195 protein-coding genes, 6 tRNA genes, 1 pseudogene and 1 riboswitch (2 of these 203 cut by a window edge) are annotated in these 230,686 nt (G+C 55.7%); of the genes and pseudogenes, 117 read left to right on the top strand and 85 right to left on the bottom strand.

Features of this window, described 5'->3' with window-relative positions; all coding sequences use genetic code 11:
• From QZ383_RS02160 to QZ383_RS02145, 4 genes are all read right to left on the bottom strand, one after another.
• Window positions 1-102, bottom strand: partial view of a methyl-accepting chemotaxis protein gene (locus QZ383_RS02160; protein WP_291442621.1) — the 5' end (the start) only. It extends 2,004 nt beyond the left edge of the window; the window shows 102 of its 2,106 coding nt (coding positions 1-102); it begins with the start codon at window positions 100-102; its stop codon lies beyond the left edge, outside the window.
• 1,241 nt (window positions 103-1,343) lie between these two features.
• Window positions 1,344-6,005, bottom strand: coding sequence for a transporter substrate-binding domain-containing protein (locus tag QZ383_RS02155; protein ID WP_291442619.1), 4,662 nt, complete (start codon window positions 6,003-6,005; stop codon window positions 1,344-1,346).
• A 1,422-nt stretch (window positions 6,006-7,427) separates the two neighbouring features.
• On the bottom strand, window positions 7,428-7,772 hold the full coding sequence (locus tag QZ383_RS02150) for a hypothetical protein (protein ID WP_291442617.1): 345 nt from the start codon (window positions 7,770-7,772) through the stop codon (window positions 7,428-7,430).
• A 362-nt stretch (window positions 7,773-8,134) separates the two neighbouring features.
• Entirely contained in the window at window positions 8,135-9,214 is a 1,080-nt protein-coding gene (locus QZ383_RS02145; protein WP_291442616.1) for an ATP-binding protein, read from the bottom strand.
• A 998-nt stretch (window positions 9,215-10,212) separates the two neighbouring features.
• Between QZ383_RS02145 and QZ383_RS02140 the strand changes: the two genes are divergently transcribed.
• From QZ383_RS02140 to QZ383_RS02130, 3 genes are all read left to right on the top strand, one after another.
• On the top strand, window positions 10,213-18,966 hold the full coding sequence (locus tag QZ383_RS02140; protein WP_291442614.1) for a glucoamylase family protein: 8,754 nt from the start codon (window positions 10,213-10,215) through the stop codon (window positions 18,964-18,966).
• 176 nt (window positions 18,967-19,142) lie between these two features.
• Window positions 19,143-20,285, top strand: coding sequence for a DUF6051 family protein (locus tag QZ383_RS02135; protein WP_291442612.1), 1,143 nt, complete (start codon window positions 19,143-19,145; stop codon window positions 20,283-20,285).
• 604 nt (window positions 20,286-20,889) lie between these two features.
• Window positions 20,890-22,005, top strand: coding sequence for a Fic family protein (locus QZ383_RS02130; RefSeq protein WP_291442610.1), 1,116 nt, complete (start codon window positions 20,890-20,892; stop codon window positions 22,003-22,005).
• A 123-nt stretch (window positions 22,006-22,128) separates the two neighbouring features.
• Here QZ383_RS02130 and QZ383_RS14460 read toward each other — a convergent pair whose 3' ends face one another.
• On the bottom strand, window positions 22,129-22,368 hold the full coding sequence (locus QZ383_RS14460; RefSeq protein WP_365860778.1) for a helix-turn-helix transcriptional regulator: 240 nt from the start codon (window positions 22,366-22,368) through the stop codon (window positions 22,129-22,131).
• A 189-nt stretch (window positions 22,369-22,557) separates the two neighbouring features.
• On the opposite strand from QZ383_RS14460, the gene QZ383_RS02125 reads away from it, so the two are divergent.
• The 4 genes from QZ383_RS02125 to QZ383_RS02110 all read left to right on the top strand — a co-directional run bounded on the left by QZ383_RS02125 (window position 22,558) and on the right by QZ383_RS02110 (window position 26,032).
• A complete protein-coding gene (locus QZ383_RS02125; protein ID WP_291442608.1) occupies window positions 22,558-23,181 on the top strand; it encodes a hypothetical protein in 624 nt (207 codons plus the stop codon).
• 33 nt (window positions 23,182-23,214) lie between these two features.
• Window positions 23,215-23,607 (top strand): hypothetical protein, encoded by a 393-nt coding sequence (locus QZ383_RS02120; RefSeq protein ID WP_291442606.1) that lies wholly within the window; start codon window positions 23,215-23,217, stop codon window positions 23,605-23,607.
• Window positions 23,608-23,618: 11 nt separating this feature from the next.
• Complete coding sequence (locus QZ383_RS02115) at window positions 23,619-24,353, top strand: hypothetical protein (protein WP_291442604.1); 735 nt, start codon at window positions 23,619-23,621, stop codon at window positions 24,351-24,353.
• Window positions 24,354-24,430: 77 nt separating this feature from the next.
• Window positions 24,431-26,032: a hypothetical protein gene (locus QZ383_RS02110; RefSeq protein ID WP_291442602.1), complete on the top strand. Its 1,602-nt coding sequence runs from the start codon at window positions 24,431-24,433 to the stop codon at window positions 26,030-26,032.
• Window positions 26,033-26,038: 6 nt separating this feature from the next.
• Here the strand turns inward: QZ383_RS02110 and QZ383_RS02105 are convergent, their stop codons facing one another.
• The 4 genes from QZ383_RS02105 to QZ383_RS02090 form a co-directional block, all read right to left on the bottom strand.
• Entirely contained in the window at window positions 26,039-26,395 is a 357-nt protein-coding gene (locus tag QZ383_RS02105; RefSeq protein WP_291442601.1) for a hypothetical protein, read from the bottom strand.
• Window positions 26,396-26,427: 32 nt separating this feature from the next.
• Window positions 26,428-28,209, bottom strand: a complete 1,782-nt coding sequence (locus QZ383_RS02100; RefSeq protein WP_291442599.1) for a MobA/MobL family protein — start codon at window positions 28,207-28,209, stop codon at window positions 26,428-26,430.
• 234 nt (window positions 28,210-28,443) lie between these two features.
• Window positions 28,444-29,718 carry a hypothetical protein gene (locus QZ383_RS02095; protein WP_291442597.1) on the bottom strand — a complete coding sequence of 425 codons (1,275 nt, stop codon included), beginning with the start codon at window positions 29,716-29,718 and terminating at the stop codon, window positions 28,444-28,446.
• A 66-nt stretch (window positions 29,719-29,784) separates the two neighbouring features.
• Window positions 29,785-30,492, bottom strand: coding sequence for a metallophosphoesterase (locus tag QZ383_RS02090; RefSeq protein ID WP_291442595.1), 708 nt, complete (start codon window positions 30,490-30,492; stop codon window positions 29,785-29,787).
• A gap of 290 nt (window positions 30,493-30,782) precedes the next feature.
• Here QZ383_RS02090 and QZ383_RS02085 point away from each other — a divergent pair, with 290 nt between their 5' ends.
• The gene (locus QZ383_RS02085) at window positions 30,783-32,057 is read left to right on the top strand and encodes a site-specific integrase (protein WP_291442593.1); all 1,275 of its coding nucleotides are present in this window, start codon (window positions 30,783-30,785) and stop codon (window positions 32,055-32,057) included.
• 136 nt (window positions 32,058-32,193) lie between these two features.
• On the opposite strand, the gene QZ383_RS02080 is transcribed toward QZ383_RS02085, so the two are convergent.
• Window positions 32,194-32,270: transfer RNA gene (locus QZ383_RS02080), tRNA-Glu, on the bottom strand.
• A gap of 386 nt (window positions 32,271-32,656) precedes the next feature.
• Between QZ383_RS02080 and QZ383_RS02075 the strand changes: the two genes are divergently transcribed.
• The 6 genes from QZ383_RS02075 (at window position 32,657) to QZ383_RS02050 (ending at window position 41,049) form a co-directional block, all read left to right on the top strand.
• Window positions 32,657-34,264, top strand: coding sequence for a sigma 54-interacting transcriptional regulator (locus tag QZ383_RS02075; protein WP_192111589.1), 1,608 nt, complete (start codon window positions 32,657-32,659; stop codon window positions 34,262-34,264).
• Between the two features lie 543 nt (window positions 34,265-34,807).
• Entirely contained in the window at window positions 34,808-36,016 is a 1,209-nt protein-coding gene (locus tag QZ383_RS02070) for an ammonium transporter (RefSeq protein ID WP_240825698.1), read from the top strand.
• A 29-nt stretch (window positions 36,017-36,045) separates the two neighbouring features.
• Window positions 36,046-36,384 carry a P-II family nitrogen regulator gene (locus tag QZ383_RS02065; protein ID WP_192111588.1) on the top strand — a complete coding sequence of 113 codons (339 nt, stop codon included), beginning with the start codon at window positions 36,046-36,048 and terminating at the stop codon, window positions 36,382-36,384.
• Window positions 36,385-36,432: 48 nt separating this feature from the next.
• The gene (locus tag QZ383_RS02060; RefSeq protein WP_291442591.1) at window positions 36,433-38,625 is read left to right on the top strand and encodes a glutamine synthetase III; all 2,193 of its coding nucleotides are present in this window, start codon (window positions 36,433-36,435) and stop codon (window positions 38,623-38,625) included.
• Between the two features lie 325 nt (window positions 38,626-38,950).
• Window positions 38,951-39,808, top strand: coding sequence for a diaminopimelate epimerase (dapF, locus tag QZ383_RS02055; RefSeq protein ID WP_291442589.1), 858 nt, complete (start codon window positions 38,951-38,953; stop codon window positions 39,806-39,808).
• A 14-nt stretch (window positions 39,809-39,822) separates the two neighbouring features.
• Window positions 39,823-41,049 (top strand): LL-diaminopimelate aminotransferase, encoded by a 1,227-nt coding sequence (locus tag QZ383_RS02050; protein ID WP_291442588.1) that lies wholly within the window; start codon window positions 39,823-39,825, stop codon window positions 41,047-41,049.
• A 341-nt stretch (window positions 41,050-41,390) separates the two neighbouring features.
• On the opposite strand, the gene QZ383_RS02045 is transcribed toward QZ383_RS02050, so the two are convergent.
• A tRNA-Pro gene (locus QZ383_RS02045) sits at window positions 41,391-41,468 on the bottom strand.
• A gap of 126 nt (window positions 41,469-41,594) precedes the next feature.
• Here QZ383_RS02045 and QZ383_RS02040 point away from each other — a divergent pair.
• The 10 genes from QZ383_RS02040 to QZ383_RS01995 all read left to right on the top strand — a co-directional run bounded on the left by QZ383_RS02040 (window position 41,595) and on the right by QZ383_RS01995 (window position 53,443).
• The gene (locus tag QZ383_RS02040; protein ID WP_240825599.1) at window positions 41,595-42,659 is read left to right on the top strand and encodes a chemotaxis response regulator protein-glutamate methylesterase; all 1,065 of its coding nucleotides are present in this window, start codon (window positions 41,595-41,597) and stop codon (window positions 42,657-42,659) included.
• 23 nt (window positions 42,660-42,682) lie between these two features.
• Window positions 42,683-44,614, top strand: coding sequence for a HEAT repeat domain-containing protein (locus tag QZ383_RS02035; RefSeq protein WP_291442584.1), 1,932 nt, complete (start codon window positions 42,683-42,685; stop codon window positions 44,612-44,614).
• A gap of 662 nt (window positions 44,615-45,276) precedes the next feature.
• Complete coding sequence (locus tag QZ383_RS02030) at window positions 45,277-46,113, top strand: protein-glutamate O-methyltransferase CheR (RefSeq protein ID WP_291442924.1); 837 nt, start codon at window positions 45,277-45,279, stop codon at window positions 46,111-46,113.
• A 10-nt stretch (window positions 46,114-46,123) separates the two neighbouring features.
• On the top strand, window positions 46,124-46,900 hold the full coding sequence (locus tag QZ383_RS02025) for a ParA family protein (RefSeq protein ID WP_240825595.1): 777 nt from the start codon (window positions 46,124-46,126) through the stop codon (window positions 46,898-46,900).
• Window positions 46,894-47,595 carry a chemotaxis protein CheW gene (locus QZ383_RS02020; protein WP_291442581.1) on the top strand — a complete coding sequence of 234 codons (702 nt, stop codon included), beginning with the start codon at window positions 46,894-46,896 and terminating at the stop codon, window positions 47,593-47,595. The genes QZ383_RS02025 and QZ383_RS02020 overlap by 7 nt, the downstream gene beginning before the upstream one ends.
• A gap of 111 nt (window positions 47,596-47,706) precedes the next feature.
• A complete protein-coding gene (locus tag QZ383_RS02015; protein ID WP_022658680.1) occupies window positions 47,707-48,075 on the top strand; it encodes a response regulator in 369 nt (122 codons plus the stop codon).
• A 69-nt stretch (window positions 48,076-48,144) separates the two neighbouring features.
• On the top strand, window positions 48,145-51,306 hold the full coding sequence (locus QZ383_RS02010; protein WP_291442577.1) for a chemotaxis protein CheA: 3,162 nt from the start codon (window positions 48,145-48,147) through the stop codon (window positions 51,304-51,306).
• Between the two features lie 110 nt (window positions 51,307-51,416).
• Window positions 51,417-51,944: a nitroreductase family protein gene (locus QZ383_RS02005; RefSeq protein WP_291442576.1), complete on the top strand. Its 528-nt coding sequence runs from the start codon at window positions 51,417-51,419 to the stop codon at window positions 51,942-51,944.
• 257 nt (window positions 51,945-52,201) lie between these two features.
• Window positions 52,202-52,411: a 50S ribosomal protein L28 gene (gene rpmB / locus QZ383_RS02000; RefSeq protein WP_027180796.1), complete on the top strand. Its 210-nt coding sequence runs from the start codon at window positions 52,202-52,204 to the stop codon at window positions 52,409-52,411.
• A gap of 57 nt (window positions 52,412-52,468) precedes the next feature.
• Window positions 52,469-53,443, top strand: a complete 975-nt coding sequence (locus tag QZ383_RS01995) for a rhomboid family intramembrane serine protease (RefSeq protein ID WP_291442574.1) — start codon at window positions 52,469-52,471, stop codon at window positions 53,441-53,443.
• Window positions 53,444-53,647: 204 nt separating this feature from the next.
• Here the strand turns inward: QZ383_RS01995 and QZ383_RS01990 are convergent, their stop codons facing one another.
• Genes QZ383_RS01990 through QZ383_RS01980 form a run of 3 tightly spaced genes read right to left on the bottom strand, consistent with a single transcriptional unit; the run spans window position 53,648 to window position 55,953 of the window.
• A complete protein-coding gene (locus tag QZ383_RS01990; RefSeq protein ID WP_291442572.1) occupies window positions 53,648-54,157 on the bottom strand; it encodes a threonine/serine exporter family protein in 510 nt (169 codons plus the stop codon).
• Entirely contained in the window at window positions 54,154-55,056 is a 903-nt protein-coding gene (locus tag QZ383_RS01985) for a threonine/serine exporter family protein (protein WP_291442570.1), read from the bottom strand. Before QZ383_RS01985 ends, QZ383_RS01990 begins: the two co-directional genes overlap by 4 nt.
• Window positions 55,057-55,059: 3 nt before the next feature.
• Window positions 55,060-55,953 carry an ornithine carbamoyltransferase gene (locus QZ383_RS01980; RefSeq protein ID WP_291442569.1) on the bottom strand — a complete coding sequence of 298 codons (894 nt, stop codon included), beginning with the start codon at window positions 55,951-55,953 and terminating at the stop codon, window positions 55,060-55,062.
• 262 nt (window positions 55,954-56,215) lie between these two features.
• On the opposite strand from QZ383_RS01980, the gene QZ383_RS01975 reads away from it, so the two are divergent.
• From QZ383_RS01975 to QZ383_RS01940, 8 genes are all read left to right on the top strand, one after another.
• Window positions 56,216-56,878 (top strand): HAD family hydrolase, encoded by a 663-nt coding sequence (locus QZ383_RS01975; RefSeq protein ID WP_291442567.1) that lies wholly within the window; start codon window positions 56,216-56,218, stop codon window positions 56,876-56,878.
• A gap of 1 nt (window position 56,879) precedes the next feature.
• Window positions 56,880-57,587: a 4Fe-4S binding protein gene (locus QZ383_RS01970; protein ID WP_291442565.1), complete on the top strand. Its 708-nt coding sequence runs from the start codon at window positions 56,880-56,882 to the stop codon at window positions 57,585-57,587.
• Between the two features lie 206 nt (window positions 57,588-57,793).
• Window positions 57,794-58,729 (top strand): homoserine O-succinyltransferase, encoded by a 936-nt coding sequence (gene metA, locus QZ383_RS01965; RefSeq protein ID WP_291442564.1) that lies wholly within the window; start codon window positions 57,794-57,796, stop codon window positions 58,727-58,729.
• Between the two features lie 41 nt (window positions 58,730-58,770).
• Window positions 58,771-59,214 carry an Rrf2 family transcriptional regulator gene (locus tag QZ383_RS01960; protein ID WP_027180794.1) on the top strand — a complete coding sequence of 148 codons (444 nt, stop codon included), beginning with the start codon at window positions 58,771-58,773 and terminating at the stop codon, window positions 59,212-59,214.
• Window positions 59,198-60,034 (top strand): Fe-S cluster assembly protein NifU, encoded by an 837-nt coding sequence (nifU, locus tag QZ383_RS01955; protein WP_291442563.1) that lies wholly within the window; start codon window positions 59,198-59,200, stop codon window positions 60,032-60,034. Before QZ383_RS01960 ends, nifU begins: the two co-directional genes overlap by 17 nt.
• A gap of 5 nt (window positions 60,035-60,039) precedes the next feature.
• Window positions 60,040-61,194: a cysteine desulfurase NifS gene (gene nifS / locus QZ383_RS01950; RefSeq protein ID WP_240825573.1), complete on the top strand. Its 1,155-nt coding sequence runs from the start codon at window positions 60,040-60,042 to the stop codon at window positions 61,192-61,194.
• Between the two features lie 247 nt (window positions 61,195-61,441).
• Window positions 61,442-62,701, top strand: a complete 1,260-nt coding sequence (locus QZ383_RS01945) for an HD domain-containing phosphohydrolase (protein ID WP_291442562.1) — start codon at window positions 61,442-61,444, stop codon at window positions 62,699-62,701.
• A 32-nt stretch (window positions 62,702-62,733) separates the two neighbouring features.
• Window positions 62,734-63,735, top strand: a complete 1,002-nt coding sequence (locus QZ383_RS01940) for a bacteriohemerythrin (protein ID WP_291442560.1) — start codon at window positions 62,734-62,736, stop codon at window positions 63,733-63,735.
• Between the two features lie 91 nt (window positions 63,736-63,826).
• On the opposite strand, the gene nrdG is transcribed toward QZ383_RS01940, so the two are convergent.
• From nrdG to rplM, 12 genes are all read right to left on the bottom strand, one after another.
• Complete coding sequence (nrdG, locus tag QZ383_RS01935) at window positions 63,827-64,342, bottom strand: anaerobic ribonucleoside-triphosphate reductase activating protein (protein WP_291442558.1); 516 nt, start codon at window positions 64,340-64,342, stop codon at window positions 63,827-63,829.
• Complete coding sequence (gene nrdD, locus QZ383_RS01930; RefSeq protein ID WP_022658663.1) at window positions 64,335-64,499, bottom strand: anaerobic ribonucleoside-triphosphate reductase; 165 nt, start codon at window positions 64,497-64,499, stop codon at window positions 64,335-64,337. Before nrdD ends, nrdG begins: the two co-directional genes overlap by 8 nt.
• A gap of 58 nt (window positions 64,500-64,557) precedes the next feature.
• A complete protein-coding gene (locus QZ383_RS01925) occupies window positions 64,558-66,906 on the bottom strand; it encodes an anaerobic ribonucleoside triphosphate reductase (protein WP_291442556.1) in 2,349 nt (782 codons plus the stop codon).
• 28 nt (window positions 66,907-66,934) lie between these two features.
• Window positions 66,935-67,114: riboswitch (cobalamin riboswitch) on the bottom strand.
• Between the two features lie 606 nt (window positions 67,115-67,720).
• Complete coding sequence (locus tag QZ383_RS01920; protein ID WP_291442555.1) at window positions 67,721-70,336, bottom strand: pitrilysin family protein; 2,616 nt, start codon at window positions 70,334-70,336, stop codon at window positions 67,721-67,723.
• Between the two features lie 268 nt (window positions 70,337-70,604).
• Entirely contained in the window at window positions 70,605-71,327 is a 723-nt protein-coding gene (locus QZ383_RS01915) for an ABC transporter ATP-binding protein (protein WP_192111566.1), read from the bottom strand.
• A gap of 156 nt (window positions 71,328-71,483) precedes the next feature.
• Entirely contained in the window at window positions 71,484-72,305 is an 822-nt protein-coding gene (locus QZ383_RS01910; RefSeq protein WP_291442553.1) for an ABC transporter ATP-binding protein, read from the bottom strand.
• Complete coding sequence (locus QZ383_RS01905) at window positions 72,302-73,339, bottom strand: branched-chain amino acid ABC transporter permease (protein WP_291442551.1); 1,038 nt, start codon at window positions 73,337-73,339, stop codon at window positions 72,302-72,304. Before QZ383_RS01905 ends, QZ383_RS01910 begins: the two co-directional genes overlap by 4 nt.
• The gene (locus tag QZ383_RS01900; RefSeq protein WP_240825560.1) at window positions 73,339-74,232 is read right to left on the bottom strand and encodes a branched-chain amino acid ABC transporter permease; all 894 of its coding nucleotides are present in this window, start codon (window positions 74,230-74,232) and stop codon (window positions 73,339-73,341) included. The genes QZ383_RS01905 and QZ383_RS01900 overlap by 1 nt, the downstream gene beginning before the upstream one ends.
• Window positions 74,233-74,355: 123 nt before the next feature.
• Window positions 74,356-75,501, bottom strand: a complete 1,146-nt coding sequence (locus QZ383_RS01895; protein WP_291442548.1) for an ABC transporter substrate-binding protein — start codon at window positions 75,499-75,501, stop codon at window positions 74,356-74,358.
• Between the two features lie 117 nt (window positions 75,502-75,618).
• Window positions 75,619-77,433, bottom strand: coding sequence for a YcaO-like family protein (locus QZ383_RS01890; protein WP_291442547.1), 1,815 nt, complete (start codon window positions 77,431-77,433; stop codon window positions 75,619-75,621).
• A 172-nt stretch (window positions 77,434-77,605) separates the two neighbouring features.
• Window positions 77,606-77,998: a 30S ribosomal protein S9 gene (gene rpsI, locus QZ383_RS01885; RefSeq protein WP_192111562.1), complete on the bottom strand. Its 393-nt coding sequence runs from the start codon at window positions 77,996-77,998 to the stop codon at window positions 77,606-77,608.
• Window positions 77,999-78,011: 13 nt separating this feature from the next.
• A complete protein-coding gene (gene rplM, locus QZ383_RS01880) occupies window positions 78,012-78,446 on the bottom strand; it encodes a 50S ribosomal protein L13 (RefSeq protein WP_192111561.1) in 435 nt (144 codons plus the stop codon).
• Between the two features lie 369 nt (window positions 78,447-78,815).
• Here rplM and QZ383_RS01875 point away from each other — a divergent pair, with 369 nt between their 5' ends.
• Both QZ383_RS01875 and QZ383_RS01870 read left to right on the top strand, forming a co-directional pair.
• Entirely contained in the window at window positions 78,816-80,054 is a 1,239-nt protein-coding gene (locus QZ383_RS01875; protein ID WP_291442544.1) for an HD domain-containing protein, read from the top strand.
• Window positions 80,055-80,067: 13 nt separating this feature from the next.
• Window positions 80,068-80,820 (top strand): translation initiation factor 2, encoded by a 753-nt coding sequence (locus QZ383_RS01870; RefSeq protein ID WP_291442543.1) that lies wholly within the window; start codon window positions 80,068-80,070, stop codon window positions 80,818-80,820.
• Between the two features lie 180 nt (window positions 80,821-81,000).
• On the opposite strand, the gene QZ383_RS01865 is transcribed toward QZ383_RS01870, so the two are convergent.
• The 5 genes from QZ383_RS01865 to QZ383_RS01845 form a co-directional block, all read right to left on the bottom strand.
• A complete protein-coding gene (locus QZ383_RS01865) occupies window positions 81,001-83,031 on the bottom strand; it encodes a methyl-accepting chemotaxis protein (RefSeq protein ID WP_291442542.1) in 2,031 nt (676 codons plus the stop codon).
• Window positions 83,032-83,524: 493 nt separating this feature from the next.
• On the bottom strand, window positions 83,525-84,265 hold the full coding sequence (locus tag QZ383_RS01860) for an RNA methyltransferase (protein WP_291442540.1): 741 nt from the start codon (window positions 84,263-84,265) through the stop codon (window positions 83,525-83,527).
• Between the two features lie 7 nt (window positions 84,266-84,272).
• Window positions 84,273-84,881 (bottom strand): DUF456 domain-containing protein, encoded by a 609-nt coding sequence (locus QZ383_RS01855; protein ID WP_291442538.1) that lies wholly within the window; start codon window positions 84,879-84,881, stop codon window positions 84,273-84,275.
• Between the two features lie 18 nt (window positions 84,882-84,899).
• The gene (locus QZ383_RS01850) at window positions 84,900-86,198 is read right to left on the bottom strand and encodes a phenylacetate--CoA ligase (RefSeq protein WP_291442536.1); all 1,299 of its coding nucleotides are present in this window, start codon (window positions 86,196-86,198) and stop codon (window positions 84,900-84,902) included.
• An 82-nt stretch (window positions 86,199-86,280) separates the two neighbouring features.
• Window positions 86,281-87,339 (bottom strand): DUF1786 domain-containing protein, encoded by a 1,059-nt coding sequence (locus QZ383_RS01845; protein WP_291442534.1) that lies wholly within the window; start codon window positions 87,337-87,339, stop codon window positions 86,281-86,283.
• A gap of 117 nt (window positions 87,340-87,456) precedes the next feature.
• Here QZ383_RS01845 and QZ383_RS01840 point away from each other — a divergent pair.
• The 9 genes from QZ383_RS01840 (at window position 87,457) to QZ383_RS01800 (ending at window position 94,536) form a co-directional block, all read left to right on the top strand.
• A tRNA-Leu gene (locus tag QZ383_RS01840) sits at window positions 87,457-87,541 on the top strand.
• A gap of 173 nt (window positions 87,542-87,714) precedes the next feature.
• Window positions 87,715-88,908, top strand: coding sequence for an integrase arm-type DNA-binding domain-containing protein (locus tag QZ383_RS01835; RefSeq protein ID WP_291442531.1), 1,194 nt, complete (start codon window positions 87,715-87,717; stop codon window positions 88,906-88,908).
• Window positions 88,909-89,077: 169 nt separating this feature from the next.
• The gene (locus tag QZ383_RS01830; RefSeq protein WP_291442529.1) at window positions 89,078-89,770 is read left to right on the top strand and encodes a hypothetical protein; all 693 of its coding nucleotides are present in this window, start codon (window positions 89,078-89,080) and stop codon (window positions 89,768-89,770) included.
• A 284-nt stretch (window positions 89,771-90,054) separates the two neighbouring features.
• On the top strand, window positions 90,055-90,285 hold the full coding sequence (locus QZ383_RS01825) for an AlpA family phage regulatory protein (protein ID WP_291442528.1): 231 nt from the start codon (window positions 90,055-90,057) through the stop codon (window positions 90,283-90,285).
• A 110-nt stretch (window positions 90,286-90,395) separates the two neighbouring features.
• Window positions 90,396-91,640 (top strand): AAA family ATPase, encoded by a 1,245-nt coding sequence (locus QZ383_RS01820; RefSeq protein ID WP_291442527.1) that lies wholly within the window; start codon window positions 90,396-90,398, stop codon window positions 91,638-91,640.
• Window positions 91,633-92,733, top strand: coding sequence for a primase-helicase zinc-binding domain-containing protein (locus tag QZ383_RS01815; RefSeq protein ID WP_291442526.1), 1,101 nt, complete (start codon window positions 91,633-91,635; stop codon window positions 92,731-92,733). Before QZ383_RS01820 ends, QZ383_RS01815 begins: the two co-directional genes overlap by 8 nt.
• Window positions 92,734-92,743: 10 nt before the next feature.
• The gene (locus QZ383_RS01810; RefSeq protein ID WP_291442524.1) at window positions 92,744-93,181 is read left to right on the top strand and encodes a hypothetical protein; all 438 of its coding nucleotides are present in this window, start codon (window positions 92,744-92,746) and stop codon (window positions 93,179-93,181) included.
• Window positions 93,182-93,241: 60 nt separating this feature from the next.
• Window positions 93,242-93,733 (top strand): ERCC4 domain-containing protein, encoded by a 492-nt coding sequence (locus QZ383_RS01805; RefSeq protein WP_291442523.1) that lies wholly within the window; start codon window positions 93,242-93,244, stop codon window positions 93,731-93,733.
• Window positions 93,730-94,536: a phosphoadenosine phosphosulfate reductase family protein gene (locus QZ383_RS01800; protein WP_291442521.1), complete on the top strand. Its 807-nt coding sequence runs from the start codon at window positions 93,730-93,732 to the stop codon at window positions 94,534-94,536. The genes QZ383_RS01805 and QZ383_RS01800 overlap by 4 nt, the downstream gene beginning before the upstream one ends.
• A 555-nt stretch (window positions 94,537-95,091) precedes the next feature.
• Here the strand turns inward: QZ383_RS01800 and QZ383_RS01795 are convergent.
• Window positions 95,092-95,511, bottom strand: a complete 420-nt coding sequence (locus tag QZ383_RS01795; RefSeq protein ID WP_291442519.1) for a hypothetical protein — start codon at window positions 95,509-95,511, stop codon at window positions 95,092-95,094.
• A 299-nt stretch (window positions 95,512-95,810) separates the two neighbouring features.
• On the opposite strand from QZ383_RS01795, the gene QZ383_RS01790 reads away from it, so the two are divergent.
• The 5 genes from QZ383_RS01790 (at window position 95,811) to QZ383_RS01770 (ending at window position 97,812) form a co-directional block, all read left to right on the top strand.
• Entirely contained in the window at window positions 95,811-96,002 is a 192-nt protein-coding gene (locus tag QZ383_RS01790) for a helix-turn-helix domain-containing protein (RefSeq protein WP_291442517.1), read from the top strand.
• Between the two features lie 71 nt (window positions 96,003-96,073).
• Window positions 96,074-96,352: a hypothetical protein gene (locus tag QZ383_RS01785; protein ID WP_291442516.1), complete on the top strand. Its 279-nt coding sequence runs from the start codon at window positions 96,074-96,076 to the stop codon at window positions 96,350-96,352.
• A complete protein-coding gene (locus tag QZ383_RS01780) occupies window positions 96,345-96,617 on the top strand; it encodes a hypothetical protein (protein WP_291442515.1) in 273 nt (90 codons plus the stop codon). The genes QZ383_RS01785 and QZ383_RS01780 overlap by 8 nt, the downstream gene beginning before the upstream one ends.
• Before the next feature lie 192 nt (window positions 96,618-96,809).
• Window positions 96,810-97,394 carry a Panacea domain-containing protein gene (locus QZ383_RS01775; RefSeq protein ID WP_291442921.1) on the top strand — a complete coding sequence of 195 codons (585 nt, stop codon included), beginning with the start codon at window positions 96,810-96,812 and terminating at the stop codon, window positions 97,392-97,394.
• A gap of 4 nt (window positions 97,395-97,398) precedes the next feature.
• Entirely contained in the window at window positions 97,399-97,812 is a 414-nt protein-coding gene (locus QZ383_RS01770) for a hypothetical protein (protein WP_291442513.1), read from the top strand.
• 1,232 nt (window positions 97,813-99,044) lie between these two features.
• On the opposite strand, the gene QZ383_RS01765 is transcribed toward QZ383_RS01770, so the two are convergent.
• Window positions 99,045-102,104 (bottom strand): S8 family serine peptidase, encoded by a 3,060-nt coding sequence (locus tag QZ383_RS01765; RefSeq protein ID WP_291442511.1) that lies wholly within the window; start codon window positions 102,102-102,104, stop codon window positions 99,045-99,047.
• Between the two features lie 1,025 nt (window positions 102,105-103,129).
• Window positions 103,130-104,533, bottom strand: coding sequence for an aspartate ammonia-lyase (aspA, locus tag QZ383_RS01760; protein ID WP_291442510.1), 1,404 nt, complete (start codon window positions 104,531-104,533; stop codon window positions 103,130-103,132).
• 441 nt (window positions 104,534-104,974) lie between these two features.
• On the opposite strand from aspA, the gene QZ383_RS01755 reads away from it, so the two are divergent.
• From QZ383_RS01755 to yfaU, 4 genes are all read left to right on the top strand, one after another.
• Window positions 104,975-105,718 carry an IclR family transcriptional regulator gene (locus QZ383_RS01755; RefSeq protein ID WP_291442509.1) on the top strand — a complete coding sequence of 248 codons (744 nt, stop codon included), beginning with the start codon at window positions 104,975-104,977 and terminating at the stop codon, window positions 105,716-105,718.
• Window positions 105,719-105,772: 54 nt separating this feature from the next.
• Window positions 105,773-106,978 carry an L-rhamnonate dehydratase gene (gene rhmD / locus QZ383_RS01750; protein WP_291442508.1) on the top strand — a complete coding sequence of 402 codons (1,206 nt, stop codon included), beginning with the start codon at window positions 105,773-105,775 and terminating at the stop codon, window positions 106,976-106,978.
• Window positions 106,979-107,101: 123 nt separating this feature from the next.
• The gene (locus QZ383_RS01745) at window positions 107,102-108,385 is read left to right on the top strand and encodes an MFS transporter (RefSeq protein ID WP_291442507.1); all 1,284 of its coding nucleotides are present in this window, start codon (window positions 107,102-107,104) and stop codon (window positions 108,383-108,385) included.
• Between the two features lie 27 nt (window positions 108,386-108,412).
• Window positions 108,413-109,210 (top strand): 2-keto-3-deoxy-L-rhamnonate aldolase, encoded by a 798-nt coding sequence (gene yfaU, locus QZ383_RS01740; RefSeq protein WP_291442505.1) that lies wholly within the window; start codon window positions 108,413-108,415, stop codon window positions 109,208-109,210.
• A gap of 179 nt (window positions 109,211-109,389) precedes the next feature.
• Here the strand turns inward: yfaU and QZ383_RS01735 are convergent, their stop codons facing one another.
• The 3 genes from QZ383_RS01735 to QZ383_RS01725 are packed head-to-tail and all read right to left on the bottom strand — an operon-like array spanning window position 109,390 to window position 112,712.
• On the bottom strand, window positions 109,390-110,394 hold the full coding sequence (locus QZ383_RS01735; RefSeq protein ID WP_291442503.1) for a 4-hydroxy-2-oxovalerate aldolase: 1,005 nt from the start codon (window positions 110,392-110,394) through the stop codon (window positions 109,390-109,392).
• 37 nt (window positions 110,395-110,431) lie between these two features.
• Window positions 110,432-111,739: an MFS transporter gene (locus QZ383_RS01730; RefSeq protein ID WP_291442502.1), complete on the bottom strand. Its 1,308-nt coding sequence runs from the start codon at window positions 111,737-111,739 to the stop codon at window positions 110,432-110,434.
• 37 nt (window positions 111,740-111,776) lie between these two features.
• Entirely contained in the window at window positions 111,777-112,712 is a 936-nt protein-coding gene (locus QZ383_RS01725; protein ID WP_192111550.1) for a hydroxyacid dehydrogenase, read from the bottom strand.
• A gap of 268 nt (window positions 112,713-112,980) precedes the next feature.
• On the opposite strand from QZ383_RS01725, the gene QZ383_RS01720 reads away from it, so the two are divergent.
• The 9 genes from QZ383_RS01720 to QZ383_RS01680 all read left to right on the top strand — a co-directional run bounded on the left by QZ383_RS01720 (window position 112,981) and on the right by QZ383_RS01680 (window position 123,724).
• Entirely contained in the window at window positions 112,981-114,966 is a 1,986-nt protein-coding gene (locus QZ383_RS01720; protein WP_291442500.1) for a sigma 54-interacting transcriptional regulator, read from the top strand.
• Between the two features lie 432 nt (window positions 114,967-115,398).
• Window positions 115,399-116,817: a heme anaerobic degradation radical SAM methyltransferase ChuW/HutW gene (hutW, locus tag QZ383_RS01715; protein WP_291442498.1), complete on the top strand. Its 1,419-nt coding sequence runs from the start codon at window positions 115,399-115,401 to the stop codon at window positions 116,815-116,817.
• A complete protein-coding gene (locus tag QZ383_RS01710; protein WP_291442496.1) occupies window positions 116,801-118,909 on the top strand; it encodes a TonB-dependent receptor in 2,109 nt (702 codons plus the stop codon). The genes hutW and QZ383_RS01710 overlap by 17 nt, the downstream gene beginning before the upstream one ends.
• Before the next feature lie 76 nt (window positions 118,910-118,985).
• Complete coding sequence (locus tag QZ383_RS01705; RefSeq protein WP_291442494.1) at window positions 118,986-119,531, top strand: MptD family putative ECF transporter S component; 546 nt, start codon at window positions 118,986-118,988, stop codon at window positions 119,529-119,531.
• Window positions 119,509-120,288: an energy-coupling factor transporter transmembrane component T gene (locus QZ383_RS01700; protein ID WP_291442492.1), complete on the top strand. Its 780-nt coding sequence runs from the start codon at window positions 119,509-119,511 to the stop codon at window positions 120,286-120,288. The genes QZ383_RS01705 and QZ383_RS01700 overlap by 23 nt, the downstream gene beginning before the upstream one ends.
• On the top strand, window positions 120,288-121,787 hold the full coding sequence (locus QZ383_RS01695) for an ABC transporter ATP-binding protein (RefSeq protein WP_291442491.1): 1,500 nt from the start codon (window positions 120,288-120,290) through the stop codon (window positions 121,785-121,787). Before QZ383_RS01700 ends, QZ383_RS01695 begins: the two co-directional genes overlap by 1 nt.
• An 11-nt stretch (window positions 121,788-121,798) precedes the next feature.
• Window positions 121,799-122,323 (top strand): heme utilization cystosolic carrier protein HutX, encoded by a 525-nt coding sequence (hutX, locus tag QZ383_RS01690; RefSeq protein ID WP_291442489.1) that lies wholly within the window; start codon window positions 121,799-121,801, stop codon window positions 122,321-122,323.
• Complete coding sequence (locus QZ383_RS01685) at window positions 122,320-122,829, top strand: flavodoxin family protein (RefSeq protein ID WP_291442488.1); 510 nt, start codon at window positions 122,320-122,322, stop codon at window positions 122,827-122,829. Before hutX ends, QZ383_RS01685 begins: the two co-directional genes overlap by 4 nt.
• 73 nt (window positions 122,830-122,902) lie before the next feature.
• A complete protein-coding gene (locus QZ383_RS01680) occupies window positions 122,903-123,724 on the top strand; it encodes a TonB family protein (RefSeq protein WP_291442486.1) in 822 nt (273 codons plus the stop codon).
• A gap of 102 nt (window positions 123,725-123,826) precedes the next feature.
• Here the strand turns inward: QZ383_RS01680 and QZ383_RS01675 are convergent, their stop codons facing one another.
• Together QZ383_RS01675 and QZ383_RS01670 are read right to left on the bottom strand one after the other, a co-directional pair.
• A complete protein-coding gene (locus QZ383_RS01675; protein WP_291442485.1) occupies window positions 123,827-124,345 on the bottom strand; it encodes a metal-dependent transcriptional regulator in 519 nt (172 codons plus the stop codon).
• A 74-nt stretch (window positions 124,346-124,419) separates the two neighbouring features.
• Entirely contained in the window at window positions 124,420-125,763 is a 1,344-nt protein-coding gene (locus QZ383_RS01670) for an MATE family efflux transporter (protein ID WP_291442483.1), read from the bottom strand.
• A 295-nt stretch (window positions 125,764-126,058) separates the two neighbouring features.
• On the opposite strand from QZ383_RS01670, the gene QZ383_RS01665 reads away from it, so the two are divergent.
• Window positions 126,059-126,541 (top strand): heme-binding protein, encoded by a 483-nt coding sequence (locus tag QZ383_RS01665; RefSeq protein ID WP_291442481.1) that lies wholly within the window; start codon window positions 126,059-126,061, stop codon window positions 126,539-126,541.
• A gap of 261 nt (window positions 126,542-126,802) precedes the next feature.
• On the opposite strand, the gene QZ383_RS01660 is transcribed toward QZ383_RS01665, so the two are convergent.
• The 9 genes from QZ383_RS01660 to QZ383_RS01620 all read right to left on the bottom strand — a co-directional run bounded on the left by QZ383_RS01660 (window position 126,803) and on the right by QZ383_RS01620 (window position 138,323).
• Window positions 126,803-127,657 carry an NAD(P)-dependent oxidoreductase gene (locus QZ383_RS01660; protein WP_291442480.1) on the bottom strand — a complete coding sequence of 285 codons (855 nt, stop codon included), beginning with the start codon at window positions 127,655-127,657 and terminating at the stop codon, window positions 126,803-126,805.
• Between the two features lie 14 nt (window positions 127,658-127,671).
• Window positions 127,672-128,229 carry a DUF4125 family protein gene (locus QZ383_RS01655; RefSeq protein WP_233482767.1) on the bottom strand — a complete coding sequence of 186 codons (558 nt, stop codon included), beginning with the start codon at window positions 128,227-128,229 and terminating at the stop codon, window positions 127,672-127,674.
• Between the two features lie 18 nt (window positions 128,230-128,247).
• Window positions 128,248-129,069 (bottom strand): tetratricopeptide repeat protein, encoded by an 822-nt coding sequence (locus QZ383_RS01650; protein WP_215647708.1) that lies wholly within the window; start codon window positions 129,067-129,069, stop codon window positions 128,248-128,250.
• 80 nt (window positions 129,070-129,149) lie between these two features.
• Window positions 129,150-130,085 carry a DUF4037 domain-containing protein gene (locus QZ383_RS01645; protein WP_291442477.1) on the bottom strand — a complete coding sequence of 312 codons (936 nt, stop codon included), beginning with the start codon at window positions 130,083-130,085 and terminating at the stop codon, window positions 129,150-129,152.
• A gap of 110 nt (window positions 130,086-130,195) precedes the next feature.
• A complete protein-coding gene (locus tag QZ383_RS01640; RefSeq protein ID WP_291442476.1) occupies window positions 130,196-131,593 on the bottom strand; it encodes a sigma 54-interacting transcriptional regulator in 1,398 nt (465 codons plus the stop codon).
• A gap of 104 nt (window positions 131,594-131,697) precedes the next feature.
• Window positions 131,698-133,077 (bottom strand): MFS transporter, encoded by a 1,380-nt coding sequence (locus tag QZ383_RS01635; RefSeq protein WP_291442475.1) that lies wholly within the window; start codon window positions 133,075-133,077, stop codon window positions 131,698-131,700.
• Between the two features lie 182 nt (window positions 133,078-133,259).
• On the bottom strand, window positions 133,260-134,090 hold the full coding sequence (locus tag QZ383_RS01630) for an amidohydrolase family protein (RefSeq protein ID WP_291442474.1): 831 nt from the start codon (window positions 134,088-134,090) through the stop codon (window positions 133,260-133,262).
• A 560-nt stretch (window positions 134,091-134,650) separates the two neighbouring features.
• Window positions 134,651-135,547, bottom strand: coding sequence for a glycyl-radical enzyme activating protein (locus tag QZ383_RS01625; protein ID WP_291442472.1), 897 nt, complete (start codon window positions 135,545-135,547; stop codon window positions 134,651-134,653).
• Between the two features lie 301 nt (window positions 135,548-135,848).
• The gene (locus QZ383_RS01620) at window positions 135,849-138,323 is read right to left on the bottom strand and encodes a glycyl radical protein (protein WP_291442470.1); all 2,475 of its coding nucleotides are present in this window, start codon (window positions 138,321-138,323) and stop codon (window positions 135,849-135,851) included.
• Window positions 138,324-138,909: 586 nt separating this feature from the next.
• Between QZ383_RS01620 and QZ383_RS01615 the strand changes: the two genes are divergently transcribed.
• Window positions 138,910-140,109: a GGDEF domain-containing protein gene (locus tag QZ383_RS01615; RefSeq protein WP_291442468.1), complete on the top strand. Its 1,200-nt coding sequence runs from the start codon at window positions 138,910-138,912 to the stop codon at window positions 140,107-140,109.
• Between the two features lie 111 nt (window positions 140,110-140,220).
• Here QZ383_RS01615 and QZ383_RS01610 read toward each other — a convergent pair whose 3' ends face one another.
• The 3 genes from QZ383_RS01610 to QZ383_RS01600 all read right to left on the bottom strand — a co-directional run bounded on the left by QZ383_RS01610 (window position 140,221) and on the right by QZ383_RS01600 (window position 143,507).
• The gene (locus QZ383_RS01610) at window positions 140,221-141,360 is read right to left on the bottom strand and encodes a double-cubane-cluster-containing anaerobic reductase (RefSeq protein WP_291442467.1); all 1,140 of its coding nucleotides are present in this window, start codon (window positions 141,358-141,360) and stop codon (window positions 140,221-140,223) included.
• Window positions 141,361-141,391: 31 nt separating this feature from the next.
• Window positions 141,392-142,285, bottom strand: a complete 894-nt coding sequence (locus tag QZ383_RS01605) for an acyl-CoA dehydratase activase (RefSeq protein ID WP_291442466.1) — start codon at window positions 142,283-142,285, stop codon at window positions 141,392-141,394.
• 670 nt (window positions 142,286-142,955) lie between these two features.
• Window positions 142,956-143,507, bottom strand: a complete 552-nt coding sequence (locus QZ383_RS01600) for a GNAT family protein (RefSeq protein WP_291442464.1) — start codon at window positions 143,505-143,507, stop codon at window positions 142,956-142,958.
• A gap of 163 nt (window positions 143,508-143,670) precedes the next feature.
• Between QZ383_RS01600 and QZ383_RS01595 the strand changes: the two genes are divergently transcribed.
• Together QZ383_RS01595 and QZ383_RS01590 are read left to right on the top strand one after the other, a co-directional pair.
• Window positions 143,671-143,757 (top strand) — tRNA-Leu (locus tag QZ383_RS01595).
• Window positions 143,758-144,191: 434 nt separating this feature from the next.
• Window positions 144,192-144,267: transfer RNA gene (locus QZ383_RS01590), tRNA-Lys, on the top strand.
• 165 nt (window positions 144,268-144,432) lie between these two features.
• On the opposite strand, the gene hslU is transcribed toward QZ383_RS01590, so the two are convergent.
• Window positions 144,433-145,746 carry an ATP-dependent protease ATPase subunit HslU gene (gene hslU / locus QZ383_RS01585; protein ID WP_192111507.1) on the bottom strand — a complete coding sequence of 438 codons (1,314 nt, stop codon included), beginning with the start codon at window positions 145,744-145,746 and terminating at the stop codon, window positions 144,433-144,435.
• Between the two features lie 254 nt (window positions 145,747-146,000).
• Between hslU and tpx the strand changes: the two genes are divergently transcribed.
• Window positions 146,001-146,504, top strand: coding sequence for a thiol peroxidase (tpx, locus tag QZ383_RS01580; protein ID WP_291442462.1), 504 nt, complete (start codon window positions 146,001-146,003; stop codon window positions 146,502-146,504).
• Between the two features lie 116 nt (window positions 146,505-146,620).
• Here tpx and QZ383_RS01575 read toward each other — a convergent pair whose 3' ends face one another.
• From QZ383_RS01575 to QZ383_RS01560, 4 genes are all read right to left on the bottom strand, one after another.
• Window positions 146,621-147,484, bottom strand: coding sequence for a metal ABC transporter permease (locus QZ383_RS01575; RefSeq protein ID WP_291442461.1), 864 nt, complete (start codon window positions 147,482-147,484; stop codon window positions 146,621-146,623).
• Window positions 147,477-148,403 (bottom strand): metal ABC transporter ATP-binding protein, encoded by a 927-nt coding sequence (locus QZ383_RS01570; protein WP_291442459.1) that lies wholly within the window; start codon window positions 148,401-148,403, stop codon window positions 147,477-147,479. Before QZ383_RS01570 ends, QZ383_RS01575 begins: the two co-directional genes overlap by 8 nt.
• Window positions 148,393-149,439 (bottom strand): zinc ABC transporter substrate-binding protein, encoded by a 1,047-nt coding sequence (locus tag QZ383_RS01565; protein WP_291442457.1) that lies wholly within the window; start codon window positions 149,437-149,439, stop codon window positions 148,393-148,395. The genes QZ383_RS01570 and QZ383_RS01565 overlap by 11 nt, the downstream gene beginning before the upstream one ends.
• A gap of 87 nt (window positions 149,440-149,526) precedes the next feature.
• On the bottom strand, window positions 149,527-150,387 hold the full coding sequence (locus QZ383_RS01560; RefSeq protein WP_291442456.1) for a pirin family protein: 861 nt from the start codon (window positions 150,385-150,387) through the stop codon (window positions 149,527-149,529).
• A gap of 126 nt (window positions 150,388-150,513) precedes the next feature.
• Between QZ383_RS01560 and QZ383_RS01555 the strand changes: the two genes are divergently transcribed.
• A complete protein-coding gene (locus tag QZ383_RS01555; RefSeq protein ID WP_291442453.1) occupies window positions 150,514-151,380 on the top strand; it encodes a M23 family metallopeptidase in 867 nt (288 codons plus the stop codon).
• A 138-nt stretch (window positions 151,381-151,518) separates the two neighbouring features.
• Here the strand turns inward: QZ383_RS01555 and QZ383_RS01550 are convergent, their stop codons facing one another.
• Both QZ383_RS01550 and QZ383_RS01545 read right to left on the bottom strand, forming a co-directional pair.
• Window positions 151,519-151,848 (bottom strand): hypothetical protein, encoded by a 330-nt coding sequence (locus QZ383_RS01550; RefSeq protein WP_291442451.1) that lies wholly within the window; start codon window positions 151,846-151,848, stop codon window positions 151,519-151,521.
• 2 nt (window positions 151,849-151,850) lie between these two features.
• The gene (locus QZ383_RS01545) at window positions 151,851-152,699 is read right to left on the bottom strand and encodes a 50S ribosomal protein L11 methyltransferase (RefSeq protein WP_291442450.1); all 849 of its coding nucleotides are present in this window, start codon (window positions 152,697-152,699) and stop codon (window positions 151,851-151,853) included.
• 210 nt (window positions 152,700-152,909) lie between these two features.
• Between QZ383_RS01545 and QZ383_RS01540 the strand changes: the two genes are divergently transcribed.
• The 4 genes from QZ383_RS01540 to queD all read left to right on the top strand — a co-directional run bounded on the left by QZ383_RS01540 (window position 152,910) and on the right by queD (window position 156,805).
• The gene (locus QZ383_RS01540) at window positions 152,910-153,686 is read left to right on the top strand and encodes a methyltransferase domain-containing protein (RefSeq protein WP_291442448.1); all 777 of its coding nucleotides are present in this window, start codon (window positions 152,910-152,912) and stop codon (window positions 153,684-153,686) included.
• A complete protein-coding gene (locus QZ383_RS01535) occupies window positions 153,683-155,431 on the top strand; it encodes a YcaO-like family protein (RefSeq protein ID WP_291442446.1) in 1,749 nt (582 codons plus the stop codon). The genes QZ383_RS01540 and QZ383_RS01535 overlap by 4 nt, the downstream gene beginning before the upstream one ends.
• A gap of 370 nt (window positions 155,432-155,801) precedes the next feature.
• Window positions 155,802-156,440, top strand: a complete 639-nt coding sequence (gene queE / locus QZ383_RS01530; protein ID WP_291442444.1) for a 7-carboxy-7-deazaguanine synthase — start codon at window positions 155,802-155,804, stop codon at window positions 156,438-156,440.
• A gap of 8 nt (window positions 156,441-156,448) precedes the next feature.
• Complete coding sequence (queD, locus tag QZ383_RS01525; RefSeq protein ID WP_291442442.1) at window positions 156,449-156,805, top strand: 6-carboxytetrahydropterin synthase QueD; 357 nt, start codon at window positions 156,449-156,451, stop codon at window positions 156,803-156,805.
• Between the two features lie 213 nt (window positions 156,806-157,018).
• Here the strand turns inward: queD and QZ383_RS01520 are convergent, their stop codons facing one another.
• On the bottom strand, window positions 157,019-158,209 hold the full coding sequence (locus tag QZ383_RS01520; protein ID WP_291442440.1) for a biotin/lipoyl-binding protein: 1,191 nt from the start codon (window positions 158,207-158,209) through the stop codon (window positions 157,019-157,021).
• A 175-nt stretch (window positions 158,210-158,384) separates the two neighbouring features.
• On the opposite strand from QZ383_RS01520, the gene QZ383_RS01515 reads away from it, so the two are divergent.
• Entirely contained in the window at window positions 158,385-159,107 is a 723-nt protein-coding gene (locus QZ383_RS01515; RefSeq protein WP_192111493.1) for a hypothetical protein, read from the top strand.
• A 464-nt stretch (window positions 159,108-159,571) separates the two neighbouring features.
• On the opposite strand, the gene QZ383_RS01510 is transcribed toward QZ383_RS01515, so the two are convergent.
• The 4 genes from QZ383_RS01510 to ybgF form a co-directional block, all read right to left on the bottom strand.
• The gene (locus QZ383_RS01510) at window positions 159,572-160,489 is read right to left on the bottom strand and encodes a manganese-dependent inorganic pyrophosphatase (RefSeq protein WP_291442438.1); all 918 of its coding nucleotides are present in this window, start codon (window positions 160,487-160,489) and stop codon (window positions 159,572-159,574) included.
• Window positions 160,490-160,674: 185 nt separating this feature from the next.
• Complete coding sequence (locus QZ383_RS01505) at window positions 160,675-161,796, bottom strand: tyrosine recombinase XerC (protein WP_291442437.1); 1,122 nt, start codon at window positions 161,794-161,796, stop codon at window positions 160,675-160,677.
• Window positions 161,793-163,187, bottom strand: coding sequence for a DNA-processing protein DprA (gene dprA, locus QZ383_RS01500; protein WP_291442436.1), 1,395 nt, complete (start codon window positions 163,185-163,187; stop codon window positions 161,793-161,795). The genes QZ383_RS01505 and dprA overlap by 4 nt, the downstream gene beginning before the upstream one ends.
• A gap of 42 nt (window positions 163,188-163,229) precedes the next feature.
• Complete coding sequence (ybgF, locus tag QZ383_RS01495; RefSeq protein WP_291442434.1) at window positions 163,230-164,582, bottom strand: tol-pal system protein YbgF; 1,353 nt, start codon at window positions 164,580-164,582, stop codon at window positions 163,230-163,232.
• 459 nt (window positions 164,583-165,041) lie between these two features.
• Between ybgF and QZ383_RS01490 the strand changes: the two genes are divergently transcribed.
• Window positions 165,042-166,061, top strand: a complete 1,020-nt coding sequence (locus tag QZ383_RS01490; protein ID WP_291442433.1) for a hypothetical protein — start codon at window positions 165,042-165,044, stop codon at window positions 166,059-166,061.
• 123 nt (window positions 166,062-166,184) lie between these two features.
• On the opposite strand, the gene QZ383_RS01485 is transcribed toward QZ383_RS01490, so the two are convergent.
• Together QZ383_RS01485 and QZ383_RS01480 are read right to left on the bottom strand one after the other, a co-directional pair.
• On the bottom strand, window positions 166,185-167,471 hold the full coding sequence (locus tag QZ383_RS01485) for a glycosyltransferase (protein ID WP_291442431.1): 1,287 nt from the start codon (window positions 167,469-167,471) through the stop codon (window positions 166,185-166,187).
• Complete coding sequence (locus tag QZ383_RS01480; RefSeq protein ID WP_291442429.1) at window positions 167,471-168,751, bottom strand: glycosyltransferase family 9 protein; 1,281 nt, start codon at window positions 168,749-168,751, stop codon at window positions 167,471-167,473. Before QZ383_RS01480 ends, QZ383_RS01485 begins: the two co-directional genes overlap by 1 nt.
• 233 nt (window positions 168,752-168,984) lie before the next feature.
• Here QZ383_RS01480 and QZ383_RS01475 point away from each other — a divergent pair, with 233 nt between their 5' ends.
• The 5 genes from QZ383_RS01475 to tilS all read left to right on the top strand — a co-directional run bounded on the left by QZ383_RS01475 (window position 168,985) and on the right by tilS (window position 173,588).
• Entirely contained in the window at window positions 168,985-169,692 is a 708-nt protein-coding gene (locus QZ383_RS01475; protein WP_291442426.1) for a bifunctional precorrin-2 dehydrogenase/sirohydrochlorin ferrochelatase, read from the top strand.
• Window positions 169,679-170,506, top strand: coding sequence for a cytochrome c biogenesis protein CcsA (ccsA, locus tag QZ383_RS01470; RefSeq protein WP_291442424.1), 828 nt, complete (start codon window positions 169,679-169,681; stop codon window positions 170,504-170,506). Before QZ383_RS01475 ends, ccsA begins: the two co-directional genes overlap by 14 nt.
• A 13-nt stretch (window positions 170,507-170,519) precedes the next feature.
• On the top strand, window positions 170,520-171,812 hold the full coding sequence (hemA, locus tag QZ383_RS01465; protein ID WP_022658581.1) for a glutamyl-tRNA reductase: 1,293 nt from the start codon (window positions 170,520-170,522) through the stop codon (window positions 171,810-171,812).
• Complete coding sequence (locus QZ383_RS01460; protein ID WP_192111485.1) at window positions 171,812-172,150, top strand: hypothetical protein; 339 nt, start codon at window positions 171,812-171,814, stop codon at window positions 172,148-172,150. The genes hemA and QZ383_RS01460 overlap by 1 nt, the downstream gene beginning before the upstream one ends.
• 286 nt (window positions 172,151-172,436) lie before the next feature.
• On the top strand, window positions 172,437-173,588 hold the full coding sequence (gene tilS, locus QZ383_RS01455) for a tRNA lysidine(34) synthetase TilS (protein WP_291442421.1): 1,152 nt from the start codon (window positions 172,437-172,439) through the stop codon (window positions 173,586-173,588).
• Window positions 173,589-174,460: 872 nt separating this feature from the next.
• On the opposite strand, the gene polA is transcribed toward tilS, so the two are convergent.
• Entirely contained in the window at window positions 174,461-177,235 is a 2,775-nt protein-coding gene (gene polA / locus QZ383_RS01450) for a DNA polymerase I (RefSeq protein ID WP_291442419.1), read from the bottom strand.
• A gap of 112 nt (window positions 177,236-177,347) precedes the next feature.
• Here polA and QZ383_RS01445 point away from each other — a divergent pair, with 112 nt between their 5' ends.
• The 5 genes from QZ383_RS01445 (at window position 177,348) to QZ383_RS01425 (ending at window position 182,034) form a co-directional block, all read left to right on the top strand.
• Entirely contained in the window at window positions 177,348-178,457 is a 1,110-nt protein-coding gene (locus tag QZ383_RS01445; RefSeq protein ID WP_365860693.1) for an ABC transporter permease, read from the top strand.
• Window positions 178,458-178,605: 148 nt separating this feature from the next.
• Complete coding sequence (locus tag QZ383_RS01440; RefSeq protein WP_291442919.1) at window positions 178,606-179,379, top strand: ATP-binding cassette domain-containing protein; 774 nt, start codon at window positions 178,606-178,608, stop codon at window positions 179,377-179,379.
• On the top strand, window positions 179,376-180,344 hold the full coding sequence (locus QZ383_RS01435) for an MlaD family protein (RefSeq protein ID WP_291442417.1): 969 nt from the start codon (window positions 179,376-179,378) through the stop codon (window positions 180,342-180,344). The genes QZ383_RS01440 and QZ383_RS01435 overlap by 4 nt, the downstream gene beginning before the upstream one ends.
• The gene (locus QZ383_RS01430; RefSeq protein WP_291442415.1) at window positions 180,344-180,940 is read left to right on the top strand and encodes a PqiC family protein; all 597 of its coding nucleotides are present in this window, start codon (window positions 180,344-180,346) and stop codon (window positions 180,938-180,940) included. Before QZ383_RS01435 ends, QZ383_RS01430 begins: the two co-directional genes overlap by 1 nt.
• Window positions 180,937-182,034, top strand: coding sequence for an HD domain-containing phosphohydrolase (locus tag QZ383_RS01425; RefSeq protein WP_291442414.1), 1,098 nt, complete (start codon window positions 180,937-180,939; stop codon window positions 182,032-182,034). Before QZ383_RS01430 ends, QZ383_RS01425 begins: the two co-directional genes overlap by 4 nt.
• A 99-nt stretch (window positions 182,035-182,133) precedes the next feature.
• Here QZ383_RS01425 and QZ383_RS01420 read toward each other — a convergent pair whose 3' ends face one another.
• Entirely contained in the window at window positions 182,134-182,520 is a 387-nt protein-coding gene (locus tag QZ383_RS01420; RefSeq protein WP_291442411.1) for a carboxymuconolactone decarboxylase family protein, read from the bottom strand.
• A 104-nt stretch (window positions 182,521-182,624) separates the two neighbouring features.
• Here QZ383_RS01420 and QZ383_RS01415 point away from each other — a divergent pair, with 104 nt between their 5' ends.
• Complete coding sequence (locus QZ383_RS01415) at window positions 182,625-183,605, top strand: LysR family transcriptional regulator (RefSeq protein ID WP_291442409.1); 981 nt, start codon at window positions 182,625-182,627, stop codon at window positions 183,603-183,605.
• 66 nt (window positions 183,606-183,671) lie between these two features.
• On the opposite strand, the gene grpE is transcribed toward QZ383_RS01415, so the two are convergent.
• Window positions 183,672-184,310: a nucleotide exchange factor GrpE gene (gene grpE, locus QZ383_RS01410; protein WP_291442918.1), complete on the bottom strand. Its 639-nt coding sequence runs from the start codon at window positions 184,308-184,310 to the stop codon at window positions 183,672-183,674.
• A gap of 221 nt (window positions 184,311-184,531) precedes the next feature.
• On the opposite strand from grpE, the gene hisD reads away from it, so the two are divergent.
• From hisD to QZ383_RS01385, 5 genes are all read left to right on the top strand, one after another.
• A complete protein-coding gene (gene hisD / locus QZ383_RS01405) occupies window positions 184,532-185,836 on the top strand; it encodes a histidinol dehydrogenase (protein ID WP_291442407.1) in 1,305 nt (434 codons plus the stop codon).
• A gap of 27 nt (window positions 185,837-185,863) precedes the next feature.
• Window positions 185,864-186,745, top strand: coding sequence for a phosphoribosylaminoimidazolesuccinocarboxamide synthase (locus tag QZ383_RS01400; protein WP_291442405.1), 882 nt, complete (start codon window positions 185,864-185,866; stop codon window positions 186,743-186,745).
• Window positions 186,746-186,967: 222 nt separating this feature from the next.
• Window positions 186,968-187,738, top strand: coding sequence for an enoyl-ACP reductase (locus QZ383_RS01395; RefSeq protein WP_291442403.1), 771 nt, complete (start codon window positions 186,968-186,970; stop codon window positions 187,736-187,738).
• 86 nt (window positions 187,739-187,824) lie between these two features.
• Complete coding sequence (locus QZ383_RS01390) at window positions 187,825-187,965, top strand: hypothetical protein (protein WP_240824643.1); 141 nt, start codon at window positions 187,825-187,827, stop codon at window positions 187,963-187,965.
• Window positions 187,966-188,274: 309 nt separating this feature from the next.
• Window positions 188,275-188,366, top strand: a tRNA-Ser gene (locus QZ383_RS01385).
• A 132-nt stretch (window positions 188,367-188,498) separates the two neighbouring features.
• Here the strand turns inward: QZ383_RS01385 and QZ383_RS01380 are convergent.
• Window positions 188,499-188,795: a hypothetical protein gene (locus tag QZ383_RS01380; RefSeq protein WP_291442401.1), complete on the bottom strand. Its 297-nt coding sequence runs from the start codon at window positions 188,793-188,795 to the stop codon at window positions 188,499-188,501.
• Between the two features lie 306 nt (window positions 188,796-189,101).
• Here QZ383_RS01380 and QZ383_RS01375 point away from each other — a divergent pair, with 306 nt between their 5' ends.
• On the top strand, window positions 189,102-189,368 hold the full coding sequence (locus QZ383_RS01375; protein ID WP_291442399.1) for an RNA-binding protein: 267 nt from the start codon (window positions 189,102-189,104) through the stop codon (window positions 189,366-189,368).
• 312 nt (window positions 189,369-189,680) lie between these two features.
• On the opposite strand, the gene QZ383_RS01370 is transcribed toward QZ383_RS01375, so the two are convergent.
• Window positions 189,681-189,893, bottom strand: a complete 213-nt coding sequence (locus QZ383_RS01370; RefSeq protein WP_291442397.1) for a hypothetical protein — start codon at window positions 189,891-189,893, stop codon at window positions 189,681-189,683.
• A gap of 153 nt (window positions 189,894-190,046) precedes the next feature.
• The gene (locus QZ383_RS01365; protein ID WP_291442395.1) at window positions 190,047-190,343 is read right to left on the bottom strand and encodes a hypothetical protein; all 297 of its coding nucleotides are present in this window, start codon (window positions 190,341-190,343) and stop codon (window positions 190,047-190,049) included.
• Window positions 190,344-191,644: 1,301 nt separating this feature from the next.
• Here QZ383_RS01365 and QZ383_RS01360 point away from each other — a divergent pair.
• Entirely contained in the window at window positions 191,645-192,334 is a 690-nt protein-coding gene (locus QZ383_RS01360; RefSeq protein ID WP_291442393.1) for a MotA/TolQ/ExbB proton channel family protein, read from the top strand.
• A gap of 2 nt (window positions 192,335-192,336) precedes the next feature.
• Entirely contained in the window at window positions 192,337-192,768 is a 432-nt protein-coding gene (tolR, locus tag QZ383_RS01355; RefSeq protein ID WP_291442391.1) for a protein TolR, read from the top strand.
• A 268-nt stretch (window positions 192,769-193,036) separates the two neighbouring features.
• Here tolR and QZ383_RS01350 read toward each other — a convergent pair whose 3' ends face one another.
• From QZ383_RS01350 to QZ383_RS01305, 10 genes are all read right to left on the bottom strand, one after another.
• Window positions 193,037-194,125, bottom strand: a complete 1,089-nt coding sequence (locus QZ383_RS01350) for an ABC transporter substrate-binding protein (protein WP_291442389.1) — start codon at window positions 194,123-194,125, stop codon at window positions 193,037-193,039.
• Window positions 194,126-194,328: 203 nt separating this feature from the next.
• Window positions 194,329-195,102, bottom strand: coding sequence for an ABC transporter ATP-binding protein (locus tag QZ383_RS01345; RefSeq protein WP_240824819.1), 774 nt, complete (start codon window positions 195,100-195,102; stop codon window positions 194,329-194,331).
• Between the two features lie 12 nt (window positions 195,103-195,114).
• Window positions 195,115-195,987 carry an ABC transporter permease gene (locus QZ383_RS01340; protein WP_291442387.1) on the bottom strand — a complete coding sequence of 291 codons (873 nt, stop codon included), beginning with the start codon at window positions 195,985-195,987 and terminating at the stop codon, window positions 195,115-195,117.
• A 4-nt stretch (window positions 195,988-195,991) separates the two neighbouring features.
• Window positions 195,992-196,804, bottom strand: a complete 813-nt coding sequence (locus QZ383_RS01335) for an ABC transporter permease (protein WP_291442386.1) — start codon at window positions 196,802-196,804, stop codon at window positions 195,992-195,994.
• A 16-nt stretch (window positions 196,805-196,820) separates the two neighbouring features.
• A complete protein-coding gene (locus QZ383_RS01330; RefSeq protein WP_022658549.1) occupies window positions 196,821-197,522 on the bottom strand; it encodes an ABC transporter ATP-binding protein in 702 nt (233 codons plus the stop codon).
• Between the two features lie 559 nt (window positions 197,523-198,081).
• On the bottom strand, window positions 198,082-198,339 hold the full coding sequence (locus QZ383_RS01325; RefSeq protein ID WP_291442384.1) for a hypothetical protein: 258 nt from the start codon (window positions 198,337-198,339) through the stop codon (window positions 198,082-198,084).
• Complete coding sequence (locus QZ383_RS01320) at window positions 198,336-199,400, bottom strand: DMT family transporter (protein WP_291442381.1); 1,065 nt, start codon at window positions 199,398-199,400, stop codon at window positions 198,336-198,338. Before QZ383_RS01320 ends, QZ383_RS01325 begins: the two co-directional genes overlap by 4 nt.
• An 11-nt stretch (window positions 199,401-199,411) precedes the next feature.
• Complete coding sequence (gene gcvH, locus QZ383_RS01315) at window positions 199,412-199,813, bottom strand: glycine cleavage system protein GcvH (protein ID WP_022658546.1); 402 nt, start codon at window positions 199,811-199,813, stop codon at window positions 199,412-199,414.
• 4 nt (window positions 199,814-199,817) lie between these two features.
• Complete coding sequence (gene lpdA, locus QZ383_RS01310) at window positions 199,818-201,245, bottom strand: dihydrolipoyl dehydrogenase (RefSeq protein ID WP_291442379.1); 1,428 nt, start codon at window positions 201,243-201,245, stop codon at window positions 199,818-199,820.
• An 8-nt stretch (window positions 201,246-201,253) separates the two neighbouring features.
• The gene (locus QZ383_RS01305) at window positions 201,254-201,691 is read right to left on the bottom strand and encodes an OsmC family protein (RefSeq protein ID WP_022658544.1); all 438 of its coding nucleotides are present in this window, start codon (window positions 201,689-201,691) and stop codon (window positions 201,254-201,256) included.
• A 205-nt stretch (window positions 201,692-201,896) separates the two neighbouring features.
• Here QZ383_RS01305 and QZ383_RS01300 point away from each other — a divergent pair, with 205 nt between their 5' ends.
• Window positions 201,897-203,315, top strand: a complete 1,419-nt coding sequence (locus tag QZ383_RS01300) for a sigma 54-interacting transcriptional regulator (RefSeq protein ID WP_291442378.1) — start codon at window positions 201,897-201,899, stop codon at window positions 203,313-203,315.
• A 52-nt stretch (window positions 203,316-203,367) separates the two neighbouring features.
• Here QZ383_RS01300 and QZ383_RS01295 read toward each other — a convergent pair whose 3' ends face one another.
• From QZ383_RS01295 to QZ383_RS01285, 3 genes are all read right to left on the bottom strand, one after another.
• Entirely contained in the window at window positions 203,368-204,348 is a 981-nt protein-coding gene (locus QZ383_RS01295) for a hypothetical protein (protein ID WP_291442376.1), read from the bottom strand.
• A 607-nt stretch (window positions 204,349-204,955) separates the two neighbouring features.
• Entirely contained in the window at window positions 204,956-205,504 is a 549-nt protein-coding gene (locus QZ383_RS01290; protein ID WP_291442374.1) for a hypothetical protein, read from the bottom strand.
• 91 nt (window positions 205,505-205,595) lie between these two features.
• Window positions 205,596-207,482 carry an alkaline phosphatase family protein gene (locus QZ383_RS01285; protein ID WP_291442373.1) on the bottom strand — a complete coding sequence of 629 codons (1,887 nt, stop codon included), beginning with the start codon at window positions 207,480-207,482 and terminating at the stop codon, window positions 205,596-205,598.
• Between the two features lie 659 nt (window positions 207,483-208,141).
• On the opposite strand from QZ383_RS01285, the gene QZ383_RS01280 reads away from it, so the two are divergent.
• A complete protein-coding gene (locus tag QZ383_RS01280; RefSeq protein WP_291442371.1) occupies window positions 208,142-209,716 on the top strand; it encodes an outer membrane homotrimeric porin in 1,575 nt (524 codons plus the stop codon).
• Between the two features lie 183 nt (window positions 209,717-209,899).
• Here the strand turns inward: QZ383_RS01280 and QZ383_RS01275 are convergent, their stop codons facing one another.
• Window positions 209,900-210,748 (bottom strand): MerR family transcriptional regulator, encoded by an 849-nt coding sequence (locus QZ383_RS01275; protein ID WP_291442369.1) that lies wholly within the window; start codon window positions 210,746-210,748, stop codon window positions 209,900-209,902.
• 493 nt (window positions 210,749-211,241) lie between these two features.
• On the opposite strand from QZ383_RS01275, the pseudogene QZ383_RS01270 reads away from it, so the two are divergent.
• From QZ383_RS01270 to QZ383_RS01160, 23 genes and pseudogenes are all read left to right on the top strand, one after another.
• A pseudogene (locus QZ383_RS01270) lies at window positions 211,242-211,478 on the top strand (BMC domain-containing protein); the annotation flags it as partial.
• 93 nt (window positions 211,479-211,571) lie between these two features.
• On the top strand, window positions 211,572-211,838 hold the full coding sequence (locus tag QZ383_RS01265) for a BMC domain-containing protein (RefSeq protein WP_291442917.1): 267 nt from the start codon (window positions 211,572-211,574) through the stop codon (window positions 211,836-211,838).
• A gap of 20 nt (window positions 211,839-211,858) precedes the next feature.
• Window positions 211,859-213,310 (top strand): aldehyde dehydrogenase family protein, encoded by a 1,452-nt coding sequence (locus QZ383_RS01260; RefSeq protein ID WP_291442368.1) that lies wholly within the window; start codon window positions 211,859-211,861, stop codon window positions 213,308-213,310.
• A gap of 58 nt (window positions 213,311-213,368) precedes the next feature.
• Window positions 213,369-215,927, top strand: a complete 2,559-nt coding sequence (gene cutC, locus QZ383_RS01255; RefSeq protein WP_291442367.1) for a choline trimethylamine-lyase — start codon at window positions 213,369-213,371, stop codon at window positions 215,925-215,927.
• 57 nt (window positions 215,928-215,984) lie between these two features.
• Window positions 215,985-216,917 (top strand): choline TMA-lyase-activating enzyme, encoded by a 933-nt coding sequence (gene cutD, locus QZ383_RS01250; RefSeq protein WP_291442366.1) that lies wholly within the window; start codon window positions 215,985-215,987, stop codon window positions 216,915-216,917.
• 57 nt (window positions 216,918-216,974) lie between these two features.
• Window positions 216,975-217,514, top strand: a complete 540-nt coding sequence (locus tag QZ383_RS14455) for a BMC domain-containing protein (RefSeq protein WP_215647778.1) — start codon at window positions 216,975-216,977, stop codon at window positions 217,512-217,514.
• A gap of 3 nt (window positions 217,515-217,517) precedes the next feature.
• The gene (locus QZ383_RS01240) at window positions 217,518-219,029 is read left to right on the top strand and encodes an acetaldehyde dehydrogenase (acetylating) (RefSeq protein ID WP_291442365.1); all 1,512 of its coding nucleotides are present in this window, start codon (window positions 217,518-217,520) and stop codon (window positions 219,027-219,029) included.
• Between the two features lie 127 nt (window positions 219,030-219,156).
• Window positions 219,157-219,444, top strand: coding sequence for a BMC domain-containing protein (locus QZ383_RS01235; RefSeq protein ID WP_022658528.1), 288 nt, complete (start codon window positions 219,157-219,159; stop codon window positions 219,442-219,444).
• Window positions 219,445-219,656: 212 nt separating this feature from the next.
• Window positions 219,657-220,328 (top strand): phosphate propanoyltransferase, encoded by a 672-nt coding sequence (locus QZ383_RS01230; RefSeq protein ID WP_192111450.1) that lies wholly within the window; start codon window positions 219,657-219,659, stop codon window positions 220,326-220,328.
• A gap of 1 nt (window position 220,329) precedes the next feature.
• Window positions 220,330-221,151 carry an ethanolamine utilization protein EutJ gene (gene eutJ, locus QZ383_RS01225; RefSeq protein ID WP_215647776.1) on the top strand — a complete coding sequence of 274 codons (822 nt, stop codon included), beginning with the start codon at window positions 220,330-220,332 and terminating at the stop codon, window positions 221,149-221,151.
• Between the two features lie 58 nt (window positions 221,152-221,209).
• A complete protein-coding gene (locus QZ383_RS01220) occupies window positions 221,210-221,803 on the top strand; it encodes a hypothetical protein (RefSeq protein WP_291442361.1) in 594 nt (197 codons plus the stop codon).
• A gap of 7 nt (window positions 221,804-221,810) precedes the next feature.
• Complete coding sequence (locus tag QZ383_RS01215; protein WP_022658524.1) at window positions 221,811-222,098, top strand: EutN/CcmL family microcompartment protein; 288 nt, start codon at window positions 221,811-221,813, stop codon at window positions 222,096-222,098.
• 3 nt (window positions 222,099-222,101) lie between these two features.
• Complete coding sequence (locus QZ383_RS01210) at window positions 222,102-222,674, top strand: BMC domain-containing protein (protein WP_291442359.1); 573 nt, start codon at window positions 222,102-222,104, stop codon at window positions 222,672-222,674.
• Between the two features lie 29 nt (window positions 222,675-222,703).
• Window positions 222,704-223,036: a hypothetical protein gene (locus QZ383_RS01205; protein WP_291442357.1), complete on the top strand. Its 333-nt coding sequence runs from the start codon at window positions 222,704-222,706 to the stop codon at window positions 223,034-223,036.
• A gap of 45 nt (window positions 223,037-223,081) precedes the next feature.
• Window positions 223,082-223,360, top strand: a complete 279-nt coding sequence (locus QZ383_RS01200; protein ID WP_108702565.1) for a BMC domain-containing protein — start codon at window positions 223,082-223,084, stop codon at window positions 223,358-223,360.
• A gap of 201 nt (window positions 223,361-223,561) precedes the next feature.
• A complete protein-coding gene (locus tag QZ383_RS01195; RefSeq protein ID WP_291442355.1) occupies window positions 223,562-224,887 on the top strand; it encodes a 4Fe-4S dicluster domain-containing protein in 1,326 nt (441 codons plus the stop codon).
• Window positions 224,888-224,904: 17 nt separating this feature from the next.
• Window positions 224,905-225,456, top strand: a complete 552-nt coding sequence (locus QZ383_RS01190) for a BMC domain-containing protein (RefSeq protein ID WP_192111444.1) — start codon at window positions 224,905-224,907, stop codon at window positions 225,454-225,456.
• A gap of 237 nt (window positions 225,457-225,693) precedes the next feature.
• On the top strand, window positions 225,694-226,041 hold the full coding sequence (locus QZ383_RS01185) for a BMC domain-containing protein (RefSeq protein ID WP_192111443.1): 348 nt from the start codon (window positions 225,694-225,696) through the stop codon (window positions 226,039-226,041).
• A gap of 7 nt (window positions 226,042-226,048) precedes the next feature.
• A complete protein-coding gene (locus QZ383_RS01180) occupies window positions 226,049-226,480 on the top strand; it encodes a EutP/PduV family microcompartment system protein (RefSeq protein ID WP_291442352.1) in 432 nt (143 codons plus the stop codon).
• Between the two features lie 796 nt (window positions 226,481-227,276).
• Entirely contained in the window at window positions 227,277-227,789 is a 513-nt protein-coding gene (locus tag QZ383_RS01175) for a cytochrome c family protein (protein WP_291442350.1), read from the top strand.
• Between the two features lie 91 nt (window positions 227,790-227,880).
• Window positions 227,881-229,845: a methyl-accepting chemotaxis protein gene (locus QZ383_RS01170; RefSeq protein WP_291442348.1), complete on the top strand. Its 1,965-nt coding sequence runs from the start codon at window positions 227,881-227,883 to the stop codon at window positions 229,843-229,845.
• A gap of 146 nt (window positions 229,846-229,991) precedes the next feature.
• Window positions 229,992-230,342 (top strand): helix-turn-helix domain-containing protein, encoded by a 351-nt coding sequence (locus QZ383_RS01165; RefSeq protein WP_291442346.1) that lies wholly within the window; start codon window positions 229,992-229,994, stop codon window positions 230,340-230,342.
• Between the two features lie 71 nt (window positions 230,343-230,413).
• A protein-coding gene (locus QZ383_RS01160; protein ID WP_291442344.1) for a permease crosses the window boundary here: on the top strand, window positions 230,414-230,686 show its 5' end (the start). 870 nt of this gene lie beyond the right edge of the window; 273 of the gene's 1,143 nt are visible here — the first part of the coding sequence; its start codon is at window positions 230,414-230,416; its stop codon lies off the right edge, out of view.

The following is a 230,686-nucleotide window of genomic DNA, read 5'->3' as shown; positions in this document are numbered from 1 at the left end:
CGTTGCAATGCCACGCGACGTAAGGGCAAATAGTATGCCCATTGGTATGATGATGATTGCCGCAATGCCAAGCATCAGCTTGAGCGATATGGATCTGTTCATAACAAGCCCTTTTGCAAGTGTAGAATTCTGCTTACAGTATCCACCAGGTACGTTGCTATTGTTGCAGCTATCATACAACTCTGGGACACTTTTGTTCATATAAAATTTTTGTCTGCAAGATCAGCCCCTTCAATAGAGAATATTGAGGGGGCAAATGCAGAGATGCCGTTTCTGTACTAATCGGAAGACGGCGGGAAAGTATTATGGTGACGGGGATAAAAATCAGGGAATCGAAGGCGATTAATATCAGCACAATATTTATAACAAACCTGAAAAATAAGTTTATATTTTACACAATACATCTTTAAAACAAAACAATAAATAAATCAGAACAGCAGGTTCCAGTTGCTGCGATATGTCAGGGTTGTGCTCATGATAATATAAATCCACATAAGTCGCTCCCGCACGGGGAGCGACGGGCCACCATTGCGTTGATGGTCATGCCGTCACCGCTTCAATCCTCGTTCCCGCATGCGACACTGACGATTCCTTGCCACGTAAATATCACTGAAACTTATCAAGATATTTACCGAAATCATGAAGTAGCCCCGCTATAATAAGACTTTTTTAAGTCTATCCGTGCAAGCCCACTTGGCTACCTTTTTTCAACGTCCCGTAGATGATCCTTGAGTTCTTGAGAGTTACCAAATGCGTTTTCAGAATGCGCTAAAAAAAATTCTGACATGATCAACTCACTTTGTGACCAATTTCAATCTGACTTTTGGGATAGCTCAAAAGCTTTGTGGACGGACGATCAACATCGTTTGCAATACTTATTAACTGCATAGCGCAAACAACTGCTGCGAACTATATAAATTTTTTTGATATTTACACTGTGAACTAAATATGTTTGCAAGTAAAAACACCACTTCTTAAAATCTGTATGGATAAAAGTTTACGCTTCCTACGTAAGTGGAAGTGTACACACAGAACGCTATCTGTCTGCCACGGGGGAGGTAATCCGACAACGAAAAAAGCTCCTACGATTTCTCGTAAGAGCTTGCTTTCTTGATTGGTGTCCCCAAGGGGATTTGAACCCCTGCCGACTGCGTGAAAGAGCAGCCTCAAAAATTGTGAATTCACGGAAGAGCACATGTACTTAAAACCTGGAGTTTGTAGGTTCAAATCCTGCCCCCGCAACCAGTTCCTACATAATTCAATCACCGTCCCAGTCTAATTACTGAGTAACGGCGGCTATGTTTGATTGAAATAATAATAATTATTTCTAATTTCCTGTCACGTCACATAACTCCGCACCGAACCAGGGCTTGAAACTCATCAAGGGGCATTGGCCGCCCGAAAAGGAACCCTTGAAAGGCTTTGCAGCCCAAACTGGTGAGGAAACCCTTCTGAGCTTCGGTTTCCACGCCCTCGGCGATGACCGACAGCCCCATGGCCTGTCCCAGAGCGACAATGGTTCGGGCGATGGCCGCGTCATTGGCGTCCGTCAGCAGATCCTTGACGAACGATCTATCGATCTTCACCTGGTCCAAGGGCAGACGTTTCAGGTAGGACAGCGACGAGTAGCCGGTCCCGAAATCGTCCAGCGAGAACGTCACGCCACGGGACCGCAGAGCCAACATTTTGGCGATGACGTCTTCGACGTTGTCCACCAGCATGCTTTCCGTGAGCTCAAGCTTGAGGTGCTGAGGGTCGGCCCCAGTTCGCTCCAGCGTCGTAACCGTCTGATCGATGAAGTTCGGCTGCCGGAACTGGAGGGCGCTGACATTGACCGCGAGCGTGAGATGGGCCATGTCCGGCTGGTCACGCCAAGCCGCAATCTGACGGCAGGCGGTTTGCAGCACCCACTGCCCCAAAGGCAGGATCAACCCGGTTTCCTCGGCCAGGGGAATGAAGTCTCCCGGCACCACCACGCCCCGCTCCGGATGGTTCCAACGTATCAGCGCCTCGGCACCGACAAGGCTGCCATGATCCCATTGCGGTTGGTAATGAAGAGAGAATTGTTCTCTTTCGATGGCCAGATGCAAATCATTTTCCGTCTCCACACGGGAATCGAGGGTGTTTTGGAGGTCAGGCGAAAAAAAGCGTATCGCATTGCGTCCTGCAGCCTTAGCCTGATACATCGCGATATCGGCCTGCATCAGAAGCTTGTCCGTATTCTCATGCTGCCCCCCGAACATGGCGATGCCGATGCTGGTCGTGCTTCGGTATTCTCTGTCGGCAAGCTGATAAGGGTGATTGATGGCGGCAAGGATCTTCTCGCCGACTCCCTCGGCCTGTTTCGCCGCCCCTTCAATAGATTCACTCAACTGTTCGATGAGCACAATGAACTCGTCTCCGCCCAGTCGGGCCACGGTATCGACCTCGCGCACACTGGCGACAAGACGCACGGCTACTTCTTGCAAAAGGAGGTCGCCGATGGCATGGCCACTGCTGTCGTTCAGGGTCTTGAAGTTATCGAGATCAACGAACAACAAGGCGCATTTGCACCTATCCCTGGTGGAAAGGGCGATAGCTTGCTGCAGGCGGTCCATCAGAAGTCGTCGGTTGGGCAGATGCGTTAACGGGTCGTAAAATGCGAGGGTCTTGATCTCCTCCTCGGCCATCTTGATGTTGGTAATATCCCGTGTGACGGTAAGAATGCAGCGTTCACCATCGAGTTCGATGACCGACGCAGACATCAAACCCCAAAGTAGTTCCCCATTCTTTTTCCTGAATTTGGTCTCTACGTTCTGGCAGATTGAATTCTGCTTCAATCGTTCGACCAAATACACGCGACTTTCGGGATCGCCCCAGATATCGATGTCGAAGGACGTACGTCCCCGGACGTCATCTTGGTCAAAGCCCGTCATGTCGATAAATCCGTCGTTGATCTCGACATAAGCCCCATCGCCCAGACGGTTGATGGCGATGGCGTTCGGGCTGGTCTTGAAAACGAGACGATAGCGCGCTTCGCTGGCGCGCAGCGCCTCCGCCGAATGCTGTCGCGCGGCCTCGCGGGCGAAATTGCCCAGTGCGAAACTGATATCCATCGCCATTTCGATCAAAAGCTTGCGAGCCTCCTCATCGAAGGCATCAACCGTGTCGGCGTAGATGACAAGGCACCCGACCGCGGAACCTGCGCGGCGCAACGGGAGAGAGGCCAGCCCGTGAATGCCGGCATTCGCCGCGCGTTCATGCCAAGATTGCGAGGTGGGACCGATCTCTAAATCATGGGCGAAATCTTGATACCATATTGCTTGATCATCGCGGATTGAGGTGGTGGCAGGTGCCCTCGAAAGCGGGTTCCCCGCATCCATTGGAATCAAGAGATCATCCAGATACCCCGTATCGTCGCCATACGAGGCGACCGGTTCGACCAGCGAGCCCTCCTCGTTGACAAAGCCGATCCAGGCCATTTTCGCAAAGCCGTAATCGACCGCGCAGCGACAGATCTTCGGTAACAGTTCGGCTTCACTGGCGCAGTGTACGATCGCCTGATTGCACTGGCTCAACGCCGCGTAGAGATTGGCTAGGCGCCGCGATCTGGCCTCGGCCGCCTTGCGCTGGCTGATGTCATGGACGATGGACGAGAGGATGGGCCTGCCGTCGAATTCCACGGGCGTGGAATAGACCTCGACATCGCGGACCTCGTCGGAAGCGAGCCGGTGACGGAAGTTGAAATAGTAGCGTTCCTCGCGAAGCGCCCGCTGGTATTCGAGCGCGACCTCGTCGGCGGGTAGTATATTGATCTGATTGATGTTCATTCCCGTCAAGCGTTCCGGCGCATAGCCGTAATAGGCCGACGCGGCGCGATTCGCGGCGATGATCTCCCCGTTCGACGGATCGACCAGCAGCATGACCGAGCCATTATCCTCGAAGAACCTTCGGAATCGGGCTTCACTTTCGGCCAGCGCCTGCTCGGTTCTCTTGCGCTCGGTGATGTCGAATTGCGTGCCGATGTAATTGGTGACGTCTCCCTTTTCGTCCCTGACCACCGAGACGGTAAGCCAGGCGACATAAAGATCGCCATTCTTGCGACGGTTCCAGATTTCTCCCTGCCAAGTGCCGGCATGGTCTATGGCGTCCCACATGGCCCGGTAAAACGCCGCATCGTGACGCCCGGATGAAAACAAGCGAGGTGTTCGGCCGATCACTTCTTCTGCTCGATAGCCGGTGATCTCCAGGAATGCCTGATTGGCGCGCAGGATCACTTTATCCGGGTCTGTCGCAATCATGCCTTCCTGGGAGTTGAAGGCAGCGGCGGCAATGGCCAGTTCGGCATTCTGCGCGGCAATCCGGGCGTGAAGCGTGGCTAGCCGTCGATTCCAGATCAGAACGCCCGCGAACAAAACTGCGACGGCAAGTCCGATTTTCCACATCAGGGCATAATCGAAGCCTTGCTCGTAGCGGACGGCGAGCCATCTATTGAGGATCTCCTGGCGTTGATCCTGTGGTAGGGCATTGATCGCGGCCTGGAAAATGCTGCCCAACAGCGGCTCGTCGTTGCGTGTCGCCACCGACATCTCGAATTTTTCGTCCAGTTGTCCGGCCACTTTGAGATCGAGAAGCGCGTGAGATTGGATCTGGTAGGCGACGATGGGCAACGCGCTGACAAAGCCGAACAACTTCCCCATTCTTACTTGTTGCAACCCATCGAGACTGTTATCGAATTCTGTTATGCGGGCCGTCGGATACTGCGCCTTGAAGGCCGCGACATAGGTCGTTTCCCTGATGCCGCCAAAGGATTCATTTAAAAATGGTTTTAAAGAGACGATGAAGGGTTGATCGTTCCGGGTCACGACGGCAATGGGCATGGAAAGATAAGGGGTGGTAAAATCCAGGAACTCTTTCCGCTGTTCGGTCATCCCGGCATAGGAAAGGATATCGCATCGCCGGGACTTGACGAATTCGATCGATTCGTTCCACGTCTTGGTCGGGACCAGGGTTATCTCCGTGCCGATGAGGTCCGCCAATTTCGAGATGATATCGGCGGCGATTCCTTGATGGACGCCATCGCTGGTAATCTGGGCAAAGGGCGGGGTCGACGGCGCGGAACACATCCTGACCGGCCCCTTGCGGCGAAGGTAGGCCCGTTGTTCCTCGGTCAGGTCGATGCGTTTGACCTCGGGTGTCGCTTCGCTGACGGCACCGGAGCCGAACCACTTGGTTTGTAATTCCTGCAACTCGCCGGGTGTCACCGAGGCCAGCGCCTTGTCGAGTATGGAGACCAACTGCGGAGCGGTCTTATGCGCCATGAAGTAAAAAGATTGAGGCCTTCCCTTGTCGAATCCCTTGGCCCAGGCGGAAATCTTCAGGTCCGTAAATCCTCGTCTCCGCAGCCAGTACTCGGCAACTCCATCCCCTTGAACTGCGGCATCGGCCTCTCCGTTCGACACGGCCTCCAGCATCTGCTCGACGCTGTCGCGGAAAAGACGTTTGATGCCGGGGTACTGTGTCGCCAAAAATTCCGAGTCCGCCCACGTCTTACCGGTGGCGACGGTCTTGCCGTTCAACTGCTGGAAATCGGAAATGTTCGCGTCATCCTTGCGCGTGACGAATACCTGCTTCATGCGAAAGTAGGGCTCGGAGAAGATGCCGAGTTCTTTTCGTTGCGGTGTGCGATAAAGCGAATGCAACAGGTCCAGCTCGTCCTGCTTGAACAGTTGTAGAAGCTCTTCCCGGGTCGGCCGAGTGACGTATTCCACTTTGAAACCGATGCGCTGGGCAAGCAGGCTGGTCAGATCGATGCTGTAGCCCTGCGGCCGGTCCCCGACGGCAAAATCGAAAGGTGGCAAGTTGGTTTGATTCCCCACGCGGATAACGGGATGCTCTTGTAGCCAAGCCCTTTCATCATCCGTCAGCCCAAGACTCTGAGCCTGATCGACAGCTACGGCCAGTGCGCTGGCCGCCAGAAATGTCGCAGCGGTCAGTACCATAAACAGCCATTTGATACTGTTCATGAGATACTCCTGGCTTTGTACGGCGATCATTCCATAGCAACCGCCTCTTTTCTCTGCACCTGCAAGCTTCAATCCGCAGTCGGTAGACAAAGTATGGGTAGATACATTTATGCCACAAGCAAAAATATTTGTGAACAAATACACCTTCTCAAATCCGGCAGAAACTACCGAATATATCGGGATATTTTAACTATTCCTTTCCTAAAATATTTTCCTGCACGCAACGTTATCTCGGATTCCGAGTGGCAATCCCCTTCAAAGCGAAAAATGAGACAATCATGGGCGGTTGCAGTCTGCTTCATGGAACTGCATTTTTATCTTGGCAGAGGACACGGGGTGACAACTGTCCCCCCACCCGATAGGACGCAGTGCGGAACTGGGCATGCTGTGGATTGCCGTGGAGGAATACGACGAACATAATATCCAGGTTGTCATGTATGCCGCCATATATCTGCTGGGACATCCTTTAAATGAATATCCCCCGGCATAGTGGTATGCCCCCCATCAGGTAGACAAAGCAAAAAAGCTCCTACGATTTCTCGTAAGAGCTTGTTTTCTGAATTGGCGTCCCCAAGGGGATTTGAACCCCTGTCGACGGCGTGAAAGGACAGCCTCTAAAATTGTGAATTCAATAAATTAGCAATGTTAGAGTGCATCCAGATACATCAAAAGACATCGGCATACACCCCGAACTAACCCCTTTTTAACCCTCCTACGAAAGAGCATATGCACTCGTAGGTTCAAATCCTGACTACGCAATCAGGCTTAATAAGGCACTCAGGCTAAAACCTGAGTGCCTTATTCTTTGTCTAATTTTTGATTTGTACCACCAGTGTGCCACTCAAAAATATTTTACTGCGTGAAAGTTGTGAATCTGGCATAGTGAGGCCAGAGGTTTACAGCATGAAAAAGCACATCCTTTCTCTTGCCCTGTTCGACAACCACGAGCAATTATTGCATCCCGCCGGGGGTAGCAATCTGATTGCTACCCTTCCATCCCTTGGAGTGGTAGAAGAAAGGAAAAGGTATGGTTCCCCCGACCATATACCATTACCGATGCTTATTGTGGCAACGCATCAAGGCGCGCCCTCATGTCATAAACAAAAGACCTCAATACCCTGTTAAAATGATCTTTTTTTACGATAGCTGTGTTCATTCCAAGCCATTTGTGCAACTTCAAATCATCCGACGCTGGTGGAATACTCTCTAGGTACTTTTTCCAATTAGATAAAAGACGTTCCATCTCGACACGTTGTTTTAAGCTTATATTCATGGATAATTCTCCATTCCTCTTTCTAGCCTGGGATGCCCCGTGAAGAAGGAGGGAGTTTTTGACCCGCTTAACCCAAGTAAAAGATAATAATGAAATAGACTAAATTGTGAAGTTGTGAATTTTTTTCAAGTATGGACGAGTACATTTCATTAGTGGGAGCTAATCGAACTTTTGTTGGCGGGCATATTCTGGAGATCTTCCTGAGGAACATCTTCAAATTGTTCATACATTGAAAGAACGTTGTAAACATTGTCTTGTCCCTCTTTCGTTTCATCCCACCATGCAACACCTCTATTTTTTAAAATCTTTTCTATCTGCGAAACAAAGCTGTTACTTCCCCTAGTTTTGTACGATTCCCCGTCGTCAATATCAATTTTCATGGTTTTTCCATCACCTGATGGAAAAATTGTCATACTGTGCCCATCTTCAAGGGTGAATGTCTTTTTGCCAACACTCTTGAGTGCTACGTCGGCCAACTTGAATAGATAATTCATAAATTCTCCTATCTGCATTTAGACTGTATATACATTACCATGGAAAACAATTTCTGTATTTATTTTTTATGATAATTATAATTCTTATGTGTAATTAATGTCGCCTGACAGTCATATTAAAGTAATTTATACTATTTATTATAACAATATATATGCAAACCAGAACATATTGATCAAATCTCTTGCTTTTGATCTTGCACTTCCTTGGCGCTAAGCAGCAAAAGCCCCGGCCTTTGGAGTGGCCGGGGCTTTTTGGGGGTGCGTCAGGAGTGTGCCTATTTCTGCGGGTGGGGCAGACAGGCACGCTGGTCAGCTTCAACATGTAAAATTCATAAAAAGCCTTCCGTAATGACTCACATAAATTAAACCCTCGAATAAATAGCTACATCTTCTCTAAACTCCGCAATCATCGATTCCGTCAAGGACGGCCTGAAAGAAGCAATTTTCTCAGCAATCATCCCTGTGGTCACAGGCGTGTTTGCCCCTCTTTCACATTCTTCTTCAAAAGCATACTGGGCAACAATTTGGAAAAGGTACTCAATATCTGCAGGGGTAAATTTAGGTGTCAAGCTTACAATATGATCGACATCAACTACGCCGCAGTTCATCTTCGACAAATAGTATTCCAGAATTGTTTTTCTTCCATCGTCATCCAGAGTTCCTACCGGGATGATGCAATCAAAGCGCCCCGGCCGTAGCAGTGCAGAATCCAGTTGGCGGATGTAGTTTGTAGCGCATACGAGCAGAACCTTGTTTGGCTGGCTTTTTATAAGCGGTACCTGTTTGAGAAACTCGTTGGTAATTGACCGATCGATTCTATTTGCGCTATCCCGGCTGCCTGCAAATTCCTCAAATTCATCAATGAAAAGGATAACTTCATCCAAGCACCGGGCTTTTTCCATTATTGCCCGCAGATGTGCCCCAATTTTGTCTACACCGTCGACCATAAGCATACTTGGCGCGATTTCTATGAACCACCACGCCAGCCTTCCGGCCATTGCCTTGACAAAATGGGTCTTGCCCGTACCGGGAGGGCCAAAAAAAATGATAGTTTTAGGCGGAATGACGCCATATTTTTGTGAAAGTGCTCCCTCAACCAGGGGGAGTACAATCCTCTTGTGAATCAGTTGTTTGGGGGGTTGTGTATCGGAGATAGTATCCCAAATATCTCTGCTGATGGTGCGCGCGCCCATCTGTACCAAAAGCTTTTCCTGATTGTGAGTAGAGAGCTCTTCATCCGTTCCTATGTTCTCAAGAAAGTCGGTGCAGGCAATCTTGAATCCGACATCCCGATTCAGCCTTTCAGACAGAACCCACTTATGTTGCATGATTTTCTGCCAAAGATCCGTCGCTACATCCGCATCGAATTTTGCACCGCTAGCTTCAAAAATTTTGCTGGCACAAATTTCTGGAGAGGGAGTGTCTAATATTATTTTATCCAAAATGAACCCCTGGTTGAATATTGTGTGGGGCAATTATTTTCGGAATTTGTGAGCAAATTTACATTTAAAAACGAAAATATTGCCATATAAACATTTTTACATGTTTATATTTTATTTATATTTTAATCTCATAATTACTATTGTCACTATTTATTTCATAAATTATAATTTTACATCTAAAATGCTAATGTATTTTATTGGAGATATAAAAATTATCATAGAGCATATAGCTGTTAAGTGTATCAAACATTTTTTAAATACATGATAAATACCAGTCAATGGAACAAAAAAGCTCGCCACAAACCTACATCTGCCATTCTGTAGCGACCACTTGCCGGTAGGATTTTAAGGCTGGTATTGCAGGTCACCCAAGTTTTGTACTCCCATCTACACCTCGGATAGCCCTAGCATGAGGCTCTCCCGTCTCTAAACTAGTCAGCACGGTTAACCATTATCCTTAATAGCAGAAATTGCGTAACACACGCCTGCCCGCTCATCTGAGAGAGCCTTGCCAGCCGCCGCTGCTGATCGTCACCCCTCAAGCCTCCACAATATGCTTTTTGGCGTTGATCCTTTGCGCCTCTTTTTTTTCATTTTTTAAGGGATATATTCTAATAGTATCATGACTTATCGGCAATATTAGATTGTAAAAAAAGCAGCACAAGTTAAAATATTCTACAATATTCGCATTTTCTGTGTAAATTTTAGATAAAAAAAATATAAATTTATTTGTGTACTGTATTATATAAATTGTTTATAAAAGATAAAAATAGTCAGCAAAATTTATTTTCACAATGAAATAATATGCATTTTTATTGAATATTTATCCCTCATGTCTTCCCACCTGTACGCCTTTATCTTCAAATCGGACACATAGGAGGGCTTAGGCGATGAGTCGCCTACGGCATACAGGCGGCAAGTGATCAACGGGGCAATATTGCCCGCAATAACTCAGCACATCTCACGTTAATCTGTATCATATATTGGGATTAGTCGTAATGAATCTATTCAGTAAGACAGCTTCCGCCATGTTTTCCGCTTTGCGGGCGTTCTTTCAGGTAAAACAGATACCATGGAAGTACGTAGGTGAGGTCGGGCCATATCAACTTGAGCTATTCAGCACTGAGCATCTTGGAGAGCACGGCAGACTGCTGGCAGAAAGACACCGTGTTGCAACAGAAAAGCACCCGGAAGTATTGCTTCCACGGCTTGTGGACAACGAAAAAATGTTTTTGTCCGTGCACAGCCTGCTGAATGAAGATGTGCGGTGCGGCGTGCAGATAGCGCCCGCAGGAGAATGCCTTCTTGATAATTTTTATATCCTTGAAGAGCAGATTCGAGCAGTAAGGCGGCACTTGCCCAAAGGCTACAGCCGGGAACTGCCCCACCTGACTACGGGATTTGCTGCGGGGCTGCCCCGTGCCTACGACATTGCCCAGGAAGTCATATGGCATAGTGACGGGCGGGTGAATGCTGAAACGGTGGCGGCGGTTCTGTCCTCCTATCAAACCGTTTCTGTACTCACTATGGGTGAATTATGGGCTGTTCCCATCATGTTTCGCTTTGCTCTCATAGAAAACATCAGACATATCACCGCTCTCATCGCTGCATACAGAACTGACCGTGCGCTTGCGGTGCATTGGGCCAGCAAGCTGACGCGCACAGCTGTGGCCTCTCCCAAAGACCTAATCATGGTAATTGCGAACATGGCACGGTCAAATCCATCACTTTCGGGCTCGTTTGTCGCTGAATTCAGCCGCCAACTCAAAGGCATGGGCCCCTCCTTGGCGCTACCGCTCACATGGGTTGAGCAGCAACTTGCTGACTCTGGTCAAACGATCGACCAGCTTGTGCATGTGGAAAACCAGATGCAGGCTGCCAGCCAGCTTTCCATGAGCAATTGTTTCAACAGCCTGCGAGCCATTGAATCTGTAGATTGGAAAAGCTTTGTCGATTCTGTAAGTGTTGTAGAAGGTACTTTGCGTAAGGATCCGGCAGAAGTTTATGCCGCCATGGACTTCAATTCGCGCAACTATTGCCGCACTATTATAGAAAAAATGGCGAGGTGCAGCCACCTGACAGAGAACGAGATTGCTCTGAAAGCCATTGATCTTGCCCATGAAGGCATGAGCCTGCATGGCAAAAATGCTCGTTCTGCGCATGTTGGCTGCTATTTGACTGCTGAAGGCAAGCCTAGGCTTGAAACTGCCATATCTGCCCATTTCGGCCCGGTGCAGACCCTTGCCCGCGCGGCTGAACGTTTACGCGTTCCCCTGTATATCTCTACAATCATTTTATTAACGCTGTTTTTTACAGTGTTTTTCGCCTTTGTTGCCATGGCACAGGGTGTACAGAATTTATGGGCATCTCTATTCCTTTTACCCATTATCATTGTAGCCTGCCACCTGGCCCTAGCTGTTGCCAATAAAATTGCTTCCATTGCCATCAATCCCAAGCCTCTTCTTAAAATGGATTTTTCCACCGGCTTGCCAGAGCGTTTGCTGACTCTGGTTATTGTGCCAGCAATGCTCACCAGCAAAGATTCCATAAAGTGTTTGTTCGATGACCTTGAGGTGCGTTTTCTGGCCAATCAAGACACATCATTATATTTTGGATTGCTCACTGATTATTCTGATTCTGCATCGGAAACCGCCCCCAATGACAAACTGCTTGTCCGTGTGGCCCGGCAAATGGCAGCAGAACTTAATGCCAAATATGCAGCAGAAAAATACACTCCGTTTTTTCTTTTTCACCGTCCCCGCTTATGGAACGCTCAGGAAGGAATATGGATGGGGCATGAGCGCAAACGCGGCAAGATAGAGGAACTTAACAATTTTTTATGCGGCAGAACCCCGGATGTCTTTTCGGTTGTTGAAGGTGACAGGGCAGTTTTTTCGCGTGTGCGCTACATTATAACGCTTGATGCAGATACACAGTTGCCCCGAGATTCTGCCCGCCAGCTTGTGGGGGCCATGGCTCACCCCCTGAACCGCGCGCGATTTGATGAGGGTAAGAAGCGTGTAATCAATGGATATGGCATCTTACAGCCGCGCGTCGAGCCAAGCCTGGCCGGGGCAAATCGTTCGCGTTATGCCCGTCTCAACTGCAAAAAGAGCGGCATTGATCCATACACGCGCACAGTTTCTGACAGTTATCAGGATATATTTGACGAAGGCTCATACATCGGAAAGGGCATTTACGACTTGAATACATTTGATTCCATGCTGTCTGGGCGCTTTCCTGACAACAAGGTGCTCAGTCACGACCTTCTCGAGGGCTGCTTTGCCCGCTCTGGTTTGCTGAGTGATGTTTCTTTTTATGAAGATTACCCCATGGCATATCTTACCGATGCCGCAAGGCGTCATCGCTGGATTCGTGGAGACTGGCAGATCATAAACTGGCTGTTGCCCCGCGTCCCAGGAGGCGATGGGCAGATGCACAAGAACCCTCTTTCGTTGCTCTCTCGCTGGAAAATTTTGGATAATCTGCGCCGCAGCTTGACCCCTGCCGCAATGATACTGCTTTTGATCTCTGGGTGGGGCATGCTGCCATTATCGTGGCAATGGACCTCACTGGTGGTTGGCTTTTTGTTTCTGCCAGCCTTGCTTGAAGCTGTTGTTACCATGCTCCACAAGCCAGAGGACACGTCTTTCAGGCGCCACATCACGCTTCAGCTTTCAGAAATTCCAGGGCATTTTTCTCAAACTGCAGAGGCTTTGCTCTACCTGCCTGTTGAAGCAGCCTCAAATCTGGATGCCATTTTTCGCAGTTTCTGGCGAATGCTGGCCTCAAAAAAACGCCTTCTTCAGTGGAATGTGTCGGTCTATTCTGGCAACGCAGCTCCCGATCACCTCGGAGAAACCGTGGCTGCCATGGGGGCCGGGCCCGTAATCGCCTTGCTGGGTATGATTGCCTGTGTTGCTTTGGGCAACGGTATGGCAGCAAGCACTGTTCTGGCTGGCGTTGTTTGCTTGCTGTGGTTTTTTTCTCCGGTTATTGCATGGTGGTCGAGTCTTCCTCTTAAGCGGCATCAGGAAAAGCTCACCCCAGAGCAAACTGTTTTTCTGTTCAGAATTGCGCGTAAGACCTGGAAGTTTTTTGCAACCTTTGCCGGGGCTGAAAGCAACTGGCTTCCGCCAGACAACTATCAGGAAGTCCCCACTGGCAGAATAGCCCACCGTTCTTCACCTACTAATATGGGCATTGCGCTGTTGGCAAATCTTTCGGCCTATGACTTCGGTTTTATAACCGCCGGGGCATTTCTGGAGCGCACATCAAAGTCCCTATCGGTGATAGAAAAGCTTGAAAGATACAAAGGCCATTTTTTCAACTGGTACGACACCCAGTCTCTGACCCCTCTGTTACCGCGCTATGTGTCGTCTGTGGACAGTGGCAACATGGTTGGGCACCTCTTGGTCTTGCGCGCAGGGTTGCAGGATTTTGTAGAAAAAAGGGTAAGCCACCCGCTGCTTTTTAAGGACCTGTTAAAAACGCTTGCCATCCTGGTTGAAACAGCCCCCAAACCTTCCGGTGAGGCTGCAAATTCGCCGCTGGGCATTCTCAGCCTTGAGCTGGCAGTGGCCCTGCAGTCGCTTTCACCCTCTGCAAGTCAAGTCAGAAAAGATCTTGAACATCTGCAAACAACTGCGACAGCAGCCATGACCCAGCTGGATCAGGCTTCAGACATGGTGGAAGAGGGTTACGACGGCAGCGTGCAGGAAACATTTTGTCTCAAGTTGCAGGATTCACTGGACGAGCTTGCGCTTTTTATGCCCTGGACATCGCTTCAGAATATGTCCTCTGCTGAGCTGCAAGATTTTCATATGCTTGACTCTCATCTCTCACTGTTTGAAATCGCGGCGCTTGAAGAAACCGTTTTGCCGCGCCTGGCCTTGTGCGCCGCAGAAGAAAAAGACCCATCAAGGCAGCATGTTTTTGCAGAGCTTGCGGTGCTTGTTGGGGCAGGCAGCCGCCAGGCCAGCGCACACCTTGAACAGATAACTGAAATGATGGAGCAGTGCGCGGGGCTGGCGTGCATTGAGTACGATTTTCTATATGATTCCACGCGAAAGTTGCTGTCTATCGGCTACAATGTGGACGAAAACAGAAGAGATGCAAGCTATTATGACCTGCTGGCCTCAGAGGCCAGGCTGGCAGTATTTGTGGGCATTGCCCAAGGGCATCTACCCCAAGAAAGCTGGTTTTCTCTTGGGCGGCTTTTGGCAACCACCACGTCTCAAAAGCCAGTGCTTCTTTCCTGGAGCGGCTCGATGTTTGAGTATTTGATGCCGCTTCTTGTAATGCCCTTTTATGAAAACAGCCTGCTTGACCAGTCCTGCAAAGCCGCTGTTGCCGCTCAGATCGAGTATGGGAAAAAATGCGGTCTACCGTGGGGGATATCTGAAAGCGGCTACTGCATGACCGATGCGCGCGCTGACTACATGTACAAGGCATTTGGTGTGCCGGGGCTAGGTATCAAGCGCGATCTGACCGCAGATATGGTTGTGGCTCCATACGCTTCGGCCTTGGCCGCCATGATCGCACCACGCGATGCCTGCCTGAACCTTGAACGTCTTTCACAAGGAGGCGTTGAAGGTGAGTACGGCATGTACGAGGCCATAGATTATACAGAATCGCGATTGCCGAGGGGGGAAACATTCGAGATCGTGCGTTCCTACATGGCGCATCATCAGGGAATGAGCCTGCTTGCTCTGGAGGCATTGCTGCTTGATTACCCCATGCAAAAACGGTTTGAAAGCGATCCACAGTTTCAATCCGCCATACTAGTTTTGCAGGAACGGGCTCCGGAAGCAATTCCAAGTTATGTACGCACGGCAACCCGGTCGGGTGTGCCTGCAATCCACAGGTCTGTAAAAGGCACAACGCGCATTATCGGTTCGCCACACACTGCAAGGCCAGAGATTCAGCTGCTTTCAAACGGCAGGTATCATGTCATGGTAACCAATGCCGGTGGCGGGTACAGTAGTTGGAATAACCTTTCTGTAACCAGATGGAAGGAAGATACGACGTGTGACGATTGGGGTACGTTTTGTTACATCCGAGATGTTGCCACTGGAGAATACTGGTCTACTACCTTTCAGCCTACTCAGGTAAAAACTGAGCACTTCAAAGTGATTTTTTCAGAAGGACGGGCAGAATTTCATTGCCGTAAACTTAAGTATGATATGCATACGGATATTGCGGTTTCGCCAGAACACGATGTTGAGCTGAGGCGCACAAAGATCACGAACAACACTCTGGAACAGCGAACAATAGACATAACCAGTTTTGCCGAGGTAGTTCTTGCTTCTTCTGCTGCTGATGCCTTACATCCTGCATTCAGCAACCTTTTTGTCCAGACCGAAATAGTTGAAGATCAGTTTGCAATTCTATGCACCCGCCGTGCCCGCTCTGAAGAAGAAAATATCCCCTGCATGCTGCACATGATGACCGTGCACGGCGTACCTGTTGACGCCATTTCTTACGAAACGAACAGACGGCAATTTATTGGCCGTGAGCGCACCATAAAAAATCCAAGGGCAATGGACAGGGAAGTTGTTGACCTTTCTGACAGTGCAGGGGCAGTGCTTGACCCGGTTGTTGCAGTGCGCACTCGCATCACCCTTGAGGCCGGGCATTCTGCGATAATTGATATTGTTTCTGGCGTCGGGGAATCACGGGCAACGGCCCTGGCCCTCATTGAAAAATACCGGGATAAGGGCATTGCCGACCGTGTTTCCCGCATGGCCTGGGTTCATGGTCAAATTCTGCTGCGCCAAATCCACGCCACCGAGGTGGAGGCTCAACTTTATACCGGCCTGGCAGATTCCATCTTATACGCCAATGCGCAGCTGCGTGCTGAAAGCTCTGTGCTTGTACAAAATAGCAAGGGGCAGTCTGGACTTTGGGGGTACACGCTTTCCGGTGATCTTCCCATTCTGCTGTTGCGGATAGGAAGCACTGATAATATCGAACTTGTTCGCCAGCTTTTGCGGGCCCATACCTACTGGAATCTTAAAGGCTTGTTGGTTGACCTGGTAATCTGGAACGAAGACCAGGCCGGATACAGGCAGCTTTTGCATGACCAGATCATGGGGCTTATTGCAGAGGGAAAGGGCAGTCTTCTTGGGAAACCAGGGGGAATTTTTGTCCTTTCTGCCGATCGCATCGTGGAAGAAGACCGAATCTTGATGCAGGCAATCGCCCGAGTCATTATTAGCGGCGACAAAGACTCTTTGGCGCAACTGGTAAAAGGCCGCATAGCGCCTGTCAATACAATTCCCTATCTTGCTCTGTCGGAAGGGCCAAAAGTATCCCGTACCGAAAGCGTCCAGCCTGCCCCCCGCGCTGACCTTGTTCTCTTTAACGGATTGGGAGGTTTTACTCCCGATGGGCGGGAATATGTTATAATTACGGCTCAGGGCCAGGCAACACCCGCTCCCTGGGCCAATGTGCTCGCAAATCCACAGTTTGGAACCGTTGTTTCGGAAACAGGGCTCGCCTTTACCTGGAGCGAAAATGCTCACGAACACCGCCTTACCCCATGGTCAAACGATCCCGTGAGTGATTCAAGGGGTGAGGCCTTCTATCTTCGCGACAACGACTCCGGCTACTTTTGGTCGCCAGCTCCCCGCCCATGCCGGGGCAAAACGCCTTACACAACACGGCACGGATTTGGCTACAGCGTGTTTGAACATACGGAACGTGGCATAAAATCAGAGCTTCTTGTGCATGTTGATGTGGACGCCCCGGTAAAATGTATGCGGCTGACAGTGAAAAATGAATCGTCAATAACGCGCAGGCTGTCGGCAACGGGCTATGTGGCCTGGGTTTTGGGCGATTTGCCGGAAAAAACACGCATGCACATAGCCACAGAAGTTGACCAGATGAGCGGGACAGTTTTTGCCTGCAATTCCTACAATTCTGAGTTTCCTGGTCGAACCGCATTTTTTGGCACAGACGACATCATCAAATCTGTGAGCTGCGACCGCGCAGAGTTTTTGGGCCGCAATGGCTCGCTGGACAACCCGGCGGCCATGGGCCGCAGCCGCCTTTCTGGCCGAAACGGCGTTGGTCTGGACCCGTGTGCCGTTATTCAGGTTCCGTTCACTCTCGCTGCTGGCGAGGAGCGGGTTATTACATTCAGGCTTGGGGTAGGCAAATCCAAAGATGAATGCAGAGAACTTGCCATGCGGTTCAAAGGATTGGAAGCAACGCAGGAATCCCTGAGCAGGGTCTGGCGGCAATGGGATCACCTGCTTGGCTCTGCCTATGTGGAAACACCTGATACTTCCTTCAACGTAATGGCCAACGGCTGGCTACTGTATCAGGCCATAGTTTGCAGGATGTGGGGACGCGGGGCCATATATCAGTCTGGCGGTGCATTCGGATTCCGCGACCAGTTGCAGGACGCAATGGCTCTTGTGCACACCGCACCCCATTTGTTGCGCGAACAGATACTTTTATGCGCATCGCGGCAGTTTGCAGAGGGTGATGTGATGCACTGGTGGCATCCGCCGACAGGCCGAGGCGTTCGCACACACTGTTCGGACGACTACCTCTGGTTGCCACAGGCCGTTTGCCGCTATGTCAGTTCCACCCAGGATATCGGCATACTGGACGAGCAGGTTGACTTGATCACAGGGCGGCCCGTCAAGGAAGATGAAGATGCTTATTACGACCAGCCTTCCGCTTCTGGCAACACGGCAACAATCTATGAGCATTGTGTGCTGGCAATCCGCTATGGATTAAAATTTGGCGCGCATGGGCTGCCGCTCATGGGTTCTGGCGACTGGAATGATGGGATGGACAAAGTTGGCGCTGGTGGAAAAGGCGAAAGCGTCTGGCTGGCCTTTTTCCTTTATGACGTGCTTGCCAGGTTTGGTCCCCTTGCGGCGGCACGCGGTGATTTGCCCTTTTATCAGGAATGCTCAAGTCACCTTGAGGTGTTGAAAGACAGAATCGAAATCCACGGTTGGGATGGCGGATGGTATCGGCGCGCATATTTTGATGACGGCACCCCCCTAGGCTCGGCGGGAAACAGTGAGTGCCGTATCGACTCAATAGCTCAAAGCTGGTCAGTACTCTCAAAAGCAGGAAGTGCGGAGCATGCCAAGCTGGCTATGCGGGCGCTGGATGACTACCTGGTGCAGCGCGAGGACAAACTGGTAAAACTGTTTACGCCGCCTTTTGATGTGCAGGCCCCCAACCCCGGCTATATCAGAGGATACACTCCTGGTGTGCGCGAAAACGGCGGCCAATACACCCACGCAGCCGTGTGGGCGGCTATGGCCTTTGCCCAGTTGGGTGACTCCAGACGGGCATGGGAAATTTTCAACATTATCAATCCGGTAAATCACTGCAAAACCGCGGTGGATGTGGCACTGTATGAAGTGGAACCCTATGTGGCTGCCGCCGATGTTTATGCTGCTCCCAGCCTCGTTGGGCGGGGTGGCTGGACATGGTATACGGGGTCTGCCGCCTGGATGTATCGCTTGATGCTTGAATCTCTTATGGGAATCAACCTTGAAAATGGTGCGTTGCGAATTGCCCCCTGCCTACCTGAAAGTTGGGGCTGTTGCACCGTTCACTATCGCTATATTAGCGCGGTCTATCACATAAGAATCACTCAGAAATGTGCCGGAGGCAAAAACTTTTCCATCACACTTGATGGAACTGCACTAAATGACTCGCTTGTGCCCTTGATTGATGACCAGCGAGAGCATGAAGTGGCTGTTATTATTCAGCAATAACTAATGCGAAAATATTTTTATTGATTTATGCAACCACTATTAAAGGTATAGATATATGTAATGACATTCTAAAATTATGCAAATATAGTGTATAAATCTAGTTGATAGTAGCCAATCCATGATTATGATAGCATTAAAATTGTATTACTATCATACAACTTGGAGGGATTACATATATGCTCTATTCAAAACTTGTCACACTTTTTTCGGGCGGAGTCAGTTTTTCAGAGGACGAAGTGCCTTTTGGCAATAACTTTGTCGTCAGAAATTTCAGCTTTCATTCACCCGCTCGGCAGAGGGGTGTCTCGGCATATTCTGGGATTGCTGCCAGCGCCACGGGATCAGAAGTTGATGAAGAAATTCAGGAGAATAATAATTTCAGATACCATGTGATGATGCCAGCTGGCATGGGAAAAGCCCGCAATGTTGTCATCATGCTCCATGGCCTGAATGAACGATACTGGACCAAATATCTGCCGTGGGCCGCATCCGTTGTTGAAGCGACTGGCCATGCCGTTGTTCTTTTTCCCCTCGCATTCCATATGAACCGCGCCCCGGCCAAGTGGGCAGATCCGCAACGCATGGCGCAGCTGAGCCGCGAGCGGAAGCGTACCCTGCCAACGCTCACCAGTTCCAGCTTTGTCAATGCGGCCATTAGCGCACGTCTTTGCGAACAGCCTGAGCGCTTTATCCAGTCGGGTCTAGAAAGTTACTATGATCTCATCAATCTTGTTGAAATGATAAAGAATGATCTTCATCCGGCCATCGATAAAGATACCACAATTGATTTTTTTACCTACTCTATCGGGACTCTTCTCGGCGACCTTGTCATGATGGCAAATATGTCGGGATATTTTTCAGCATCACGGCATGTTTCATTTTGTGGCGGGCCTGTCGTCAGCGGCCTGCACCCGGAATCAAAGTTTATCCTCGACAGCGAAGCCGTGGGCAAACTCAGGGAGTGCCTGCTTTCAAAAGAAAGACTTGAAGTTTTGCTCTCAGACAACACCGAGTTTGAAAAAGCCTTTCGCTGTATGCTTGATTATGGGATAGGCAACAGTGAACGTGAGGAACGTCTGCGGAGCATGGGGGCACGACGCTACGTGATCGCCCTGGCCGACGATCGCGTTGTCACAGTCAATGAAATTCGCAATACTTTTAAAAAAAATATAAACAATGGCATTACGGTAGATATAATGCAGTATACTTACAGATATCAACATGAACAACCATTTCCAGTGCTCACAAAAATGTTCAGCAATATTGACAGGCAGTTTCAGCGAACATTTGACAAAATTTGCAACTTTTTGAAAAGATAGAAATTATGTGCGGTTTAATGCTGATAATCGGTCTTTAAAAGTTCTTTAACAGAGAATCCATCTGTAAAAAATCATAAAGAAAAATTCTACCGCCGATTCGGCGTTTCGTCCGGGAGGACAGCGGTATACGCAGCGCTGGAAGCGTCATCCACGCAGACGTGCAGGTATTCCCATCTGGGCCGTCTGCGATGAACTTGCCTCGCTCCCGCCGTTTCCATGCCCAGCACCCCCGAGTTTGTCCGTTCATTGTAAAACCTGGCGTGTCCAGTTAAGCTTTGAGCCTCCACCGTCTGACCTTACCCCACTGCGTAAACCATCGTAAGTTAATGGTTCCAATGGGTTGCAGGTTTATATTCTTTGCGCGAAATTCTTCCGGTGTCAGCCAGCCTAAAGGACTGTGTGGTCGCCGTTGATCGTATCCTGCCGCCATACTTCAACCGTTCTGCGGGCATCGAGCAGGGACAGAAACACGTTTTAATTTTAACTTTCATCCCGAAATTTTCTGTTAAAGCTTTCAATGTGCCCACATTCACCGCATTTTTTACGGTGAATATTGCCTTTGCGGGGAATCCTTGTCACATTCACCGCAAGAGGTGCGGAGATTATGTGCTATATTCACGATAGGCCGAACTGGCCGACATTTCAGTGGGACATTACAAAGCTGGCGGAACCGCTTGCCGCCATACGCCACAAGCAGGGGTTGCTCCTGGGGCGGATGAATGCCCTTGGCTTCTCCATTCGCGCTGAGGCTGGCTTGGAGACTTTGACCTTGGATGTGGTGAAGTCGAGCGCCATTGAAGGGGAATCCCTTGATGTGCCCCAGGTGCGCTCTTCGCTGGCTCGAAGGCTTGGAATTGACATTGGCGGCTTGACGGCCCCGAGCAGAAGCGTGGAAGGCGTTGTGGAAATGATGCTGGACGCAACGCAGCACTATGCTGAACCGCTAACAGCGGAACGTCTGTTTGGCTGGCATGCGGCGCTATTTCCTACCGGATTTGGGGCATCACGGCGTATCACCGTGGGCTCATGGCGCAAGCCCGAAGCTGGTCCCATGCAAGTTGTCTCCGGCTACATCGGCCATGAAAAGGTTCATTTTGAAGCCCCGGCGGCAGAACGCCTTGAGACGGAAATGAAGCACTTTCTGGAGTGGTTCAACGCGCCGTTGCAACTTGATCCTGTACTGAAGGCGGGAATAGCGCACCTCTGGTTTGTGACTATCCACCCTTTTGAGGACGGTAACGGGCGCATAGCCCGTGCCATTGCTGATTGTGCCCTGGCGCGGGCCGATGACTGTCCGCAACGCTTTTACAGCATGTCCGGCCAGATTGAGCGGGAGCGTAAGGAATATTACGATATTTTGGAACGCACCCAAAAGGGCGGCTTGGATATCACGCCTTGGCTGAATTGGTTCTTTGGCTGCCTTGGGCGGGCTATTGATGGAGCCGATGAAACTTTGGCCGTTGTCTTTCGTAAGGCTCATGTGTGGCAATACGCCAATCAGTATCCGCTTAATGAACGCCAGCGGGCTATTATCAATCGCATGTTAACCGGATTCGAGGGGAAACTGACCAGTGGCAAATACGCAAAACTGGCAAAGTGTTCTCCGGATACCGCCTTACGGGATATTCGGGAATTGATGGGATACGGTATTTTGCTGCAAAGCGAGAGCGGCGGGCGCAGCACGAGTTATACCTTGGTGGAAAAAACAGCCAATCAATAGCTCCCTGAATAGCCATTATCGTAAAATATAAGATACTAAATGAATATTTCATGCATCAATGAAGCTAGCTACAGATCTCGATGTTGGCTATTCATGAGTCGTTTTTTATTCTTCTGCATTAATTCATATTTTATTTTGTCTTTCTAATTTAAGAAATATATCAGACATTTTTAAGTTTAGGGCTGAGCATAGTGAAATAAGAATAACCACGGATGGTTTTCTATCACCTCTCAGCACTTCTCTTAAGTATACAGGCGTTATGTCAGTTAATTTAGCTAATTGTCTTTTCGACATTTTCAAATCCACACGTCGCCGCTCCAATACCTCCGAAATTTCTTGATATATCTCAGGTTCGCTTCTCATTTTATCAAGTTAGCATATTTTTTCTTGACTTTATTAGAGTCACAGTTGTAACCCTGATTTCAGTTGTAACCCATATGCGTTTTTAGAAAGATGGGATGCCACTTCTGACTAAGGAATCTCAGCTACCAAGGTTCCTTAGTAACAAAAGCCGCCCTGCCGTTTAGAGCCTAAAAAATAGAAAAGGAGAACATGATGGAAACTACGCGGAAATATACAATCGGGGATGCTGAGCTGGTCGCAGGAATTCTTGAGGGAGAGGTTCTTCAGCTTGATGAAGTGGGCACCACCCATGTTCACGGTCAAGGTGGAGGCGGATCGGTTTCTAATGGCTCAGGCCATATGTCCGACGTACGCATCAGCTCACATACGTCGTGGGAAACAAAGGTTTGGGTAAATCATAATGGCAAGGAGGTTCAATGGGGTTTTCCTGGATCTTTGGCCTTTAGACCGGGACACAAGATTGCCATTTGTGAGGTTTCAGATGGCAAAGAGCGTCTCACCTGCTTTGTCAAAAACACCACAACGGATGCAGAATGGGTGATATCAGGTGTACATGGCAATATATTTAAAACATTTGATATAAACAAAGGATCCCGTGGTTGGGTTTTTTTGATCCTTGCAGTACTGTCATTTTTAGCCTTTCTTCTTAATCTAATTACCGCTTTCCAAGTGCCGGTATTCGTAATTCCATTTATCGGCTTGATTGTATGCACATTGTTTAGCTATCTAAGTCTGTTTGAAAGACGGAGAAAAATTGTTGAAGAGATAACGAACATGATCAATGACATTAAAAAGATTATGCCATCAACATAATACAAAGTAATTTGTTTTTATCTCATCAAAGAAATGAATATAAAAACAGAAATCATCATTTTCATGTTGGTGTTAGCCATGCCGGCGGCTTGCCTGCCTTCTGATGCGTTGCCTTTCTCACAAGGCGACTTTACGCATGTTATGAATCTTGAAGGGATACCGAAGGAAGACCTGAATCAGGCCATCGATATTCTTTCAGGATACATGAAAAACTTCAGCCCATACAGTATGGTTTCACTGGAACAGGCAAATGAAATGATAGGTACAGTGCCGGACAAGGTTAAGCCCGCCTTGCAAGAAGCGCTGGCATCGCTTCTTGGCATGGGGGCAGGAGCCAACACGCTTAATATCCCGAACTTGAAGGCTGCCTGGATTATACCGCTGCGGGCCAAGGTTGGAAAAATGCCCATACCCGAAATCCAGTAAAAGGTTGCTCCATGATGCGCCGTTGTTCTTTGTCTGTACCCAGTTTTCTTGTTTTTTGTCTGTTTTTATCCGCGTGCACAGCGCAGAGAATAGGGCGTGATTTTGATGCGGCTTTTGGCAGTCTTGCCCAAGAACATATGGCAGATCTAAGTGGAGCTGAAAAACGGCGTGCCCTGGTAAGGCTGCGCTTTTCTGGCGAATATGTGGTGGTTTCCGCGTCCAACTGGATATTGCACCTGGGAGAAGAATATACTCATGTACGCGTTGTGGAGCAGTTCACTGATCGTGGCACTGACTATGCCATTCTTGCCTGCATCCGTGCTGACGGCACGGTACAAAATATGCTTCTGATGTTGCCCACCCTGGATTCAGGCATGGCAGGCTACAAGTTACAAGGTGCCCCCGACAAACCTTTTATTATTGATGTTGCCCAAAAACCTGCCCAGGTCATGCAAGCGATGGATTCTCCCAACTCGGTCCGGGTCTGGTGGCTGGATAATGGCTTGCACGGTCCGAAAATCGTCACCATGGCTGAAAGCAAACCAGTTAATCGTAAGCAGCGTCCAACGAATCATGAAAAAGCAACTTCCGTATCAGCAAAAGCACCAGTTGCTTCCACGCCGCAAATCTCGCTGCCGCCACCTCTCGACCCTACTGCCACAGTACGCATGGGAGAGCCTGAGGGCGTAGCCGGGCAGAAAGCACTCTCACCACAGATAAAGCCTGTGCTCATTCTCGATCCCTAGTTGTAATGTTCTCCCGGCTTGGAGCCTGCTCTTAGCAATTCTCCAGCATTCATACTACCATCAAGTGGAAAGCAATTATGACGCAGGAACAGGCTGTTCAGTCACAAGCGGCAAATTCGGAGCGTAAACCTCCCTATCTCATTGCCCTGGTAGGCATCACGCTGGCCTATCTTCTGCTGGAATGCGCTTTCAATGCCCGTCTGCTTGATGTGGCAGGCGGACAGGCGGACAGTCACGCCATCGAAAAAGTGGAGTTTTGGGGGCGGATCATTTCCGGTCTGGCTGTGGCCCTGGCTCTTTGCGGCACATTTGTGCTTCCCTGGCTGCACCACCGCAAGGCCAGTTGGAAAAAATACATTGAAATGAGTACACTTATTGCTCTTCCTGTGATTGCTTGTGTATTTCATGCTGAGAAACTGCTGATCGATACTCTGGTGCAGCATTCCAGCCCCTACGAGCGACGGGTGGCCACGCTGGTTTCCCTAGCCTCGCACCAATTGCGCAGAGGGGAGGTGGAATTGCAGGGGATAGACATCAGCCCCGAAATTCTGGCTTCACCAGCAGGTAAAGCTTTCGTCGCGCTTTTCAGTCCATTTGTGGCTCATCTGCCCAATGGTGATGCCATTATTCTGCGCAACCTGGATAGCCTTGTGCGACAAAGTGTAACGCAGCTCATGGGGGCACCTGACCAGCTATTTTCAGGCGCGTTTGGAAGTTCCCTGAAGTCTTGGGGAGAAGTATATAAGAAATATGTCCATGAGGTGATAATTCCCTATCGCGCTATCCCGGACGAAGCTGAAAAAGCCTGGCAGGACTTCGTCGATGAACTCAATCAGCGCAAAACGACGCCTGCCAAAATACCACAGTGGAAGCATCACGATGTCGGCTACTCTATACGGGAAAAAGGCATCCCCGTTCCTTACGACTGGAATCCCTCAGATAAAGCAACCTTTATACAAGCTTTTCAAAAGGAAGCGAAAAAGCAACTAACAGCGGCCGTAAACAAGGCTAACCCGCGCATGGCTCAGCTTCCTTTGGAAGGCTTTAACGATTTCGAGACATTTCTTCAGCACCCCGTTGTGCAGCGACAGTGGAGAGAAGCCTTACAAGCGCCTGAAAGCGCCGTCTTAAAAAACGGGATGAGCGCAAGAGATTTTGAGCGACAAACATATATCCCCTGGTATGAGCATTTGGTTACAGAACAAAAGAAGGCTCTTCTTGCTGCCAGTGCTGAATTTGACAGTGGCGGCAAGCACGAGGCATTGGGCAAAGAAGCCATGCGGGGGCTTATTGTGCCGCCATTGGCTCTATTGCTCTCTTTACTCGGCATCATTGTGCATGTCTGCAAAACAGGCCTTTATTCCTTACGGCTCCTGATTCCCTGGCTGTCATTGGCTATATTCATTAATGTTGCTTTGTTGGGTGCACTGATGGCGGCTCCCCTGTTTTTGTCCAATCCCATAAGCCGAACTCCAGTATTTTGCCGCGTTGAAAGCAGGATAGGTACTGGTCATCCCTACACGGCAAAAATGCTGCGATGGATTATTGAGGGGCAGACGTACATCTACCCGGTAAATAACTGGATCAGAATACATATGCTGCGCGGGGCAACGTTTGGAACAAATGAGAATTTGAATACTGCACAAATCGTTGCTGTGCCATTTGTAAATAAATCCTGACTGTAGTTATTTGTCAGTATTATCATTTTGATAATTTTTTTCCATAGTTGCCATTTCATCATCCAGTCGGCCAAAGCCTGCAAGAGCGCGGCTCAGGTTCCTGTCCTTAAGAAATTCTCGAGCGGCAGAGATAAGGCGTTCTCTGTGTTCAGGGACGGCGTTTCGGTACCTACTTTCAACCATAATGCCCCAGGCAATAAGTTGCCCGGTACGCTCCTTGCGGGCCTCTTTGTTCAGTGCGGCTGCCTTTTGAGCCAGCTTCTGCTTTTGGTGTTGCAGGCTGAGCATTTTTTCCGCAAGAGTTTTACGAAGCGCTCCGGAGGGCGCAGGACTGTTGGGAGCTGTCTGATTGTCTTTATCCATAGGTATCTCCTGTGTATTTGTTGGTTGCGTCGCTACGTCGGCTCAAAATCGGTTGCAGCGCTGTCAGGGGTGCTTGATGCATCCTCCGGGTAATCCGGCCCAGAGGGTTCCAGCGCATCAAAATTTATCCGAATCACACCATTGTGCTCTGCCCGTTGGGACGGTTCAGGATTCTCCAGGCTCATCCTAAGTATGCCGGGGCTGTGTAAGGGCAGAATCCGGTGCGCACCTTGCTCATCCGTAGTTTTTGTTGCGCTGTGCCGGGCAAGCCATTGTTCCAAGAACAGGGCATCCAGCCTGTCAGTAGCCTCAAAAATTTCACGGACTACGAAGCCGCATTCAACACAGACATTTAGACAGGACGCCTTGAGTTGTTTGAGGCGTGTTTTCTCCAGGTAGTCCTGAATATACTGAATGTCGCTGCGATCAACAGCCGACAGAATTTCCTGTTGAATATTATGGCTGACCGAAATGATGCTCGCGGTTTTTTCAGCAAGGGCACTTAAGCGCGATGAAGGATGGGGTGTGGAGATCAAGTGCGCCTGATGGATTGCCTGCGCGTTGACCCTATCCACAGCATGAAGAATTTCCCTGATAACAGATCCACATTCCACCAAGACCTCAGTGCTGCGCTTCTTAAGAAGTTGCACTTGGTGCTGGCGAATGCCGTTTTCAAGACAGCGCAAGTTTGCTGCCTCAACCAGAGCATGAATATCCGCTTGAATTTTTCTGGAGGCCCTGACACAACTTTGTGTCAGGGCCTCCAGGGCCGCTAGCCGTTCTGTTTTGGTTGTAAGGGCTGCAGAAGCCGGACATCCGTCTTCAATTGCGCATGGTCTTGCTCCAGTGCTTCCAGACGTGCCACCAGATTCTGCACCGAATGAGATGGCGGAACTGCTCCCTTGCCCATATTTTGTAGTTGAGCTTCTACCTCCAATAATTCCTTGTGAACCATATCCACCAGTGCCAAGGCCTGCCCCCAATCGTTGTTTGCTTCCTCCTTCACCAGTTTTTTCAAATAAGCTGCTATACGTGGGTGCATATTCGTCAATTCTCGTTGAACGTTCTCTGCTACTTTCGCTTCCCAAATATCTGACATTTTCAATCTCCTTTTGTAGTTGTATGATGCTAGAATTATTGCCCTGAATAGCCCGGTTGAGTATGCCTCGCTCTGTTTTCAAACCACGTCGTGTCATTGTTGTTGCCGCAGACCCCATATGTATCTGCGGCAACAAATCAATTCCTTGGTCTTTGAAGGAGCGGTGATCGATTGTTTCTCCATAAAATTGAAGATACTCGTTGCAGAAATCTGCCCATTTTTCACGAAGGCGCAGAAGATGAGTCGTCCGCGTTTTCAGGTCGTCGAGCTCTCGGGTTTTTGCGCCCAGCGTCCCGTCCTGCGAATAGCAGCGAGTCGTGAACATGACGTGCAGGTGAGGATTTTCTTGCGGGTCATTTTTGTCCTTTCTGTGCATGCAGCAATCCACTGCCACCTGATATTCCTGAGCAAGCCAGCGGCAAAATTTGACCGTAAGCTTGAACCGCTCCTCCTTGTTCAACTCCACAGGAATGGCCATATCCATTTCGCGAGCCAGGGTGGAGTTTTTGCGTTTTTCAGTGTTCTCCGCCAACAGCCACAAGTCTTGTCTGCTGATGGAGGGGCAACCTTCAGGCACAAAAACCTGTCGCGCCACCACCCCTTGCTTGCGCCGAAAATCGAACACACGACCATCGGCAGCCGTCAGACGAGAAGCAGCCCTGTAAGCAGCGGCAGCTACCGCGCTTCTGCCGTCTGCGCGGCTGATGGTCTGCATGTGAAGATGATAAATCGCCACAGCCTACCCCCGGCAGCCCTTGTGCGTTTTGCATCGCGGGGTCGAGGGGCGCAGCCCCCGCGCACGCAAACCGCGAAGCGTGTTTGCATAAGTGCGCCCTTCGGGGATCTTCATCGGTAAAGAAACTTCGTGGGTATAAAAAAACACGGTGACCTCCATGGATCACCGTGTACAAAAAACTCAAAGTGAAATGAGACTGGAAAAATTTCCCGGTTACCGATCTACAGGGAGGGACGGATACAATTCCTCATAGATTGCCAGCCATGCCTCCGCGTGGGCCATCACCGGAAGAAAATAACGGATGTCGTTAGTCCATGCTGTAATCCATCGATCATAGGCGTCTGCGGTTTGACCATCAGCGCTAGAATCTAAGGGCATCATGGCCTCAATTATAGCCTTAAGAGACTCAAGTGGGCATCCCTGCTGCCGCAGAAACCTGGCCACATGAGGCAATGCCTCCCAGAAGTCATCAGTAAAAACTTGGTCCCCGCAGCTGGGGCAAACGCTTTGTGGCGGTTCGTACTCCCACCAACTCCAGAGATCCAAGCCAATCTGAATGATTTTTTCATCATACGGGAAAAATTTGGTCAAGGCAGCCAACAAACGGCTTCGTGAAGAATGGGCATAGCGAAGTTTTCTATTAACCGCCAAGGCTCGCTCATATGCCTTTTTTCTTGCTGGCCTCTCAGCAGTCTTCTCATAGTGATGGACATGGCAGTGTGCTTTATCCTTCTTTTTTGCGTTGGAAGTATCTGCCACGCGCCAACATAAGGAGCAGGTTGTAATTTGAGAGATCGGATATTTCTTTCTTCCTTCGTATCTGAGAATCTGCAAAGCCATCAATACATCGTAAAGATTGTCTGTATCGTGTATATTTCTGGCACTGTTTTCACTTGCATCCTTGGGAACTAATAGGGTGACATATTCAATGAGCGCAGCCCAAGAGTCGACCCTTGCAAAAATATCCTCCTGCAATACCTGATGTAAAATTTCTATTTGAGAAGGGGTAACGGATCTTTTCTTCTCCAGCTTTTTCATTCGCATTTCGCATAGGGAAAAGAGAGTTTCTACGAATTCTGGGTTGTATTCATATTTTTCAAACAACCGCTCAAGATTCAGTCTGTAATGAGTCCGAATGTACGGTAATATTTCTCGGAAGCTTCTGTTTTCAAGTTCGTGATAGAGGGGTAAACAGTTACTTCCATCAAAATATTCAAGAGCCCGTGCTTCCTTCGCGGCTCGATCACTCAGAATCTTTGTCAGGGTACTTTCGTCAGCAGAAGGAATCCTATCAGAGAAGGCAGAATCCCAAGCTTTGTAAAGAGCATTCCAAGTGAGACGTCTATCTTCAAAAAATCCACGCAATTTGAGAATGTCTTCATTACCCATGATGGAGGAAAAAAAATGCTGGCAGCATTCAAAAGCCCCATAAACCGTATTCCGCTCAATTCGGTCACAGGCTTCTTTTATATCTTCGACATCCCACATTAGTACATCTCACAGGCCATCTTTTATGCCTCAATTTAATATCGACGATATCTCAGATGATTATGTTCACACTTCGTACACAGCATACCCATCTTTGTTGATCTCATCTTTCCACTTGTGGCTGTGCCCGCAATCAAGAGCTTGAATCCGACAATTTTTTATCTTGCTGCTGAATGCGATATGGTAGTGGGCACAGAACCATTGTTTTGGACGATAGCGTTGTAGCACCTTATCCAACACATCCCGTGAAGGATCATGGTATTTTTTTGCATCCAGAAGTGGTGGAAGCTTCAGGGAAGCGGGAGCAGCGTGAGAAATTACTACATCCACGGATGGGATGTCTGGAAAATGCGCGAAATCGTTTGCAGTCAGAATTTCCTCTGGGAACCAATCCTGACCGGGGGTGCGCATATCCTTATCTACGCTACAGGCTCCTCCGGCAAAAAGTACGACATGACCGTTCGGCAAAGTAATTAAAGAGCCGCGTGGTTGATAAAATACACCTTCTCCCACTTCAAGAGTTGCCATCGCCGATTCGCATAGTTTGCGCAATTTAGGGTGGTTTTCATGATTGCCGTCACAGAAGTGGATGGGCACGACTTGTCCGGCCTCTGTCTTAAAGCCAGAGGCCAATCTCTCTACATTTCTCCCTGGCCAAATACCAAAATCGCCGCACTGGAGTACCAATTGCGGCTCAAAGCGCTTGATGAAGGCATCAAGGACAGTAAAATATCCGTGAATGTCACCAATAATGAGAATTGGACGCCTGTTCATCACCATTACCCTATAAAGCCGTCACTTGTAGGGGGGAGGGAAATTCTTGCAGTCTCTTTTTCATCATCTGACATGGCATTGGATTTTCATTAAGGAAAATACAGGAATCCTGATGAAAAGCCAATTGCCCCCATCTCAAAGCCCACTGGGCCGTATTTTCACAGCAAGAGAAGTCGCTGCGATCTTCCGCCTTGATGTGCGAACGGTCAGGCGGTATTATACAGCGTTCGGGGGTGTGCGGATTGGGCACGCTCTAAGGTTCCTTGAAAATCGCATATTGGAGATATTCAATGGCAACCTTCACGAGCAAGAAGAAGGGCTCCCCCAAGCGTTGGAAAGGACAGGTCTGGTTTCAGGGCAGAATGGCAGCGGTAAAATGGTTTGGCAGCAGCAAGGCCGACGAGAGGAATGCCATAGCGTGGGAAGTAACCACCAGGAAGCAACTGGAGGAAGAAGCCGCGACTGCGCCGGAAAAAGTGACCCCTTTGGTCTCCGCGCCCCAACGGGTGACGATTCTTGAGTGGGGAACGGCCTACCTTGAAGAATGCCAGCGGCGCAACACCCTGGCGACCTTTAAAGAGAAACGTGACGGCTTTCGGCGGTTCATCCGCTACCTTGAGCAAACCAAGGGACTGTCACCAGATGATACAGTTGAATCCTTCGACAGAAAAAAGGCCCGCAAGTATCTTGCCTGGCAGCATGACCAGCGCGGCCCCAACTGCTCCAACAAAGACCGTAAAATCTTGACCACCGCCTGGAAGTGGGGCGCAGCGTATCTCGACCACTTTCCGCTGGATATGCCGGATTCTTTTCTGGCCTGCCAGCGGTATGCGGAGATACGGGTTCCCCGTTACATCCCGCCGGAAGAGGATTTCTGGAAGGTCTACGAGGCAGCTCCAGAGCGTGAGAAGGCCATGCTGACCTGCTTTCTCAACCTCGCAGCGCGAAAGGGCGAGCTGCTTAAGCTGACATGGCAGGATGTGGATTTTGAGCGCGGCACCGTTGTGCTAACAACGCGCAAAACCCGCACAGGCACGGCAAAACGTGACGAAATGCCCATGAATGAGGACGTGCGCACTACCATGCTCTGGCTGTGGCAATACCGCCAGGGCAAAGGGAACCATGTGTTCACCTGCCCGGTTGAGCCGTACGTCGGGCAACCCTATAAAACGGCAGCCCACGTGATGAAAAGGCTTTGTGCCAAGGCCAAGGTGAAACCATTTGGGTTTCATGCCATCAGGCACCTGGCTGCCACCATTCTGGCCCAGGAGGGCAAGAGCCTCTTCGCCATCCAGCACGCCCTACGACATGAAAAGCAGACAACCACGGACAGGTACCTGCACAGCCTTGGAGCTTTCGCGGAAGTTTCGGATGCCCTGAGCGCATTGGCAAGCCGTGGCCCTGCAAATTGTCACCCCTTTCCTGCCCCTTCCGCGCTTTCACGGAAAAAGGATTCTTTTACAAGTGAAAATGAAGAGAAGCAGGGGGGAGGGGCAAAGGCAGACGTGGTTCGCCTCAACCAGGGACTGGTTTCCGGTAAACTCATCCCAACTGGCACGGAGTAGAGAACATGATTCAGACTTTCTTATTTGGAAACGAAAAAAGGCTGCACTTAAGTGCAGCCTTTTTCAAAACTAACCCCCAGGACTAACCCCCTGTGGGTATCTGGTGAGGTTTTTACTGTAACCTCTTGGAATCAATTGGCGTCCCCAAGGGGATTTGAACCCCTGTCGACGGCGTGAAAGGCCGTTGTCCTGGGCCGGCTAGACGATGGGGACGCGCTGTGAAGGGTGTATCTACGGCAATAGGGGGCAGGTGTCAAGCGACTTTTTAAAATTGGCATAAAATTCAGCGGTCAGGGGCTTCCCAAGGTCATATTCAGAGCTGGGAGTTCCCTAATCCTGTTGCGCCACTAATCAGTTGGCTGCTATCACATGAACTAGGGGCGTTTGCTGATATCGTAGCCTATTGCGCCGCCAAATCAGTTAGACCGTTATCTGATCTGCTCCTCTTGCCCGCAAAGCCCATCCTTCCACTCCCCCACTATATCCAAGCCTGCCCTCAGCCCGCTTGCGCAAGTGCCCTCCCCCCGGCGGCTCTTTCTTGCAGCCCGTAACCCGCTGACGGATTGCATGTTTGCCCCGGCCTGAGGTATAAGCACGGCATGCAAAAATCCAGCAACACATCTCCCCGTCCCGGCACCGTGTCACGCTCTCCCGCCAACGCAGACAGCCACCGCGAAGAGCAGCTGCGCCTTTTGTTGGATCTTTCCAATGTGGTCAATTCCGCCACGGATGTGGGGGTTGCCCTGAACAAGGCGCTCCAGCTTATGGCAGAGCATCTGCACATGATGCGCGGCGCAATCACGCTTATTTCGCCCAACAGCGGCGAAATCCGCATTGAGGCTGCCTACGGCCTCAAACCCGCTGAGGCCCGCCGGGGCCGCTACGTGCGCGGCGAGGGTATCACCGGGCGCGTGATCGAAACCGGGCGTTCCATGTACATATCTAATGTATCTGAAGAGCCCCTGTTTCTGAACCGCACCCGCTCTCGCGATCTGGGCAAGGAGGGGATTTCGTTCATCTGCGTGCCTATCCGCCTCAACGACCAGGTTGTGGGCGCACTGTCGGTTGACCACCTGCTGGTGGACGATGCAACGCTTGAAGACGAAATGCGCCTGCTTACCATTATATCAACCCTGCTTGGGCACGCCGCCCTTGAATCGCAGGGCCGCATGGATGAAGAAGCCTCCTCCCCCCTGAGGCCGCGCGGCTTTGTGGGCAACTCTGAAGTGATGCAAAAGGTCTACGCGCAGATTGCGCAGGTTGCCCCGTCCAGCACCACAGTTTTTTTACAGGGCGAATCCGGCACGGGCAAAGAACTGGCTGCGCGCTCCATCCATTCGGGCAGCACGCGCGCCAACAAGCCCTTTATTTCTCTCAACTGCGCCGCCTTGCCAGAAAACCTCATTGAAAGCGAACTGTTCGGCCATGAGCGCGGGGCCTTTACCGGCGCAAACGCAACTCGCAAAGGGCGCTTCGAGCTTGCCAACGGCGGCACGCTGTTTTTGGACGAAGTGGGTGAGCTTTCGCTCATGACCCAGGCAAAACTGCTACGCGTCTTACAAGAAAGAGCCTTCGAGCGCCTTGGCGGCATGGAAACACATTATGTTGATGTGCGTTTTATCACCGCCACCAACCGTGACCTGGAAAAAATGGTGGAGGAAGAAACCTTCCGCCGCGATCTGTTCTACCGCCTCAATGTCTTCCCCATTTTCCTGCCGCCCCTGAGTTTCCGACCAGAGGATATTCTGCCGCTGGCAAACCACTTTATCAAAAAATACGCGCTGGCAAACGGGCGCAACAACGTGCGCCTCTCCCTTTCTGTTATGGATATGCTGCAACGCTACACCTGGCCGGGCAACATCCGCGAACTTGAAAACGTCATGGAGCGCGCCGTCTTGCTGCTGGGCCGCGAAGGCCTTGTGTTGCCCCAGCACTTGCCCCCTGCTCTGCACGGCAGCCGCGTTGCGGCCAGTTCCGGCCTCACGCCAGGGCTGATCCGCCAGGGGCTTTCCGGCAGTTTGCAAGAGCAGTTGGACGAGCTGGAACGCGCATCAATCACCGAAGCGCTTGAGTTCAGCCAGGGCCAGATGGGCAAAGCCGCTGCAAGCCTTGGATTGACGGAAAGAATCATGGCCCTGCGCATGAAAAAGTACGGCATAACCTACAAAGCTTTTCGCCCCGTGTACCGTAAGGATGAAACCGAGTAGATATGAAGTTTCTACAAAACGGTATTTTTAAAAAAGGCCTAAATTTGCCCCCAAAAATGAATTTTTTGTAATAATTTTTAGCATGTTATCTAAGCACAACACAGTCATTACAAAGATGTACCAATAATTTCTACATTTTTGAAATTTTCTATTTTTTTCACATAACACGCTAAAATAAAACATCTATTTAGAAAGCCCCCCAGGCGCCACGATACGGCGCTCTGGGGGGCCTGTTTTTTTCTACAGCAACGTAGAAATATTCCACAGACGCCAACCTCCTGCAATTCTTCCTGTCTGCCTTCAAAAATAAAAATAATTATAAAATCATATTGTTACATAATTTAGCCCCTCAGCGAAACACATTTGGCACACTTCATGCCTAAGCAGGGTATTGCTGCGGCATTGTGCCGCAGTGTGGGCATGGCGCCAGCCCACGAGGATGAGGTTCTATTAAACGCGGAACGGAACGACGGAAACCAGCCTGCTGCACTGTGCGGCACCCTGCCTCCCTCGCCGGTCCGAACTACGCTGAAGGATGTCCGTATGAACGCCTCGGATACTGCATTTATTCTGATCTGCGCCTCCATGGTCATGCTGATGACCCCGGCGCTGGCCCTCTTCTACGGTGGCCTGGTTCGCTCCCGCAATATCCTGTCCACCCACATGCACAGCTACGGCGCGCTGGCTCTCATCTCTGTATTATGGGCCGTTGTGGGTTACACACTGGCCTTTGGCGAAGATGTGGGCGGCATAATCGGCGATCTTTCCTACCTCTTCCTCAAAGGCGTGGGCGGCGAATCGGCTCCTGCCGCCACCCAGCTGCCCCACACGGTTTTTATGGGGTATCAGTGCATGTTTGCTGCTCTTACCGTGGCCCTTATTTCCGGTGCCTACGCTGAGCGCATCCGCTTCTCCGCCATGCTTGTTTTCTCCGGCTTGTGGTTGCTCTTCGTATACTCGCCCATGGCCCACTGGGTCTGGGGCGGCGGCTGGATGAGCAAGATGGGCGCTCTGGACTTTGCTGGCGGCGCAGTTGTGCACATGTCTTCCGGCGCAGCGGCTCTTGCCTGTGCCCAGGCTCTTGGACCGCGGCTTTCCACTGGCAGCTCGCATGCAACACCCAACAATCTGCCCCTTACCCTGCTTGGCGGCGGCCTGCTGTGGTTCGGCTGGTTCGGCTTCAATGCTGGCAGCGCCCTGGTTTCCGGTCCTCTTGCTGGTCAGGCCCTTGTAACAACCCACATGGCTTCCGCCTGCGGTATTCTTGGCTGGATGCTCGTTGAATGGATTCGTACCGGCAAGCCCACAAGCCTTGGCGCTATCTCCGGCGCACTGGCTGGCCTCGTGGCCATCACCCCCGGCGCGGGCTTTGTTGAAGTGCTGCCCGCCATGCTGATCGGTTTTGTTGGCGGCATCATCTGCTACGGCGGCGTGCTCCTGAAGAACAAGTTCGGTTACGACGACGCCCTTGACGTGGTCGGCATTCACGGCATCGGCGGCACCTGGGGTGCGCTTGCCACCGGCCTGTTCGCCTGCGCGGCCATCAACAACTCGGACGGTCTGTTCTATGGTAATCCTGAGCAGGCCTGGATCCAGATCGTGTCCATTGTGGCTACCTGGGGTTATTGCTACATAGTTTCCCGGATAATCCTCTATGTGGTTGACGCGGTTGTCGGCCTGCGGGTTACGCCTGAAGAGGAATTCACCGGTCTCGATTTGAGCGAGCACAACGAACGCGGCTACTCCTTGTAGTCCAACGGGAAACAGCAAAGGAACGACCTATGAAAAAGCTTGAAATCATCATCCGGCCCAGCATGTTTGACAAGGTTAAGGACACGCTTACCGACATGGGCATCCACGGCTTGAACTATGTTGAAATCAAGGGCTTTGGTCGCCAGCGCGGGCACACTGAAGTGTATCGCGGCACCACAATGCAGGTTGACTGCCTGCCCAAGATCAAGGTCGAGGTCGTGCTGCACGACGACATGCTTGAAACTGTTCTGAACGCGGTGGTGTCCATCTCCCGCACAGGACAGGTTGGCGACGGAAAAATTTTCATCAGTGATGTGATGGATGCCATCCGCATCCGCACTGGTGAGCGCGGCGATGAGGCCCTTTAGTCGGGCTATGCCTGATTCTAGCAACAACATGAGAAAGGAGACGAGGGTATGAGTTCCCCCCGTAAAAAGGCTTTGTTCAAAGCAGTGAACACTGCACCGGTCATCCCCACCAGCGCTGATGAAATAGGCCGCAGCGCGGAAGACATCTTTGGCCGTTACGTGTTTGGCCTGGCCACGATGCGTAAGCGCCTTCCCAAGGATGTGTTCAAAAAGCTGGCCAAGACCATCCGCGACGGCGAACGCCTGAATCCCGAAATCGCTGATGTTGTCGCCAACGCCATGAAGGACTGGGCTATCGAGAACGGCGCCACGCACTACACGCACTGGTTCCATCCCATGACCGGCCTCACTGCCGAAAAGCATGACGCCTTTCTGTCGCCCACCATCGATGGTCAGGTTATCAGCGAATTCTCTGGCAAGATGCTGATCAGCGGTGAGCCGGACGCCTCCTCCTTCCCTTCCGGCGGCATCCGCTCCACGTTTGAAGCCCGCGGCTATACCGCGTGGGATCCCTCCGTGCCGGTGTTCATCATCCCCGCTCCTTACGGGGCCACCCTGCACATTCCGACATACTTTTACTCATACTCGGGCGAAGCTCTTGACCGCAAGATCCCGCTCATCCGCTCCATATCGGCCCTGTCGCGTCAGGCCATGCGTATTCTCAAGCTCTTCGGCAACACCACGGCCAGCTATGTGCGCGCCAACGTCGGCCCCGAGCAGGAATACTTCCTGGTGGACAAAAACCTGGCCGCCCTGCGCCCTGACCTTTTGCTGGCTGGCCGCACCCTGATAGGTGCCACCTCGCCCAAGGGTCAGGAAATGGAAGACCACTACTTCGGCTCCATTCCTCCCCGCGTGATGAGCTTCATGCAGGATCTGGAAAACGAGCTGCGTTCGCTGGGCATTCCGGCCAAGACCCGCCACAACGAAGTGGCCCCCGGTCAGTTTGAAATTGCCCCTGTGTACGAAGAAGCCAACATCGCCTGCGACCACAACATGCTCTGCATGAACATGATGCGTCACATGGCTGGCAAGCACGGTTTTGTGTGCCTGGTGCACGAAAAGCCCTTTGCGGGCGTGAACGGCAGCGGCAAGCACAACAACTGGTCCATCAGCGATTCTGATGGCTCCAACCTGCTCAATCCCGGCTCCACCCCGGTGGACAACGCCCAGTTCCTGGTCTTCCTGGCCGCCGTGCTGCGCGCCGTGCACATGCACAGCGCGGCCCTGCGCCTCGGCACCGTGGGCGCTGGCAACGACCATCGCCTTGGCGCCAACGAAGCCCCGCCGGCCATCCTGTCCGTCTACCTTGGCGAACAGCTTACCGACGTGCTTGACACCATCATCAACGGCAAGGGTTCCAAGAACAAGAAGAGCGCGGTCATGGAAGTGGGTGTTTCCACTCTGCCTCCGCTCCCCGTGGATCTTTCCGACCGTAACCGCACAAGCCCCTTTGCCTTCACCGGCAACAAGTTTGAATTCCGCGCCGTGGGCTCCTCGCAGTCCGTGGCTCCGGTCAATATCGCCCTGAACGCGGCTGTTGCCAGCGCTCTGGACGACATTGCCACCGAACTTGAAGCTTCGGTTGCCGGCGGCACCGATCTGAACACGGCCCTGCAGTCTCTGCTGCCCCGCCTGTTCAAGGAACACATGCCCATCGTCTTTAACGGCAATGGTTACGCTGAATCCTGGGCTGAAGAAGCCGCCCGCCGCGGCCTGCCCAACTACAACAACACCGTTACCGCTCTTGAGCACTACAGCGATCCCGACGTCATGAACGTCTTCCTGCGTCACGGCATCCTGACCGAGCGTGAAATTCTCTCCCGTCAGGACATCCTGCTGGAAAACTACAGCAAGACCGTGTGCATCGAAGGCAACCTGCTGGCCGACATGATCCGCTCTTCCGTGCTGCCGCCCAGCATGGAAGCCCAGACCAGGGCCGCCGATGCGGTTATCAAGACCCGCGCCGTGCTTGGCGACAAGGGCGCTGCAAGCGAAGAAGAATACTTTAACGAACTGCGCGGCCACATTGTTGCACTTCAGAAGGGTGTAACCGTGCTGGAAAAGGCCGTGGAAAAAGCCCAGTGCACCGAAGGCGCGCTGGAACAGGCCAAGGCCGCTCGTGACGGCATCCTGCCCGCTATGGCCGAATGCCGCACCCATGCCGACGCTCTTGAGCGCCTGGTTGAGGACAGCCTGTGGGTTCTGCCCAAGTACGCGGAACTGCTCTGGGCTCACTAGGTCGTTAAGAAATAGTTGGGGGCAGGGGGTCTCATCCCGGGGGGGAAGATGGTCCCCTTGCTTCCGGCCCCTGCGGTTCTGCCGCAGGGAGCCACAGGCCTCGCCGTTCGCCGCAACGGACGGCGAAGGCCAGTGGTCATCAAGCGGAGAGTCTGGCGGCTCTCCGCTTTTTTTGCGCCCTAAACCGCCGCCGCACGTTGGATTCACGGCAGGTACGCCGCACTGTGTTTACTTTTGCCTTGAATCAGAATAAATACTTATTTGTGATACTGCCAAGATAATTATGGGCAGCCTGTCTCGGCCCCCCGTATGATAAGGAGTATATATGGCTGCAACACTGCGCTTTACAAAAATGCAGGGCATCGGCAACGATTATGTCTATGTGAACGGCTTTGAAGAACGTGTCGAGAACCCCAACGACCTTGCTCGACAGATCAGCGACCGCCATTTCGGTGTCGGGTCTGACGGTCTTGTACTGATTCTGCCTTCCGGCACTTCAGACGTGCGCATGCGCATGTTCAATTCTGATGGTTCCGAGGCTGAAATGTGCGGCAATGCCATCCGCTGCGTGGGCAAATATGTTCACGACCACGGCATTCTTTCCAAGGATGTTATCCGCGTTGAAACCCGCGCCGGTGAAAAAATCGTCCGTCTGCTGTTTGAAGGCGGCGAGGTTTGCGGTGCTACGGTTGATATGGGAGAACCCGTGCTGACCCCGGCCAACATTCCCGTGCTGGTCGAGGGCGACACAAGCGCCCAGCGTTTTGTGGCCCGCCCAGTCGAGGTTGACGGCGCTGGCTACGATATTACCGCTGTTTCCATGGGCAACCCGCATGCGGTTGTTTTCATGAAAGGCATAGACGACCTTGATCTGCCCAAGATCGGCCCCAGTTTTGAGCACCACAGGCTGTTTCCGCAGCGCACCAACACCGAATTTGTGGAAGTTATCTCCTCCACCAAGGTAAGAATGCGCGTGTGGGAACGCGGCGCGGGCGAAACCCTTGCCTGCGGCACCGGCGCATGCGCCGTTGCTGTTGCCTGCGTGCTCAACAACCTCACCGGGCGCGAGCTTGATGTGGAACTCAAGGGCGGCACCCTGCACATCCATTGGGACGAAATTTCCAACCATGTCTACATGACCGGCGGAGCCGTCACCGTCTTCACCGGCTTATACCACATCTGATTCAGAGGAATGTGATGACCAGCGTAAACAGCAATTTTCTCAAGCTGCAAAGCAACTATCTTTTTGCGGAAATAGCCCGCAAGGTCGCCTCCTTCAAGGAAGCCAACCCCGAAAAGCGCGTCATCAGCCTGGGCATTGGCGATGTGACCCGTCCCCTTGTTCCCGCCGTGGTTGCGGCGCTGCACAAGGCTGCGGACGACATGGGCGACGCCGCCACGTTTCATGGTTACGGCCCGGAACAGGGCTATGCCTTCTTGCGCGAAATCATCGCGGAACACGACTACAAGGCGCGCGGCGTTGACCTGAGCCCCGATGAAGTGTTCGTGAGCGACGGCGCCAAGTCGGACGTGGGCAATTTTCAGGAACTTTTTGCCGCTGAGAGCATTGTGGCGGTGACTGACCCCGTTTATCCCGTCTATGTGGATTCCAACGCCATGGCGGGCCGTTCCGGCGAGTTTGACGGCAAACAGTGGGACAGGCTCGTGTACCTGCCTTGCCTCAAGGAAAACAACTTTGTGCCGGACTTTCCCAAAACCCGGCCCGATATCATCTATCTGTGCTACCCCAACAACCCCACGGGCACCGTGCTTTCGCGTCAGGCGCTTCAGGGTTGGGTGGACTACGCCCGCCGCGAAGGCTGCGTCATTCTGTATGACTCCGCCTACGAGGCCTACATCACCGACAGCTCCATTCCCCACAGCATCTATGAACTTGAGGGCGCGCAGGAAGTGGCCGTGGAATTCCGCAGCTTCTCCAAAACAGCTGGCTTCACCGGCCTGCGCTGCGCATACACAGTTGTGCCCAAGGCACTCCAGGTCAGCGATGGCAAGGGCGGCAAGGTTGCGCTCAACAGCCTCTGGAACCGCCGTCAGTGCACCAAGTACAACGGCTGCCCCTACATTGTGCAGCGGGCCGCTGCCGCCACCTACAGCCCGGAAGGTCGGGCGCAGGTCATGGACGTTATCCACGGCTACCAGTGTAATGCAGAAAGCCTGCGCAAAGCAGTCACCGGCATGGGTCTTTCCGTCTACGGAGGCGTCAATGCTCCCTACATCTGGGTGAGCGTGCCGGACGGCATGACCTCCTGGGGATTCTTTGACCACGTGCTGAACAACACGGCCCTTGTGTGCACGCCGGGCGCTGGCTTTGGCGCTTCTGGCGAGGGCTACGTGCGCCTGACGGCCTTTGGCTCCCCTGCCGACACGGAAGAAGCCATCAAGCGCCTTGCTTCACTGAGCTAGGTGCATGGCGCGTTCCGCGCGCCTTTAGAGCAGCTAAACCAAGCATCCGCAGGCATAACCTCGGTTGCCGCAAAATAACAGAAAGCCCGTTTCTTAGGGATGTGATGAACATCCCTTCAGAAACGGGCTTTTTTGCCGTTAAGAGTCCACAAGATTCACGCAAAATTATTTTTACGGAACATCCTGCCGGCATAAAAAGGCCAGTCGCCAATGCATAATTCCTGCTTCCGACTTGCCGCCGCCTTTAACCGAGCGCTGTCTTTATACGTAAAAAGAAGGATTCGCTTGATGTAAAAACAAAAAAAGGGCTTACGGTGGTTACCGTAAACCCTTGATTTTGCTGGTCGGGATGGCGCGATTTGAACGCGCGGCCTCAGCGTCCCGAACGCTGCGCTCTAGCCAAGCTGAGCCACATCCCGTTGAGAGAGGGAACATAAGCGAGACTGAGTAGTTTGGCAAGTAATTTTTTATTTGTAAAAAAATAATGCCTGACGTAGCATACAAAAACTAGATAGAGAGAGAATTTTTTGGAGTGAATTTATCCTATGATCAGTGTCCTCGTGGTTGATGATTCAACCTTCATGCGCAACACCATTACTTCACTTCTGGAGCAGGATTCTGAAATCAAGGTTGTGGGCACAGCCCGCAACGGTCAGGAGGCCCTGGAAAAAGCCGAAGAACTCGATCCGGACGTAATGACGCTTGATGTTGACCTTCCAAGGCTTGATGGCCTTGGAGTTTTGCAGCAGTTGATGAAAAAGACTCCGATTCCCGTGCTGATGGTCAGCTCTCTCACACAGAGCGGCGCGGAAAGCACATTAAAGGCATTAGAGTACGGCGCTCTTGATTTTATTCCTAAAACCATGAGCTGCGACCGGGAGTGTTTTGGGGCGGAGCTGCAGCGCAAGGTGCGGGCCATTGCCCGGCGTAAAACCATCATCAAACTCAAGTACAGACGCATCAACCAGATTCAGGTTCCAGTTCCACGCCCTCAGCCTTCGCAACCTGCGGATTATGTGCAAACGCCCTGCACCGGGCCGCGCGATCTGGTTGTAATCGGCGTTTCCACCGGCGGGCCGCCAGTGGTGCAAAAGATTCTTTCGGCGCTGCCTGCGGATCTTCCGGCCTGCATACTTATTGCGCAGCATATGCCGGCGGCTTTTACCAATCCGTTTGCCAAGCGCCTAGACAGTGTTTGCAAGATCGGCGTTACCGAAGCCCAGGATGGTGACAAATTCAAAACCGGTCATGCGTATGTCTGCCCTGGCGGCAAGCATCTGGGCATTCGCATGCGCGGTCCGCTGCCAGAAATCTTTGTTGCAGAAGAACCGCGCGATGCCCTTTACAAACCTTCGGCAAACGTGCTTTTTGAAACTGCGGGCAAAGCAATGGGAAGACGCACGCTTGGCGCGATTCTCACCGGAATGGGTTCAGACGGATGCGAAGGGGCCAAGGTTCTTAAAGAGAAGGGCGGCTGCCTTATAGCGCAAAATGAGGCCTCCTGTGTCGTTTACGGTATGCCCAAGGCGATTGTAGACAACAAGCTCGCCAACCTCATTCTTGATGTGGACGATATTGCCAACGCCATCATAACAACGGTCAGAGGCTGACCCCACCGTAGCAGGACATGACTATGAACATGGAAAATCCACAGCAAAAAGCAATTCTTGAAGCCCTGAAGTCGGGCGAAAATGACGCGATTCGCGACGCGGCATTCAGCGCTGGCGATCAGGGCCTTCAGGATGCCGTTCCCATGCTCTGCGAACACATCAAAAGCCCGAGTGTGGGCGTACAGGAAGCAGCGGAATATGCCCTGCGCAAAATTCGCGGGCCGCAGGTGGTTGTAGCTCTGCTGCCGCTCCTGAGCAGCGACGAAGCCCCCGTGCGCAACGTGGCCATGGACATTCTACGCGAAATCGGCTCTGACAGCATTGAGAGCATTCAGCCCTACCTGCAGCACGACGATGCGGACTTGCGGATATTTATCACAGATATTCTGGGATACTGCCGTACGCATCAGGCGTGTCTGCTGCTCTGCCGCGCCCTGCTCAAAGACCCGGAAGTCAACGTACGGTATCAGGCTGCTGTGAGCCTTGGCACTCTGGCTTTTCCCGAAGCTGTCAACTCCCTGTGCCAGGCCATGCACGATGAAGAATGGGTGCAGTTTGCCGTGGTGGAAGCCCTTGCAAAAATCAAGGACTACTCTGCCGCCAGCGCACTTGTGAAACTGCTTTCCCAGGCCTCCTCCCTTGTGAGTTCGGCCATTGTGGACGCCCTTGGCGATATGGGCGATGTAAAGTCCATTCCCCTGCTCTTCAGTTCGCTTGAAAATGTTCGCGAAGCCCTGCGCCACAAGATTGTCAAAGCTATCGTGCAGATTCTCAACGGGCGCGGATTGTCGCTGCTGGCTGGCAAATCGCAGGAAAGGCTGCGTTCCTATCTGCTCGACGCCCTCACAGACAACGATGAAGACATCCTGCTGGCCGCATTGCAAGGCCTGAGCGCCATCGGTTCGGATGCCTGCACCGAAGACATCATCAACATGGCCGCTGCCCTCGACAGGGAACGCCAGGATGAACTCTATGAAGCCGCCATCAAGGCCATAGCCGCCATCGGCTACAATGACTCCGTGCGCGATGCCCTGAACAGCGTTGATGAACCGCGCACCCTGCTGGCAATGGAGGCCTGTCATCTTATGGCAGACCGCCGTTGCGTGCCTGATCTCAAAAATATTTTCTGGGATGCCAGCCCGGAACTGCAGCGCATGGCGGCAGCGGAGCTGGCCCAGCTTGGCGACTGCGCCGACTCCCCGTTCTTTATAACCATCATGAATGATTCAGAAGACGCGGAAGTTCTCAAGAGCGCACTGGTCTTCTTTGGCAACCAGCCCACTTGCCCTGACGTGGAAGACCTTGTCTTCGCCCAGCTGGATCACCGCTATGTGGACGTTAAGGAAATGGCGCTGGAAGCCTGCATCAACCTGCACAGCCCCAAGCTGAACGAACGCTTCAAGGAGCGCGCCAAGAGCGAAGACCCCATGCAGCGCATGATGGCCGTGTACGCCCTTGGCCGCTACGGCATTCTGGAAAATCTGCCTGAAATAACGGCAGCGCTCGAAGATGAATCGCCCCGTACACGGCAGGTGGCGGTGGAATCCTTCCTGAGTCTTGGCGAACAGGCTGAGGAATACCTGCCCCTGCTGTTGCCCCGCCTTTCTGATGAAGACAAGGATGTTCGACTTTCAGTGATTGACCTGCTTGGGCAAATCGCTTCCCCAACTGTGCTGCCCTATATCCTCAATGGGCTTGATGACGAAAACGAATGGGTTCGCATACGCGCCGTTGACGCGCTGGGCATGCACAAGGTTGCCAATGCCGTTCCGCAACTGGCGCAAATGCTTGAGAGTTCAAGCCCCATGGTGGCCCTCAAGATTATTGAGGCTCTTGGCAAGATCGGCGGCAATGTGGCCTTTAGCGTACTGCTGGGTTTGATGAATCATGAAGACCCAGATATTCAGCATGCAGCAGAAGAAGCGGTGGCAACGATCCAGGCCGAACAGGAGTAGGTATGTCTCAGCCCCCTACGTTATTTCCCAAAAGCCCGCTCGGCTCTGCCCAGAACAGCGGCAACGGCTCATCTGCTGGCGGCGCGGCGACTCCCGCAGAGCAACGTCCACGGCTTGGCGTAACGCCAACGCCCGGGGCAGCGCCCGCCGCTCCGGCTGCAAAGCCCGTTGCGCCCGCCCCCGCCTCGCCGTTCAGAACAACGGCCCCTGCCCCTGCAAGCCCGGCGCAAGGCGCTGGCCTGACAGGTTCTGCATTCCGCACATCTGCGGGTGCAGGCACTGGCACAGGCTTGGGTGGCACAACGCCAGCAGGCGGCGTCACCAGCCCAGCCGCGCCTGCGGCGGCACGCCCGCCTCTCGGACAATCTGGCCTCGGCCAGACCGCAACCGGGCTGTCTGGCGCGACAACTCGGCCACCTCTCGGGCAAACAGGGTTAGGCCAGTCTGGTCTGGGGCAAACAGCACGGCCTCCGTTGGGATCTGCCCTGCCCCCGCGCACAGCAAGCCCCGCGCCGGCTACGGGCGGCATTGGTGCCACACGGCCCGTGCAAACCGCACCCGCGACCAGCGCCATGCGCCCGCCGCTCACCCCTGCTGCGGCTTTTCGCTCGCCTACGCAAGCGGCAGACAACACTCGCGCGGCATCGCCCTTCCGCAAAGATTTGCAGATATCTGACGAGGAATTTCTGCAACTGCGCGATTTCATCTATCAGCAGTGCGGCATTTTCATTGCTGAAAACAGAAAGTACCTTGTTGAAAACCGGCTTTCAAACCGCATCAAGGAACTGAACCTCAAAAGTTACAGCGACTATTACAACTTTCTGCGTTTTGACGGCAGCCGCCGCGCAGAACTCACCAAGCTGTTTGAAGTGGTGACAACCAACGAAACGAGCTTTTTCCGCAATCCGCCGCAGCTTGAAGTTTTTCAAAAAAGCGTGCTGCCCGACATTCTTGACCAGTGCCGCAAGGCTGGGCGCAAAAAGCTGCGTATCTGGTCAGCTGGCTGTTCCACGGGCGAAGAACCCTACACGCTTGCCATTATATTGTGTGAGGTTCTGAAAAGTGAACTTTCCAGCTGGGACATCAAGATCACAGCCAACGACCTTTCCGAAGCCGTGCTGGCGGCTGCCCGCCGGGGTGTTTATAACGATTATGCCCTGCGCACGACACCCAAAGAAATTGTGGACGCGTACTTTATCAAGGAAGACACGCAGTACAGGGTCAAGCCGGAACTGAAGTCGCTCATTTCCTTTGGGCCCATTAACCTCAATGAGAGGGAACAGCTCAAGCGAGTTGAAAAATCGCAGATCGTCTTTTGCCGCAACGTCATCATCTACTTTGACGATGAAATGAAGCGCAAGGTCATCAACGCATTTTACGACAACCTTGAAATCAACGGCGCGCTGCTTATCGGGCATTCCGAATCCCTGCACAACATCAGCCGCGCGTTCCAGCTTGAGCACCACAAGGGAACCATTGTTTACAGAAAAATGAGCTGATGCTGATACCATGTGTGCAAAAGTTCTGGCTATTGCCAATCAAAAAGGGGGCGTCGGCAAAACCACGACATCCATTTCGCTGAGCAGCGCGCTTGCCCGCATGGGGAAAAAGGTTCTTGTTCTTGATCTTGACCCCCACGCCTGCGCCACGCTGCATGCGAGAATATACCCCGAAGGCATCACTTGCAGCCTGCACGATCTTTTTCTTGCGCAGGAAGATGCCTGGCCCGTGATCTGGCCCGATCTTATCCATGTGCAGGCGCTGCCGGGAATGGACGTGGCGCCGGGCAGCATACGGCTTTCAGAGCTTGAAGTTGACTTTCGCGAGCGCCAGGCCAAGGGAAGTGTGCTCCTCCGCAGCCTCACGCATGTGCGCGATGAGTACGATTACATAATTCTGGATTGTCCGCCCCATGTGGGCATTTTGCTGGTCAATGCGCTGGTTGCCGCAGACCTGCTGATAATTCCGATCCAGACAGATTTTCTTGCCTTGCACGGGCTCAAGCTGCTGTTCGACACGCTACACACGTTGAACAAGGCCCTGGGCAGGCCCGTACGCTACCGGGCGGTGCCCACCATGTATGACAGGAGAGCAAAAGCCTGCACACGGGTGCTTGAACTTATGCGGCGCAAAATGGGGCAATCCATGTTTTCAACGGTCATTGGGGTGGACACGCACTTTCGCGAGGCCAGCGCCCAAGGGTGCACCATTTATGATATCGACGCCCGCTCTAAGGGGGCGCTCGGGTATAATTCGCTTGCAGAAGAAGTGGTAAAGCTATGGTAAAAACGCCCGAAGAGTACTTTGCAGACCAGTGCCTGGCTGTGCCTCAGGCGGCAGACGCAACGCTGAGCGCTGCGGAACAGGCCTTTGTGCAAAAATATCTGGGCAGCGATGCGTTGCAGACCATGCCTGTGCTTGAACCAGAGCAGGTGATGGCTGGCGCAGCAGGAGAAGCAAAAGACCATACGCGCCATGCCCGTCATGACGGACATGCAGAGGCAGAAACTGCCCGGCCTTCCTTGCGCACAAGGCTTGCGGCAGAAGAACAGGTACAGATGGTTTCGTTTTATGTGCGCGAACAGGTTTTTTTGCTGCCAGTGCCGGTAATCGTTGAGGTGCTGCGCTATATGCCGCTGACCAGGCTGCCCATGGCGCCTCCCTTTATTGCCGGTGTTGTCAATCTGCGCGGCAAGGTTACGCCACTGCTGCACCTGGATGCTTTGCTGACCACAGACCAGACAAAGCGCTATACTGAAAAGAGCTTTATCATCGTTTGCGGCACAGAAGATATGCAGCTTGGCCTTATTATCGACAAAATACACACCATGTACATGGTTTCAAAAGACAGCATCAGCTGGAACATTGAGGCGCAACTTGGCGAAGGGGCAGATTTTCTGTGCGGCCTCGCCAATATCAAGGAGCGCCTCCACGGCATTATCGACCCGGAACTGATTGTCGACAAACTTATTGAAGTCTGATCGTCTGCCCGGCTGAAACAGCATACGCTCTGACTTGCCAATAGTCTGAATAATCTCTAGAGTTCGGTGAAATTTTGTACGGCAGCCAACAACAGACGGACAGGATCACCTATGAAAAAACATATTATGGTCGTAGACGACTCCAAGACTATCCGTAATCTGGTAGCCTTTGTTCTCAAGGGCGAAGGCTTCAAGGTCAGTACCGCTGAGGACGGCCTTGACGCCATTGAAAAGCTTTACAGCCTTGAGCCGGTCGACCTGATTGTTTCGGACGTGAACATGCCCCGCATGGACGGCTTCACGTTTATCAAGACCATCCGCGCTCAGGATGCCTATAAGGATATTCCTATCATTGTCCTTTCAACCGAAGGGCAGGAAAAGGACATCCAGACAGGCATGAGCCTCGGAGCCAACCTGTATATGGTAAAACCGGCGCAGCCTGAAAAAATGGTCCGTAATATAAAGATGCTTCTGGGATAGCCGATAAGAAAGACAGTATGTGTCCAATTCGGGCAATAGTGTGCTTTCAGCCATATAAAGGTACAGGTTATGAGCCAGGAATTTTTTGATCCGGAACTTTTCGCCGATTTTATCGCGGAAGCCAAAGAACATCTCGAAACCATCGAGCCTAACCTTCTTGAGCTTGAGAAGGCGCCGGACAATCTTGCTCTGCTGAATGATATCTTTCGGCCCATGCACTCCCTCAAGGGCGCATCGGGTTTTCTGGGGCTGAACCGCATCAATCAGCTGGCGCACAAGTCTGAGAATATTCTGGACGAACTGCGCAAAGGCACCATGGTTGTGACTTCGGAGATCATGGATGTCATTCTGGCATCCACCGATGCCCTGCGCCAGATGATCGACAATCTTGAATCCACCAACGCCGAAGGCGAAGTGGAGATTGGGCACATCATGGCTCAGATCGATGCCATCATGGCTGGCGAAACAGCGCCGCAGCCTGTGGTCGCTGAGCCTGAAGCAGCGCCGCAACCAGAAGAGATTGTCGAACCTGCCTCTGTTGTTGAAGAGCCTGCCATCAGTGATGAACAGCCTACGCCGGATGAAGCTGCGGAGACGTATAGCGAGAGCAGCAACGACAACCCAGCCGCTACCGCCGCAGACGAAGAAGAGTTTACGGCCATGTCTGGCAAAGATTGGGTGCAGACGCTGCCCGATCTGCCTGCATATACCCTCACCGCCTTTGGTGAAGGGCACCTGAAAGATTTTATCGATGAGTCCAACGACACCATCGAAAACCTCACAAGCTCCCTGCTGGATCTGGAAGAAAATCCCGTTGGCCGTGATGAACTGGTCAACGATATTTTCCGTTTCTTCCACAACATGAAGGGCAACAGCGGCATTATCGGCTACAGCGAACTGAATTCGCTCACGCACGAAGCAGAAACCCTGCTCAACAATGTTCGCCAGGGCAAGATCACGCCCACCCATGAACTGATCGACCTTCTGCTTCTTGTGGTTGATGTGCTGGAAGCCCTGGTGCAGCGCATCAATATTGAAGCGGGTTCGGCCACGCCTTTCAACATTTCTCCCGTGGTCAAACAGCTTCAGGAAGCCCAGACAGGCGGCCCCATTTCGCTGCCGCAGGAACTTCTTGACGCCCAGGCCAGCCAGAACGGCAACGGCGGGCACGAAGCTGCCGAGAGTCAGGATGAAGCGGAGCAGGAAGCGCCTGCCGCCGCAGAACCCCACGCTCCGGTTGAAGTGGTCACGCCGACATTTTTTGCCGTTGGCGCTGAAAATGATGATACCGAGGCCTTTCGCGTCACGGTGCGCCAGCAGTTTGAAATTATTCATGCAGCGCTGGAAACTCTCAAAAAAGACGGCAGCCACAAAGACTCCATTGATGCACTCTACCGTTGCCTCATGGCGGTCAAGAACGCTTGCGGCTTCATGGAATTTGAAGACATCAAGGTTTATGCCGAGCGCACGGCTGGCATAGTAGATCAGGGGCGCATCAGCGGCATTGACTTTGAATTGATGGTTGACCTGCTGGATCAGGAAGTTTCCATCATCAAGGATATGGTTCAGCTTGCGCTGGACGGCCCTGCCAAGGCAGCTGCACCTGGTGCGCCTGCGGCGGCTCCGGCTGCCCCGGCTCCCACCGCCCCGGCGGACGAAAAACCTGCGGAACCTGAAGTCGAACCCAAGGTCGAGCCCAAGGTCGAAAAAGAACAGACCGCCCCGGCTCCCGCAGCCCCGGCCAGCTCTGCAGTTCCGAGCGCACCTGCGGCGGCTCCGGCTGCCCCAAAGCAGGATGCCCCGGCTCCCAAGCCCGCCGAACCTGCCAAGCCGGCCGCTCCGGCGGCGGCAAAGCCCGCTGCGCCCGCAAAGCCTGCGGCTCCAGCTGCCAAGCCCGCTGCACCTGCAAAACCGGCGGCTCCGGCTGCGGCAAAGCCTGCGGCGCAAGCTGCTGCTCCGGCTGCCGAGAACCACAAGGGTTCTTCCACCATCCGTGTTGACCATGAACGCCTTGACCATCTGATGAACCTCATCGGCGAACTCATCATCAACCGTAACCGGTACACCCTCATCGCCCGCTCGCTTGAAGACACCGGGCATGACGTGGATATTTCTCAGGTCGCCCAGAGCCTTTCTGAAACCACCTACGCCATGGCGCGCATTTCTGATGATCTGCAAGACACCATCATGAAGGTGCGCATGGTTCCGGTTTCTTCGGTCTTTTCCCGCTTCCCCCGGCTGGTGCGCGACCTTTCGCGCAAAAGCGGCAAGGAAGTGGATCTGGTCATGGAAGGTGAAGAAACGGAACTGGACAAGAGCGTTGTTGAAGTCATCGGCGATCCGCTTGTCCACCTTATCCGTAACTCTGTTGACCACGGTATTGAGCCAGAAGACCAGCGCCTCGCTGCGGGCAAGCCCGCCAAAGGCAAGGTTGTGCTGCGCGCCTTCCACAAGGGCAACTCTGTCGCCATTGAAATTGAAGACGACGGCAAGGGAATTGATCCCGCAAAAATGCGCGAAGTCGCCATCCGCAAGGGTGTCATCACGCCCGAAGAAGCAGCGCAGCTTGATGACCGCGAATCGCTGGAGCTCATCTTTGCCCCCGGTTTCTCCTCGGCTGAAAAAATCACTGATATTTCAGGCCGTGGCGTGGGCATGGACGTGGTGCGCACCAACATCAAGAACCTCAAGGGCAGCGTGAGCACGTATTCAGAGGTTGGCAAGGGCACTCGCTTCACCTTGAGTCTGCCCCTAACGCTGGCTATCATTGATGCGCTTATGGTTAATGTCTCCGGTCAGATGTACGCCATCCCCCTTGATGCAGTCTCTGAAACCACCAAGATTGAAGCCGAACGCCTCACGGATGTGAAGGGACGTAAGGCCGTAACCTTGCGCGGCGAAGTGCTTGGTGTTGTGGAGCTTTCAGAAATGCTGGGCCTGCCCCGCACCGACCCTCTGCCGGATGTGCTTTCCGTGGTTGTCATCCACGACAACGACCGGCGTCTGGGCCTTGTGGTCGATCGGCTTCTGGAACGGCAAGAAATCGTTATCAAACCCCTTGGCGCATACCTTGGCGACCTCAAGGGTATTTCGGGCGCAACCATCATGGGCGACGGTTCGGTCATCCTGATTCTTGACCCGCACGAAATATACATAATGGCGACCTCCAAAGCCCCTTCCATCGGCGCTGGAGGCGAACAGGGCAAACAACCGGTTTCAGTGAGAATGTAACGCTACAGGGGGCCACAAGGCCCCCTTTTCCATTGGAGAGGCTGCGCCGCTACCTGGGCCGTTTTTCAGTCAGCGGTGCCATGCCGCACCTGCCACAAAAGGATAAAGTCATGCTGGAACTATTGAGCAACCGCCGCAGCATACGCAAATTCACCGATCAAGCCGTAAGCGATGACCATCTTGAAAAACTGCTTACCGCCGGGCTGTTGGCCCCTTCGTCAAAGGATACCCGCCCGGTGGAACTGGTGGCCGTGCGGGACAAGGCTGTTATTGCCGCGCTGGCAGATTGCCGCGATTCCGGCACCATGCCCCTGCGCACAGCCCCTCTGGTGCTGGCTGTAGTCGCCGATACCGAGAAATCGGACGTGTGGGTTGAAAATGCCTCCATTGTTGCCATCCTGGTGCAACTGGAAGTGGAACGCCTGGGCCTTGGCTCCACATGGGTGCAGATGCGTCTGCGCACCAACGGCGCTGCTTCCGCCGAGGCGGAAGTGAGAAAAACACTTGGCATTCCCGGTCATTATGGCGTACTTTGCCTCGTGGCCATTGGTCACAAGGACGAAGTAAAAAAACCACGGGAGCTTGATGCGTCTGACTGGGCGCGTACTCACCGGGATTACTTCCATGTTGCACAGTAACCAGCTCCTGCGGATTGGCTTGAAAGATTGTGTTGTTCCAAAGAGTTAAGGTCTGCCCGGCTCAATGATGGGCTGGCAAACCCGCACTTGAAGCGCAGCCGCCTTTTTTTGAGAAAATTTCTTGCCTTTCCATGCTGCATGAGCTATATGACCTTTTCGCGCGGTTATGCCCACATGCAACGCTGTCATTTTTCGGCGCGGGCTTTGTTCTTGCCGCATTTGAATTGAACTATTTTTTTGCATATACGGAGGAATGTATGAGCAAGGAATGCATCTTTTGCGGCAAAAAGCCCCAGGTCGGCAATCTTGTGAGCCACTCCAACATCAAGACCAAGCGTCGCTTCAATCCCAATTTGCAGCGCGTGCGTCACCAGTTCCCCGACGGCAGCGTGCGGACCCTTTCCGTTTGCACCCGTTGCCTGCGCTCTGGCGTTGTTGTTAAGCCCACGGTGCGTAAGCAGGCCTAACTGACCTTCTTTTGCAGCTTTCAGCCCCGACAGGTTTCTGCCGGGGCTTTTTTGCATATGCGCACAATTCCACCAAGAATTTTTGCCTTTTCGCGCAACTGGCGTGCCCGCCGCAGGCCCAACAGCCTGCCTCTCGACTGGCGTCCGGTTGCCAGCCTGCAAGGCACCACGGGCTACGCGCGCTTTCGTGAATGGCTGCTTGTGCTCAATGCCTGCAATATACCGCACCAGACCGTCCAGATGAACGGCAGGGAATACATTTATGTGCCCGCGCTGTTTGAAAACATTGCCCTCATGGAACTGGGGGACTTTGTACGCGAAAGCACCGCGCCAGTTGCCCAGCCCCCGCCGCTGCGGGTTTTTCCTCATGCCTACATGGCAATGCTGGCGCTACTGCCGCTCATTCTCTGGCACGGCTGGCGCGTGGGCTGGTGGCCTGCTCCCGCCGTACTGCCACCGCCAGACATGTGGAGCAGCGCGGGCATTCTTGACGCAGTGCGGGTGCGCGTTTTCAACGAATGGTACAGAACCGTCACCGCGCTTACCCTCCATGCCAGCCTTACCCACCTTTGCGGCAACATGGCCTTCGGGGCTATATTTATGACCCTGCTGGCCCGCATGGCAGGCGTTGGCAGAGCCTTGTGGCTCACCCTGCTTGGGGGCGCGCTGGGCAATGCCCTGACCGTGCTGTTGCGGCCCCGCCCGGTTTTGAGCCTGGGATTTTCCACGGCACTATTTGCCAGCATTGGGGCTATTTCCGGCTACATGGCCTGCCAGCAACAAGGTAAACGCAAGGCCATGCTGCCAGTGGCTGCCGCAGCCGCCTTGCTGGCCATGCTCGGCACTGAAGGCGAGAATACCGACTATGCCGCGCATCTGGCCGGGCTTGGCTGTGGACTGGCACTGGGAACGCTTGAAGCCTGGCAGGTGCGGAACTGCCGTAAGCGCTTGAACCAGTGGACGGCAGGGACGCTCACGGCCCTGATCTGCGCCGCTGCATGGTGGTGGGCCTTTGCCGCCATGCGCAACTGACTGAGCAAAAAAATATCCTGACGTGAACTCGCACATCAGGATCATGATTTCAGGCTGTATTCTTGATCGGCGCAAATCAGCGCATATCTGCGAAGGCCAGTGCCTTCCCACGCCAGAATTTATCTCCGTCAGACCTGTTCCCTTCCTCTTTGCGGCTGCCGTGAGCAGCACGGCAACACTATTCCTGCATGGCAAGCGTCTGATTCAGTCCGCATTGCCGCCCTGGCTCAGCTTGTGCAATGTACGCCCAAGCGGTGCTTCGCGGTGGAAAAGAAGTAGAGGCAGTATGGCCCCGATGGCCAGGGCGCACATGATGAAAAATGCCGTGAGCCCGTTGTAGACAACGCTGACAAGCACAGTCTGGCCCTGAGGCGTCCCGGCAGTGTTGAGAAACTGCAAGGTCGCCAGAATGGCCTTATAGGCAAACATGCCGGGAATCATGGGCAACAGCGCGGGGAACACAAACATTTCCGCCGGGGTATGGCAGCGGCGCGCAATGGGCATGCTGCAAAAGGAAATAATCAACCCGGCGCAGAGCGATGCGCTGGCAATCCCCATGTTGGCCTGCAACAGCAAAAAACGGCTCATATGGCCCGCGGCGGCAAGCAGGCCAGCCATGACGGCTATCCGCTTGGTGGGCCGCGATATGGCCGCAAAACCAACTGCGGCAACAGCTGCAAGCGCTCCGTCCGCAAGACAGTCAAGCAGCATCATAGTGAATCCACCCCCATCAGCAGCATGGTTGTAGCCAGCCCCAAAGCAATGCAGATAATAAGTGTACTGGCCTGAATCAACCGTGAAACGCCCATGAGCACATGCCCGTCAAGAATATCCAGCATGGCGTTGATCAGGGGGATGCCGGGGATGAGAAACAACACGCTTGCAGCCATGCCAGTTTGCGGCGTGTTGCCCAGATGCAACAGCACGCCCAGCGATGCAACCAGAGAGGCCGCAAACGAGCAGAGAAAAAACGTGACCTTCAGGTCAAGGCCCCAGTGCAGCAGTTTTTGCCGCAGATAAAAGCCCAGAAAGGTCGCGCAGAAAACCAGCCCCATAGCCACCGCATCGCCGTTGAACAAACCGCAAAAGGCGGCATTGGCGCAAGCCACAAGAAAACGCAGCAGCACTGGATTAAGCGTGGGCACCGCGCAGATGGCGCTGAAATGCTCACGCGCCTTGGCAAGGCTGAGGTTGTCATCGGCAATGCTCCAGCTCAGGGCATTGAGCGCCGCCACCCGCTGAAAATTGGGCGCGCCAGACACTATGGAGCTGACCGCAGTGCGGCGCTCCGCCGGAATGCCCCCTTCGGCAGGCTTGATGACCGAAAGCATGAGGTGCTTGGGGAATATGGCCAGTTCCACCTCAAAACCATATGCCCGTGCAATGCGGCAGGCGGTGCGATCAACTCGTGAAGTCTGCCCGCCCGCCGCAAGCAATGTGGAAGCATAAATCTGTATGAACTCAATAAGCTCTTTGGCAGTCAGAACATTATGTTCTGTTCCGCAAGCGGCATCGGCTTTCTTAGTACTGGCCTCTGCCCCGCCCGCAACAGTCGAATCCGCCACCAATGCAGACAGCGTATTCAGACCGCCCTGCCCGTGTTGCAAACCCATAAACTAGATCCCGCTTTCATTATCAAGAAAAACCCAGTGCAACATGCGCTTATGAACCCGCAAACGGTATTCTGCCTGTTGCACCAACAGTGAGGCCTTGCTGGCCAGAATGGAATCGTCAACACGGATGGCCGCTATGGGCGAAGCACTCAGCATAAGATGCGCGTCATGCGCCGCCTTGGCGAGCAGTTCCGGCGTCACGCTCCAGCTTTCGCGTTCTTCGTCCGTCAGGCCGCTACGGCAGCCCGCAAAAACATAGTTGACGCCACGCACGGCCTCTTCCACACTATCCACAATGGTAATGCGCGACCCATAGCGCTCCGCAGCTTCTTTGAGCGGCGCTGGATCCACGCGGGACGGCACGGCAATGCGCAGTGAAAAGGGAAACCATGCCGTTGCCGCCATCAATGAATGCAGCGTGCCGTTGACGCAGCCCAGCCAGCCGCAGGTCACGCCGTCAAGATAACGCGAATTGCGCAACATGCAGGCTATGTCTGCCAGCGCATGCGCTGGGTGCGCATCCGGGCTGCCCGCATTGATAAGCGGGAAGCGCAGGCACGATGCCTCCATGTCCCACCCGCCCACGGGCATGCCGTACATGTACAAGCAGTCAATGTAGTAGCTGAAAACGGGCAGGAGCTGTTCCTGATAATCATTCATTTCATTGCGCCAGCTGCCACGGCTACCCTCGTACACCACAGCGCCGCCCATTTGCCGCACAGCGGCGGAAACACAAAGTCTCTCGGGCAGGGAGTGCTGCGAAAACATCAGCAGGGCCACGCGCTGCGCCATAAAGTCTGTCTGCAGCTTCGGTTCCGGCATGCCCAATGCCTGCTGCACCAGCAGCCAGGACGCCTTTTCACCAAGACTCTTGATATTCAAAATATGTCTTGCCATAGATCCTCCGTGACGGTCGTCACATACAGCATCTTGAGCCCGCGATACTGTTCTATCAATGCGTGAAAATTCTGTCCAGCAAAGCACAGAAAGCAGCAGGCATCACAACCCCTTATGCACCTTTTGCAAAACATTTTTTTAACACACTGAAAAAAAAGAGAATAGTGGATTTTGTCGCATTAATACCCATTGAATACTTGTGATTTAATCCACTTTTCAGCTACAGTACGGGTGCCCGCTTGCAGGGCCCACAGGAGCATACATGAGAGCATTCATTTTTGATCTGGACGGAACACTGGTTGACAGCCTGGAAGACATTGGCCAGGCCTGCAACGATGTTCTTGCCAGTCACGGCTATCCAGTCCATCCCTTGCCAGCGTTCAGATTCTATGTGGGCCGAGGCTTTCACAAACTTGTGAACGACGCCCTCCCCGAGGGTGAAGCAGCAAAGCTTTCTTCAGACCAGCTGACAGCGTTGATTGCAGAGGCCCGCACCCGATACGGCGAAAACATGTGCGTACGCACCAAGCCCTATGCCGGCATCACCGAGGCGCTGCACCACCTGGCAGATGACGGCCACGCCCTGGCCGTTCTTTCCAACAAGCCGGACGACCTCACGGTTGAACTGGTGCGCCGCTACTTTCCTGATGTGCCGTTTGCCCTTGTGCGCGGCGGCAGGGAGGGCGTGCCCCTCAAGCCGGAGCCGGACGCCCCGCTCGACATGCTGCGGCACATGGACTTTTTGCCCGAACGCAGCTTTTACGTGGGCGACAGCAATGTGGATATCTTCACCGCCCGCAACGCGGGTATGATCTCAATCGGCGTGGCCTGGGGATTTCGCGGCGCGGACGAACTGCGCGCAGCTCAGGCCGACCATGTCATCGACACGCCCGAGGCGCTGACGCGCCTGGCAAAGGAGGCATAATATGAAGCGTCCTATCATTGAGATTGACGAAGAAAAGTGCAACGGCTGCGGGCAATGCGTACTCGACTGCGCTGAGGGCGCGCTTGCCATCATTGACGGCAAGGCCAAGCTTGTCAGCGACGTGTACTGCGACGGCCTCGGCGCGTGTCTGAACTGCCCCGAGGGCGCGTTGCGCCTTGTGGAAAGGGAAGCACCCGAATTTGATGAGGAGGCGGCCCTTGCCGCCAAGGCAAAAAGGGATGGAACCGCTCAACCACACCGCCCGCATGGCGGCGGCTGCCCCGGCAGCATGGCGCGCACGTTCACCCCGCTGACCGGCGGCCCAGCAACCATGGCCCCCGCCGGATCGCAAGACCTGCGGGCCCAGGTGCCCACCTGGCCCATTCAGTTGCGGCTGGTGCCGCCCACAGCGCCCTATCTGCGCGGAGCCAACATCCTGCTGGCAGCCCACTGTGCAGGCTTTGCCCTGCCCAATCTGCATGCTGACTGGATGAGCGGGCGCGTGCCCATCATTGCCTGCCCCAAGCTTGAAGACAATGAAGTGCTGGTCGAAAGGCTCACAGCCATCATCAAACAGGGCGGCATTACGGGCATTACCGTACTGCGCATGAGCGTACCCTGCTGCGGCGGGCTGGACAGGCTGGCGCACCGCGCCATTGAGGCCGCAGGCAGCACCTTGACGCTGGAGACGCATATTGTACAATTGTAGGCATCTTACAAGAAGTATACATGGGCAAGAAATGTCCATGTAGGAAATACCTAAAGTCCGCCTTGACAAAACATAGTGTAATGCTATGTTTTAGGGGCGGGCTTTTATTAACTGAAATTGCCCAAAAACCGTAACCCGCAGACGGGCCGTAAGGGGCAGTGAATACACTGCCATGTAAGACTGCTTTGCTGTAAAGGATCATCGACATGCCCATCAAGATTCCTGCTGATCTTCCCGCCTGTGCAGCGCTTGAGAGCGAAAACATCTTTGTGATGACGGAAGATCGCGCTGTCCAGCAGGACATTCGTCCGCTGGAAATCGCCATCGTCAACCTCATGCCCACCAAGATCGCCACAGAAACGCAGTTGCTGCGGCTTTTGAGTAATTCGCCCCTCCAGGTCAACATCACCCTGCTGCGCACAGAAGCTCACGAATCCAAAAATACTCCCGCACAGCATCTTGAGCGTTTTTACAAGACATTTTCAGAAATTCGCCACGGCAGCTTTGACGGCATGATCGTTACCGGCGCCCCGGTGGAACACCTTCCTTTTGAAGATGTGGACTACTGGCACGAACTGCTGGACATCATGACCTTTGCGCAAAGCCGCGTGTACTCCACCCTGTACATCTGCTGGGCGGCGCAAGCGGCCTTGTACCATTTTTACGGCATCCCCAAGTACGCCTTGCCTGCCAAAGTTTCCGGCGTGTTCCAGCACGACATTTTGCAGCCCGGCTGCCGCCTGTTCAGCGGTTTTGACGATACCTTTGCCGCGCCCCATTCGCGCCACACAGAAGTTCGCGCAGAGGATGTGAGCAAGCAATCCGCGCTGCGCATTCTTGCCGAATCACCTGAAGCCGGGCTTGCCCTGGTAGAAAGCCGCGACCACTCGCAGGTTTTCATGACCGGGCACCTTGAGTACGACAGGGGCACCCTGGATGCGGAATTCCGCCGCGATCAGGAAAGGGGCATGAACCCCATACCGCCCAACAACTACTATCCCGGCAACGATCCCAACCGCCTGCCCAACATGAACTGGCGGGCGCACGCGCACCTGTTCTACTGCAACTGGCTCAACTACTACGTTTACCAGGAAACGCCCTTCAGCCTTACTGCCATTGCCCGTGACCGGCAGGGCAAGTAAGAGTTCATAATCCTGAACCCCTACAGGATACGAGGATGCCTATGCGATTTTCTACCAGAACCCGTTACGGATTGCGCTTTTTGCTGCGTCTGGCGGCCCAGCCCCAGGGATCTCTTTTGCAACTGGGGCAGGTCGCCCGTGAAGAAAACATCTCGTCGGGCTATCTGGAACAGATAGTGCGGGCACTGCGCCCCATGGGCATTTTGCGTGCTGTGCGCGGTTCTGGCGGCGGGTACTCCCTTGCCAAGTCGCCAACAGACATTAACATTGAAGAAGTCTTTCAGCATCTTGAGGGTGAAATTTCCCCTGTGCGCTGTCTGAGCAAGGGCCGCCATTGTCAACGCGAATCCCACTGCTCCACCCGGGGCTTCTGGACAGAACTGGACGGGCACATCCGCTCCTTCCTGCAAAAGCGCACCTTGCAGGAAATCATAGACTCAGAGAAATGCTCCGTAACGGGAGGCAATCATGTGGAATTACACTGAAGCAGTACACGACCACTTTCTGCGGCCGCACAATGTGGGTCCCCTTGAAGGCGCCAACGCCATTGGCGAAGTGGGCAGCCTGACCTGCGGCGACGCCCTTAAGCTATATCTCAAGATCAACGACCAGCACATCATTGAAGACGCCAGCTTTGAAACCTTTGGTTGCGCCAGCGCCATTGCTTCAAGCTCTGTGCTGACCGACATGGTCAAGGGCATGTCTGTTGAAGATGCGCTCAAGATCACCAACAAGGACATCACCAACGCTTTGGGCGGCCTGCCCAAGCAGAAGATGCACTGCTCCGTCATGGGTCAGGAGGCGCTTGAAGCCGCCATCCGCCAGTGGAAGGGCGAACCGCCCGTGCCCCATGCCCACGAAGAAGGCAAGCTGGTGTGTAAGTGCTTTGGCATCACGGATGCCCAGATTATCCGCGCCATCACCGAAAACGGCCTCAAGACCGTTGAAGAAATCACCAACTACACCAAGGCTGGCGGCGCATGCGGCGAATGCCTTGATGAAATCGCCGAAATTCTGGCTGGTCAGCTCAAGCAGAAGCCGCTGGTCGAGCTCAAGCCCAAGCCGCGCCTCACCAACGTGCAGCGCATGCAGAAGGTGCTTAAGACCATTGACGAAGAAATCCGCCCCCAGCTTGCCGCTGACGGCGGCGATATTGAACTGGTGGATGTGGACGGTCTGCGCGTTGTGGTCTCCCTGCGCGGGCGTTGCGCCCAGTGCCGCTCTAGCGAAGTGACCATCCGCGATCTGGTGCAGCGCCTGCTGCGCGAACATGTTGAAGCCGACATCGTGGTTGAGGAGGCCTAACCGCCATGAAAACCATCTATCTTGACAACAACGCCACCACGGCTGTTGCGCCTGAAGTACGCGATGCCATACTGCCCTATCTGAACGAGCTGTACGGCAACCCTTCAAGCATGCACACTTTTGGCGGTCAGGTGGCCGATGCGGTCGAAACAGCTCGCGAGCAGATGGCCGGGCTGCTGGGCGCAAACCCGGACGAGATCATCTTTACCTCCTGCGGGTCAGAGAGCGACAACGCCGCCATCTGGTCGGCCATCCAGACCCAGCCTGAAAAACGCCACCTCATCACCACTCGCGTGGAACATCCCGCCGTGCTCAGCGTCATGCAGCACTGGGAACGTCAGGGCTACCGGGTGACCTACCTTGGCGTGGACAACAAGGGCCGGCTTGACCTGGACGAATACGCAGCCGCCCTCACGCCCGATACGGCGCTGGCATCCATCATGTTTGCCAACAACGAGGTGGGCAATATCTATCCTATCCAGCGCATGGCTGAAATGGCCAGCGAGCGCGGTGTGCTGTTCCATACTGATGCCGTGCAGGCCGTGGGCAAAACGCCCATTGACCTTGCCCATCTGCCTGCGGATATGCTTTCGCTCTCCGGCCACAAGCTGCACGCTCCCAAGGGTATTGGCGTGCTGTATGTGCGCAAGGGTGTGCGCTTCCGCCCATTTTTGCGGGGCGGCCATCAGGAACGGGGACGCCGTGCGGGTACGGAAAATGTTCCGTACATTGCCGGGCTTGGCGCAGCGGCTCAGCTTGCCATTGCGCACATGCAGGAAGAACGCGTCAGCGTGGCCATGCTGCGCGACAGGCTTGAACAGGGCCTGCTTGAACGTATCCCCGACTGCATGGTCAACGGCGATGTGGATAACCGCCTGCCCAACACCACCAATATTGCATTTAAAAACGTGGAAGGCGAAGCCATCCTACTCATGCTCGACAGGCTCGGCATTTGCGCAAGCTCCGGGTCTGCCTGCACCTCCGGCAGCCTCGAGCCTTCGCATGTGCTGCGCGCCATGGGTGTGCCCTTTACTTACGCCCACGGCTCCATCCGCCTTTCCCTCTCCCGCTACACCACGCAGGAAGAAGTGGACTTTGTCATCCAGAACTTCCCAGATGTCATCAAAACCTTGCGCATGATTTCTCCCTTCAAGGATTAATCCTGGCTCAAGCAGCAGTTGACGCAGATTCCAATGCTGTAGATTATGTGCCGCACTCCCTGGGTGCGGCACATTTATGTCTGCGGCAAAACTCTGTGCAATTGAAACATACGGTTTAAGTGACACCCTTAACGCAAAAAATGCCCTTTCTGTCGGTCTCTGCGCAAATGAGCCTATTGCCTCCGGGGTCCGGTTGTCCTATCATTTTACTTTGAATATCTGTTCCGACTGGTGAGAGTGAGGTTTCATGCGTTCAATTCGCCTTTTTGATCTGCTGATGGGTTTTTCGCGCGCGCTGGACATGGTCACGCCGCTTCTTGCCGGACACCATCTGCGGGTTGCTTTTTTGAGCCAGGTTATTGCCGAACGCATGCGGTTATCCCGCACCACGCGCAAGTACATGCTTATGGCCAGCATGCTGCACGATATTGGCGCAGTGCCGCTCAAGAGTGATACGCGCGACCTCATATTTGAGCGCAACAAAGCCCTGCACTGCCGGGCTGGCTGGGCTTTTTGCAAAACAGCAGGACTGCCCAGGCCTGTATGCGACATGGTGCTGCATCACCATACGGAATGGTGCAGCTATGAGTCATCCGACCAGCACGCGCTGCCAGCCAACTGCATCCATCTGGCTGACCGGGTTGACGTGGCCCTGCGCGGCAAGCAGGCATCTGATCTGCACGGCATCTGCCTCGCCCTGCAGGCAAAAGATAGAGAATACGCCCCGGCCTGCCTTGAAGCGCTGGCAACCCTGGCTCATGATGCGGAAATTTCAGCGCTTCTGAGCAGCCACGAGCGTATGGAAGAATACCTGGCCACGGCATTTGGCTCTGTGATTCTTGGCCCGGTGCAGCTTGTGGAATTGTGCGGGCTTTTTTCGCAAACCATTGACTCCAAAAGTCCCTTTACCGCCACCCACTCCCTTGGCGTGGCCTATACGGCGCGCATGCTGCTCAGACTGACCCGCATGGCCGATGCCGATGACCTCACAACCATGTTTGTGGCCGGTCTGCTGCATGACATTGGCAAACTCGCGGTGCCACTCGAAATTCTGGAAAAACCAGCGGCGCTCACACCTGACGAAGTGAAGGAAATTCAAAAGCATGCTGAAATCAGCATGGATTTGCTGGGTTCCATACCCGGTTTTACCTGCGTGCGGGAATGGGGGGGCAGACACCACGAACGCATTGACGGCACTGGCTATCCCCACAATATTGAAGGAAGCAGCCTGACGCTTCCTGTGCGTATCATCGCCGTGGCAGACGTATTTACAGCCCTCACAGAAGACCGCCCCTACCGGAGCGGCATGCCTTTGGCCGAAGCCATGAGAATCATCGCATCCATGGCGGAACTCGGCTATCTGGATAACGGCGTGGTAGCGCTCCTGGCCGATAATGTGCTACGCGTCAACAAAGAGCGCATACGCGCCCAACGCAAGGCCGCTGCAAACTTTGTGGTTATGCGCAGGCTGTGCGATGAGGCGGCGAGGGCTGCCAGGCAACCTTGAACTGGGTAGGCTACCCACTGACGGGGGGACTCATGGGCGTTCCAATCATTTTTCTGATTATTGCTCCCTTGGCTGGCATTATCGCCATGCAGCTCACCCCGCCATTTTCCCGGATTGCTGTTGTCCTCTCTCTGATTTTTTCCCTCTGCGGCCTTGTGCTGCTCTACCGCTACCTTCTGCTTCCCTTGCGCACATTCGTGGCTGCCCTTGCGCAACCCGGCTGCGCTGAAATCCCGTCCATACCCACGGCCTGCGATGTTGTGCGCGCCCTGGAAGACAGCCTCAACGCCAGAGAGGCCACACTTCGCCACGACATTGCCGAGGCGTGCGAAACAGCAAACAAACTCCGGCAGGAAATTCAGGAACTGCGCGAAAGGCGCGTTGTGGACATGCAGACGCAGCAGACTGCCATTGCGGCGCTACGCAAAGCCCAGTCTGAATTGAAAGACCTCGGCACAGCTGCTGATGCGGACATTGGGTCGCCTCTGGACCACCCGCGCATCAGGGAACAGATTCTTGACCTTTCTGCGGCGCTGCACCATAGCGAATGCATATTGCTGCACGCCAGCCTTTTGGACGCGGCTGACACTGACAAAGATGCAGCAGATACTGCTCTTGAAGAGGCCTTCCCCTGGGATAGCCGTTACAATACGAATATTCCTGTCATTGACGGCCAGCACAAGCTCTTGCTTTCGTACATCAACAAGCTGCACCGTGGAATGCAGAAAGGCTGCGATAAAAAGCTGCTGCTCGAAATTCTTGATGATCTGACGGGCTATGCCTTCAGCCATTTTGCCACAGAAGAAATATTCTTCAGCCGCACGGCTTATCCGCTCACGGCACGGCACACTGAAGTGCACCAGAATTTCAGAAAAACAGTGACAGAACTCAGGGAGGCTGTGCTTGACGACAAGGCCTTTATTGATATTGCCCTGCTGGAATACCTGAAAACCTGGCTGGTGGATCATATACAGCAGATGGATGTGGGTTTTGCCTCCTATGTGACCGGAACAAAAAATACACCGAAACAGTAAGCCTCCTGCAGCCAGCCCCCAATAAAAAACCCCGCAAAAAGCGGGGAACAGACGTGACCGGCAAAATAACCTGTCAGGACTCGCAAAGCGTTCAACGGCTGAGCAATTCTGCCGCTATTTCTTCTCGGGCAGCGCGGTCAAGAAGGCGCTGGTTCGAACTACCCCTGAACTGCAGCTCAAGGTCGCGGAGGCTTTCCACATAGGGGCCATCCACAAGAACATCCGTCAGTTCCAGCAGCCGGTTTGTCCAATAGTCATTGCGGGCAAACAGAGCTTCAAATGTGTAGCCCGTGTAGGTCATCACATTTTTGCGCATGGCCTGCACGCCCTCGGCCACTGCGCAGAGCGCCTGGGCCTGCTCAAAAGGCTCCCCGCCAGACAGCGTCACACCCGCCAGAAGAGGATTCTCCCCAATCTGGGCAAGGGCGGCCTCCGCCGTAAACGGAAAGCCGCCCTCAAAGTCGTGCGTCTGCGGATTGTGGCACCCTTTGCAGTGGTGCGGGCAACCCTGCGTGAACAAGACATACCTCAGGCCCGGGCCGTCCACTATGGATTCCTCCACAATGCCTGACAGCCGCATAACCCCGGCATTACCGGATTCAGGCATGCTTGACACGGTCGCGCTCTTCCGAGCGCTTGGCGTTGTTGAAACGGTCAAGCGTTCCCACAAGGTAACCGGTGATGCGGCGGGTACGTTCAAAGCCCACATCCTGGCCCACAAGTTTCTGCGCAGGCTTGGTTTCCTCGAACAGACGCGATTTCATTAGCATTTTCGCTCTCCTTGTTCTTAAAGCAAAATTGATGAAAAAATGTATTTGACCGCTAGTCCCACTTGGGGGTGTGCGGGAATTTTCTACGCAATTCATTGAGCAGCTCGGCGCTCACGCCTTCGCCTTCCTTGCGGCCGCAGCGGGGGCAGGCGCCGTTGATCACACCCACATAGCCGCAGACAGGGTCGCGATCCAGAGGATGGTTGATGGAGCCGTAGCCAACGCCATTATCGTGCATAAAACGGATGATGCTCTCAAAGGCCTCAAGGTTCTTGCAGGTATCGCCATCCAGCTCCACATAGGTGATGTGGCCCGCATTGGTCAGCGCGTGGTACGGAGCCTCGATCTGTATCTTTTTAAAGGCCTTGATGGGGCAGTACACCGGCACGTGGAACGAGTTGGTGTAGTAATCCCTGTCAGTGATGCCGGGAATGCTGCCGAACTTTTCCTTGTCGAGGTTGACAAAGCGCCCGCTCAGGCTCTCTGCCGGGGTAGCGATGAGTGAAAAGTTGAGCCCGGTCTTTTCAGCTTCGTCATCGCACCGCTTGCGTAGATGCGTAACAATCTCGATGCCAAGCTTCTGGGCCTCTTCGCTTTCGCCGTGGTGCTGGCCCACAAGGGCCTTGAGCGTTTCGGCAAGGCCGATAAAGCCCACGGTCAGGGTGCCATGCTTGAGCACTTCTTCAATACTGTCGTCCCAACCCAGTTTGTCGGAATCAAGCCAGATGCCCTCGCCCATGAGGAAGGGGTAGTTGCGCACCTTCTTGGCGCTCTGGATCTTGAGCCGGTGCAGCAGCTGGCGGAACACCAGATCAATCTTGTCGTCCAGCAGAGCGTAAAAACGGCTGATGTCGCCACGCGCATCCAGCCCGAGCCGGGGAAGATTGATGGAGGTGAAGCTCAGATTGCCGCGACCGCACGTAACCTGCCTGTCCTTGTCGTACACGTTGCCAAGCACGCGTGTACGGCAGCCCATGTAGGCAACTTCCGTATTATAGTCGTCCGGATGGTAGTACTGGAGGTTGAACGGCGCATCAAGAAAGCTGAAATTGGGGAAGAGCCGCATGGCGGAAACGTCCATGGCCTGCTTGAAAAGGTCGTAGTTGGGATCTTCTGGATTATAGTTGACCCCGGACTTCACCTTGAAAATCTGCACGGGGAAGATGGAGGTTTCCCCATTGCCAAGCCCGGCCTTGGTGGCGCGCAGCAGGTTTTTAACAACCATCCGCCCCTCGGCAGAAATATCCGTGCCGTAGTTGATGGAGCTGAAAGGCACCTGTGCGCCTGCGCGCGAATTCATGGTGTTCAGGTTGTGGATCAGGGCTTCCATGGCCTGATAAGTGCGGCGCTCGGTGTATTTGAGGGCTTCGCCGGCAGCGTAGGCATGCGCGCGCGTCACAAGCTCGCGCCGGGCCTCGGGGGCTGCCGCCACAAGGGCTTCTCCAAAGGCATCGCAGGTGCCAAGGCGCGGGCCTTCGGGCAACAGGGCGATGGTTTCTCTGGCGGCGTCAATGGCTGCCTGCTCTTCCAGATTCTGGGCAATGCGCAAAAATGCGGCAAAGGCGCGCTCATATTCCTTGCGGTAGGTTTTGATAACGCCCTCGGCCATGGCAAAGTCAAAATGCGGCACACTCTGGCCGCCGTGCATTTCATTCTGGTTGGCCTGAATGGCAATGCAGGCAAGGGCCGAGTAGCTCTCAATGGAATTGGGCTCGCGCAAATGCCCGTGTCCTGTGGAAAAACCATTTTTAAACAAGGGGATAAGGTCAATCTGGCAGCACGTTTCCGTGAGCATGTAAAAATCTTTGTCGTGAATGTGGATGTCGCCGTTACGGTGCGCGGCAGAGGCATCCTTGGGCAGAATGTAGTTGTCGATGAAGAATTTTGAACCCTCGGAACCATACTTGAGCATGGTGCCCATGGCCGTATCGCCATCGATATTGGCATTCTCGCGCTTGATGTCTTCTTGCAGAGCCGGAGAATACGTAAGCTTTTTATAGATATCCATGAGATACGATTCCGCATTACGGATTTTCGTATGCTCGGCCCGGTACAGAATGTAAGCCTTGGCGCTTTTGGCGTAGTCGTACTGAATCAGGGTTTCTTCAACAACATCCTGAATTTCTTCCACATGCTTGAGGCTGCGCGACTCCAGCTTTTTGCACACCTTTTCGGTGACAAACAGCAGGTCAGTGGGTGACATGTCTTCACCACCAACGGCCTGATTGGCCTTGGTGATGGCATTGAGAATCTTGACCGAATCAAAAGGCACTTCCGTGCCGTCGCGCTTAATAATGCTGGCGAGCATGAACTTCGCTCCAAACGTGTGGGCTATGAACAAAAAGGCCGCCCGAACAGAACGGGCGGAGAGGCCATCAATGGCCCTTTTCTGACGGTTCATCTGCAAAAGCCCGTTGCAGATGCTCCACTTTCTTAGAACGGTTGAAAGCAGGTCTTCCGGCTTGCCTGCCGCTCTTCGGCCTTCCCGGTATTATCCAGTGGCACGCGAGGAAAAGCGGTGTTGAACAGGCTCACGGCGGCGGGTCCGCTCCCGAATTTCACGGGAATTCCCTATTAAGCTCCATGGCGCTTTCAATGTCTAGAAAATCTCAAAAGAATTGCACCCTGTCAATAAATGCAGGCAAAAAAGCTCTCCTAGTGCCGTAGCAACACTGCGAATTCACTATTGAATTTTCTTGCCTGCCCAACTTTTTCACTACACCAAGGCCGCAAAACAGTGAGGGCGTGAACAAAAGTGTTCGCCCTGGCTGGAGCCAGATCAGGCAACCTGACCCGCAACATTTGTGGCTTTGATTGGCGTTGCTGAAACATTTCGCCATGGATTCAGGCATCATGCCCGCATGGCGCTGCCGCCCCGGCCCCGGCACTGCGACCGCAGCCGATACCTGGCGAGCTTTCCTCAGAAAGCAGTTCCCGTAACGCAGGCAAGAACTTACTCTACCCACGCCGGGTTTTCAAGACGGCCTCCCCCACGTAAGGGGACTTACCTCGGACTTGACATTTTTATTTGCCCGCCGCTTGCCGAAGATATCGTTTATAAAAACTTTTTTTGTACAATCAAACAAGGGTTGAGCATTTCGTAACAGCCAAGAAACACAAGGGGCCGCATCGGCCCAACTCCGCTTCCACCGCCAATTTGCAGGGAAGCGCAATCGGATATCCGATGCGGCCCGTCAACAAATCCGAAACGCCGCCTACGGCAGCAGGATCATGTTATAAAGGTTTTTGTCGTCCAGATACTTCTGCGCCACAGCCTGAATATCCGCAGGTGTCAGCTTGGCCGCCTTGTCGATGAGCGACTTGCTGAAATCTCGGGGCAGGCCCAGTACGGCGTCTGTGGCGGCCACGCCCGCGCGGGAATCAAGGCTCTGCTTGTCGCGGTAGTATTCGCCAAGCAGGCGGTTGGCCCCGGCTTCAAGCAATTCGGCAGGCAGAGGTTTTGCCTTGATATCGGCAATAATCTTGGCAAAGCCTTCACGCGCCTGCGCGACCTTGTCAGGCGTAGTGCCAATGTAAAAAGCCATCATGCCAGCCTGAGGCATGGCGCGGTAAAAGGCCGTGACCGTGTACCCGAGGCCCTGCTCATCGCGCATCTGGCTGAACAGCAGGCCGCTCTGCCCGGAAAGCACAGACTGCAAAAGCATCAGCGCCGGGGCATCCGGGCTGGTGTAGGGCACAGCCTTGAACATCTGGAGCACGTGGGCCTGATTGCGCCCCGGCAGATGCAGATCAAGGTTGCGGGCATCACCCCATGAGGGGGCGGGCAAGGAGAAATCCTTGTTGTCTGGCGCGGGCAATGTGCGGGCAAAGGCCAGCACGGCCTCGCGGTCAAAATCGCCAGCAACGGCCAGCACCCAGGGCTGCACGAGTTGCTTGTCCCAGAACGAGCGTACATCCTTGGGCGTAAACCTGGAGAGGTTCGCTTCCGTCCCCAGACTATCGTAGCCGTAGGGCTGACCGCCGGGGAAGATGAAGGGATTCACCCGCGAGAACAGGAAGGAGGTAGGCCTGTCTGCCCGCTGGCGGATGGCGGCCTTCATGTTTTCCGCTTCACGCTTGATTTCCTTGGCTTCAAAGCGGGGCTTGCCCAGCACCTCTCCCAGCATGGAGAAATAATCAGCATTGAACCGGGCCGGGCCGGTCAAGGACACGGTAAAGGTTTGCAGGCCCGCCTTGGCGGAGAGAGAAGCCGCGCGGTCAGCGAAATAGCGTTCCATAGCCTGGGCATCCAGTTTACCGCTGCCATCGCCAAGGGTGCTGGCCGTCAATTCTGCCAACCCCTGCTGGTCAGGCTTCAGCAGGGCGTTGCCGCCGGGCAGCATCAGATCAACCGCCACGTAAGGCACTGTGGCATCAGGGATAAGAATGACGGTACGCCCCTGCCCCAGGTCGACCACTTCCTGCTGCCCTGCCGTGGCCGCAGCCTTCTGCGCAGCCTTGGCAGCAGCACTGCCGGGCCAGTTCTTTTGCAACACGGCTTCCAGATCGGGCAGCTTGGCATTTTCAGGAGCGAGCACACGCACCCGCGCCCTGCTGGGGTCAAGCCAAAGGTCAATGGCCTGCTGCACCTGCGGCTGAGAAACATTACGCTGGGTGAAGCGCAGATTCTGTTCCGCAACATCGCCGCCCAGCTCAAACTGGACGCTGCCCAGCCAGGAGGCAAGGCCGTTGAGCGTTTCCGCCGAGCGGTCCATGCTGTCTTCCAGGTTGTAGCGGGCGCGCTTGAGGGCCTCGGGCTTGAAGTCTGCGGCCTTGAGCTTGGCAAGGTCTGCGGTCAGCCCCTGCCAGAAGGCTTCCAGCTTTTCCGGGGCCATGTTGGCTGTAATGTACAGCATGCCCGCACGTTCAAGGCTCATGTTGCCCACGCTGATGCTGTCCACAAGTTGCTTTTCATACTCGTATTTGCGGCTCAGCAACGAAGTTCCGTCGCCGCCAAGCAGGTAACTCAGCACGTCCAGATCCACAGAGCGCAGGTCGCGCAGGGCTGGCGCAGGGAAGGCCATGCCCAGATAAACCTTGTTCCAGGGGCCGCGCACCACTTCAACGCGCTGACCGCCGGGGGCCGTTAGCAGATCAACCTGCGGCGGCGTAACAGCATCGTTGGTGTTGGCCATGCCGCCAAAAAGTTCCTGGGCATGTTGCAGTACTGCCTGCTGGTCAATATCTCCCGCCACCAGCAGCAGCATGTTCTGCGGCTGATACCAGCGCTGCACATAGGCACGCAGGTCATCGGCGGTAATGGCGCGCACGGTTTCCTTAAAGCCGATGATGGGCCGCCCGTAGGGGGTGTTCTGGAGTGTGGACACCTGCAGGCTTTCAAACAGCCTGCTCATGGGCGAATCCTGATCGCGCTCAAGCTCGGAAATCACCACTTCTTTTTCCGACTCCAGTTCCTTGGGGTCCAGAGCAGCCTGAAAGGCCATTTCTTTCACCACGTCCATGCCCATGCGCCAGTGGGCCGCGGGCATGTCCGTCATGTACCATGTTTTGTCAAAGCTGGTGGCCGCGTTGAGGTAGCCGCCAAGGGCTTCCACATCGCGCGCCACCTGACCCTTGGGCCGGTGCTCTGTACCTTTGAAGACCATGTGCTCCAGCAGATGGCTGATGCCCGCCTGCTTGGCGTCCTCATTGGCCGAACCTGTGCGCACGTAAAGGCGCGTTGCCACCAGGGGGAAGCGGCTGTCCTTGATGATATACACGGAAAGCCCGTTGGGCAGTTTGGTCAGGGTTCGCTGTTCGCCCGGTGCGGCAGAGGCCGCGCCAGCCAGCAAGGCCAGCAGGAGGGGCAATAACAGAAGTATGCGTTGCATGTTTGCTCCTTATGAATTTGCAGTCGCAAGGTCGCAGAGGCAAAAGCAGTAAGTGCCCTGCTCCCCGGACTGTTTTTAACCAACATGAATACTAATACCCCCAGCACGGGGTGGCAAGCCGCAGTCTTTTGCTCACCCCGGCGGCTCGAAGATATAAGGTGGTGCCTCGCTGAATTTGCCGAAGTTTGCGGCAACAAAAAACCGGCAGTCGTACGATTGCCGGTTTGAGCGCTGATCAGATCAACGCGGTCTGAAATCAGGAGCAGGTCTAGCCGCCGAGGTAGGCATCCTTGACCTTGGGATTTTCAAGCAGTTCGCGCCCTGGGCCTTCAAGCACCACCCTGCCAACTTCAAGAATGTAGGCATAGTGCGCCACAGAAAGCGCCGCAAAGGCGTTCTGTTCCACCAGCAGGACGGTTTTACCCTCTTCGTTGATGCGCTTGACGATGTCGAAAATCTCGCGCACCAGCAGCGGAGCAAGACCCAGAGAAGGTTCGTCAAGCATGAGCAGATCGGGGCGGCTCATGAGCGCGCGGCCTACGGCCAGCATCTGCTGTTCGCCACCGGAGAGCGTCCCGCCCTTCTGCCAGAGACGTTCTTTAAGCCGGGGAAACAGGCTGTAAACCCACTCGATATCATGGGCTATTTCTGCCTTGTCGCTGCGCGAATACGCGCCCAGGTGCAAGTTTTCCTCCACCGTCAGATGGGGCAGGATACGCCGCCCTTCCGGCGAAAGAGAAATACCCTTGCGCACCATGTCTTCGGGCTTGAGGCCCATGAGCGAAGCCGGGGCGTCGCCCTCGTGGCGGGTCAGCAGGATATCGCCGCTGATGGTTTTGTTCAGGCCGGCAATGGAGCGGATAATACTGCTCTTGCCAGCGCCGTTGGCCCCGATAAGCGTCACAATACTGCCCCGCGGGATATTCAGGCTTACGCCCTGAACGGCCTGAATGCCGCCGTAGCGCACATGGAGATTACGAATTTCAAGCATGATGCACCCTGTCCATATGTCGGTCTGCGCCGGAAGAGCTTTCCGGGCATGTCTATCTGCTGCGTATGGCTGTTTGCTCCTGCACGGGAGCGTCAAACAGCGCCTTTGCAAGCCGCAACGGGCAGCCAGAGCAAGGCTCTGCCACCCAGGCCGCGGCTAAATGACTTTTTCCAGCGTGGCGTCCTCGCCCAGATAGGCGCGGATGACCACGGGGTTGTTGCGGATGGATTCCGGCTCGCCCTCGGCGATCAAGGCACCGTATTCCATGACCCAGATGTACTGGCACACGCCCATGACGACCTTCATGTCATGCTCGATCAGCAGAATGGTGAGGTCGAATTCGTCACGGATATGGCCGATAAAATGCATGAGATCCAGGCTCTCTTGCGGATTCATGCCCGCTGCGGGCTCATCAAGCAGCAACAGTTTGGGCTCGGTGGCCAGAGCGCGGGCAATCTCAAGCCTGCGCTGCGCGCCGTAAGGCAGGCTGCCCGCCTGATCGTTGAGGTTGCCGCTCAGGTTTACCCGGTCGGCAAGCTGCTTGCTTTTTTCCACAATGGCCGCTTCTTCCTTATAAAAAGCGGGGATGCCCAGAGGGGCCATCCACCAGGGGCAGCGGCGGCGCACATGACAGCCGACCATGATGTTTTCAAGCACGGTCATCTGCTGCGACAGGCGGATATTCTGGAAAGTGCGGGCCATGCCCATGCGGCAGATTTCCGAGGGGCCAAGGCCCTTCACGCTCTTGCCGTCAAAAATAACGTCACCTTCCTGAGGTGTGTAAAAACCGCTCAGGACGTTAAAAGCTGTGGTTTTGCCCGCGCCGTTGGGGCCGATAATGCCCGCAATCGCGCCCTTGGGCAGAGCGATGGAAAGATCGCTCACGGCGGTCACGCCGCCAAAACGCATGGTTACGTCCTTGGCCAGCAGCAGTGCGCCCTCGTAATTGGGAGCCTTGGGCAGATTAAAACCGCTCATGCCTTGCCCCTCCTGAAGAACGCACCCATTGATTTCCAGGTCAGCTCACGGGTACCCATGATGCCCTCGCGCCGATAAAGAATAATGGCCAGCAGCACCAGCGAAAACACCACCATACGCATACCGGGGATGCCGGGGATTTCAACAAAGCCCAGATCCATGGGTTCTTCAATGGCGCGCAGCCATTCAAGCAGGATGGTGATGACCGTGGCACCGAGCAGACTCCCCGTCAGCGAGCCAAGACCGCCAGCCACAACGAACATGAGCACGTTGAAGGTCAGCAGAAAGTTAAACATCTTGGGGTCGATGGTGGAGAGGTGGGAGCCAAGCAGCGCACCGCCCACACCGGCAAAAAACGCGCCCACGCAGAACGAAAGCACCTTGTAGCGGAATACGTTGATGCCCATGACCCTGGCGGCGATTTCGTTATCGCGTATACAGCGCATCACATTGCCGTAATTGCTGAATATGAGCCGCGAAAGCACTATGAGCGTAAAGAGCATCCAGATGTAGCACGAAAGCAGGCTGGCGTGCCCAGGAATGCCCTTGATGCCCAGCGAACCGTTGGTGATGGAGGTCGCGTTGACGATCAGGACGCGGATGATTTCTGCAAAACCGAGGGTGGCAATGCCGAGGTAGTCATCGCCAAGCCGCAGCACAGGCACGGCGATGATAAAGGCAAAGATGGTGGCCACCAGCCCGCCAGCCAACGCAGAAACCCAGAAAGGCGTAAACAGGTCGGAGAAAGGCCAGATGATGGGTTCAAGAATCCACATCATTTCTTTCTGCTCGGGGCTCAGGATGCACAGGGCCGAAACATACGCGCCGATGGCGATAAACCCTGCATGCCCCAGAGAGAAGAGCCCGGTAAATCCGTAAATCAGGTTGAGCGAAAGCGCCAGAATGGCGTTGATGAAAATGAGTTTGGCGATATAAATCTGGTAGTCGCCGAGAAAGCTTTCTGCCTGGGAGAGCACAAGGCCAAACAGCAGCATGACCATAATGCTCAGAATGGTGCTTCTGTTCAGGCGCATTAGATTTTCTCCTCCATTCGCTCACCCAGCAGCCCTGTGGGCTTGAACAGCAGAACGAGCACCAGCAGCACAAAGGCGAAAGCGTCGCGGTACCCCGAAAGCTCAGGCATGAAGGCCACGGTCATGATTTCAACAAAGCCAAGGGCAACACCGCCGATAACAGCGCCCTGGATGGAGCCGATGCCGCCGAACACAGCGGCGATAAAGGCCTTGAGGCCAGGCATGATGCCCATGTAGGGGTGCACCTGCGGATAGCGCAAGGCCCACATGATGCCCGAGGCCGCCGCCAGCGCAGAGCCAATGCCAAACGTGAGGGCAATGATGTTGTCCACCCGCACACCCAGAAGGCGCGTGGTTTCAATATCTTTTGAAATGGCGCGCATGGCGAGGCCGGGCTTGGTGCGGTACACCACATACAAAAGCACGGCCACAAGCACGATGGTCATGATCGGCACAAAGGCCGTGAGCGGCAGGATGCGCAAGCCGCCAATCTGCCATTCAGAAACCAGCCATTCGGGCTGCAACACGGGGCGGGGCTGACCGGTAAAGACCACCACGGCGAGGCTTTCAATAAAAAATGACACGGCAATGGCGCTGATAAGCGCCGAAATACGCGGGGCGTCGCGCAAGGGTCTGTAGGCTATCCTTTCTACAAGGATGCCGAGCACGCTGGCGCCAAGAACGGCGACAACAGCGGCTACACCCCAGGGCCAACCAAAGGCGAACGTGCCGAAAAATACAAAGTACGCGCCGATCATCAAGATGTCGCCGTGGGCAAAGTTGATCAGGCGCAGGATGCCGTAAACCATGGTGTAGCCGATGGCGATCAGCGCATACAGCGACCCAAGGGTCAGGGCGTTAAAGCAGTGCTGCAAAAACATATCAAGGCTCATGGGCCACCTCAGCGCCTCGCAACGGACAAAAGGCCACACTTGGCCCTTCCGCTCGAACAGCGGCAAAAAAATGAAAAAAGCACCCCGCGGCGAATATCGCCGCGGGGTTGATCTGTTGTTTACTTATTTGGGTGTAACTTCGCCCACGTAAACGCGCTTGCCATCTTTGTATTCAATGATGCCCACGGGCATTTCTGCGTCATGGGTCTTGTTGATGCTCAGCAGGCCCAGTGCGGTGGGCAGATCCTTGGTTTCAGCCAGTGCTTTGGCAATGGCCTTGGGATCAGAAGAGTTGGCGCGCTTGATGGCGTCGAGGATCAGGAAATAGGTGTTGTAGCCAAGAGCGCCGTTAACGTTGGTTTCCTTGTCAGGATAGGCGGCCTTCCAGGCTTCGGTGAAACGCTTGGCAGCGGGGCTCATGTTGGGCATGGCGGGGTCGTAGGGGAAGGTGGTGTGCAGGAAGCCTTCCGCAGCCTTGCCGCCCAGCTTGAGGGTGTCGGGGTTGTCCATGGCGTCCGCGCCCATGAGGCGGAACTTGGCGCCCAGTTCGCGGGCCTGCTTCATGATGATGGCGCCTTCGGCAAAATAGGCGGGCATGAAGACGATGTCAGGCTTTTTGGCGATGAGCTCGGTCAGCTGCGCGGTGAAGTCCTGATCGCCGGAGCTGTACTTGAGAGTAGCCACAACTTCGCCGCCGAGCTTCTTGAAGTCGCGGGTGAAGAAGCTGGAGAGGCCCACGGCGTAGTCGCTGGTCATGTCCATGAGCACGGCGGCCTTGCGGAAGCCGAGGGTTTCATAGGCATAGGTAGCGGCGGCAGCGCCCTGATAAGGATCAATGAAGCAGGCGCGGAAGTAGTACTTCTTGCCCTGGGTCACAAGGGGGTTGGTGCAGGAGGTGCCCACGCCGGGAACAGCGGCCTTTTCAGCCACTTCGGCGCCAGCCATAGCCAGCGAGGAACCATAGGTGCCGATAAGGGCCACGACCTTGTCGCGTTCCACAAGGCGCTTCACGGCGTTGGCGGATTCGACCTTGTCAGACTTGTTGTCAACCACCACCAGTTCAACGGGGCGGTCAAGAACCTTGGGCATTTCCTTATGGGCGAGACGCACGCCCTCAAGTTCGAGCTGGCCGCCAAAGGCATTCTGCCCGGTCAGGGGAAGGTACACGCCGATTTTGATGGGACCGGCATCAGCGGCAAGCGCCTGGCCAGCAACGCCGAAGGTCAGCGCCAGACCAGCCAGCGCGGCAAGAAATTTACCCAGTTTCATCCTAACCCTCCAAAGGTTGTGCGTTCAGAGCGGCCTGTTCACTTATGGGCCGGTCGCTCCCTACTATACCCGAGTTGCCACCGGGCTGCAATTGTAATTAGCCGTACTTACGGCAACTCATAGACAACACGCGGCATAACGCGCAAAAAGGCGCGCGTCCGGCCTTGAGAACCTGTCCCACTCTGCCGTGAGGGCAAGACCGGGAACAATGGCCCTGACCACCGGGATATCAAAATCCTTGCGGGTCAGATCCACATAGAGAGGACTTCTGCCGTGCGCCGACAGCACCGACTCTAACAGGCGGCGATTGGCGCGGGGGGAGGGCAGGCTGTAATCCGGCAAATCCTCTAACACACGAACGGGCAATCCCGCTAGTCCTGAAGCTGAGGGGCGTGGGGGCTTGTTTTGCGCCGTTGAATAGGGCCACGGAGTTTCGGTGAGCGCCGCCAGGGCGGCCCTCGCGCCGCAAAGATTGGCTCCTGTGGCCCGCGCGACAGTTCCGTCGCGCCCGGTGACAAAACACTGATACACAGGCAACCCAAGCTCCGTGGTCAAATCCTGAAACTGCACGCGGATGCCGCAGGCGGCGTAGTCGTCAAGCAGCGACTGAATGAGCTGATCGCGGCTGCGCAGCATAAAGCAACGCGTGCGACTGTAGGGAGTGGTGGCTTCGGCGTCGCGTTCGGCAATTTCCGTAAGGGCGGCAACAACCGCCTCATCCATAATATTGCCCGATGCAAGCCCGGTGGAGCCGCCAGCAATAAACAGGGACTGCTCGTCCAGATTGCAGAACAGAAATACCGACTGCGCAGGCACAAGAACGGTCGCGCCTGATGCGTCCGCAGCAGGGAGCCAGTGCAAGGGAGCATCAGTATAGGGAGCTTCCAGGGGCAGCAGGTTGGGGTCGAGCGCCGCTCTGCCCTGCTCCGCCAGCTCGGAAAAACGCGCAAGCGTCAGGGGCAGTTCTGTTTTGCGGTCAAGGATTGTTCCGGCATTGGCGGCAGTGCCATCCCCCGGCCCAACGCTCACATAAGTGCTGGCGCGTTCCACAATTTCCATGGCGTAGGATGCCCGGGCCGCCGCCAGGGACAGGCCGCGCCCGTAGGCTGTGGCCTTGCCCCGCAAGGTGTGGCGCACAGAACCGCTTGTTACGGCAATATCCACCTGCCATCCGCGCAGCAGCGCAATGGGCGAAAGCGAAGCTTCATGGCGCATTTCAGGGCCATCCACTACGCCGTTTTCCATCAGCGCGTCCACGGCGCGCAGATATGTTTCTTGCGCCGGGGGCCTCTGCCAGGGTTCCCAGGCTTCGGCCTTGAGTTTTTCGTGCTGCCTGGCCAGTGCATCGGCATGTGCCGCCATGCGCCGGGCTGTGACATTGAGCAGTTCCCCGCTGAAAAGGGGGGCTATGCCAGCTTCGTCCGGGCGCGGCAGGGAATGATGTTCGCAGATATTGGCGCGGAACAGGGAACTCCAGGCAGCGGCAATGGCATGATCAGGCAGGGTTGCAGCCCGCAGGTACACTGCGGGGCTGTAAGCTGCCAGCCGCTCTGCGGCATCAGGCGGAAAGGACGTGCAAAAGCCTTGATTCTTCCCAGGCGATTCTGCGCCGAGCAACGTGCACTCAGTCAGCAAGGCCGCCAGCACTGGCCGTGTAAACTTGTTGCTGACAGCGTCATAACTGCTGGCGGCCAAAAGGCTCAGTTCATCGTGCGCCTTGCCAGCGAGTAGCTTTAGCAGATGCAGATGCAGGAAATCGTCCATCGGCGCGGCTTCAAGTCGTTCCAGCGCACGGCCAAAATCCAGATCTTCAGGCGGAACACAGGAAAAATAGCCGGTAGTGGCCTGCGTCTGCTCATGGGTGTAGGCATAATCCAGCATCGGCAACACATCAGATGCGGAAAAAAATTTTGAAGTATTGTCGTTTTCCATGACACCACCACAGATGCGGTACTCCGCAGAGTAGCCGGGATTGGAGCGGGAGCGGCCCGGGCATTCCTACAAAACTGCTCGGGAACTCCGCCAAAAAAAAGCGGGCCGACATGCGACCCGCTCAAAGGCAAAAAGGAAGCCCTCCCATAGAGAGGGCTTCCATAAAGGCATATTAACGCTTGGAGTACTGGTACCGGGCGCGGGCAGCGCGCAGGCCGTACTTTTTACGTTCTTTCTTGCGGGCATCGCGGGTAAGGAAGCCAGCTTTCTTGAGCATGGGGCGCAGGGCCGGGTCAACCAGAAGCAGCGCACGGGAAATACCGTGGCGCACGGCTTCAGCCTGACCAGTAACGCCGCCACCGGCAACGTTCACGCGGATGTCAAACTTGTCGGACAGCTTGGCAAGAACCAGGGGCTGACGGATGATCATCTGCAGGGTCTTGCGAGGAAAATAATCCTCAAAGTTGCGGCCGTTTACCGTGATGCCGCCGGAACCGGCGTAGATGCGGGTACGGGCCGTAGCGGTCTTGCGGCGGCCAGTGCCGTATTCAAATTTCTCGCTCATGGCTCTTTACTCCTTAATGCGGCAGCGTCAGCGGCTGGGGATTCTGGGCCGTATGCGGATGTTCGGTCCCGGCGTAGATCTTCAGTTTCTTCAGCATGGCGCGGCCCAGACGATTCTTGGGCAGCATGCCTCGCACCGCAGCGGTCAGCACGCGGGCGGGCTTGTCGGCCAGCATGTCGCCGAGTTGGGTGGTCTTGAGGCCGCCCACCCAGCCAGAGTGCCGGTAGTACTTTTTGTCAGTCATCTTTTTACCGGTAACTTTAATTTTTTCGCAGTTAACAACCACGATAAAGTCACCGTTATCCATATGGGGAGCGAATTCGGGCTTATGTTTGCCGCGCAGGCGGTGGGCTATCTGGCTGGCCAGACGACCGAGCACCTGATCCTGAGCGTCAACCACGAACCATTCACGGTTGATGTCTTTGGGGGTGGGGCTGAACGTCTTCATCGGAGTGACTCCTCACATCTGCAAATATCAGCGGCCATAACGGCAGCAAAAAGATCCGTTGCGCGATGTGCCGTCGAACGGGATGACGACAATATCGCAGTAAAGGCAGCTTCAATACTATAAACGCCAATAGCTGTCAAGCATTCATCCCCCTTGGGGACGAAAAAAATGACCACTTTGGCGATACACCGCAGCACCAGGATTCGCGAGTTGCATACGCAACCGCTCATCTCAATCGGGGCGCAACCTCACATGCCCTTGGCATATGCGGCTTTTTCCCGGTAACAGCGTTGAAGCTCTTGAGCTTTACCCCACTCCGCCCTATAGTGCAAACTGTTTTTTGCGCAGCCATTTTTGGGGAGACTTTTCATGCCTGTAATTCGCAAGAATCTTCTACAGCTTATTTTTTCCGGCGCGTACCTGTTACGCTGGAATGACAAGCTGCGGCCAGTGGAACTGCTTGAAATTGACAAGCAGGCGCACAAAATGCTCCTGGCCTGCGTGCTCTGGCACGAAAACTCCCGCCACATGACTGACCCGGAGCGCACGGCGCTTGCAACAGAAATCATTGAGGGCGGGCTGTTTGATTATTTCTATCGGCTCATCATCACCGACATCAAGCCTCCCATCTTTTACAAAATCAAGGAAAACCCCGAGCAGTTCCGCCAGCTGACCGAGCACGTGCTCGACAGGCTTGAGCCTTCGCTTGCCCCCCTCGGCCCCTTTTGGGAACGCATGCGTGAGTGGCACACCAGCCCAGATGACGACACCCTTGCGCGCCGCATTCTTACAGCCGCGCACCTCTTTGCCTCGCAGTGGGAGTTCAGGCTCATAGAGCCGCTTAACGCGCCTTTTGATGATGAAATGGGCGACATAGGCCAGTCGTTTCCCGACCGGCTTGATACGTTCACGGATTTGCGCGGCCTTGCCGCCATGCGCAGCCAGGGCACGGCCCTCTCACGCCTTGCCAACCTGTGCGGGCAGTTGCGCTTTCAGGTGCGGTGGACGCAGGCCCCGCGCATTCCGGCCACGTCTGTTCTCGGCCATATGTTTATTGTTGCCAGCTACGCATACTGTTTCAGCCTTGCCGTCGATGCATGCCCAGCGCGCGCCAACAACAACTTTTTCTGCGGATTGTTCCACGATCTGCCGGAAGTGCTCACCCGCGACATCATCTCGCCGGTCAAGCAGTCCATTTCCGACCTGCCAAAAATCATCAAGGAATATGAGGACAAGGAGCTGGAACGTCGCGTGTATGGCCCCTTGCGCGCTGAGGGCTTCACCTCGCTGGTGGAGCGCATTGAATACTACCTTGGCGCGGCTGTCGGTTCAGAATTTCAGGAATGTGTGCGGGAAAACGGCACAGTTCGGGCTGTTGAAGGCTTTCAGGCTCTTGCCGCATGCAACCGGGACGACCTGGACCCCAAGGACGGGCAGCTTGTTAAGGTCTGCGACAATCTGGCGGCCTTTCTGGAGGCGCACAGTTCCATCCGCAACGGTGTGTCCTCCCCCCACCTGCTGGAAGCCCGCGTGCGCCTGCTAAACCGCCTGCGCGAAAGTTCACCCAATGCGCTGGGGCTGGAGGCCCTGCTTGCCGACTTTGATTAACCCACATCCACCTATGAAAATTGCTCCCCCCCCTGCCCGCTTCGCGATTTTTCTGGCCATAGTGGCAACCCTTGCCTGTCTGCTGCCCGCTGTATTGCCGCGCCCATGCAATGCGCTTGCCATTTCCAAAGGGTTGTCCTTTTATGCCAATGACCTGGAATATTATTACCAGAACCGCCGCGCCGAGACGCTGCCAGGCATTTTGCGCACGTTTGATGCGCAAGGAGTGCTGAAAGACAGCCTCAAGCAGATCATGCTGGCAACCTTTCTGGCGCAGGTGCTGCGTGATGATCCGTCTGCCCGGCAACGCCTGTTGCCGCCGCAGCCAGGCCTGAGCCGCGATGGACGGCGCACTCTGGCCTGGATGGCCCATCTTGCGCAATTGCCTGATGAAAAAGAGCTGCTTGCCAGCCTGCTGCAACCGGATGAAAAACTGCTGCTTCAGCAAATTCAGCACAGCCCCGCCCAGTTGATTAACTGGGATATCTATTCGGAAAAATCCGTATTGCAGATGTATTGGGCGGCCTTTATGGCCTCTGGCAGCAATGAATTTCTTGATGCCATTATCCGCGCGGCCCTGCACTACGCCAAGCTGAATTCAGAAGGGCTGCGCAATGACGACACATTTTCCGGCAGCGCAGCGGCGGCGGCCTCACTGTACGACCTCGCCCCAAGGCACCCAGCCGTTCAAGCCCGCCTTGAGCAGTTTCTTAAAAACTGCAACGGGGCAGAAGCTGAAACATTGAAAACAATTCTGCGTAAATAGACCAAGGCGGGAGCAAGTTAACGGGAATATCACATGGGAACCGGGAGGAGGCGACATGCGCTGCAATCCCTTTTTGTCCTGACTCCCGAACCGTGCGGAGGACGCATACCATAACGCATAAAGGCTCTGTTCCTCAGGGAGCAGAGCCTTTATGCGTTATGGCGGTAAGCCGTTGGAGGCTTAGCCCTTCTTCATATGTTCGATAAGATCCATGAGGCTGCGTGCCAGGGCGCGCAGTGATTCCAGTTCCTTCATGGCGACCTGCATGGATTGCGAAGTGCTGGCCGCAATGTGGTTAACATCAGCAACAGACCTGTTGATTTCTTCACTGGTGGCAGACTGCTGCTCACTTGCGGCGGCAATGGCCCGCACTTCATCGGCTGTCTGATCCACCATGCCCACGATTTCTTTCAGGGCTTCGCCAGACTTGTTGGAATACTCCGTGGCTTCAGAAATGTTGCCAACGGCCTTTTCCACCTGCTGAATGCTTTGCCCGGCGCTCTGCTGAATGGCCGCAATGGCATTGCCCACATCGGTGGTGGAGGACATGGTCTTTTCCGCCAGTTTGCGCACTTCATCAGCCACCACGGCAAAACCGCGCCCGGCCTCGCCCGCACGGGCGGCTTCAATGGCCGCGTTCAGGGCCAGCAGGTTGGTCTGATCCGCGATATCGGAAATGACGCCCATGATCTGGCTGATAGCCTTGGCGTGGTCGTCCAGCTGGGTCATGCCGTCCCTGAGGGCCTGCGATTGCCGCTGCACTTCCTGAATACCCACCACGGCTCTGGACACAATCTCGGAACCGACCTCGGCCTTGCGCTTGGCGGCGTTGGAGATGTCAGACGCCCCGCCTGCATTCTTGGCGACTTCAAGCACCGTGGAATTCATTTCTTCCATGGCGGTTGCGGTTTCCGCCAATCGGCTTGCGGCATGGTCAAGAGCACCGCTGGTGTTTTCCACCTGCTCTGAAATATCATTGATGGAGGCGTTCAGCTGCCCCACAACCTCTTCTATCTGCCCGGCAGCGCTGATCATACCCTCGCGTTTGGCCTGCTCCGCTTGCGCCTGGGCAACGCGGGCCTCTTCCATGGCGACCTTGGCCTCTTCACCCATCTTGTGGGCTTCTTCGGCCTTTTCGCTGGCATCACGCACCAGTTTGCGCAGATTATCTTCCATCGTGCGCAAGGAATCAGCCAGTTGGCCCATGTCGTCACGGCTGTATACGTCAAGCTGCGCTTCGTTGTTGCCATCAGCCACAGCCTGCGCATACGCGGTTATTTTACGAATGGGGGCACTGATCTTGATGCCTAAAATCAGGGAAAGAATCAGCTGGAAGACCAGCAGGCCCACGCCAATCCAGATGGAATTGCTTATGGCCACGCGTTCCAGACGCTGCAATTCATCAATGGGCATGCCCACAAACCACATGCCCACGATTTTGTCATTGGCGTCTTTGACCGGCCAGTAGGCAGAATTATAGTCAATACCAAGAATATTGTTATGGGAGTAAACCGTTTCCCCACGCTCAAGCACGGCCTTGAGAATTTCAGGCGATTGCAGCTTGGTGCCGATGGCGCGTTTGCCATCCTGCAAGGTGATGGTTGTCATGACGCGTGTGTCACCCTTGAAAATGGTGACGTTGACGCCAGAAAGCTTTTTGAGCCAATCAAGGTATGCGGGCGTAACAAGCGAGGTACCAATGGACACGCTGCCCACAATCTTGCCATCGTGCATGACAGGAAAGCTTGCGCGGATGGTGAACGGCACCTCTGTGCCAGCCACCACGGCCACGGCGGGCTTGCCTGTAAGGGCAATAACCACAGTCTCCTGATTGGTAACGCTATCGCCGTGCTTTTTGGAATGCCCGCGGCCTATGACTATCCCCTTTTCATCGGTGATGGTCATAAAATCCGACCCGGCCTTTTTCATCAGCACTGAGCCAAGCTTGACCGCCACGTCAGTATTTTTTTCAGCGACAGCCTTGGCAAAATCATCATCTTCAGCAATGAGATCAGCACTTTGCAAAAACTTTTGAGCTGTAGTTTCATTGGCGGAACTGATGACCTGCTGCATCCTTACGATGCCCTTGTTCAGTTCGTCTTCGATCGGAACTTTCATGAAGTAGATTGAGACAAAAAGCACAACGCCACAGCATGTAATCAGCGCGCCGAATAGCGATCCGACATATGTGTGCGCAATAGTCCAACGCATGCCATTCTCCTTGCCAGAAACGTCCACCACAAAATTTACCGTATCATAACGCCATGTGGCTGGTGCATGACCAGCCGCCAACGCTCACCCACAGAGTGCAAAAGCTCTGCACGGGGTTTACGGCCAGCTTCATTAAAGACTAAGTGATCTTCATTCTCCTTAACGGCATGGTTAAAAAAATTAATAGGGTGCAGCTCAAGCTAATTACGAAAAAACGATTTCTTATTCATAAAACAGATAACACAATACATACGGTTATAATATCAGATACTCAAGCATGGTCAATGGGTACAACTTGTTTGTTTGTTGCGTAGAAATAAATTCATGTACAAATTTGGCATGTTATCCTAAAAATCTAGCCCTGATGATTGTGAAATTTTTTTCAATTGGTCATTTTTTAGCGCAAGTGGCGGGCACTGTCGTTTGCCGAAAAAAAATAAAAAAAGTTGCAGGTCAGCAGTACACTCAATAAAAAAAGCCTGCATAAAAAAAATCAGTCTGGCAACTTGTGGCGTACCTGACGGCACAGGCCCATCAGGGCATCATACTCGTGCCGCAACAGTCCTGCCCGACTAATAAGCCTACGCCAAGGCATCAAAAAATAATCACGGTTGTCACCGTGCAGATAATCAAGACGCAGCAACACATCCTTAAGCGATTCCACCAAACGCTCCTGCTCTGCCGCAGTTGCAGCCTTGCCGCCGCGCGGTATTTCTATCTGCCTTTCGCCGTGTTGCAGGGCACGCACGGCGTTGGCGCATGTGTAACTCAGCAGCAACACAGCCTGAGCAAGATTGAGGGAGCTGGCAGCCGGATCCGTAGGGATAGTAACCAACCGGTGGCAGTGCATGATTTCGTCATTGTTGAGGCCCCGGTCTTCCGGGCCAAAAACAAAGGAAACCTTCTCGCCCTTTGCAAGAACGGCAGCGGCCTCGTGCGCGGCCTGCTCCGGCGAGAGCAGAGCCTGACGCCAGCCGCCCACACGCGCGGTGGTGCCAAATACCAGTGCGCTTTGGGCCACGGCCTGCGCTACGTCTTCATGAACTTCCACGGCATCCAGAATATCCTGTCCCTTGGGCGTTGCCAGAGGGCGCGCCTTTTCCCTGTCCCACCGTTCCGGATCGACAAGGCGCAAGGTGGGGCAGCCCATGTTGACGCAGGCGCGGGCAGCCATGCCTATGTTTTCAGGAAAGCGCGTTTTGACCAATACAACTTCAAGACCTTGCAGCAGCATCATAACCTCAACACAGGCCCCGCAGCAGCGTCAACAAGACCTGCGTGGGAGCTTCGGGAGAAAAAGCCGGGGAAAGCTCCGGCGGTAGCTTGGGCCAGATACGCCCGGCAGCCAGAGCCAGCATGGCCCCGCCTGCGCCGCACTTGCACACGGTGCCAAGGAATCGGCCCATCATAGCGCCAAAGGCCGCGTCCAGAGCTTCGCGCAGGGGGCGCCCTTTGAGGTGCTCCACAACAAAACAGCCTGTCCACGCCCCAGCCAGCGCGCCGATAAGCGCCCCAAGCCCAAAAAAGAGCGGCGCAAGCAGAATGGCCCCCGCTATGGCCCCAATCATCCCCGCAAACGTGCCGGAAGAACTGGAGCCATAGCGTTTGGCCTTGAGTATCTGCATGCCCATTTCCAGGGCTTCACCCACAAGGGCTATGCCCACCATCATGATCCAGAACCAGACGTCCATGGAGGCCGCGCCGGGATGCACCACCTTCCACAACGCCACAAGCCCCAGCAGCACCCAGTTGGCGGGCAGCCCAAAAATGTTGAGCAGCAGCACAAAGCACAGCAGCGTTATGAATGCCCCGGCAAGCAATGAAGCCAGGGGAAAAGGCAGAAAATCCATGCGGCCCTCCGGTCGCTGTTAGTCTTTGTTGCGCATATCCTGCAAGCGCACAGCCTTGCCCTCGGTACGCGGCAGGCTGTTGCTTTCCACAAGCTCCACTCTGGGCGTGACGAGGATTTCATCGCGCAGACGCGCGGCAATGGCCTTTTGCAGGTTTTGCAGAACGCGCATGTCTTCGACAAAATGTTCGTCGCGGATTTCGATCTGAACGCGCATGACGTCGCCAAGACCGTCGTTCTCAAGCAGGATCAGGTAGCTCTGGCCCACTTCGGCAAAGGTCATGATGACCTGCTCAATCTGCATGGGGTAAATATTGACGCCCTTGATGATGAACATGTCGTCCGCGCGGCCAAGAATGCGGTCTATGCGGCGGTGTTTGCGGCCACAGGCGCATTCGCCAGGCAAAAAGCGGGTAAGGTCGCGGGTGCGGTAACGCAGAATGGGCATGCCCTGGCGGCACAGGCAGGTCATGACAAGTTCGCCCACTTCGCCCTCGGGCATGGGTTCACCAGTTTCGGGATCGACGATTTCAGGAATATAGGCGTCTTCCCACAGGTGCATGCCCGCCTGATGCAGACATTCAAAGCCCACGCCGGGGCCGTTCATTTCTGAGAGCCCGTAAGAGTTGTAGGCCTTCATGTCAAAAAGGTCTTCAATGCGGCGGCGGAATTCTTCCGTATACGGCTCCGCACCCACAAGGGCGATGCGCAAGGGGAACTGACGCGGGTCTTCACCCATATTACGCAGATGCTCACCCAGAATAAGGGCGTATGAAGGCAGTATGTGGGCCACAGTGGTGCGAAAATCCTTGGCAAGCTTGATCTGGCGACGCGAGTTGCCAGCCCCGGCAGGGATGGTCATGCAGCCCAGACGCTCCGCGCCAAAATGGATGCCAAGGCCGCCCGTGAACAGCCCGTAGCCGGACATGTTCTGAAAAACGTCGTCCCGGCGCACGCCAACCATGTGGATGCTGCGCGCCATGAGGTCGGCCCAGGAATTGATGTCGTTCTGCGTGTGGCAGATGGCCACGGGCGAGCCGGTGGTGCCGCTGGAGCAGTGCATGCGCACGATCTCGGACTGCGGCACGCACAAAAGTCCCGTGGGGTACTGAGAGCGCAGATCCTGCTTTGTGGTAAAGGGGATGCGCCGCAGATCATCGAGACTGCGGATGGAATCCGGCCCAACGCCCGCTTCGTCCAGGCGCTGACGGTAAAAATCGCACTTGCGCGTCTGGGCCACTGTGCTTCTCAGCCGCGAAAGCTGGGTCTGCTCAATCTGATCCCTGCTCCAACACTCCGCCTCATCAAAGAATTCCATGCCGCCTCCTCAGCTTCATGCCGCAACGCCCCGAGGCGCGCCAGCTTGTAATGCGTATCCACCCGCCATGGCGGGAAAAAAACTACTCCCCGGCCCGGGTGTGCGCCCATCCCCAGATAAGGCCGAAACATCCGGCGATCATCATATCGCCGTGCGGGGCCAGAAAACGCCCCTGCCCTTGCAGCAGCGCGCGCTTTGGCCCGGTGATGTAGGTTGGTTCATAGCCGCCAGCTTCTTCACAATACGGGCCAAAAGCCGTGCCGTGCCCGCCGGAGGCCTGCACCTCTTCTGTGGGCAGCCAGTGCTTGCGGAACTGTTCAAGATCGCCCAGCAGCTGCTCCAGAGTGCGCATGCCGGTATGATGCTCGTAAATTCCGCGCACCTGTCCCTTATATACCAGCGCAGCCACGGTATGACCGTTGCCCACATTAATGACCGTGATGCCCTGCCGATAGCTGCGGTCCATCACTTCCTTGTCGCACAATGCGCCGAGCAGCGCACTGGCTCCGGTGTCCGCAACCGGGCCGCCTGTTTTATCGTGCAGGGGCACAAGGCGCGTCAGCGAAGGCGGCGGCGTTTCATATATCCAGCGCCGGGGATCAGAAGATGCGCCCAGCAGTTCCGTCCATGCGCGCATGCGCGCCTGACGGTTGCCGTGGGTATGAAAGCCGTGATCCTGCGCAGCGGTCAGCACCAGATGCGGCAGGGGCAGCCCGGCATGACGCAGCAGTCCGCCCCAGAATTCCGGCGAATAATCGGTGAGAAAGACCGGCACGCTGCCATCGGGGCAGCTGGAACGCACCTCAACGCCGATTTTGCGCACGGCTTCTTCATTGTCATGAATACCGCGTGTGGCCGCTGCTGTTGCACTGACAGAAAGACCCGCCGCCAAATGTTCCTTGATTGCCTGAGTAAAGCCGCCACCCATGTTGGCGCCGTAAAGCCAGATATTGCGTTTGAGCAGGGTCAGCTCGCGAATGCGCTGCGCAACAAGCCGCGCGGGGGCTGGCAAAACAAAGCGCGGCCAGTTCTCGCACTCAAGGCCGGGTCGGGCCAAAAGGGCATCCTGCGTGCCGCTGCCTATATCTACGCACAGCACAGGCCCTGTGCCGCGCAAAAACTTTTGAACTATCTCGTCCATACTCACCTCTCATGAACGAAAAAATCTACCTGTATCAACCTTCAAGCGCAAGTCTTGATAACTTTTTGAAAAAAAAGCTTGCCAAGCATTTCAGTTTGCAGTAGTACATCTTCTCGCGCCGAGGTGGTGGAACTGGTAGACACGCTATCTTGAGGGGGTAGTGAGGATTCTCGTGCGGGTTCGAGTCCCGCCCTCGGCACCATAAAGACTTCCAAAGAAGTTCGCAAAAGTCCGCAAGGCCAATAGCCAAGCGGATTTTTTGTTTTCTGAGCTTCCGTTTCAGCCCGCTAGGGTTCGTTGACAGCCGGTTATATTGGGGGCAACTTAGGGGGCAGGTTAGTAATCTCTGTTGCCCCCTCAGCCGGAGTTGCCCCCATGCCCCTCACTGATACCGCTATCCGCACAGCTAAGCCCACCGACAAAACCGTAAAGCTTTTTGACGGCGGAGGCCTCTACCTTGAAGTTGCCCCCAGCGGCGGGAAATGGTGGCGGCTTAAATATCGTTTCCAGGGCAAAGAAAAAAGAATCTCCCTGGGCACCTACCCCACCGTTAGCCTAAAAGATGCCAGAGAGCGACGCGAGCAAGCCAAGCGGCTGATTGAACAAGGTGTTGACCCCAGCAATCAGCGTAAAGAAGCAAAGGCTGCCGCCGCTGCCATAGAGCAAGAGCAAAACACATCATTTGAAGCCGTGGCCCGCGAATGGTTCTCCAAGAAGAAACACGCTTGGACGCCCGGTCATCAAAAAAAGATTCTCTCCCGACTTGAGAACCAGCTATTCCCAATTCTGGGCGACAAGCTTTTCCCCTCCCTTGAACCTGCGGACTTTCTAACAGCCATTCAAAAAGCTGAGTCGCGTGGAGCCATAGAAACGGCCCACCGCCTTGCGCAACTCTGTGGGCAGGTTTCCCGATACGCCCGCATTGTGGGACTTACCCGCTATGACGTTGCCGCAGGCCTGACAGAAGCACTCACCCCCGTGCAGACCAACCATTACGCAACCATTACAGACCCGGCAGAGGTAGGACACCTCCTTAGAGCCATAGACGAATACGCCGGGGAGCCTTCCATCTGCTTTGCATTGAAGGTGCTTCCTTTCGTCTTTGTGCGCTCTGTGGAGCTGCGCGGGGCTGAATGGCGCGAATTTGATTTTGAAGCCGCAACATGGATTATCCCGGCAGAGCGGATGAAAATGAAGCGCCCCCACACCGTCCCTCTGGCCCGCCAAGTTATCACGTTACTAAATGACCTGCACAGCCTGACAGGCAATGGACGATACCTTTTCCCAAGCCTGTTCAGCGCCAGCCGCCCTATTTCTGACATGGGGCTTCTGAACGCGCTACGCCGTATGGGCTACGCCAAGGGCGTTATGACAATCCACGGCTTCAGAAGCATGGCCTCTACCCTACTCAACGAGCAAGGATACAGGGCGGATGTAATTGAAGCCCAGCTTGCCCACGGTGAGAAAAACGCCATTCGGGCCGCATACAATCATGCCGAGTACTTGCCAGAGCGCCGCCAGATGATGCAAAGATGGGCGGATTACCTCGATGAACTTTCAATCTCATAACATACTAATATTATTATTTATATCATAAATGACTGACAGTCCTTCCCAAAGTTAAATACCCTCCCAGCAAGCGCCTTGTTCCTCAGTTTATTCGCTTACGCTAATTTAAAATAAGCGTTGACATTGGCGCTTGAAGAGTCCAGAATGTATTCAGACAGGAGGTTCACTGATGAAGCCCCAAGAGATGCTTGAACAAGTTATTACCCTGCTGAACTTAATGCCCCCCATGCCTTACGAACATGAAGATTCACTAGAATTTGCGCTACATGTCCGCAATGTGCTTAAAGATGCAAATTTGTGCTACTGCTGTGTCAGCGTGACTGGTGAAAAAAGAATAATTATTTACACAAGGGAAGAAGCTGAAGCTCTTGTAAAAGTCATTACAGATATCCCATATCTTTTAAAAAAAGCACTGAATCCTGACAAAGGAGATGATCTGTACTTTCTTGATGACGAAATGGACATTTTTACTGCCCATTTCAATTTTCTGCAGCGCATAGTTCATTTTGTGGATACTCTTAGAAAATTTATTGATAAGTGCATTGTTGGACATGTTGATATTTCTTTTCTAAACAAATACTTAGACATAGAAGATGTCATCGTTGAGTTTTCCCCTACAAACAATGCTATGCGACCTGTCGTTTGCCCGCGTCTTCCAAACTATCATGCTGAGGATTGGGGCTTAGAAAAAGCCCTTTGTATTAGATGGCTATACCCTCTTGTGCTTGACTATAAGGTACCGTTAGCAAAAATTAAGTGCTGCAAAAACTGTGGAAAATATTTCATCGCAAAGAGATTAAGTGCAACTTTTTGTAGCGATAAATGCAGGGGGGCTTTCCACTATGCCGCAAACGGCGAATAGCCACCGCCCACCGCATCCACGGTTGCGGGAGGTTTTGGAAGGAATAGCCAAGATTTTGTCGGAAAATTCAACGCGGGCATACACTGGAGAAATTAGGCTTTCAATCCATATGTCCCAAGGTGCCCCGGCAAGGACATATCTTATACACGAATCTAAAGAAGAATTAGCCACCCGCAAGCCATAACCGGCACCTGTATACACCCGTTGTTCTTACAGCCCGGCATCATGTTTCCCAATTAGTTTTGGGGAGCTGATGTCGGGCTTATTTTTTTGGGAGGAAAGAGATGAACAAGGCTGACACCCCAATCGCTCCTACAACTGGTTTTCTCCGTCTAAAACAAGTTCTGCAATTTATCCCCGTTGGGAAAACAGCTTGGTATGCTGGCATAAAAGAAGGCCGATTTCCAAGGCCAATACCTTTAGGCTCCCGGACAATGGTTTATCGGGCACAAGACATTGCCGACCTCATAGATCGTATCAATCAGGGGCAAGGGGCCACGGATTATGAGGAATGAAGATAAAAAAAGCCCCCAAGCTTGGCGGCAGCGGGGGCAAGAAGAAATACTTGATAGAAACAATTTACCATTTCTGCTCACCTTCCGTCAACGAATTAAGGGGGTGACGAATGGCACAAACTTCTGACAATTGCCCCCCCGATCACACTGCCGCAATTGCCAAGGCTCAAGCGGACTTTCTAGCTGCAACCCCGGTAAAGGAAGAACCGCAGACCCCGCCGGAATCTGCCGTTACCCCTTATCCTCTGGTAAGCGTGGGCACTGTTCTGGAATGCCCCCCGCTGCGCTGGCGTGTCAAAGGGTTAATCCCTGCGCGGGGTATTGGCCAGATATACGGGGCAAGCACGGCGGGTAAATCATTCCTGAGCTTTGATCTTGCCGTACATGTGGCCCGTGGGGCTGTTTGGTACGGCCATAAGACCAAGGCCGCGCCAGTGACCATTTTTAGCCTTGAGGGCCAAGAAGGCACGCGCAACCGCCTTGCCGCGTATATCGCCTATCACGGCGAAGAATTGCCCCCGAACCTAAGTATAGGAACCGCCCCCACCACGTTTTACAAGCCGGAAGACCTTGAAGCTATCGCGGCCAGCCTTCCCGATGGTTGTCTTTGCATTGTGGATACACAGGCTTGCGCCAGCGTGGGACTTGATGAAAACCGCACTGACGACATGACCTTGCTTATCGAAGGTTGCAAACAGCTTGCCGCCCGCAAGGATTGTTTTGTTCTGCTAGTTCACCATGCGGGCAAAGACCTAACCCGTGGGGCGCGAGGTTCGTCCACACAGTTACCAAGTTGGGATTGTTGTATTGAGGCCACCAGAAACGGCCAAAGCCGCGAATGGAAAGCAGTCAAAGTAAAAGATGGCGGCGGTGAAGGCGAAAAGCACCCATTCCGCTTGGCCGTGGTTGACCTTGGGCCAGATGAAGACGGCGACAGGATCACAAGCTGCGTGGCGTTGCCCGATGGGGAAGCCGTGCAGGACGAAAAGCCCTTGGCGGACAATCAGCGTTACACCCTGGATAGCCTTTGTGCTGCCCTTGAAGCGGCGGGGGCTGATTCTGTCCACTTGGAAGATTGGCGACCGATTTTTTATGCCGGACATACGGCGGACAAGCCGGACACGAAGTGCCGAGCCTTTGACCGTGGCAGGAAAGAATTGGTCAGTCGTGGGCTAATTTTTGTAACTAATGATTATTACAGCACAAAGGAATTAGCCGGACACGGACAATTGCCGGACATTGGCCGGACATGTCTTGCTGCCCAAAGCACCAAACAGACGGACGGACACGGACAGGGGTCTTTAGACCCTGTCCATCTGTCCGGCTTAGGTGATGGGGGGCTGTCCCATGAATAGCATTCTGACTTTTCTTGCTTCTGCCATGAAGCCCAAGGGGCCGCATGAATTCGCCGGGGCTTGCCCTCAATGTGGCGGCGAAGATCGCTTTATTGTTTGGCCCGACAGGCCGCGCGGTGGAGCTTACCTTTGCCGTGGGTGCGGCTCTCAGGGTGACGGCATCCAGTTCATGCGCGAGTTTATGGGCATGAGCTACCCCGAAGCCTGCGCAGCTTTGGGCCTTGAGCAGAAACACACCACAAGCTTGCTATCTGCACGGCGCACACATGTCCGGCCCCGTCCGGCGCTCCAGGCACAGATGGCCTATGCACCGCCCAAGCCTGAGCCAGCCGTTATGCCCTGCAAGGAATGGATGGGCAGCGCCTCCGCGTTTCTCGCTGAGTGCCAGCGTGGGCTTGAAACTATCCCCGAAGCATTGCTTGCCATCTGCGGGCGCTTCCTGACCCCGTACACCGCGCTTGATTGCGGCATAGGCTGGAACCCTGCTGATCGCTATATCTTGCGTGAGTCTTGGGGCTTGCCCGTTGTTGATCTGGCAGACGGCGGCAAGCGCGACAAACTGATCTTGCCCCGGGGCCTTGTCATTGCCACACGCCGGAAGGCCGGAACCGTAGCCCTAACCGTGCGCTGTGCTGATGATCGCCCCGAAAGCCGCCCCAAATATTGGCAAGTGCAGGGAAGCAGCAACGTGCCGTTTGTCGCTGGTCGTGCCGGGCTTCCGCTGCTTCTGGTTGAATCCGCTCTTGATGCCGCCCTAGTCTGGCAAGAATCATTCGGGAAACTGGCCGCAGTGGCCCTTATGGGCAACATGAAGGGGCTGGACTCCGACACCCACGCTTTTATTCAGGCCGCGCCCTTGCTGCTGGCTTGCCCCGACAATGACGAAGGCGGGCAAGTCGCCTGGCAGAGATGGAGTGCAGCCTATCCGCAAGCAATCCTGACCCCTGCCGTGGGCGCAAAAGACTTGGGCGACATGCACCGGGCCGCGCTGACATGGCCCATTAATCCCGACATTCCCAGCGTCATGGAGTGGGTACCCGATGTTCTGGCCTTCGCTTCTCGCAACTCAACCACCTACGCGCTTGCCGCATAAGGATACAGCCATGAAAAAACTTACCGCACTTGAAGCTATTCGCAAGTTCTGCCTGCAATGTCAGGGCGGCGTTTCCGCAAACGTGACTGAATGCCAGCACACCGCCTGCCCCTTTTACGCCTACCGCCTGGGCGTGGCTCTGCCCGCAGGGAAGCACCGCCCCTTGAAAACTATCCGCGCATACTGCGTTGAAGAATGCCAAGCCGGGAACCAAGGGCAGGTTGACGACTGCCAAGGCGACACCGCCGCCGCTGGCCCTTGCCCTGCCTTCCTGTTTCGCATGGGCAAAAGCCCGAATGTCACGGCAGGAACGAGAGAAAAACGCCGGGCTGCCAATTTCAGGCAAACCGCAGCGGGCAAGAATGTGCTTGGCTCAATTTCCACTCGGCACAGTAAGCCATTTCAGGCCACAGAATCGTCAAAAAGCACCCGGCCCGAAGTCGTGTAAGGGAGGGCAAAAAATGAACGCTCATTCATATCAAAATCGGGTTTTCTTGGAGGTGACGGCATGCGCATAGTTCAAGACAGCCGAGAACAAGCCCCCTATGCCTTCAATGCCCCCAAGTATGCGGGGGTTAGCGTGGAGGTCGGCACGCTGCAAACTGGTGACTATTCCTTGCACGGCCTGACTGATCGCATTGCCCTTGAACGTAAGAGCCTTTCAGACTTGTGCGGAACGCTCACGGCAGGACGGGAACGGTTTAAGCACGAATGCGAGAGGGGCCGAGGGCTGGAATACTTCGGGCTGGTGATCGAATCCTCAATGGACGATGTGCGCCGCCACAACTACCGCAGCGCCATGACACCGCAAAGCCTGCTGCAAACCCTGGCCGCGTGGTCGATTCGCTACGGCCTGCATATTCACTGGTGCGGGAGCCGTGAAGGTGGGGAATACATGGTTCATAGCCTGCTGGAGAAGTTTTTGAAGGAACAGCAAACCCGGCTGGCCGCGCTGGTTCGGGCGCATGGTGAAGGTACTGAGGGAGGTGAAGCCGCATGAATCAGCTTGAACGTGATGCACTGGCGACGATTGAAAAAGCCCTGGCAGAGCATGACAGCCCGGCAATGTTTTGGAGCGGGGGCAAAGACAGCATAGTTGCCCTTCACCTGTTGCGGCAAGTTCACTCTTCCCCTGCCGTGATCTTTCTGGGGCATATCTACGGGAGTTCATCTTGGCGTTGGAAATGGGCTTTGCAGGAACTTACAGAGCAAAACTTGTGCGCCTTTTTCATGCCGCCCACCTGTTTTCAGCTTTGCCAGAACGGTGACGACTTCCTCTTACTCGGCGCTTACGCCTTCAATGGGCAGCTTCTTTCAACGAGCGCACTCTTGCACTCAAAAGACAAGCGGGGCGATTCTGGCCCATTCACTTGCGCACGGCATGAAATCTTGTCGGCACCATTGGCCCCTCAAGGACTAAAAGGCGCGTGGAATATGTTCGTTACGGGTCAAAGGTCAAGTGACATTTTGAAATGCGCGTTTACGAGCGATATGAACCAAGGGGAGCCGTGGCAGGGTGAAACCATCGCTCCGGCTGGTGGCGGGGTGCGGGTTACTCCTCTCCTGCACTGGCAACGCTCGGATGTGTGGGACTACATACGGCGGCATGGGCTGCGGTATCAGCGTGAACGCTATGAGGGCGGTTCGTCGGCAATGGACTTTGACAGCGGGCAAGCCTGTTGGGACTGCCTCGACACCCGGCACACAGGACAAACAGTTATTTGCCCCAAGACCGGGCAGGAAGTGACGGTGAATATCCCTGCCGGCGTGTATCAAGCCACACTGGAAAGCCTGACCGCTTGAGCGGCTAGCGCCCTGTGTAACGGCTCTTTTTAGGTGTCGTTTGGGGTGTCGCTTCCTAATCGTAGCCTAAACCTCGCGCGTGCGCGCGTATTGCGTCGCATCTTCGGCCCGAAAAGCGAGTGTTGGCAACCCTATTGCGGCAAGCCTCGCGCGCGCGTGCGCGTACTGCGCGGCATCGGTAAAACGCTAGCTATTCCGAGCTTCATCCGAGCTTCGTTCGCGCTTCGCTCTTGGTTCATCTGTTGTTCATCCGTTGTTCGCTTCGCCTTCAGTTCGATCGGCACGGCAAAGGGAAGACCACCCCGAAACCCCAAGCCCCCGCAAACACCACGGCCCGGCGTAATCCCCACATGAAGAGGATTATTCCGGGCCATTTCTGTCTAAAATAGATTCAAATAGAAACCGCACGGTCTTAAAGCCAAACAGTCCCAAGATTTGCCCCTCCCCCAGCTTCATAAAACCTCAGCCGTACTGGTTGAAAAAAATTGAGATTGAAAACTAGGGAAAACTAGGGGATGGAATGAGTAAGAACCCCACCCGCAAAATATGGGGTTCTTAAAAAGTAGAACAATACCCCGTGTATTGGGCTGTTGTGTAATTCGCTCCAAATCGATTTTGCCGCGCATGCAGCGAAGGAAACTTTTGATTAGGAGCTGGGTTAAGGAAAACAGTCGTCAGGGTCGTAATTATGGCGGGGCCATTTCCTGAAACTTGAAGAAAAGACATTTGCCCTTCACGATTAATGATTGCCAAATCAGCAGTACCAGAATTTCCCGTCAGGTAGGCTTTATTTGTGGTCGTATCAATCGTGATCGTAAAGGACATTTCTTTGCTATCTGTCTCCGCTTTGAAGGCTCCATCTTCAAATACCAAGAAGCTTGCAAGATCATAGCGGCATTGCATGGAAAGCGTTTCAGCCCTCACAGCCGTGCAGGTCATGCAAAAAAACGCCAAGGCGAAAAATAACTTTTGCATATTAACCTCCCCTTTGTTCATTGCTATCAGCCCGCATTAGAAGAAACAACCATCTACTCACTACCTTTGCAGGGCAGATTGTTTCACGGAAAAGCGCATGACACGGTACACACTGTTCGTAACACAATAATTTTTTGTGCGTTGGACCATTTTGTGAAACGCTGATAATCCCTGAAGATTTGTTTTTGGGTCATGTCTCATAACGGGCTATACGTAAACTTTACAAAACTTATTTCAACTTTAAATTGACATAAACAAATTTATCGCCCAAAGTAAAGCACAACAAACAAGGAGGGAAAATGATCGCTCCATTGACGGATGAGGAAAAGAGCACCCGCCCCCTTACACTGGAAGAAGCACAAGAATACTTGCGCGTTGGGCGCAATGTTATGCTGAGGCTTTTTCAAAATGGGGAAGTGCAGGCCCGAAAAGTCGGCAGAGAATGGCGAACCACTAAAGCCGCCCTAGACGACTACATGCGCGGCAAATAAACAAAACAGCCCGGCAGGGAAGTACCAGTTCCCCACCGAGCCTAACCATGAACCCCAGGAGGTTCACAGCTATGGAATCCTTATCTCCTTCCGAAACTATCAGCAAGCACGCCTTCGCCAAAGAATCCGACCCCGATTTGCAAACCCTGCTCTGGGAAGCCCACGAGCTTTCAACATTCCTTGCCGAAGTCGTGAACATGGAAGACCGTTTGGATACCCCCCTGACGTTCTCCGACTGCGGGCGCTTGGGGCTGAAACGAATCCTCGCGCACCTGTCGCACCTGACCATTGATGCAATCGGCCAGACACCAGTACGTCAAAATGGACGCAAGGGGGCTGACCATGAATAGGGCCACACAGAACCCCGATGGAGAAGTGGAACTTACCAGCAAAATGGACGGCATGGGGGCTTGCTTGCTCTCTGATGCCGTGGCGAAAACCGCTGAGGGCATGATGAGGCTGGTTGATGCGAACATTGAACTCGACAAGGAAACCATACAGGGCGTGTTCACGCTAATGGCCCACGCCTCGCAAAATGTCAGTGACTACATGGATACATGGATGGCAGATCAGTACCGCCAACAGCAGCGGCAAAAAACTGCTTCGGCGGGTTGAATCTCATGGCCCATAGAGAATAGCCCACAATGACCGCCTGACGGCCTGAAATGAAATTCCCGGCTCAATATTATGGGCCGGGTTTTTTGTGGCTGTAAGCCTGTTCGGCGCGCACTCCAAAAAGGACAATTTGTGCAAACTGATTGACGGAGAATTTGCATATTTTGCACGGATGTCTTATCTGTCATCTTGATGACCACAGCAGAGCGCAGGCGTGAAAAGCTCAAAAACGCCGTTCTTTATTTCGTCCAGCAGGACAAGACTGTCGGCTTAACAAAGCTGATGAAACTCTTGTTTTATCTTGATTTTCGTTTGTATCGCGCTACAGGTGAATCTCTAACTGGCGAAACTTACGAAGCATGGGATTTTGGGCCTGTGCCTGCGGACGTATGGCGGGAACTTCGCCACAATGAAGACGCTGGGATGAACCTCAAAGAGGTTGTAAAAAGTATCCACGTCACGCCTGACCCGCGCGATGAAGCTGCGGGAATAAAGCTTTGCGCGCTACCTAAAGCCAAATTCTCAGATTATTATTTTACGGGTCGCGAAGTTCAGGAGCTAAAAAATATTTCAGAAATGTTCAAAGACCTTTCTGCTGTGCTTGTTGTCAAGGCCGCGCATACAAGGAACGATCCTTGGGACATCACCCTGAAAAAAATAGGAGCAAAGGCTCCCATTGATTACGACTTAGCTCTGGAAGGTATGGATGATGCGGGTAAAGCCTACATCCATGAGGTTAGAGACGATGCCCGCATGATGGAAGCTTTGTTCGGGTAACGCTATGAATATTGGTGATGTCCTTTACAACCCAGATCACGTTTTTGCTGACGGTGGACATGCCAATAAGATATTTATCATTGTCTCTGATCCTTCCAAAGAGAAGATCGTCTTAGTGATTGTCACATCGCATGGTAGCGACAGTCAAAATAAGGGGTGTCAGCCCGCGCCCAAGAAGTTTTTAATAAAGCAAGGCGAACATGGGTTTCAGAAGGATACTTGGGTCGACCTAGCCAGAAGTATTGTCGCGCAGGACACTGCAAGCGTTCAGGCTGCAATTGATACTGGGAAGATTCAAGTAAAATCGACATTGCCAGTACAAAAAGTAAACGAAATCGTGAATTGTTTGAAAAAACACGCCTCAATGAGTCCTACGCGTGAAGCGTGCGAAGTTCTAGGCTTTAAACCTGCTTGGTAATCGCCTAGTCCCCCTCGGCGTGGCTTAAGCCCCTGGGGTTCGTCCGCAGGGCCGTAGCGGAGTGGGTAGTGCACATCCGCCGCTGTGTCAGGTTAAAGGCTGCTTCTTACCTGGCGACTTTTTTGTTGTGCTCCCCTTGGCATCACAATACCCCCGCCAGTAGGGCACCGAACATAAAAGGGGGCAACTTTAGGGGCAACTTTTAAAAATTAAAAATAATTATTAAATAATTTCATATTATTAAATCAATAAATATGTTCCCGCCCTCGCACCATTTGAACTCAGAGAGAGTTCAAAGAAGCCCGTTAAGCTGACAGCTTGGCGGGCTTTCTTCTTTTTTGCGCTTCCGTTTCGGTGTTTGTTGGAGAGGCGTTAGGGCTTTACACTTCTGTATAAATCAAAGCGCAGCAAGTGCCTGTTCAGGCATTAAAAAAGCGAAACAGAAGTCGTGCAGCGAGTGACCCCGCCTCACCGGTTCTGTCCCATATACATACTTTCATTTCTATTTTCCGCCAATCACAACGAGAAACGCGCCTGTGGCAAATGAGGCCTCAGCACTCGCCAGCCATAGGATCTCCCGCGCCACTTTTTCGGGCTGGGCTCCCCGGCCCATCTGAATAGAGTCCTTGAGCAGGTCCCCCTCTCCGGTTCTCCTCCACTGGTGTACATTTCTGTGTAGATGTGCCAAGATTGAACGCAATTGCCACGTACTCAGCACACTAATCGGAATGCTGGCGTCTTTTGTTCTGATGAGTTTATTTGACCAGAGCCCTGGCTTTGGCCTGCGGAAGGGCGTTTTGGTGGTGGGGATGACGCTCTTGCGGGGTATACCGTGAAGATGGCGGCCTATGGAGCAATGGAACATCCGGTGGTACTAACGTTTGCTCAGGTGATGGGGCACGGGGCTTCCGTGTCGATCGGCGTGGTGTGCCTGTGGAGTGTCCGCATTTTTCGGCACCCGTAGCGTAATAAATCGTTTGGAAATGCAACTGCGTCGGTTGGCAGCGTCCACCGCAGGCATTCTTTCGACAAATCACCATGCGGCTCCTACTTTGAGACGCCGGAAATCAAGCCTCTGGAAGCGGCAGGCGCAACTTCATTATTGAAACGTATAGAGTGGATGACCTGCTGGCGATGGGAAATGCCGAATCCCCCTACCTTGCCCAACGTGCCGGTACAGTTCGGCAGACAATGGTCCCCCTGTTTTCCGCAATGAACCATGCAAGCAGCCGTTAAAATTCCAGACCAAAACTGAACCCGCCGAAACAGGAAGAACTCTGGGAACGAAATAACTCCGCCCCAAGCTCAACCTGCGCAAAAAATCCACTGATATGGTTCGCCCGCACACTACTGTGAATCAGCATGGCGTCCCGCCCCGGCATATCTGACCGACTCTCAAAAGCTGGGTTGTATCCCTTGAATCTGGCGCTGCTGCTGAACGTTCCGTCAAGCCAGTCATGCCGCCAGCCAACCAGAGTATCCCATGCGAGCGTTGTGCCATTATCCAGGGTGCGGGCAAGATTTGCATGCGTGCCCAAGACTGACGAAAGATTGTTGTAAGTGGCGGCATCGAGCTTGAGTGCGGACGCCCCGGAGCCGTCCTCGGTAAATCCAGGTCTGGAACTCAGGCTATATTCCAGCCATGTCAGAGGGCCAGCTTCCACCCCGCCCCAGGCGGCTGTCCAATTCCAGTCCTTACCGCCGCCAGCAAGCGTATCTGCGGTTAGGCCCGTCCAGCTGCTACTGTGATTGCGCGCGTAGCCATTGAAGTTGACGGCCCGTTGCATTTGCACATCCTCAAAGCCCACGCGGGCCATGCCCATTACATAGGCACCATCCCACCAGCGGGGTTTGAAGAGCGCGTGCCCGCCAACAGATGCGGCCAGCGTTTCCGCCCTTACCTCACCCGCACTATGGATTTCCGTGCGGCGGCCTGCGAGCGCCACATCAAATCCTGCAGTCAGTCCGCTCTCCCACAGGCGGTCAACACCTAGGGCCGACCCTGCGCCAGACGCCGTGAAGCCCGCTGAGCCGCCATTGGCGTTCATGTTGCTGTAGCTGCCAAAGGGCAGCACCCATGCCTGCCAGCCAGCGGCATCATCACCACTGGACACGCCAGTACCGCTCACGCCTTGTTGGCCGCTGGCCCCCAAAAAGCGCCGCACCATAAGAAGATTGAGCTGCCGCTGTGCTTCAAGTCCGGCGCGAGCCACTGCATCATAACTGTTGGGACTCAACTGCTCCATTGCCGGAGCAATGCCACTGCCGGATGCATCGCTCCAGTCCAGGGCCTGAAACAGATTTTGCATGTCGCCTGTTGCCTGACCTGATATCTGGTAAAGAGCACGGCCCACACGGCTTGTGGTGGTACTGTCGGCATAACGGCTGTACGCGTTTGATGCACGTTGCTGACCCAACAGGGCCGACCCGAGGCTATTGCTTGATGCGATGCTGAAATTCAATGTTGGCGAAGAAGAACTAACCCCAACGCTGTTAAATGTGCCTGTGGAGCTTGTTGCCTGCACACTGTTCATACTTATTGAATAGTTCTCTGCATAAAATCCCGGCGAAGGAGAAAACAGCAAGGTTCCATCAAGAGTTGCAGAGTTCGCACTGAGCACAGAATATTGATTGCTGGAATTAAAACCGATTTGCAGCGTACCCTGTCCGGTCTGGGTGTAGTCATTTACTGTGAGCGTCAGGCCGCGATATCCCGGAGCAACAGTTCCGTAATTGACGACTTTCTTCTGTATTTCTCCATCACCCAGCAATACACCGCCCTGGCGCACGAGCACATCGCTGTTTTGCAGCACGCCGCCAGTGCCGTCTGCCCTTTTGCTTACGGCTAGGCCCCCGCCGTCAACAACGGTCGCCCCGAAATAGCTATTGACGCCGCTGAGAACCAGCAGGCCAGCACCCGTTTTACGCAAGCCCACATTCTTCTTGTCCAGGGCCGTGGCGTCCGCCCCGGCCTTGAACTCGTCGTGATGGTAGGCATCTTTCCACTGTCGTTGGCTGATATCATTGCTGAATTCGGCGAAGTAGCCCTTGGTGTCAAACGTTTCAAGCGCATAATTGCCAGGGCCCAATTCAGGCAACGTCACCACATCCGAAGCTGACATACGGTTGGCATCCAGCCGGGCGATGCCGCGCACGGCCTTGCCCGCATCCAGCAATCCCTGACCAAACGCTTCTTCCTTGGTCAGTTCGTTCACGTCTCTATAGCCATCAACGACAAGTTTTTTCAATGCCTCTCTCGTTGTGGTGTCTTGATAAACATTGTCAATCAAATCTTTTATGTCCGCAGCATTCGGAGTAGGAATGCCTATAGCTGTAACAATAACCCTATTAGGATTACCATATTGATCAACAGTATATTGAATAATGGGCGTTGGCGTTGAAAAATTACTATCTGCAGTGGTCAAAACAGCATCAGCCAGCTGTTTGCCCGTCATCCAGGGAAAAGCCTGCGCCACCAGGCCCACAGTGCCGCTCACATAGGGCGCTGCCATGCTTGTGCCGCTGGCCAGCATGTAGCCGTTGGTAGTGGCATTGAGCGAATTGATATAGCTGCCGGGAGCCGCAACGGTCCAAAGAGAGGCTTTGCTCCCCAGGTTACTGAAATAACTGACCCCAGACGGACCAATGGTGCGTGTTCCGTCCGCCGCTGTAGTGATCCCGGCAATATTGAGGGAAACCACGCTGATCCAGCCTTTCAGATCTGGCACATAACGCGGCATCATGCCCTCAACACTGGGAGCTATCCTGGTGCTGTTGCCAGCAGCAAACACAACGACCTTGCCATACTCCTCACTGAGCTTGCAGAGCGCTTTGATCACATTATCCTGGCCAGCTATGACAACTGCGGGATTGTCTTTGGCAGGATCAAACGAGGGGTAAAAATCCGCACCCCAACTGTTGTTGATGACGCGAATTTCCGGATACGCAGCAAAGAGGCTCAACAAATCAGGCGTCACAAGATTTTCTGTGCTCCCGTACGCTCCCCCAAGCATGGCTGCCGAAACAAGGTTGGCGTCAAAAGCCACGCCGTGCATACCAACACCATTTCGCATGGCTGCCATGATGCCCGCCACATGGCTGCCATGCCTATCGTATGCCCAGTTTGGCACGTACAGCTGCCCCGTGGTCTCATCAAGCGGCAAGACCATCATTATGACTTTGCCAGCCAGCTCCGGGTGGTCGGCGCGTACGGAAGAGTCAATTATACCCAGCGTGGTGCCAGCCCCGGTATATCCCAGAGCGTATGCATCGGCAGCGTGAATGAAATCCAACCCTGTGCTTTTCCAGTATTCATTGGTTTTAAAACTGTCAGCGCTCGCTGCATTGATATGAACGGGTATACTTAATGTAAACAGAAACAGAAGGAGAATCTGAAACAAGGCAGGACAAAAACGCACCCAATATCCGCACAAATAATGAACCATGAATGCTCCGGAAGGCTAAGTGGAATTTTTTGTCCTTTTAGGTATTGCGGAAATTCGCACCATACTTCAGGTTCATAATTTTAACTGATTTTTCACCCTGTAGAGTGGCAAAACATCATGCCTGTCAATTGCAGATATTATCAAAAATATCTTTTTATTTCAAATAATTATTTTGAAATAAAACTTTTTTCTCCCGAATTTAAATTAGCAGCCTTGCCGTTCTGACATAAAACACAACCTTTTGTAGTGCAGTGGTCAGTTATGCGCTGTCCTCAGCAGTTGAATGCCTTTGTGCTTTGCGAGGAATAGTCTCTCTCAATTTTTCCACCAATTTATTGGGAAGTACAATTGGGAGGGATAAATCAAAACCACCCGTTATGCGTCTGTTTTGTTTTCCCAAAGCTTGAAATGTGCCTTTCCGCCTTTTTTCCCCAAAGATCAGACGCCCAAAAGGCCGCCAAAATGGTATTTCTGATGCGATCTTTTGCAAATGGCGCAGCTGTTCTGTGGAATGAGTATCTCTGATACCAGCAATGGCTCCAGTTAAGGAAAGAGAACGCCCGGCTTAAAAGGCGTGTTGGTGAACAGGTCTGGATTCCTTATTCTGAAGGATATACGCTCAAAATATTTTTAAGCCCGCCGCTCTGAGTCGCCATGCATCGTCTGGATAAGGTGCATGGCGACTCAGAGCGGCGGGCTTGCCGAAGAATTCAGCTTAACTACTGTTCAGCCAAACGGTCGCTATATGAAAATCGTTCGGCGGCGTTTCAATTCTCCACGACTGCATGAATGACAGCCGCTCCATTTTGATGGCCTTGCCACCGCCTTCATTTCAAAAAGTTACCGAAAACATTGATCCGCAAGGTTGTATTTTACAGATGCGCGCGGCTTGGGCGGGTCATGCTTTCGGGCGAAAGCAGTTTCTCAAGTTGTTCTGCAGTCATCACGCCATGTGCAAGCGCCACTTCAGAGACGGATTTATTGGTATCCAGGGCTTCTTTGGCTATTGCCGCCGATTTTTCGTAACCGATAACGGGCACAAGATTGGTCACGATACCGATGGAATTGATTACGAGTTCCAGGCAACGTTCCCTGTTGGCGGTAATGCCTTCCACACATTTTTCCCCAAGCGTTCTGCATCCGATGCCCAGACGTTCCACCGCCAAAAAAAGCGTGTGGGCAATTATCGGCTCCATGACATTCAGTTCAAGTTGCCCCGCCTCTGCGGCCATGGTTACAGTCATATCCTTGCCAATGACGTCAAAGCATATTTGGTTGATCACCTCGGGAATGACGGGATTGACCTTGCCGGGCATGATGGAGGAACCCGGCTGACGGCGCGGCAGGTTTATCTCGTTAATGCCCGTGCGCGGCCCGGAAGACAGCAGCCGAAGATCATTGCAGATTTTTGAAAGTTTGACGGCAAAACGCTTGAGCACACCCGAAATCTGCACATAGCTGCCTGTGTCCCATGTGGCTTCAATCAAGTTGTCTGACGTCACCACATTGAGCCCGATAAGGTTACTGAGATGGTTGCAGACAATACGCGAATAATCTGAAGGCGCGTTGATGCCGGTGCCGATGGCCGTGGCCCCAAGGTTGATTTCAAGAAGCAGCTTACGATTCTTTTCAACGCGCAGAATGTCTTCGCCTATGGTTGTTGCGTAAGCCGAAAATTCCTGGCCCAACGTCATGGGCACGGCATCCTGCAACTGGGTACGGCCCATCTTTACCACATCGGCAAATTCCACGCCTTTGCGCGCAAAGCAGCCCTGAATATACCGCATGTGCTCCATAAGGTTGGTCAGATCGGCATACAGAGCCAGCCTGAAGGCTGTTGGATAGGCATCGTTGGTGGATTGGGAACAGTTGACGTGGTTGTTGGGGTGGCAATACTGGTAATCGCCCTTTTCATGCCCCATGATTTCCAGAGCGCGGTTGGCAATAACCTCATTGGCGTTCATATTGGTAGAGGTGCCCGCCCCACCCTGTATGGTGTCCACCGGAAACTGGTCGTGCAGTTTGCCCGCCAGCAGTTCATCACATGCGGCGCAGATGGCCTTGCTTATGTTTGCAGGCAATGCGCCCAGTTCCGCATTGGCAAGGGCCGCAGCCTTTTTTACGTAAGCCAAAGCCCTTATCAGCGAAGGGCATTGGGAGATTGTGCGGCCAGAAATGCTAAAATTCTGCACAGCCCGCATGGTTTGCACGCCGTAATAGGCATTGGCAGGAATTTTCATTTCGCCAAGAAAATCGTGTTCCACACGCGTTTTCATTTTTTGCTCCAAGGTTGCGGCCATATGCAGACTGCGCCGCAATCCAAAATGGGTTTTGCGCTTTTCCCCATAAGAATCATGGGGGGACTCTGTAAGTAATAGAGTCAGTCTGTGTATATCTGAACCCTATCCTGGCAACAAGCATTTGCGGCGCAAGACCGCAGCCATGCCCGTGGGTTATGCTTCCGCTTTCAGGATTTCCTGCTGCTCTCCAGCGTCAACGGGTATGTTGCCTGTTTCACTTTTTTTGTACGCGTCCTTTACCGGCCTTGCTCATACACCACCGCGTCTATTCTACTAATATCATGAAAAAATTATTTTTCGTGGATGTCGAGAGTTCACGTTTTGCTATGGAAAGAGCGGACTGCTTGACACAAATCTTCTTGCATCCTAGGTTTAGTTCAACAATTAGGAATTCATTCCAAAATATTGGAAAAATCTATGTCAACATTACAAAGAACTATGGCGATTCTTGAGTGTCTGGCGGAGCAAGGCTCAGCCAACACAGCGCAGTTGATTGAACATTCCGGCATGCCCAAAAGCACTGCTTACCTTTTGCTAAAAGAATTACAAGAACTCCGCCTGGTAAAACAGGATGACAGAGGCAATTACCGATTATGGGTAAGGCTCATCGCCCTGGGAGAAAAAGCCGCGGCGCAGCTGGATGTCCGCGAAATATCCCGTCCGCACCTTACCGTTCTTATGGAGCGCACTGGTTTACTCTGTCACTTCGGCATAGTGGACGGTGATTCTGCCTACTATATTCTGAAAATTGAATCGCAGGGTACCATAAGCGTACGTTCCTACGTGGGTAAAAGGCTTTCTCTATACAGATCGGCCCTTGGGAAGTGCCTCTTGGCATGGCAGCAGGACAGCATTCGCGAATCCATTATTGCCGGGACAACGTTTGTGGGCACCACCCCCACTTCCATCACCAATTCTGAGGCTCTACGTGTGGAACTGGCACGCATTCGCCAACAAGGATGGGGGTTTGACAATGGGGAAGACGAGCCGGACGTGCGTTGCGTGGCCGCCCCTGTATTTGACGCAAGGGGCGCGCTGGCCGGAGCAATTTCGGTTGTTGGCGCGTCCATGCAGATATCGGACGATACCGTTCCGGAGCTTGCGCGCGGTGTTGTTGCCTGCGCGAAAGACATATCACGTGATCTGGGTTGGAACGGGTAAGGCGCGCAGCCTTCTGTTTCAGGCGGACAACTAACCAGCAACATGGAGGAAAAAATGAATCTTCCCAAAATCAAGCAGGTTCGGGCGTATTATTGCGGCGGTGCGACTGCCAAGGCTGCGGGTGGTGGCGGAGACTACCATGACCAGGCAGGAAAACACTGGATCGACGACCACATTGCCACGCCTATGAGCAAGTACAAGAAGTATGAGCAGTCGCGTCAGTCTTTCGGCATCAATGTGCTGGGCACCCTTATTGTTGAAGTTGAAGCGGAAAACGGTGTTACCGGTTTTGCCATTTCCACCGGCGGCGAACTTGGCTGCTTTATTGTTGAAAAGCACCTTAACCGTTTCATTGAAGGCCGTTGCGTCAGCGACATCAAACTTATTCACGACCAAATGATTAACGCCACCATGTACTACTCTGGCTCAGGCGGCGTGGTCATGAACACCATTTCCTGCGTTGATCTGGCTTTGTGGGACCTGTTCGGGAAAGTGCTCGACATGCCGGTCTACAAGCTGCTTGGCGGCGCTGTTCGGGACGAAATTCGTTTTTATGCCACTGGAGCGCGCCCTGACGCTGCCCAGAAGATGGGCTTCATCGGCGGAAAAATGCCCACTCACTGGGGACCGCACGACGGCGACGAAGGCATTCGCAAAGATGCGGCCATGGTTGCGGAATACCGTGAGAAATGCGGCCCTGATTTTTGGCTGATGCTCGATTGCTGGATGAGCCAGGACGTGAATTACGCCGTCAAGCTGGCTCACGCCTGCGCGCCGTACAATCTGAAATGGATTGAGGAATGCTTTCCCCCGCAACAGTACGACAGTTACAGGGAACTGAAGCGCAACGTGCCTGCGGGCATGATGGTGACCACGGGCGAACACCATGGCACCATCCAGTCGTTCGGCACACTTTCTGACACCGGCGTGGACATCATGCAGCCAGATGTGGGCTGGTGCGGCGGCATTACAACACTTACCGAGATAGCGGCTATTGCCAAATCGCGCGGGCAACTTGTGGTGCCGCACGGCTCCTCCGTCTACTCGCACCATGCCGTCATCACGTTCGTCAACACCCCGTTCAGCGAATATCTTATGACCAGCCCCGACTGCCTTGAGGTACGCCCGCAGTTCCACCCGCTTCTGCTCAACGAACCCGTGCCGGTGAACGGACGCATTAGCAAGGAAACTCTGGATAAGCCTGGTTTCGGCGTTGAATTGAACAGAGCGTGCGACATCGTCCGCCCCTTTGAACACTAGGAAAGGATCGGCCATGAATTCGACGCGAAGGGGTTCCGACCCCTGCCACGAAAATCGGGCCACCGGGTGGCACCCCGGCAGCCCTCTCTCCCATAGCTAATGACCGTGCAACAGGAGCAGAATATGTCACCTGATATTGAGCAGGTTGTCAACAAAACTCGCCTGCGGCTTATTCCTTTCATGCTGATGCTGTATATTCTGGCATTTCTGGACAGGGCGAACATTGGATTCGCCAAACAGGCCTATCAGATTGATACTGGCTTGAGCGACGGCGCTTTTGCCATGGGCGCCGGCATTTTCTTTGTTTTTTACGCTGTGCTCGGGGTTCCGGCCAACCTGCTGATGCGAAAATTCGGCGCACGGGCGTGGATTGGCGGCACTACCCTTGTGTGGGGCCTGCTTTCAGCGGCCATGGCCTATGCGGACACGGAAATAAAATTTCTGCTTGTTCGCAGTCTGTTGGGCGCGGCCGAGGCGGGGTTCTTCCCTGGCATGATTTACCTTACATCCCAGTGGTTTCCACAAAGCAAGCGCGCTGGCATCATGGGGCTCTTTTATATGGGTGCTCCGCTGGCGCTTACTCTGGGTTCTCCTTTATCCGGCGCGCTGCTCGAGATGCACGGCTTCATGGGACATCCTGGATGGTACTGGATGTTTGTCATTGAAGGCGGACTGGCTCTTCTCGCTGGTGTGGCTACCTTCCTGTATTTGGACAACACCCCCGCTGAGGCGCGTTTTCTCAGTAAAGCTGAAAGAGATCATCTTGCTGCCACGCTTGCGGCAGAAGAAAGCGGCAAAACAACTTCACGCATCAGCGACGGCATGCGCAATAAAACCGTGTGGCATCTGGCCGTCATTTACATGATCATTCAAATCAGCGTTTACGGGCTGGTTTTCTATCTACCATCACAGGTGGCGGCGCTGCTGGGTACAGCCGTTGGCTTCAAGGCTTCGCTTGTTACGGCAATTCCCTGGATTGCGGCCCTCTTCGGCACCTATTACATTCCCCGCTATTCAGACCGCACGGGTGAACGGCGCAACATCGCCGCCCTTACCCTGCTTATGGCGGGCATTGGCATTGGCGTTTCCGCGCTGGCAAGTCCGGTTATAGCAATTGTGGCCTTGTGTTTTGCCGCGGCGGGATTTATTGCGGTTCAGCCCGTATTCTGGACAATGCCCACGAGCATGCTCACGGGCGCGGCACTTGCCGCTGGTATCGGATTTACCAATATGTTTGGCGCAATCGGCGGTTTTCTTGCCCCTAACATCAAGGCTCAGGCCGATATCCTGTTTGGCAACAAATTGGCCGGTCTGCTGACGCTTGCAGTCATCACCATAATCGGTTCCATCGCCATTATGATGTTGCGCAAGGACAAAAAAGCGCAACCTGAAAAGCAGTCGGCATAGCGACTTGCAAAATAACGAGTACACACCATGAAACAGAAGAACAGGTTCAAGGAAGCCATTTCCCGTGGCGAAGTGCAGATAGGTCTTTGGCTGAGCACCGCCTCATCCTACATTGCGGAAATGGCGGCCACGTGCGATTACGATTGGCTGTTGATTGACGGAGAACATGCGCCAAACAATGTGCAGACGCTGCTGGCGCAACTGCAGGCCGTGGCGCCCTATCCGGCGCACCCGGTGGTGCGCCCCCTTGAAGGTGATAAAGCACTGCTGAAACAGGTGCTGGATATTGGCGCGCAGACAGTTCTGGTTCCCATGGTGGACACTGCGGACGACGCCCGCCGCATGGTGAACGCCTTGCGGTATCCCCCTCATGGCGTGCGCGGAGTTGGAGCCAGTATTGCGCGGGCTTCCCGCTGGAGCCGCGTACCCAATTACATGGCGCAAGCGGAAGAAAACCTGTGCCTGCTTGTTCAGGTTGAAAGCCGCAAGGCGCTTGAAAATCTGGATGAGATTATTGATGTGGAAGGCGTGGATGGCGTGTTTATTGGCCCTGCTGACCTTTCAGCTTCTCTCGGGCATCCGGATGATGCCGGGCACCCGGAAGTTACGGCAATAATTGAACGCACAATCCGCCGCATTCGCGAGAAGGGCAAAGCCCCCGGCATTCTCGCCGTGGATCCGGTTATGGCGCGCAAATGCGTTGAATGGGGCGCAACTTTTGTTGCCGTTGCCGTTGACACCATGCTCTTTATAGATGCCATGGACAATGCACTGGCCACCTACAAAAACATTTCCGGAACTACCGGGAAAAAAAACAGTTACTAGCCTGTGGATATTGCCAAGGTGTTCCCTCGCACCCTGCAACACCACTGAACATGTCCCCACCAGCGGGGGCCACGCAATGAACGGCGCGGCCCCCGCTTTTTACTGCATAATATATGATGGTTGCGCACAACGGAAAAGGGATCACGCCAGGCACCTCAGTGCGCGGGCGGACACAAACCCTACAGGCAATGCGCAGCAGCAAGCTTGGAGGCGTGCTGTTTTATGAGGTCCTTAGAAGGATTTTTGCGGTTTTCAGCAGAAACGGCCATGGTAAGGCGAAAAATATCCACGCCGTACTCCTTTGAAGCTTCGCGCAATGCCGCAGTATTCGAAGAATGACATCCCGCAAGGCCAAAGACCAGATCAAGGGGCACGACAGGCGCCCTGTAACCGTGTTTCTCCATGGCGGGCGCAAGCTTTTCATCAATAAACCGCAAAAGGACGTTCAGATCAGCCGAGCGAACCCCGAGCCGGTCAAAAACGGCTACCGCGATCTCCGTTGCCAAATTACCCGCGCTGCGGGCCATACCCATCAAACCACAGTCGATGATGGCGGCACCTTCCCTGAAAGCCGCAACTGCGTTGGGCACGGACATACCCAGATTGTTATGCCCATGGAAACCTACGGGAATACTCACCCGCCGCACCATTTTACTTACATAGCTGCAGACTTCATCCGGCATCATGGTTCCTGCGGAATCCATAATGGTCACCATATCCACGCCCATATCCTGCAATCGCGCGGCCTCGTCGGCCAGGGCATCGGGGCTGAGCACATAGGCCTTCATCATTGAATAACAGGCCTCAAGCTTGTGCTTTTTTACCAACTCAACAGCCTGACGCGCCTTGTCGCCATCACCAGCATTGGCACCAACGCGTAAAAAGCTCAGGCCAGCCTCTGCGGCCGCCGCCACACGTGCTTCCGTAGCGTTGCCAGCAAGAATGAACATGCCCAAACGAGCCTTATCCACCAGCGGCTTGGCCAGGGCCATATATTCGGCATCAGTCAGCGGGGCGACCTTACCCTGCTCTTCGCCCGCGGCAATGCCATTGGCATTGCCGTATTCGATATACCGTACGCCGCAATCAACAAGTCCTTTCAGCATAAGTTCCGTCAGATCAGCCGGAAACCCGTTGCCAAGCACATTGCCGCCGTCACGAAGGGTGCAATCAAAAAGTTCCATATATTTCTCCAGAGCACTGTTGTTTAAAGGAAGGCCCTTAGCGGAACCGACGCCCTTCAGCGGGGTCGGCCTTCTTGAGAATCAGCAGGTTAATCAGGCCCAGCGCACCTACAAAAATGAGGATATAGGCGGGAATCATGATGTCGTTGAACTTGGAAATGAGCCACGTGGCCAGAAACGGCGTGGTGGCCCCACCCAAAACAGCCCCCATGCTATGCCCGAAGGAAACCCCTGTGCTGCGCACGCGGGGTGGCAACAGCTCCGGGTACATGGAATATGACCCAGCCTGGCACAAGGCATAAGGGATCATGGTGGTAACCAGTGCAAAGATGGCCATGCCAAAGCCCTTGCCCATTATGGCGTAGCAGGGATAGCTCAGCACGATATAGCAGACGTAGCAGGCCACCAGCGTTTTAACTGGGCCTACGCGATCAGTAATGAGGCCGAACAAGGGTATGAAGAGCGCCGCACAGGTCACGGCTATCAGGACGATAAAGCCAACTTCGGTGGCAGGCATTTTCAGCACTGTGCGCATATAGATGGCGACATACACGGTACCGCAGTACGTGCCCACGTTCTGAACCAGCGAGTACATGAACAGCTTGCACAGTGAAGCTGGATACTGATGTATCAGCTCCTTGATGGGGGCCTCAGAAAGCTTGCCCTCGTTCTTCATGTTGGTGAAGTCGGGAGTATCCTCGATTTTTAGACGCATCCAGAGGCAACCGAGCATGAGGGGCATGGCCACCAGAAAGGGTACGCGCCAGGCCCAGCTTGCGCTTTCGCCAACAAACAGATAGGCGGCCAGCCCGGTAAGGCCAGCGGCCCCGGCCTTGCCCAAATTGGCCACGCTGGGCACAAAGGAAAGATACAGGGAGCGGCGTTCTGCGGGTGCCCATTCACGAATGTACGAAGCCGCGCTGCCTATCTCGCCCCCGGCGGAAAAGCCTTGCAATATGCGGCAAAGAATCAGCAGGATAGGCGCAGCAATGCCTATCTGATCGTAGGTGGGTAAGCAGCCGATGGCCGTACAGGCCACACCGATAAGCACCACCGTAGCCACAAGCGAAAGTTTTCGCCCGTAGCGGTCACCAATGTGCCCGAAAAATAGGCCGCCCAATGGCCGGACGATAAAGGCCAGACCAAATACGGCCAAGGTGGACAGCAATGAAACCGTGGGGTTGTCGCTGGGGAAAAATTCCTTGGATATGCGGGCAGCGCAGTAGCCGTATACTGAAAAATCGTAATATTCCAAAAAAGTACCGAATGCGGCGGCCGCAGTGGCCTTTTTCGCTTCGCGCAATTTTTGTTCTTCAACCGACGTGGTTGTATCCGTCTGAGTCATAGCGGAATCCTTTTCGGTAACAGGCTAAAACAAAAGGCTATACCGCATAGGGATAGAGCGGTTTTTCACCGTGCAACACGGCAAGCACATCGTCCACAACCGTATTGCCAACGCGCACAAGCGATTCGTGCGTACTGCCGCCTATATGCAGGGTGCCGATAAAGTTGGGCAATTGCAGCAGAGGGTTTTCCATGGTGGGGGGTTCCTGCACAAATACGTCGCTGGCAGCGCCGTAAATAGTCTTGCGCGCCAAGGCCTCGTAAAGGGCGGATTCGTCAATAACCCCGCCGCGCGCGGTGCTGACGATAACGGCCGTGGGCTTGCAGCAGGCAAACTGCGCGGAGCCTATGAGCCCTCTGGTCGTCTCGGTAAGTGGCACACTCACGCTGATGTAGTCTGCCTCGCGCAGCATGCTTTCAAGAGTTTCATGCAAGTGCACGCCGCGCTCTTTCGCTGTGGCCGCTTTCATATAGGGATCGTAGACATGAACCTCCATGCCGAACCCGTTCACGGCAATCTGCGCCACGCGTGAACCTATGTTGCCGAAGCCTACAAGGCCAAGCGACTTCCCGGAAATCTCAAGGCCTGTAAGAGTTGCGGGGGCTATGCGCTCTGCCCCTCGGCGTATGTGCTCCATATTGTCGCGCAGCTTGCGGGCAGTGGCGAGAATAAAGCCAAAAACCAGTTCGGCTACTGAATTTACGTTGCTCAGCGGGGTATACACAACAGGTATGCCCCGCTCCTTGGCTGTGACCAGATCAATGGCGTTCACGCCAACGCCATGCTTGCCAATAACCTTCAGCCCCGGTGCAGCAAGAATCTGCTCGCGCGTGACGGACGCCGCGCGCACAATGACCGCATCCGCTCGGGAAAGGTCGTTTTTTTCCGGATCATCCCACGCCACTACTTCCGCCTCGGCACGCAGTTTGCGCATGGCGCTTTCGTCTATGGGTTCTATGACATGAACTCTCATGGTGTCCTCCCAATGAAACATGGCGAATGCATTCTTGCGCCAAAAAGCAAGAGACATGCCAGTAGAGTCCAGTAGTTGCAGGACAGCACAAATAAATTTAAAAATTCATATTTTACAATATATTACAATAAATAAGTATTGTTTTGCCTTCAGCCCGCCCCAGAATACCGGCGAGTTCAGAATGATGATGTTGCATCTATCTGTTTCATTTATGTTTCATTTGATATACCATGTATCAAAAGGAAACAATTTGCAGATGGAGACGTCCATGGTTCATATCCGCAGGGAAGACATTCTGTTCATCACCCCAAGCGAACCGATTACCAACACTATCAGCAACATTTTCAGCCGCATCGGCGAGAGCTTCCTTGTTTATGAAGCAGCGCTGGAAGATGCAGTGCGCCTTGCCCAAAGCCATATCGACCAGGGGCAGGCCATGGTTGTTGTCAGCAACGGCGGCACGGCTGCCCTGCTTAAAGCAGCCCTCAAAACGCATGTGCTGGAGCTTAGGTATACGAGCGTGGACATGCTGCGCGCAGTCAACCGCGCTTTTGGCCTTGCGGATAAAATCGCGGTGGTGGGATTTGAATCCTTCACCTACAACGCTCTTGCCCTAAAAGATTTTTTTGAAAAACCGGTGGTTGTGGAAACCCTGACGGATCTTGCCGATATATCGGAAAGACTGCGGCAGCTCATTGCCAGAGGCGTAAAGGCCTTTGTGGGCGGCTCGCCCGTGGTAAACGCCGCACGGGCTCTTGGCGCGCAGGGCGTACACATCGACATGGATCCGCGCGTCATTCAGGACGCCATTGAAGAGGGCAAGCGCATTGTTTCGCTCCAGAAGGAAAAAGACCTGCGCCTCGGCACAATCAATGCCCTGCTCAACTCCATCAACGATGGCATTATCGGCATTGATGCCTCGGGGCATATTTCTGAGATAAACCGCATTGGCCTGGAGCTGCTTGGCCTGCGGCGGCAGGACGTGGTGGGGCGCGACGTGCACGAGGTTTTGGGCATGCCCTGGGAATCCTGCATCCAGACGCCTGAAAACGAACAAGCCTCCGAAGTATGCCTGATAGGCGGCAATTCTCTTGCCGTTACCAGTGTGCCCATCCACGTGAACGGACACAGCCGGGGCGCGGTGCTTACCTTGCAGGAAGTACGGCGCATCCAGTCTCTGGAACAGCGGGTGCGCAAACGGGTACGTGATTCTGGGCATGTGGCCAAAAGCACCTTTGCCGATGTGGTGGGAAAATCGGAATCACTGGAAAAAGCGAAAAAACGGGCCTTCACCTATGCGCAGTCTGAAAGCACTGTTCTCATTTACGGCAAAACAGGTACAGGCAAGGAGCTCTTTGCGCAGTCTATCCACAATGCCAGTGCCAGGGCAGACAGCCCCTTTGTGGCCGTAAACTGCGCCGCTCTGCCAGAAAACCTGCTTGAGAGCGAGCTGTTCGGCTATGTGCGAGGGGCTTTCACTGGCGCCAGCGAAAGCGGCAAAATGGGTCTTTTTGAAATGGCCCACTGCGGCACCATTTTTCTGGATGAAATAAGCGAAATGCCTTTGCCCCTGCAATGTCGCCTGTTGCGAGTCCTACAGGAAAAAGAGGTCTCGCGCGTGGGCGACAACAAGGTAACGCCGGTGGACGTGCGCATTATCGCGGCCACCAACCGCAATCTGGCGAAAGAAGTTCAGGCGGGACGGTTCAGGGAAGACCTGTACTACAGACTGGCGGTGCTCATTCTGGAGCTTCCCCCGCTGGTGGAGCGCGTGGGTGATATTGGCCTGCTGGCGCGGTTCATACTGCACAGAAAATCCAAAGAACAGCACAAGCCCATGCCACCGATAGATCCCCGGGGGATGGCGCTTCTGGAAACTATCCCCTGGCCTGGCAATGTACGGCAACTGGCCAATGTTCTGGAGCGGGCCATGGTCATTGCTCCACACGGTGTGCTTTCTGAAGACATCATGGCCGATTCCCTGCGCAGTTGCCACCCATACGAACAGACATGCGCAAGCGATGTTGCGCCAGTCGTCAGGCAGCAGGACTCCCCTGCCGCCAGCCTTTATTCACTGGAAGCACGCGCCTTGCGCGACATGTTGCGGCAATGCGGCGGAAACAGAAATGAATCTGCGCGCCGGTTGGGCATTGGACGCGCGACACTTTGGCGAAAAATGAAAAAATTCGGTTTGTTTGAACAGGATATTTTGCCCGAAACCAGGGAGGAACCTGAACGGAAAAACAAACAATAGTATCGGATACTCCCAGTTGCGCATTGGCCAGCTCTCCCGGGGCTCTGCTCTTCCGTAATTCGCCTCCGCTTCATTCAGGTGCTCCTATGCCAAGGAGCACCATCTTTTTGACGGCATTAGTACCAGATGGGTTGGTACTGGCACCCTGTTGCCAGATAAGCTGCCGAATTCAGGCAGTCCCTCAGACAAATTGCATTTTTTTCAACCCCTTCCACCGCGATCACGTCCTTTATTCCTCAAATATTGCAGCCAGTAGTGCTGCCAGCCTTTGGCTCCCAACTGCTTTCCCCACCGCTTTTCCATCGTCATTCCTGCGCTTACCCACATTGTCGAGCTTTTTTCAAGTTGGTATTGACATTCTTTTTCAATTTAATTAATTGGATTTAACAGAATTAGTTAAGACTAACTTTTATTTGCAATCGAGGAACGCAGATGCAGCCCCAACCTAACCAAAAAATTTACGAAATGCCCGACCCGGGCAAATTATCGGCGGCGTCAGGGCGCGCGCCCAAAGACCTTTCCGCTTTTTTTGCCAAAGAAGGCGTATGCGCCCTCTCGCACGCCTTTGACGCCAAAATCGCCATGCACCCCGGCACTGGCGGCAACATGATTGAGCCGGAAAGCATACAGAGCCATATGGATCTGCTTTTGGCCTCGCCCCTCAGGGGCAAAACAGTGGCCTACATCCATGTGCCCTTTTGCCAGACGCATTGCCTCTACTGCGGGTTTTACAACAAGGCCTATCACGAAAGCGACAGCCGCCTGTATGCCGACGCCCTGCTGGCTGAGCTGCAAATGTGGCGTGAGCGCAAGGCCGTGCAGAGCACGCCGGTTCATGCCGTGTATTTTGGCGGCGGCACCCCCACAGCCCTTGAAGCAGAAGACCTCCAGCGCATTCTTGAAGGAGTGCGCGAGGCGCTGCCGCTGGCCAACGACTGCGAAATCACGGTTGAAGGCAGGCTCACCAATTTCGGGCCTCGTAAAATGGAAGCCTGCCTTGAAGGCGGCGCAAACCGCTTTTCGCTGGGCGTTCAGAGCTTCCATACCTCCATTCGGCAGTCCATGGGGCGGCTGGGATCGCGCGACGACATGGAGCGCGGCCTTGAGCAACTCCTGAGCTACGATCAGGCCGCTGTCATTGTTGACCTTATTTACGGTTTCCCCAACCAGACTCTGGGACTCTGGCGCGAAGACATTGCCGTTGCCCAATCCCTCAACCTTGACGGGGCGGACTGCTACCAGCTCAATGTGTACCGCCAGACCCCGCTTGGGCGCGGCATAGAACAGGGCAAGATTGCCCCCACGGCGGATATTCCCCTCCAGTCGGCCATGTACGCCGCAGCGGTGGAAGACATGGAAGGGGCCTTCTACCGCCGCCTTTCTCTTAGCCACTGGGCGCGCACGTCGCGCGAGCGCAACCTTTACAATCTGTACGTTAAGGCTTCGGCCAACTGCCTTGCCTTCGGCCCCGGCGCAGGGGGCAATCTGGGCGGGCACTTTTACATGAACAACAGCAATTACGCAGAATGGCAGCAGGCCGTTCGTGACGGACGCAAACCCTTGGCCTTTGTGCAAAGCCCCCAGCGCCACTACTTCCTCTACAGGTCGGTTGCCGAGTGTATGGAGCAGGGCTGGATGGATGTAAAAGGCCTTGAGCGTCGTTTTGCCCTGCCTCTTGGTCAAATATGGGAGCCAGTGCTTGCCCAGTGGCAACGCGCCCAACTGCTTGAATGGCATGATGGCCGGGTGGTGCTCACCATGGCCGGGCAATTCTGGCAGGTAAACCTCACACAACTTTTACTCAATTTTCTCAAGGCGATGCTGGAGGAAAAGAATGTCGCTGCTGCGTAAATTAAACGCTCAGGCCCTGCCCTTGGGCATTGCCGGGCTGCTGCTCTGGGGGGCACCGGCCCCGGCCCAGACCCTTGAGACGGAAACCGTCAAAGTTTCTGCCTCAAGGGTGGAAAAGGAACTGCTCGACGTGCCCATGTCGGTGAGCGTGGTCACCAAGGAGCAGATCAAGGAATCGACAGCGACAACTGTCGGCGGCCTTCTGGAAGACGTGCCCGGCGTGCAGGTTGTCAATTCGGGTGCGCAGGGGCTGAAGCGCATATCCCTGCGCGGTGAAAACCCCACCCGCGTGCTTATTCTCATCGACGGGCAAAAAATTGCCGAGAACAAGTCCATGGACGGCACGCCGTTGCTTGTTGACCCGGCAATCATTGAGCGCATCGAGGTCATCAAGGGTCCTGCTTCGGTGCTCTACGGCTCCGAGGCGCTGGGCGGCGTTGTCAACATTATCACCAAGAAAGGCGGCACCAAGCCAATCCAGGGGCAGATAACCAGCAGCTACAACGGCTCGACCAAGGGCTTTGACGAGAGCCTGTCCATCTACGGCGCATACAAGGGATTCAAGTACCGCGCCACGGGGTTCAACACCTATCAGCACAACCTTTCCACGCCTGACGGCGAGGCCCCGCATTCAAAGTTCAAGGAGCAGTCCGGCTCCGCCTTCCTGAGCTACGACTTCAGCGACAAATTTACCATGGGCGGCTCCTACGAGCAGTTTTACAGCGACGTCATGGCCGGAACCACGGAAGACAATTCGTTCTACGTTGATATCTCCCCCTGGGAGCGCAAAAAAGCCGCCGTCTTCATGGAGGCGAGGAACCTCACGTCCTTCCTGCCCAAGCTCCGGCTGGATGCCTTCTGGCAAGACACCCACAAAAAAATGCTCAACCATGTGGAGGCGACCTCCGGCACAACCTCCGTGCTCATGAACAACTACGCGGACAACACCAACGAGCAATGGGGCGCGAGCATGCAGAGCGACTGGGCTCTGGGCGAAAGCAACTACCTCATTGCCGGCTATGAATTCAACCGCGACGGGCTGGATGCCGATACCAATACCTATTCCAACATGTCCATTCCCATAACGCCGTTCATGACCAGAAAAATCAATTCCCTCACGCACTACAAGTACGAGGGCTACATGGACACGCATGCCGTGTACGGCCTCATGGAAACCAAACTGCCTTGGGACTTCACCCTCAACTACGGCGTGCGCCAAACCTGGGTGCGCTCAACCATGAACACGGCGCGCGGCGACAAAACCACAACATCCCAGATGATGGGCCCGCCCACCACCACGTATTCCAATCCCAGCGCAGGCGGCGAGGGCAGCTCATGGGAATCCCAGCCGGTATTCAACCTGTCGCTCATGTGGCAGGGCATTGACGACATGACCTTGCGGGCCGGTTTTTCACAGGGGTTCAGGGTACCCAACCTTCAGGAAAAATATATCATCTCAAGCATGGGCGGCGGCACGGTTGAACCCAACGCATCACTCAAGCCCGAGCACTCCAACAACTGGGAAGTGGGCGCGCGCTACGCGGCTCACGGGCTGGCTCTTGATGCGTCACTTTTCTACACCGTGGCTACGGACTACATTGCCACCGAACAGATCGGCAGCACTACCTACCGCTACCGCAACGTCAGCACGGCCAAAACCCACGGCATGGAACTGAGCGGCAGCTATGACCTGCCCTTCGGCTTCACTCCCTACGTGTCCGCTACCTGGATGAAACGCCAGTATGACAACGGCGACTATACCACGTGGAAAACCGGCGTGCCAGAATGGACAGGCCGGGCAGGCGTGCGCTCGCTCCACTCCGTCACCGACGATGTGGACATCATCGGCGATGTTTACGCCCGCTTTGCCAGCCAGACGCAGACCGAAAGCGGCTCCAGCCGCATCGAATACAAAAACGATGCGTGGACAACGGCCAATGCCATGCTGGGCGTAAAGTTCGGCAAAGAAAAGCAGTACATGGTTGTGGGCGAAGTGCTTAACATTTTTAACCAAAAATACAGTCTTGAACCCGATGCCGCCATTTACGAACCGGGAGTTCACGCCAACATCAAGGTGAGTGTGGAATTCTAAATCAGGTATCTGCCCTTGTGCTGATATTGAATTTCGTATTCATTTTCTGTACAAGGGCAGATATTGGAGTCACATCATGAGTGAACTGGTTCATCGATACTGGAGCGCCCACGAGCTCGTTGTCATTGGGGTTTTTGCCGCTGCGGCCAAGGTTTCCACGCTGCTGGTGGCCCTGGCCGGGGGCGGCATGAACCCGGTTTCGCTACTGCTGAAAAACCTGATCTACACGACCCTGCTGGTGGTAATGCTCTACAGGGTACGCAAGGCGGGCACCTTGCTGCTGTTCTCGCTGGTCAGCATGCTCGTAAGCGCCCTGTTGCTGGGGGCCAGCATCACCCTGCTGCCCGCCATATTGCTGGGCGCTCTCATGGCCGAGGCCTTTGTCGCCCTTGGCGGCGGTTACAGCAGGGCATGGGGCCCGGTGTTGGCCGTGGGCGTGTTCGACATTGCGAGCCGGGTCTGTTCACTGGGGATTTCCTGGTTGTTTATGCGCGAAAACCCTTCCCTGCTCATGGCGGCGGTGCCGGTGGTCATACTGGGGTATCTGGGGGCGGCGGCGGGTCTGTTCACCGGGTACAACGCTGTAAAGGAGCTGCGCCATGCGGGCATTGTTCGACAATAACACGGCAGACGCCGCAGGCTGGCTGCCCAAGGTGGACGCACGCGCAAAGCTGGCCCTGAGCGTGGTGGCGGCAATCGGATCTCTGGTTGTTTCAAACATTCAGGGCCAGTTGCTGCTCTGCGGATTTTCTATGTGCTACGCGCTTTCTCTGCGCAAGCCAAAGGCGCTGCTCTGGGCATATGCTTTTTTCACCCTCATGTGCGGCATGGCAATGGGCTGCATGTGGATCATGGGACAGTTCATGCCGTCGCTCAACAAAGCCGGATTTACAGGGCTTGTTGTTCCCTTTTTGCGCATGCTCACCATGCTGCACGTGGTTCTGCCCATGGCGCTTTCCACACGAGTGCAGGATCTGCTCAACGCCCTGCGCGGCATGCGGCTGCCATTCTGTATCTATCTGCCCGCGGCGGTTGTGGTGCGCTTTATCCCCACCTTTCTGGCCGATGTGCAGCAGGTCACGGAATCGCTGCGGCTTCGGGGCTACAGACTTTCACCATGGGGTATCACCTGCCATCCGGTGCAGAGCATGCGACTGCTGTTCACTCCCCTGCTGTTCCGCTCGCTGCGCACATCAGAAGACCTTGGCATCGCGGCAGAACTCAAGGGCCTGGGCTACGGCAAAACCATGACCCCCTATAAAACCTGCCATTGGGCCCTGCGCGACACCCTGCTGCTGATTGCGGCCTGTACGGCGCTGGGGGCGGCTCTGGCGCTGCAAATGCATCTGGGCGGAACCAGCCTTGGAGGAATGCGCTGATGCTGCGTTGTGAAAACGTCACCTACACTTACCCGCACCAGCAAAGCCCTGCCGTGCGCGACCTCAGCCTGAACGTAAAGCCGGGCGAACTCGTACTCTGCACCGGCGCAAGCGGATGCGGCAAATCCACGCTCATCCGGCTGCTCAACGGCCTGTGCCCCCATTACTTCAGCGGTGCGCTGCAAGGCCGGGTGCTGGTCAACGGCGCGCCCACCACGGAGCAGACCCCGCCCCAGCTTGCCCGTCAGGCCGGAACCCTGTTTCAGGATCCCGAACAGCAATTTTTTGCTCTTAATGTTGAAGATGAACTTTCATTTGCTCTGGAATGGCAAGGCCTTGGCATTGAAACCATGCGCCATGCCGTTGCCGGGGCCGTCAGGCAGTTTGGCCTGGAGGAAATTTGCCGGTCGTCCATACATCAGCTTTCTGAAGGCCAAAAGCAAAAGGTCGGTCTTGCCTCCCTGTGGACCCAACGCCCGCAGGCCCTTGTGCTGGACGAACCCACGGCCAACCTCGATCCGGAATCCACGGCCGAACTGGCCCTCAAGCTGGCCCAGCTCAAGGAGCGCGGCATGGCGATTCTGGTGGTTGACCACAGGCTCTACTGGCTGACCGACGTGGTGGACAGGGTTGTTGTGATGCGCGAGGGACGCATTGAGGCGGAGGGCGACTTTACCATGCTGCACGATGCGGAACTGCGGCGGCGCTTTGGCCTGCGCGAGGCTCGCGTTCCCGATGCGCGCCGCACCCTGCCCGGCTGCACCAGCGCCCACGGGCTGATACAGGCCCGCGACCTCACCCATGCGCACAAGGGCCGCAAGCCCCTCTACGAAGGCGTAAATTTTGACCTGCCCGGCGGCGTCACTGCCATCATCGGGCACAATGGAGCGGGCAAAACCACTTTGGCCCGGATTCTTGCTGGCCTCGACCAGCAGCAGAACGGTGAAATCTTCATTCGCGACCAACCGTGCGATGCAAAACAGCGCATGCGCCATAGCGGCCTGGTGTTGCAGAATGCCGACCACCAACTGCACATGCGCACCGTGGAGCAGGAGGTGCAGACCTGCCTGGAACTGGCCGGGCAAAAGAACCACGACCATGCGCGCATGCTGCTTGAAGAATTCGGCCTGCTGCATCTCGCCGGGCGGCATCCGCAGTCGCTTTCCGGCGGGGAAAAGCAGCGTCTGGTCGTTGCCTGCGCTCTGGCAAAACGCCCTTCCCTGCTCATTCTGGACGAACCGACCAGCGGCCTTGACGGGGCCAACATGCACAGGCTTGCAGCCGCCATTGAGCGGCAGGCCCATCAGGAACGCAGCGTGCTGCTCATCACGCATGATCTGGAGCTGCTGGCTGGCATGGGGCGGCAGGCGTTGCGCTTGCCGCTGGTCAGCCCCCGGCACATTGAAACCCCGCTGACGGAAACTCCTGCCCGCAGGCAGCACGGCAATGCCCCAGACATCATCGCTCAACACAAAAACCCCACCGCTCAGGCGGTGTAAAGGAAGCCGCCATGACAACGGCAAACAGCGACACACTGGCCGACAAGGTAGCGGCCCTGCTGACAGAGAGAAAAATGGTCATGCTGGACACGCTGGCGCAGGCCTGCGGCGTCAGCGAACTTCAGGCGGCAGAGGCTCTGCCCCAACCCATGCGGGCCTTTGCCGCAGCGGCGGACTTTGACGCCATATGGGCCGACCTTACAGCCTGGGAATCAGCCACGTTCATCATGCGCCACGGCGGCAGCGTTGTGGAGATCAAGGGGCAGATCCCCGCTGGCAAGCACGGGGGCGGCTATTTCAACCTCGACCACGGCTGCCCTCTGGGCGGGCACATTTGCAGCAGCAACATTGCCCGCATGGCTTTTTTGTCCCTGCCCTTCATGGGGCTGGAAAGTCACAGCATCCAGTTTTTTGATGCAGCGGGCGCTGTTGTGTTTTCCATCTATGTGGGGCGCGAAAACCGCGCACTCATCCCCTCGGTAAAAGAACGCTTTCTGGCGCTGCGCATGGCGCTGGGCAAGGAGAATGTGCAATGAAAACTCTGGTGGTCTACTCCTCCCGCACTGGTAATACGGAAAAAGTGGCCCGTGCCGTGGCTGAGGGCCTGCACGACTGCGCCATCTACCCTATAAAGGATGCCCCAAACCCCAGCGGCTATGACTTTGTGGCAGTGGGCTACTGGGTGGACAAAGGCATGCCCGATGCCGACGCCAAACGGTATATTGAGAGCATGGAAAACTGCACCGTGGCCCTGTTCGGCACCCTTGGGGCATGGCCTGACTCTGAACACGCCGCAGATTGCAAAAAAAAGGGAGAAGCCCTGCTCAGCGAGCCGCAACGTGGCAACAGGATTCTGGGATCATTCCTGTGTCAGGGCCGCGTTGACCCGGCGGTTGTGGCCATGATGCAGAAAATGGCCGACAACGCCCACCCCATGACGGACGAACGCCGCGCCCGCCTTGAAGAAGCCGCCAAGCATCCCGATCAGGAAGACTGCCGACAGGCGCGGGAATACATCACGGCCCTTGCAGCCACGGTATAACAGAACAGGCCCGCCTGCGGCGGTGCCGCAAAAACCTGCCGCAGGCGACCTTGCACGCATGGAGGTCAACATCATGAAAAAACTGTCAGTCTTGCCCGGTCTGTGTTCAGGATCAACCATGGCTTCGCTGACGTTGCACGGTGGCCTTATCGCCCTTGCCCTGCTGTTGGGTGGGCAGGCCTCCCTGCCGCAGGAAAAGGTCTATCGGGTGTCGCTTGCGCAGATGGCTGCCAGCGTTCGCCCCTCTGCTGCCCTGGGCCTGCCGGATGGGGGCGCGGCAGCTCCGGCTAGGGCGATCACGCCGCAAGAGGTGATAAAGCCGCAGGAAGCGCAGCAGCCGCAACCCGTGAACACCATGGCGCAGGCGGCTGAAAAAATGGTTTCGCCAGTCAAAAAAAAGACCAGCACGAGCAAGCCCCCGCAACAGGCCATACAACGGGATGTACAGCGGGCCGCATCGGTCAAACCTGTGCAAACCGCCGCTGCAGTGCAGACGCAGCAGCAAAACGCCGCAGAGACAGCCCCCAGCGCAGGTGCTGAGGCACAGGCCAGGGGCGTTGCAGGCGGCAAGGGAGCTGCGGGGCATGGAAAAAACGGCGCGGAATCAGGCGGCGCAGCCAGCCCAAGCGTGCTGCACAAGCTGCTGGGGGCCATAGAACAGTATAAGAACTACCCCAAGCACGCACGGCGCACCGGAGCCGAGGGCACAGCCATACTGCTGGTGCAGGTGGGCAACGATGGCAAGGTCACTGGATCATCGCTGCACAGGGGCAGCGGCCACGGCGTGCTGGATTCGGCCACGGAGCAGCTGGGTACAAGGCTTGCCGGTCTGGATACCGGAGTTCGCGGCAGCAGTTTTAGCGTGCGGGTGCCTGTGGAATACTCGCTCCATTAGAGCGGGTCGGTCGAGAGCGCCCCCGCAAGTGCTGATGGTACGAAAATCCGCCCTGCTGACGCATGCAAAAGCGTGCCCGGCGCACTGATTTGGGCCTGTCGGTCAGTCTTTTACAAACTGTTTGCGATGCACGATTGCTGGCGGCGCCTTGGGGCTTGCCGCATGTTGCTTTGTGGCGTGCTCCTCGCGCAGGGCTTCAGTTTTTTGCTGCCAATGCTCCCACTCGCTCTGCGTGTGGTGCATGTACAGCACAAACTGCCGCCAGCGCAGCATCACATCCTCAGGAATGACGTGCTCCAGCTCACAGGCCACGCTTGCGGCTCTGTCTTCTGAGAGTTGCAGTACATTCTGAAAAAAGTCTTTCAACACCATGTTGCGGTGCGCCAGTTCCTGCCCGGCATGAAGCCCTTTTTCGGTCAGATTTACAAGGCTGTATGGGGCGTAGGTCACGTAGCCGCGCTTTGCCAGCTCGCGCAGGGCGTTGGTTACAGAGGGGCGAGCAACTCCGGCAGCATCGGCAATGTCGCTGGGCCTACAGGCCCCGGCGGCAAATTCCTGCCTGAAAATAATGGCGAGATAATTTTCCAGCGCTGGCGAAAGCTGCTTTTCGTCTTCGGGCATTGGGGGCGGCTCCTTGATATACCTCTGTCTAACATTCTTTGAATGCTGTTAACTTGTAGGGTATATCAAAGAGATTAAAGGCTACCAAGCCATTTTTTTTGCCTGTACAGGTACAACAGGCACAGGGTTCCGATTGCTTCGGCGCAGGCCATGGACACAAAGATGCCCGTGGCCCCCAGATGCTGCAGATAGGTCAGGGCATAGGCCAGGGGTACGCAGATGCCCCAGTGGGTCAGGGCTGTAATGCGGCTGGTAAGTCGCGTGGCCCCTGCGCCATCCAGCACTGCCTGCAACAGCATGCCCACTACTTCCAGCGGCAGTTTTGCGCAGGCGACCAGCAGAAAAATCCCTGCCACAGATACGGCGGCCTGATCATGGGTGAACCAGCGTGCAACCGTGTGCCTACTCAAAAGCAGTGCCGCTGCCGCCACAATGGCAATCAGAGCCACCCGCCGGGCATAGTGCAGGCCCATGCCGTAGCATTCAGCCTTGCGCCGTGCGCCCAGCAAATGCCCTGTCATGATGGCAAGGGTCATGCCCATCGCCGCCACAGGAAAATACAACATGCTGACAACCCGCATGCCGAGCGTCATCCCTGCCAGTGTTTCCGCAGCATTGCCGGGCATGTTTGCAACACAGGCCAGCAGGGCCATGCTGCCGCTCTGCCCTGCCAGACTGCCCAAAGCGGCGGGAATGCCAATGCGCCACAACCTCGGTAGCGCGGCCCTGTTCCACCGCCAGCTTGCAAAGGATGACCGGCTGATGATTCCCCGCCGCGCCGCCAGAGCGATATTGCAGACAAAGCCCAGCACAGACGAGGCAACGGTTGACCACGCCACCCCTGCATAGCCCAGCTGGGGCAGGCCCCAGCGGCCCAGCCCGTAACCCACGCTGCCCACATAATTGATCAGCGCCACCAGACACAAGGTGGCAAAGGGCAACCATACCATTTTGTGCGCGCGAAATGTGGAATTGAGAATTATCATGCTGTAATAAAACGGCAATTGCAGGGCATAAGCTTGGGCAAACAGGGAGACGGCAGGGGCAAGCTCCGGAGAAGACAAACCATGAAGAGGTACGAGCCGCAACACCAGAAGGGCCAGAGCAGCAACGCTGCTTCCGGCAAGCAGCGATATGCAGAGAACCAGCCCGGCATATCGCCGTGCCCGCAAAAACAGCCCAGCCCCCACGGCGCGGCTGACAGTAGCCATGCATCCGCTGGCAACCATGGATGTGACAAGCATGAGAAAGGCGAAAACCTGAGAGATACCGCCAAGCACCGCGAGGATTCGACCATCAATCTGACCGCATACCCACAGGTCGGTCATGGAAACCGCCAGATGACACAGCATGAGGCCCATCTGCGGAACAGTGAGCTTCAGGACTTCCCACGTTGTGACGGGCGGTGATTGCGACATGCCCTGACAATGGCACAAAAAATTATTTTCGTCAAATAAAGTTAGACTAAGCTAATCATCATTCTGATACCTTGAATCAAATAACAGTGCGGCACCTTTGACGTGTCGGGCGGCCCTGCCCTATCAAGGCAAAACACAGGCAGACACCCGGCAGCACGGTTAGCAAAAAAAACGACATTGTTCTTTTTTACACAAAGAGCTATCCTCAGGCATCAGGAGCCGAATCCGTAGTGACGGTTTCGCCCCCCCCACGGTTGAAATTCTGTTTCCTTAACATCAACTAAGGAGTAGCACCGTGCGCCGTATCCTGCCTCTTTTTCTTGTCCTTTTACTTGTCGCCTTCAACGCATACGCCGCGGCACCTGCCAAACAGCTTCCTGGTGATCTTACCCTGGCCGAAGCGCAGACCGTGCTCAACACTGCTCTGGCTTTCTCTGTAAAACAGGGTATCCCCATGAACATTGCTGTGGTCGATGCCGGGGGCAACCTCAAAGCCTTTGCCCGTGAGGACGGAGCCTTTATCGGCAGCATCGACATTTCGCAAAAAAAGGCCGTAACGGCCCGCTATTTCAACATGTCCACCGCCCAGCTCGGCGCTGCCTCCCAGCCGGGCAAGGAACTTTATGGTATTGAAGTCACCAACCGCGGCCTTGTGATCTTTGGCGGCGGCGAACTGCTGATCCGCAATGGGGTCATTGTTGGGGCCATCGGCGTGAGCGGCGGCAGCGTGGCTGAAGACACCGCCGTTTCCAAGGCTGGCGCAGCGGCGCTCAAGTAAACCAGCGTAAAAGGCATCACGCCACAAAAAGCATATTATGGGGCCTACGCACACATTCTGCACAGAACCCCGCGCGGCATGCCCCCCAAAAAACAACCCCCATCAGGCAAAAACAGGTACTCCTTCCGGTATACTCTGCCCGCCTGATGGGGGTTCTTTTATTGAATTTTATGACTTGCCGCTGTTTGCCAGCGCGTTTGTGCGTGTTGAAAATACTTGCCAGCCCGGCAGGAGAACAAGGTAACGATGGGGAGTCGGCCCCTAAACTTCGTGCACCGCTGCGCAGTCCTTGTTGCCCAGCCCCGCTGCCGCACCACGGCAAAACCGGGTAAAAACCAGATCCAGCAGGGGCACATCCACATTCATGCCGTGGGCCATGCCACAGCCGAGGCGCACATCCTTGAGGGCGAGATCCAGCGCAAACCTTGGGGGATCATATTCCCCTTGGGTCATGGATTTTCCCCGCGCGACGAGCTGAAAACTGTGCGCGCCAGTTTCGCCAAGCAGTTGCAGCAGCAGATTTTTTTCCACCCCGGCGGCCTCGCCTATGCGCAGCCCCTCGCTCAAAACAGCAAGATTTGCCATACCCACAAGATTGCTTACCAGCTTGACGGCGCAGGCAGCTTCCACCGTGCCCACATTGTTGAGCACGCCAAGAATGGGCCAGACTTCGGTCAGATCGGCAATGCCCTGCTGGTCGCCGCCCACAAAGAGCGGGGCTTCGCCGCGTTCCGCATGGGCGGGCGTTTTGCCAAGGGTGCATTGAATATAGGCAATGCCCTGCTTGCCTGCGGCCTCGGCAAGGGCAAAGGCAGTCTGGGAATCAATGGTAGAGAGCTCCACATGCACGGAACCGGGCTGCATGTGCGCATACAGGCCATCCGGGCCGAGCGCTTTTTCCGTCAGATGTTCCGGCAGGGCCAGGCAGGTGAATACCACCTTGCAGGGAGCCATGTCCGCCATACTCATGGCGGACACGCCGCTTTTTCCGGCGGCAAGGGTTTTGTCCCTTCCCTCGACGCTGCGGTTGTAAACGTGCACAGTTTTGCCCGCGCGGATAAGATTGCGCGCCAGCGGCCCGCCCATTGCGCCTACGCCAATAAAACCAAATTCCATATCTAGCGCCCCTGCTATTTGCCCTGTGCTGCGGCTTCGCAGGCGTCAATGCCGCCCTTGCCCAACAGGCGCATCAAAAAGTCGTGCCGTTCAACCACAAGATTGCGGCCTTGCTGGCGCGCGCGGCGCACCTGCGCAGCGTAGAGTTCCAGCGTTCTGTCCGAAAGCGTTTCAAGTTCGCAGCGCAGGTAACGCCGAAACATCCCCTGCCCGTTGCTTTTTATGACGTGCGGATAGCGCGCCTGAGCCTCATGCAGAAAGGCCTCTTCGGCATCAGCGATTTCATCCAGCAGCGGGCTTGTGCTCAGGGGCGGCAGGCGATCGTCCATGCGGGCGTATTTTTCAACCATAAGATTGCGGCTGTTCACTTCCGCCTGCCGCAAATCGGCAAGGTACGAATCCAGCACGGCATCTTCGTGCGCGGAATGGGCCATTTTGCGCATGGCGCGGAAGGTGTCTGGCCGGGTCTGGCATTCTGAAACGCCGCCCTCGTTATTGGTGGCCAGAAACATGGCAAGCTCGCGTTCAATGATCTCGGCAAGCGCTGCTTCCCGATCAAAATTTTCCTGCATAGCCTATACTCCTTCTGCTCAGGCCGTGGGGGCCGCAGCCGCTCTGGCCTGATGGCAGATTTCAAGATTCTTTTTGTATCCCTGCGCTTCTGCGCCCATGCCAAGACCAAGGCGGTCGTACATGCTCACAGAATCCTGCAAGGTCGCGGCGGCCTCGTCCCACTGCCCGGCAGAGGCCAGCGCCACGCCAAGGTTACCCAGAGAAAAGGCTGTTTCCTCGTGCTCGCCCAGCAGTTCCCGCCGCAAAGCCACGGCCTGACGGTGCAGGGCAATGCCTTCGGCAAGCTGCCCGCGTTCTTCACAGATGCGCCCAAGGTTATTGAGGCAAACGCCCAGTTGCGGCACGCAGAAACCCTGCTTTTCCCATATTTCCTTGGCGCTGAGCATGAGGGATTCCGCCCGGTCAAAATCGCGCTTGCGATAATAGGCGGAAGAAAGACGCAACTGCGCTTCCGCCACCTGGGGGGAATCCGCCCCGCAGGCCTCGATGGTAAGCCGCAGGGCTTCGCGCCCAAGATCAAGGCTTTCCTCAACCTTTTCAAGCCCAAGCAGGGCATGGGCAAGGTTCTGCATGGCTCCGAGGGTCATGGGCGCAGTGGGGCCCATGACGGCGCGCAGCAGGGCAAGGCTCTCCTGCAGGGCCTGAACGGCGGCATCCGGGCGCTGCAGGGCAAAATTGGCGCGGCCCATGCCGTCCAGAGCCAGGGCGCGGCAGAGGTCATCGCCGGGATACCGCGCAACAAGCGCTTCAAGCGCTTCAATGCACTTTTGCGGTTGGCCCTGTTTCATCAGATCAAGGGCAGGGCGCAGTTCATCAAGCCATTGGCGTTGTGCGGCCATCGGCAACTCCTCATGGAATAGGTGCTCGACAGAGTAAAAAGGCTTTCAATGCAGCCAGAGGCAGGGACTGCGGGGCAGGATCAGCCTTGCAGCATATCCATATGCAGCAGGGCTGGCTCTTCCACATGCCGCAGAATCTGCGGCCCATGCTCCCAGAGCCAGTTGCCGGATGCGCGGCTCAGGTCCACAGCGCGCAGATGCGCCGCCGCCATGCCGCAAAATTCTTCCACCGCCGCAACAATCTGCGCTCCGTGCTCCTGATTGGCCGGGGTCTGCGCCACAAGGCTCAATGCGCGCGCCAGTTGCGGGCCGAGCACGGGCAAGGTTGCAGCCAGCTTTCCTGCCCATTTGTAAAAGGGCATGTAACGGCGGTTGCACAAAAAGACGAAGGAAAGCGCCGCCTCCGCAAAGCGCGCCGTTGCCAGCATGACCGCCACAGAATCATTGCGCTTGAGGCTGCGGGGCAGATTGTATTGCCCGGCCTGTGCCATGATCATGCAGCGGGCAGCCATCTTTTTGAGCAGCACATCGCGCGGATAACAAGCCAGCAGGGCATCACGCCGCCGCGTAAATTCGCCGCCCCGGTCTTCAAAAACCTGCCCGTTGGTGCAGGCCGCAAGCTGATGTTCGGGGATGGCAAGCCACTGCTGCCAGGTGACGGGCACGTCATCCAGCCCGGTAAAAAAAGCGTAAAAATCTTCGATGGGCAGCGGCCCTACCCTGCCCTGCCTGCGTTCAGGCGCAAGCCTGCTTGCAAAGCCCTGAAACTCGCGGGGCAAGCGGGCAAAGGCAGCCTCTATGCGCGGTAGCTCTGCCCGCAAAATCTGGCGCGGCAGCCAGAGGCAAAAGGCCGGGCCAAAGTCGTGATCCTGAGATTCCGCATCGTCGCAGCCAAAGCATTCCGAGCCTTCGCCCACCAGGCCCGCAGCGGCCAAATCCATAATGTCGGGAATCTCCGCCCGCAAGGCGGGAACGCAGGCCGCATAAAATTCACGCGCAAGGTTCAGACCCTTCATGCATACTCCAGAATATTCAGTCGCGCTGCAATGGCGCAGATTGCAACAGCCACCGCTGCAAAAGCCCACGGCAAACTAGGCCAGATGTATTGATCTGGCAGGCGCAGCCTCTAACCATGCTTGATGGCTTCAATTTCCTTAACTTTGCGAAAGATGGTGCTGCGGTCCATCTGGAACTGGCGCGAAAGCTCGCTGATGGAGCCGTAGCGCTGCATGCCTTTTTCAATGACCGCAGTTTCCACTTCCTTCATGATGCTTTTGAGCGAGCGCCCTTCAATGGAGGGCAGGGCGTAATGCCCTTCGCCGGATTCGCACGGTGGCAAAGGGCGGATGCCCGCCAGATCGCGCACGCCCACAAGCCCGTGCTTGCAGGTCACCACCAGCCCCTGCACGAGGTTTTCCAACTCGCGCACATTGCCCGGCCATGTGTGGTTTTGCAGTACCTGCTTGGCCTCGTCAGAGAGGTTCACGGCCTTGCGGTACTTCTTGCCGTAAAAAGTGAAAAAGCTCTGCGCCAGCGGCAGAATATCCACCCGGCGCGAGCGCAGTGGCGGGATGTTCAGCACCGCCACCTTGAGGCGGTAATAAAGATCAGAGCGGAACGTGCCCTTGGCGACCTCGCGCTCCAGCTCCTTGTTGGTGGCGGCCACAACGCGCACATCCACCTTTTTGGGCACAGTCGCGCCCACGCGCAGCACTTCCCAATCCTGCAGCACCCGCAGCAGGCGAGACTGCATGGTCATGGGCAGTTCGCCGATTTCATCAAGAAACAGCGTACCGCTGGAGGCCGCCTCCACAAGCCCGGCCTTGCCATGCTTGCTTGCGCCGGAAAAACTGCCGGGAACATAGCCAAACAGTTCCGTTTCGATCAGATTTTCAGGGATGCTGCCGCAGTCCACCTTGATAAAGGGTGCATCGGCCCGCAGGCTGTTACGGTGGATATGCCGGGCCACAACGTCCTTGCCCACGCCGGTTTCGCCCAACAGCAACACTGTCGCGTCAGTCTCTGCAATGGCGGAGGCTTCGGCGTACAGGCGTTGCATGACAGGGCTTTGCACCACGCGTGGGTACTGGTTGCCCGTGACGCCTTCGCTGCTGAGATTCTGAAAAGTTTCAAGCAGTTCGCGCTGCGCGGTGATTTCCTCGCGCAGTTCGGTCAGCGCCGTGATATCGCGTATGACCGTCACCACATAGGCGACCTTGCCTGTGGCGTCCTTTACAGGATGCCCGTCAAGCAACAAGGTGCGCCCGTTGTAGAGATTCTGTACACTTGATACCTTTTGCCCTGTTTCCACAATGCGCGGATTAAGCACAACGTCAAAAATGCCGTTCTGCACCATGTCCTGAATGCGGCTTCCGATCATCTTTTCACGGGAAATACCGGTCAGTTCCGCATGGCGTTTGTTCACGAGCGTAACGATTCCCTCCCGGTCAGTAACGCAGATGGCGTCCCGGAAGGTATCGCAAAGTTGTTCTACATAGTCTGCTAGCATGTGGGGATTGTACATGCATTATCTCCCAGGGCGCAAGTATGCTCCCACGCCCGGTTTACGGGCATGGGAGCAAATGAAAGGCGCTGCCGTCCGGCAAAAGCCGACAGCGTGCTCCATTGTTAGAACCCTTCGGCGCTGGTGGCTTCTACCATTGCGGTCTTAGGGGTTTGGGTAACAGTCTTGCTGGCCTGGGCATTGCGGCGGGCGCGGGCCATGCGGCTGAGCCACAGGGTGGAAAGCGCGCTGAGCAAGCCGATGCCGGCCAGATAACCGCAAAGGTACCAGGGCGCGCCATCGGCCATGCCGGTAAGCATGGTAGCGACCATGGGGGTCATACCGGAGGCAAAGATGGCGGTGAACTGATAAACAAAGGAGATGCCGGAGTAACGCACCGAGGCGTCAAAGCTTTCAGAAAACACGCTGGACATTGTGCCGAACACGGCGGCGTGCAGGATACCGAAGGGCAGCGCCAGGGCGAGCACGACGAACAGGTAGTTGCCGGAAAAATTATGCAGCACCCAGAAGGCCGGGAAGCTGGAAATGCCAAGCAGCACAGCGCACACGCCGTAAATTTTGGCTTTACCGTGCTTGTCGGCCATGTGGCCCCAGAAAGGGATAAAGCCGGACATAACGAGGGAAGAAATCATAACGGCGGTAAGAGCGGCGGAGCGGCTAATCCCGTGCTGCTGCGTAAGGTAGGTGAGCGAATACACGCCAAAGACGTTGAAGGACACGCCGTCGATGAAACGTGCGCCCATGCAGGCCAGCATCATCTTGGGATAGCGTTTGAAGGCGTCCAGCAAGGGATACTTGGCTTCAGGCATCTTCTCCTTGGCTTCAGAAAAGTCCTTGGTTTCCTGCACGGTGCTGCGCATGTAGCCGCCAACGGCAAGCAGCACGGCAGAAAGCAGGAAGGCAACGCGCCAGCCCCAGTTAAGGAAGGCTTCGTCAGAAAGCGTCACGGAGAAGAAGCCCACAATGCCCGAGGCAAGCAGCAGGCCAAGCGACATGCCGATCTGCGGCAGGCTGGCATAAAAGGCGCGCTTGTCGGCCGGTGCGGATTCGTAAGACATGAGCACCGCGCCGCCCCACTCGCCGCCAAGGCCAATGCCCTGGGCAAGACGGCAGACGATCAGCAGGATAGGCGCCCAGATGCCAATGGTGTGGTAGGTGGGGATAAGGCCGATGCAGACCGTGGCGATACCCATGATTTCCAGGGTCAGGATGAGCATTTTTTTACGGCCCAGCTTGTCGCCGAAGTGACCAAAAATCACGCCGCCCAGAGGCCGCGCCACAAAGCCGACCGCAAAAGTGGCAAAAGCAAGCATAGTGCCGATGCGCGCGTCAAAATCGGGGAAATACAACTTGTTGAAGAAAAGCCCGGCCACAACGCCGTACAGGAAGAAGTCGTACCATTCGATGACGGCGCCGATGATGGACGAAGCCACAACGCGGCGCAGATTCTTCTTCTGGTCGTGAGTCATTTGTTCGCTATGCATGGTTTTCCTTTGATCCTTTTGCCTGGATGTTCATACTGGCCTTTGCGCCAAAGCGCTAGCGCCTGGGGGGAACACTCCCTGATGCCACTTCGTTTATTCACTACCAGGACACGAAACCGATTCCGCTCCCGGTCAAAGCTCACTGGGCAGATGCGCAGCCGCACGGCTTGCGCCCGCAATCATTAAAGATTGAGCAGACGCGCCGCGTTGTTGTACATGACGTTTTCAAGCGTTTCCGGCGTAAAGGGGAGCCGCTTGTACAACTCGATCTGCTCCTGAAAATCCATAAATGGCGCGGCGCTGGCAAAGAGCACCTTGTCGCCGATGAGGGTATTGGCGGCCTTGATGTAACCCTCGGAGAAGGGCTGTTCCTCGTATTCCGCAAGGTCGATGTACACGTTGCGGTTACGGTGCACGGTCATGATGACCTCGCTCACCCAGGGGTAGCAGCCGTGGCTGATAACAATCTTGAGCTTGGGAAAATCGGCGGCGATGCGGTCAATGTGCCGGGGGTGGGCATCGTCCATCACAGCGCCGTCCACCAGAGTGGCGGGGCCGGTGGTGATGACGATGGGCACGTCAAGTTCGCAGCATTTGGCGTAGATGGGATAATACTTGGCATGGCTGGCAGGAATGCGCGCAAGATACGGGTCAATGGCCGCGCCGCGCATGCCTTTGTTCACCATGTTTGTAAGCTCGGCTGTGGCGTCCATGCCCTTGTGGGGGTCAAGACCGGCAAAACCGATGAACTTGTCCGGGTACTGGCGCATGAGTTCAAGAATGCCGGGATTGACGGATCCAAGACCATAGGTGGTTTCAGCGTCACGCCCTGTCACAACCCCTTTGACCACGCCCTGCTTTTCCATGTCGGCAACGATCTTTTCAATGGGCTCTGGCTTGGCCCGGTCAGCGTATTTGAAAAGTTCAAACATGCCGCCGAACACTTTGTTGGAAAGCATTCCCTTAACGGCGTCAGGGGTGCTGGGGCGAAAGCGGAAATCAATGATGTTCATGAAACATTCCTTTAGGAATAAAAATTGTGCCTCGCGGCTATGCATCCCTAAAGGCAAGAAGCGTGCCTATTGTGAAATTGAGTGCAAAAACAGGGGCGCTAATAGTGTTAACAATTGATATTACTAAAAAATATGTTTAATATAAGTATGTTATAGAAAATATGGCGGAAAAATATATTTCTGAAAAACTGCACGGGATGCCTGCACTCACAAATGGAGCTGTGCGCATCCCCCAAAACGATGTTAAGTGGCAAAACAAGAAGCAGATAGTTTTATAACATACTTAAATAATTACATATTTTAATCAGGAATAAGAATTGTTTATCAAAATTGCTCGCGAGCACACACTTGTTGCAAAATTGCAACAAATCAAAGAACAACATTTTATTATTACAAATAAGTATGTTATATGAATATAGAGACCCCTGCCTGTGCAAAAAAACACACACCCAACATTTGGCTGTGCATTTTTACACAACCACAGATATCCTCCCAAAAACAGAGCGCCAGAGCCTTGCGGCCCTGGCGCTTTATTCCATAAAAACACAATAAATTCAGTGCTAAGAAGCAATCTTTCTCAAGCGTTCCATCTTTTCTTCATCAAGCTTTGCGCCTTCCAGTTCATACTGGCGGCCAAGGTAGCCATACTTGGGCTGACCCATACGGTGGTAGCCCAACAGCTCGTACTGGATATTGGGCCGCCGGGGAATTGATTCGCGGATAGCCAGGATGTCGTCTTCAGTGTCATTGAATCCGGGTATCACAGGGGTGCGCGCAAGTATGGGCAATTGGGGAAAATCCTCGCAGACTCGTGCAAAATTGCGCAAAATCAGCATATTATCTACACCTGTATGCTTTTTGTGCTGCACTGGATCAAGGCTCTTTATATCAAAAATCAGCTTGTTCAGGTGCTTGCAGGCCTCATGCAGATGCTCGTAGGGATAGCAGCCGCAGGTTTCGATGGTGGTATTGATGTGGTGCTTGCGGGCCTCACGCAGCAGGGCATTGGCAAATTCGTGCTGCATAAGGGCTTCGCCGCCGGAGAGGGTCATGCCGCCGCCGGAGCGGTGATAAAACACGCCGTCCTCTTCAACTTTATCGAGCACCTGTCGCACAGACATGGTTTCGCCGTATACGCTCTGCGCGCCCGAGGGACAGGCCCGCACACAGGCAAAGCATTCGCTGCACTTGCTGCGGTCGTGTACAATCAGGCCATCCACAAGGCTGAGCGCGCCCGACGTACAGGCATTGAGACAGCGCCCGCAGACCTGGGCAGTAAGACAGCGCGAGGGATTGAAGGCATGCTCGGGATGAAGATTCTGCGACTCGGGGTTGCTGCACCAACGGCAACGCAGAGGGCAACCCTTGAGGAAAACCAGGGTGCGGATACCTTCGCCATCGTGCACGCTGAACTTCTGTATATTAAAAACAACACCTTGTACTTGTGCGTCAGTCATGGGGTCATCCTTGGTGTGCGGCCAGCCCTGGCGCGCCGTTGGAGGAAATTCAAAGGGGGAAGGGATTGCTCCCCTCCCCCCGGAGCGTTGGCAAGGTCAACGCGGTCAGAAATCAGGAGCAGATGGCGGGCTTGCGCTCTGTTAAACGGCTGATTTCCGCGCTTTAAATTTGCGGGAGGGGCATACCCCCGCCCCTGACGGTCTGTTTGTTTGAGGGTTTTGGAGAGTATCGCTGCGAGGGGCCGTTGGTATCCGGCAAGAAACTTGACGCAGTCCGGCAAAAGCCCCTCGCGACGATATTTTAGAACTGGGCGTGTTCGGTACGGTCGATGATGTCGTTCTGCAAGTCGCGGGAAAGATCGCAGAAGTACGCGCTGTACCCTGCAATACGCACCAGCAGGCTGCGGTAGTTGTCGGGTTCTTTCTGGGCGTTGAGCAGGGTCTGCCTGTTCACGATGTTGAACTGCAGGTGCCACAGCTTGAGGTCGCACCAGGTGCGGATAAGGTTCACGATCTTCTCGGTGCCTTCATCGCCGGAAACGCACTTGGGCGACAGCTTGATGTTCAGCAGGCGGGAAGCGCGGTTGGTCATGCCATAGTTCTTGGAATGGTAGTTGGAGAGCAGAACCGCAGTGGGGCCGTTCTTGTCCGCGCCGTGCGAAGCGGAAGAACCATCGGAAAGCGCAGTCCAGGCATGGCGGCCATTGGGTGTGGCGGAAACTACCTTGCCGAAGGGCACATGCGAGGTGATGGGCACGTAGCGCACGTCCACATGCACGCCGCGATCGCGGGAGCTCTTTTCGGCTTCCACCTGGGTCACGCGGTCAACGTCCTTGGCAATGCTATCCACATAGGGATCGTTGTTGCCGTAGCAGGGGGCGTTGCGCAGCATTTCGCGCACGGGTTCGGCACCCTTGAAGTCGGCCTTGCAGGCTTCCACCACTTCTTTCATGCTCAGGCGCTTTTCTTCAAACACCAGCTTTTTGATGGCGGCAAGGGAGTCAACCACGGTGCCGTAGCCCAGGAATTCAAAGTAGGAGTAATCCACACCGCCGGGGATCTTTTCGCAGTGCAGGTCCATGAGGTTTTCCATGCACAGGTTGTGCAGCACGGAAGAAAGCGGCGCGGCAAAGTGCTGCGGGCGCAGCTTGTCCACCACATGCTGCTGCTGGAAGGCCTTGCGCAGCAGGTTGAGGTGCTGGGCCTTGTAAGCTTCGTAAAAGTCTTCCCAGTTCTTGAAAGAAGTCGCTTCGCCCGTTTCAAGGCCCACAACCTCATCGCCGTAGTGCTGCATGCGGCCATTGTACATGGTCATTTCAAGGGCGGTGGCAAAGTTCACGTACACGCAACCGGAGGTGTAGGTATCGCGGTTGGGCATGCGCGTTTCTGTGCAGCCCGAAACGGCGTAGTCCAGAGCTTCATTGACCGGGCAACCCTTGATGGTGTTGAGGAACACCACTTCTTCATCGTTGATGAGTTTGGGGAAGCCGGAGCCGTCCTTGATGGTCAGGGCCACTTCGCGCAGGAAGCGTTCGGGCGAACGGGAGTGGATGCGCGCGGCAAGGTCGGGGTAGTTGAGCGGAAATTCGCGCTTGGATTCAAGGAACAGGTAGGTCAGGTCATTGGTGGCGTCTTCGCCTTCGGGGGTCTGGCCGCCGATGGTCACGGCTTCCCAGTGGGCGTAGCCTTCCTGAAATTCAACGCCCGTGGGGTTGATGTACAGGTCGATGAACTGGGCCATGTCCACCCACATGCATTCGAGCAGTTCCTTGGCTTCTTCGCGGGTGATGATGCCTTCTTCAATGTCTTTTTTGTACAGGGGGTACAGGTACTGGTCCATGCGGCCATTGGAGATGATGGCGCTGGCCTTCTGTTCAATACGCGAGAACATCTGCACAAACCACTGGCACTGCATGGCTTCGCGGAAGCTGCGGGCAGGATGTGCGGGCACGTGATCGCAGGTTTTGGCGATCTGGAGCAGCTCGGCCTTGCGCTTGGGGTCGCCTTCCTTGGCGGCAAGTTCGCGGGCCAGATCGGCGTGGCGCTTGGCCCAGATCATGATGGAGTCGCACACAAGGATCATGGCTTCGAGGAAGGGCTTTTTGTCCCACAGATCAACGGAGTTGGTCAGATCAAGGGTGGCAAGCTTTTCGCGGGCTTCTTTCTGGATGTCGAGGAAGCCGCGCTTGATGACCTTTTCGTAGTCCGGCACCCACTGAAGGGCCGAACGGTAGGACGAGGTTTCGCTCACCACGAACTTGGACTTGAGGCCGCGTTCGTCCACATAGGTGACGTTGCGGATTTCGGCGGGCAGAGTCTTGTTGAGGTGTTCATGGTAGGTCTTGCCTTCCCAGTAGGGAGCAATCTCTTCCATAACAACCTTGATGTCTTCCTGCGAGATCTGGAAGGGGCTCTTGTCGCGGTGCTCCAGGTCGGCCAGCACTTCGCGGTAAAAGTCGCCGTCGATTTCAGGATACAGGATGCCGTAACGGCCAAACTTGCCCACGCGGCCAGCAATGAGCTGGTTGGGGGTAATGTAGACGGTGATTTTTTCGGCCACGTTTTTCAGAGCCTTGGCCCAGCGCAGGGTCAGCAGTTCGCCTTCGGTTTCGCGCATGGATTCGGTGAAATACTTGGCGCGCTCAACGTCCACGTGGGGAAGGCTGAACTGGTTCTGTTCCAGAATGCCGTAAACGCGCTCGCGGCCTTTACGGTCAACGCTTTTATTGACAACGCGCTCTTCCTGGGGGGACATGCAGCAACCGCACTGACTCATGATGAAACTCCTGAATGGTGATTATGTTCAAGCGAGATGCTTGTGATATTCATCTCAATGACCACCCATGAGCATCATCCGTGCCATTTCAATTAACTATCTGCAATATTTACATTTTTTTAAATTAATTCCAAAATTCCATAATCATCCGGCTATTCCCATTGTTGTAAATTTGCAACATTTTTTTCATAATACATTAAAATAACATCATAATTTTAAAAAGTGTTTTTTTGCAACAGTGCAAAAAAACACTTTTTCACAATCTCACCCTTTTGCCATCGCTCATGCTGCCCATATCGCCAGAACACCGGAGACATGCATATCCTCCTCCCCAGGCAAGAACCGTAACTGCGTGGTTACTTATGCGAGCTGCCAATGACTTAAACCACACTTTCGATATTAATATTTGCAGATTAAATTAACTTATATTTACGCAACCAATTTGACTCATAAATTTTTTCACTTCAATATCCTGTTTATTATAAGATAATTATTTCAAAAAGTTGAGAAGCTTGATATCAAATATAGTTTATTGTAGCGTATAAATTGAGAAGTCATCATCGTATTTATTTCAAGGGAATCTGATATGCTCAAGAAGTACTATACAAAATCAACGGACAGAAACAAATTTGATAAAACATTCTCTCGAGCAGAGTTAAAATTACTCTCTCTCGTTGTTATTTCCATAATAATAACTGCGGCATTGATAACTTCAATTTTCTATTATTACAGAAACCTCGATTTAAAACTCATAACAACCATGATGTCAGACGCCATTTTCTCTCTCTTGCTTGACCGCATACCGCCAGAAAACTTCACTGCAATTTATGATGGCAAAGATATGGACTCGCACCTTTACAATAATGTACAGCAAGAGCTTGACGATGTTCGTAAAATAACCGCCGTCAGGTATCTCTACACGGCAAAGCGCGATTCTGAAGGCAAGGCCATATATGTTGTTGATGGCCTGTCACGGGATTCAGAAGATTTTCGTGCCTGCGGTTCGCCCATAGAAGTCGAAATTCTCCCCGCTGTGAACAAATGTCTGGATGGAGATGTTTTTCATGGAACAGAAATCCTTAAGACATCGTGGGGCATGATTATTCCGTCTTGCGAACCGATCAAGAGCAACGGGGTCACGGTTGGCACCCTTGTTATTGAATTTGACGGAGAATATTTTGCTGAAAATACCGCAAGCTCCCAGCGGTATTACATCATTGCCTCCATTTGCGTTGCCATTGGCGTTGGCTTTGTGGCCATTGTGCTGATTCGCAGTTTTTCCATTCCGCTCTATCAATGGCTCGCATATACAGACTTGCTCACAGGCGCAATGAACCGCAATGCCTTTGAACTGGCCACCCACAAGCTACGGGGCACAGAGCAGCAAAAAAACATAACTGTGGTGTCGTGCGACCTGAACAAACTTAAAGCCATCAACGACCAGTTTGGTCACTCGGCGGGCGATGAGCACATCAGGGCCCTTGCCCAGCTCCTTATGAAAAATTTCAGGACTCAGGGCTCAACATACCGCATTGGCGGTGATGAATTTGTTACATTGCTGTTCAACGCCAGCCTGGACGCAACAGAAAAAAAGGTTGCTGAAATTTGCGTGGAGGCACGACAAGTTACCTTTGGAGACTTCTGCCTGTGCTTTTCGTACGGGATTGCGCAGTTTGACCCGGAACAGGATGGCAGCATTGCCGACACCATTTCGCGGGCAGACGTTAAAATGTACCATTACAAATGCGCAAAAAGAGAAGCTGAGACTGCCAAAACCATAATCTGAGACCCCAAGCGCCTGCACATCCGCAAAAAAAATCAGACGGTCTGCCCTGCCCCGTAATTACATTCGGGAGCAGCGCGGGCCGCCTGACGCTGGCGAGAGTAGCCGCTGTTTTTACAGCATTTCGATAAACGCTTCTATGCGAACCTTGAGCTGCTCCGTATCCGTTTCAGAGTAGTCTGTTTCGATTTGCAGGAAGGGCAACTGCAAGGACTCCTGCACAAATTTTTTGAGGGAGGACGATTCCACCGCGTAGGTTTGGCAACCCTGCCAGGTCAGATCAACCACAGCATCCACCGCGAAATCTGCCGCCAGTTCCTTGATGGCTTCATACCGGCGCGGATTGGGCGACATGACGGCACAGGGCACGTCCAGATAGCGGCGGGCCATCTCGGTCAGCGGGTCGCCCTGCTCGTCCATCATCACGCGGGTTTTCTTGTAGCCGGAGCAGTTATCAAGGCAAACCACGCTGCCGCCGCATTCTTCGATCAGGCGCACAACCTTGTGCGAACCCATGCCCACAGGAACGCCCGTAAGCAATATACGCGGCGCGCTTGCGGAAACGCCTGCCTGGCCCGCATCGACCATTTTGCCAAGTTCATCCGCCAGCTCCAGCATCATGGAGATGCCTTTTTCCTTGTCGGGGAAGAAAGACGTTTTGAACCCGATTTCCAGCAGCTCCATCCCCGTGATGGGCGTGGGCTTGCGCTTTGCCAGATCCATAACGGCCTTGAGGGCCAGACGCTCACGGTTCATGAGCTTGATGGCGTCGCGCAGCTTCTGCTCGGTGATGGATACGCCAAATTCTTTTTCCAGATAGGCGACGAGCAGTTCAAACTGATGCCTCCAGTAGGCAAGGGCATCATCATTCTGCACCTGGGGCAGTTGCAGCAGAAAAACTGGCTTGTAGGCTGCAAGCAGCTCGTACATTTTCTTTTTGCCGTCACAGGTGGTGTCGGCCACAACTACGTCAGCAGCGCTCAGATAGGGGCAGCTGTCTTTAAGCGCAAAGCCGAAGCTGCTCTTGATAAGCGGACAAAGGGCGCGGGGCAGCATTTCTTCTGCCGCGGGAATGGAATCGTTGCGGGTGCCGCACAAAGAAACGGGGATGGCCCCGGCGGCCACCGCTATTTCAGAAGGGCTGTACAGGCAGTACTGGCCCACAACTTTCTTGCCCTCCCTCTTGGCCTCCTGCACTGCCAGAGCGTTTTTTTCAAAAGCAGTAATAATGCGGTCAAAGCTGGCACACTTCATGATGCTTTCCTTCCTTGCGAGGTTATTGAGGTTATCGCTGTGTAGTGAGAGCACGGTCTTTTTTCGCATACAAATCTGCGGCAATCAGGGCCGCCCCCAGCGCACCCACAGTCTGCGGGTCGTGGGGCACCTGAACTGTCAGGCCAAGTTCGTCTGAAAGAATGGCCGCAAAGGCGGGGCTTGTTGCCAGACCGCCGGTAAATACGCATTCCCCCTGCATGGGGATGCGCCGGGCAAGGGCGCACATTCTGCGGGCAATGGCGCGGAATACCCCTGCGGCTATATCTTGCGGCGGCGTGCTGCGGGCCAGAAGGCCCACGATTTCCGTTTCTGCAAACACGGCGCACATGCTTGAGATGGCCACAGGCTTGCCAGTGGCGGCAGCCTTGCCCAGCTCGTCCAACGGCATGTTCAAAATGCCCGAGAGCACCTGCAAAAAACGCCCGGTGCCTGCCGCGCACTTGTCGTTCATCAAAAAATCGCGCACTGCGCCCGGTTTGTTCGCGCTTCTGAGCGTGCCCAGGCTGCCTGCGCCGCCAGCCGCATCAAGACTGCCCGCTTCCACCTCACGCGGAATATCCAGGCTTATTACCTTGCTGTCCTGCCCGCCGATATCGAGCACAAGCCCCGCGCGGGGGAAAAGATGCGCAGCGCCCCGCGCATGGCAACTGATCTCCGTAACCGTTTTGTTGGCAAAAGGCAGGGCAATGCGCCCGTAGCCCGTGGCAGTGACATGCCTCAGATCGTTGCGCGCCATTGCCGCAGCCTCGCAGGCATTGTTGAGCGCAAATTCGCCCGCCTCGGCGGTATTCCAGCCTGTGGGCAGCACTGCCCGCCCGGCAATCTGCGAGCCGCCGTTGGGCAGCAGCTCAAGCACAACGGCCTTTGCAGCCACAGAACCAACATCAATTCCAGCTACATACATAGCGCATACTCCTGATCGTACCCATTACTGCGGCACAAAAACGCAAAACAAAACCCGCCGCACAGCGCAAGGCTGTGGAGCGGACAATATGACAAAAGCGCCAGCAGCGCTGCGCTGCAAGGCCGTCAATACAATGGAAAGCTTCGGCAACTAAACTGCTACAGGTGGAAACACGGAGAGATATGGAAAAAGAGCAGGCGTATGGCAGGCAATAAAAAAGCCCCCGCTTTCCGCTTAAACTATGGAAAGGGAAAACAGGCTGGCGCTGACACGCCACCGCGAATGAGGGCCTCCAACCTGAAGGCACTGATGCTGTCATGACCCGCCGCCCTTGAAGACAGGCAAGACACGACAAACCTTATAGGAAATCACAGAATACCTTGCTGTTGCAGTTGCCCCCGACATAGTTCGTCCTAAAGCTGTATATCAAATTAGCGTAAGGGCATCAGCTTGTCGATAGGGAGGCACACGGCATTGAGTAATTGCGCTACTGCCTGCTTTAGATTGCTGCAATCAAGGTATTCAGGGGGCTCAGACAGTAACGGCAGCACCGCGCTGATGAAAAATTCGATTCGTACACAAGAAGAATCATCTGAAGTTTTTTACACCACACATATGGGCAAAACGCATCAGCAGCGGACAAGACATCTTGCCATATTATCTTTATATTTTAGCGCACCAAACGCCATTCATCTTCCAACATTGCCATCAAGATATCATCCGCATACTTGCCATTAAACATAATCGCATCGCGCCGGATGCCTTCTATCCTGAATCCTGACTTTTCATACACGCGCTGTGCTTGCGTGTTGTATGAGAACACATTCAACTCAAGACGGTGCATTTTTAATGTGTCAAACACAAAGCTACATACGGACTGAACTGCCCATGTTCCAAGCCCTCTTCCCCTATATGCATTTTGAAGAATAGCAATGCGAAAATGGGCACTGCGAAGAGCAGGATCAATCTCGCTCACAACGCATTCGCCAACAATATTATTGCCTTGTGCTATGAGCAAAAATAGATACCTGTCAGCAGCATCAATAGATTTACTAAAAAAAGAAGTGACTTCTTCTCTTGTAAAGCTGTCCTTACACCCTGTCATTCTTACCAATTCCCTGTCCAGGGGATTGTAATTCTGCTCAAAGTAAGGTTGTGAATCTTCAAGACTGGCAGAGCGCAATAAAAATCCGTCTCTTTCCCATACAATACTGGTGGTCATTTCCGTACCCCCAGCCAGCCAATTCTGTACCACGGTGTCTGGCGGCTTTTGGCCCAATCAGAGAGCCAACTGCTCTGAGGACTTGACGAATCGGCGCTCCTTGGGCTACAAAGCCACTCACGCCATGCATATGCGGCATTGCCCCATGTGTCTTGGTCAGTCTGCCGGGATGGTGGAATTGGTAGACGCAGCGGACTCAAAATCCGCCGAGGGCAACCTCTTGCGAGTTCAAGTCTCGCTCCCGGTACCAGCAAAAAATAAGGACTTGCAGAAATGCAGGTCCTTTTTTTGTTTGCTGCGTGACCTCATAGAGAAAAGTAAGCCTGCGCTGGTATCCGGCTTACCCCGGCTTTGGTGCAGAGCCATTTTACAGGCTGCGCTCCGGTAAATCAGAATCCCGGCCTTTTTATGCCCGCTCCTGCCAGGCACGCCGATCAGGCAGTGTAATTTTACTGAGTGGATTAACGAGGGAGTCACCCTTGGCTGGATTGCCATGCCTCGCAGGCAAAAAACTTTTCCGTACGCTCACAAAATCAAAATAATCCCGCCCAGAGCGGAAATTTACCGATTATACCGCACCTATATTTGCAGGTAATGGCCTGACGCGTAAAATAATTTTACAAAAAAAATCGTATCCGCTTGACACTTGCCCCCCATTTGCGTAAACACCTCTTCACGCAATGCGGGTCATTAGCTCAATTGGTAGAGCAGCTGACTCTTAATCAGTTGGTTCGGGGTTCGAGTCCCTGATGGCCCACCAGAAAATTCAGGTTCGCGGTTACACCGCGAACCTTTTTTCTTTTGTTCTGATGGATAGTTACAAAAAAACCGGCCAGTGGCCGGTTTTTTTGATCTTCAATGCTTCGATTCCTTGTGCGCTGCATCTCCGCTGTCACGCAGCCGACGCAACACACAAAGCCATCGCCTACAGAATATACTGGCTTAAATCCTGATCATCGCGCACATCCTGCAAGTGCTCTTCCACATAGGCCTTGTTGACCACCACCTGCGCACCGGGCATTTCAGGCGCGTCAAAGGATATGTCAGCCAGGATTTTTTCCATGATTGTGTAGAGCCGCCGCGCGCCGATATTTTCCGTGCGGGTATTGGTGTCTTCGGCAAATGCCGCGATTTCTTCCAACCCGTCATCCGTAAAGCTTAGGCGAATCTGCTCCGTACCCAGCAATGCCTCATACTGCTTGGTCAGGGCATTGTCCGGCTCCTTGAGGATGCGCAAAAATTCTTCCCTGCCCAGAGGCTGCAATTCCACCCGTAAGGGAAAACGCCCCTGCAATTCGGGAATCATGTCCGAAGGCTTGCTGAAATGGAAAGCGCCCGCCGCAATAAACAGGATATGATCCGTGCGGATCATGCCATACTTGGTGTTGACCGCACTGCCTTCCACAATGGGCAGCAGGTCGCGCTGCACGCCCTCGCGCGAAATGTCTGACGTGCGGTTCTGCGAGGAGCTGGCGATCTTGTCGATTTCGTCAATAAAGATGATGCCCGTCTGCTCCACACGTTCGCGGGCCTTGTCCACCAGAGCTTCCTGATCCACAAGCCTGCCAGATTCTTCCTGCACGAGCACGGCAAAGGCGTTGCGCACCTTCATTTTGCGGCGGCTGTGCTTGGGCGGAAAGGCCTTGCTGAACATGTCCTTGACCTGCCCGCCCATCTGTTCCATGCCGGGGATGGCGAACAGGTCAACACTGCCGCCGCCCTGCTCGGTCACTTCCACTTCCACTTCCCGGTCGTCCAGAAAGCCAAGGCGGAACTGCTGCAAAAGCTTTTCGCGCGTGGAGGCGCGTTCTTCCGACCCAAAGGAGCTTGGCAACAGCAAATCCATAAGGCGCGATTCCGCAGCAGCCTCGGCAGCCTTGCGCACACGGGCATTTTCTTCATCGCGCACAAGGTTGATGCCTATTTCCATGAGGTCGCGCACCATGGATTCCACATCGCGCCCCACATAGCCCACTTCCGTGAACTTGGTGGCTTCAACCTTTACAAAGGGCGCGCCGGAGAGCTTGGCCAGGCGGCGGGCAATTTCCGTCTTGCCTACGCCCGTGGGGCCCATCATAATAATATTCTTGGGCGATACTTCATCACGCAGCTCCGGGGCAAGATGCTGCCGCCGCCAGCGGTTGCGCACCGCCACTGCAACCATGCGCTTGGCCTGTTCCTGCCCCACCACAAATTTATCAAGCTCGGCAACAATGCCGCGAGGTGTCAAAGTACTCATCAAATTCTCCTGCTGTAGGCACATTCTTATGTAAATATAGGCATTGCCGCGCGCATGGCAATGGAGAGACAAAAGGTTTTCTCCACCGCCGCAGCGTACCGGCGTGCACTGCCCTTGCGAACACTTTCCTGCAACGATACACTGAAAAGGTGAGAGCGAGAAATCTGAAAAGCCGACCTCGCTAATAATAATCATTGACAATAAAGCCTTGATAGCACAGAATCCAAGAACCCTGAAACAATAAGGAGTTTCCTATGGATACAGTTACGTTCAAAGGCAATGTCATGCATCTTGAAGGTACCCAGCCCGCCGTTGGCGGCAAGGCTCCCGACTTCACGCTGACCGCCAACGATATGAGCCCCCGCAGCCTGAAAGACTACGCTGGCAAGGTGCTTGTGCTTGTATGCGTTCCCTCGCTGGATACTCCCGTATGCGATATGGAAGTTCGCCGCTTCAACACCGAAGCCGCCGCCCTGTCCGACAAGGTGCGTATTGTGGCCGTGAGCCGCGATCTGCCTTTCGCGCAGGCCCGCTGGTGCGGTGCTGCTGGCGTAACCGCTGTTGAAGCCCTCTCCGATTACCGCGCTGGCGCCTTTGGCAAGACCTATGGCATTCTGATCAAGGAGCTGGATCTGCTGGCCCGCTCGGTCTTTGTGGTCGCCCCCGACGGCACCCTGGCTTACAGCCAGCTTGTGGGCGAAGTTGCCCACGAGCCTGACTACGCCTCTGCTCTGGAAGCGGTCAAAAAGCTGGCCTAGCTCATACAGCTACCCCAAAAGCCAAAACGCCTTCCCCATTGAAAGGGGAAGGCGTTTTTCGTGGTATTGCAACAAAAAGTACCAGAGCAGAGGCAAAGACGCGCGCAGCCTTGCCGTCAGGAGCGTCTGCGGCCCGTGGCCTGAGCGGCAAAGAGGCTCACCGCAAACCAGCAGCAGGCCACAAGAATAATGGTGGCCCCGCTGGCCGTAGCCAGCCATTCCTGAGCGGAAAGGGTCAGCCCGGCAAAGGCGGATGTTGTGCCCACAAGAAGAGCCCACCAGAACATGCCCCCGGCGGAACGGGCAAAATTGCGAGCCGTGGCAGCGGGCACAATGAGCATGGCCGTCACCAGCAGCACCCCCACTGCCCATACGGAAAACATCACCACCAGCGCCAGCAGCCCGGCAAAGGCATACTGCCACACTGCCACGCGTACACCGTGAACCCGCGCCATAACCGGATTCAGGGCAATATACATCAGGCGGTTGTAGCCAACTGCCTGAAACACCAGCAAGGCAACAAAGAGCAGGGCCAGAAAGCCGATTTCGCCATCGGTGATGGTGAGGATATCACCGTACAAAAAGCGCTGCATGTCTCTGCCTACGCCTTCTGCCCGGCTTACCACGGCAAGGCCAAAAGCCACCACGGCAGAAAAGACAATACCGATGACCGTGTCGGACGAAAGGTCGCTCTTGCGCCGCACAGCCATGATGCCAAGCCCTACCAGTATGCCAAACAGGGGCATGGCAAGACGCGGCGGCACAGCCAGTATCAGCCCCAGCGCAACCCCGGCAAAGGCCGAATGCCCGATGGCGTCTGAAAAAAAGGCCATGCGAAAATTGATGACTTCCACCCCGAGTACAGAGGCCATAGGGGCCAGCAGCAGCACTCCGAGCAAGGCCTGCTGCATGAAGCGCATTTGCAGGCAATCAAGCGGAATCATGGAAATAAGCGCGTATATCGGGCTGAGATCAGGCACGGGAACCTCCCTGATCCGGCGCTTTTTCGCCGCAGGGTTCGCACGGTGAGGTCGCCATGCGGGAGGCCAGCCGTGCATTCATGCGGGCGGCCTCACGCCGCTCTATGGCCGCGTAGTTGGGCAGCAGGCCCTCGGCTTCGCTCACCACGCCGCACTGCGGGCAGCCGGGGTCCTCAGGGTCGCACTGGTCCGGGTACAGGTGGATCGGCACGCCAAAAAGCTCCATGAGCGTGGAGGAGGTCAGCGTGGCGCGGGGCGCGCCTGTGGCGCATACGGTCTTGTTAAGGCAGACCACATGGGTTGCGTAGTGCGCCACCAGCGGCAGATTGTGGCTGACCATGATCTGCGTAAAGCCGCGCTCGTGCCGGGCGGCATCCAGCAATTCCCAAAAGAGCCTCTCGCCGCGCACGTCTACGCCTGCCGCAGGCTCGTCCAGCACCAGCAGTTCCGGATTGCGGCCAAGAGCCGCAGCCAGCAGCACACGGCGCAGTTCGCCGCCAGAAAGGTCACCCATGCGGCTCTGCTCCAGATGCTCGGCCTTGACCATCTGCAAAAGCTGCCGCCCCTCGCTGCGCGCCCAAGGGCGCAGGCCCAGCCACAAGGGCTGGCGCTGGCGGCTCAGGGCCAGAAATTCGCACACGCGCAAGGGCAGGCTGCGATCCATAATCAAATGCTGCGGCACATAGGCCATGCGGGGCTGATGCTCTAACCCAGCGAACTGGATACGCCCTGTATAGGCCATTTCGCCAATAAGGCAGAGCAGCAGCGTGGTCTTGCCTGCCCCGTTGGGCCCCACAAGAACCGTGCTGCCGCCAGCGGGCGCGGTGGCGCAGATATTGTTCAGAATAAGGTTGCCCCCCCGGCTGAGGCATACATTCTCAAAGCAGACCGAGGGGGCAAGCAAGCTGTTATTTGCCAAAGTACTTCTCTAATGTGGCAATATTTTTTGACATAACTGTTTCGTAATAATCAAGGGGCGCGCCAGACGGCCCCGAGGCAAGCGGATCAAGCTGCACTGCCGGAACACCCGTTTCCGCCGCAAGGGCGAGCACGGGCTTGTCCGAATACTGCGGCTCGCCAATGAGCACTACCGGCTTGGATTCTTTTATTTTTTTCACCAGGTCAAGCAAACGCGCCGCAGAGGGTTGAGCCTCTTCATCTTCCTGAATCACATCCACAAGGTTCAGCCCGGCATCGCGCACAAGGTAGGCCATACCATCGTGCAGGGCCACCACATTCTTGTTGGCGGCATTGGCCCCTACGGCGGCAAGGCGCTGGCCCAGAGCCTCAAGCCTTGCGGCATAGGCATCCGCAGCCTGCGGGCAGTTTTTTGCGGCAACCGGCGCAGCAGCAGCAAGGCCACGGCCAATATTGCGCGCCATCACCGCAGCTTGCAGCGGGCTGGAAAAAGCATGCGGATTCAGGCCGCCGTGGTCGTGCCCATGGTCATGGCCGTGTTCGTGAGCATGATCATGCCCTTTTGCTGCTGCCGCAGTGTTGTGGTCGTCCTTATGGGCGGCGTCCGCCTTGCCGTGATCAGCATCGTGATCTTCGTCATGTTCTTCAACAATGGCGTTAATACCCTTGCTGCTGTCGATGACGGCTATCTTCTTGCCTGCGGCGGCAAGCGGTTTTTCCAGAAAGGACTCCATACCCAGGCCGTTGATGATCACAACATTGGCCTTGGAGAGCTTTTGCATGTCCTTGGGGGTCAACGCGTAGTCGTGCGGGCAGCCGGTCTGGGCGGGAATGAGCAGATCAACCTGCACATCCGGGCTTGTCTGGGCAACGGCGCGGGTCAGCAGATACACGGGATAGGTGGTGGCAAGAACGCGCACCTTGGGCTCGGCAGCAAACGCGCCAGTAACCGCAAAAGCGGTTACGAGCAGCATGCATAAAAGTGCCAGGCCGTGATGTTTGCCCTTGCGAAACAAGACAGAAATACAATTGCTCATGGTACTTGCTCCTGTTTGCAAAGCAAATTGGTCAGATAAGACCCCGCAGCAGCCGTGTCAAGCCGGATATTTTCAATCCGTCAGCGGCTAATTCTGCGCAGGCGGAAGCCAGTGTTTGATGAATCTGCCTTCTTCAATTTCAAAATACGCCTGCATCAGCTCTTCATCTGTATTCATGACAATGGGGCCGCCCCAGGCAACCGGCTCCCGCAGGGGCGCGCCGGAAACCAGCACAAAACGGCATTCTTCTTCGCCGCTTTCAACAGCCACGGTGTCCCCATCGCCCAGCAGGTAGGCGTGGCGGGCCAGCATGGGCTCCCTGCCATCCATCAAAAAGCAGTCGCCAGCATACAGATAGGCAAAAACAGTGTGGGCGGGGTTGGTCTCCACCTGCCAGCGCGCCCCGGGTTTGAGCCGCACATCAAGAAAACGCACGTCCACATAATCACCCTTCGCAGCACCATCGACACCCTTGTATTCACCTGCGACCACGGCCACGGAAGCGGCCTCCTCCTCAACACGCGGCACCATGTCAATAGTGATGTCGCGGTACTTGGGATCAGTCATCTTGTGGGCGGCCGGCAGATTGATCCAGAGTTGCAGGCCGAGCATGCGCGGCGAGGCAAGGGGCATCTCCTGATGCAGAATACCGCTTCCGGCGGTCATCCACTGGCAGCCGCCATCGCGGATAACGCCAGCATTGCCCAGGCTGTCCTTGTGCTCGATGACGCCATTCACAAGATAGGTGAAGGTTTCAATGCCCCGGTGAGGATGCATGGGAAAACCCTTTACGTAATCCTCGGGATTTACGGAATCAAAGGCATCCAGCATAAGAAACGGATCAAATGTTTTGACTGTGGGCGAACCAAGCACGCGCACAAGGCGCACACCTGCGCCATCAATGGTGGGACGCCCTGTGACGTCTCCGGTGATGGATCGTAACTGCATGTGCTGCCTCCTTGTGCCGGGCTTTTCGCCGTATGTGCAGTAAGCCTGGCTTGCTTTTTTTACAGTGGGCCGTATGCTGCCGACCTGTTGCGCGCTAAAAACGCAGCCAGCTGACGGGGAGTAAACGTGTCGAAATTTCTGAGCAGACTCGCGCTTGGCGCCCTCTGCATAGCACTTGGCTGCCCGCCTATGGAACTTGTTGCCGAGGGAGCATCGGTTGCGCCCGCCGCCCAAAGCGAGAAACTTGCCACGGAACTTGCTGCGGAACCCAGCGCGGGCCAGCCAGACAGCCCAGAATCCAAGGCCGGACAAACAGACGCGCAAAAAACATCTGCCAGCAGCCAGCATGCAGCGCCTGAATCTTCCCCAGCAATACCGGAATCAGCCCATCCCGGATCAGCCGCCAATGCCGAGGTTTGCCGTTCCTTGCCGCCCCTGCGAGAGCTGATTACATCCCCCTTTGGCAACCGCCGCATGCCCGGCTGGCTCAGCAGGCGCGGCGTGGTCATGCGCGATCATGGGGGTGTAGACATCCGCGCGCACATGGGCTGGCCTGTCACGGCCTTCAAGCCCGGTACAGTCATCCGCGCCGGAAAAAACGGCCCACTGGGCATCTCCGTTGACATCCGGCAAGAGGACGGCATGACGGCGCGCTACGGGCACATGTCAAAGACTCTGGTAAAATCCGGGCAGCGCGTTGCCGCAGGCGAACCTGTGGGGCTTGTGGGCTGTACCGGCAGAACCACCGGGGCCCACCTGCACTTTGGCCTGCTGGACGCCTCGGGCAAGGCCGTTGACCCCTTGCCCTATCTGCATTCTGCTGATGAAGTGCTGCGCCCCGACCCGGCGGACATACCGCCCGTCATTGAAGCGCAGTCTTGCGGGCCTGTGCTGCGCGGCCCCAACGGACGCCCTACCCGCCTGGGCACTACACTGAAAGATCTCGATAACTATACTCCGCCGCCCATCCCCACCTGGGATCAGCGCCGATAGCGGGAACAGCCTGCCAGCGCATTGCACAAAATTCCGGGCTGAGTTCCGGACAGATTCCCGCCCAGATCAGGAGAGAACGCCCCGCAAAGCAGCGGCCCAGGCAGTGGCCCGAGCAATGATCTGCGCAATGGCCTGATTCTAGACAGAATGACGGTTTCGCCGACCTGCCACAGCTCGGGACTTTTTGCGCGCTTTGGGCCACAGGGCCGCCACAAGCACAAGCTGCCCAACCACCAGCACCGGGTCGCGGTCAAACAGGCCCGCGCCGAGCACAAGGCCCGCCCCAAGCAGGGCTGCGCCATGGCTGGCGTAAAACCTGCCTGCAAGCTGCAAGGCCACGCCAAGCCCGACCAATATGGCAAAGAGCAGCGCAGGGGCAGTTTCCGGCGCAAGAACAATGGGCAAACCGGGCAACGCAGACGAAATATCCGCCTGCGCCGCCGCAGTTGCCAGAACAAATACCGTCAATGCTAATCCCAGACCAGCGCGCACCACTCGCCGTCAATAACGCGGCGGGGCTTGGGCAGGCATTGGGCCATGTAGGCTTCTTCCACGCTGTCGGCCTGGATTTCAAGCAGGCCGGAGAGCACTAGGCACGCGCCGGGCTTGCAGGCCCACACAATGCGCTGGGCAAGATCAATCAGCGGGCGGGCCAGAATATTTGCCAGCACCAGATCATAGGTGCGGCCTTCGAGCGCGTCTATGCTGCCAAGGCCCACTTCAAAGCCTTCGATTCCGTTGATCTGCCTGTTTTCAATGGCATTTTCCACGGCCAGCATGTCGATGTCGTAACCTTCACCGGTCAGGCCGCTCTTGCAGCAGCCAATGCCAAGCACGCCCGAGCCGGTGCCGAGATCCAGAAAATGCTGCCCCGGCTTGACGCGCCCGGCTTCCACAAGCTCGCTCAACACGGTGAGGCACAGGGCCGTGGTGGCATGGTGGCCCGTGCCAAACGCACTCTTGGGCTCGATAACAATCTTTTCCCGACCGGGGAACTCATTGCTGTCGGCAAGCCAGGGGGGCAGCACCACAAAACGGTTGCCGCAGGGCACAGGCGTAAAAAACTGCCGCCACGCGGCCAGCCAGTCCTGATCCTCAAGCGTGGTCAGGGTGTATTCCGCAGCGGGAATACGGGCCTGAAGGTCGCTTTGCAGGTTGTTGATGAATTCGGGGTTTTCGCAATGCACGCGAAAGCGTGTTTCACCCGTGGGCAGGGTTTCTTCTTCCCAGCCAAAGGGCACACCCAGGGTCAGCAAGCCGGTGGCGCGGTCTGCATCTTCTTCGGCCACAACCATTTCCAAACGAAAAATCTGCTTCATAATCCTCTCGCTCAGTGTTTGCGGCGGGGCCACTGGCACACCAGCCGACCAGCCAACAATGCCAGACTTCCCCTGCCGGGTCGACCTCTTTTGCGTGGCGCTGGCCCTCCGCAATACCTACTTAATCAATAAGGATTGCCATGTGCCTCAAATACGGGTATAGTAACTAACTTATCAAAGCCTTTGTATTCCCCTTTGCAAGGAACATCCATGTCTGACTCCCAGTGCTCGCCTCTGTCACCCGAGGAAACATCGCCCAGTCTTTCCCCGGCCCATGCCGCCGAACTTGAGACCCTGCTGGAACGCATTCGCACCGATTTTGATGTGGAATTCGAGCCGCTTCATGTGGACGAAAATCCCCTTCAGGTGCTCTCCATACAGAACATGAGCGCCCATCTGGACAAGCTGCTGCAACGCAAGGCCATCCATGATCCGCTCAAGGATCTGCCCCTGTGGGCAAAGCTGTGGCCCGGTTCCTTTGTGCTGGGCCGCCTGCTGCGCAAGTATGAACCGCAGGGCAAAAGCCTGCTGGAGCTTGGCGCTGGCTGCGGCGCGTTGAGCCTTGTGGCCGCCCGCTACGGATTTGCGCGCGTGGTGCTGAGCGATGTGGTGGAGCAGGCCCTGCGCTTTGCCAGGGCCAACGTGCTGCGCAACGGCCTGGGCGACCAGATTGAAGTCACCCATGTGGACGTGACCGCGCCGGGGCGCGACCCGCGCTTTGCCAGCGGTTTTGACATTATCGCCGCCTCGGAAATTCTCTATCTGGACGACCTGCACAGACCTCTGGTCAAGTTTGTGGATCGCCACCTCGCACCCGGCGGCAAGGCCTTTTTCTGCACTGATGTAGCCCGCGCCAAACCCCATTTTGGCAAAATTGCGGCCAAGACCTTCAAGATAACAGAAGGCCGCATCGGCGTTAAATCCCACGATGAAAACGGCGAAGAACAGCGCCGTCTGTACAGCATTCTGATTCTGGAGCGGCCATGAACGAGCAGTTGCCCATTATAACCCTGGCCCCCTGCCCCAAGGGCTACACGCGCGATCTGGACAAAACCATGAGCCCCGCGCAGACCATTGCCCGCGTTCGCGAGCGGCTGGATTCCTCCCGCCTCGACATTTTGTCAAAAACGCACCGCGTGGACGTGGGCAGGCTTGGCATACCTGTGTTCCTGAGCGTGTGCGGGGCCGATGCCCGGCGCATCATGCCCACCCGCAAACAGATGGGCAAAGGCTCCTCCGCCGAACAGGCCGAAGCTTCGGCCCTTATGGAACTGATGGAGCGTTTTGCCTTTTTCAGTTTTTGGGAAGAACGCCCCCACATGGTCAGCGTCACATGGAGCGAGGCCGAGGCCCGCTTTGGCAGCGACCTGCTATCCATTGAGGCCATGCTGCGCTCGGTGGACGACACCCTTTCGCCGCAGGATGCCCGCCGTGTGCTTGACCTCACGCGCTGGCAGTTCTACCCCGCCACCCGCCTGCTGGACGGCAAAACCGTATGGCTGCCGCTGGATTGGTTCAAGCTGCTTGGCGAATTTAACGGCACTTCGGCTGGCAACAGTCGTGAAGAATCGCTGCTGCAAGGCCTGAGCGAACTGATCGAGCGCCATGTGTGCTGCCACGTTGACCGCAACCTACCCACCACGCCCACCATCGACCCGGCATCCTGCGCCTTTGACCCGGTGCTGGCCGAACTGCTGGCGGCCTTTGAGCGCGAGGGCATACGCATTGTGCTGAAAGATTTTTCGCAGGGCATGCCCCTGCCCACGGTTGCCGCCGTTGCCTGGGATCCCAAAACCTTTCCTGAGAGTTCTGAAATCGTCTACACCGCCGGCACAGCGGCTTCCCCTGCCAAGGCGGCCATCCGCGCGGTTACTGAAGTTGCCCAGCTTGCAGGCGATTTCTGCACACGCGCCTGCTACGAGGCCTCAGGCCTTTCCAAGTACACGGCCCTTGAGCAGATCAACTGGCTTATCGAAGGCCCAACCGTCTCCCTTGCCAGCCTGCCCACCGTGGAAAACGCCGATATCCGCGAAGAACTGCTCACTGCCCTGCGCGGCCTTGCCCCGCTGGAGCTTTACGCGGTAGAAACTACGCATCCGCGCCTTGGCATCCCCACCCACTACAGCATTGTGCCGGGCCTGCATTTTCGCGAGCGCGACCGCAACCAGAGCCTTGGCCTCTTTGTGGGCCGCAAACTCGTGGAGGAAGCCGATGCGGCGACAGTGCTGCACGGGTTGAAGGTGCTGGAATCGTGCTATCCCGGCGCGCATTTTCTGCCTTTTTTTGAAGGCATGCTGGCCCTGCGCGCGGAAGACTTCAACACTGCCCGCAGCGCCTTTGCCGCAGCCGTTCCCCTGCAACCGGATGCGGATTCCCAGGCTCTGGCCTCCTTTTACCTTGGCTATACAGATACCCTTGAATGCCGCTGGCAGGAGGCCCTGCCCGCGCTGGCAGCCGCTGCCAGGCTCTGCCCGGACATGAAGGAATACGGCAATCTGCTTGGCGTGGCCCACTTCAAGACTGGCGACTATGCCAAGGCGGCTGAGGCCTTTAAGGCTGTGCTGCGGGTGGACAAAGGCTCTGCAATGGACCTCGCCAACCTCGGCCTGTGCGAAAAATTCATGGGCAATGCCGAGCCGGCCCGCGAATATCTGAGCGCCGCGCTGGAGCTTGATGCCAGCCTGGATTTTGCCCGCAATCATCTCGCAGAGCTGGAAGGACAGGCGAACTGATCAGACTCCATAACGGAGTCCATAACTGGCTCCAGAACTGGCTCCATCCCCCAATCGGGAATTGGCTTGCCTGTCACGCCTAATGGCGCAAATACGATTTTCCCGCACTGAATGCGTCAGCACCGGGGTTTTGATGCTACCGTGCAGGAGTACGGGCGCACAAAATCCCGGCGCTTGCTTTTCAAAAACTGCGAGTCCTTTGCCTGGATTCTTCCAGCACTCCGTTGATATTCTTGATAAAATACACATTTTGCCTCAGCATGTCTCTGAGGGTATAAGAATACGCGCTTCACGCAGAAAAATTGCGGCTGCCTGCCTGTGAGGTAAAAGGTAGCGTATGACAACTATGCGGTGGAACTGGAGAAATATAGTGAGCTTTGCAGTCAAAGAAATTTTTTATACGTTGCAGGGGGAAGGGTTCCACGCAGGCCGCCCTGCGGTTTTCTGCCGTTTTTCCGGCTGCAACCTTTGGTCAGGGCGGGAAGAAGATCGCAAATTTGCCAAATGCCCATTTTGCGATACAGACTTTCTCGGGGCCGAGAAATCGGGCGGAGAATTCAAAAACGCCGCTACGCTGGCCCAGGCGATCTGCTCTTTTTTCCCCAGCTATACGCATCCGGGCTATCGGCCTTACGTGGTCTTCACAGGTGGGGAGCCTGCCCTGCAACTTACAGAAGAGTTGTTGCACGAGTTGGGCCGCTGCGGTGTGGAAACAGGAATAGAAACCAACGGGACGCTCGCCCTGCCCAAAGGCCTGGACTGGATTACGGTCAGCCCCAAGGCGGGAACAAAGCTGATTGTTACATCCGGGAGCGAGCTAAAGCTCGTCTGGCCTCAAGAGGGCATTTCCGTACAGGATTTTGAGCAACTGGATTTCAAACATTTTTTTCTGCAACCACGCGACTATGCAAGTCAGTCACACGCAACAGAAGATGCTGTCAGAATCTGTCAGGATCGCCCGCTGTGGAAGCTCAGCCTTCAGACGCACAAGTTTATCGGCATTGCTTAGGAGAACATATGGATATTTACGTTATTATGACGTTTGACGCGGCGCATCGGCTGCCCGCCGTACCGGCAGGCCACAAGTGCGGCAATCTGCATGGGCATACCTTTGTTGTTGAAGTTTATGTGCAGGGCGAAGTGTCTGAAACCAATGGCTGGGTTGTTGATTTTGGCGACATTAAATCGATTGCGAAGTCGTATGTTGACCAGCTGGATCACACGTATCTGAATGATATTGAAGGGCTTGAAAATCCCACCAGCGAGAATATCGCCATCTGGCTCTGGGGCAAGCTGGATTCCCAGATCAGGGGGCTTTCAAAAATCGTGGTCAAGGAAAGCCCCACCTCTGGCGCCGTGTACACCGGGAAGTAAGGAAAGTTGGGGAAAAGATAGCAACGGACACATATGAGGGGTTGGGTGAGCCTGTCAGGCTGATTTACGCAAACCAAACTTTCACGCCCTGAACGCGTCAGCGCCCACAGGCGTCCTAAACTCCGCCAGAGGACGGAATCCTGTGCCCACAGGGCAGAAAATTTCAGAAATTTCAGTTAGCCGCCCGCCCCGCAAGCCCCCCAACCGTCCCCTCTAATTCCAGAAAACCCTTGTCATAACCTCGCACTTCCCCAGCATACCGGGTTCAAACTGCTTGCCCTCGCCATCACTGATGGTTATGCGCACGGGCACGTAAACTTCCGGGCGGGCAGCAGTTTCCCTAGTATCCCTATTGTCCGCAATGGCATTAGGCGGCAGGGGCTGCGGGTCGAGCCTGTCATAGACGCGCCCTTCAAGTCTGGTGTCGTTTTTCAGGGTTATGGCGCACTTCTGACCCGGTTTGAGGGCATTGGCGTCATCCTGCGTAAAAAAGGCCAGCAGCCAGAAGGATTTTTGCGCTTCCTTGCCCTCAGGGAGCAGCAAGACCACTGGCTCGCCGCGCTGCACAGACTGCCCCGGCATGGCGATGCCGCGCAGAATGCGCCCATCTTGCGGCGCGTAGAGATTGCCGTCCACAGCATTTTGCGGCACGGCATTCATGGCAGCGCCCAAGGCGCCTGCCACATATTTTGGCGCATAGCGGTTGCTTGAGGCCAACTGTTTGTAACGCAGAGCTTCCGCACGCACTCGGGCAAGTTCCTGATCTATGGCTGCGCGCACAAGGCTGACCTGTTCAAATTCCACAATGGCCCGCTCCTTGGCAAGGCGGGTCTGAGCTTCCGCCTGTTTGGCGGCTGCGTAACGCGCGCTGCCCACGGCGCGTTCACCGCCCTGGCTATCAAGGGTGCGCAGGGCAAGCTGGGCGCGCACATGCTCTGCCACGCGCTCTTCACGCGCTTTCTGTTTGAGATCTTCATCATGCCGCGCCAGTGCGATGCGGCGCACCATCTCCTGTTCCGAATCCTGCGCCTGCTTGAGCCGGGCTGCGGTTTCTTCAATGCTCGGCGGGCCAGCCATAGCGCGCAGACCGGCTGCCTCGCGCCCGGCTTCGCCCACACGGCCAGCGTATGCCTTTGCGTCCAGCCGGGCCAATACCTGCCCTTTTTTGACGCGGTCGCCCTCGCGAACAGCCACGGATTCGACCTTTGCGGGAAATTCGGACGAAACAGCGTACACCATGCCATCGAGCATGGCCCAGGTGCTTGTTACGCGGCCGGATTCAATCCACCACCACCCGGCGGCGACCAGACAGCCTATCACCCACAGGGGCAACAGGCGCAAGAACATGCGGCCATGCTTTTTCAGTCTGGGTTCGGGCATTTGCAAATATATTGGTTCGGGCATGTCGTGTCCTGTGAGGTTGGAGCATTTTCATGACATTATCATAAAAACATGCAGATACCGTACCATACTGCCCGCAATGCTCTTTACAAGCCGCTCGCAGACGCTTACAAAAGCTGCATTCACGGAGAAGCGGCTTTTTGCCGTCAAATCTCCGCCAGGGGAGTCGACACATATCATGGTCTTATCGCGAATCTGCGCCCTGCTTTGCCTGGGCTGTCTGCTTGCTGGCTGCGGTACCACCCGCCCTGTAGTTGTGGTGGAAAAAGACGAATTCATGAAAATGGCGCATAACATGCCCAAGGAACTTCAGGCCCGTGACCTGCTGGACAAGGACGGCTCCTACACGGCCCCCATGTCGTTCAAGGGCTTGAAAGACTACGGCGACATACTTTTCACCCGCCTTTCGCCCTCATTTATGCTGCAAAACGACACGGCGCATGATGTGTATCTTGGCGAAACATTTTCCGCCACCATCCTGCCCGACAGCCGCGTGCAGCGTTTCCCCAACGGTTTCAGCATCAATCATGCCACGCAGAAGCTTAAAGTCAATATGGTCGGCATTGCGGACTGGAACGGGGACGGGCAGGATGAATGGATAGTTTCCTGCTTTGTGGAGCCCAAGAGGGGTGGACGCACCCGCATTTATTATGTGCTGGTTCCGCCGCCGCTCAATGATCAGGAAAAACTCAAGGGCACTGTTGCTGCGGTATACGAGTGCTTTGGCCTTTCCTGCACGCTCTATGTGCGCGACAGCAAGGTCATTCAGCGCGATGCCGCCGATCCACTCTTGCCGCCTACAGAAGTGCATGACGTGGTGCCTGGCTTGCAGCCTGTCACCACCCCGCCCAACAAGGCCAAGCAAAAGAGCGGCGAAGGTCTGGAAGAGCGTAGCCTGTAGGCCGCACACCCGCCCAACCACCGCATCATAAATAGCCAAGGGCTGTCGGTTCGCGCAGAACTGGCAGCCTTTTTTGCGTCCAGGTACCCGCAGAGTTGCCCGACAATTCCCCGCTGATTGCGTGACAACAAACATGCAGGGGCAGAGAAGCAACAGCGGCAGCTATTGCCCCATATTTTGCCAGTTTGCTCCCCTGCCCCGGCCCGTGGAGGGCAAAACGCCGGAAGAGCAGTGAGGGAAGACGGCTTGGCGCCGCTGGGGCAGCCTGCCGCAAACGCACAAATCGCCCGCCTGCGCGGCACGATTATGACGCTGCCTCACCCAGCGCAAAAGGCAGCCACTGCCGCTCAAAAAAGCACCAAGTGCTGCCCGGCAAAAAAGAACCCCGCCAAGGCAGGGGTTCGGTTCGCAAGAACCTGCTTCCCTGCCCCGGCGGGGCAAAACATTTCAAGCTAAGCTAATGCTTATTTGAAAGCCTTTTCAAAGTTGGGCACGACCTGCTTTTTGCGGCTCATCACGCCGGGCAGCCACACGGATTTGCCTTCGGCCTTCACGCCAAAAGCCTTTTCCACCACGGAAGGATCGTCAGAAACGATCAGCATTTCAGAGCCTTCCTTCATGATGTCGGTGAGCAGCAGGAACACGCTGTGACGGCCTTCGCCCTTCACGCGGGCGATTTCGGCCTGAAGGCCAGCCTTGACGGGTTCCAGAATGGAAAGATCGACCACTTCGAGCTGGCCGATGCCCACTTTCTTGCCGCCCATGTCGAAGTCCTTGTAGTCACGGAAGACCAGGTCCTTCATGGAGGTGCCTTCAACGGCGCTCTTGACCTTGAACATTTCCATGCCCAAAGACATCACGTCGCTCACGCCCGCGATCTTGGCCAGTTCTTCAACGGCCTTCTTGTCGGCGGGGGTGCAGGTGGGGGACTTGAAGATAACGGTATCGGAGAGGATGGCGCACAGCATGCCGCCAGCGATGCCCTTGGAAATTTCCACGCCGTAGAAGTCAAACATGTTCTTCAGCACGGTGCAGGTGCAGCCCACGGGCCAGATCCAGGCTTCCAGGGGCGCGGAGGTGGTCACATCACCAAGCTTGTGGTGATCAGCGATACCGAGCACACAGGCGGAATCCATTCCCTTGGGGGCCTGAGCCAGATCGGAATAGTCCACCAGATACAGATTCTTGCCAGCCACGTCGGCAACAACCTGGGGAGCGGTGAGACCGAACTTCTTGAGCACGAATTCGGTTTCAGGAGTGGGCGCGCCCTGGGCGGCAGGGGTAACGTCCAGACCGCGCTTGCTGTACAGGTCGGCGGCGGCAATGGCAGAAATGATGCTGTCGGTATCAGGATTCATGTGACCAATAACTAATGCGGACATGACAGTCTCTCCTTCCGGTATTGTTCGGGTATGCGGTTCAGTGCGACCGCTTTGTTCTCTTTAGCACAAAGTCCTGTCCATGCCAAGGTCTTCGCACAAAAAAACCCGAAACAGATTAGTGGACACTCTACTCAACAAAACACATCTTATTGAAAATAAACAATATTTTTAACTTAGTGATTTTTTTATTTTTTCGTCGCCTTGGGATGGGCCTTGTCGTAGGCTTCCATCAAATGCTCAAGGCTTACCTGCGTGTAGCGCTGGGTGGTGGTCAATCTGCGGTGCCCCAGCAGCTCCTGCACGCTGCGCAGGTCGGCCCCTGCCGAAAGCAGGTGCGTGGCAAACGAATGGCGCAGGCTGTGCGGTGACACTGTAAAATCCAGCCCGGCCCGGCGGCACAGGCGCTCCACAATGCGCGCGGCCTCCCTGCGGTTCAGGCGCGAACCGCGCGAACCCACAAACAGGGCCTGCTCTTCCGGCAGGGCCAGAAGCGGGCGCTCGTCAAGCCATGCCCTGAGGCTCTCGCACGACGTGTCGGAAAGCGGCGCAAGCCGCTCCCGAGAGCCTTTGCCCATTACGCGCAATACGCGCGATGAAAGCTGCACGTCATCAATATTGAGGCCAAGCGCCTCTGAAATGCGCAGGCCAGAACCGTAGAGCAGTTCCGCAAGAGCAAGGTCGCGGCACAGCAGACGCGCGGATTCGGCGCTCTCTGTCCCGGCCTGCCCATGCTCCGCATCCAGCAAGGCGAAAGTTTCGTCCACATTCAGGGCGCGGGGGTGACGTTTTTCTTGCCGGGGATTGCGCACCTGCGCGGCCACATTTTCTGTTACCACACCATTACGCTGTTGAAAACGAAAGAATGAACGCACAGCCGCCAGTTTTCTGGCCATGGAGCTTTTGGCCTCGCCCTGACGGAACAGCCAAGCCAGATAGGCCTGCACGTGCCGCCGGGTGACGGATTCGGGCCTTCCAAGGTCAGCATCCTGCCCGCGCAGAAATTCGATGAGTTGCGCAAGGTCGCTGCCGTAGGCTTTGAGCGTAGCGGGCGAAGCCCCCTTCTGCACTTCCATCCAGGCCAGAAAGGCATCAACAAAGAGTTTTGCCCGGTCGGGGCCGGGTTTGCGTTGCCCGCCAGCGGCCTGTTCCTGCGTGTTTGGCGTGGCTGCCCCGGTCAACGAGGCTTGCGCTTGCTTATCCGGAGATTTTTTGCTCGCTGCTGTTTTGGCCGGCGCAGCGCGGCCCCCGGCCCTTGGGCTGGCGGTCGCGCCGACCGGGCCTTTTTGCCCGCCCTGTGCCCTGCTCATGCCGTCACCTCATAGCGCGCGCCGGGCAAACGCCGCACCTTGCCCAGCATCTCAAGCCCCACAAGAGCGGCATTGGCCGCCGCAGCGCTCAGCCCTGCGGCATCAGCCAGAACATCGGCATGGGTGGGGCCATGCTGACGCAGATGCGCAAGCAGATCAGCGTTGCCATCGGCGGCAGCGGCGTTTTCCGCAGCGGCGCGCTCGCCCTCGTTAAGGGGCTGCACTGTGCATGCATTGCTGCTGGCATCATCTATAATAGGTGCATTTTCGCTGGCATGCTCCCCGGTTGGGGCATCCTGCTCATCGGCCTTGCCGGGTTTGCCAGCCGCCGCGCCCTTGTCTGCGGTGCCCCGGCCTGCTGCGCTGGGTGCTGACGCTCTGGACGTGCCTGCCGCCTTGGATGATTCCGGCGCAGGCACATCCTCCAGCAGTCCTTCCTCTTCACCGGGAACACTGCCCTCGCTGATGCCAAAGGGCCGCAACTGCTCCGCCAGATCGCGCAACACGTCCTCGGCGCTGAATACGGCATGCGCGCCCTGCCGCACCAAATCCTGACAGCCAAGGCAATGGGCATCCAGCGCAGGCCCCGGCACGGCGTACACTTCGCGGTTTTGCTCCAGAGCCAGCCGCGCCGTGATAAGACTGCCCGACCGCTGGGCGGCCTCCACCACCAGCACTCCCAGCGAAAGCCCGCTGATAATGCGGTTGCGGATGGGGAAATTGCCCGCATGCGGCAGCGTGCCGGGCGCGAATTCAGAGATCAGCAGGCCCCGGCGCTCCATTTCATCAAAAACAGTCATGTTTCCAACTGGATAGAGCATATCAATGCCCGTCCCCAACACGCCGATGCTGCGGCCAACGCGCTCAAGCGCGGCCTCATGGGCAACCCTGTCTATGCCCAGCGCCATGCCGGAAACAATGGCAATACCGCAGGCCGAAAGGCAGCGCGCCATGTATTCGGCCACAGACCTGCCATGTTTGGTGGCCTTGCGCGAGCCAACCACCGCAAAACCCGGCGATTGCAGCAGGGAAAGATCACCCCGGCAATAGAGCAGCAGGGGCGCGTCAATAACCGGGCGCAGCAGCACGGGATATTCAGGGTCTGTCCACAGGACTATGGATGCGGCAAGATCGCGGGCGCGATCCCATTCTTCTCTGGCAGTGACACGCCACGACCCCGTAGCCAGTTCAGCGGCCTGCCCCTTGTTGACGCCCGCCTCATGCCAGAGTTCACGCGCCTGCACAGCGGCGTAGGCCGAGCCAAAATGCCGCGCAAGGCGGGCAGCAGAACGCGCGCCCAACCCACGGCAGTGCCGCAAGGCAAGGCTGGCCCAGTATTCCTTGCGGGCGGCCTCGTCCATTGCAGCCAAAGTTTTACATGGCTGGCTCATGCCGCCACCGCTGTATGGCCCAGCGCCGCTGTGCAGCCCATTTTACCGGGCCAGACCACGCGACCGGGCAAGCCCCGCCGCTTCTGAGTTGGGAAACTGCGACAGCAGCTTTTTGTACGCCTGCGCGGCACCTTCCTTGTCGCCCATGCGGCTCAGGGTCATGCCGGTTTTCAGCAGGGCATCGGCATTCTTGTGATGGCGCGGCCACTGGCTGTTGACCTTTTCAAACTGCGCCAGCGCGTCCTTGTACTTGCCCTGGGCGTAGTAGCCCTCGCCAATCCAGTATTCCGCATTGGCGGCAAAGCGGCCCTGAGGGTATTCCTGCAAAAAGGTCTGAAAACGGCCAATGCTGTCTGCGGCCCGGCCAGACATGGCAGGCTGCAAGGCTGCCTTGTATGCGGCCTCCTCGCCCTTGCCGCTCTTGGGCAAGGCTGCGGGCTGGGCTTGCGCCGAAACAGCAGGTGTGGCGGCAGCGTTTGCCGCAGGAGCTGGAGCAGGAGCTGGAGCAGGTGCAGAAGCAGATGCGGCAGCGGCTTTGGCAGCCTTGCCTTTTGCGCCGTTTTTGGCGGCGGCATCACCAGGCAGGGGCGGCAGGCCCAGGCCCGGATGTTCGGGCGGCAGGGCAAGGTCGGAGACCGGCACAGAAGGCACGGGAACATCAGGATTGCCCCCGGCTACGGCAACAGGCGGCAGCATGGGCTGAACCGCCCCCTTTCCGCTTGCGGCAGAAGCCGCAGGGGGTGAAGCCGACTCGGGCGGCAGGGCGAAAGATGCAGCGGATCCGGCAGAAGCAGCCCCCGCCGCACCCTTGGCGGCGGCTTGCGGTTTTTCTGCCGGGCTTTGCTGTGCAGCGGTCTTTGCCGCAGGGGTCTTTTCCGCAGAAGTTTTGGGCATCGCCTCGGCTTCGGCCCTGGCGGTCTCACGCGGGGCGGCAGCGGGAATGGGCCTGATTGTGGCGGCGGGATCAATAGTACGGGCGTTGGGCGCTGTGGAATTTGCTGGAACAGCACTGGCTGCGGGCTGAGCGGGAGTGACTGGGGGGCGCTCGGAGCTGTTGGGCGCAACCGGGCCGTGCGCGGTAAGCTGGGCGCTTTCCGGCTGGGCAGGCGCAACCACAGCGCTTTTGTGGGGCTGCGGCGGAATAATGGGTACCACGGTCATGCCGGTTTTTTGCCCGCCACGGGTGCGCACCTCGTAAACCCTGTTATTGAGCTGGGCAACCTGGGTATCAAGCGTGTTTACGCTTTGTTCCAGCGTGCGCAACCGCTGGTCGGTCTCGCGCAGCACCTTCTGGTTGGTTTCGCTGGTCGATTCCACCTGACGCATTTTGTCAGAAGAAGCGCATCCGGCAACCAGCGCAACGCAGGCCAACGGCACAACAATCAGTGTTTTCATCCCGTTCTCCAGCACAAGAGCATTCTTGCGTTGAAATATCGCTCAATGCATCAAAAGCCCGCAACAGACGCCCATCAAAAATTTTTTGACCCGGCCCGGCCTCTTGCCCGGCTGCTATAGCCCCCAGAACTGCAAACGCACAAGCCCATCAACCTGCCAACCTTTCTTGTGCCTCAACCCCGGCCATATTTCAAGAACTCTTGCAGCGGCAGCGTTTTTCAGGCAAGAACAGGCTTGCTCACGCTCGTACTACATAACAGATACGGACAATCGGAACATCGCAGCACCAAAAAGTCTGTTCCACAGTTTTTGATGCACCTTGCGCCCGGTTGCAAACGGGATTTTGCCTTCATCCGCACGTGCACAGGTGACTCACCCGGGACACGGCAGGCGAAGGGCGGCAATAATCCGCATGAACAGTTCCTATCCGGCATCAAGCCAGACCGGAGGCGAAGCCAGATGAATTTTTTCCAGGAAATGGCAGCGGCCCTGACAACTTGGATGGACGCGTTGCGGCATCTTGGACAGTCCTTTCCCATGGCGCGCATGGGCCTTGACGCCCTGAGCATTGCCCTGCCGCTCGCGGCCCTGCTGGCCTTTGCGGGCCTGGGTTTCATGTCCGCCACCGCACGGGCGCTGGCGGTTACGCGCAAGCGCGCCTCCTATGAAAAATGCGCGCGCCAGCTGGCCTTGCTCTCATTGCTGCTGGGCTGGGCGCTGCTCATCTGCGGCAGGGTCTGGCTCTTCTTTACGCAAAGCTCCTATACGCCCGACTCCATCTCAGACTTCATGGTTGAAATGAGCTGGATCATGCTCGGGCTGGCCGTGCTCATCAACAGCATGTATTTTGCGCTGTGGAAATTCCTGCTCAAGCTGCCCATGCTGCATGTGGGCATGGGCGTGGTCAGCGGCATTCAGGGCATCATCGCCACAGTGGCGTCCCTGGCTGCGGCCCGCCTGATAACGGCGCTGGCCCGCCCCGATGCGGACCTGCTGACCCTTGGGCACATTTATGTTCCCGGTTTTGGCACGCCCTTCTGGTGCGCCCTTTTCTGGTCGCTGCCCCTGATGCTGGCCGTGGCTGGCGGCATGGGCGCTTTCTGGCTTGTGCTGCGCCGCAAATATGACGACTTTGGCCGCGACCACTACAATACCATGCTCCCCTGGTGCGCCACATGGGCGCGCAACGCCTGGGCTGTTTTCTGGGTTATTTTGCTGGCATCTTCGGTGTTTGACGTGCAGAACGCCTGGCAAAACGACACCTTTACCGCCACTGACGCCATTATGGAAAGCGCAGAGCTGCTGCTCTGGCTTGTTCCGGCCCTGCTCTGGACATTCGTGGCCCGCAGCGCCACCCCCATGCGCCACAAGATCACCCTGCTGGCCGCGCTGGTGCTGGCAGTTGCCATCATGCTGCCCTTCTACCTCAACATGACGGAAATCACCCTGCCCCCATCCATGACCGATATTGTGCAATAGCGGCTAATTACCGCATGGATATGACGTAAAAACCCCGCCTCTACGGCGGGGTTTTTCGTATCTGCGCGCAGCGGGCAAAACCGGGAGTGGTGCGCAAAGAAGTTTTCTGCGGTATTGGGGAGGTTATTTTTTGCCATACTGCCTGCGCCATTCATCGAGAAACAGCAGGGCAGCTTCTGTTTCCGTCAACACGCCGCTACGGGCGCGCAAGGCATTGATGACATCATCAAATCCGGCATTGGGGCCAAGGCCAAGCCCCTGCACCATAGCCGCCATGTCCCTGCGAATCTCGGGCGAGAGCGCGGCCTCAACATCGGGCGGCATGCCGCCGGGAGACTCCAGTTCCAGCGGCCAGGGGCCGAGGCGCTGCTCCACAAAACCAAGCAGGGCGGCCATGCGTTGCTCGTACGTATGATCGCGCAACACCCGCTCCCTTGCGCGGGCGGCAAAGGCATGACGTTCGTCCGGATGGGCCAGAAAATACTCGATGCCGGCGTAAAATTCTTCCAGCGTGCCAAAGGTAGCCAGTTCATCCTGCGCAAACAGCTCGGGCATGAGCGCCCGCCTGTCCACAAGCTGAAAGGCCCCCATGCATGCCAGTTCAAACGTGCGCGGATTGACAAAATCGCCCTTGCTCACAAGCTCCGCAGTGCCGAGGCTTGAGTGCAGATTCAGGTTGACGCGCGTGGCATTGTAGATTTTGACGCTTTCGTCCGCATCAATGCGCGCGCCGCCGCGCTGCACGTGGGGCGCAAGCAGGCTCTCGCCGTCCCAATCCGACCCCCAGATTTTAAAATCACGCCCCACAAGCTGACGAAAAGCCAGCCGACGGTTGGGGTAACCCGCGCCAAGAAAGCCGATATCGGCCCCGTATTCGCGCTTTTCCTGCTCGGTCAGTTCCAGAGGCTTGTGAAAATCCGGCTGGGCCGCCAGCGGCAAATACAGAGCGTTGCTTTGCCCGATGCCCGAGAGCATGGATAAAAAAGGCTCTTTCTGGATAACGGCAAAAACATCGTACAATGGTGCGTAGGCCTTCCAGTAGTCAAAAATCTCGTGGTCTTCCACAAACCACATGGCCGTACGCACGCCCGACCTGCGCAAACGCTGCAACAGGCTGCGCCCTATGGGAGCCTGCGCCAGGGCCAGCACCAGATGCGGCTCCTGCGCCTGAACCTGCGCCCACACGGCCTGCGAAACCACCTGCAAAAAAGAATTTTCCAGCTGGGCAGTCTGCGTCGGGGCCAACCCAAGGCCGCGCAGCCCGGTAAAAGCCGGATGCAGCAAGGGAGCCTCAAACACGCGCACGCTGTGCCCCAGCCCGCTGAGGGCGCTGGCGCAGTAGCGGCCGATGGGCAGCGAGCCGCCGTACATGGGCAGCACCACAAGAATTCGCAGAGGAGCGGCGGGCATCAGCAGTATCTCCCTGGCGGCAACATCCAGTCCGCATCGTTATAAAGCCATTCGTCAAGATTCGGAGCTTGCGGGGCAAGAGCGGCGCTTTCGTCCGGCATGGGCAGATGCAGGCGCGCAGCCAGAAAATCGCGCACGCGCCTGCGCTCCTGCGCATGCGGGTCACAGCCTGCGAGCAGGTGCGGCAGCGTACCCAAGGCGTCCATGCCCGTGCGCCACAACTGCAAATCCGCTGGCAGAGGCGGCCATGATTCCGCCTGTGCGGTGGCAGAGGGCGCGCCCGATTTTAAACGGGCAAGTACGGCGGCAACGGAACGCAAAAGCTCCACCTGCGCCAAAGGCTGACCACAGGCCACATCGTAGGGGCAAGGGGCGGTTTCAAGACACGGCCCGCAGGCGCGCGCCGTCTGCCACACATGATGGCCCTCGCCGTATGGCCCGGTTTCGTGCAGCCAGGCTGAAGAGAGAAAAAAACCAAGCACAGGCACGCCAAGGTGCGCGCCAAGGTGCATGATGCCCGTATCGGGCGTGATCAGCGCATCCAGCCCGTCTACGGCGTCCACAAGGGCGGGCCAGTCTGTCTTGCCGCTGCAATCTTCCACCCTGTCGAGCATCTTGCCGGGCAACTGCCGCATGAGCTGACGGGCAGCGGGCTGCTCCGCCCTTGAACCCAGCAACAGAATGCGCGGGCCGCCCAATGCCCCAAAGGCCGTGCGCACCACCTCGGCCAGCACGGGCACGGGCAACGAGCGGCGAGATTCCCGCCCTGCCAGCACAACGCCGAGCCCGCGCCCGCCGGGGGTCGCCACAGGGTTGACCCTGCGGGGCTCAACCGGCTCTGGTGCAAAATGCGCCCAAAAATCCACAAGATTCATCGTTGCCAGCGCGCGCCGCTCACTGAGACGGAAGCCAAGCCGCGCCCAGGGCGAACGCGAAACGCCCCCGGCCTCTGGCCGATACCCCTGAACCTGTTCCACCTCAAAAACTCGGCACAGGGCCGCAGTAGTGCCGGAAAAATTGCAGTTGTACACGGCTTCAAAGGGCAAGCCCAGCCAACGGTCCAGCACAGCGGTGTTGCGCGCCAGCGCCTCTGCCTCGGGCCTGCCGTGCACCGACAGGGCGTGCAGCTCGGCAAAGGGATAGAGCACCCTGGCCAGCGGAACCAGGCTGACATCCACGGCAAGATGAACCTCGCCGCGCAAGGCCAGGCTCAACAACAGGCGCTTGGTCTGCACCAGATCGCCAAAGCGTGCCGCCTGTATGACCAAAAATTTGGGCATGTCGTTCCGTATGGTTGTTGATGGCAGTAATCGGTCAATAGCCGCAAGCATGCGTAAAACTGCCAATTGCCCACAATCTAAGGCAATCTGTCCACCTAGGCAAGCAATGTGCGGCGCAGCTTCGCTGCACAACAGTCAAAGTTGCGCAAATGCTGCGGCGCGCAAGCCCTTTGCAAAATATTTCGCGCTGCTGTATGCTCACCCTCAAGCTTCTTTCACCATCTGGATCACACATGCGCGCACAAATGCCCCCCGCCCCGCTCTACCCCATATTCATCTCGCTCTCAGGCATTCGCTGTCTGGTGGTCGGCCTTGGTCAGGTGGGGCAACGCAAACTTTCCGGCCTGCTGGCCTGCAATCCGGCATCCGTGCTGGTGCTCGACCTTGTCGGGCCTGCGACGGAATCAGCGCCGGAAGCGGCGGAACTGCTACGCGATCCAAGGGTACACTTTGAACGCCGCGCCTGCGAGGCTGCCGACCTCAATGGCTGCGGGCTGGTATTTGCCGCCACGGGCAGCGCTGCGGAAAACAGCCGCATTGCCGCCCTGTGCGCCGCTGCGGGTATTTTGTGCAACAGCGCGAGCAATCCGGATGAAGGCTGTTTTCAGGTGCCTGCCGTGGCTCGCAGCGCCCCGCTTGCGGCGGCGCTTTCCACTGGCGGGGCAAGCCCCGCGCTGGCCCGCCGCTGGAAGGGCGAACTTGAGCGCTGGCTTGAACCGCGTTCGCGCATGGCAACCCTGATGGGTCGGCTGCGGCCTCTGGTTCTTGCCTTGGGGCACGATACAGGGCAGAATACCGGATTGTTCCGCAAGCTGGCAGAGTCCCCCTTGCAACAATGGCTGGAAGAACACGACTATGAAAACTGTACGCGTTATTTGCAGGCGGCGCTTCCGCCCGCACTGCACGCCAATATAGCGGAGTTGCTCCATGATCTCCCCTGAATTTTCCACCGCCGTAACCCTGCTGCTCTATGGCTCCGCCAGTGTTGCAGGGCTTGCGGGCATTGCCGCGCGCAGCGCCCTGTGGCGCAAGATAGGCTGTAGCGTGGCGCTGGCGGGCTTTGCCTGCCAGACGCTCATGCTCTTTCTGGGCTTTCACAAGGCCTTGCCCGGTGGCCTGAGCGCTGGCGCGTACTTTCAGCTCATGGCCTGGTTTGTGGTGCTCTGCGGCATTGCCGCCTGGGCCAAGCTGCGGCAGGAGATTCCGCTGGTATTCGCCACTCCGCTCGGGCTTATGCTCTTTGCCATGTCGGCCCCGTATCTGGCCTCAGTGGTGCAGGTTCCGCCCTCGCTCAACACCTCATTTTACGCCCTGCACATCGGCTCGCTCTTTTTGAGCCTTGCCCTGCTGGCGCTGGCCTTTGCCGCCGGAGCGCTGTTTCTGTTTATGGAAGGGCGCATCAAGAGCAAGCTGACCATGAAGGGCTTTTGGCTCGACATGCCCGCCCTCTCCATGCTTGATAAAATCAACGCCATCACGACCATGATCGGCTTCCCCATGTACACTCTGGGCATCGTTTCCGGGCTTATCTGGGCCAAGCCGGTATTTGGCGGCACGGTTACGGGCGACCCCAAGGAAGTTATCAGCATTGTGATCTGGCTGTTCTACTCCGTGCTTTTCCACAACCGCCTCACCAAGGGCTGGAAGGGCCGCAAGCCTGCGCAACTGGCTGTTTTTGTATTTATTCTTTGCCTCTTTTCAATCATTGTGGTGAATACCTTCATGGAAACACACCACGCATTCATCCGGCGCTGACCGGGCTATCATCATGGACTGTGATATCTTTCTTGTCGGCCTGAATCATCGCACTGCCAGCGTGGACGTGCGCGAGCGCTTTGCCCTGGTCAACCACTGCGATGAAGAGCATTGGGCCGTGCCTTGCGTGGGCGCGGTAAGCGAAAGCGTGATCCTTTCCACCTGCAACCGCGTGGAGCTGCTGGCCGCCGGCAACGGCGACGTGGCCGGACAGGTGCTTGAAAACTGGGCCGTTGCGCGTGGCGCAAAGCCCGAGGAGCTCAAGCCCTACGTCTATGTGCACAAGAATCTGGAGGCGGTGCGCCATCTGTTTTCTGTGGCGTCAAGCCTTGATTCCATGGTGCTGGGCGAACCGCAGATTCTGGGCCAGCTCAAAACTGCCTACCGCAAGGCGGTCAAATGCCACGCCACGGGCGTCATACTTAACAGACTGGTTCACAAGGCTTTTTCCGTAGCCAAAAGGGTGCGCACAGAAACTGCAGTGGCCTCCAGCGCTGTTTCCATCAGTTACGCCGCCGTGGAGCTTGCCAAACGCATTTTTGGCGACATGAAGACCCACAAGGCCATGCTGGTGGGCGCGGGTGAAATGGCCGAACTTGCCGCCATGCACCTTTTGCAGTCGGGCATTGATGAAATTCTGGTTGCCAACCGCACCCTTGAGCGCGGGCAGGAGCTGGCAAAGCAGTTCAAGGGACGGGCCATCCCCTTTGAAGACATGGCCGAGCACCTGACAGAGGTGGACATCATCATCACCTCCACCGGCTCGCAGGAACCCATCATCCGCGCGCGCGACATCCGCGCCGTGCTCAAAGCCCGCAAAAACAGGCCCATGTTCTTTATCGACATTGCCGTGCCGCGCGACATCGACCCGGACGTCAACGGTCTCGACAACGTCTATCTGTACGACATTGACGACCTCAAGGAAGTGGTGGAAGAAAACCTCGCCACCCGACGCGACGAAGCCGCCAAAGCCGCGGACATCGTCAATGAGGAAGTGCTGCTGTTCTCCCGCTGGCTTTCAAGCCTTGATGTGCAGCCCACCATCGTTGATCTCATCCAGCGCGGCGAACGCATGGGGCAGGAAGAACTGGCCAAGACCCTCAAAAGGCTCGGCCCGGTGAACGATGAAACCCGCGATGCCCTTGAGGCTCTGGTGGGTGCGCTGGTGCGCAAGCTCAACCATGATCCCATCATGTTTCTCAAGCGCGGCAGCATGTCTCAGGAGGGCAACGGCCCGCGCATCAGCATTGCGCGCCGTATTTTCAATCTGGATAAAACTGGCTGCCCCTATTCGGAGGAACACTGATGCGCTGGTACGGAATTGACGACATTACGGAAGAAGATACCGCAAAACTGAGTGCCACCCTCACCGAGATGGAGCTTACCTCGGGCATGGACGGCCTGTTCTGGCTGCCCGTTCCCGCCGACATGCTCTCGCCAGTGCAGCAGGAGCATGAGGAAAGTTGCGGTCCCCACGTCATGGGGCTGGAAATTGAAGAAAATTTTGTGCGCCTTGAGCTCCTTGTGCGCGCGCGTGGCCGCATGCGCTGCGAATGTGTGCACTATGCCTCGCCCGAACTGCGCGACCGCATGATCGTATGGCTTGAGAACCTGCTGGTGGAACTGGGCATCAATCCAGCTTAGGGTCAGCCTCTAACTCATTCTTTTGTCCAACTGGCTGCGTCAAAAGGGTAATTTTTACTCCAGTGATGTACCGTAAGAGTACACTCTTTTCGTAAAAAAATCTTTTTCCTTGCCCTTGGCGCAAAATCATTGAGTTAGAGACAGCCCCCCCAGGCACGGCTTTTTGATACGGATTTTGGGCGGCACATGCCCCCCAAAACCTTCCTGCATCGGTCATTCCCGGTTTCACAAGTTCCAATCTCTCCGGGCCGATCATCTGTCCATACATCCTTGCCGCAGGCATGCCATGATCAAATCCGCGCCTACGCTGCAAAACATCCCGCCCGCTGCGGCTCGTCTTTGCCTTGAGGTGGAGCGCTTCTGCCTGACGCGGCTTGGGCTTGCAAAAGGTTCGCGGCTGTTGCTGGCCCTCTCCGGCGGAGCCGATTCCACGGCGCTGGCCTTTGTGCTGCACTTGCTGGCCCCACGGCAGGGGCTGAGCCTCCACGCCCTGAGCGTTGACCACGGCTTGCGGGAAGAATCTGCGCAAGATACTGTATTTACACTCCAATTATGCAATATCCTGAACATCCCCTGCACCGTGCGGCAAGCCGATGTGCGCAAGATGGCCGAAAACAGCGGCATTGGCATTGAAGATGCCGCCCGACGGTTGCGCTATGACCTGCTTGAGCAGGAACGCGTTGCCGTGAGGGCCGACTTTATCGCCCTCGGGCATCACGCTGGCGATGTGAGCGAGGACGTATTGCTGCGCCTCACGCGGGGCACAGGCTGGCCCGCCCTTGGCGGCATGGCCGCCCGCGATGACGAGCGCTGCCTGCTGCGCCCCCTGCTGGCAACGGATGCGCAGGCGCTACGAGGCTTGTTGATCGAATGCGGCATTGACTGGCGCGAGGATGCCAGCAACCAGAGCCGCCATTACAAGCGCAACAGGCTGCGGCTGGATGTGCTGCCCCTGCTGCGCGAAGAGAACCCCTCCCTTGACCGCACCCTGCACGATCTCTGGCAAATGGCGCGCATGGATGAGAATTACTGGAACACCGCGTTGGATGCGGCTCTGGCTGAGCATCCGTGGATTGTGGGGGGGAGTGAAGCGGAGCTTTCAGCAAAGAAAAATATTGCTGAAGGCCCCAGCCTGACATTGCCCGCAAAGTTGCTGGCAAGTCTGCACCCTGCGGCCCGCTTGCGCCTGTATGTGCGGGCTGTGCGTTTTTTGTGCCGCCCTGCGGCGGGGTGTGGTGGTGAGGATTCTGACAGTACAGGGCAGATTCATGGTCAGGCACGGGCACGCACCCTGCTGGCTCTGGATGATGCTCTTGCCAAGGGCCGAGGGAATACGAGGTTTCAGTTGCCCGGCGGGTTGGAAGCGTATTTGAAAGGTGGGAATGTTGTTTTTGGGACGCCTGCGCGGCGCGCGATTTCGCCTACCCGCAGAGGTTGATTAAATTTTCTGCCCTTCGGGCACTTGATTTCGCCTTTCGGCGAAGGTCATGCGCCTCCCCGGCGCGGGGCAAAGGGGGCCTGTTAGGGGCTGCGCCCCTCCTCGGCCCCCTCTGCACTCCCCCCGGAACACCCCCTAAGAAGCGTTTTCAATTCCCATCAGGTAACGAGGGCAACGCGGCTATCGCTGCGGGAGCTTCCTTCCCTCGCTCCACTCGCTCAGGCGATCTCCCTCCGCGCCGCGTAAATGCCAGAGTAAGCTTTCGCTTCGAGCGGAAGTCCGCTTCAGCCAAATACCTTTGATACAGTTAGTACTTTAGGTAATTGCTTCGCTGCCATTTCTGTCGCTTCAGGACTTTTCATCATTGCGAGGCGTTCAAAAAACTCCAAATTGCAATACTAGGCATAACCTTTTGCTACTTTGCCTGCACTAATGTTGAATTCAATTCGCTCATAAGTGGGCCGACAACTTCCGTATTAATAAAATTTCGCCATCAGGAGCTGGTCGTGGAGTTGCCTTCCTTAAACTCGCCGGAGCGAAAGCGGAGGCGATGGTTGGTGTTGGGCGAATTTGCAAAATACGCTTTTTGTGGCCTGAATGCGTCAGCGCCGAGATTTTGAGCGCAGCGTACTCAAGTACGTGAGCATCAAAATCTCGGCGCTGACGCATTCAGGCCACAAAAGTCGGGTTTGCTTAAATCAGCCTGACAGGCTCACCCCAAACCGCAAGGCAACCATTTGCATGGTGGGGATTTTTGCTTTCTGGCAAGGAAAAACGGTTTTTTATGCAGGGAGTGTACTCTCACGGTACTCGACCGAAATAAAAAACCGTTTTGACGCAGCCAGAAACAAAAAGCCCCCCATGCTTGCGCCCTAGTGGGCGGAACCCCAGTCCCTGCCCTGCCCCCAATCCACAACCAGCGGCACAGACAAAGCCACGCCGCCCGGCATAACCCCGCCCATAAGCGCCGCCACCCGTTCACCCGCAGCAGCCGCAGCCTCCGTGGGTACTTCCAGCAAAAGTTCGTCATGCACCTGTAAAAGCAACCGGGCATCCAGCCGCTTCAACTCCGCATCATGGGCCACAGCAAGCATGGCGAGCTTGATGATATCCGCCGCTGACCCCTGAATCACGGTATTGATAGCCTGCCGCCGCGCCAGCGCGTAGTTCTGCCCGTTGGCGGAATGGATATCAGGCAGCAAACGCCGCCGCCCGCCAAGGGTGGTCACATAGCCCTGCCGCTTGGCAACAGCCTCCACCTCTTCATAAAACTGCTTCAGGCCTGTGAGTCGCTCAAAATAGCGCGCAATGAATTCCTTGGCCTCGTTGGTGGTGATTTTCAGCTCCTGAGCCAGTTTTTGCGCGCCCATGCCGTAAATAAGACCAAAGTTGATGGTCTTGGCGTTGCGCCGCTGGTCGGGGCTGACCTCGCTGGATGTCAGGTCGTACACCAGCGCCGCCGTGCGGGCGTGGATGTCCTCGCCGTTGCGGAAGGCCTCAATCAGGGCCGTATCCTGCGACATGTGCGCCAGCACGCGCAGTTCTACCTGTGAATAGTCGGCAGAAACAAGGGCGTGATCCGGCCCGGCGATAAAGCACGAGCGCATGCGCTTGCCCAGCGGGCCGCGCACGGGGATGTTCTGAAGATTGGGATTGCTGGACGAAAGCCGCCCCGTGGCCGTGGCTTTCTGGTTAAAGGTCGTATGGATGCGCCCGCGCGGGTCCACAAGACGCGGCAAGGGGTCCAGATAGGTGGAGCGCATTTTTTCCAGTTTGCGGAACTGGAGGATGCTCTCCACCACGGGATGCTGCCCAGCTAGTTTTTCCAGCGTTTCCTGATTGGTGGATGCCTGCCCGCCACGGGTTTTGCGCGGCGAGGGCAGCTTGAGCGTGTTGAACAATACCTCGCCAAGCTGCTGGGCCGAGCGGATGTTGAACGTGGTTCCCGCTGCGGTAAAAACCTCCTGCGTGAGCCTGTCGATCTCGCCCTGCACATCTGAAAGAAAGGACTGAAAGGCCGCTGCATCAATGGCGACCCCGCGCGCCTCCATCTGGGCCAGCACGGGCGTGAGTGGCAATTCAAGCGTGCGGTACAGGTCAAGCAGACCGTCAGCTTCCAGCCGCTGTTCCATGGCGGCGGCCATGCGCAGGGCCATGCTGGCGGGGCCGTTGCCCCCCTGCCCTTCACGCAGGGGGATGCCCCAGCGCACAGCCAGACGGGGCCAGCCGTAATCGCTTTCCTCTGGGTTAATGAGGTATGCGGCAAGGCCAAGATCAAAGAAAAACGGCGGATTGGCCTCTGAGGGCAGCTTGCGCCAGCAGGCGGCGGCAATCAGCTGGGCCTTGAGGTCAGCCGTCACCAGTCTTTGCGCTCCGGCAAGCCACGTGCAAAGGTCTTCCACATTACCGCCCCAGCGAAAATCATCGCCGCCAGCCACGGCCACGTGGGGCGGTTTGCCCGGCCCGCCGGGCCAGATTATTGCGGCCTCCAGCCCTTTGCAGGGGGGCAATTGCCCTGCTTCGCTCAGGAGCGGAGCTTCGGGTTCGTCGGCCACATCCAGCAGGCTCATCTGCGGGCCAGCCCCTGCTGCGGGGCGAGGTTTTGCAGAAGACTTTTCTGCGGCAGCCATCAGCGAACCCTGAGCAGCGGAGCGAGGCGCGCCAGCATCCACACCAGTATTTTGACCAGCATTCGATGCAGCGCCGCCAGTTGCAAGACCAGACGGGGCCGGAGCCGAACCTGCGGGTGCGCTGCGCTGCAAACGGGCCAGCGTTGCCATATCGCGGCGCAGGGCGTGCAGTTCAAATTCGTCCGCCATGCTGGCGCACAGGGCTTCATCAAGTGGATTGACGGTCATGTCGTCAAGGGTCAGCCCGGTGCACACATCCAGCGAAAGAGAGGTGAGCTGCCGCCACAAAAACATGTTTTCAAGGTGGTCGCGCAGCTTGTCCTGAATCTTGGGGCCAAGCAGGGCAAAATGGTCGCGTATGTCTTCAAGCGTTGGGCATATTTCAAAAATTTTCTGCGCCGTCTTGGGGCCGATGCCCGGCACGCCGGGGATATTATCGCTCGTGTCGCCCACAAGGGCCTGCACATCGGCCCACTGGTCGGGCCTGAGGCCGCTTTCCGCCGTAAATTCTGCGGCTGAGAGCAGTTTTTCTTCCTTGGATGCAGGGTCCCACATGTACACGTTGGGGCCGAGGCACTGCTTGAGGTCTTTATCGCCGCTCACGATAACCACTGGCCGCTGGGCGGAAAAACGCGCCGCCAGCGAGGCTATGCAATCGTCAGCCTCGCAGCCGTCAGAAATTTCAACAGGAATGCCAAGAGCCTTGACCATGCGCACGATGGGATCCATCTGCCGCACCAGATCTTCGGGGGTAGCGTCACGGTTGGCCTTGTACAGCGGGTACAGATCGTGGCGAAAGTTCTTGCCCTTGCCGTCCTTGACGAAGAGAAAATGGGCGGGCCGTTCATCGCGCAGAATGCGCAGCAGCACACGCGTTACTACCACCAGAGCGTTGGTGGGAAAGCCGTCGGAGCGCTGCATGTTCTTGTTGGCAAAAAAACCGCGATATATAAAGGCAGAGCCGTCCATAAGAAAGACAGGCTCGGCAGAAAGATTGAGGCGTTGTTTCAGCGACATGACAGCCCGGTGGTTTGGGGTTTCAAAAAGATTTCAAAACGGTTCGCAGGCCAGGACGCTTGCGAAGATGTTGTGCTACGCGTATAGTATAGTGATGGAAACAAGTCCGCAAGTGACCGTATCTGTTCAGGGGCCGCTGCTGCGCGTGAGCGTTGGCGGGCGCTGGAATCTGGATGAACCATGGCCTCTCGAGGCCGTGACCGCCCTGAGCCAGATAGCCGACCAGCGCATCCGCGAAGTGCGCCTTGAAAGCGCCGACCTCGGCCAGTGGGACAGCACCCTGCTGGTTTTTCTGGTGCAGATGGTCAAGGCGGCGCGTGCCCGTGAGCTGCCGGTACATACGGAACTGCCCGAAGGCCTCGAGCGCCTCATCAAACTGGCCTTTGCGGTTCCTGCCAAGGCAGGCTCCGAACGCAGTAAAACCGATGTGGGCTTTGTGACCCGCGTTGGCGAAAGCGTACTGGCTCTACGGCCCAAGCTTGAGGATTTTCTTAATTTTCTTGGCGAGATTGTACTTTCCATCTGGCGGCTGTTTCTTGGCAGGGCCAAGATGCGCCCCATGGATCTGTTTGCCGCCATGCACGAATGCGGCGTGGCCGCCTTGCCCATCATTTCGCTCACCAGCCTGCTGTTTGGCCTGATTCTGGCCTTTGTGGGCGCGGTGCAGCTCACCCAGTTTGGCGCGCAGATTTATGTTGCGGGCCTTGTGGGCATTGGCATGCTGCGGGTCATGGGGGCCATCATGGTGGGCGTGGTCATGGCTGGCCGGGTGGGCGCTGCCTACGCCGCCCTCATCGGCACCATGCAGGTCAACGAAGAGGTCGACGCCCTCTCTACCCTTGGCATTTCTCCCCACGACTTTCTTGTGCTGCCGCGCGTGCTAGCCCTTATGGCCATGATCCCCCTGCTGACCCTGTATGCCGACCTCATGGGCATTATCGGCGGTTTCCTGGTGGGCACCACCATGCTGCGGCTGAACCCCATGGAATACATCAATGCCACCATCCAGATGGTGCCCTTCAAACATCTGATCATCGGTCTTGTGTACGGCACGGTTTTTGGGGCCATTGTGGCCGTGGCCGGGTGCTATCAGGGCATACGCTGCGGGCGCAGCGCCCAGGCTGTGGGCCAGGCCACCACCACGGCTGTGGTGCAGGCCATTGTGGGCATTATTGTGGCTACCGCCATCATCACTGTTATCTGCAACGTGCTGGATGTGTAACATGCCTGACACCGCCCAGCCCTCCATTATCCTGCCCAACACGGACGCGACCAGCGCTGCACCGTCCTGCCCGGCCCCTGCCGTGCCGGATGAAGACGTGCGCATCAGGGTGCGCGATCTTACGGTGGCCTTCGGCTCCTTTGTACTCATGCGCAACGTGTCGTTTGACGTGCGCGTGGGCGATATTTTCATGGTCATGGGCGGTTCCGGCTGCGGCAAAAGCACCCTGCTGAGGGTGCTCATGGGCCTCAAGGAGCCGCAGCAAGGGCAGATTTGCTATAATGGCGAAGATTTCTGGGCTGGCACGGAAGAAAGCCGCAGCCGCATCATGCGCAACACGGGCGTGCTCTTTCAGGGCGGCGCGCTGTGGAGCTCCATGACCTTGGCGGAAAATGTGGGTCTGCCCCTGCAACAGTATACTGACCTCACCGATGATGAAATCAGGGAGCAGGCCTCGCTCAAACTGGCTCTTGCGGGTCTGGCCGGATTTGAGGATTATTACCCCTCGGAGATCAGCGGCGGCATGCGCAAACGCGCGGGGCTTGCCCGGGCACTGGCGCTTGATCCGCAGATTCTCTTTCTGGACGAGCCATCCGCAGGGCTTGACCCGGTCAGCTCCCGGCTGCTGGACGACCTGATACTGGAGCTGCGCGACAGCCTGGGTACAACTTTTGTTATTGTTTCTCACGAGTTGCCGAGTATTTTTACCATAGCCAGAAACAGCATTTTTCTGGATGCGCAAAGCAGAACGGTCACTGCCAGCGGTAATCCCAGCGAGTTGGTGAAAGATCCCAATACAGACCAAAGCGCAAAGCTCTTTCTGACCAGAGGCGGCAGGCGCGACCAGAATGAGGACGCAGGCGAAAACGCCCCAACGGCAACTTCGCACGCTGCAACTTCGCACAAGGAACAATCCCGATGAACTCGCAGTCATACAAAACAACTGTCGGCGCTTTTGTGCTGGGGGGCCTGGCTCTGCTGGTGCTGGGCATCATGCTGCTCGGCGGGGGCCGCCTTTTCAGCAATGATCTTGAATACGTGATGTACTTTGATGGCTCGGTCAGCGGGCTTTCCACGGGTGCGCCGGTTGTGTTCAGGGGCGTGCCCATGGGCAGCGTCACGCGCATCAATCTGGTTGCCAACGCGCGCGATTCCAACGTGACCATCCCCGTCTATATCCGCATTGACGAACGCAGTTTTGTGCGTGCCAGCGGTGCTGCCGCACCCTCCGAGTCTTTCCAGCAGGAAATCATACGCCGCATGGTGCAGCGCGGCCTGCGCGGGCGGCTGCAACTGCAAAGCCTCATCACCGGTCAATACCGCGTGGAGCTTGATTTTTATCCTGCCACGGCGGCCAACTTCCGCTCCGCTACGCCGGACATGGAGATTCCCACCATTCCTTCGCCCATCGATACGCTGCAAAGCACACTCTCGCAGATGCCGCTGGAGCAGATGGTAAATTCTTTCAGCGCCGTGCTGCAAAACCTTGCCCTCGGCCTCAGTGACGACAAACTGGGCAAGGCGCTCACGGCATTCACCAACACATTTCAGGAAGCCCACGGCATTTTGCACGAGGGCGCCATACGCACCAATACGGAGCAGGTTCTCAAGAGCCTGAGCACGGCCAGCGTCTCTGTTGAAAAGGAACTGCCAGCCACGCTGGTTTCCTTCCGGGAAGCCATGCAGAGCATGGCGGTTGCGGCAGATCAGTTGCGCGTGGTCACAGCTTCGGCCCAGGGCATTCTGGGGCGTGATTCACCCACCATGAACGATCTGCGCCGCCTTCTTAAAGAGAGCACCGATACAATGCGCTCCATGCGCGCCCTGGCCGAAATGCTTGAACGTAATCCCGAAGCTCTGCTGCGGGGCAAGCAAGGAACACGCTGATGCAACGCAAAATCCTTCTTCTTTCGCTGGTGCTGCTCACACTTTTGAGCGGCTGCGCGCGCAGCACCCCCACGCGCTACTATCTGCTTGAAAGCGCCCTTGAGCCGGTCAAGGCCGACACACTGCCCACCAGAAACCTGCGCGTGGCGCAGGTTACCGTGCCGGATTACCTTGACCGCAACAGCATTGTCAGCCGTGTGAACGGCGAAACAGAGCTTGTTGTTTCGCAATTTCACGCCTGGGCGGAGCCCGTGGGGCATGGTGTGCGCCGTGTGGTGCAGGAAGTGCTGACCCCGCCCTTGCTGGCTGTGGGGCTGAACGTGCTTGCGCCGGGCGACGACACCCGTGCCGACTATGTGCTGCTTGTGGATTTGCAGAGGCTGGACGGCAATTTCGACTCCAAGGCCGTGCTTGAAGCGCGCTGGACTCTGAAAAACCGCCACGACGACGTCATCGCCCGAGGCATTTATGCCGATGCTGAACCGGTGGCGGGCAAAACCTACGACGTGCTCACAGCGGCAGAAAGCCGCATGGTGCGCCGCATGGGCGAACATCTAGCCGCCCGCCTGCCCGTGCTTACACGGGGCAAGTCATGAACTGGGCCGACGAAGCCGCCGATCCATCCCAGGTACACAGGCGCAACATCATCCTGCTTGTGGATGACGCGCCTGAAAACCTGCGCATTCTCAGTGAATGCCTGCGCGACAAATACACAATCATGTTTGCCAAAAACGGTACAGACGCCTTGCGTCTGGCCCTGCGGCAGCCCCCTCCAGACCTGATCCTGCTTGACGTCATCATGCCCGGCATGGACGGGTACGAAGTGTGCAAGCGCCTGCGCAGCGATGCGCAGACCCGCGACATCCCGGTTATGTTCATTACGGCGCAGAATGAAGAAACTGATGAAGCCAAGGGCCTCTCGCTGGGCGCGCAGGATTACATAACCAAGCCTTTCCGCTCCTCGCTGGTGCGCAATCGCGTTGCCAACCAGCTCAAATACAAACTCTACCGCGACCACCTGAACGATCTGGTGCTCGCCCGCACGCGCCAGCTTGCCCTCACGCAAGAAGCCACCATTCACGCCATGGCAAGCCTTGCGGAATGGCGCGATACGGAAACCGGCGCGCACATCAAACGCACACAGAATTATGTAAAAGCGCTGGCTGTCTATATTTCGCAACTGCCCGAATACAGGGACGAGCTGGACGCCGATGCCATTTCGTGGCTCTACCTTTCTGCGCCGCTGCACGATGTGGGCAAGGTCGCCATTGCAGATACAGTGCTGCACAAGCCCGGCCCCCTCACTGATGAAGAATATGAGGCCATGAAGGAACACACCACGCTGGGGCGCGCTGTGCTGGCCTCGGCCGACAAATTTCTGGGGGAAAATTCCTTTCTGCGCATCGCCAGCGACATTGCCTACTGCCACCACGAACGTTGGGACGGCAAGGGCTACCCACGCGCCATTGCTGGCAAGGACATTCCGCTTTCCGCCCGCCTTATGAGCGTGGCCGACGTGTATGACGCCCTGCGCAGCAAGCGTGTCTACAAACCCGCCATGCCGCACGAAACAGCCATGCGCATTATTGTGGAAGGACGCGGCACCCAGTTTGACCCCGAAGTGGTGGACGCCTTTTTGGCCATGCAGGAGCAGTTCCGCAGTATTGCCGCGAAATATTCAGACATGTAGCCCTCTGAACTTTGCCGCGTAATGGCGATCTTCTGCTTCTGCCCGACATTTCTCCCTGTTCTGACGCAGCGGCTGCCAACAGCAACCGCCGCACCAGCCCTACACTTTCTGCCCATCCTGCCCGTCAAAAACATCCCTGGCGGCAAACAGGCCGTTCAACGCGGCGGGAAACCCAGCGTACACGGCCATCTGCATAATGACTTCCAGTATTTCCTGACGGGTGCAGCCCACATGCAGGGCAGCCGCAATATGCACACGCAGTTGCGGGGCCGCGTTGCCCATTGCTGTCAGGGCCGCCACAACGGCAATCTCCCTTTTTTTCAAATCCAGCCCTGGCCTTGAATAGATATCCCCGAACGGAAATTCCACAAGGTATTGCGCAAAATCTGGGCAAATGGCCCGCACGCTTTCAAGCACTTTTTCCCCACCGCGTCCGTCAACCTGTTCCAGCATGGCAAGCCCTGCGGCATAACGATCAGTCTGCATGACATTCTCCTGCGTAATGGCCTGGCTCAATGCCTTGGCCTGATTCAACTTTTATGCCCAAGCCATTACTTTGCCTCTTGCCTTTTTGGTGATACCTTTAAGGTATGGCTAACGATCTTTTTGACATCCCTGACTGGCGGCTGCTGCGCTATTTTTCTGTAGTTGCAGAAGAATGCAGCCTGCGCCGCGCAGCTGACAGGCTGTATATGACCCAGCCGCCCCTGAGCCGCCATATGCGACATCTGGAAGAAATGCTGGGCATCACGCTGTTTGAACGCCACAGCCGAGGGCTGACACTCACAGAGTCAGGGGTGGAAGTGCTGCGCATTGCCCGCCCGGTACTGGAAGCACAGGACGCCGCAAGGCTGCTTTTGCGGAGGCTCGGACATGGCGGGAATGGATCAGAAGCGCCCTTGTCCATTGGCCTGACAACAGCTTTTGAACAGGGCATTTTTTCAGGCTTCATGAAAAAGCTTGATATTCTCAGAGGCAACCCGGTGCGCTATGTGCGCCAGCCCTCGCCCCAACTGGCGCGCGGGATTAGCCGGGGCAGACTGAACGCGGCACTGGTGGCCCTGCCGCTTGAGGTTCCGGGTGTGCGCGTAAGCCCGCTGCCCTATGCAGAGCCTCTGCTGGCGGCCTTGCCCCACGCATGGCTTGCTGCCCTGCAGCATGACAGTCAGGAGCCGATACGCCTGCAAAGTCTGAACGGCAGACCTCTTTTCTGGTTTCGGCGCGAGAACAACCCCGTATACTTTGACCACATGCGAGGCATTTTCGCCCATATGCGATTTGCGCCAGTTTATCTGGAAGAACCGGATGAATACGATGTGCTGCTGGCCCGCATAGCTCAAGGAGACGGCATGGGGTTGCTACCACGTTCATTTTCCGCCATTGGGCGGAGAGATGTTGTCTTTTGCCCGCTGGCGGAGGGGGAACTGCTGGAACTACGCCTGGGCCTGGCACTGCAAACGGGTGGTGATTACGACCCGGACGGCAGCACCAATCAGGGTGACGAGCCTGAAACGACATCACAATTGCGGCAGATCCTTGCCGAGGCCGCCCATTTTCTGGGCACGGCATAACCAGCGCAAAAAACAGAAAAGCCCGGCAGCCGAAGCCACCGGGCCGAAAAGCCGAGCACAAAAAATTTACTGTTTTACCATCACCTTGGCGGGGCGGAGCAAGCGCTCACCCAGCTTGAAACCCCGTTGCAGCACACGCGCCACAGAGTTGGGGGCAAAGTCGGGGCGGTCTTCAAACCCCACAGCTTCATGCACGTTGGGATCAAATTCTTCGCCTTCCTCGCCCAGGGGCTTGAGTCCGTGCTTTTCCACCGCATCAAGCAACAGCTTGTGGGTCATGGCCACGCCCTGCAACATGTCTTTGCAGGCTTCGCTCTTGCTGCCGTAACGCAGGGCCAGATCAAGGTTATCGAGCGTGGGCAGCAGATCTCCCAAGACCTTTTCAGCAGCGTAGCGCATCTGCTCTTCATGCTCGCGCGCCAGGCGCTTCTTGAAATTGTCCATTTCTGCGGCATTACGCAGGCGCATTTCTGTCAGCTCCGCCTTGCAACGTTCTTCAAGGCTTTCGGCTGAAGCCGCCTTGTCTGCCGGGGCAGTATCAGACTCCTGCACGGAATCGGCAGCGGGATTCTTGCCCGCATGTTGACCGAACAGAATACCGTCTTCTTCAAGAAAACCATCTTCCGGTCTTTCGGGCTGGCATTCTGCCCGGTTATCCGCCTGGCTGCCCTGCTGACCGCCCTGCTGTCCGAATGAGTGGTTCATTTTATGACGCTGCATGCTTCCTCCTGAATCGACCCCGCGGGGTCACGATGCTTTTCGTTAAGTAAGTATGCTTGTCCACCCTGTCAAGGCGCTGCCGTAACTGCAAAAAGTTTTGTTGCGGCCTCCGCTGCTCCAGCACTTGCGCCAGTTGCCAGACATCTGCGCCTCGACATTCTGCGGCGGCTTCTGTATATTGCGCGAACCAGAAGAGGAACAGCACTATGACATGCCGAATTTTGACGCTGCAACATGAACAGGAATGGCCCGCGCTGGCCCAGTGGCTGCAAGGGCGGCACAACCCCGGCAACGGGGTGGAAAGCGCCGTAACCGACATTATCAACGCTGTGCGGCAAAAGGGCGACGACGCCCTTGTGGAGTACACGCGCAATTTTGACTGCCCTGACTTTGCCCCGCCCCTGCGCGTGAGCGAGCAGGAGATCGCCAAGGCGGCAGCCTCCGTCACCATTGAAAGCCGCGAAATCATCGGCGAGGCTGCGTCCAATATACGTTCTTTCCACGAAGCGCAGGTTGAGAAATCGTGGTTTCTCACCCGCCCGGACGGCAGCATTCTCGGCCAGCAGGTTACATCTGTTGACGCGGGCGGCCTGTATGTTCCCGGCGGCCAAGGCGGCAATACGCCCCTTGTTTCCAGCCTGCTCATGAGCGCCATACCCGCCCAGGTGGCTGGCGTGCCGCGTCTGGCGGTATTCACGCCGCCCCGCAAGGACGGCACGGTTAATCCGCACATTCTTGCTGCTGCGCATCTACTTGATATTGATGAAGTTTACCGCGTTGGCGGAGCATGGTCCATTGCGGCCATGGCCTACGGTACGCAGACCATTCAGCCTGTGGATGTTATTGCCGGGCCTGGCAATATTTTTGTCACCACTGCCAAGCGCTTTGTGCAGGGCACTGTGGGCATTGATATGATCGCCGGGCCAAGCGAAGTGCTCGTGCTGGCCGATTCTTCCGCCAATCCCGCATGGCTTGCCGCGGATATGCTTTCGCAGGCGGAGCACGATGCCCTGGCCTCGGCCATCTGCATCACCGACGATGCCCGTCTGGCCGATGCCCTCCAGCAGGAGCTGAAAAAGCAGTGCGCCGCCCTGCCCAGAGCCACCACCGCCGCCCGCGCGCTGGAAGACTGGAGCGCCATTGTGGTTACGCCCAATCTTTCCGTAGCTGTGGCGGTTGCCAACATGGTGGCCCCGGAGCATCTTGAACTGTGCACCCGCGACCCCTGGGCCGTATTGCCCTTTATTCGCCATGCCGGTGCCGTATTCATGGGCCAGCACAGCCCCGAACCCGTGGGCGACTATTTTGCCGGGCCCAACCATGTGCTGCCCACACTGGGAACGGCGCGTTTTTCATCGGCTCTTTCGGTGCAGACCTTCTGCAAAAAGACCAGCATCGTGGCCGCTTCTTCAACCTTTTTACAGCAGAACATGCAGTCCATAGCCGCCCTTGCCCGGCTGGAAGGCCTGGAAGCCCACGCCCGCTCCGTTGAAGCGCGCGGGAAGAAATAGCAAGAGCCAGAGGAATCAGGAGCCATCATGAAAGTCGTGGTAAAAACCGAGATCAGCGCCTATCCCCTTCTTTCTCGCGGGAAAGTGCGCGACATCTATGATGTGGACGAAAAAACACTGCTCATTGTCACCACTGACCGCATGTCGGCCTTTGACGTGATCATGAACGAACCCATCCCCTACAAGGGCGTGATTCTTAACCAGATCACCCTGTTCTGGATGGAAAAGTTCAAGGACATCATCCCCAATCACTTGATTGAAAGCGATGTGAACCGCTTCCCCGCCGCTCTGGCCCCCTGGAAGGACGAGCTTGAAGGCCGCGCCGTCATCGTACGCAAGGCCAAGCCCCTGCCCGTGGAATGCATTGTGCGCGGCTACATCACCGGCTCCGGCTGGAAGGATTACAAGGCCACCGGCACCCTGTGCGGCTACAAGCTGCCCGCCAACCTGCGCGAATCCGACAAGCTGGAACCTGCGCTGTTTACGCCCTCAACTAAGGCAGAACTGGGCCAGCACGATGAAAACATCAGCGTGGCTCAGGCTGCGAAACTGCTCGGCGCGGAAACCGCCGCCCAGGTTGAACGCACCACGCTTGCCATTTACGAGGCCGGGCGCACCTATGCCGCCGGGCGCGGCATCATCGTGGCCGACACCAAGTTTGAGTTCGGCTTTATTGACGGCAAACTGCACCTCATTGATGAAGTGCTCACGCCTGATTCTTCCCGCTTCTGGCCCGCTGACCAGTATCAGCCCGGTCAGGGCCAGCCCAGCTTTGACAAGCAGTACCTGCGAGACTGGCTGGAAAAGCAGCCCTGGAACAAGCAGCCCCCGCCGCCCGCCCTGCCGGAAGAAATCATCAAGGCCACGGCGAACCGCTACCAGGAAGCTTACGACATCCTTACAAAGTAAAAAATTTGAGCGCGTCCGGTACAACAGTGCCGGGCGCGCCTTTGGCGTGGCGGCCAAGGCACTTTTTTCACAAAAGCGCCGGGCTGTACCATCGACCTGCCGTCCACTGTCCGACAGCGCCGCGTATATTGTGCGGCTTTTTTGGCCCAAGCGCGCGCTGCCGCTGTTCTGATACACTTTAGTGCCGACTCGTTCGGCTTGCATTGTTTTTTAGGAGGATCCATGCTGCTGCAAGGAAAGAAAGCTCTTATACTGGGTTTGGCCAATAATAGAAGTATCGCGTACGGCATTGCCAATGCCCTTAAGGAACAAGGCGCCCGGCTGGCGTTCAACTATGTGGGCGATGCCATCAAAAAACGCGTTGACCCCCTGAGCGAAGAGCTTGGCGGTGAATTCACCTTCCAGTGCGATGTGTGCGATGACGCGCAGATTCAGGCCGCCGCCGATCTGGTCAAAGAAAAGTGGGGCGATCTGGACATCCTTGTGCACTCCGTGGCCTTTGCCAATCGCGAAGACCTGGGTGGCCGCTTTGTGGACACCTCCCGCGAGGGCTTCCGCCTTGCCATGGACGTTTCCGCCTACTCGCTCACGGGCGTCTGTCGGGCTTTTGAACCCCTGCTGCACGAGGGTTCTTCCATCATGACCATGACCTATCACGGTTCCACCAAGGTCATCCCCGGCTACAACGTCATGGGCGTCGCCAAGGCCGCTCTTGAGGCCTCCGTGCGCTACCTTGCCTGCGACTTCGGCACCAAGGGCATCCGCGTCAACGCCATCAGCGCTGGCCCCATCAAGACCCTTGCCGCTTCTGCTGTCTCCAGCATGAAGGATCTGTGCAACATTGTTGACCGCAACGCCCCGCTGCACCGCAACGTCACCACCAGCGACGTGGGCGGCACGGCCCTGTACCTCGCCTCTGACCTTGCCCACGCTGTGACGGGCCAGGTCATCTATGTGGACAGCGGCTTCAGCACCATAGGCGTCATGGGCTAACCCCCCAGCGGGCAAGACCACAACAGAACGCGCGCTTGCGCAATGGCGCGGCCTCAGCAGCCTGATGCCGTCAGAAGGATCAGATCATGGACATCCTGACACTCAATGCTGTGGGCATTACCGTTATGGCGATGTTTGGCCTGTGGGCTTTTTATCGCGCCGCGCAGATCACCAAGAAAAAGCGCAAAGATGACGAAACCAAAAACAAGGACCGCAAAGACGATTAGCCCAGGCCGATCGGCGCAGCCCTGTTGATATCTCATACAAGGCCCACCCGGGATTCCGGGTGGGCCTTTGCTCTTTGGGAGCGCTGTGGGCTTTGCTCTGTACTCTTTGCTCTGGGGGCTTTGCTGCGATGGGGCTTCGTCAGAACAGAGCCCGTGCGGCGACATAAAAAAGGGGGGGCCGCAGGGGCGGTTGCAGCCCCTTTCGGCAACTTTTTTTGCAACAAACTGCCCTGATTCAATTTTTTCTCTTGCAATTCCTGAATGCCTGCTATATAGGTATTCGGCTTTGAGCGGTGAACAACACCGAATGGAGAGGTGTCCGAGCTGGTCTAAGGAGCACGATTGGAAATCGTGTGTACGTTAACAGCGTACCGGGAGTTCGAATCTCCCCCTCTCCGCCAGATTTCAAGGGGTTACTGTAAAACAGTAGCCCCTTTTTCTTTTATGGACGAAAACTCCCCACCAAGAGGGGATTTTTCGTCCATAAAAGAAATCAAGCCATATATTCCGCACCGTAAGACATTTCGCCTCTATCACCTTCGGCGCTGGCCGCAGCCCTCATACAGGGATAGAATCTTGAATATATCGTCATGATTCTGTGAAGACTCGTCAGATTCCCCCTGCGCCCGCTGCTTGAGTATTTTTTCCGCCCTTTTCAAAAAAGCATCGGCACCTTTGGTCTTGTACGTCTCATCTTCCCCCAGGGTGATATTTACTGTTTTACCATCACCCACAGGCTCGATGGACATTTTCTGCCCATCCTGAAAGGTAAAAACCTTTTCTTCCTTACTCGTAAGAATATTTGTAACAAGGCGTAATTTATAATTCATACATACTCCATTTTTTTCAACATCAAACAACTATCATACCAACATAAAATCTTGGTGTCTAAATGAATAATAAAAAATAATTTTTCAGTCCTTATCCCCTTGTTCTGGCTGGTAATAGTTTAATAAAAATTGCAAATTTCCACCTCAATATTACTTTTTTCAAAATAACATTCATTGACATTTTCTGCAGCCCGACCTATGTTTCCCCATCATTGATTGGGCATAGTAAATTTTTCGCCAGAGACTTTACATGGGTAAGGCTTCAAGCAGAAAGTCTACCTCCCCTTAACCCATTTGGAGTCTCACATGGCTACTTCTATTTATGTCGGTAATTTGTCTTGGTCTGCCACCCAGGACGGCGTTGAAGCTCTCTTCAAGCCCTTTGGCGATGTTCTTTCCGTGAACCTGATTTCTGATCGCGAAACCGGCCGCGCCCGTGGCTTTGGTTTTGTTGAAATGGACGAAAGCAGCGCCATCAACGCCATCTCCGCTCTTGACGGCAAAGAAGTTGACGGCCGCGCCCTGCGCGTGAACAAGGCTGAGCCCAAAAAGCCCGCCGCCCGCCGCTGGTAAGCCCAGTACGCATTTAAAATGCAGGAAGGCCGTGATTTTCACGGCCTTCTTTTTTTATCCGGCTTCAATTGGTGTTGCGCGCAAGAAAATTTGAAACCTGCCCTCTGAATGTCAGCGAACATCAGCCATGCGGCCTGAACGAAAATCCGGCCAGGGGACAAACGCACAGGAGCGCAAATTTTCCTGCCAGCCATCAGCAAGCCAAAAGGGTATGAAATATTTTGCCCCCACAAAGTACACAACGTTCAGCCCGTAAACTCTTGCGTTGCCATTTATGGGGGCACTCCACACCCTTTCTATTTATACCAAGCTTTATAATGCCGTTGCGTCAAGACGTATTCTCAGCTCATTTGCAACAACTCGCAACTTATTACTAAAAGTATCTTTTTTTACCAATGAAGTGTTCATACCCAGCCATTTATGTAATTTCAAATCATCAGATGCTGGCGGAAGACTTTCTAGATATCTTTTCCAATTCGATAAAATTCTTTCTATCTCAGCACGTTGTTTTGAGTTAATTTGCATAATTCATTCTCCTGTTCATATTCAAAAAAATTGTACCTCCTCACTCGGGCAAATAATCTTTGCCCATTATAAAATAAAAGCATGATGCGGATTGATTGCAGACGAGTCATCCTAGCATACGATGCCTCACAGCACCATACATTACAAAACTGCTCAGGAAGCGTCATTCAATTCATTTTTGTACATGGAAAGCACCTGATCAATGCGGTCTTGACCTTCCCGAGTTTCATCCCATCCGGCAATGCCTCTACTCTCTAATATCTGCCCAATTATTTTTACAAAATTTTTGGCTCCTTTTGTTTTATATGAAGCACCGTCATCAATGATGATGTCCATTGTTTTGCCATCATCCAGTGGCATTATTTTCATTTCATGACCATCTGCGAGGATGAATATTTTTTCACCCTTACTCTTGAGAGCCGCAGAAACAAGATCAAGTGGATACTCCACAACTACTCCCCATAATCAATATCTATGAACATACTATCACAACAAATCAGCAGTGTATCAAAATTTAGATAATAAAAAAAATCAACAATATCATATCGCAACAACAGAACTACAAAAGTTGCACATACAATTATCCTTGCCGCCACGTAACCGGACGCATGGGGAGCCCCTGAAACCGCCTCCCTCAATTTTTGGGGATAAGCACACTTAACTATAAATAATAATTATATATTATCACAAATAATAATTCACTCAGCCTCATTTGAAAACAATAGCCCGGATTCGGTCTCGTATATTTTTCCAAATGGTAGTGAATAAGAAATACTGCGGGGCCACTCGCTAGCAAACCGGATTTATGAGCAAGCAAGCGTCTAACAGACACTCACGGCTAATCCCTTTTGACTACAGGCAATAAGAGGATTATGTTGCCCGCATGAACAAAGAAAATCTCCCTGTCATTCATCCCTGTATCAAATGTGGAAAGGCCCCCAAGGTCGAAGTATCCAGACCTGAAGGCAGAATCAACGACATATATCGGCTTGTCTGCGAATGCGGAAACTGCCCCTTGCAGTGGTCTGTCAGCGAATCAGCTGCCATCAGGTTGTGGAATTCATACGTTGCATCCTGATAACTGGAAGCGCTATATTTTTTTGGAGTTTGCAATCACATAATTGCAAACTGAATATCTCATGAACCTCTGAATGCCGTGTATCATCATAGCTTCACAGCAGTAATGCAGATTTATTAGAATTTTACATCAACACGCAGCAGGTTCTGGCAGGTCAGATACATTTTTTGAAGATTTCAGCAGTGTTGCGCCGCCAGCAGATTCAAGAGTGCTGCCGGGGAACGCTTTGCAGCCAGTCAGCCCAAGCAGCAAGGAGGAGAAGCACAACTCCTCCTTCTTTTTTTGCGCGCCTGAACCAATCACAACGCGTATTCTCCGCCGCACCCGGCACCAAAACATGAAGCCATGCAGGCGCAACCATTCTTGAGATCCACAAACTTTGCGTGGAGTTCACCTTCTAAGAATCGTTTTTTCCCTAGTTGGCGCCCCACGTTACCGCGCTGAACAACGTGAACTTTGCCCGCCATCACGACGATTCCAGAGCATTGCAGGCAGCAAGCCTGTACGGTGTGCTAGGATTAGCATCGATTTCAGCATCAACAGATAACATGCCAAACATTATACTGTTTTGCTTGAATTTCGCGCTGTCAGGTTGACAAAGATTGCGGGGCGTACTACCACACGATAGTTTTGAATTTCAATTTCATATTCTTTTTTTTGGGGGGGGGATATCATGGATTCCATGATTCAGGCGGTGTTGCAGGCGACATTTGTTTCCAAGTGCGTGCTGGCGCTGCTCTTGTGCATGTCTGTGGCAAGCTGGGCCTACATGTGCAGCAAGTGGCTGTTGCTGCGCGCTGCCCAGCAGCGCACGCAGGCGGGGCTGGCTGCGTTTGACGAGGCCGGGGAGCTGAGCCGGGCGCTGCCGGTGCTGGCAAATGACAAGCACTCTCCCCTTTTTGGCATTGCGCTCCGCGCCATCCGTGAATTCAACCGTATTTCCCGCACTGGCGACGTTGACCGCCTTTTGAACGACAATGTGCGCAGGGCCTTGCACTTTGCCGTGGCGGAAGAAATCTCCGTTCTCAAATCATCCCTGGCCCTGCTTGCCACCGCCGCTAACACTGCCCCCTTTATCGGCCTGTTCGGCACGGTGTGGGGCATCATGCATTCCTTCACCGCCATTGCCCAGATGAAGAGCGTTTCGCTGGCAACAGTCGCGCCCGGCATTGCCGAGGCGCTCATCGCCACCGCTGTGGGCCTGTTTGTGGCCATCCCCGCCGTGTGCGGCTACAACGTGTTCCGCGCCAAGCTGGCCCATATTGAGGGCGTATGCATCAACTTTGCAGGCCAGATGCTCAACCGCCTGCAACACGAAGCGCCGCAACACGCTGGCGGCATAGCCTTTTCAGAGGAGCGCTAATCATGGCCGCATCTTCCGCCGACGACGATTTTGTTGCCGACATCAACGTCACGCCCTTTGTGGACGTGATGCTGGTCTTGCTGATCATCTTTATGGTCACAGCCCCCATGATGACCGAAGGGCTTGATGTGGCCCTGCCCAAGGTGGAGACCTCAGAAGTGCTGCCCACGGATGACGACCACGTTATCCTGACGGTCAAAAATGGCGGCGCGCTGTTTCTCAACGAGCAGGAAACAGACATGGACAGTCTGCCGGATGCCCTGAACGCGCAGGTAAAGGACAGCGGGCGGCAGCTCTTTGTGCGGGCCGACAAGGATGTTCCCTACGGCATGGTTATGAGCGTGATGGACAGGGTGCGCAGCGCAGGCATCAAGGACGTGGGCCTTGTGACCACCTCCGTGCCGGATGATGGAGCTGAAGATAAAGGCAAATGATCAGCGACCGGATTTCTTGCTGATCTGGTACCGGATAGCGGCAACGCTCCCGCAACAACAATCCCCGCAGCAATCCTCCTCAAGCATTACCGTGGCAAGGTCTCCCCGCCCTGCCCCGCGCACACGGCCTTTCACTTTCATCCGCTGTCATCACCTGTCATCTCTGCCCTGCCATAAAAAATAAGGGGCCTGTTCTTGCCCGGCAATAGGCAAAGAACAGGCCCTGTACTGCCAGATTTACATCCGGCGCGTGTCCGTGGGGGAGGAGCTACTTCCAGCTGGGAATGGGCAGCTGAACCTGCTTGAGGAACTTGTCGGTATTGATCTGGGCGTCCTTGAACTTCTTGATTTCAGCAGGCGAGAAACGCTTGATGCTGCCAAAGAAGTCGGCCACAGAATTCTGCCACTTGTCGGCCTGCGATTCGCCCTTGGATCTGTCGAGCAGAGCCATGGTTTCTTCATAAGACCAGCGGGGGTGGATCTGGATGTCGAGCTTGGCTTCTTCGTCAGTCATGCGGATACCGGCGAATTCGTTCATGTACTGGCGGTATTCCTTGATGATGCGGGGGCTGGGGCCTTCTTCGCGCAGCATGTTGGAACCGCGCAGGTACACGCGCAGGAACTTGGCAACCAGTTCGGGGTTTTCATCGCACCACTTTTTGTCGCCCACGAGCGAAGACACGGTGATGCAGTCCATGTCGGTCATGGTGCCAGCGCGCTGCCACTTGCGGGAATCAGCCACAAAGGTAAAGGGCGCCCACAGGCACACGGCGTCGCCAATGCCCTTTTCAAAAGCAGGCACGGCAGAGGGCTGTTCCATGTTCACCAGGGTCACGTCGGCTTCGGTAAGGCCAAGGATGCTCAGCCACTTGCCGATCATGTAGTGAACGGTGGTCTGGGAGGTGTACAGGATCTTCATGCCCTTGACGGTTTCAGGGCTGCCGTACACGTTGGGATACTTGGGGTTGTAGCCCTTGACCTTGGCGGCGGGGCTGTCGGGGCGCAGGTAAAGCACGTGCACTTCGCCTTCGCTGATGATGGGGGCCACGGAGTAGATATTGTAACGGATGCCGCCGATCAGCTGACCGCCAACGCCCGTGGAACCGAGCACCCATTCCTTGGCGGGCAGGGCTTCCATCTGGGCAGGGCCGCTGTTGAACAGCAACATCTTGATGTCCAGGCCTTCTTCCTTGTCCCAACCCATTTTCTTGGCGTACCAGATGTTGAAGCCCGGGGATTCGTCCATCCAGCAGGTGGAAATTTCAACGGGCTTGTCGGCTGCCAGAGTGGCGACGGGGCCGCCGCAGATGACAGCGCCCATGCAAAGCAGAAGCGCGACCAGAAGCAGTTTTCTCATGCATGACTCCTAATTGGTTAGTGGACAGATCCGCTTTTACAAAAAACCTTTCAACTGCTTAAACCTTCAAACAAACCACTTGAGCAACCTCGGCAAGTGCATACAGGTTTGCCGAGAAATCCATGCTCTCGCATGCGCGGCAAGGGCCGTACCGCTGGCAGGCGCACCCATGTACGGCGCGGCCCTTGCTGCTGTGCGCAGTGCTAGAGCGTAAGCTTCTGTTCTTCCGTAATTCTGGCCCGCAGTTCAAGGAACGCGGGATCCATGGTGTCGCGCGGGCGCGGCAGGGGCACGTCATACGAGGTGTGCACATGCCCCGGCAGCTTGTCTTCCATGGTGACGATGCGGTCGGCGAGGAACAGGGCTTCATCAATGTTGTTGGTCACAAAAATCATGGTGCGCTTGTCCATGTGCCAGATGCGCTCGGTCTCCTGCTCCATGAAAAAGCGGGTCTGGGCGTCAAGCTGACCAAAGGGTTCATCAAGCAGCAGCACCTCGGGGTTGAGAGCATAGGCGCGGGCAATGCCCACACGCTGCTTCATGCCGCCCGAAAGCTGGTGAGGATAGTAATCCTCAAAGCCTTGCAGACCCACCATGCCAAGATAGTGATTGGAAATCTCACGGATCTTCGCAGGCTCAAGCCCGCGTACTTCAAGGCCGATTTCCACGTTCTGGCGCACGGTCTTCCACGGAAAGAGCTTGTAGCTCTGAAACACCAGGCCGATCTGCGGGCCTGGGGCCACAATCTGCTTGCCGTCCAGATAAGCCGCGCCGGACGAAGGCGATTCAAGCCCGGCAAGGATGCGCAGCAAGGTTGTCTTGCCGCACTGGCCCGGCCCGAGGATGACCAGAAACTCCTGATCGCGCACCTCAAGGGAGATGTTCTCCAGAACCGGAACCACCTGGGTTCCCTTCTGGATGAAGGTTTTGCTTATATTGTCACAGACAATTTTTGGCTGCGTGTCTTTCACGTTCAGCTCCTTGGCTCTCTAAAGATTCTCGATTTCACGCTGCCAGGGGCACAGCTTGCGGGTCAGCATATCCATCCCCAGGGTGAACACCAGCGAAACAGCGGTGATAATGAGCATGCCGCCGATAATCATGCCGGGGTCGGACAGCTTCATACCCTGCACAATGATGTAGCCAAGGCCGGAACGGGAATTCACAAGCTCCGCCGCCACAACGCACGTCCAGGCGCTGGACATGGCGATCTGCAAACCAGCCGTAATGGCTGGCAGTGCGCCGGGAATGCACACAAGGCGGATTTCATCCCAGCGCTTGCCACCGATAATGCGCACCACATCGAAAAATTCTGGTTCGATGAGTTGCAGGCAGCTGTAAGAGTTGAGCACCACCGGCACAAAGGAGCCAATGACGATAATGAAAATCTTGGGCGCTTCACCAATGCCGAACCACAGAATGGCCACAGAAATCCAGGCCAGGGGCGGCATGGGCTTGAACATGTCGAAAATGGGCTTCACAATGGCGCGGAACGTTTCGTTGAAGGCCATGAACAGACCCAGCGGAATGCCAAAGCCAGCGGCAATCAAAAAGCCGATGATAACGCGGCGCGTGCTGATCCACAGATGTTCGAGCAGGCCAAGGCCGGAAAGCTTGTTGACGCTCAGGTCATGCAGGCTTTCCACCACCTGAAAGGGCGTGGCCAGAGCGCTGCTGTAGCCGAACACGTTGGACGTGGCAGCCCACTGCCACAGGCCGAAAAAGCATACCAGCGAAACGATGTACAAGAAGTATTCGCTCTTGAGGGCACGGGTCAGCGAAAACTCGTACTTTTTCGTGTTCTTGATGGTTTCATTGCAGACGCTCTGGGTCTGCCCGTTGGACGCCGAGGAAGACTGCATGGCGCTATCTCCTGATGCCGGCCAGCAGCCGGGATTCGATCTTGTCAATGATGAAACCGATGATTGCGCCGGCGATACCCACGCTCACCATGCCCACCATCACAAGGTCGGTACGGCCAAGCATGCGGCCGATGGTGATGAGGTAGCCAAGGCCCTTGTCTGCGGCCAGCAGTTCAGCGGCAACCAGGGTCACCCAGCAGTAGGCCAGAGCGATCTGCAACGCGCCAAACACCATGGGCAGCGCGGAAGGAACGCAGATGGAGGTAAATATCTGCCAGTCGGAAGCGCCATAGGTTCTGGCCATCTGGATATGCACGGGGTTGGTCATGCGCACGCCGGTGTAGGTATTGATGACGCACGGCACGATGCCCGAAAGCCAGATGATAAAGACCTTGCCGGGCAGACCGATGCCGAACCAGAAAATGGTCAGCGGAATCCAGGCAACAGGCGGAATGGGCCGGATGATTTCAAATATGGGGCGCACAAGACCGCGCACTGTGGTGAACCAGCCCATCGCAAGGCCCAGGGGCAGGCCCACAATCAGGGCCAGCACGTAGCCCCAAAAGGCTTCCTGCATACTTGTCCAGGCATGCTCCAGCAGCACGGCCCCGTCAGGTGCGGGATTGGTGAGCTTGTCGAACATGAGGCTCAGGATGTCGTAGGGCGAGCTGAGCAGCGTGCCGGGAATGCGCCAGTCGTTGCTGTCAGCCGGGCCAACGCACATCTGCCACACGCCAAGGAAAATACAAACGCTCAAAACCGGCAGGATGCGAAGCCGCATGGGCTTGCGGTAGGTTACTTTTTCATTGCATTGCATAAGCTGTCCCTTTTTCCTACCACCAGCGGATGAGGTCTGTGACCTGGCGGCGAAGTTCGACAAAACGCGGATCCCTGAAATCCCTCGGGCGCGGCAGGTCAACAACCACTTCCGCCCTCACCTTGGTGGGCTTGGGGCTCAGCACCAGGATGCGGTCAGCCACATACACGGCTTCTTCAATGTTGTGCGTAACAAAAAGCACGGTGCTCTTGAGGGTCTGCCACAGCTTCACAAGCTCGTCTTCAAGATAGAAGCGCAGCTTCACGTCAAGCTGGCCGTAGGGTTCATCCATGAGCAGCAGATCGGGGTTCACGGCAAAGGCGCGCGCCACGGCGATACGTTGCATCATGCTGGCCGAAACCTGGTTGGGATACAGCTTGGCCGTATCTTCCAGACCCACCATCTCCAGAATCATATCAAGGCGTTCCCTGAGCTGCTTGGGCGGAACCTTTTTTATGCGCATGCCATAGGCCACGTTTTCTTCCACGGTAAGCCACGGCAGAGCCGTTGGTTCCTGAAACACAAAGGCCAGGTTATGCTTGCGCGGATTTGCCACTTCACCATCAATGTAGATGTTGCCGGAGGTGGTTTCCGTAAGTTTGGACATGCAGTTGAGAAAGGTTGTCTTGCCGCATCCCGTAGGCCCGACTATGCAAACCAGTTCTCCGCGCTTGATGGTAAAGTTGACCTTGTCCAGAACGGTAAGGTCCCCATACATTTTCGTTAAATCCCTGACTGCTATTTTAGCGTCGGAACAGGCACAGTCATCGGTTTGCTGCACGGCTGCACTCCTTGGTGAGAGTTGTTGAATGTCCCGGTCTGCCGTCCGGGTTCGCAAAAGAAGCCAAACGCCCCTGAAAGCTGCCAATGGGCTGCCGGGATGGTTGCGCGTGCTTCGAAATTCTTTGTGAGTCATTTTGCATAATATATACCATTTTTCACAACTCCTGCAAAAAACCGCTTATCATCAGCTATTACAGGATATTTTTTGCTTAACATGCCCATATTGCGGCACTGGTTGCGACACGAACGCGCATTTTGCGACACATGTGACGCACCCGCCATTGGCGCGCATATTTAGGGCTTGCGCGGGCCGCTGTACCCGATTTTTCCAGGCCACGCTAGGGAATAAAAGAACAAACCAAAATCGGTCAGTGCCAAGAGGCCTGCTGTTTTGCGCAAGGGAGGCGACAATTACGTCGTACTTTCCTCCGCAGGGGATGGTTTGATCTTTCCGGTTTTGATCGGGCCTGCCGTTCTGCGCGGCCTGCCCTGTACTAGAGATTGCGCAGAACCCGCTGCCTGCCGTCCGGGGTGATTCCGTATGCAACGCCCTGATCGGATTCATTACAAACGATCACAATACCCACGCCCTTGAGGGCTTGCAGCTGGGCTTCAATATTCGCCGCATTGATCTGCCTTTCGCCCGCGTATTCTGGCTCCAGAGCGGCGCACACCTCACTGGCAGTGCGGGACGCGCCGTCCAGCAACAACCTGCAAACAGCCAGCCGCAGAGGCAGCCGAACGCGCATCACAGTCCCTCCTGCGCCTGTCGCATGGCTGTTCCGCCCTTGCCCTGCATGACAACCAGCACAATGCCCGCCACAATCACCACCGCGCCCGCCACAAGATTACGGGTAACGGTAACGTTGGTGAAAAGGGCGCTGAACAGTATGCCCCAGAGGGCATAGGTCACGTTCAGGGCCATGGCCCGGCATACGCCGGTCATGTTCATGGCCGTGTACCAGCAGCGGTATGAAACGCAGCCCACCAGGCCAGCGGCTATGCAAAAGGGCAAACCTGGGCTGGCAAGGGCCTGCGCCAGCAGGTCAGCCGCGTTCAGACCGGGATTGCCGCGTTCCAGCAGCACAAAGGCCGCAGGCACGATCACCAGCATATACAGCAGGCTGGAAACAATCTGATAGACGTTCAGGGCCACAACAGGCTCGATAAAATCCATGCCCGCCGTAACGCACACGCCTTCCGATGCCCAGCCAAAGGCGGCCAGAAAGGCAAATCCCAACCCCAGATAAAAGGCCTGACCGCCCACGCCGCCCTGCGGCGCAGACCAACCCACGGTAAACGCGCCCGCCACGCAAAGCGCAAGGCCGCACATGGCCCTTGCGGAAATACGCTCTTTCAGAAAAAAGCGCGCCAGCACCGCCGCGATGGCCGGATACAGGGTGGAAATGGGCAATGCATAGGCTGGCCCTGCCAGTGAAATGCCCATCAGGTACCCCCCCATACCGAGGGGAGCACCCATAAAAGCGCCCATGATGCAGAACCTGCCGGGCTTGCTGCAAAAGGTGCGAAACACCTCCCGCCCTTTGCCCTGGGCCACATTGAGAACAAGGGAAAGACAGGCCGCGCTGATGTCGTGACAGCCTGCCGCAAACAGGGGGGCCAACAGCCAGAATTCAGGAATGCTGAACGGCTCTTTTACCAACCCCTGCTTCAGGATAGGGCCATCAAGACTGAAAATTACCCCAGTCAGCGCAGCGAGAAAAAGCCCTTTGCGTACATATGCCGCATCCCGCGCAGAGGTGCTGCACACGCCCCTTTCGCTTTTCGGGCCGTTGCCGGAAGGGCCTTTCACCGCTTTGCCTCTTAGCCCTTGCGCAAAAGGTTGAGGTAGGCGGCGCTGTCGGCCAGCGTTGCGGCCTCGGCGGGGTCGTCCATGCGGATGCGCAGCATCCAGCCTTCGTTATAGGGCTTGGCATTGACGAGGGTGGGCGTGCTTTCCAGAGTTTCATTCACTTCAAGCACAGACCCGGCAACAGGCATGAACAGGGCGTTGACGGACTTCAGCGACTCAACGGTGCCGAATTCCTGACCGTTTTTGTAGGTTGTACCCACGGCAGGCAGGTCAACAAAGGCGATTTCGCCAAGCTGGTCCTGGGCAAAGTCGCTGATGCCTACGGTGGCGGTTTCGCCTTCCACGCACAGCCACACATGTTCGTCGGTATAGCGCAGATTTTCGGGCAAAGCCAATTGGTCAAGATCTTTCATGATACTACTCCTCTTCCATACGCAGGGCAGCGTCGCCAATGGCTTCTGCCAGCGTGGGATGGGCGTGGATGGTGGTGGCTATGTCGTTGATGGAAGCGCCCATGCGCAAAGCCAGAGTTGTTTCGGCAATAAGGTCGGTGGCGTGCGCGCCAGCCATGTGCGCGCCAAGCAGGGTGCCGTCGCTGGCATCTGCCACCAGTTTGCAGAAGCCGGGCAGTGCGCCCATGGCCTGGGCCTTGCCGAGTTCGCGGACCTGCACAACCGAGGTTTTGACCTCATAGCCCCCATCGCGCGCCTGCTGCTCGCTCATGCCCACGCAGCCAATTTCCGGCGAGGTGAATATGGCCGAAGGCACAAAACGGTAATCCATGGGTGCGCCCTTGCCGCCGGTCAGGCAGTCGGTAACGGCGCAAAGAGCCTCGGCGGCAGCCACATGGGCAAGCATGACGCGCGCAGGGCCAAGGGCATCACCAATGGCATACACGCCGGGCAGGGATGTGCGCATATATTCATCAGCGCGTATCCAGCCGCGCTCATCCGTGGCAACACCAGCTTCCTTGAGGCCAAGCCCGGCGGTCATGGAGGCGCGGCCCACAGAGACAAGCACCATTTCGGCGCTGATGGGGCGTTCTGGCCTCGCAGGCGCGCCGCTCACAAAGGGCGACGGCGCAAGTACGCCGCTGACGCCATTTTCATCCACGCGCACGTGGGTAAGCGTTTGCCCGAGTTCGCAGGCAATGCGGCGCTTTTTCATCTCGCGCTGGAGCAGGGTGCTGATGTCGGCATCCACCGAAGGCAGGGGCAATATCCTGTCCTGCCCTTCAATCACTGTGACCGTGGAGCCAAAAGCCCGATAAATGCAGGCCAGCTCGCAGCCAATGACGCCGCCGCCCACAATGATGATGGAGGCTGGCACATGGGTGAGCTTGAGGGCGTCATCGCTGGTGAGAATGCGCTTGTGGTCGGCCGTCAGACCAGGCAGGTTCACAGGATGCGAACCCGTTGCCAGTATGACGTAATCCGCTGTCAGGCTGGAGTTTGCGCCGTCGCCGGTTACCTCCACCGCGCCGCCGCCAAGCAAGCGCCCCTTGCCGCGCACCAGGGTTACGCCAAGGGCGGCGCAGGTCTTTTCAAGACCAGAACGCAGGGTGGCGCAAACACGCTCCTTGCGCTCGTAGACGGCCTGCGGGTCAATGCTGACGCCGCCTTCAATCTTGACGCCGAACTGCACGGCCTGCTGGGCAATCTCAAGAGCTTCCGCAGACGACTTGATGGTCTTGGTGGGTATGCAGCCGTTGTTGAGGCAGGTGCCGCCAAGTTCGGCGCACTCCACAAGGGTTACGGCCATTCCGGCCTTTGCGGCAGCAAAAGCCGCCGTGTAACCGCCAGGGCCGCCGCCCACAACGATCATGCTTTTTTTCTGGTCGGACATGCGGGCTCCTAATCCTCGTCGTCGGCGAGCCTGAGGTTGTACTTCACGGGGAAGGCGGCCTCCAGCGAACCCGTGACCAGGCAGCCTTGACGCATGATCTTTTCCACACGGTCAAAAATGAATTCGTACTCTTCATCCAGATGCACGGTAACGTCGATATCAATGCCCGTTACCCTGCCCCGGCCCAGATCATCGGTGCCGGTGTGCAGCGTGGCCCTGGCCTCGATTTTGTCGTACTTGGCGTTGCGCGTATCCAGAGCCTTGTCCAAAGCGGCGCAATAGCAGTACAGGGCAGAGGCGGCCAGAAGCTTTTTGGCCGTGCCGGAACGTTCTTCGGGCGGAATCTTTTCGCCGTCTATGGTGAGCACGCCAAACGCGCCGCTCTCCATATCCAGATCCACCTTGCCGCCGCGGCGGCAGAGAGAAACACTGAGTTCATGTGACATTTCAAAGCCTCCAGGCTGGAAAAACACAAGGGCACCCTGCCCTCGCGCGATTTGGCCTGCCTATTGCACTAATAGTGCCATCAGATTGCCCTTGGCTTCACAACGCCATCTGCGCTTGTGTTTTATGGCACATGCCGCTAGTATCCCGAGCCGGAAGCGACATTTGTGTCGCGACAAACGACATTTTTTGCAAGGTTGCCGCCACATGCTTTCATCGCCCTCAGTTCCCCCCATTAATGTGGAAAAAAGCTATCGCCGCTTGCTCAATCACCTGCCCGGCATGGCCTACCGATGCCGCATCCTCAATATAGATGCGCCAGAAAGTGATTATCTCCAGTATGAACTGGAGTTTGTGAGCAAGGGCAGCTACGAATTGCTGGGGGTGCCAGCCGAAGACATGGTGCTTGACCACCACAACACCATCGAACTGATGACCCACCCCGATGACCTCGGCCCCAGCCGCAAAGCCATACGCGACAGTATTGTCACTCATGAGCCGTATCAGGTCATGTACCGGCTTTTGCTGCCTTCTGGACGTGTCAAATGGCTGTGGGATCAGGGGGAAGGGGTGTACGACGATTCGGGCGTTCTGCGGTATCTCGAAGGCCTGATCATGGACGTGAGCGAGCAAAAATTTCAGGAGATGGCCCTGCGCGAAGAAAATCGCGAGTTGCGCACCTCTGTTATCAATCTTTACGGCCTGGGCAACATTGTGGGCAAAAGCGAGCCCATGCGCCGCGTGTACAGCCAGATTCTCAAAGCGGCAGAAACCGATTCCAACGTCATCATCTACGGCGAAACAGGCTGCGGCAAAGACCTGGCCGCCAAGAGCATCCATGAATACAGCGGGCGCAAGGGCCGTTATGTTCCGGTGAACTGCGGCGCAATCCCCGAGCAACTGCTGGAGAGCGAATTTTTCGGGCATGTGAAGGGGGCGTTCTCTGGCGCGCACGCCAATAAAGAGGGCTACATAGGCGCGGCTAACGGCGGCACGCTGTTTCTGGACGAAATAGGCGAACTGCCGCTGCACCTTCAGGTCAAACTGCTCAGGGCCATTGAAAACAAAATGTATACTCCCGTGGGCGGCAATACGCCCAAGGAATCATCCTTCCGCCTCATCGCGGCAACCAACCAGGATCTTTCAAAAATGGTGCGCGAAAAAACCATGCGCTCCGATTTTTATTATCGCGTCAACGTGCTTTCCATCACCCTGCCACCCCTGCGCGAACGCCACGGCGACATTGCCCTGCTGGTGGAGGCGTGGCTTGAAAAACGCGGCCTGAACCTTATTCTGCCGCCCCATGTGCGGCTGGCCGTGGAGCAGTATGACTGGCCCGGCAACGTGCGCGAGCTGCACAACTTTCTTGACCGTTACCTTGCCTTTGGCGACGAGGCGCTTCTTTCGCTGGGGGATGCCGGGCGGGCCGACTTACTGCTCAACACGCCCCAGGGCATCAGCCTTGAGCAGGCCGTACTGCAACTGGAAGAACGCATGATCCGGCAAACGCTTGAAAAGTGCCGCTGGCACCGGGGCAAAGCAGCGGAAGAACTGGGGCTGAACCTGCGCACCCTGCAACGCAAAATGCGCAGAATGTCCGGGGGGAATGAAAAACTGCACGGCTAGAAGGCAATTGCCTGCAAGACAGGAAGCTATGTTATCTTATCCCGCATGCCTGTTACGAACGGCGTGCGGGATTTTTTTTACGCGTGTTAACAGGATCAAGACCAAAGCAGCGGCATAATTCATCAGAAACCATGTGGTTTTTATCAAGCAGCATGCAATAATCATTGTCCACCCAGGCCTCAATGGCAGCAATGCCCTCGCGATCAATAACGCGCCAGCCTGTACCGCCTTCATTGGGATCATCCCATACGCGCACAAATTTTAAAAACAGGGTCAATATCTTTAATTGTGGGCTGAAATGGACTTTGACACACGAGCAGACTGTCCATAGTGACAGTTCTTTGCGTAACGTCTTGTACAATACAATATTCAATATTATAGGCTTGTTCAATTGCCTGCGTGGATTTTCAAAACCCTTAAAACTATCAAGCTGCACTCTTAAGCCACCTGCAGACAGATTCACTACACGTATCGGAGAACATATACTTTCATCAACATAGCCAAATGTAGCATTATCTATATCATTCATAGATTTCGGCAACTGGTTGTTGCAAATCCACAGGGAAATTTTTTTGAGCATCAACGGCGTAAGTCCAACGCGCTCATGCCGTTGCAGATCGCGCTGCACATATTTTGGGGGCATGGCAATCTCAACAATGCACTGCTTTGACTTAGTATCTATATAATTTGCGACAATCCGTGTTTTAAAAATAAAACCATGCCTGATAGCAGGATATGAAATTCCAAGATACTTTTCTGCAATTGCATGAGGTACTTTTACATACAGGCTACAACGTTCACCTTTAAGAATATCAGGCAAAAAATGTTTGTTTGATTTAAGCAATATTTTTTGTGGAGAAATATACAGAACATCACAGGCAACATTTTCAAGCTGGCGTTGTCTGTCTACAAAAAAGAGCCGCAACAGCAAATAGTGCCTTTGTGCGGCCACAAATATTTTAGCGGGCTGAACGGATCGAAACCGGAGCGATGCCCTCCAGAAAAAGTTAACAATTGCTTCGAGAAACTTCATGTATTCCCCCAATTGTCAAACCTAAATGAACAATCGCACACTACCCCTCATTCAAACTTGGTAAACATTCACGGTATATTCAGCCTAACGTGAATTTGCACGCTAACATCAACATCACTAGCACTTTTACACTTATTATTTACATATACACTTTAATGACAAATGCTGACTTTTATCAAAACATAATGAACATTATGCCAAAAGCACTACTGATTACTTAATTTTAACAATTCCAAATTTATCAGAGAATAACAAGTACACAGACAACATTACAGCACTTAATAAAAATAGTGATGCCACAATAGGCAGTTATAAAAATATAAGAATGCTAACTATTGCCATGCACATCCAAACAACAATTAAACAAATACAGAAAAAGACCGTAACAAGCAGTTATCGCAAACCTTTCCACCAACCAAATCGTGCTAAGCAGGTTTAAATTGCTCGCATATAGATAAAACAACAGCCTGCGGTGACTGAACATGAAGCTCAATCCCCGCAGGCGCTTGGAGGAAGGTATGGGTCGGAACCGCAGCCCGGCTGCGGTTCCAGATAACCGCGCAAGCCATGCCCCCACACGGCAGGCGCGGTCACAGCGGCAAGGAAATTACGCGCAGTCGTGCTTGTCCCAGGGTTCGCGGTTATCGCGCTGGATAACGGATTCCATGCGCACCAGGGCTTCTTTGAGCTTTCTGATTTCATCAAGCTTGAGGTTGGGATTTTTCATTGCCTGATAAATGATGCCACCGGTGCACTGGGCGCTGACGGGCAGATCCGCAATGGTGGCAATGGTAACGGCAATGTCCTGCGCGTTGACGGCGCGGGCAACGGAGCCAGCCTTGCTGTCCACGGCCAGACCATAGAAGGCCACGCCGTCAGCGGCGGCAACCACCACGAGGGTGCGGCGGTCGGCGGCTTCCAGGGCGGCGGCCAGAGCGGCCTCGTCACCCTGAACCACCAGCAGGGCGTCTTCCGCGCCTTCAAGGGCGGCAGCTTCAACCTTTTTGCCGCCAAGTTCCAAAGCCAGAGCTTCCAGCCCCGCGCTGTCGGCATTGGCCAGCAGGACGGCCTTTTTCTTCAGTTTGTCCAGCGCTTCGGATGCGCCGCTAAGCGCAACGGAAGGCAGCATCAGGAGAATCGCTTTCTTTTCAGCCATGATCTTATCCTTGTCATCCGCCCCGCTGACGCGGGGCTTTGTGTTTTATCGTGCCGGGGCAAAAGCCTTACCCTTGCCCCGGCAAGGAGAATTAATCAACCAGATTGGGGTTTTCCATGATCTGGTAGATGGGCGCGCCTTCGGCATCGGCGGGCACAGGATTGCCCGTGATGTAGCAGAAGGTGGGCACAATGTCGGCCAGCCAGCGCGGGCGGGTATAACGGTAGCCCTTGCGGATGTTGGGGCCGCGGAACATGAGCAGGTTCTTGAGGCTGCCGCAGCCGGATTCGCCGGTGGGCAGGCCGTAACCGTGTTCGGCCATGTATTCGGGTTTGAGCACGTACACCACATCGCCAGCCTGAGCACCGCCCATGCCAAACACGTGCGCGTCTTCCTTGCGCACGGCCAGCAGCACGGGGCGGTCGCCCGTGTCGGGGTGCTTGTAGTCCAGCAGGGCGTTGATGATGCGGTCACGCACGTTTTCGTAGTCTTCCTGCTCAACAATACCGCCGGGATAACGGCCCTTCAGGTTCACGTACACGAACATGTAGCGCTGCGGCACGGCAAGCGACTTGCTCACATCAAGCACGTAGTTGAAGCCTTCGGTTTCCTCGTAGATATCCCAGTAGTTCTCGGACTTCTTGGGTTCGTAAGAGCACAGGCCCGCTTCCTTGAGGGCGTGGGCCGTGTTGAGGATGGGGCCAAGGGGCGTTGCGCCGTGGTCGGAGCACACGCACATGACGGTTTCGTCGCCCATGATGTCCATGAGGCGGCCAAGCAGACGGTCTTCCACTTCGTAGATGTAGCGTTCCATCTTTTCGGCTTTGGTGCGAACAGCATCGTCCGTGCTGTCCAGCTCGCTGAGCCAGCCATGGTAGAACCAGTCAATGGGATGGGAATGCATGTAGAAGAGATCCCAGTCCGCGTTGGCCTTGATGAGGGATTCAATGGTGTTCCAGAGCCATGCGCTGTGAAAGTCCACCAGTTCGCACACGGTATCGGTATCAATAATACCATGCAGATAGGCGACCAGACCAATATCGTTGGCTGTGATGTGCTTGCTGAAATCAATCTGCGCGGCGGCTTCTGCCGGGGCGATAAAGCCGCAGCGGCCAGCAATGCCGGAAATATACAGTTTGAATTCTTCAGCATCATCAGAAAGCTGCATGAGCTTGGCGCGGAACACGCCTTTTTCGGTGCGACCATCGCTCTTCACGGTAAAGTCGTGCTGGGCGGGTTCGCTCCACTGCCCAAGCTGGATGGTAAAGAAGGCCTTGGCGTAGTCCTTTTCAGGGCAAAGGGCCATGCGGTCATAGCCTTCATCGCCGCTCTGCCACACAAGGCAATGCCAGGTCTGATCTTCCAGAGGCTCGATGGCTTCCTTGAAGTGCATGCGCACGTTCATTTCAAGGGGTTCTTCGCCTTCCGGCAGGTTGGCCCAGCCTTCGGCATCGTCAAAGGTGCCCTGCGAGCCCATGGGATAAAAATCTGTGGAGATAACGCTTTCAGAGCACAAATATTCCTTGTGCTCGTTGCCGTGCAGGGGCCAGCGCGTTTCGGCGGGGCTGAGGCCCTCGCCCATGATCATCACGCCGTGCTGCATCTTGGACGGCCACGACATGGGGTAGTTGACCACGAGGCACTTCTTGCCAGCCTTGTCCCACGCGTCCCAGATGGTCTCTGCGGTGAGGATGCTGGAGCCGAAAGCCTGCGAGGTTTCCTTGTAATCAAGGCTGCGGCCTTCATGATAGTAATAGTAGTCTTCCACGCCGTGGGTGCGGGGCCATGCGCCCGTGCAGATAGTGGCCCAGGACGGCGGAGTGACCGTAGGCAGATTGAAGCCTTCGGGAATGTAGCTGCCCTCCTGCATGAACTTTCTGAAGTTATCGAGCCCCCCCTGAGCGAGCATTACTTCAAGCCTTTTAGGAATAAGGCAGTCGTAACCTATAAGGGCGGCGCGCTTTGCTTTTGCAGCCATGATTAAAACTCCTTCGTAGTACCGACGGGCACTGTTGTGATATTAACGCGCCCCTCCTTTCAATTTGCATGCCAAATGATTCACAACATCCTCTGCCCTTTTGCCATGCCCGCCAGACCTCACTTTTTTCCAATCCGTTCTTTGTGGAACATGCGACGGCGTCCAAATAAGCGACAAATGTGTCGTGTTTTTCAATCAAAATTGTTATCATACTTAATTTATTTAATTTTTATAGAAAATTTTTTTGTCGCAACATACGACAACTCTGCCGCGTATTTACCCCATTCATAAGTAATACAGCAAAAAAGTAAATTATTTCAATATGGTGAAATTTGGCACACAGGATGCAATTATGCAACAAACCTGTTCCCGACCAAACACACCGTGAGGCGTCCTTGGCTGCACCCATGCCTGTTGCTGTATTCCACAGCTCTCTCTTTGCACATAAGCGCCTGCACGGCATTGCGCCCTGCGGCGGCCTCTTTGCGCAAAGCGCCGCACCTTCCCCTTGCATCCTTTACATCCCCTGCACAAGACCAGCCGAGCCCGACCTCGCCCGGCAGGATCGGATACGCTTCCCTTGAGCGCGGACAATGTCGCCCGCGCTCTCTTTTGAATCAGGCTGTAGCAAATGGATAACGTTTAACTTGGGAGGTACTATGTCTTTGAAACGGAAAACCATTCTTTCCGCAGCAGCTCTTGCGCTTACATTGGGGTTGGCGTTTGGGCAGTCTGCCGAAGCGGTGGATTTCAAGGCACGGGGCATCTGGTCGATGGGCTTTGGCGTGGGCGATTCCAGCCTGACCAAGGACGTGACGACCAGTGGGGCAAAACAGAAGGCCAACAACTCCGACCAGTTTGTTTCGCGTCAGCGCGTTCTGCTCTTTCTTGATGCCGTTGCCTCAGAAAACCTGATGGGCAGCGTGCAGTTCAAGCTTGGCCCGCAGGACTGGGGCAGATCCGGTCAGGGTTCATCCCTTGGTGCGGACGGCACCCTGGTGCGCGTGACCCAGGCCAACATGCAGTGGTCGGTTCCGCAGACTGATCTCAAGTTCAAGATGGGCTTGCAGTATCTGGCCCTGCCCAACGCCGCTGGCGGCTCTGCGGTGTTTGACACCCAGGCTGCCGCTGTGGTTGGCAACTATGCCTTTAACAAAAACGTGGGCCTCACCGCCCTGTGGATGCGCCCCTTCAACGACAACTATCAGGGCGGCACCTACAACAACGTGATCAGCAACGACAAGGCCAGTTATCTTGATAACATGGACCTGTTTGCCCTGAGCATGCCCCTGACCTTTGACGGCATCAGCATCACCCCCTGGGTCATGCCCGGCATGATGGGCCGCAACACTGGCAAGTTTGGCGCTTTCACCAACTACGGTCTGGGCGACGGCTCCCCCGCCACCACCCTGTACCCCTACCTGAACAAGATCGGCGGGTTCCACGGCCTTAACGTGACCGGCGTGACCAATGCCTCCAAGGATTATGGCACCGTGTTCTGGGCTGGCCTGCCTGTCAAGGTTACTGCCCTGGAACCCTGGAACATTGAATTCGACACCAACTACGGCTTTGTCGAACAGATGGGCAGCTTCAACGTGATGCGCCGCAACAACGCCAATGATGTGGTCCACGGCAGCACCCAGCGTCAGGGCTGGCTGGCCAAGGCCCTCGTGGAATACAAGCTCGACTGGGGCGTGCCCGGCGTGTTTGGCTGGTACGCTTCCGGCGATGACGGCAACGTCAAGAACGGTTCCGAACGCCTGCCTTCCGTGTGTGCTTACGGCAACTTCACGTCCTTCATGGGCGATGGCAACCTCGGCTGGAGCCCCAACGTCAACTTCATGGACAAGTCCCTGTCCTACGCGGGCACCTGGGGCTTTGGCGCGCAGATCCGCGACGTCAGCTTCCTCGACAAACTCACCCACACCTTCCGCGTGGCATACTGGGGCGGCACAAACAGCCCCGCCATGGTCAAGTACATGGACCATGCCAATGCGTGGGATTCCACGTCCAATATGTTTGACGGCCCGTACATGACCACCAATGATGGTCTGCTGGAATTCAACGTGATTTCTTCCTACAAGATTTACGACAATCTTGAGATGAACGTTGAACTGGGCTACGTGGCCAACTATATGGACAGCAGCACCTGGAACAAGAGCTACCAGAACTTCGGCTCCTACTCCAAGCAGGATGCCTGGAAGGGTCAGGTGGTCTTCCAGTACAAGTTCTAAAGATCCGGCGGTTCCTTCCTCCGGTACAGGCCTGCTGCCGACCACGCATACTGGTCGGCGGCAGGCCCATTTTTATGCTCTGCGCTGTAGTATGGCACAAAAAGGCCGTTGCCCGGACTCTCCAGGCAACGGCCTTAACTTTTGCCGGGCTGTGCCAAACAACGCCCGGCGGCATGGCTTCGCCTAAATGAACGTGTCGTTGGGGCGACGCACCCGCACTAGAACCTCGGTCACAAAAAGTGCTTCATTGTTGGTTGTCCAGTAATCGGTGACATACCGTTCAAAGGCATCAGGAGCATGTACATAGCTGTTGGACGCACACCAGCGTTGCAGCTTGCGGTAGGAGTCGCTGATGGTTTCGTAAGGGCCAATGTGATAGCAGCTCGCCATGAGCACACCGCCGAGGGTCAGCATCAGCTCCGGCTTGCAGGGGCGCATGGGGCGCTGCAAAACCTGTATGGGCTGCTCCACCTTTTTCAGCCTGTCTTCTACCGAAGAAAAATGAACAATAACCGGCCCTGCAATGTTGTTATCCAGTGATTCAACATAATTGGTGAATCCCATATTGATGATGGTGGACTTGATGTCCAGAGAGAACACCTCGTCATGGAACAGCAGATTCTGCGGAGAAACATATTTGACCGAGACCTGCCGCAGGTCGTTATCCAGCACCATTTCCGCCTCGTGCAGCAGCTCAAGCCAGTCATGGATGGAGGCCGAGCGCAAACGCAGCACGTCTTCCTCCTGCCGCAGGTCTTGCATCTTGGTAGTAAACATCTCGCGCAGGGCCCTCAGCGAGGCGTTGCTGTCCGCATCAAAAGCCGCGCGGATTTCTTCAAGCCGGAATCCCATCTGCTTGTAATATTTGAGAGGCGGCACGGAGAGCACATCTTCATGCGTGTAATATCGGTAGTTGTTGGCCCCGCGCAAGCGAGGCGTGATGAGGCCCAGCTTGTCGTAAAAACGCAGGGCCTTTTTTGAAATATTCGAAGTCTCGCTCATTTCGCTTATGGTGTAGCGCTGAGAATTCATGAAGCTCTCCTGGATGTGCGGTGTCCGGCTTGGGGCGTACCCTCCTTGATAGTGCAAAAGTCGTTCCGCCCTCTTCCTCTCATGCCCCCTCCGCAAGGTGTTCATGCCGTCTGAACCAGCTCCCTGCGCCCGCTTCCTCAAATCTGGCTCAAGGTTCCAGTTTTAGGGAAGGTCGCCGCCCTTTGCCGCAAAAAGCAGACATTCTTGCGACAAGCCCGTAATTAAACGCAAAAATGCCGCTGATCCCTCTGCGCGCTCCATAGCCGCCAGGCGCTCGCATATCCGCGCAGCAGGCGGAAAAATCAAAAAGCAGCCATGCAAAAGGCTAAAACCCGCATTCCGCAAGGGCTGCAACAAATTTCACACACAAGACGAAAAAAATCGGGATATGGCTTGACTTTTCCCTATAGGGGAACGGCTAGAAAGGAACTAGGAGATTTGCTCCGCCCGGCTATGCCCGGACACGAACACGGGTCCCCACGAGGTGAGTTGTATGCAGTATACAGGTGAAGAAGCCCTTGGCCTGATTGAAACTCTTGGCATGGTTCCGTCCATTTATGGCGCGGACAGCATGCTTAAAGCCGCAGATGTTGATCTTGTCGGCTACGAAAACGTTGGCTCCACGCTCGTTACCATCATGGTTCGGGGCGATGTGGCCGCAGTTAAGGCCTCTGTTGACGCTGGTGCCTCTGCTGCCGCCTCTGTGGGCAAGCTTACGGCCACCAACGTCATGCCCCGCCCCGCGCGCGGCATGAGCGGCATTGTCCGTGCGCATACGCTGGACGAAATACAGGAAGACGACCCCGGTCTGCGCGCCCTGGGCATGATTGAAACATTTGGCATCGTCTTTCTTATGGAAGGTGCGGACGCCATGATCAAGGCCGCCGACGTGGAACTGATCGGCTACGAAAACGTGGCCTCCGGTTACTGCTCCGCCCTTGTGCAGGGCGATGTGGCTGCTGTGCAGGCCGCCGTGGCCGCCGGCATCAAGGCCGTGAACAATATGGGCGCTACCGTTTACAGCTCCGCTGTGATTCCCACGCCCCACCATCGTCTTGTCAGGCTTGTACGGCGCTACGCCCTGAGCTGACCGGGTTCATCGGAGGAAACATGATCGGCGACAAGGATCTTATTTCCATCCAGCAGGCTCGCATCCTTGCTGAAAACGCGGCTGACGCTCAGACGCGGCTTTCCGCCATGCCTCAGGAATCGCTGGACACGGTGGTGGAAGCCATGGCTGAAGCCGCCGCCGCTGAGGCCCAGTCGCTTGCCGTCATGAGCCACGAAGAAACCGGATGCGGCGTATGGCAGGACAAAATGGCCAAAAACCTTTTTGCCTGCCGCCGCGTCATACAGAGCGTGCGGGGCATGCGCTGCGTGGGCAAGCTGCCCCAGAGCGCCGATGCCGCGCAAAACGTGTTTGAAGTGGGTGTGCCCGTGGGCGTTATAGCCGCCCTCAGCCCCTGCACCAACCCGGTTTCCACCACCATCTGCAACGTGCTTGCGGCGGTCAAGGCGGGCAATTCCATTGTGGTTTGCCCCCACCAGCACGCCGTGGAATGCACCAGCCGCGTGGTGGCGGCCATGTCTGCCGCCGGTCAGGCCCAGGGCCTGCCCGAAGGTTCTGTGACCTGCCTGACCATGGTCGCCGACAGCGGCATTGAAGAACTCATGCGCCACCGTCTTGTGGCGCTGGTTCTGGTAACCGGCAGGGACAGCATGCTTGAGGCGGCGCGCCACAGCGGCAAGCCCTTCATCTACGGCGGCATGGGCAACGGCCCGGCCTTTATTGAAGCCACTGCCGACATTTGCAAGGCCGTGGACGACATCCTTGCCAGCAAGAGCTTTGACAACGGGCTGGCCCCCTCTGCCGAGCAGTGCGTCATTGTGGACGGCAAGATCGAGCCGCAGGCGCGCCGGGCATTTGAGGCGGGCGGTGCCTGTTTTATCAACGAGGCGCAGGCCCAGGCCCTGAGCGAAACCATGTTTCATCCCAATGGCCGCCGCAACCGCGCCATGCTGGGGCAATCGGCAACCGTGCTGGCCGAAAAGGCGGGCATTGCCGTGCCGCAGGGCACGCGTGTGCTGCTGGTTGAACGCCGCTACGTGGACCCCGCCGATCCCTTTATCAGGGAACTGCTGGCCCCTGTGCTTGCCTATTATGTTGAACCGGACTGGCGGCATGCCTGCGAAAAATGCCTCGAACTTCTGCTGCGCGAGGGTCACGCCCAAACCATGACCATCCACAGCCAGGATGAAGAGATCATCCAGCAGTTCGCGCTCAAAAAGCCCGTGGCCCGCATGCTGGTCAACACGCCTGCCGCTTTTGGCGGCATGGGCCTCACCACCGACCTATTCCCTTCCATGACGCAGGGCAGCGGTCTGGCCGGGCACGGATTCAGCTCCGACAACATTTCACCAATGAATCTCATTTATCGGCGCAAGGTGGGTTACGGCGTTCGCGGATTCTCGTTCAGGGAACAGCAGAGCGACCAGGCCGACCCCGTTTCAGACGCACTGCGGCGCGTTTTGCGCAAGGCTCTCAATGAATTGAACAGGTGATGCGGAACAAGCCCCGGCAGCAGCCGGAGCCGCCATCGCAAACCATGGAGGAATCAACGTGGATCTTCATGATTTTACTCAAAAGATAGCAGAAGTCACCAAAAGCCTGACGCCCGAAGAGCGCGAAACGCTGCGCAAGATATTTGCCACGTCTTCCGGCTCGGCTGTTACCCTCACGCCCACTGCCCCCGCGCAGCATTCCGGCCCCAAGGCTGGCGTGTCTGACGGCGTCAACGTGCCTGACGGCCCTACCGAGCGCCACCTCAAGCTCAAGACCAACTATCTTTTGCAGATGCCGCGCATCACCATTCACCGTGCGCGCGCCATTACCAAGATTGACAGCGAAAACCCCGGCATGCCGCGCATTCTGCTGCGCGCCAAGGCTTTCCGCTACTGCTGCGAAACCGCGCCCCTGGTCATTCAGGATAATGAACTCATCGTGGGCGCACCCAACGGCGCGCCGCGCGCTGGCGCGTTTTCGCCCGATATTTCCTGGCGCTGGCTGCGCGACGAGCTGGACACCATCGGCTCCCGCCCGCAGGACCCCTTCCACCTTGCTGAAGAAGACAAGAAAGTTCTGCGCGAAGAAATCTTCCCCTACTGGGAAGGCAAGTCCGTGGACGAATACTGCGAGGCCCAGTACCGCGAAGCTGGCCTGTGGGAACTTTCGGGCGAATCCTACGTGTCCGACTGCTCGTACCACGCCCTCAACGGCGGCGGGGACTCCAACCCCGGCTATGACGTCATCCTGATGAAAAAGGGCATGCTGGACATTCAGCATGAAGCGCAGGAACACCTGACGCACCTGGATTACGCCAATCCCGAAGATATCGACAAAATCTACTTCTACAAGTCGGTTATCGAAACCACCGAAGGCGTCATGTGCTATGCAAAGCGCATGTCGGAATACGCCGCCCAGCTTGCGGAAAAAGAACACGATCCCAAGCGCAAGGCCGAACTGCTCAAAATTTCCGAGGTCAACGCCCGCGTTCCCGCCCACGCTCCCACCACCTTCTGGGAAGCCATTCAGGCCGTGTGGACCGTGGAATCACTGCTGGTGGTTGAAGAAAACCAGACAGGCATGTCCATTGGCCGCGTTGACCAGTACATGTACCCCCTCTACAAGGCCGATATCGAAGCTGGCCGCATGACCCCCTGCGAAGCCTTTGATCTCGCTGGCTGCATGCTCATCAAGATGTCTGAAATGATGTGGCTCACCAGCGAAGGCAGCTCCAAGTTCTTTGCCGGATACCAGCCCTTCGTGAACATGTGCGTGGGCGGCGTTACCCGCGAAGGACGCGACGCCACCAACGAGCTGACCTACCTGCTCATGGACGCCGTGCGCCACGTGCGTATTTACCAGCCCTCGCTGGCAACCCGCGTGCACAACTCCTCGCCGCAGGAATACCTCAAGAAGATCGTGGCCGTCATCCGCTCGGGCATGGGCTTCCCCGCCGTGCATTTTGACGACACCCACATCAAGATGATGCTGGCCAAGGGCGTGAGCATTGAAGACGCCCGCGACTACTGCCTCATGGGCTGCGTGGAACCGCAGAAAGCGGGCCGCCTCTACCAGTGGACCTCCACTGCCTACACCCAGTGGCCCATCTGCATCGAACTGGTGCTCAACCACGGCGTGCCGCTGTGGTACGGCAAGCAGGTCTGCCCCGACTCCGGCGACCTGAGCCAGTTTGACACCTACGAAAAGTTCGAGGCTGCGGTGAAGGAGCAGATCCGCTACATCACCAAGTGGTCCAGCGTCGCCACGGTCATTTCCCAGCGCGTGCACCGCGACTTTGCGCCCAAGCCGCTCATGTCCATCATGTACGAAGGCTGCATGGAACACGGCTGCGACGTGGCCTCCGGCGGCGCCATGTACAACTTCGGCCCCGGCGTGGTCTGGAGCGGTCTTGCCACCTACGTGGACTCCATGGCCGCCATCAAGAAGCTTGTGTACGAAGACAAGAAGTACACGCTTGAATACATGAACGAAGCCCTCAAGGCCGACTTCAAGGGCTACGACGCCGTGCTGGCAGACTGCCTCGCCGCGCCCAAGTACGGCAACGACGACGACTACGCCGACAACATCGCCGCCGACCTTGTGTCGTTCACCGAGCAGGAGCACCGCAAGTACCGCACGCTCTACTCCATCCTGAGCCACGGCACCCTGTCCATCTCCAACAACACGCCCTTCGGCCAGCTGCTTGGCGCATCCGCCAACGGCCGCAGCGCATGGCAGCCCCTTTCCGACGGCATCAGCCCCACCCAGGGCGCGGACGTCAAAGGCCCCACCGCCATCATCAAGAGCGTGTCCAAGATGTCCAACGACAACATGAACATCGGCATGGTGCACAACTTCAAGCTCATGTCCGGTCTGCTGGATACCCCCGAAGGCGAACAGGGCGTCATCACCCTCATCCGCACGGCCAGCATCCTGGGCAACGGCGAAATGCAGTTCAACTATCTGGATAACCAGACCCTGCTTGATGCGCAGAAGAACCCCAAGGACTTCCGCGATCTGGTTGTGCGCGTGGCTGGCTACAGCGCCTTCTTCATCGAGCTGTGCAAGGACGTTCAGGACGAAATCATCAGCAGAACCGTGCTGCGCCACTTCTAGGCCGCCCGGTACTGACGGCAACACAAGCGTAACGGCATACGGCAGGGGAAAAGCACCGTGATCGAAAGAAAAGCCATCGTTTTCAACATACAGAAATACAATATGTATGACGGTCCGGGCATCCGCACCATCGTTTTCTTCAAGGGCTGCGCCCTTCGCTGCAAATGGTGCTCAAACCCCGAAAGCCAGCGTCGGCGCTGTGATGTGCTGTACAAAAAAGACCTTTGCATCTCCTGCGGCGCGTGCGTGCCCGTCTGCCCCTCAGGCATTCACGCGCTCGCAGGTGTGCAAGGCCAGCACACCGTCAACAGGGAGCTTGACTGCATCGCCTGTGGACGCTGCGTAAAGGCCTGCCCTCAGGGGGCGCTGGCCATCGCGGGCGAATGCAAGGGCATTTCTGAACTGCTGGAAGTGGTGGAACAGGACTGGCCCTTTTACCAGAGCTCCGGCGGGGGCGTTACCGTTGGCGGCGGCGAGCCCATGCTCCAGCCGGAAGCCGTGGCAAACCTGCTCCTGGCCTGCAAGCACAAGGGCATCAACACCGCCATGGAAACATGCGGCTATGCCCGCCCCGAAGTGGTGCGCCAGCTTGCCGAAGTGGTTGATCTCTTCCTCTTCGACATCAAGCACATGAATCCGGAAAAGCACTATGCCCTCACAGGCGTGCGCAACGAAACCATCTTGGCGAACCTGAGCTGGCTGCTTGAAAACGGCAGCAACGTGCGCATCCGCATGCCACTGCTGAAGGGATACAACGACGATGCGGAAGAACTGCACGCCGTAGGGAAATTTCTGTATAATTACAAAGGGATGAAAAATCTTAAGGGTGTTGATCTGCTCCCCTACCACAAAATGGGCGTCGGCAAGTACGCCCAGCTCGACATGGAATATCCCATCAAGGACAACCCTGTGCTTGATGACCGGGATATGGCGACCATGGAGAGCATTTTGCGTGGCTATGACCTCGATGTGAAGACCATCAGGCATTAACGCAGACAATTACGGACAAACCCGCGCCGCGCCCTTGCGCTGTGAAGGAGAAAAAGCATGCTTGCATTAGGACTTGTGGAAACGAGGGGCTTGATAGGAGCCATTGAGGCTGCCGACGCCATGCTCAAGGCGGCAGACGTGCGCCTGCTCGAAAAGTCTCTTGCTTCCGGCGGGCTTGTGACCATCACCATTGCGGGCGAAGTGGCAGCCGTGCAGTCCTCCGTGGACGCCGCCACGGCCTCCATTGCGCGCATTGAAGGTGCGGAGTGCGTTTCGCGGCATGTCATCCCCCGCCCTGATGCGGAGCTTGAACATATTTTGCTGTTGCAACCGCGCAGCATTGAGATTGAGGCGGCGGCCCCGGCAGAGGCCGCACAGGAAGGCCAAACAAGCATGACTGACCCCGCCGACAAGGCGAAGCCCGCCACGCAGGCCGCGCCCCCGAGCAAGGAAAAGCTCGCGGGCATGAGCATAAACAAACTTCGGCAGTTGGCCAGAGACCTTCAGGTTCCGCTCACGCGCGGGCAGATTGTCTCCTCCGACAAGAAAACGCTGATAGACGCCATTTGCCGGGCGGCTCTGAAGGAAAAGGAGTAAAAAATGGTCGATAAGGATTTGCTCTCCATTCAGGAGGTGCGCGCACTGGTTCGCGCTGCGCGCAAGGCGCAGCCGGAATTCGCACAGATGAGCCAGGAACGTGTGGACGCCGTGATCAAGGCCGTTTCCGAAGCCACCGCTGCCCAGGCTGAAACGCTGGGCGCAATGGCTGCGGAAGAAACCGGCTTTGGCAAACCGCAGGACAAAAAGACCAAGAACCTGCTTGCCAGCGAAAAGGTCTATGCCTGCATTCGCGACATGAAGACCGTGGGCATTCTTTCTACCAACAACGAGACCAAGGTTGTGGAAGTGGCCGTGCCCGTGGGTGTGATTGCGGGTATTGTGCCCTCCACCAACCCCACGTCCACCACCATCTACAAGTCGCTGATCTCGCTCAAGTCGGGCAACGCCATTGTATTTACGCCGCACCCCAGCGCCCGCAAGTGCATTGCCAAAACGGTGGAAATCATTCAGGGCGCGCTGCGCAGCTGCAACGTGTCGCCCGATCTGGTGAGCTGCATCACCATTCCCACCATTGAAGGCACCAACGAACTGATGAAGATCTGCGATCTTATCCTTGCTACGGGCGGCCCCGGCATGGTCAAGGCCGCGTACAGCTCCGGCACGCCTGCTCTGGGCGTGGGCGCTGGCAACACGCCCGCATTCATTGAACGCACCGCCGATATCGAAAGCGCCGTGACCAAGATCATGAGCAGCAAAACTTTCGACAACGGCACCATCTGCGCCTCCGAGCAGTCCATCGTCACCGAATCCTGCATCGCCGCCAAGGTGCGCGCCACGCTGGAAGCCCAGGGAGCCTACTTCCTCCAGGGCGAAAAGCTGGAAAAGGTCAAAAACGTCATGGAACGCGGCAATGGCAGCATGAACCCCGCCATTGTGGGCCGCGACGCCCTGACCATTGCCCGCATCGCCGGCATCGACGTGCCCCAGGGTACGCGCCTGCTCGTTTCGGACGAAAAGGGCGTTGGCCCCAAGTATCCTTTCTCCAAAGAAAAGCTCACGGCCCTGCTCAGCTTTTACGTGGTGGAAGATTGGCATGAAGCCTGCGAACTGTGCACGGCCCTGCTGCACAACTGCGGCGCTGGCCACACCCTTGCCATCCACTCCAACAACGAAGAAATCATCCGCGAATTCGGCCTCAAAAAACCTGTTTCGCGCATCATGGTCAACACGCCCGCCACGCAGGGCGCGGTGGGCCTCAGCACCGGGCTGTTCCCCTCGTTCACCCTGGGCTGCGGCGCCGTTGGCGGCAGCGCCACTTCCGACAACGTCACGCCCATGAACCTGATCAACATTCGTCGTGTGGCCTATGACCTCAACTCCCAGTGCTGCTGCTCCGGCAACGGGCACGGCGCGGCCAGCCATGCTGCCCCTGCCGCCTCCTGCTGCTCCGGCAGCGGTCATGGCACGTCTGCTCCGGCTGCGGGCGCTGGCAACATTGATATCAACGCCGTCACAGAACTGATTGTGGCCGAGCTGAAGAAGGTTCTTTAGCAGCTGCACCGGGCTGGCCTGCGCCTGCCCAATGTAACCGTAACAGCCCGTTATTGCGGAATGCCCCCAACGGCATGACCCGCTCAGGGGCACAACAACATACGCAAATAACGCAAGGAGAATAGCTATGACCGCTTCCGCCAACGCTCTGGGCATGATCGAAACCCGTGGTCTTGTGGGCGCTATTGAAGCCGCCGATGCCATGGTGAAAGCCGCCAACGTAACCCTTATTGGCCGCAGCCAGGTGGGTTCCGGCCTTGTCACCGTTATGGTGCGCGGCGATGTGGGCGCTGTTAAGGCCGCCACTGACGCCGGTGCCGCCGCTGCCAAAAAGGTGGGCGAACTCGTGAGCGTGCACGTGATCCCCCGCCCCCACAGCGAAGTGGAAATGATTCTGCCCAAGCGCGAAGCCTAGTCTTTGCCGTATCTGGCCCCCCGGCGCACACTGACGGGCAGCGCGCTGCACGCGAGCAGCGCCGGGGGAGCCATAGGCAGAACGCCTCTACGGAAACGGCGCGGCGTTGCCCATGAAAAGACGCCCGCCAAAGGAATTTGAGCCTGCGGCCCGATTCCCGCGTATTTACAAGGCGGTTGCCCAATGCGCAGCCGTTGCATGCTGGAGCCAAGATGAACGAACAAGCGATCAAGGACATTGTGACAGATGTTGTGCGCAAGGTGCTGACAGAGCAGTGCGCCAGCAGCGACAGGGAAGAAACCATGAACGCCGGGCCCATCCCGGTGGAGATTTCCGCCCGTCACGTCCATCTGAGCGTCGAAGATGCGCTGTCGCTGTACGGTGAGGCCCTGCGACCCGAAAGGCCGCTCTCGCAGCCGGGACAATTTTTGTGCGTTGAACGCGTGCGGCTGATCGGCCCCAAGGGCGTCATGGACAAGGTGGCCGTTCTCGGCCCCGCCCGCAGCGTTTCGCAGATCGAGCTTTCCAAGACCGATGCCCGCATTCTGGGCATCAATCCTCCGGTGCGCCAGAGCGGCGACACCAAGGACACCCCTGGCATTGTGCTTGCATCCACCACGGGCATTGTGGGCCTGGAATCGGGCGTGATCGTTGCCGCCCGCCACATCCACATGCACACCGATGATGCCGAACGTTTCGGCCTCAAGGACAAGGACAAGGTCGCCGTGCGTCTTGATACGGAACGGCCCATGATTCTTGAAGACGTGCTGGTGCGCGTGAGCGACTCCTTTAAACTTGCCATGCACATTGATGCGGACGAAGGCAACAGCGCAGGCTGGAAGCCCGGCGTCACCGGCGTCATCGTGCGGCGCTCAAGGGGCTGATATGGACTTTGCCGCAGCGGACAAACTGATCGCCACGCTTGACCAGTGCCGGGAAAATCCCCGCAAGGTCAGCCCCACGGAACCCCTTTATGTGGGTGTAGACCTTGGCACCGCGTACATTGTGGTGGTTGTGGTCAACGCCAAACGCGAGCCTGTGGCCTGTGCCATGCGCTTTGCCCAGGTGGTGCGTGACGGTCTGGTGGTGGACTACGCGGGCGGCGCGCGCATTGTGCGCGAGCTGACCGAAGAGCTGGAAGAACGCCTTGGCCGCAAGCTTGAAAATGCCGCCATTGCCGTTCCGCCCGGCACCAGCGAGCGCGACTGCGCAACTCACCGCCATGTGGCGGAGGCCGCTGGCTACCGCGTTACCGCCCTGCTTGACGAACCCACTGCGGCCAACAGCGTTTTGCAGGTGCGCGACGGCGCCATCGTGGATATCGGCGGCGGCACCACCGGCATTGCCCTGTTGCAGGACGGCAAGGTTGTGTACGTGGCGGACGAACCCACGGGCGGAACGCACGTTTCGCTTGTGCTGGCGGGTAATTACGACATTCCTTTTGACGAAGCTGAAGACCTGAAAAAGGACGCGAGCCGCCACAAGGAACTTTTGCCCGTGGTGCGGCCCGTGATTGAAAAGATGGCGGCCATCGTCAAGAAGCACATTCAGGGGCGCAAGGTTTCGGCCCTGTACCTTGTGGGCGGCACCTGCTGCCTCGCGGATATGGAATCCATCATCCAGAAAGACACCGGCGTGCCCACATTCAAGCCCGCCAATCCTTTTCTGGTGACGCCGCTTGGCATAGCCCTCAACTGCACAGACTAGAGCATTTTGCTTTTACGAATATAATTCAAAGCCTTAAATGACTATAGGAGCGCGGCTTATGCCCGTGGAACTGAACACACTTATTACCGCCGTGGTGCGGGCCGTGCTGGATCAGCTTGATACCAGGCCCACGTCTGTGGCTCTGGTGCTGGCCCCCAGGGACGAAACCCTCGCCCGCCAGGTGGAAAAGCGCCTCGGCAGTGCCATGCAGGTGTGCTTTCAGGGGCAGAGCGCCGGGCAGGAACCGGCCCTCTACATCCTGCCTGAGCTTTCCTGCCCGGATATGGCGGATCTGGCGCTGGGGCGCGGCTCAAGCCTTGCCCAGCGCGAAGTGCTTGACCTGCTCTTGCAGGGCAAACAGGTGCGCACCCTTGGCTTTGCTTACCGCGCACACGCCGCCACTGCCCCGGACGCGCTTTTGCGCCTGTATGAAGAATATGAAGCGCGGCTTGCGGCCTTTGGCCTGACGGAACTCGCCGAGGCCGCACCGGAGGCGTCGCGCACGCGCGATTGTCTTATAACCGCAAACCATGTGGCCGAGGCCGCCGCAACGGGCGCGCGCACCCTGCGTGCTCCCCAAGGGGCCGTTGTAACACCGCTGGCGCAGGATGCGGCGGCGGAACGCAACATGACCATTTTGAAAGATCTGTAGGTGTCGCATGCTGATAGGCATTGTCGTCGGTAACGTATGGGCCACGCGAAAGGAAGATTCCCTCAACGGGCTCAAGCTCATGGTGGTACAGCGCCTTGACCTCGCCCACAACAGGCTGGCCGAAAGTTTTGTGGCGGTGGACTGCGTGGGAGCCGGTATTGGCGAACGCGTGCTTATCACCACCGGCAGCCCGGCCCGCAAGGCTCTGTACAATCAGGAATCCCCTGTTGACGCAGCCATTGTGGGCATTCTGGATCAGGAAGAAATGATGGGCAAAAGCCCGGAGAGCGAATAGCTCATGGACACACTGGGCATTGTGGACAGCCGCAGCATAGCCGCTGGGGCGGAGCTGGCCGATATCATGCTCAAGGCCGCTCCGGTCACGCTGGTGCGTGCTTCCGTTGTGTGCGCAGGGCGCTTTCTCATCCTTGTGGGGGGAGACAGAGAGGCGGTTGACGCCTCGGTGCAAGCCGCCAGAGCAACGGAAGCGCGCCTTGCGGGCAGCTATGTTGTTTCCAATGTGTCCAGCCAGGTACTCAATGTTCTGCGGCGCATGCCTGCCGAAATCGGCGGCGCGGCCCTGGGCGTTGTTGAATGCCGCAACGCGGCGGACAGCGTCATAGCAGCAGACAAGGCCGTCAAGCAGGCGGCGGTGTCGCTCATGCGCATGGTTCTGGGCCAGGGCATTGGCGGCAAATCGTACTTTGTGCTGACAGGCGATGTGGCCGCCGTGCGTGAAGCCGCAGCCGCAGCCGCTGACGTGCTGGGCAACAACCTGATGCGTATGGTGGTCATTCCCCAGCCCGACCCGGAAGTGGTCAGCGCGCTGGCGGGCACGGCGCGGCGTAGCGCCAATGACGCCCAACAATAACCCGCGCCTGCGGAACGAACGAGGCACATATGGGAAAAACGCTGATAACCATTGATAATCTAGATCAGTTCATCCACGGCAATCAGCTTGTGATGGACTCCGCAAAGATTCTGACCCCCGGCGCGCGCGATGAACTTTGCAAACGCGGCGTCCAGATAAGCTACGACGAGGCCGCCGCCCACCACTGCGGCCACGGCGAATGCGCGCAACACGCGCATGACGGACATGACGAACACTGCGATGACCTGCTCATCGGCGTGGCCGCCATCATCAAACAGCACTATGGCATCACCGACCCCGACGAACTGCGGAAGGTGACGCTGGAAACCGTGGCAGTGATCGGCAAGAGCCTTCACGCTTAAGCCTCTGCCGCGCATACGCAAACATAAAAGGAGATTACAATGGCTATAATGACTGACGCTCTCGGCATGGTTGAAACCCGTGGTCTTGTTGGCGCTGTGGAAGCTGCCGATGCCATGGTCAAGGCTGCCAACGTGACCCTCATCGGTCGCGAACAGGTGGGTTCCGGTCTGGTGACTGTGATGGTGCGCGGCGATGTGGGCGCTGTTAAGGCCGCCACCGATGCGGGCGCTGCCGCTGCCTCGCGCGTGGGCGAACTTGTGAGCGTGCACGTTATCCCCCGCCCCCATGAAGAAGTGGAAATGATTCTGCCCAAGTGCAAGTAAAGCCTGAAGCCGGGCTATGTGATTGCAGCGGGTGCGGTTAGGGCAGTTTACGAAGGAAATGAGGTAACTGCTCTGCAAGGGTTTTCCTGAAAATCCTTGCAACGAAATGCGAGCAGGCAGGCTTTGCCTGTCGTAAGCGAACATTTCAGGAGTGAAATGCTCTGGCGGCCCGCTTTGCGATAATTCCAGTGAGAGGACATCATGGGAAAACCAATTGTTGACGCCATTCGCGCGGCTGGCGTGGTAGGTGCGGGCGGCGCAGGCCTGCCCACGCACGTCAAGGCCGACGCCGCCGCGCAGACGGTGCTGGTCAACGGGGCTTCGTGCGAACCGCTGCTGATGAGCGATCCGTATCTGATGGAAACACAGGTGGACACTCTGGTGCGCGGCCTCGAGGCCATGATGGATTGCACAGGGGCCGGGCGCGGCATCATCTGCCTCAAGGGCAAACACGCCCATGCCATGCTGAGTGTGCGCGAAGGCGTTGCCCGCCTTGGCAAGGGCCGCATCGAGGCCTTTGAACTGGGCGACTTTTACCCTGCCGGCGACGAGCAGGTGATGGTCTATGAAGTGCTGGGCGGCATTGTGCCCGAGCGCGGCATTCCTTTGCAGATCGGCGCAGTGGTAAGCAATGTGGAATCGCTCTGCAATGTGGCCCACGCGCTGGACGGCAAACCTGTGACCCACCGCTACCTCACTGTGGGGTGCGAGGTGCGCAAGCCCATGGTGGTGCGCGTGCCTGTGGGTACCAGGGTTGCCGAGGTGCTGCAATTCGCGGGCGGGCCGACCATTGACGAATACCGCGTGGTGGACGGCGGCCCCATGATGGGCCGCGTGCTGCCCGATACGGATCAGCCCGTCACCAAGACCACAAGCGGTCTGCTTGTGCTGCCGCCCGACCACAACGTGGTGTGCCGCAAGGTCATGGACCCGCATACGGTCAAGCGCCTTACCAACACCATTTGCTGTCAGTGCTCGCAGTGTACCGATCTTTGCCCCCGGCAACTGCTTGGTCACAGCCTGCACCCGCACCGGCTTATGCGCGTGCTTGACGGGCAGGCCGTGGATTCGCCCATTGCGCGCGAGGCCCTGCTCTGCTCCGAATGCGGCATCTGCGAAAAGTTCGCCTGCCCCATGGGCCTTTCGCCCAGGGAAGTGAACGCGCAGCTCAAAAAGGAACTCATGGCCGCCGGGGTCAAGTGGGAAAACAGGGGCGAACCCCTTGCGGCCTCGCGTTTCCGCGACGAGCGCAGGATTCCCACGAGCCGCCTTGTAAGCAGGCTTGGTCTTGCGGGTTATGAAGCGCACCCGCACTTTGCAGGCGACTATACGCCTTCGGAAGTGCGCATTCCTCTGCGCCAGCACATAGGCGCGCCCGCCCTTGCCGTGGTGCATGCGGGCGATCACGTCAAAACAGGCGACCTCATCGGTGAAATTCCCGAAGGGGCCATGGGTGCGCGCGTACACGCCAGCATTGACGGCGTGGTCACTGCCGTTGAAAACGGCATCATAACCATCAAGGCGTGAAGCAACAGGTGAGCGGCATGAAATTACGCACTATAGGCTGTGTGGAACTGAACAGCATCGGCGTGGGCATTCAGACGGCGGACGAAATGGTCAAAGCCGCAAATGTGGAGCTGGTTATTTCCCGCCCCACCTGCCCTGGCCGTTATCTTGTGGTCATCACGGGCGATACCGGAGCCGTGACCAGCTCCGTGCAAACCGGGTTGCACCTGGGCGCGGATCTGGTGGTGGATTCCTTTATCATCCCCAACGTGCACGAAAGCGTTATCCCTGCCATGAACGGCACCGCCATCAGGGAAAAGATCAACGCTCTCGGCATTATTGAAACATACACCGCGGCCTCCTGCGTGCTGGCGGCTGATGCCGCAGCCAAGGCGGGCGATGTGCACCTTGTGGAACTACGCCTTTCTGCGGGCCTGGGCGGCAAAGCCTTTGTGCTCATGACGGGCGAGGTCAGCGCCGTGCAGTCATCCGTGGACGCTGGCGCTGCCAACGTGACGGACGGCGGCCCGGTGGTCAGCAAGATTGTGATCCCCTCGCCCAGCGACGATCTCAAAAAGCAGCTGCTCTAGTAGCAGATGAACTTTGAAATGCTTCACACTTCAAAGTTGTCATTCTGCCGAAAAATGCAATTTTCGGCAAAATCCACGCCTCAGTGTGGCGCGCTGCACTCGCGTGCAGCGTTAGAGCCTTTAACCTTTTTTAAAGTTGAAATGCTCTAAAGAGTTGCCCTCGGGCGACCCTTTGCGCGGGGGGCCAAGCTCCCCGCGCAAATATCACATTCCTTCAAGCAAACAGGCAGCCGCACCATGGAAGAAGCGAAACAGCGCGTCATACAGGAGTATGTGCCCGGCAGGCAGATCACTCTGGCGCACCTTATCGCCAGCCCCCAGCGCGACATTCCCCTCAAGCTCGGCCTTGACGAGAGCGCTACGGACGCCATCGGCATACTCACCATCACGCCCAGCGAAGGCGTGATTATTGCCGCAGATATCGCCACCAAGGCCGCCGATGTGCAGATCGGCTTTCTGGACAGGTTTGGCGGCTCCCTGCTGCTCACCGGCGATGTGGCCAGCGTGGAAGCCGGGCTGCGTGAAGTGCTGCGCTATTTTGGCGATGTGCTCCACTACGCCCTGACCGATTGCACCCGGTCATAGGCCTGCCGTGCGCCGCATTATGCTTATGGGCGAACGGGGGGTGGGCAGACGCACCGTTGCACGCCTGCTGGGCTGCACCGTGCCGGATCTGCGGCGTACCATGGCTGTGGAATACGCCGGAGAGTTTGTTTTTCCCCCGCCGGAATTTCTGGAAAACCGCCGTTTTTACTGCGCCCTCATCACCCTGGCCACGGAATGCGCGGCCATTCTTTTTGTGCAGGATGCTACCCGCCCAACCTCCGCCTTTCCTCCGGGTTTTGCCCGCATATTCAACCGCACGGTTGTTGGCGTTATCAGCAAAACAGACATGGATGCAGCCAACACGGAACGCGCACGGCGCTTTCTGCAGAGCGCGGGGACAACGCAAATCGTTGCGCTGAGCTCTGTAACGCTCGCTGGCGTGGACGAACTGCGCACCGCCCTGCCGCTCAAAGCCTGAATCCTTTAAGATACTGCCCATTGCAAGTCCCGCGCTGTCTGCCATTCCCCTGCATTATCCGCCCTCGAAATCTGTATTTATCCTGTCAACATTGATGCAGAGATTGTTTTCTCCAGCATGATCTTGGCGCGGGCATGCGTACACCCGCACTCATGATTTGAGATTCATACCGGCCACATAAAAAATGAACAAAATTGACAATCATTTTCTTATTTATCAACAACAAACAGCAGTATTCGATAAATATTATCTCTAAAACTCATATATTGGAATGAAAAAATTCATCAAACTGCAACTTCTATATATCGTTGCACAGTACATGATCTTTCCTGTTTTCGTGAGCATATTCACTTTAAAAAATTTTTATGCTAACCATTGCTATATAAGCCTGTTTTTGGCGAATTTTCGTAAAACAGCCGATACTTATTAAAAAGGTATTGTTAATTGACCCTAGGCGTCAAACCTGTAAATAATACTATTATCGTTTTTTAATTTATTCATTGCTTGCTCAGTTAGTGCAATTTAAAAATTTTTGCGTATAACAACGTCAGGTCACAATATTATAGAGTGCATACTGCATCCCATAATTGGCGCGGCTTTGGCCCGATCTTCCCCCACGAAAATGAGAAATGCCGCACAAATTCCAAACAAGGTATAATCATTTAATAAAATGCGCCGAAAGGCACTGCGTTACTGCGGCATTGCCTGCGCAGGATTATAGGGTTTCCGCACGGATTCACGATTCATGGTTTTACGGTTTTTGAAGTGACAACGCTCAGCTCTCCACAGGCGCAAATTGCTGACGACAAAAACAACCATCAAAGAGAACGTGATGATGCTGTATTTATCAAGAAAATGTATTTTTTCAGCCTTACTCTTCGCATTTGTTCAGCTATTTTTTGTTCAAACAGGCAATGCCGACAATTCAAAAACGTACATTGGATCTAAAAACTGCGCTCCATGCCATGAAGAGCAGTACAATTCTTTTATCAAGCATTCCAAAAAAGCCCATTCATGGAATTCTGTAGCTATCATGAAGCCCAAGCTCAAGGAGCATGAACTTCAAAAATGCTACGAATGCCACACCACAGGCTACAACAAGGGCGGATTCAAAAGCATAGAAACTACGCCCGAGCTGGCCGATGTTGGTTGCGAAACCTGCCACGGCCCAGGCAGCGAACATGCGGAAAATCAGGACCCTCAATCCATCAGCAGAAAGCCTGCCGTGGAAACCTGCACGGCATGCCATAATTCCGAGCGGATTCAGGATTTCAAATTCAAGCCACTGATCTTTTCCGGCGCGCACTAGTTCGGGGGTAGCAATGCTTTTATCCAGATCGCTTAATTTCAAAATCACCGTATCTATTGTTACTATTACTTTTCTCGTCATAAGCTGCATAATGACCCTGGAATATTTTGGGGTTAAAAAGCTTATGACAGATGAAATCCGCTCCAGCGCGCACATGGAAACAGGGCTGATATACATGGGCATTGAAAAGCCCATGGTCGTGGGCGACAACAAGGGAACAGCCGACGAGTTCAGCAAAATCAAGAGCAAATTTGGGCATATCACCGCCTACATGACCTCCTACACGGGCAATATCACCTACAGCACGGACGACACCACCCTGCGCAAGGATTTTGCAACTGTAGAAGCGGACAAAGAGCTGGCGGGCCTGCACACGCGCGGCCTCAAAAAGCCCATTGAAGAAGCCATTTTTATTGACCAGAACGGCAAAAAAATTCTGGGCAGCGTTTTTTCCATCGCCAACCAGCGCAGGTGCTATCACTGCCACGGCGAATCAGAACCAATCCTCGGCCAGCTGGTGATGAAGCTTGACGTCACCAACGCCTGGAACTCCATGGAAAACCAGTTGCTGCGCTCGTCCATCATGGGGGCTGTGGGCCTGCTGGCCCTCATTGCCTTTACGGTGCTGGCAATCCGCTATTTTCTCATTCGCCGGATTTCTCGGCTTGTTGCCAATGCCGGGCAGGTGGCCGCAGGCAACCTTGCCGTGGAGTTTGAACAGCAGGGCAAGGACGAACTTGCCTCGCTCTCCACCGACATTGGCAAGATGGTGGCGCAACTCAAAGACAAGCTTGGCTTTTCAGAAGGCGTGCTCAACGGAATTGCCGCCCCCTGCCTGATTATTGGCGCAGACAAAAAAATTCTCTGGCTTAACCAGCATCTGTGCGATCTGCTGGAAAAAACCGCAAAGCCCCAAAGTTTTCTCGGCCTGACATCGGGCAAGTTTTTGTGGAATGACGAAAACCGCGAAACCACCGCAGTGCGCGCCGTGCTGCACCGCAAAAAATTTGTAGCTGAGCGGGAGCTCCCAACGGAAAAAGGCAACCTGCGTTACGTCACTGTTACTGCCACGCCTTTTTTTGACATGGATAATACCCTCATGGGTTCGGTGACATTCTGGAACGACATTACTGAAATCAAAAAAAATCAACGGCAGATTGAAAAGAACGGCGCCATGGTCGCCAGGGTGGCGGAAAACGCGGGCGAAATTGCCACCCACCTTGCCCATATATCCGACCAATTGCTGGAACGCATCGGCCATACCAGCGAAGGCACAGCCAACCAGCAAAACAGGATACGCGAAACCGCCACCGCCATCGAAGCCATGAACGCCTCCATAGTGGATGTGGCGCGCAACGCTGGCGATGCCTCCGTCAATGCAGATCAGGCCCGGCAACGCGCCCAGAGCGGCCAGAAGATCACCGATCAGTCCATTGAAGCCATAGCCGATGTGCGCAAGCACACCACAACCATGAGCACCGGCCTGCACGATCTTGGCAGCAAGGCGCAGGACGTGGGTAAAATCCTTGGCATCATCAGCGATATTGCCGACCAGACAAACCTGCTGGCACTCAACGCCGCCATTGAAGCCGCCCGCGCTGGTGAGGCAGGGCGCGGATTTGCCGTGGTTGCCGATGAAGTGCGCAAACTGGCGGAAAAAACCATGCAGGCCACCATGGAAGTTTCCTCCGCCGTCAAAGGCATTCAGGACAGCGCTCACAGCAATATTGCGCTGATGGATGAAACAGACGCCAGCGTACAGCAGGGCGTGGAGCTTGTGACCCAGGCCGGCGAAGCCTTGCAGGAAATTGTCACCCAGGTCATGCAGACCGCCGACATGATCGGCATAATCGCCACCACGGCTGAAAAGCAGTCCACCGCCTCTGAAGAAATCAACGGCAACATTGGCACGGTTGATTCCATCGCGCTGGATATTTCCAACGCCATGACAGAGCTTGGCGTCACCGCCCGCGAGGTGGCCCAGATGGCCGCCGACCTGCGCGAGACCATTGCCTCCATGAGCAACGGAAACGGCAACGGACACAGCGGTTCCTAACAGAGCATTGTGCTGTTTGTGGCGCGCACGGCGCACCACAGCCTCAGCTACATCAATTCATTTAAAAAGAGCTGCGACGAACTTTTGTTTGCCGCAGTTTTTTTCGTCCCCTTGACATAGATCAATTAATGTTGAAATGTCATTTTATGGAAAGCAAAACTGCCGCCAGCATATTTGAAGCCCTGTCGTCCGAGGTACGCCTCGACCTGTTCAGGCTGCTGGTCAAAAATGCTCCGCAGGGACTGGTGGCTGGCGAAATTGCCCGTCAGCTGGATATTCCCTCCACTAACCTCTCCTTTCACCTCAAGGCCGTGGTGCACAGCGGCCTGGTGACTGTTGAAAAGGAGGGACGTTTTATGCGCTACAAGGCCAGCATCCCCCTGATGCTTGAGGTGATCGCCTACCTTACGTCAGAATGCTGCTCCGCCAACCCCGGCGAATGCCAGAGGTTCCGGGCGGCAAGCGGCGTAGCGCCAGGCATATTGCCGAAGTTGTAGGGGGAAATGCCTCTTTTTTTTGGCTCCAACATATCAACTATTCAACAAATATTAAAATATAGACATCTGCCATGAACACGCCTCTTCAACAACAATGCTGCTGCAAAAATACCTCCCAGCAGGCCCCCCAAAAGCCAGTGGCTGGCGGCTGGAACCTCAAATACACTGCGGTGATTACTGTCCTCGCTGCGCTGTGGTGGCTGGCCTATTCCGTCATGCAGCCTGCGGCGCACTGGCTGGCTGTGGGCCTCATGGGTTTTGCCCCTGGCTCGCCCATTGCGGAATCCGTGGAATTTTTCTTCTATGACACGGCAAAGATTCTGCTTCTGCTGGTGGCGCTTATC

Source organism: Desulfovibrio sp. (genome assembly GCF_019422935.1).
GTDB lineage: Bacteria > Desulfobacterota > Desulfovibrionia > Desulfovibrionales > Desulfovibrionaceae > Desulfovibrio.
Note: the sequence above shows the minus strand (reverse complement) of the source record. Positions and strands in the feature narration are given on the sequence as shown.

What these genes read in the sequence shown, in the direction of transcription:
- QZ383_RS02155 (WP_291442619.1), bottom strand. Translation starts at nt 6,005, where the DNA reads ATGAACAGTATCAAATGGCTGTTTATGGTACTGACCGCTGCGACATTT.
- QZ383_RS02150 (WP_291442617.1), bottom strand. Translation starts at nt 7,772, where the DNA reads ATGAATTATCTATTCAAGTTGGCCGACGTAGCACTCAAGAGTGTTGGC.
- QZ383_RS02140 (WP_291442614.1), top strand. Translation starts at nt 10,213, where the DNA reads ATGAATCTATTCAGTAAGACAGCTTCCGCCATGTTTTCCGCTTTGCGG.
- QZ383_RS02135 (WP_291442612.1), top strand. Translation starts at nt 19,143, where the DNA reads ATGCTCTATTCAAAACTTGTCACACTTTTTTCGGGCGGAGTCAGTTTT.
- QZ383_RS02130 (WP_291442610.1), top strand. Translation starts at nt 20,890, where the DNA reads ATGTGCTATATTCACGATAGGCCGAACTGGCCGACATTTCAGTGGGAC.
- QZ383_RS14460 (WP_365860778.1), bottom strand. Translation starts at nt 22,368, where the DNA reads ATGAGAAGCGAACCTGAGATATATCAAGAAATTTCGGAGGTATTGGAG.
- QZ383_RS02125 (WP_291442608.1), top strand. Translation starts at nt 22,558, where the DNA reads ATGATGGAAACTACGCGGAAATATACAATCGGGGATGCTGAGCTGGTC.
- QZ383_RS02120 (WP_291442606.1), top strand. Translation starts at nt 23,215, where the DNA reads ATGAATATAAAAACAGAAATCATCATTTTCATGTTGGTGTTAGCCATG.
- QZ383_RS02115 (WP_291442604.1), top strand. Translation starts at nt 23,619, where the DNA reads ATGATGCGCCGTTGTTCTTTGTCTGTACCCAGTTTTCTTGTTTTTTGT.
- QZ383_RS02110 (WP_291442602.1), top strand. Translation starts at nt 24,431, where the DNA reads ATGACGCAGGAACAGGCTGTTCAGTCACAAGCGGCAAATTCGGAGCGT.
- QZ383_RS02105 (WP_291442601.1), bottom strand. Translation starts at nt 26,395, where the DNA reads ATGGATAAAGACAATCAGACAGCTCCCAACAGTCCTGCGCCCTCCGGA.
- QZ383_RS02100 (WP_291442599.1), bottom strand. Translation starts at nt 28,209, where the DNA reads ATGCAGACCATCAGCCGCGCAGACGGCAGAAGCGCGGTAGCTGCCGCT.
- QZ383_RS02095 (WP_291442597.1), bottom strand. Translation starts at nt 29,718, where the DNA reads ATGTGGGATGTCGAAGATATAAAAGAAGCCTGTGACCGAATTGAGCGG.
- QZ383_RS02090 (WP_291442595.1), bottom strand. Translation starts at nt 30,492, where the DNA reads ATGAACAGGCGTCCAATTCTCATTATTGGTGACATTCACGGATATTTT.
- QZ383_RS02085 (WP_291442593.1), top strand. Translation starts at nt 30,783, where the DNA reads ATGGCAACCTTCACGAGCAAGAAGAAGGGCTCCCCCAAGCGTTGGAAA.
- QZ383_RS02075 (WP_192111589.1), top strand. Translation starts at nt 32,657, where the DNA reads ATGCAAAAATCCAGCAACACATCTCCCCGTCCCGGCACCGTGTCACGC.
- QZ383_RS02070 (WP_240825698.1), top strand. Translation starts at nt 34,808, where the DNA reads ATGAACGCCTCGGATACTGCATTTATTCTGATCTGCGCCTCCATGGTC.
- QZ383_RS02065 (WP_192111588.1), top strand. Translation starts at nt 36,046, where the DNA reads ATGAAAAAGCTTGAAATCATCATCCGGCCCAGCATGTTTGACAAGGTT.
- QZ383_RS02060 (WP_291442591.1), top strand. Translation starts at nt 36,433, where the DNA reads ATGAGTTCCCCCCGTAAAAAGGCTTTGTTCAAAGCAGTGAACACTGCA.
- dapF (WP_291442589.1), top strand. Translation starts at nt 38,951, where the DNA reads ATGGCTGCAACACTGCGCTTTACAAAAATGCAGGGCATCGGCAACGAT.
- QZ383_RS02050 (WP_291442588.1), top strand. Translation starts at nt 39,823, where the DNA reads ATGACCAGCGTAAACAGCAATTTTCTCAAGCTGCAAAGCAACTATCTT.
- QZ383_RS02040 (WP_240825599.1), top strand. Translation starts at nt 41,595, where the DNA reads ATGATCAGTGTCCTCGTGGTTGATGATTCAACCTTCATGCGCAACACC.
- QZ383_RS02035 (WP_291442584.1), top strand. Translation starts at nt 42,683, where the DNA reads ATGAACATGGAAAATCCACAGCAAAAAGCAATTCTTGAAGCCCTGAAG.
- QZ383_RS02025 (WP_240825595.1), top strand. Translation starts at nt 46,124, where the DNA reads ATGTGTGCAAAAGTTCTGGCTATTGCCAATCAAAAAGGGGGCGTCGGC.
- QZ383_RS02020 (WP_291442581.1), top strand. Translation starts at nt 46,894, where the DNA reads ATGGTAAAAACGCCCGAAGAGTACTTTGCAGACCAGTGCCTGGCTGTG.
- QZ383_RS02015 (WP_022658680.1), top strand. Translation starts at nt 47,707, where the DNA reads ATGAAAAAACATATTATGGTCGTAGACGACTCCAAGACTATCCGTAAT.
- QZ383_RS02010 (WP_291442577.1), top strand. Translation starts at nt 48,145, where the DNA reads ATGAGCCAGGAATTTTTTGATCCGGAACTTTTCGCCGATTTTATCGCG.
- QZ383_RS02005 (WP_291442576.1), top strand. Translation starts at nt 51,417, where the DNA reads ATGCTGGAACTATTGAGCAACCGCCGCAGCATACGCAAATTCACCGAT.
- rpmB (WP_027180796.1), top strand. Translation starts at nt 52,202, where the DNA reads ATGAGCAAGGAATGCATCTTTTGCGGCAAAAAGCCCCAGGTCGGCAAT.
- QZ383_RS01995 (WP_291442574.1), top strand. Translation starts at nt 52,469, where the DNA reads ATGCGCACAATTCCACCAAGAATTTTTGCCTTTTCGCGCAACTGGCGT.
- QZ383_RS01990 (WP_291442572.1), bottom strand. Translation starts at nt 54,157, where the DNA reads ATGATGCTGCTTGACTGTCTTGCGGACGGAGCGCTTGCAGCTGTTGCC.
- QZ383_RS01985 (WP_291442570.1), bottom strand. Translation starts at nt 55,056, where the DNA reads ATGGGTTTGCAACACGGGCAGGGCGGTCTGAATACGCTGTCTGCATTG.
- QZ383_RS01980 (WP_291442569.1), bottom strand. Translation starts at nt 55,953, where the DNA reads ATGGCAAGACATATTTTGAATATCAAGAGTCTTGGTGAAAAGGCGTCC.
- QZ383_RS01975 (WP_291442567.1), top strand. Translation starts at nt 56,216, where the DNA reads ATGAGAGCATTCATTTTTGATCTGGACGGAACACTGGTTGACAGCCTG.
- QZ383_RS01970 (WP_291442565.1), top strand. Translation starts at nt 56,880, where the DNA reads ATGAAGCGTCCTATCATTGAGATTGACGAAGAAAAGTGCAACGGCTGC.
- metA (WP_291442564.1), top strand. Translation starts at nt 57,794, where the DNA reads ATGCCCATCAAGATTCCTGCTGATCTTCCCGCCTGTGCAGCGCTTGAG.
- QZ383_RS01960 (WP_027180794.1), top strand. Translation starts at nt 58,771, where the DNA reads ATGCGATTTTCTACCAGAACCCGTTACGGATTGCGCTTTTTGCTGCGT.
- nifU (WP_291442563.1), top strand. Translation starts at nt 59,198, where the DNA reads ATGTGGAATTACACTGAAGCAGTACACGACCACTTTCTGCGGCCGCAC.
- nifS (WP_240825573.1), top strand. Translation starts at nt 60,040, where the DNA reads ATGAAAACCATCTATCTTGACAACAACGCCACCACGGCTGTTGCGCCT.
- QZ383_RS01945 (WP_291442562.1), top strand. Translation starts at nt 61,442, where the DNA reads ATGCGTTCAATTCGCCTTTTTGATCTGCTGATGGGTTTTTCGCGCGCG.
- QZ383_RS01940 (WP_291442560.1), top strand. Translation starts at nt 62,734, where the DNA reads ATGGGCGTTCCAATCATTTTTCTGATTATTGCTCCCTTGGCTGGCATT.
- nrdG (WP_291442558.1), bottom strand. Translation starts at nt 64,342, where the DNA reads ATGCCTGAATCCGGTAATGCCGGGGTTATGCGGCTGTCAGGCATTGTG.
- nrdD (WP_022658663.1), bottom strand. Translation starts at nt 64,499, where the DNA reads ATGAAATCGCGTCTGTTCGAGGAAACCAAGCCTGCGCAGAAACTTGTG.
- QZ383_RS01925 (WP_291442556.1), bottom strand. Translation starts at nt 66,906, where the DNA reads ATGAACCGTCAGAAAAGGGCCATTGATGGCCTCTCCGCCCGTTCTGTT.
- QZ383_RS01920 (WP_291442555.1), bottom strand. Translation starts at nt 70,336, where the DNA reads ATGCAACGCATACTTCTGTTATTGCCCCTCCTGCTGGCCTTGCTGGCT.
- QZ383_RS01915 (WP_192111566.1), bottom strand. Translation starts at nt 71,327, where the DNA reads ATGCTTGAAATTCGTAATCTCCATGTGCGCTACGGCGGCATTCAGGCC.
- QZ383_RS01910 (WP_291442553.1), bottom strand. Translation starts at nt 72,305, where the DNA reads ATGAGCGGTTTTAATCTGCCCAAGGCTCCCAATTACGAGGGCGCACTG.
- QZ383_RS01905 (WP_291442551.1), bottom strand. Translation starts at nt 73,339, where the DNA reads ATGCGCCTGAACAGAAGCACCATTCTGAGCATTATGGTCATGCTGCTG.
- QZ383_RS01900 (WP_240825560.1), bottom strand. Translation starts at nt 74,232, where the DNA reads ATGAGCCTTGATATGTTTTTGCAGCACTGCTTTAACGCCCTGACCCTT.
- QZ383_RS01895 (WP_291442548.1), bottom strand. Translation starts at nt 75,501, where the DNA reads ATGAAACTGGGTAAATTTCTTGCCGCGCTGGCTGGTCTGGCGCTGACC.
- QZ383_RS01890 (WP_291442547.1), bottom strand. Translation starts at nt 77,433, where the DNA reads ATGGAAAACGACAATACTTCAAAATTTTTTTCCGCATCTGATGTGTTG.
- rpsI (WP_192111562.1), bottom strand. Translation starts at nt 77,998, where the DNA reads ATGAGCGAGAAATTTGAATACGGCACTGGCCGCCGCAAGACCGCTACG.
- rplM (WP_192111561.1), bottom strand. Translation starts at nt 78,446, where the DNA reads ATGAAGACGTTCAGCCCCACCCCCAAAGACATCAACCGTGAATGGTTC.
- QZ383_RS01875 (WP_291442544.1), top strand. Translation starts at nt 78,816, where the DNA reads ATGCCTGTAATTCGCAAGAATCTTCTACAGCTTATTTTTTCCGGCGCG.
- QZ383_RS01870 (WP_291442543.1), top strand. Translation starts at nt 80,068, where the DNA reads ATGAAAATTGCTCCCCCCCCTGCCCGCTTCGCGATTTTTCTGGCCATA.
- QZ383_RS01865 (WP_291442542.1), bottom strand. Translation starts at nt 83,031, where the DNA reads ATGCGTTGGACTATTGCGCACACATATGTCGGATCGCTATTCGGCGCG.
- QZ383_RS01860 (WP_291442540.1), bottom strand. Translation starts at nt 84,265, where the DNA reads ATGCTGCTGCAAGGTCTTGAAGTTGTATTGGTCAAAACGCGCTTTCCT.
- QZ383_RS01855 (WP_291442538.1), bottom strand. Translation starts at nt 84,881, where the DNA reads ATGGATTTTCTGCCTTTTCCCCTGGCTTCATTGCTTGCCGGGGCATTC.
- QZ383_RS01850 (WP_291442536.1), bottom strand. Translation starts at nt 86,198, where the DNA reads ATGGAATTCTTTGATGAGGCGGAGTGTTGGAGCAGGGATCAGATTGAG.
- QZ383_RS01845 (WP_291442534.1), bottom strand. Translation starts at nt 87,339, where the DNA reads ATGGACGAGATAGTTCAAAAGTTTTTGCGCGGCACAGGGCCTGTGCTG.
- QZ383_RS01835 (WP_291442531.1), top strand. Translation starts at nt 87,715, where the DNA reads ATGCCCCTCACTGATACCGCTATCCGCACAGCTAAGCCCACCGACAAA.
- QZ383_RS01830 (WP_291442529.1), top strand. Translation starts at nt 89,078, where the DNA reads ATGAAGCCCCAAGAGATGCTTGAACAAGTTATTACCCTGCTGAACTTA.
- QZ383_RS01825 (WP_291442528.1), top strand. Translation starts at nt 90,055, where the DNA reads ATGAACAAGGCTGACACCCCAATCGCTCCTACAACTGGTTTTCTCCGT.
- QZ383_RS01820 (WP_291442527.1), top strand. Translation starts at nt 90,396, where the DNA reads ATGGCACAAACTTCTGACAATTGCCCCCCCGATCACACTGCCGCAATT.
- QZ383_RS01815 (WP_291442526.1), top strand. Translation starts at nt 91,633, where the DNA reads ATGAATAGCATTCTGACTTTTCTTGCTTCTGCCATGAAGCCCAAGGGG.
- QZ383_RS01810 (WP_291442524.1), top strand. Translation starts at nt 92,744, where the DNA reads ATGAAAAAACTTACCGCACTTGAAGCTATTCGCAAGTTCTGCCTGCAA.
- QZ383_RS01805 (WP_291442523.1), top strand. Translation starts at nt 93,242, where the DNA reads ATGCGCATAGTTCAAGACAGCCGAGAACAAGCCCCCTATGCCTTCAAT.
- QZ383_RS01800 (WP_291442521.1), top strand. Translation starts at nt 93,730, where the DNA reads ATGAATCAGCTTGAACGTGATGCACTGGCGACGATTGAAAAAGCCCTG.
- QZ383_RS01795 (WP_291442519.1), bottom strand. Translation starts at nt 95,511, where the DNA reads ATGCAAAAGTTATTTTTCGCCTTGGCGTTTTTTTGCATGACCTGCACG.
- QZ383_RS01790 (WP_291442517.1), top strand. Translation starts at nt 95,811, where the DNA reads ATGATCGCTCCATTGACGGATGAGGAAAAGAGCACCCGCCCCCTTACA.
- QZ383_RS01785 (WP_291442516.1), top strand. Translation starts at nt 96,074, where the DNA reads ATGGAATCCTTATCTCCTTCCGAAACTATCAGCAAGCACGCCTTCGCC.
- QZ383_RS01780 (WP_291442515.1), top strand. Translation starts at nt 96,345, where the DNA reads ATGAATAGGGCCACACAGAACCCCGATGGAGAAGTGGAACTTACCAGC.
- QZ383_RS01775 (WP_291442921.1), top strand. Translation starts at nt 96,810, where the DNA reads ATGACCACAGCAGAGCGCAGGCGTGAAAAGCTCAAAAACGCCGTTCTT.
- QZ383_RS01770 (WP_291442513.1), top strand. Translation starts at nt 97,399, where the DNA reads ATGAATATTGGTGATGTCCTTTACAACCCAGATCACGTTTTTGCTGAC.
- aspA (WP_291442510.1), bottom strand. Translation starts at nt 104,533, where the DNA reads ATGAAAACGCGTGTGGAACACGATTTTCTTGGCGAAATGAAAATTCCT.
- QZ383_RS01755 (WP_291442509.1), top strand. Translation starts at nt 104,975, where the DNA reads ATGTCAACATTACAAAGAACTATGGCGATTCTTGAGTGTCTGGCGGAG.
- rhmD (WP_291442508.1), top strand. Translation starts at nt 105,773, where the DNA reads ATGAATCTTCCCAAAATCAAGCAGGTTCGGGCGTATTATTGCGGCGGT.
- QZ383_RS01745 (WP_291442507.1), top strand. Translation starts at nt 107,102, where the DNA reads ATGTCACCTGATATTGAGCAGGTTGTCAACAAAACTCGCCTGCGGCTT.
- yfaU (WP_291442505.1), top strand. Translation starts at nt 108,413, where the DNA reads ATGAAACAGAAGAACAGGTTCAAGGAAGCCATTTCCCGTGGCGAAGTG.
- QZ383_RS01735 (WP_291442503.1), bottom strand. Translation starts at nt 110,394, where the DNA reads ATGGAACTTTTTGATTGCACCCTTCGTGACGGCGGCAATGTGCTTGGC.
- QZ383_RS01730 (WP_291442502.1), bottom strand. Translation starts at nt 111,739, where the DNA reads ATGACTCAGACGGATACAACCACGTCGGTTGAAGAACAAAAATTGCGC.
- QZ383_RS01725 (WP_192111550.1), bottom strand. Translation starts at nt 112,712, where the DNA reads ATGAGAGTTCATGTCATAGAACCCATAGACGAAAGCGCCATGCGCAAA.
- QZ383_RS01720 (WP_291442500.1), top strand. Translation starts at nt 112,981, where the DNA reads ATGGTTCATATCCGCAGGGAAGACATTCTGTTCATCACCCCAAGCGAA.
- hutW (WP_291442498.1), top strand. Translation starts at nt 115,399, where the DNA reads ATGCAGCCCCAACCTAACCAAAAAATTTACGAAATGCCCGACCCGGGC.
- QZ383_RS01710 (WP_291442496.1), top strand. Translation starts at nt 116,801, where the DNA reads ATGTCGCTGCTGCGTAAATTAAACGCTCAGGCCCTGCCCTTGGGCATT.
- QZ383_RS01705 (WP_291442494.1), top strand. Translation starts at nt 118,986, where the DNA reads ATGAGTGAACTGGTTCATCGATACTGGAGCGCCCACGAGCTCGTTGTC.
- QZ383_RS01700 (WP_291442492.1), top strand. Translation starts at nt 119,509, where the DNA reads ATGCGGGCATTGTTCGACAATAACACGGCAGACGCCGCAGGCTGGCTG.
- QZ383_RS01695 (WP_291442491.1), top strand. Translation starts at nt 120,288, where the DNA reads ATGCTGCGTTGTGAAAACGTCACCTACACTTACCCGCACCAGCAAAGC.
- hutX (WP_291442489.1), top strand. Translation starts at nt 121,799, where the DNA reads ATGACAACGGCAAACAGCGACACACTGGCCGACAAGGTAGCGGCCCTG.
- QZ383_RS01685 (WP_291442488.1), top strand. Translation starts at nt 122,320, where the DNA reads ATGAAAACTCTGGTGGTCTACTCCTCCCGCACTGGTAATACGGAAAAA.
- QZ383_RS01680 (WP_291442486.1), top strand. Translation starts at nt 122,903, where the DNA reads ATGAAAAAACTGTCAGTCTTGCCCGGTCTGTGTTCAGGATCAACCATG.
- QZ383_RS01675 (WP_291442485.1), bottom strand. Translation starts at nt 124,345, where the DNA reads ATGCCCGAAGACGAAAAGCAGCTTTCGCCAGCGCTGGAAAATTATCTC.
- QZ383_RS01670 (WP_291442483.1), bottom strand. Translation starts at nt 125,763, where the DNA reads ATGTCGCAATCACCGCCCGTCACAACGTGGGAAGTCCTGAAGCTCACT.
- QZ383_RS01660 (WP_291442480.1), bottom strand. Translation starts at nt 127,657, where the DNA reads ATGGAATTTGGTTTTATTGGCGTAGGCGCAATGGGCGGGCCGCTGGCG.
- QZ383_RS01655 (WP_233482767.1), bottom strand. Translation starts at nt 128,229, where the DNA reads ATGCAGGAAAATTTTGATCGGGAAGCAGCGCTTGCCGAGATCATTGAA.
- QZ383_RS01650 (WP_215647708.1), bottom strand. Translation starts at nt 129,069, where the DNA reads ATGGCCGCACAACGCCAATGGCTTGATGAACTGCGCCCTGCCCTTGAT.
- QZ383_RS01645 (WP_291442477.1), bottom strand. Translation starts at nt 130,085, where the DNA reads ATGAAGGGTCTGAACCTTGCGCGTGAATTTTATGCGGCCTGCGTTCCC.
- QZ383_RS01640 (WP_291442476.1), bottom strand. Translation starts at nt 131,593, where the DNA reads ATGTACAATCCCCACATGCTAGCAGACTATGTAGAACAACTTTGCGAT.
- QZ383_RS01635 (WP_291442475.1), bottom strand. Translation starts at nt 133,077, where the DNA reads ATGCATAGCGAACAAATGACTCACGACCAGAAGAAGAATCTGCGCCGC.
- QZ383_RS01630 (WP_291442474.1), bottom strand. Translation starts at nt 134,090, where the DNA reads ATGAACATCATTGATTTCCGCTTTCGCCCCAGCACCCCTGACGCCGTT.
- QZ383_RS01625 (WP_291442472.1), bottom strand. Translation starts at nt 135,547, where the DNA reads ATGACTGACGCACAAGTACAAGGTGTTGTTTTTAATATACAGAAGTTC.
- QZ383_RS01620 (WP_291442470.1), bottom strand. Translation starts at nt 138,323, where the DNA reads ATGAGTCAGTGCGGTTGCTGCATGTCCCCCCAGGAAGAGCGCGTTGTC.
- QZ383_RS01615 (WP_291442468.1), top strand. Translation starts at nt 138,910, where the DNA reads ATGCTCAAGAAGTACTATACAAAATCAACGGACAGAAACAAATTTGAT.
- QZ383_RS01610 (WP_291442467.1), bottom strand. Translation starts at nt 141,360, where the DNA reads ATGAAGTGTGCCAGCTTTGACCGCATTATTACTGCTTTTGAAAAAAAC.
- QZ383_RS01605 (WP_291442466.1), bottom strand. Translation starts at nt 142,285, where the DNA reads ATGTATGTAGCTGGAATTGATGTTGGTTCTGTGGCTGCAAAGGCCGTT.
- QZ383_RS01600 (WP_291442464.1), bottom strand. Translation starts at nt 143,507, where the DNA reads ATGACCACCAGTATTGTATGGGAAAGAGACGGATTTTTATTGCGCTCT.
- hslU (WP_192111507.1), bottom strand. Translation starts at nt 145,746, where the DNA reads ATGAGTACTTTGACACCTCGCGGCATTGTTGCCGAGCTTGATAAATTT.
- tpx (WP_291442462.1), top strand. Translation starts at nt 146,001, where the DNA reads ATGGATACAGTTACGTTCAAAGGCAATGTCATGCATCTTGAAGGTACC.
- QZ383_RS01565 (WP_291442457.1), bottom strand. Translation starts at nt 149,439, where the DNA reads ATGAGCAATTGTATTTCTGTCTTGTTTCGCAAGGGCAAACATCACGGC.
- QZ383_RS01560 (WP_291442456.1), bottom strand. Translation starts at nt 150,387, where the DNA reads ATGCAGTTACGATCCATCACCGGAGACGTCACAGGGCGTCCCACCATT.
- QZ383_RS01545 (WP_291442450.1), bottom strand. Translation starts at nt 152,699, where the DNA reads ATGAAGCAGATTTTTCGTTTGGAAATGGTTGTGGCCGAAGAAGATGCA.
- QZ383_RS01540 (WP_291442448.1), top strand. Translation starts at nt 152,910, where the DNA reads ATGTCTGACTCCCAGTGCTCGCCTCTGTCACCCGAGGAAACATCGCCC.
- QZ383_RS01535 (WP_291442446.1), top strand. Translation starts at nt 153,683, where the DNA reads ATGAACGAGCAGTTGCCCATTATAACCCTGGCCCCCTGCCCCAAGGGC.
- queD (WP_291442442.1), top strand. Translation starts at nt 156,449, where the DNA reads ATGGATATTTACGTTATTATGACGTTTGACGCGGCGCATCGGCTGCCC.
- QZ383_RS01520 (WP_291442440.1), bottom strand. Translation starts at nt 158,209, where the DNA reads ATGCCCGAACCAATATATTTGCAAATGCCCGAACCCAGACTGAAAAAG.
- QZ383_RS01515 (WP_192111493.1), top strand. Translation starts at nt 158,385, where the DNA reads ATGGTCTTATCGCGAATCTGCGCCCTGCTTTGCCTGGGCTGTCTGCTT.
- QZ383_RS01510 (WP_291442438.1), bottom strand. Translation starts at nt 160,489, where the DNA reads ATGTCCGCATTAGTTATTGGTCACATGAATCCTGATACCGACAGCATC.
- QZ383_RS01505 (WP_291442437.1), bottom strand. Translation starts at nt 161,796, where the DNA reads ATGAGCAGGGCACAGGGCGGGCAAAAAGGCCCGGTCGGCGCGACCGCC.
- dprA (WP_291442436.1), bottom strand. Translation starts at nt 163,187, where the DNA reads ATGAGCCAGCCATGTAAAACTTTGGCTGCAATGGACGAGGCCGCCCGC.
- ybgF (WP_291442434.1), bottom strand. Translation starts at nt 164,582, where the DNA reads ATGAAAACACTGATTGTTGTGCCGTTGGCCTGCGTTGCGCTGGTTGCC.
- QZ383_RS01490 (WP_291442433.1), top strand. Translation starts at nt 165,042, where the DNA reads ATGAATTTTTTCCAGGAAATGGCAGCGGCCCTGACAACTTGGATGGAC.
- QZ383_RS01485 (WP_291442431.1), bottom strand. Translation starts at nt 167,471, where the DNA reads ATGCCCGCCGCTCCTCTGCGAATTCTTGTGGTGCTGCCCATGTACGGC.
- QZ383_RS01480 (WP_291442429.1), bottom strand. Translation starts at nt 168,751, where the DNA reads ATGCCCAAATTTTTGGTCATACAGGCGGCACGCTTTGGCGATCTGGTG.
- QZ383_RS01475 (WP_291442426.1), top strand. Translation starts at nt 168,985, where the DNA reads ATGCGCGCACAAATGCCCCCCGCCCCGCTCTACCCCATATTCATCTCG.
- ccsA (WP_291442424.1), top strand. Translation starts at nt 169,679, where the DNA reads ATGATCTCCCCTGAATTTTCCACCGCCGTAACCCTGCTGCTCTATGGC.
- hemA (WP_022658581.1), top strand. Translation starts at nt 170,520, where the DNA reads ATGGACTGTGATATCTTTCTTGTCGGCCTGAATCATCGCACTGCCAGC.
- QZ383_RS01460 (WP_192111485.1), top strand. Translation starts at nt 171,812, where the DNA reads ATGCGCTGGTACGGAATTGACGACATTACGGAAGAAGATACCGCAAAA.
- tilS (WP_291442421.1), top strand. Translation starts at nt 172,437, where the DNA reads ATGATCAAATCCGCGCCTACGCTGCAAAACATCCCGCCCGCTGCGGCT.
- polA (WP_291442419.1), bottom strand. Translation starts at nt 177,235, where the DNA reads ATGTCGCTGAAACAACGCCTCAATCTTTCTGCCGAGCCTGTCTTTCTT.
- QZ383_RS01440 (WP_291442919.1), top strand. Translation starts at nt 178,606, where the DNA reads ATGCGCAACGTGTCGTTTGACGTGCGCGTGGGCGATATTTTCATGGTC.
- QZ383_RS01435 (WP_291442417.1), top strand. Translation starts at nt 179,376, where the DNA reads ATGAACTCGCAGTCATACAAAACAACTGTCGGCGCTTTTGTGCTGGGG.
- QZ383_RS01430 (WP_291442415.1), top strand. Translation starts at nt 180,344, where the DNA reads ATGCAACGCAAAATCCTTCTTCTTTCGCTGGTGCTGCTCACACTTTTG.
- QZ383_RS01425 (WP_291442414.1), top strand. Translation starts at nt 180,937, where the DNA reads ATGAACTGGGCCGACGAAGCCGCCGATCCATCCCAGGTACACAGGCGC.
- QZ383_RS01420 (WP_291442411.1), bottom strand. Translation starts at nt 182,520, where the DNA reads ATGCAGACTGATCGTTATGCCGCAGGGCTTGCCATGCTGGAACAGGTT.
- QZ383_RS01415 (WP_291442409.1), top strand. Translation starts at nt 182,625, where the DNA reads ATGGCTAACGATCTTTTTGACATCCCTGACTGGCGGCTGCTGCGCTAT.
- grpE (WP_291442918.1), bottom strand. Translation starts at nt 184,310, where the DNA reads ATGAACCACTCATTCGGACAGCAGGGCGGTCAGCAGGGCAGCCAGGCG.
- hisD (WP_291442407.1), top strand. Translation starts at nt 184,532, where the DNA reads ATGACATGCCGAATTTTGACGCTGCAACATGAACAGGAATGGCCCGCG.
- QZ383_RS01400 (WP_291442405.1), top strand. Translation starts at nt 185,864, where the DNA reads ATGAAAGTCGTGGTAAAAACCGAGATCAGCGCCTATCCCCTTCTTTCT.
- QZ383_RS01395 (WP_291442403.1), top strand. Translation starts at nt 186,968, where the DNA reads ATGCTGCTGCAAGGAAAGAAAGCTCTTATACTGGGTTTGGCCAATAAT.
- QZ383_RS01390 (WP_240824643.1), top strand. Translation starts at nt 187,825, where the DNA reads ATGGACATCCTGACACTCAATGCTGTGGGCATTACCGTTATGGCGATG.
- QZ383_RS01380 (WP_291442401.1), bottom strand. Translation starts at nt 188,795, where the DNA reads ATGAATTATAAATTACGCCTTGTTACAAATATTCTTACGAGTAAGGAA.
- QZ383_RS01375 (WP_291442399.1), top strand. Translation starts at nt 189,102, where the DNA reads ATGGCTACTTCTATTTATGTCGGTAATTTGTCTTGGTCTGCCACCCAG.
- QZ383_RS01370 (WP_291442397.1), bottom strand. Translation starts at nt 189,893, where the DNA reads ATGCAAATTAACTCAAAACAACGTGCTGAGATAGAAAGAATTTTATCG.
- QZ383_RS01360 (WP_291442393.1), top strand. Translation starts at nt 191,645, where the DNA reads ATGGATTCCATGATTCAGGCGGTGTTGCAGGCGACATTTGTTTCCAAG.
- tolR (WP_291442391.1), top strand. Translation starts at nt 192,337, where the DNA reads ATGGCCGCATCTTCCGCCGACGACGATTTTGTTGCCGACATCAACGTC.
- QZ383_RS01350 (WP_291442389.1), bottom strand. Translation starts at nt 194,125, where the DNA reads ATGAGAAAACTGCTTCTGGTCGCGCTTCTGCTTTGCATGGGCGCTGTC.
- QZ383_RS01340 (WP_291442387.1), bottom strand. Translation starts at nt 195,987, where the DNA reads ATGCAGTCTTCCTCGGCGTCCAACGGGCAGACCCAGAGCGTCTGCAAT.
- QZ383_RS01335 (WP_291442386.1), bottom strand. Translation starts at nt 196,804, where the DNA reads ATGCAATGCAATGAAAAAGTAACCTACCGCAAGCCCATGCGGCTTCGC.
- QZ383_RS01330 (WP_022658549.1), bottom strand. Translation starts at nt 197,522, where the DNA reads ATGTATGGGGACCTTACCGTTCTGGACAAGGTCAACTTTACCATCAAG.
- gcvH (WP_022658546.1), bottom strand. Translation starts at nt 199,813, where the DNA reads ATGAAAGATCTTGACCAATTGGCTTTGCCCGAAAATCTGCGCTATACC.
- lpdA (WP_291442379.1), bottom strand. Translation starts at nt 201,245, where the DNA reads ATGTCCGACCAGAAAAAAAGCATGATCGTTGTGGGCGGCGGCCCTGGC.
- QZ383_RS01305 (WP_022658544.1), bottom strand. Translation starts at nt 201,691, where the DNA reads ATGTCACATGAACTCAGTGTTTCTCTCTGCCGCCGCGGCGGCAAGGTG.
- QZ383_RS01300 (WP_291442378.1), top strand. Translation starts at nt 201,897, where the DNA reads ATGCTTTCATCGCCCTCAGTTCCCCCCATTAATGTGGAAAAAAGCTAT.
- QZ383_RS01295 (WP_291442376.1), bottom strand. Translation starts at nt 204,348, where the DNA reads ATGAAGTTTCTCGAAGCAATTGTTAACTTTTTCTGGAGGGCATCGCTC.
- QZ383_RS01290 (WP_291442374.1), bottom strand. Translation starts at nt 205,504, where the DNA reads ATGGCTGAAAAGAAAGCGATTCTCCTGATGCTGCCTTCCGTTGCGCTT.
- QZ383_RS01285 (WP_291442373.1), bottom strand. Translation starts at nt 207,482, where the DNA reads ATGGCTGCAAAAGCAAAGCGCGCCGCCCTTATAGGTTACGACTGCCTT.
- QZ383_RS01280 (WP_291442371.1), top strand. Translation starts at nt 208,142, where the DNA reads ATGTCTTTGAAACGGAAAACCATTCTTTCCGCAGCAGCTCTTGCGCTT.
- QZ383_RS01275 (WP_291442369.1), bottom strand. Translation starts at nt 210,748, where the DNA reads ATGAATTCTCAGCGCTACACCATAAGCGAAATGAGCGAGACTTCGAAT.
- QZ383_RS01265 (WP_291442917.1), top strand. Translation starts at nt 211,572, where the DNA reads ATGATTGAAACATTTGGCATCGTCTTTCTTATGGAAGGTGCGGACGCC.
- QZ383_RS01260 (WP_291442368.1), top strand. Translation starts at nt 211,859, where the DNA reads ATGATCGGCGACAAGGATCTTATTTCCATCCAGCAGGCTCGCATCCTT.
- QZ383_RS14455 (WP_215647778.1), top strand. Translation starts at nt 216,975, where the DNA reads ATGCTTGCATTAGGACTTGTGGAAACGAGGGGCTTGATAGGAGCCATT.
- QZ383_RS01240 (WP_291442365.1), top strand. Translation starts at nt 217,518, where the DNA reads ATGGTCGATAAGGATTTGCTCTCCATTCAGGAGGTGCGCGCACTGGTT.
- QZ383_RS01235 (WP_022658528.1), top strand. Translation starts at nt 219,157, where the DNA reads ATGACCGCTTCCGCCAACGCTCTGGGCATGATCGAAACCCGTGGTCTT.
- QZ383_RS01230 (WP_192111450.1), top strand. Translation starts at nt 219,657, where the DNA reads ATGAACGAACAAGCGATCAAGGACATTGTGACAGATGTTGTGCGCAAG.
- eutJ (WP_215647776.1), top strand. Translation starts at nt 220,330, where the DNA reads ATGGACTTTGCCGCAGCGGACAAACTGATCGCCACGCTTGACCAGTGC.
- QZ383_RS01220 (WP_291442361.1), top strand. Translation starts at nt 221,210, where the DNA reads ATGCCCGTGGAACTGAACACACTTATTACCGCCGTGGTGCGGGCCGTG.
- QZ383_RS01215 (WP_022658524.1), top strand. Translation starts at nt 221,811, where the DNA reads ATGCTGATAGGCATTGTCGTCGGTAACGTATGGGCCACGCGAAAGGAA.
- QZ383_RS01210 (WP_291442359.1), top strand. Translation starts at nt 222,102, where the DNA reads ATGGACACACTGGGCATTGTGGACAGCCGCAGCATAGCCGCTGGGGCG.
- QZ383_RS01205 (WP_291442357.1), top strand. Translation starts at nt 222,704, where the DNA reads ATGGGAAAAACGCTGATAACCATTGATAATCTAGATCAGTTCATCCAC.
- QZ383_RS01195 (WP_291442355.1), top strand. Translation starts at nt 223,562, where the DNA reads ATGGGAAAACCAATTGTTGACGCCATTCGCGCGGCTGGCGTGGTAGGT.
- QZ383_RS01190 (WP_192111444.1), top strand. Translation starts at nt 224,905, where the DNA reads ATGAAATTACGCACTATAGGCTGTGTGGAACTGAACAGCATCGGCGTG.
- QZ383_RS01185 (WP_192111443.1), top strand. Translation starts at nt 225,694, where the DNA reads ATGGAAGAAGCGAAACAGCGCGTCATACAGGAGTATGTGCCCGGCAGG.
- QZ383_RS01170 (WP_291442348.1), top strand. Translation starts at nt 227,881, where the DNA reads ATGACCCTGGAATATTTTGGGGTTAAAAAGCTTATGACAGATGAAATC.
- QZ383_RS01165 (WP_291442346.1), top strand. Translation starts at nt 229,992, where the DNA reads ATGGAAAGCAAAACTGCCGCCAGCATATTTGAAGCCCTGTCGTCCGAG.